The organism is Actinoplanes derwentensis, from assembly GCF_900104725.1.
Taxonomy (GTDB): domain Bacteria; phylum Actinomycetota; class Actinomycetes; order Mycobacteriales; family Micromonosporaceae; genus Actinoplanes; species Actinoplanes derwentensis.
Window position 1 is genome coordinate 9,454,724 of record NZ_LT629758.1, and the last position, 227,640, is coordinate 9,682,363.

205 protein-coding genes and 2 pseudogenes (2 of these 207 only partly in view) are annotated in these 227,640 nt (G+C 69.6%); 117 read left to right on the forward strand and 90 right to left on the reverse strand.

The genetic code is table 11. The annotated features are described in order from the left end of the window. The 3 genes from BLU81_RS42295 to BLU81_RS48910 all read left to right on the forward strand — a co-directional run. A protein-coding gene (locus BLU81_RS42295; protein WP_092554676.1) for a GmrSD restriction endonuclease domain-containing protein crosses the window boundary here: on the forward strand, positions 1-1,252 show its 3' portion. Its footprint begins 953 nt before the window's first position; only the last 1,252 of its 2,205 coding nucleotides appear in the window; the start codon falls outside the window, past its left edge; it ends in the stop codon at positions 1,250-1,252. Between the two features lie 316 nt (positions 1,253-1,568). Next, a complete protein-coding gene (locus tag BLU81_RS48905) occupies positions 1,569-2,435 on the forward strand; it encodes a hypothetical protein (protein ID WP_157752011.1) in 867 nt (288 codons plus the stop codon). 13 nt (positions 2,436-2,448) lie between these two features. Next, positions 2,449-2,823 carry a type II toxin-antitoxin system RelE family toxin gene (locus tag BLU81_RS48910; protein ID WP_157752012.1) on the forward strand — a complete coding sequence of 125 codons (375 nt, stop codon included), beginning with the start codon at positions 2,449-2,451 and terminating at the stop codon, positions 2,821-2,823. A gap of 306 nt (positions 2,824-3,129) precedes the next feature. Here BLU81_RS48910 and BLU81_RS48915 read toward each other — a convergent pair whose 3' ends face one another. Further along, entirely contained in the window at positions 3,130-3,315 is a 186-nt protein-coding gene (locus BLU81_RS48915) for a hypothetical protein (RefSeq protein ID WP_157752013.1), read from the reverse strand. Between the two features lie 928 nt (positions 3,316-4,243). On the opposite strand from BLU81_RS48915, the gene BLU81_RS42305 reads away from it, so the two are divergent. Continuing rightward, complete coding sequence (locus tag BLU81_RS42305) at positions 4,244-5,455, forward strand: ISAs1 family transposase (protein ID WP_231953782.1); 1,212 nt, start codon at positions 4,244-4,246, stop codon at positions 5,453-5,455. Between the two features lie 104 nt (positions 5,456-5,559). On the opposite strand, the gene BLU81_RS42310 is transcribed toward BLU81_RS42305, so the two are convergent. Beyond that, complete coding sequence (locus tag BLU81_RS42310) at positions 5,560-6,246, reverse strand: DJ-1/PfpI family protein (RefSeq protein ID WP_092558430.1); 687 nt, start codon at positions 6,244-6,246, stop codon at positions 5,560-5,562. Between the two features lie 70 nt (positions 6,247-6,316). Between BLU81_RS42310 and BLU81_RS42315 the strand changes: the two genes are divergently transcribed. Further along, positions 6,317-7,318: a GlxA family transcriptional regulator gene (locus BLU81_RS42315; protein WP_092554680.1), complete on the forward strand. Its 1,002-nt coding sequence runs from the start codon at positions 6,317-6,319 to the stop codon at positions 7,316-7,318. Positions 7,319-7,375: 57 nt separating this feature from the next. Here BLU81_RS42315 and BLU81_RS42320 read toward each other — a convergent pair whose 3' ends face one another. Both BLU81_RS42320 and BLU81_RS42325 read right to left on the reverse strand, forming a co-directional pair. Then, positions 7,376-9,097 (reverse strand): calcium-binding protein, encoded by a 1,722-nt coding sequence (locus BLU81_RS42320; protein ID WP_092554682.1) that lies wholly within the window; start codon positions 9,095-9,097, stop codon positions 7,376-7,378. 54 nt (positions 9,098-9,151) lie between these two features. Next, positions 9,152-9,589, reverse strand: coding sequence for a hypothetical protein (locus BLU81_RS42325; RefSeq protein ID WP_157752014.1), 438 nt, complete (start codon positions 9,587-9,589; stop codon positions 9,152-9,154). 315 nt (positions 9,590-9,904) lie between these two features. On the opposite strand from BLU81_RS42325, the gene BLU81_RS42330 reads away from it, so the two are divergent. From BLU81_RS42330 to BLU81_RS42350, 5 genes are all read left to right on the forward strand, one after another. Further along, on the forward strand, positions 9,905-10,195 hold the full coding sequence (locus tag BLU81_RS42330) for a hypothetical protein (protein WP_092554686.1): 291 nt from the start codon (positions 9,905-9,907) through the stop codon (positions 10,193-10,195). Continuing rightward, positions 10,192-10,680: a hypothetical protein gene (locus BLU81_RS48920; RefSeq protein ID WP_157752015.1), complete on the forward strand. Its 489-nt coding sequence runs from the start codon at positions 10,192-10,194 to the stop codon at positions 10,678-10,680. The genes BLU81_RS42330 and BLU81_RS48920 overlap by 4 nt, the downstream gene beginning before the upstream one ends. A 336-nt stretch (positions 10,681-11,016) precedes the next feature. Further along, positions 11,017-14,931 (forward strand): polymorphic toxin-type HINT domain-containing protein, encoded by a 3,915-nt coding sequence (locus BLU81_RS42340; protein WP_092554690.1) that lies wholly within the window; start codon positions 11,017-11,019, stop codon positions 14,929-14,931. Continuing rightward, positions 14,928-15,200 carry a hypothetical protein gene (locus BLU81_RS42345; protein ID WP_157752016.1) on the forward strand — a complete coding sequence of 91 codons (273 nt, stop codon included), beginning with the start codon at positions 14,928-14,930 and terminating at the stop codon, positions 15,198-15,200. Before BLU81_RS42340 ends, BLU81_RS42345 begins: the two co-directional genes overlap by 4 nt. A gap of 88 nt (positions 15,201-15,288) precedes the next feature. Then, positions 15,289-15,849: a hypothetical protein gene (locus tag BLU81_RS42350; RefSeq protein ID WP_092554694.1), complete on the forward strand. Its 561-nt coding sequence runs from the start codon at positions 15,289-15,291 to the stop codon at positions 15,847-15,849. Positions 15,850-16,698: 849 nt separating this feature from the next. Here BLU81_RS42350 and BLU81_RS42355 read toward each other — a convergent pair. Next, positions 16,699-17,304, reverse strand: coding sequence for a TetR/AcrR family transcriptional regulator (locus BLU81_RS42355; RefSeq protein WP_092554696.1), 606 nt, complete (start codon positions 17,302-17,304; stop codon positions 16,699-16,701). Positions 17,305-17,373: 69 nt separating this feature from the next. Between BLU81_RS42355 and BLU81_RS42360 the strand changes: the two genes are divergently transcribed. The 3 genes from BLU81_RS42360 to BLU81_RS42370 all read left to right on the forward strand — a co-directional run bounded on the left by BLU81_RS42360 (position 17,374) and on the right by BLU81_RS42370 (position 20,704). Next, positions 17,374-18,837: an MFS transporter gene (locus tag BLU81_RS42360; RefSeq protein WP_092554698.1), complete on the forward strand. Its 1,464-nt coding sequence runs from the start codon at positions 17,374-17,376 to the stop codon at positions 18,835-18,837. Next, on the forward strand, positions 18,830-19,828 hold the full coding sequence (locus BLU81_RS42365) for an alpha/beta hydrolase (protein WP_092554700.1): 999 nt from the start codon (positions 18,830-18,832) through the stop codon (positions 19,826-19,828). The genes BLU81_RS42360 and BLU81_RS42365 overlap by 8 nt, the downstream gene beginning before the upstream one ends. A 471-nt stretch (positions 19,829-20,299) precedes the next feature. Next, positions 20,300-20,704 carry a hypothetical protein gene (locus BLU81_RS42370; protein WP_157752017.1) on the forward strand — a complete coding sequence of 135 codons (405 nt, stop codon included), beginning with the start codon at positions 20,300-20,302 and terminating at the stop codon, positions 20,702-20,704. Between the two features lie 34 nt (positions 20,705-20,738). On the opposite strand, the gene BLU81_RS42375 is transcribed toward BLU81_RS42370, so the two are convergent. Then, a complete protein-coding gene (locus BLU81_RS42375) occupies positions 20,739-21,707 on the reverse strand; it encodes an alpha/beta fold hydrolase (RefSeq protein WP_092554704.1) in 969 nt (322 codons plus the stop codon). Between the two features lie 51 nt (positions 21,708-21,758). Here BLU81_RS42375 and BLU81_RS42380 point away from each other — a divergent pair, with 51 nt between their 5' ends. Then, positions 21,759-22,745 (forward strand): helix-turn-helix transcriptional regulator, encoded by a 987-nt coding sequence (locus BLU81_RS42380; RefSeq protein ID WP_231953783.1) that lies wholly within the window; start codon positions 21,759-21,761, stop codon positions 22,743-22,745. A 191-nt stretch (positions 22,746-22,936) separates the two neighbouring features. On the opposite strand, the gene BLU81_RS42385 is transcribed toward BLU81_RS42380, so the two are convergent. Next, entirely contained in the window at positions 22,937-24,316 is a 1,380-nt protein-coding gene (locus BLU81_RS42385; RefSeq protein ID WP_092554706.1) for a DMT family transporter, read from the reverse strand. 159 nt (positions 24,317-24,475) lie between these two features. Here BLU81_RS42385 and BLU81_RS42390 point away from each other — a divergent pair, with 159 nt between their 5' ends. From BLU81_RS42390 to BLU81_RS42415, 6 genes are read left to right on the forward strand one after another with little or no spacing between them, the layout of a single operon-like run. Next, positions 24,476-26,032 (forward strand): ABC transporter substrate-binding protein, encoded by a 1,557-nt coding sequence (locus BLU81_RS42390; protein WP_197686035.1) that lies wholly within the window; start codon positions 24,476-24,478, stop codon positions 26,030-26,032. 3 nt (positions 26,033-26,035) lie between these two features. Beyond that, complete coding sequence (locus BLU81_RS42395) at positions 26,036-26,995, forward strand: ABC transporter permease (protein WP_197686036.1); 960 nt, start codon at positions 26,036-26,038, stop codon at positions 26,993-26,995. Beyond that, on the forward strand, positions 26,992-27,840 hold the full coding sequence (locus BLU81_RS42400) for an ABC transporter permease (protein WP_092554708.1): 849 nt from the start codon (positions 26,992-26,994) through the stop codon (positions 27,838-27,840). The genes BLU81_RS42395 and BLU81_RS42400 overlap by 4 nt, the downstream gene beginning before the upstream one ends. Continuing rightward, positions 27,837-29,693: an ABC transporter ATP-binding protein gene (locus BLU81_RS42405; RefSeq protein ID WP_092554710.1), complete on the forward strand. Its 1,857-nt coding sequence runs from the start codon at positions 27,837-27,839 to the stop codon at positions 29,691-29,693. The genes BLU81_RS42400 and BLU81_RS42405 overlap by 4 nt, the downstream gene beginning before the upstream one ends. Beyond that, the gene (locus BLU81_RS42410; protein WP_092554712.1) at positions 29,690-31,717 is read left to right on the forward strand and encodes a CocE/NonD family hydrolase; all 2,028 of its coding nucleotides are present in this window, start codon (positions 29,690-29,692) and stop codon (positions 31,715-31,717) included. The genes BLU81_RS42405 and BLU81_RS42410 overlap by 4 nt, the downstream gene beginning before the upstream one ends. A 34-nt stretch (positions 31,718-31,751) precedes the next feature. Next, the gene (locus tag BLU81_RS42415; RefSeq protein ID WP_157752018.1) at positions 31,752-32,426 is read left to right on the forward strand and encodes a TetR/AcrR family transcriptional regulator; all 675 of its coding nucleotides are present in this window, start codon (positions 31,752-31,754) and stop codon (positions 32,424-32,426) included. 9 nt (positions 32,427-32,435) lie between these two features. On the opposite strand, the gene BLU81_RS42420 is transcribed toward BLU81_RS42415, so the two are convergent. After that, positions 32,436-32,630, reverse strand: a complete 195-nt coding sequence (locus tag BLU81_RS42420; RefSeq protein WP_092554716.1) for a hypothetical protein — start codon at positions 32,628-32,630, stop codon at positions 32,436-32,438. A gap of 13 nt (positions 32,631-32,643) precedes the next feature. Continuing rightward, on the reverse strand, positions 32,644-34,170 hold the full coding sequence (locus BLU81_RS42425; protein ID WP_092554718.1) for a cellulose binding domain-containing protein: 1,527 nt from the start codon (positions 34,168-34,170) through the stop codon (positions 32,644-32,646). Between the two features lie 314 nt (positions 34,171-34,484). On the opposite strand from BLU81_RS42425, the gene BLU81_RS42430 reads away from it, so the two are divergent. Then, on the forward strand, positions 34,485-35,888 hold the full coding sequence (locus BLU81_RS42430; protein WP_172890726.1) for an XRE family transcriptional regulator: 1,404 nt from the start codon (positions 34,485-34,487) through the stop codon (positions 35,886-35,888). A 122-nt stretch (positions 35,889-36,010) separates the two neighbouring features. On the opposite strand, the gene BLU81_RS42435 is transcribed toward BLU81_RS42430, so the two are convergent. Further along, positions 36,011-37,315: an extracellular catalytic domain type 1 short-chain-length polyhydroxyalkanoate depolymerase gene (locus BLU81_RS42435; RefSeq protein ID WP_092554722.1), complete on the reverse strand. Its 1,305-nt coding sequence runs from the start codon at positions 37,313-37,315 to the stop codon at positions 36,011-36,013. A 347-nt stretch (positions 37,316-37,662) separates the two neighbouring features. Continuing rightward, the gene (locus BLU81_RS42440; protein ID WP_092554724.1) at positions 37,663-38,424 is read right to left on the reverse strand and encodes a methyltransferase domain-containing protein; all 762 of its coding nucleotides are present in this window, start codon (positions 38,422-38,424) and stop codon (positions 37,663-37,665) included. Positions 38,425-38,478: 54 nt separating this feature from the next. Between BLU81_RS42440 and BLU81_RS42445 the strand changes: the two genes are divergently transcribed. Both BLU81_RS42445 and BLU81_RS42450 read left to right on the forward strand, forming a co-directional pair. Next, positions 38,479-38,859, forward strand: a complete 381-nt coding sequence (locus BLU81_RS42445; protein WP_092554726.1) for a MerR family transcriptional regulator — start codon at positions 38,479-38,481, stop codon at positions 38,857-38,859. Continuing rightward, a complete protein-coding gene (locus BLU81_RS42450) occupies positions 38,856-39,746 on the forward strand; it encodes a fructosamine kinase family protein (RefSeq protein ID WP_172890727.1) in 891 nt (296 codons plus the stop codon). The genes BLU81_RS42445 and BLU81_RS42450 overlap by 4 nt, the downstream gene beginning before the upstream one ends. A 110-nt stretch (positions 39,747-39,856) precedes the next feature. Here BLU81_RS42450 and BLU81_RS42455 read toward each other — a convergent pair whose 3' ends face one another. The 3 genes from BLU81_RS42455 to BLU81_RS42465 form a co-directional block, all read right to left on the reverse strand. Next, positions 39,857-40,660: a DUF4190 domain-containing protein gene (locus BLU81_RS42455; RefSeq protein WP_092554728.1), complete on the reverse strand. Its 804-nt coding sequence runs from the start codon at positions 40,658-40,660 to the stop codon at positions 39,857-39,859. 79 nt (positions 40,661-40,739) lie between these two features. Then, a complete protein-coding gene (locus BLU81_RS42460) occupies positions 40,740-41,084 on the reverse strand; it encodes a transcriptional regulator (protein WP_092554730.1) in 345 nt (114 codons plus the stop codon). Next, entirely contained in the window at positions 41,081-41,746 is a 666-nt protein-coding gene (locus BLU81_RS42465; RefSeq protein ID WP_092554732.1) for a hypothetical protein, read from the reverse strand. The genes BLU81_RS42460 and BLU81_RS42465 overlap by 4 nt, the downstream gene beginning before the upstream one ends. 194 nt (positions 41,747-41,940) lie before the next feature. Between BLU81_RS42465 and BLU81_RS42470 the strand changes: the two genes are divergently transcribed. From BLU81_RS42470 to BLU81_RS42490, 5 genes are read left to right on the forward strand one after another with little or no spacing between them, the layout of a single operon-like run. Continuing rightward, on the forward strand, positions 41,941-42,441 hold the full coding sequence (locus BLU81_RS42470; protein WP_092554734.1) for a hypothetical protein: 501 nt from the start codon (positions 41,941-41,943) through the stop codon (positions 42,439-42,441). Then, positions 42,441-43,808 carry a hypothetical protein gene (locus tag BLU81_RS42475; protein ID WP_092554736.1) on the forward strand — a complete coding sequence of 456 codons (1,368 nt, stop codon included), beginning with the start codon at positions 42,441-42,443 and terminating at the stop codon, positions 43,806-43,808. The genes BLU81_RS42470 and BLU81_RS42475 overlap by 1 nt, the downstream gene beginning before the upstream one ends. Beyond that, on the forward strand, positions 43,805-45,115 hold the full coding sequence (locus BLU81_RS42480) for a vWA domain-containing protein (protein WP_092554738.1): 1,311 nt from the start codon (positions 43,805-43,807) through the stop codon (positions 45,113-45,115). The genes BLU81_RS42475 and BLU81_RS42480 overlap by 4 nt, the downstream gene beginning before the upstream one ends. A 27-nt stretch (positions 45,116-45,142) precedes the next feature. Beyond that, on the forward strand, positions 45,143-46,255 hold the full coding sequence (locus BLU81_RS42485) for an ATP-binding protein (protein WP_092554740.1): 1,113 nt from the start codon (positions 45,143-45,145) through the stop codon (positions 46,253-46,255). Further along, positions 46,252-49,032 (forward strand): DUF5682 family protein, encoded by a 2,781-nt coding sequence (locus tag BLU81_RS42490; protein WP_092554742.1) that lies wholly within the window; start codon positions 46,252-46,254, stop codon positions 49,030-49,032. The genes BLU81_RS42485 and BLU81_RS42490 overlap by 4 nt, the downstream gene beginning before the upstream one ends. A 107-nt stretch (positions 49,033-49,139) precedes the next feature. On the opposite strand, the gene BLU81_RS42495 is transcribed toward BLU81_RS42490, so the two are convergent. The 3 genes from BLU81_RS42495 to pnuC form a co-directional block, all read right to left on the reverse strand. Continuing rightward, the gene (locus BLU81_RS42495; protein WP_092554744.1) at positions 49,140-51,464 is read right to left on the reverse strand and encodes an alpha-amylase family glycosyl hydrolase; all 2,325 of its coding nucleotides are present in this window, start codon (positions 51,462-51,464) and stop codon (positions 49,140-49,142) included. Between the two features lie 127 nt (positions 51,465-51,591). Further along, positions 51,592-51,720: a hypothetical protein gene (locus tag BLU81_RS51715; RefSeq protein WP_269460970.1), complete on the reverse strand. Its 129-nt coding sequence runs from the start codon at positions 51,718-51,720 to the stop codon at positions 51,592-51,594. Positions 51,721-51,753: 33 nt separating this feature from the next. After that, positions 51,754-52,449: a nicotinamide riboside transporter PnuC gene (gene pnuC / locus BLU81_RS42500; protein WP_092554746.1), complete on the reverse strand. Its 696-nt coding sequence runs from the start codon at positions 52,447-52,449 to the stop codon at positions 51,754-51,756. 15 nt (positions 52,450-52,464) lie between these two features. Between pnuC and BLU81_RS42505 the strand changes: the two genes are divergently transcribed. The 4 genes from BLU81_RS42505 (at position 52,465) to BLU81_RS42520 (ending at position 60,466) form a co-directional block, all read left to right on the forward strand. Further along, positions 52,465-53,418, forward strand: a complete 954-nt coding sequence (locus BLU81_RS42505; RefSeq protein WP_092554748.1) for a magnesium transporter CorA family protein — start codon at positions 52,465-52,467, stop codon at positions 53,416-53,418. A gap of 72 nt (positions 53,419-53,490) precedes the next feature. Continuing rightward, positions 53,491-56,574, forward strand: a complete 3,084-nt coding sequence (locus tag BLU81_RS42510; RefSeq protein ID WP_197686037.1) for an ABC transporter permease family protein — start codon at positions 53,491-53,493, stop codon at positions 56,572-56,574. Beyond that, entirely contained in the window at positions 56,571-59,558 is a 2,988-nt protein-coding gene (locus BLU81_RS42515) for an FtsX-like permease family protein (protein ID WP_092554750.1), read from the forward strand. The genes BLU81_RS42510 and BLU81_RS42515 overlap by 4 nt, the downstream gene beginning before the upstream one ends. A 254-nt stretch (positions 59,559-59,812) precedes the next feature. After that, the gene (locus tag BLU81_RS42520) at positions 59,813-60,466 is read left to right on the forward strand and encodes an ABC transporter ATP-binding protein (protein ID WP_092554752.1); all 654 of its coding nucleotides are present in this window, start codon (positions 59,813-59,815) and stop codon (positions 60,464-60,466) included. 168 nt (positions 60,467-60,634) lie between these two features. Here the strand turns inward: BLU81_RS42520 and BLU81_RS42525 are convergent, their stop codons facing one another. Then, complete coding sequence (locus BLU81_RS42525; protein WP_092554754.1) at positions 60,635-61,477, reverse strand: ABC transporter ATP-binding protein; 843 nt, start codon at positions 61,475-61,477, stop codon at positions 60,635-60,637. 109 nt (positions 61,478-61,586) lie between these two features. On the opposite strand from BLU81_RS42525, the gene BLU81_RS42530 reads away from it, so the two are divergent. Continuing rightward, entirely contained in the window at positions 61,587-62,525 is a 939-nt protein-coding gene (locus tag BLU81_RS42530) for a ribose-phosphate diphosphokinase (RefSeq protein ID WP_092558440.1), read from the forward strand. Between the two features lie 74 nt (positions 62,526-62,599). After that, positions 62,600-64,621: a response regulator gene (locus BLU81_RS42535; RefSeq protein WP_231953784.1), complete on the forward strand. Its 2,022-nt coding sequence runs from the start codon at positions 62,600-62,602 to the stop codon at positions 64,619-64,621. Between the two features lie 78 nt (positions 64,622-64,699). Here BLU81_RS42535 and BLU81_RS42540 read toward each other — a convergent pair whose 3' ends face one another. Next, the gene (locus tag BLU81_RS42540; protein WP_092554758.1) at positions 64,700-64,981 is read right to left on the reverse strand and encodes a PLD nuclease N-terminal domain-containing protein; all 282 of its coding nucleotides are present in this window, start codon (positions 64,979-64,981) and stop codon (positions 64,700-64,702) included. A 65-nt stretch (positions 64,982-65,046) separates the two neighbouring features. Beyond that, positions 65,047-65,814 carry an SGNH/GDSL hydrolase family protein gene (locus tag BLU81_RS42545; protein ID WP_092554760.1) on the reverse strand — a complete coding sequence of 256 codons (768 nt, stop codon included), beginning with the start codon at positions 65,812-65,814 and terminating at the stop codon, positions 65,047-65,049. 163 nt (positions 65,815-65,977) lie between these two features. Between BLU81_RS42545 and BLU81_RS42550 the strand changes: the two genes are divergently transcribed. Next, positions 65,978-66,355 carry a hypothetical protein gene (locus BLU81_RS42550; protein WP_092554762.1) on the forward strand — a complete coding sequence of 126 codons (378 nt, stop codon included), beginning with the start codon at positions 65,978-65,980 and terminating at the stop codon, positions 66,353-66,355. 529 nt (positions 66,356-66,884) lie between these two features. Here the strand turns inward: BLU81_RS42550 and BLU81_RS42555 are convergent. Next, on the reverse strand, positions 66,885-67,871 hold the full coding sequence (locus BLU81_RS42555) for a LacI family DNA-binding transcriptional regulator (protein WP_231953785.1): 987 nt from the start codon (positions 67,869-67,871) through the stop codon (positions 66,885-66,887). Positions 67,872-68,053: 182 nt separating this feature from the next. Here BLU81_RS42555 and BLU81_RS42560 point away from each other — a divergent pair, with 182 nt between their 5' ends. Genes BLU81_RS42560 through BLU81_RS42580 form a run of 5 tightly spaced genes read left to right on the forward strand, consistent with a single transcriptional unit; the run spans position 68,054 to position 75,112 of the window. After that, a complete protein-coding gene (locus BLU81_RS42560) occupies positions 68,054-70,024 on the forward strand; it encodes a beta-galactosidase (protein WP_092558442.1) in 1,971 nt (656 codons plus the stop codon). Then, positions 70,021-70,884 (forward strand): carbohydrate ABC transporter permease, encoded by an 864-nt coding sequence (locus tag BLU81_RS42565; protein ID WP_092554766.1) that lies wholly within the window; start codon positions 70,021-70,023, stop codon positions 70,882-70,884. The genes BLU81_RS42560 and BLU81_RS42565 overlap by 4 nt, the downstream gene beginning before the upstream one ends. Continuing rightward, positions 70,881-71,714, forward strand: coding sequence for a carbohydrate ABC transporter permease (locus tag BLU81_RS42570; RefSeq protein WP_231953786.1), 834 nt, complete (start codon positions 70,881-70,883; stop codon positions 71,712-71,714). Before BLU81_RS42565 ends, BLU81_RS42570 begins: the two co-directional genes overlap by 4 nt. Positions 71,715-71,756: 42 nt before the next feature. After that, the gene (locus BLU81_RS42575; protein ID WP_092554768.1) at positions 71,757-73,076 is read left to right on the forward strand and encodes an ABC transporter substrate-binding protein; all 1,320 of its coding nucleotides are present in this window, start codon (positions 71,757-71,759) and stop codon (positions 73,074-73,076) included. Further along, positions 73,073-75,112: an alpha-galactosidase gene (locus tag BLU81_RS42580; RefSeq protein WP_092554770.1), complete on the forward strand. Its 2,040-nt coding sequence runs from the start codon at positions 73,073-73,075 to the stop codon at positions 75,110-75,112. Before BLU81_RS42575 ends, BLU81_RS42580 begins: the two co-directional genes overlap by 4 nt. Positions 75,113-75,220: 108 nt before the next feature. Here the strand turns inward: BLU81_RS42580 and BLU81_RS42585 are convergent, their stop codons facing one another. Genes BLU81_RS42585 through BLU81_RS42595 form a run of 3 tightly spaced genes read right to left on the reverse strand, consistent with a single transcriptional unit; the run spans position 75,221 to position 78,280 of the window. Continuing rightward, a complete protein-coding gene (locus BLU81_RS42585; RefSeq protein WP_231953787.1) occupies positions 75,221-75,961 on the reverse strand; it encodes a ferredoxin reductase in 741 nt (246 codons plus the stop codon). Beyond that, the gene (locus BLU81_RS42590; protein WP_092554775.1) at positions 75,931-76,530 is read right to left on the reverse strand and encodes a sulfite oxidase-like oxidoreductase; all 600 of its coding nucleotides are present in this window, start codon (positions 76,528-76,530) and stop codon (positions 75,931-75,933) included. The genes BLU81_RS42585 and BLU81_RS42590 overlap by 31 nt, the downstream gene beginning before the upstream one ends. Positions 76,531-76,561: 31 nt before the next feature. After that, complete coding sequence (locus BLU81_RS42595) at positions 76,562-78,280, reverse strand: S8 family peptidase (RefSeq protein ID WP_092554777.1); 1,719 nt, start codon at positions 78,278-78,280, stop codon at positions 76,562-76,564. Between the two features lie 127 nt (positions 78,281-78,407). Between BLU81_RS42595 and BLU81_RS42600 the strand changes: the two genes are divergently transcribed. Beyond that, on the forward strand, positions 78,408-78,842 hold the full coding sequence (locus BLU81_RS42600) for a nitroreductase family deazaflavin-dependent oxidoreductase (RefSeq protein ID WP_092554779.1): 435 nt from the start codon (positions 78,408-78,410) through the stop codon (positions 78,840-78,842). Here the strand turns inward: BLU81_RS42600 and BLU81_RS42605 are convergent. From BLU81_RS42605 to BLU81_RS42620, 4 genes are read right to left on the reverse strand one after another with little or no spacing between them, the layout of a single operon-like run. Further along, the gene (locus tag BLU81_RS42605; RefSeq protein WP_092554781.1) at positions 78,829-80,013 is read right to left on the reverse strand and encodes an adenylosuccinate synthetase; all 1,185 of its coding nucleotides are present in this window, start codon (positions 80,011-80,013) and stop codon (positions 78,829-78,831) included. The two genes, BLU81_RS42600 and BLU81_RS42605, sit on opposite strands and share 14 nt — an antisense overlap. After that, positions 80,010-80,966 carry a hypothetical protein gene (locus BLU81_RS42610; protein ID WP_092554783.1) on the reverse strand — a complete coding sequence of 319 codons (957 nt, stop codon included), beginning with the start codon at positions 80,964-80,966 and terminating at the stop codon, positions 80,010-80,012. Before BLU81_RS42610 ends, BLU81_RS42605 begins: the two co-directional genes overlap by 4 nt. Positions 80,967-80,975: 9 nt before the next feature. Continuing rightward, on the reverse strand, positions 80,976-81,941 hold the full coding sequence (locus BLU81_RS42615) for a molecular chaperone DnaJ (RefSeq protein WP_231953788.1): 966 nt from the start codon (positions 81,939-81,941) through the stop codon (positions 80,976-80,978). Beyond that, entirely contained in the window at positions 81,938-82,687 is a 750-nt protein-coding gene (locus BLU81_RS42620; protein WP_092554784.1) for an NUDIX hydrolase, read from the reverse strand. The genes BLU81_RS42615 and BLU81_RS42620 overlap by 4 nt, the downstream gene beginning before the upstream one ends. 223 nt (positions 82,688-82,910) lie before the next feature. On the opposite strand from BLU81_RS42620, the gene BLU81_RS42625 reads away from it, so the two are divergent. Further along, positions 82,911-85,343, forward strand: a complete 2,433-nt coding sequence (locus tag BLU81_RS42625; RefSeq protein ID WP_172890730.1) for an IPT/TIG domain-containing protein — start codon at positions 82,911-82,913, stop codon at positions 85,341-85,343. A 106-nt stretch (positions 85,344-85,449) separates the two neighbouring features. Here the strand turns inward: BLU81_RS42625 and BLU81_RS42630 are convergent, their stop codons facing one another. After that, entirely contained in the window at positions 85,450-85,731 is a 282-nt protein-coding gene (locus BLU81_RS42630) for a DUF1540 domain-containing protein (protein WP_373873328.1), read from the reverse strand. A 447-nt stretch (positions 85,732-86,178) separates the two neighbouring features. On the opposite strand from BLU81_RS42630, the gene BLU81_RS42635 reads away from it, so the two are divergent. Then, entirely contained in the window at positions 86,179-88,362 is a 2,184-nt protein-coding gene (locus tag BLU81_RS42635; RefSeq protein WP_172890731.1) for an IPT/TIG domain-containing protein, read from the forward strand. Positions 88,363-88,583: 221 nt separating this feature from the next. After that, a complete protein-coding gene (locus BLU81_RS42640) occupies positions 88,584-90,410 on the forward strand; it encodes a hypothetical protein (RefSeq protein ID WP_092554788.1) in 1,827 nt (608 codons plus the stop codon). Between the two features lie 74 nt (positions 90,411-90,484). On the opposite strand, the gene BLU81_RS42645 is transcribed toward BLU81_RS42640, so the two are convergent. After that, the gene (locus BLU81_RS42645) at positions 90,485-91,198 is read right to left on the reverse strand and encodes a hypothetical protein (RefSeq protein WP_157752019.1); all 714 of its coding nucleotides are present in this window, start codon (positions 91,196-91,198) and stop codon (positions 90,485-90,487) included. 349 nt (positions 91,199-91,547) lie between these two features. Between BLU81_RS42645 and BLU81_RS42650 the strand changes: the two genes are divergently transcribed. Then, positions 91,548-93,485 carry a S8 family peptidase gene (locus BLU81_RS42650; RefSeq protein ID WP_092554792.1) on the forward strand — a complete coding sequence of 646 codons (1,938 nt, stop codon included), beginning with the start codon at positions 91,548-91,550 and terminating at the stop codon, positions 93,483-93,485. Positions 93,486-93,583: 98 nt separating this feature from the next. After that, positions 93,584-95,335 (forward strand): S8 family peptidase, encoded by a 1,752-nt coding sequence (locus BLU81_RS42655; RefSeq protein WP_092554794.1) that lies wholly within the window; start codon positions 93,584-93,586, stop codon positions 95,333-95,335. Between the two features lies 1 nt (position 95,336). Here the strand turns inward: BLU81_RS42655 and BLU81_RS42660 are convergent, their stop codons facing one another. Beyond that, positions 95,337-96,065, reverse strand: coding sequence for a hypothetical protein (locus BLU81_RS42660; protein WP_092554796.1), 729 nt, complete (start codon positions 96,063-96,065; stop codon positions 95,337-95,339). 262 nt (positions 96,066-96,327) lie between these two features. On the opposite strand from BLU81_RS42660, the gene BLU81_RS42665 reads away from it, so the two are divergent. Beyond that, a complete protein-coding gene (locus tag BLU81_RS42665; protein ID WP_092558448.1) occupies positions 96,328-96,537 on the forward strand; it encodes a hypothetical protein in 210 nt (69 codons plus the stop codon). Positions 96,538-96,540: 3 nt separating this feature from the next. On the opposite strand, the gene BLU81_RS42670 is transcribed toward BLU81_RS42665, so the two are convergent. Further along, positions 96,541-97,302 carry a class I SAM-dependent methyltransferase gene (locus tag BLU81_RS42670; protein WP_092554798.1) on the reverse strand — a complete coding sequence of 254 codons (762 nt, stop codon included), beginning with the start codon at positions 97,300-97,302 and terminating at the stop codon, positions 96,541-96,543. 108 nt (positions 97,303-97,410) lie between these two features. Here BLU81_RS42670 and BLU81_RS51165 point away from each other — a divergent pair, with 108 nt between their 5' ends. Beyond that, the gene (locus BLU81_RS51165; protein ID WP_231953789.1) at positions 97,411-98,055 is read left to right on the forward strand and encodes an NAD-dependent epimerase/dehydratase family protein; all 645 of its coding nucleotides are present in this window, start codon (positions 97,411-97,413) and stop codon (positions 98,053-98,055) included. A 21-nt stretch (positions 98,056-98,076) separates the two neighbouring features. Here BLU81_RS51165 and BLU81_RS51720 read toward each other — a convergent pair. After that, a pseudogene (locus BLU81_RS51720) lies at positions 98,077-98,397 on the reverse strand (EamA family transporter); the annotation flags it as partial. Between BLU81_RS51720 and BLU81_RS42680 the strand changes: the two are divergent. Continuing rightward, positions 98,358-98,816, forward strand: coding sequence for an AAA family ATPase (locus BLU81_RS42680; protein ID WP_092554800.1), 459 nt, complete (start codon positions 98,358-98,360; stop codon positions 98,814-98,816). The pseudogene BLU81_RS51720 and the gene BLU81_RS42680 sit on opposite strands and share 40 nt — an antisense overlap. Here the strand turns inward: BLU81_RS42680 and BLU81_RS42685 are convergent. The 3 genes from BLU81_RS42685 to BLU81_RS42695 form a co-directional block, all read right to left on the reverse strand. Next, positions 98,809-99,813 carry a glutathione S-transferase family protein gene (locus tag BLU81_RS42685; protein ID WP_092554802.1) on the reverse strand — a complete coding sequence of 335 codons (1,005 nt, stop codon included), beginning with the start codon at positions 99,811-99,813 and terminating at the stop codon, positions 98,809-98,811. The genes BLU81_RS42680 and BLU81_RS42685 overlap by 8 nt on opposite strands. 532 nt (positions 99,814-100,345) lie before the next feature. Next, a complete protein-coding gene (locus tag BLU81_RS42690; RefSeq protein WP_092554804.1) occupies positions 100,346-101,116 on the reverse strand; it encodes a DUF5995 family protein in 771 nt (256 codons plus the stop codon). Positions 101,117-101,292: 176 nt separating this feature from the next. Beyond that, positions 101,293-104,106 (reverse strand): helix-turn-helix transcriptional regulator, encoded by a 2,814-nt coding sequence (locus BLU81_RS42695; RefSeq protein WP_092554806.1) that lies wholly within the window; start codon positions 104,104-104,106, stop codon positions 101,293-101,295. A gap of 175 nt (positions 104,107-104,281) precedes the next feature. Between BLU81_RS42695 and BLU81_RS42700 the strand changes: the two genes are divergently transcribed. From BLU81_RS42700 to BLU81_RS48925, 4 genes are all read left to right on the forward strand, one after another. Beyond that, positions 104,282-104,890 (forward strand): adenylate/guanylate cyclase domain-containing protein, encoded by a 609-nt coding sequence (locus tag BLU81_RS42700; protein WP_092554808.1) that lies wholly within the window; start codon positions 104,282-104,284, stop codon positions 104,888-104,890. A gap of 104 nt (positions 104,891-104,994) precedes the next feature. After that, the gene (locus BLU81_RS42705) at positions 104,995-107,085 is read left to right on the forward strand and encodes a DNA gyrase/topoisomerase IV subunit B (protein ID WP_373873327.1); all 2,091 of its coding nucleotides are present in this window, start codon (positions 104,995-104,997) and stop codon (positions 107,083-107,085) included. Positions 107,086-107,099: 14 nt separating this feature from the next. Then, positions 107,100-109,619, forward strand: coding sequence for a DNA gyrase/topoisomerase IV subunit A (locus tag BLU81_RS42710; protein WP_092554812.1), 2,520 nt, complete (start codon positions 107,100-107,102; stop codon positions 109,617-109,619). Between the two features lie 558 nt (positions 109,620-110,177). Beyond that, positions 110,178-110,354, forward strand: coding sequence for a hypothetical protein (locus BLU81_RS48925; protein WP_157752020.1), 177 nt, complete (start codon positions 110,178-110,180; stop codon positions 110,352-110,354). Positions 110,355-110,389: 35 nt separating this feature from the next. Here the strand turns inward: BLU81_RS48925 and BLU81_RS42720 are convergent, their stop codons facing one another. After that, positions 110,390-110,833 carry a MarR family winged helix-turn-helix transcriptional regulator gene (locus BLU81_RS42720; protein ID WP_231953790.1) on the reverse strand — a complete coding sequence of 148 codons (444 nt, stop codon included), beginning with the start codon at positions 110,831-110,833 and terminating at the stop codon, positions 110,390-110,392. Between the two features lie 72 nt (positions 110,834-110,905). Between BLU81_RS42720 and BLU81_RS42725 the strand changes: the two genes are divergently transcribed. Further along, the gene (locus tag BLU81_RS42725) at positions 110,906-111,280 is read left to right on the forward strand and encodes a cupin domain-containing protein (RefSeq protein ID WP_092554816.1); all 375 of its coding nucleotides are present in this window, start codon (positions 110,906-110,908) and stop codon (positions 111,278-111,280) included. 117 nt (positions 111,281-111,397) lie between these two features. Here the strand turns inward: BLU81_RS42725 and BLU81_RS42730 are convergent, their stop codons facing one another. The 3 genes from BLU81_RS42730 to BLU81_RS42740 form a co-directional block, all read right to left on the reverse strand. Then, complete coding sequence (locus BLU81_RS42730) at positions 111,398-112,348, reverse strand: aldo/keto reductase (protein ID WP_092554818.1); 951 nt, start codon at positions 112,346-112,348, stop codon at positions 111,398-111,400. A 201-nt stretch (positions 112,349-112,549) separates the two neighbouring features. After that, positions 112,550-112,750: a hypothetical protein gene (locus BLU81_RS42735; RefSeq protein WP_092554820.1), complete on the reverse strand. Its 201-nt coding sequence runs from the start codon at positions 112,748-112,750 to the stop codon at positions 112,550-112,552. Between the two features lie 55 nt (positions 112,751-112,805). After that, on the reverse strand, positions 112,806-113,633 hold the full coding sequence (locus BLU81_RS42740) for a class I SAM-dependent methyltransferase (protein WP_092554822.1): 828 nt from the start codon (positions 113,631-113,633) through the stop codon (positions 112,806-112,808). A gap of 158 nt (positions 113,634-113,791) precedes the next feature. On the opposite strand from BLU81_RS42740, the pseudogene BLU81_RS52190 reads away from it, so the two are divergent. Both BLU81_RS52190 and BLU81_RS51175 read left to right on the forward strand, forming a co-directional pair. Further along, a pseudogene (locus BLU81_RS52190) lies at positions 113,792-113,845 on the forward strand (hypothetical protein); the annotation flags it as partial. Between the two features lie 31 nt (positions 113,846-113,876). Further along, a complete protein-coding gene (locus BLU81_RS51175; RefSeq protein ID WP_231953791.1) occupies positions 113,877-114,728 on the forward strand; it encodes an RNA-guided endonuclease InsQ/TnpB family protein in 852 nt (283 codons plus the stop codon). A gap of 66 nt (positions 114,729-114,794) precedes the next feature. Here the strand turns inward: BLU81_RS51175 and BLU81_RS42750 are convergent, their stop codons facing one another. Continuing rightward, on the reverse strand, positions 114,795-115,793 hold the full coding sequence (locus BLU81_RS42750) for a LacI family DNA-binding transcriptional regulator (protein WP_092554824.1): 999 nt from the start codon (positions 115,791-115,793) through the stop codon (positions 114,795-114,797). 111 nt (positions 115,794-115,904) lie between these two features. Then, positions 115,905-116,768, reverse strand: a complete 864-nt coding sequence (locus BLU81_RS42755; RefSeq protein WP_092554826.1) for an NAD-dependent protein deacetylase — start codon at positions 116,766-116,768, stop codon at positions 115,905-115,907. A gap of 108 nt (positions 116,769-116,876) precedes the next feature. Between BLU81_RS42755 and BLU81_RS49385 the strand changes: the two genes are divergently transcribed. From BLU81_RS49385 to BLU81_RS42770, 3 genes are all read left to right on the forward strand, one after another. Further along, positions 116,877-117,236: a hypothetical protein gene (locus BLU81_RS49385; protein WP_172890732.1), complete on the forward strand. Its 360-nt coding sequence runs from the start codon at positions 116,877-116,879 to the stop codon at positions 117,234-117,236. A 57-nt stretch (positions 117,237-117,293) separates the two neighbouring features. Continuing rightward, a complete protein-coding gene (locus BLU81_RS42765) occupies positions 117,294-117,995 on the forward strand; it encodes a hypothetical protein (protein WP_092554828.1) in 702 nt (233 codons plus the stop codon). A gap of 96 nt (positions 117,996-118,091) precedes the next feature. Continuing rightward, complete coding sequence (locus tag BLU81_RS42770) at positions 118,092-119,147, forward strand: App1 family protein (RefSeq protein WP_092554830.1); 1,056 nt, start codon at positions 118,092-118,094, stop codon at positions 119,145-119,147. A 55-nt stretch (positions 119,148-119,202) separates the two neighbouring features. Here BLU81_RS42770 and BLU81_RS49390 read toward each other — a convergent pair whose 3' ends face one another. Continuing rightward, on the reverse strand, positions 119,203-119,376 hold the full coding sequence (locus tag BLU81_RS49390) for a hypothetical protein (protein ID WP_172890733.1): 174 nt from the start codon (positions 119,374-119,376) through the stop codon (positions 119,203-119,205). An 18-nt stretch (positions 119,377-119,394) separates the two neighbouring features. On the opposite strand from BLU81_RS49390, the gene BLU81_RS42775 reads away from it, so the two are divergent. Continuing rightward, entirely contained in the window at positions 119,395-120,048 is a 654-nt protein-coding gene (locus BLU81_RS42775; RefSeq protein WP_092554832.1) for a hypothetical protein, read from the forward strand. A 106-nt stretch (positions 120,049-120,154) separates the two neighbouring features. Here the strand turns inward: BLU81_RS42775 and BLU81_RS42780 are convergent, their stop codons facing one another. Further along, complete coding sequence (locus BLU81_RS42780; protein ID WP_092554834.1) at positions 120,155-121,804, reverse strand: DEAD/DEAH box helicase; 1,650 nt, start codon at positions 121,802-121,804, stop codon at positions 120,155-120,157. Positions 121,805-122,071: 267 nt separating this feature from the next. On the opposite strand from BLU81_RS42780, the gene BLU81_RS42785 reads away from it, so the two are divergent. Beyond that, on the forward strand, positions 122,072-122,926 hold the full coding sequence (locus BLU81_RS42785) for a sigma-70 family RNA polymerase sigma factor (protein WP_092554836.1): 855 nt from the start codon (positions 122,072-122,074) through the stop codon (positions 122,924-122,926). 55 nt (positions 122,927-122,981) lie between these two features. Here BLU81_RS42785 and BLU81_RS42790 read toward each other — a convergent pair whose 3' ends face one another. Continuing rightward, positions 122,982-123,497, reverse strand: coding sequence for a hypothetical protein (locus BLU81_RS42790; protein ID WP_092554838.1), 516 nt, complete (start codon positions 123,495-123,497; stop codon positions 122,982-122,984). Between the two features lie 188 nt (positions 123,498-123,685). Between BLU81_RS42790 and BLU81_RS42795 the strand changes: the two genes are divergently transcribed. After that, positions 123,686-126,028: a HelD family protein gene (locus tag BLU81_RS42795; protein ID WP_092554840.1), complete on the forward strand. Its 2,343-nt coding sequence runs from the start codon at positions 123,686-123,688 to the stop codon at positions 126,026-126,028. A gap of 119 nt (positions 126,029-126,147) precedes the next feature. Further along, entirely contained in the window at positions 126,148-126,975 is an 828-nt protein-coding gene (locus BLU81_RS42800) for a GNAT family N-acetyltransferase (protein ID WP_197686040.1), read from the forward strand. Between the two features lie 79 nt (positions 126,976-127,054). Here the strand turns inward: BLU81_RS42800 and BLU81_RS42805 are convergent, their stop codons facing one another. Then, the gene (locus BLU81_RS42805) at positions 127,055-127,981 is read right to left on the reverse strand and encodes a sigma-70 family RNA polymerase sigma factor (protein WP_092554844.1); all 927 of its coding nucleotides are present in this window, start codon (positions 127,979-127,981) and stop codon (positions 127,055-127,057) included. Between the two features lie 205 nt (positions 127,982-128,186). Here BLU81_RS42805 and BLU81_RS42810 point away from each other — a divergent pair, with 205 nt between their 5' ends. Then, the gene (locus BLU81_RS42810) at positions 128,187-128,684 is read left to right on the forward strand and encodes a DUF456 domain-containing protein (protein WP_092554846.1); all 498 of its coding nucleotides are present in this window, start codon (positions 128,187-128,189) and stop codon (positions 128,682-128,684) included. 81 nt (positions 128,685-128,765) lie between these two features. Here BLU81_RS42810 and BLU81_RS42815 read toward each other — a convergent pair whose 3' ends face one another. Beyond that, positions 128,766-129,881: a D-alanyl-D-alanine carboxypeptidase family protein gene (locus BLU81_RS42815; RefSeq protein ID WP_373873248.1), complete on the reverse strand. Its 1,116-nt coding sequence runs from the start codon at positions 129,879-129,881 to the stop codon at positions 128,766-128,768. 254 nt (positions 129,882-130,135) lie between these two features. Next, the gene (locus BLU81_RS42820; protein WP_092554850.1) at positions 130,136-130,570 is read right to left on the reverse strand and encodes a hypothetical protein; all 435 of its coding nucleotides are present in this window, start codon (positions 130,568-130,570) and stop codon (positions 130,136-130,138) included. Positions 130,571-130,757: 187 nt separating this feature from the next. Here BLU81_RS42820 and BLU81_RS42825 point away from each other — a divergent pair, with 187 nt between their 5' ends. Then, positions 130,758-131,108, forward strand: a complete 351-nt coding sequence (locus BLU81_RS42825; RefSeq protein WP_092554852.1) for a histone-like nucleoid-structuring protein Lsr2 — start codon at positions 130,758-130,760, stop codon at positions 131,106-131,108. 97 nt (positions 131,109-131,205) lie between these two features. Here BLU81_RS42825 and BLU81_RS42830 read toward each other — a convergent pair whose 3' ends face one another. The 4 genes from BLU81_RS42830 to BLU81_RS42845 all read right to left on the reverse strand — a co-directional run bounded on the left by BLU81_RS42830 (position 131,206) and on the right by BLU81_RS42845 (position 134,388). After that, a complete protein-coding gene (locus BLU81_RS42830) occupies positions 131,206-132,132 on the reverse strand; it encodes an LLM class flavin-dependent oxidoreductase (RefSeq protein WP_092554854.1) in 927 nt (308 codons plus the stop codon). A 20-nt stretch (positions 132,133-132,152) separates the two neighbouring features. After that, positions 132,153-132,614: a MarR family winged helix-turn-helix transcriptional regulator gene (locus BLU81_RS42835; RefSeq protein ID WP_092554856.1), complete on the reverse strand. Its 462-nt coding sequence runs from the start codon at positions 132,612-132,614 to the stop codon at positions 132,153-132,155. Positions 132,615-132,716: 102 nt separating this feature from the next. Further along, complete coding sequence (locus BLU81_RS42840) at positions 132,717-133,856, reverse strand: PP2C family protein-serine/threonine phosphatase (protein WP_092554858.1); 1,140 nt, start codon at positions 133,854-133,856, stop codon at positions 132,717-132,719. A gap of 139 nt (positions 133,857-133,995) precedes the next feature. After that, the gene (locus BLU81_RS42845) at positions 133,996-134,388 is read right to left on the reverse strand and encodes an ATP-binding protein (RefSeq protein ID WP_092554860.1); all 393 of its coding nucleotides are present in this window, start codon (positions 134,386-134,388) and stop codon (positions 133,996-133,998) included. Positions 134,389-134,520: 132 nt separating this feature from the next. Between BLU81_RS42845 and BLU81_RS42850 the strand changes: the two genes are divergently transcribed. Both BLU81_RS42850 and fgd read left to right on the forward strand, forming a co-directional pair. After that, positions 134,521-136,335 (forward strand): sigma-70 family RNA polymerase sigma factor, encoded by a 1,815-nt coding sequence (locus BLU81_RS42850; protein ID WP_092554862.1) that lies wholly within the window; start codon positions 134,521-134,523, stop codon positions 136,333-136,335. A 9-nt stretch (positions 136,336-136,344) separates the two neighbouring features. Further along, positions 136,345-137,343 (forward strand): glucose-6-phosphate dehydrogenase (coenzyme-F420), encoded by a 999-nt coding sequence (gene fgd / locus BLU81_RS42855; RefSeq protein WP_092554864.1) that lies wholly within the window; start codon positions 136,345-136,347, stop codon positions 137,341-137,343. 40 nt (positions 137,344-137,383) lie between these two features. On the opposite strand, the gene BLU81_RS42860 is transcribed toward fgd, so the two are convergent. Further along, positions 137,384-138,460 (reverse strand): glycosyltransferase, encoded by a 1,077-nt coding sequence (locus BLU81_RS42860; RefSeq protein ID WP_157752021.1) that lies wholly within the window; start codon positions 138,458-138,460, stop codon positions 137,384-137,386. Next, a complete protein-coding gene (locus tag BLU81_RS48930) occupies positions 138,457-138,639 on the reverse strand; it encodes a hypothetical protein (RefSeq protein ID WP_157752022.1) in 183 nt (60 codons plus the stop codon). Before BLU81_RS48930 ends, BLU81_RS42860 begins: the two co-directional genes overlap by 4 nt. Before the next feature lie 35 nt (positions 138,640-138,674). Between BLU81_RS48930 and BLU81_RS42865 the strand changes: the two genes are divergently transcribed. Then, a complete protein-coding gene (locus tag BLU81_RS42865; protein WP_092554868.1) occupies positions 138,675-139,328 on the forward strand; it encodes an HAD family hydrolase in 654 nt (217 codons plus the stop codon). A 102-nt stretch (positions 139,329-139,430) separates the two neighbouring features. Then, positions 139,431-139,673: a hypothetical protein gene (locus tag BLU81_RS42870; protein WP_092558455.1), complete on the forward strand. Its 243-nt coding sequence runs from the start codon at positions 139,431-139,433 to the stop codon at positions 139,671-139,673. A gap of 5 nt (positions 139,674-139,678) precedes the next feature. Here the strand turns inward: BLU81_RS42870 and BLU81_RS42875 are convergent, their stop codons facing one another. After that, the gene (locus tag BLU81_RS42875) at positions 139,679-140,776 is read right to left on the reverse strand and encodes a PQQ-dependent sugar dehydrogenase (RefSeq protein WP_092554870.1); all 1,098 of its coding nucleotides are present in this window, start codon (positions 140,774-140,776) and stop codon (positions 139,679-139,681) included. A 111-nt stretch (positions 140,777-140,887) separates the two neighbouring features. Between BLU81_RS42875 and BLU81_RS42880 the strand changes: the two genes are divergently transcribed. The 3 genes from BLU81_RS42880 (at position 140,888) to BLU81_RS42890 (ending at position 144,775) form a co-directional block, all read left to right on the forward strand. Next, a complete protein-coding gene (locus BLU81_RS42880; protein WP_092554872.1) occupies positions 140,888-142,357 on the forward strand; it encodes an alpha/beta hydrolase in 1,470 nt (489 codons plus the stop codon). 69 nt (positions 142,358-142,426) lie between these two features. Beyond that, a complete protein-coding gene (ggt, locus tag BLU81_RS42885; protein WP_092554874.1) occupies positions 142,427-144,187 on the forward strand; it encodes a gamma-glutamyltransferase in 1,761 nt (586 codons plus the stop codon). Between the two features lie 12 nt (positions 144,188-144,199). Continuing rightward, complete coding sequence (locus tag BLU81_RS42890) at positions 144,200-144,775, forward strand: hypothetical protein (RefSeq protein ID WP_092554876.1); 576 nt, start codon at positions 144,200-144,202, stop codon at positions 144,773-144,775. Here the strand turns inward: BLU81_RS42890 and BLU81_RS42895 are convergent. The 5 genes from BLU81_RS42895 to BLU81_RS42915 all read right to left on the reverse strand — a co-directional run bounded on the left by BLU81_RS42895 (position 144,759) and on the right by BLU81_RS42915 (position 150,823). Further along, on the reverse strand, positions 144,759-146,825 hold the full coding sequence (locus BLU81_RS42895) for a sensor histidine kinase (protein WP_092554878.1): 2,067 nt from the start codon (positions 146,823-146,825) through the stop codon (positions 144,759-144,761). The genes BLU81_RS42890 and BLU81_RS42895 overlap by 17 nt on opposite strands. An 86-nt stretch (positions 146,826-146,911) precedes the next feature. Then, a complete protein-coding gene (gene trmB / locus BLU81_RS42900) occupies positions 146,912-147,529 on the reverse strand; it encodes a tRNA (guanosine(46)-N7)-methyltransferase TrmB (protein WP_231953793.1) in 618 nt (205 codons plus the stop codon). Between the two features lie 71 nt (positions 147,530-147,600). Then, on the reverse strand, positions 147,601-148,575 hold the full coding sequence (locus BLU81_RS42905; protein ID WP_092554882.1) for a TolB family protein: 975 nt from the start codon (positions 148,573-148,575) through the stop codon (positions 147,601-147,603). Between the two features lie 110 nt (positions 148,576-148,685). After that, entirely contained in the window at positions 148,686-149,621 is a 936-nt protein-coding gene (locus BLU81_RS42910; protein ID WP_092554884.1) for a DMT family transporter, read from the reverse strand. A 158-nt stretch (positions 149,622-149,779) separates the two neighbouring features. After that, positions 149,780-150,823, reverse strand: a complete 1,044-nt coding sequence (locus BLU81_RS42915; protein WP_092554886.1) for a helix-turn-helix transcriptional regulator — start codon at positions 150,821-150,823, stop codon at positions 149,780-149,782. 109 nt (positions 150,824-150,932) lie between these two features. On the opposite strand from BLU81_RS42915, the gene BLU81_RS42920 reads away from it, so the two are divergent. Then, positions 150,933-151,346, forward strand: coding sequence for a DUF1761 domain-containing protein (locus tag BLU81_RS42920; RefSeq protein WP_092558457.1), 414 nt, complete (start codon positions 150,933-150,935; stop codon positions 151,344-151,346). 210 nt (positions 151,347-151,556) lie between these two features. Next, positions 151,557-152,018 carry a VOC family protein gene (locus tag BLU81_RS42925; protein ID WP_092554888.1) on the forward strand — a complete coding sequence of 154 codons (462 nt, stop codon included), beginning with the start codon at positions 151,557-151,559 and terminating at the stop codon, positions 152,016-152,018. A gap of 241 nt (positions 152,019-152,259) precedes the next feature. On the opposite strand, the gene BLU81_RS42930 is transcribed toward BLU81_RS42925, so the two are convergent. Both BLU81_RS42930 and BLU81_RS42935 read right to left on the reverse strand, forming a co-directional pair. Further along, complete coding sequence (locus BLU81_RS42930) at positions 152,260-152,874, reverse strand: hypothetical protein (protein WP_092558459.1); 615 nt, start codon at positions 152,872-152,874, stop codon at positions 152,260-152,262. Positions 152,875-153,209: 335 nt separating this feature from the next. Further along, entirely contained in the window at positions 153,210-153,842 is a 633-nt protein-coding gene (locus BLU81_RS42935) for a GNAT family N-acetyltransferase (protein ID WP_092554890.1), read from the reverse strand. A 93-nt stretch (positions 153,843-153,935) separates the two neighbouring features. Between BLU81_RS42935 and BLU81_RS42940 the strand changes: the two genes are divergently transcribed. The 4 genes from BLU81_RS42940 (at position 153,936) to BLU81_RS42955 (ending at position 156,576) form a co-directional block, all read left to right on the forward strand. Next, a complete protein-coding gene (locus tag BLU81_RS42940; RefSeq protein WP_092554892.1) occupies positions 153,936-154,160 on the forward strand; it encodes a hypothetical protein in 225 nt (74 codons plus the stop codon). Between the two features lie 291 nt (positions 154,161-154,451). Then, the gene (locus BLU81_RS42945) at positions 154,452-155,351 is read left to right on the forward strand and encodes a hypothetical protein (protein WP_092554894.1); all 900 of its coding nucleotides are present in this window, start codon (positions 154,452-154,454) and stop codon (positions 155,349-155,351) included. Then, positions 155,326-156,012, forward strand: coding sequence for a class I SAM-dependent methyltransferase (locus tag BLU81_RS42950; RefSeq protein ID WP_231953794.1), 687 nt, complete (start codon positions 155,326-155,328; stop codon positions 156,010-156,012). Before BLU81_RS42945 ends, BLU81_RS42950 begins: the two co-directional genes overlap by 26 nt. Before the next feature lie 18 nt (positions 156,013-156,030). Then, positions 156,031-156,576: a pyridoxamine 5'-phosphate oxidase family protein gene (locus tag BLU81_RS42955; protein WP_092554896.1), complete on the forward strand. Its 546-nt coding sequence runs from the start codon at positions 156,031-156,033 to the stop codon at positions 156,574-156,576. Between the two features lie 404 nt (positions 156,577-156,980). Here BLU81_RS42955 and BLU81_RS42960 read toward each other — a convergent pair whose 3' ends face one another. Continuing rightward, positions 156,981-157,538 (reverse strand): GNAT family N-acetyltransferase, encoded by a 558-nt coding sequence (locus tag BLU81_RS42960; RefSeq protein ID WP_092554898.1) that lies wholly within the window; start codon positions 157,536-157,538, stop codon positions 156,981-156,983. A gap of 574 nt (positions 157,539-158,112) precedes the next feature. On the opposite strand from BLU81_RS42960, the gene BLU81_RS51180 reads away from it, so the two are divergent. Further along, complete coding sequence (locus BLU81_RS51180; protein WP_231953795.1) at positions 158,113-158,490, forward strand: hypothetical protein; 378 nt, start codon at positions 158,113-158,115, stop codon at positions 158,488-158,490. Then, complete coding sequence (locus BLU81_RS51185; RefSeq protein ID WP_231953796.1) at positions 158,394-158,855, forward strand: HAD family hydrolase; 462 nt, start codon at positions 158,394-158,396, stop codon at positions 158,853-158,855. Before BLU81_RS51180 ends, BLU81_RS51185 begins: the two co-directional genes overlap by 97 nt. 405 nt (positions 158,856-159,260) lie before the next feature. Here the strand turns inward: BLU81_RS51185 and BLU81_RS51190 are convergent, their stop codons facing one another. Continuing rightward, a complete protein-coding gene (locus tag BLU81_RS51190; protein WP_231953797.1) occupies positions 159,261-159,443 on the reverse strand; it encodes a hypothetical protein in 183 nt (60 codons plus the stop codon). Positions 159,444-159,555: 112 nt separating this feature from the next. On the opposite strand from BLU81_RS51190, the gene BLU81_RS42970 reads away from it, so the two are divergent. Beyond that, a complete protein-coding gene (locus tag BLU81_RS42970) occupies positions 159,556-160,020 on the forward strand; it encodes a GNAT family N-acetyltransferase (protein ID WP_231953798.1) in 465 nt (154 codons plus the stop codon). Between the two features lie 61 nt (positions 160,021-160,081). Further along, positions 160,082-160,834 (forward strand): alpha/beta hydrolase, encoded by a 753-nt coding sequence (locus BLU81_RS42975; protein ID WP_092554900.1) that lies wholly within the window; start codon positions 160,082-160,084, stop codon positions 160,832-160,834. Here BLU81_RS42975 and BLU81_RS42980 read toward each other — a convergent pair. From BLU81_RS42980 to BLU81_RS43005, 6 genes are all read right to left on the reverse strand, one after another. Next, positions 160,824-161,687, reverse strand: coding sequence for a hypothetical protein (locus tag BLU81_RS42980; protein ID WP_092554901.1), 864 nt, complete (start codon positions 161,685-161,687; stop codon positions 160,824-160,826). The two genes, BLU81_RS42975 and BLU81_RS42980, sit on opposite strands and share 11 nt — an antisense overlap. 326 nt (positions 161,688-162,013) lie before the next feature. Further along, entirely contained in the window at positions 162,014-162,934 is a 921-nt protein-coding gene (locus BLU81_RS42985) for a ketopantoate reductase family protein (protein ID WP_092554903.1), read from the reverse strand. A gap of 150 nt (positions 162,935-163,084) precedes the next feature. Further along, complete coding sequence (locus BLU81_RS42990) at positions 163,085-163,348, reverse strand: UBP-type zinc finger domain-containing protein (RefSeq protein WP_092554905.1); 264 nt, start codon at positions 163,346-163,348, stop codon at positions 163,085-163,087. Further along, positions 163,345-164,904, reverse strand: coding sequence for a Na+/H+ antiporter (locus tag BLU81_RS42995; protein WP_092554907.1), 1,560 nt, complete (start codon positions 164,902-164,904; stop codon positions 163,345-163,347). Before BLU81_RS42995 ends, BLU81_RS42990 begins: the two co-directional genes overlap by 4 nt. Positions 164,905-164,931: 27 nt before the next feature. Beyond that, a complete protein-coding gene (locus BLU81_RS43000; protein WP_092554909.1) occupies positions 164,932-165,558 on the reverse strand; it encodes a fibronectin type III domain-containing protein in 627 nt (208 codons plus the stop codon). Between the two features lie 31 nt (positions 165,559-165,589). Then, positions 165,590-166,195, reverse strand: coding sequence for an EcsC family protein (locus BLU81_RS43005; RefSeq protein WP_092558465.1), 606 nt, complete (start codon positions 166,193-166,195; stop codon positions 165,590-165,592). 215 nt (positions 166,196-166,410) lie between these two features. Here BLU81_RS43005 and BLU81_RS43010 point away from each other — a divergent pair, with 215 nt between their 5' ends. The 9 genes from BLU81_RS43010 to BLU81_RS43050 all read left to right on the forward strand — a co-directional run bounded on the left by BLU81_RS43010 (position 166,411) and on the right by BLU81_RS43050 (position 179,728). Further along, positions 166,411-167,316 carry a proteasome assembly chaperone family protein gene (locus BLU81_RS43010; RefSeq protein ID WP_092558467.1) on the forward strand — a complete coding sequence of 302 codons (906 nt, stop codon included), beginning with the start codon at positions 166,411-166,413 and terminating at the stop codon, positions 167,314-167,316. Positions 167,317-167,438: 122 nt separating this feature from the next. After that, the gene (gene glgX / locus BLU81_RS43015) at positions 167,439-169,550 is read left to right on the forward strand and encodes a glycogen debranching protein GlgX (RefSeq protein WP_092554911.1); all 2,112 of its coding nucleotides are present in this window, start codon (positions 167,439-167,441) and stop codon (positions 169,548-169,550) included. After that, positions 169,550-171,853: a malto-oligosyltrehalose synthase gene (gene treY, locus BLU81_RS43020; protein ID WP_092554913.1), complete on the forward strand. Its 2,304-nt coding sequence runs from the start codon at positions 169,550-169,552 to the stop codon at positions 171,851-171,853. The genes glgX and treY overlap by 1 nt, the downstream gene beginning before the upstream one ends. Then, entirely contained in the window at positions 171,850-173,574 is a 1,725-nt protein-coding gene (gene treZ / locus BLU81_RS43025; protein WP_092554915.1) for a malto-oligosyltrehalose trehalohydrolase, read from the forward strand. Before treY ends, treZ begins: the two co-directional genes overlap by 4 nt. A 112-nt stretch (positions 173,575-173,686) precedes the next feature. After that, complete coding sequence (yidD, locus tag BLU81_RS43030; protein WP_092558469.1) at positions 173,687-173,950, forward strand: membrane protein insertion efficiency factor YidD; 264 nt, start codon at positions 173,687-173,689, stop codon at positions 173,948-173,950. 46 nt (positions 173,951-173,996) lie between these two features. Beyond that, positions 173,997-175,172: a transporter substrate-binding domain-containing protein gene (locus BLU81_RS43035; RefSeq protein ID WP_092554917.1), complete on the forward strand. Its 1,176-nt coding sequence runs from the start codon at positions 173,997-173,999 to the stop codon at positions 175,170-175,172. Further along, positions 175,169-176,221, forward strand: a complete 1,053-nt coding sequence (locus BLU81_RS43040) for a hypothetical protein (protein ID WP_231953800.1) — start codon at positions 175,169-175,171, stop codon at positions 176,219-176,221. Before BLU81_RS43035 ends, BLU81_RS43040 begins: the two co-directional genes overlap by 4 nt. An 81-nt stretch (positions 176,222-176,302) precedes the next feature. Continuing rightward, a complete protein-coding gene (locus BLU81_RS43045; RefSeq protein ID WP_092554919.1) occupies positions 176,303-177,028 on the forward strand; it encodes a PP2C family protein-serine/threonine phosphatase in 726 nt (241 codons plus the stop codon). A 57-nt stretch (positions 177,029-177,085) separates the two neighbouring features. Beyond that, the gene (locus BLU81_RS43050; RefSeq protein ID WP_092554921.1) at positions 177,086-179,728 is read left to right on the forward strand and encodes a putative bifunctional diguanylate cyclase/phosphodiesterase; all 2,643 of its coding nucleotides are present in this window, start codon (positions 177,086-177,088) and stop codon (positions 179,726-179,728) included. Between the two features lie 46 nt (positions 179,729-179,774). On the opposite strand, the gene BLU81_RS43055 is transcribed toward BLU81_RS43050, so the two are convergent. Then, a complete protein-coding gene (locus tag BLU81_RS43055) occupies positions 179,775-182,399 on the reverse strand; it encodes an ATP-dependent RNA helicase (RefSeq protein ID WP_197686484.1) in 2,625 nt (874 codons plus the stop codon). A 224-nt stretch (positions 182,400-182,623) separates the two neighbouring features. On the opposite strand from BLU81_RS43055, the gene uraD reads away from it, so the two are divergent. From uraD to BLU81_RS43090, 7 genes are all read left to right on the forward strand, one after another. Continuing rightward, entirely contained in the window at positions 182,624-183,163 is a 540-nt protein-coding gene (uraD, locus tag BLU81_RS43060; protein ID WP_172890735.1) for a 2-oxo-4-hydroxy-4-carboxy-5-ureidoimidazoline decarboxylase, read from the forward strand. After that, positions 183,163-183,525 (forward strand): hydroxyisourate hydrolase, encoded by a 363-nt coding sequence (gene uraH, locus BLU81_RS43065; protein WP_092554925.1) that lies wholly within the window; start codon positions 183,163-183,165, stop codon positions 183,523-183,525. The genes uraD and uraH overlap by 1 nt, the downstream gene beginning before the upstream one ends. An 11-nt stretch (positions 183,526-183,536) precedes the next feature. Then, a complete protein-coding gene (pucL, locus tag BLU81_RS43070; RefSeq protein WP_231953801.1) occupies positions 183,537-184,388 on the forward strand; it encodes a factor-independent urate hydroxylase in 852 nt (283 codons plus the stop codon). After that, a complete protein-coding gene (locus BLU81_RS43075; RefSeq protein WP_231953802.1) occupies positions 184,379-185,737 on the forward strand; it encodes an 8-oxoguanine deaminase in 1,359 nt (452 codons plus the stop codon). Before pucL ends, BLU81_RS43075 begins: the two co-directional genes overlap by 10 nt. 89 nt (positions 185,738-185,826) lie before the next feature. Then, positions 185,827-187,374 (forward strand): malate synthase A, encoded by a 1,548-nt coding sequence (gene aceB / locus BLU81_RS43080; protein WP_092554929.1) that lies wholly within the window; start codon positions 185,827-185,829, stop codon positions 187,372-187,374. Between the two features lie 101 nt (positions 187,375-187,475). Beyond that, positions 187,476-188,612 (forward strand): DUF6986 family protein, encoded by a 1,137-nt coding sequence (locus tag BLU81_RS43085; RefSeq protein ID WP_092554931.1) that lies wholly within the window; start codon positions 187,476-187,478, stop codon positions 188,610-188,612. 138 nt (positions 188,613-188,750) lie between these two features. Continuing rightward, entirely contained in the window at positions 188,751-189,020 is a 270-nt protein-coding gene (locus BLU81_RS43090; protein ID WP_231953803.1) for a hypothetical protein, read from the forward strand. A gap of 19 nt (positions 189,021-189,039) precedes the next feature. Here the strand turns inward: BLU81_RS43090 and BLU81_RS43095 are convergent, their stop codons facing one another. Further along, positions 189,040-189,471, reverse strand: coding sequence for a glutaredoxin family protein (locus BLU81_RS43095; RefSeq protein WP_092554933.1), 432 nt, complete (start codon positions 189,469-189,471; stop codon positions 189,040-189,042). A gap of 127 nt (positions 189,472-189,598) precedes the next feature. Here BLU81_RS43095 and allB point away from each other — a divergent pair, with 127 nt between their 5' ends. The 3 genes from allB (at position 189,599) to BLU81_RS43110 (ending at position 193,316) form a co-directional block, all read left to right on the forward strand. After that, the gene (gene allB, locus BLU81_RS43100) at positions 189,599-190,915 is read left to right on the forward strand and encodes an allantoinase AllB (RefSeq protein ID WP_092554935.1); all 1,317 of its coding nucleotides are present in this window, start codon (positions 189,599-189,601) and stop codon (positions 190,913-190,915) included. Then, positions 190,915-191,886, forward strand: a complete 972-nt coding sequence (alc, locus tag BLU81_RS43105; RefSeq protein WP_092554937.1) for an allantoicase — start codon at positions 190,915-190,917, stop codon at positions 191,884-191,886. The genes allB and alc overlap by 1 nt, the downstream gene beginning before the upstream one ends. A 191-nt stretch (positions 191,887-192,077) precedes the next feature. Then, positions 192,078-193,316, forward strand: a complete 1,239-nt coding sequence (locus BLU81_RS43110) for a protein-L-isoaspartate O-methyltransferase family protein (RefSeq protein WP_092554939.1) — start codon at positions 192,078-192,080, stop codon at positions 193,314-193,316. Between the two features lie 25 nt (positions 193,317-193,341). On the opposite strand, the gene BLU81_RS43115 is transcribed toward BLU81_RS43110, so the two are convergent. The 6 genes from BLU81_RS43115 to BLU81_RS43140 form a co-directional block, all read right to left on the reverse strand. Then, a complete protein-coding gene (locus tag BLU81_RS43115; protein ID WP_092554941.1) occupies positions 193,342-193,983 on the reverse strand; it encodes a response regulator in 642 nt (213 codons plus the stop codon). After that, the gene (locus BLU81_RS43120) at positions 193,980-195,254 is read right to left on the reverse strand and encodes a sensor histidine kinase (protein WP_231953804.1); all 1,275 of its coding nucleotides are present in this window, start codon (positions 195,252-195,254) and stop codon (positions 193,980-193,982) included. Before BLU81_RS43120 ends, BLU81_RS43115 begins: the two co-directional genes overlap by 4 nt. A 74-nt stretch (positions 195,255-195,328) precedes the next feature. Continuing rightward, positions 195,329-196,912, reverse strand: a complete 1,584-nt coding sequence (locus tag BLU81_RS43125; protein ID WP_092554943.1) for a phospholipase D family protein — start codon at positions 196,910-196,912, stop codon at positions 195,329-195,331. Positions 196,913-197,132: 220 nt separating this feature from the next. Then, the gene (locus BLU81_RS43130; protein ID WP_092554945.1) at positions 197,133-198,329 is read right to left on the reverse strand and encodes an aminopeptidase; all 1,197 of its coding nucleotides are present in this window, start codon (positions 198,327-198,329) and stop codon (positions 197,133-197,135) included. Positions 198,330-198,353: 24 nt separating this feature from the next. Beyond that, complete coding sequence (locus tag BLU81_RS43135) at positions 198,354-199,301, reverse strand: pirin family protein (RefSeq protein ID WP_092554947.1); 948 nt, start codon at positions 199,299-199,301, stop codon at positions 198,354-198,356. Position 199,302: 1 nt separating this feature from the next. After that, positions 199,303-199,743 carry a MarR family winged helix-turn-helix transcriptional regulator gene (locus BLU81_RS43140; protein WP_092554949.1) on the reverse strand — a complete coding sequence of 147 codons (441 nt, stop codon included), beginning with the start codon at positions 199,741-199,743 and terminating at the stop codon, positions 199,303-199,305. 69 nt (positions 199,744-199,812) lie between these two features. On the opposite strand from BLU81_RS43140, the gene BLU81_RS43145 reads away from it, so the two are divergent. Beyond that, a complete protein-coding gene (locus BLU81_RS43145) occupies positions 199,813-200,277 on the forward strand; it encodes a GNAT family N-acetyltransferase (RefSeq protein WP_092554951.1) in 465 nt (154 codons plus the stop codon). 159 nt (positions 200,278-200,436) lie between these two features. On the opposite strand, the gene BLU81_RS43150 is transcribed toward BLU81_RS43145, so the two are convergent. The 5 genes from BLU81_RS43150 to BLU81_RS43170 form a co-directional block, all read right to left on the reverse strand. Continuing rightward, positions 200,437-201,051: a Clp protease N-terminal domain-containing protein gene (locus BLU81_RS43150; RefSeq protein WP_092554953.1), complete on the reverse strand. Its 615-nt coding sequence runs from the start codon at positions 201,049-201,051 to the stop codon at positions 200,437-200,439. A 1-nt stretch (position 201,052) separates the two neighbouring features. After that, positions 201,053-201,289, reverse strand: a complete 237-nt coding sequence (locus BLU81_RS43155) for a helix-turn-helix domain-containing protein (RefSeq protein WP_092554955.1) — start codon at positions 201,287-201,289, stop codon at positions 201,053-201,055. Between the two features lie 249 nt (positions 201,290-201,538). Further along, entirely contained in the window at positions 201,539-202,270 is a 732-nt protein-coding gene (locus tag BLU81_RS43160) for a VOC family protein (protein ID WP_231953805.1), read from the reverse strand. A gap of 129 nt (positions 202,271-202,399) precedes the next feature. Then, the gene (locus BLU81_RS43165; protein ID WP_092554957.1) at positions 202,400-203,659 is read right to left on the reverse strand and encodes a cation:proton antiporter; all 1,260 of its coding nucleotides are present in this window, start codon (positions 203,657-203,659) and stop codon (positions 202,400-202,402) included. After that, the gene (locus BLU81_RS43170) at positions 203,656-205,860 is read right to left on the reverse strand and encodes an ATP-binding SpoIIE family protein phosphatase (protein WP_092554959.1); all 2,205 of its coding nucleotides are present in this window, start codon (positions 205,858-205,860) and stop codon (positions 203,656-203,658) included. The genes BLU81_RS43165 and BLU81_RS43170 overlap by 4 nt, the downstream gene beginning before the upstream one ends. Before the next feature lie 187 nt (positions 205,861-206,047). Here BLU81_RS43170 and BLU81_RS43175 point away from each other — a divergent pair, with 187 nt between their 5' ends. Both BLU81_RS43175 and BLU81_RS51195 read left to right on the forward strand, forming a co-directional pair. Next, on the forward strand, positions 206,048-207,058 hold the full coding sequence (locus BLU81_RS43175; RefSeq protein WP_092554961.1) for a cellulose binding domain-containing protein: 1,011 nt from the start codon (positions 206,048-206,050) through the stop codon (positions 207,056-207,058). A 103-nt stretch (positions 207,059-207,161) separates the two neighbouring features. Next, positions 207,162-208,334 (forward strand): mechanosensitive ion channel family protein, encoded by a 1,173-nt coding sequence (locus BLU81_RS51195; protein ID WP_231953806.1) that lies wholly within the window; start codon positions 207,162-207,164, stop codon positions 208,332-208,334. A 90-nt stretch (positions 208,335-208,424) separates the two neighbouring features. Here the strand turns inward: BLU81_RS51195 and BLU81_RS43185 are convergent, their stop codons facing one another. Then, positions 208,425-208,781, reverse strand: coding sequence for a DUF6401 family natural product biosynthesis protein (locus tag BLU81_RS43185; protein WP_092554963.1), 357 nt, complete (start codon positions 208,779-208,781; stop codon positions 208,425-208,427). Between the two features lie 129 nt (positions 208,782-208,910). After that, positions 208,911-209,195 (reverse strand): hypothetical protein, encoded by a 285-nt coding sequence (locus BLU81_RS43190; RefSeq protein ID WP_231953807.1) that lies wholly within the window; start codon positions 209,193-209,195, stop codon positions 208,911-208,913. 115 nt (positions 209,196-209,310) lie between these two features. Here BLU81_RS43190 and BLU81_RS43195 point away from each other — a divergent pair, with 115 nt between their 5' ends. Further along, positions 209,311-209,967: a hypothetical protein gene (locus BLU81_RS43195; protein ID WP_231953808.1), complete on the forward strand. Its 657-nt coding sequence runs from the start codon at positions 209,311-209,313 to the stop codon at positions 209,965-209,967. A 57-nt stretch (positions 209,968-210,024) separates the two neighbouring features. On the opposite strand, the gene BLU81_RS43200 is transcribed toward BLU81_RS43195, so the two are convergent. Then, a complete protein-coding gene (locus BLU81_RS43200) occupies positions 210,025-210,489 on the reverse strand; it encodes an SRPBCC family protein (RefSeq protein ID WP_092554969.1) in 465 nt (154 codons plus the stop codon). A 92-nt stretch (positions 210,490-210,581) separates the two neighbouring features. On the opposite strand from BLU81_RS43200, the gene BLU81_RS43205 reads away from it, so the two are divergent. Further along, positions 210,582-212,153, forward strand: a complete 1,572-nt coding sequence (locus BLU81_RS43205; RefSeq protein WP_092554971.1) for a phytoene desaturase family protein — start codon at positions 210,582-210,584, stop codon at positions 212,151-212,153. On the opposite strand, the gene BLU81_RS43210 is transcribed toward BLU81_RS43205, so the two are convergent. Further along, entirely contained in the window at positions 212,144-212,584 is a 441-nt protein-coding gene (locus BLU81_RS43210) for an SRPBCC family protein (protein WP_307833776.1), read from the reverse strand. The genes BLU81_RS43205 and BLU81_RS43210 overlap by 10 nt on opposite strands. 121 nt (positions 212,585-212,705) lie before the next feature. Between BLU81_RS43210 and BLU81_RS43215 the strand changes: the two genes are divergently transcribed. The 8 genes from BLU81_RS43215 to BLU81_RS43250 all read left to right on the forward strand — a co-directional run bounded on the left by BLU81_RS43215 (position 212,706) and on the right by BLU81_RS43250 (position 220,052). Beyond that, positions 212,706-213,884, forward strand: a complete 1,179-nt coding sequence (locus BLU81_RS43215; protein WP_092554975.1) for a glycosyltransferase — start codon at positions 212,706-212,708, stop codon at positions 213,882-213,884. A gap of 82 nt (positions 213,885-213,966) precedes the next feature. Next, positions 213,967-214,860, forward strand: coding sequence for an ABC transporter ATP-binding protein (locus BLU81_RS43220; protein WP_092554977.1), 894 nt, complete (start codon positions 213,967-213,969; stop codon positions 214,858-214,860). Between the two features lie 5 nt (positions 214,861-214,865). Then, positions 214,866-215,606 (forward strand): ABC transporter permease, encoded by a 741-nt coding sequence (locus BLU81_RS43225; protein WP_092558483.1) that lies wholly within the window; start codon positions 214,866-214,868, stop codon positions 215,604-215,606. Positions 215,607-215,608: 2 nt separating this feature from the next. Continuing rightward, positions 215,609-216,859, forward strand: a complete 1,251-nt coding sequence (locus BLU81_RS43230) for a sensor histidine kinase (protein ID WP_092554979.1) — start codon at positions 215,609-215,611, stop codon at positions 216,857-216,859. Beyond that, positions 216,856-217,482 carry a response regulator gene (locus tag BLU81_RS43235; RefSeq protein WP_092554981.1) on the forward strand — a complete coding sequence of 209 codons (627 nt, stop codon included), beginning with the start codon at positions 216,856-216,858 and terminating at the stop codon, positions 217,480-217,482. Before BLU81_RS43230 ends, BLU81_RS43235 begins: the two co-directional genes overlap by 4 nt. Before the next feature lie 154 nt (positions 217,483-217,636). Beyond that, complete coding sequence (locus BLU81_RS43240; RefSeq protein WP_092554983.1) at positions 217,637-218,458, forward strand: AraC family transcriptional regulator; 822 nt, start codon at positions 217,637-217,639, stop codon at positions 218,456-218,458. 69 nt (positions 218,459-218,527) lie between these two features. Beyond that, a complete protein-coding gene (locus BLU81_RS43245) occupies positions 218,528-219,580 on the forward strand; it encodes a hypothetical protein (RefSeq protein ID WP_092554985.1) in 1,053 nt (350 codons plus the stop codon). A 55-nt stretch (positions 219,581-219,635) separates the two neighbouring features. Continuing rightward, positions 219,636-220,052 carry a VOC family protein gene (locus BLU81_RS43250; protein ID WP_092554987.1) on the forward strand — a complete coding sequence of 139 codons (417 nt, stop codon included), beginning with the start codon at positions 219,636-219,638 and terminating at the stop codon, positions 220,050-220,052. Positions 220,053-220,112: 60 nt separating this feature from the next. Here the strand turns inward: BLU81_RS43250 and BLU81_RS43255 are convergent, their stop codons facing one another. Together BLU81_RS43255 and BLU81_RS43260 are read right to left on the reverse strand one after the other, a co-directional pair. Then, entirely contained in the window at positions 220,113-220,616 is a 504-nt protein-coding gene (locus BLU81_RS43255) for a hypothetical protein (RefSeq protein ID WP_092554989.1), read from the reverse strand. Between the two features lie 159 nt (positions 220,617-220,775). Next, on the reverse strand, positions 220,776-221,831 hold the full coding sequence (locus tag BLU81_RS43260) for a class I SAM-dependent methyltransferase (protein ID WP_092554991.1): 1,056 nt from the start codon (positions 221,829-221,831) through the stop codon (positions 220,776-220,778). Positions 221,832-221,928: 97 nt separating this feature from the next. Here BLU81_RS43260 and BLU81_RS43265 point away from each other — a divergent pair, with 97 nt between their 5' ends. Further along, positions 221,929-224,469 carry an ATP-binding protein gene (locus BLU81_RS43265; protein ID WP_172890737.1) on the forward strand — a complete coding sequence of 847 codons (2,541 nt, stop codon included), beginning with the start codon at positions 221,929-221,931 and terminating at the stop codon, positions 224,467-224,469. 1 nt (position 224,470) lies between these two features. Further along, entirely contained in the window at positions 224,471-225,145 is a 675-nt protein-coding gene (locus BLU81_RS43270) for an MBL fold metallo-hydrolase (protein WP_231953809.1), read from the forward strand. A 4-nt stretch (positions 225,146-225,149) separates the two neighbouring features. Here the strand turns inward: BLU81_RS43270 and BLU81_RS43275 are convergent, their stop codons facing one another. Next, positions 225,150-226,295 carry an LCP family protein gene (locus BLU81_RS43275; protein ID WP_092554993.1) on the reverse strand — a complete coding sequence of 382 codons (1,146 nt, stop codon included), beginning with the start codon at positions 226,293-226,295 and terminating at the stop codon, positions 225,150-225,152. Between the two features lie 285 nt (positions 226,296-226,580). On the opposite strand from BLU81_RS43275, the gene BLU81_RS43280 reads away from it, so the two are divergent. Continuing rightward, a protein-coding gene (locus BLU81_RS43280) for an ATP-binding protein (RefSeq protein ID WP_092554995.1) crosses the window boundary here: on the forward strand, positions 226,581-227,640 show its 5' portion. 389 nt of this gene lie beyond the right edge of the window; only the first 1,060 of its 1,449 coding nucleotides appear in the window; it begins with the start codon at positions 226,581-226,583; its stop codon lies off the right edge, out of view.

Genomic DNA, 227,640 nt, shown 5'->3' on the forward strand with positions numbered 1-227,640 from the left:
CGTCGAACAGCTGATCAAGCTGGCCACCCTATATCGCACGTTGCAGGCGGCCAGCGAACGTCCATACCCAGAGCTAGAGGCGGTCTACTTCAACGCTGTCAACGGGCTGGCCAATCAGATGACTTTCATCCTGGCCGCGATTAAGTCTGACGATCCTTTAACAGTGGCGAAAGCCAAGGCGAGGCTGGTCGCAAACTTCATCGATCGATGGTTTGTCCTCCGAGTCCTCGCCGACGAGCCGGCGCTGTCACGCGATCTCGACGATCTGACGCCGTTGCTCATCCCACAGCTACGCAAGTGCAAGACTGTTGACGATGTCGCTACGTGCCTGTGGGCGGAGATGCCGCCCGATGATGGGTACGAGTCGGTGCGGGCTTTCGGCCTACGCGGAAACAACTTGGCGCAGGTCCGCTACTTGCTGGCCAGGCTGACGGCCTTCGCGGAAAGCCAGTGGGGAGCTCCCGATCTGACAACCGCCTACCTCAGCCTCGACCGTGGATGGGATGTCGAGCACATCTTCGCCAACAAGCACGACCGGCATCCGGAGATCTCGGATCCGGTGGAGTTCCGGCTGCTCCGCAACCGCCTCGGACTACTCGGACTGCTCACGAAGACCGTCAATCGGAGTCTGCAGGATGCGGACCTCCCGGCCAAGGTCGAGGTCTATCGCAGTGAGAACCTGTTGCTGCGCTGCCTGCACCGCGGCTTCCAGCAGAGCCAAAAACCAGTTCGTGTCCTGATCCAGAAGTACGACCTCGCCCATCACATGTGCGCGCTGCCCCGGGAGGGCGGTATCCGCGCTGCCGTCGCGCAACGGCAAGAGCTGTACCGGCGCCTGTTCTGCGAAATCTGGAAGCTGGAGTCTCTGGGTTTTCCCGCCGCCGAGCCTATTGTTGCCGAGCCGGCTGATGGCCCGGCAGGCGAAGCGACAAATGGGACGTTGACCACCTCGACGACCATGCCTGGCCGCGCGATGCGGCCGACTGACCTGCAACGCATGGTTCGCGCCGGGAAGTTACGAGCTGGCAGCGCCCTGATCGGAACCGCCGCGGGCCAGGAAGTTCGGGCAACGATCCAGGATGACGGCACTATCCGGCTCGACGCCACCGGCGATATCTTCCGCAAACCTGACGATCCCGGCCAAGCGGTCACTGGGAAACGGTGCTCGGGGATGACCTTCTGGCATACCGCCTCGACAGACGGCACCCTGCGGACCCTACGGCAGGTCCGAGACACACCAGTGACCGCCTGAGTGGGTTGTCAAGAAGGGGTTAGCTCCGTTTCAGGATCAGTGTGAATATTCCGAGCAGGAGTTGTTTCCGCAACCGCCCGTCCCTCGCGCGCGAGGGACGCCGAAGCTCGTCGCGCCTTGTCAGCGGCAGAAGAGGACGCTTTCGTCATAGCCAGCAGATGAATATAACCGAAGAGTCGCCGTAGCTTAGATGCCGAGCCCTGCCTAAATACTGATGCCGAGAGAAGGAACATTAACTTTAATAGCTGCTACGCGCGCTGCCCGGATACGTATCATTGGGGCGTAGACCGACAGGAGTTTCGGCGGGGGTCGAATTTTGAGCAAGAAGGTGAAGGCTGCAACTGCCAACAAGCCGCCGAGGCCGATCCTCCGGGCGGCACTGGTCGGCTTAGCCGGGGGTGCCGCTGTTGGCGCTGGAAGGTACGACGCCCTGACAGAGCCAGGAGGGCCAGGGATCCTGTGGCGACCATTATTGATATCGGTCTCCTTTATACTACTGGCAATCTTAGGTGCTGGCGCGGCTACCTATTTTGCCAGCAAGAAGGACTTGAATGAGAATAACAGAAATGCGGCTGAAGCCGACCAGGCAATTAGGAGTAGGAGCCTACTTCTCGCAACCATTAACAGCGTTACTGGTGCGCAAAATGAACTGGTTTCCCTTAAGGGGGATCAGCGTCTACCGGAATTTTCCGGTAGGTTCAAGCAAGTCGCGACGGACGCCGTCGCCAAGATGACCCTGATACTACAAGGAGACACCGGCGATGGCGCTGGCGTTCGGGTAATGTTCGCAGAGTATGACCAGAGCAAAATGGAAGTCATCCTGGACGGTACTCAAATACTGGCAGAACACGGAGAATTCCCTGACGGGAAGCTAGAGAAGTCAGACCTGAATATAGACGCCACCTACCCTGAGCTCATGAAAGCCGCTAACGAATTCGCCAATGGCGACGTTGGTTGCCGCGATGGAGATGCCCAAGCTAGGGCACCTGAGCTGACTCGCTTGAGATCTCCGGACCAGCCGAGTCACTACGTGCGGATTAAGATTGCCAGCGGCAAGCAAATACACGGCGTAATGTTCGTCGACATATGGGGCAGCACTCTGCTACCTAAGTCTGACCTGCATCTGATGCTAAGCGTTGCGCGTCTACTATCCGCTGGCCTTGCAGCAGTTGCCGAGCCATGATTGGAGGAAATTAATGGTCTATGACGACTTGGATCCAGGGCGACGAATCCTGCATGGCGCCGGCAGTATCGACCAGGTATTAGAAGAAGCCCAGATCGAGTTCGCCCAACCTGTATTCTCACCTCAGGCGATGGAGGATATTCGAGACCTGCCAGTAAGAGATACGAATCGCATCTTTGCCGCCATAAAGGAAATGAAGTCACCCCATGGCTCAGACGTTCATGCGACAGCGAATGGCCTGATGGTATTGCGAGTTGGCAACTATAGACTGTTCTTTCGCCAGCTTGACGACGCGGAGCTAAGGAGGCTCGGCAGGGTTGCGCAGGATCACGAAGGTCGAGCAACTGACATTGTTATTTTGACCATCAAGAAGCGCGGTCAAATGTAAGGAAGGTCTAGATCGAGTATCGTACATTGCGCGGTGGTGTGGTTCTAGTGCGCAGATATTGGGCTGAAAGCCTCCTTGGGTTTTCTGATTAATTCGCTCGTGAGTGAATACGGCGACGTCCGCTCATCGGCATGACAGTGAGAGTTGTGTTGCGGCATAGAATCGTCCGCTTGCATGACCTTGGGGTCCTGGCTCATGGAGCGCGTTGGGAGCATGGCGCCGACTCGCCTGCGTCGCTGGGGTCGGCCGAGGTGCCGCCGGTGTGGGGAGCGATATGCTCCCTGCCGGCCATGATGTTTGACCTGTTCAGGGGGCGTCCTCGACGATGATGGGGAGCGCCGTCACGATGAAATCGGGCTGTTCGGGGTGGGCGGTGCGGTGCTGCTCCCAAAACCGACGATCGGACGGGGAGCGGGTGGGGTTGAAATCAGCAGCGCCGAACAGCGCCGAACGGCGTTCAGCAGCGTCGGACAACCACGGCTGAACAGGCAATTTCCGTGTTTTAGCTGGTCAGTGGCTTGATCGGGCTACGTTCACACAGGAGAGGTCACTGGTTCGATCCCAGTATCGCCCACGTATCGGCAGAGGCTCCTGTTCGCGGAAAGCGCGAACCGGGGCCTCTCGTCTTGTATGCTCCGGGAGCCGAGCCCCCGGAAACCCCGCATCACGGTGGGCGCGGTCGGTGGTCCCCGTCGCGGCGGGTCCTTGCTCGAGGCTCTGCAGACCTACCTGCTTGAGTACGGGGATAGCGTCCGGACGCTCCGAATCGTCCTTGCGTCGGCAGCTCTGGTCGCTGGAAGAGTCCTGATCGTCAGCCCTGGCACGATCGTTCGGTGGATACGCGGGATGCCGGCGTGGTGGTGTGGGATGTTGATGGCAGGCTGATTCCGGCGGATCTTCGGTGGCTACGGCGGGCTGTCGCCCAGACGTATGAGATCGACGAACGGGCGGTGACGTTCCCGGACAACGGGTTCACGGATACGCTGACGAGTCGATCGTTGTCGACACCGCAGTTGCTTTCGGTGTCGACGCGGCGGATACGGAGACCGGTGTAACCCGGTTCGGCGCTGTCCTGACAGAAGTCATGGATGCCTGCTGTGCAGAGTCAGCCCGGGTCCAACCAGCATATCCAGGAGTAGTCGAGAGCATCGACACACTGCTACGTGCGGACGGTGTTGACCGGGAATCTGGGATCGCTTTCGGCTGATAGCTGGAAGCGATCAAAGGGCAACTCGGCGGCGAAAACAGTGCCTCGCCCTCGACATCGAACCCAGGGCTGTTGCGTTCTCGGTCCTTGACCCGCTGAACAGGGATTTCGTGGGGTGATCGGCCTCTGTGGAGGCAGTGGAAGCGGGTGAAGCCCTCAAGGTGATCATGGAGTTCTTCACGCTGCACGACCACCGAGGAACTCCACCCGCCGATGGCATCATCTCTGATTCGCGCACTGACCGTGACAACCCCCGGCTCCGACACTCCACCATCACCGGTCACCGATAGTGAACACACCGGGCTCGCCGAAGCCCTGGGCCGGATTCCGGACCCGCGTAACCCGCACGGGACCCGGTATTCCCTGGTGGCGTTGCTGACAGTCGCGGTCTGCGCGGTCCTGGCCGGTGCCACCTCGTTCGCTGCGATCGCCGACTGGCTGTACGACCTCGACGAGCCCGACCAGGTCCGGCTCGGGTTCACCCGGGGCGTGCCGGCCGGCACGACGATGTGGCGGCTGCTGACCCGCCTCGACGCGAGTGTGGTCAGCACTGTTCTGGCCGGCTGGCTGCGGTCGCGGACACCGCCGGCACCCGCCCGGCCACGCCGCTATCGGACCGTGATAGCCGTCGACGGCAAGACCTTGCGGGGCGCCCGCCTGCCCGAGGGCCGCCAGGTGCATCTGCTGTCCGCGCTGGACACCAGCACCGGCATCGTCCTGGCCCAGGTCACCGTCGACACCAAAAGCAACGAAATCCCAGCCTTCACACCCCTGCTCACCGCCGTCGAAAACGTGCTGGGCAGCCTGACCGGGGTCCTGTTCGTCGCCGACGCGATGCATACCCAGACCGATCACGCCGAGCAGATCACCCGCCGCGGAGCACACCTGTTGCTGCAGGCGAAGGGGAACCAGCCCACCCTTCACACCCAGCTCAAGACCCTGCCGTGGGCGCAGATCCCGGTCGGTGACCGCACCCGCGACCGCGGGCACGGCCGTAAGGAGACCCGCACGGTCAAGGCCGTCACCCTGCACACCCCGGGCGGAATCGCCTTCCCGAAAGCCCAGCAGGCCGCCCGGATCACCCGGACCCGCACCATCGACGGCAAGACCAGCCGCGAGACCACCTACCTGATCACCTCCCTGAGCGCCGCCAACGCCCAGCCCACTGACCTGCAAAAATGGGCCAGGGCAGAGTGGTTGATCGAGAACCAGGTCCACAACGTCAGAGACGTCACTTTCCGTGAGGATCTTCACCAAGCCCGGACCGGCACCGGACCCGCCGTCATGGCCACCCTGCGTAACACCGCGATCGGCTGGCACCGCATCAACGGCGCCACCAACATCGCCCGCGCCAACCGACGCGCCGACCGCCGATCACACGACCTCATCACCGCCGTGACCAGCAGTTACCCCAGAACGCAATGACCCTGACATCGAACCTCTGCCCGAACACGTCGAAGGCACCCGCGCAAACTCAAACGCCTCATCGGCGACAAGCTCGTACCGGAACTTCAGCCCGGAGTGTTCGGTCAAGCGGTTCCGCGGGCCGCCTGCATCAGCGGGACGATGCTGGTGAGTGTGTGCTGGCGGTTCTCCGGGCTGGTCGCCGCGACGAGGTCCACTCGTGGGTCCCACGGGTGCTCGAGCATGCCGGCCACCGCCCGGGCCGTGTCGGTGTTCTCCAGCCGGTCGATCAGGTGCAGTGCCATGTCGATGCCGGCGGTGATGCCCGCGCTGGTCACCACCGGGCCGGCGTCCACCCAGCGCCGGTCGCGGACGACCTCGACCTTCGGGTGCTGCCCGGCCAGCTCGTCCAGGACTAGCCAGTGGGAGGTGGCGGCCCGGCCGTCGAGCAGCCCGGCCGCGGCGTAGACCATCGCGCCGTTGCAGACCGAGGTCATGACCGTGCCGTGCTCGGCGAGGGCCCGCATCCGGGCCAGATGTGCCTGGTCGGTGTGGAGCGTGTCGATGCCCGCACCGCCGGGGTGCACGACGAGGTCGGGCCGGGGTTCGTCGTCGATCCCGCCGTCCGGGGTGACCGTCAACCCCAGCGCGCAGCGTACGGGCGCCCCGTCGAGGCTGGCCGTACGCACGCTCACCGGCCGGGTCGCCACCGTCTGCCAGATCCGCAGTGTCTCCCACGGGCCGGTGAAGTCCAGCTCCTCGACGCCGTCGAAAAGGAGCACGGTGATGCGGTAGGGCCGGGTGTCTGTCATGCCCTCATCCTTCGCGCCCCGCCCCGCGGCGACGAGTAGCAGGAATGCCCCTGTTCGATAGAATTCCGCCATGATCGGTTCGTCTCGGCGGCGCCATCGCGTCGCGGTCCTCGCCCTCGACGGTGTGCAGCCGATGGAGGCCGGCATGCCGTTCCAGACCTTCGGGCTCCACGACAGCCGCTACGACGTCATCCTGTGCGGGCAGTCCGCCGGGCCGGTCGAGACCCTCAACGGCTGGTCGCTCATCGCGCCGTACGGCCTCGACGAGGTGGTCGCGGCCGACACGGTGATCGTGCCGGCCTACCGGGGCGCGGAGCGGGACACCCCACCGGATGCCACCCCGGACGTGCGGGACGCGCTCCGCGAGGCGCACTCCCGGGGCGCGCGGATCGCCACCATCTGCGCGGGCGCGTTCGCTCTGGCCTCCACCGGCCTGCTTGACGGCAAGCGCGCGACCACCCATTGGCTGTTCACCGACGAGCTGGCCCGCCGTCATCCGCGCATCGAGGTGGACCCCGGCGTGCTCTACGTCGACAACGGCTCCCTGCTCACTTCAGCCGGGGTGGCCAGCGGCATCGACCTCTGCCTGCACCTGCTGCGCCGGGACTGCGGCGCGGCCACGGCCACGTCGATCGCCCGCGGAATCGTGGCCGCGCCACACCGCGAGGGCGGCCAGGCTCAGTACGTGACCCGCCCTCCCGCGCCACCGAACCGCACCGAGCTGAGCGCGACCCTGGAGTGGGCCCTGCGCCGCCTCGACACCCCGCTGACGGTCGCCGAGTTGGCCGCCCACGCGACGGTCGCCGAGCGCACGTTCGCCCGGATGTTCACCGCGCAGCTCGGGGTCAGCCCGATCAAGTGGCTCACGGCCGCCCGGGTCAGCCGCGCCCGCGAACTACTCGAGACGACCGACGCCGGCATAGACCACATCGGCCAGGCATGCGGTCTGGGCACCCCGGCGAACTTCCGCCACCACTTCCGGCTCGCGACAGGAACCACCCCGACCGACTACCGCCGCACCTTCTCGTCCCGCATTTCCACCCCGACCCGTATTTCCACGTACGGACGATGAGGGGGTTCGTCTCACCAGCGGCCCTGTCGCGGTGGGCCTGTGGTCGGGTGGATGCGATCAGAAGCGTTCGCAGTTGATCCAGTCGTCGTGGACCGCGCCCATGATGCAGAGGTCGCCGGTCTCGGTGCCGTCGTTGCCGCCGTCCAGGTACATCACGCTCTGGTGCCAGGCGTGGCCCCAGAGCGTGTCGTCACCGTCGCCGCCGTACAGCCGGGTGCCGCCGTCGCCGCCGAGGAGGGTGTCGTCGCCGCCGAGGCCGTACACGATGTCGGCGCCGCGGTATCCCTGGAGCCGGTTGGCCGTGTCGTTGCCGGTGATCGCATCGGCGTAGTCGGTGCCGATGACGTTCTCGACGTCGGCGCCGACGGTGTCGTGTTCGCCCACGGCGCCGTCGTCACCGATCTCGCCGTCCAGGTCGACAGTGATCGGCAGTTCGTGGCTGACGTAGTCCACCTGGTCCCGGCCGGGACCGCCGAGTAGATGGTCCGCGCCCAGCCGGAGGGACTGATCGATGCGGCCGTCACTGTCGCCGACCAGGTTGTCGTCGCCGGCCTGACCGTCGAGCCGGTCGTCGCCGAGCCCGCCGTCGAGACGGTCGTCACCCGCGGCGCCGAGTAGGACGTCGTTACCGAAGCCGCCGACCAGGTTGTCGTTGCCGTTGCTGCCGTGCAGGGTGTCGTTGCCGGGGCCACCGTCCAGGTAGCCGTTGCCCGGCGGCGCGTAGAGGGTGTCGTCGCCGTCGCCGCCGATCAGGCTGCGAATGCCGACGCCGATGGTGTCGTGTTCGCCGGCCGAGCCGTCGTCGCCGATCTGGCCGTCGGCGTCCATGGTGACCGGCGCGGCGCGGTCGAAGTAGCTGACGCCGTCGTTGCCGCCGCTGGAGACGAAGACGTCGGCGTCGGCGACGCCGGGAGTGAACGTCGCCGGCTCGTAGAAGTGGTCGTGGTCGGGTCCGCCGTACATCCGGTCGTTGCCGAGACCACCGGTGAGGGTGTTGCTACCCGGCCCGCCGTAGAGCTGGTCATGGCCATTACCGCCGTGCAACTCGTCGGCGCCGTTGCCGCCGTCCAGGCGATCGTCACCGGACAGACCGTGAATGATGTCGTAGCCGTCGCCGCCGTAGAAGCGGCCGTTGCCGGCGCTGTCGTCGATGGTGTCGTCGCCGGATCCGCCGTAGACGGTGTCGACGCCGGATCCGGCTTGTACCCGGTCGTTGCCCGCGCCCGCATCGACGGTGTCGTTGCCGTCGCCGGCGTTGACGGTGTCCTTGCCCGCGCCGCCGGAGATCCGGTCGTGGCCGGTGCCGCCGAGGATCGTGTCATCTCCGGTACCGCCGGTGACCGTGTCGTTGCCGGAGCCGCTGTCGATGACGTCCGTGCCGGTCCCGCCGGTGATGGCGTCGTTGCCGGATCCGCCGTACGCCCACATCGGCAGGCCGGACTTGTTGACCACCGAGTCGTTCTTGTCGAAGAGTTTGACGCGGACTCTCGTCGGTGGCTTGCGGGTGGTGCAACGTACCCGCGTCTTGTCGCCCTTGACCTGCTTGCAGCCGTCACCGGCGCGGATGGCGACCCGGTCGTCGACGGTGACCGTGTTGCCATTGCGGGTGATCACCACCCGGCTGGCGGCGCGTTCTGCAGCGGCGAACTGGATCCAGGTGGTGGCCGAGACGTACACGCCTCCGGGCTTGGCGGCGGCGTCGGCCGGAGCGGCGATCCCGAAGGGGACGGCGATCAGAAGGGCTACCCCGAGCTGGGGCAGCCACCGCGAATACGACATCGAACCCCCGCGTCGAACATATCCACGATCTTGAACATGCAGGATAGGGCAGAGTCAGCGTGAAGTCGATCTTTTCCGGGCGGTCAGCGCGCTGTACGCGACGAGCACGATCCATGCGATCACCGCGAGCAGGCCGATGAGCGTGACCACGGTGGTGATCAGGAAGGTGCTGCCACCGCCATCGGGGGTGAAGACGCCCTTGCGTGCGCCGGTGTCGACGGCGGCGATGCTCCGGCCGACGGTGAGATCGGCGGGCGCGTCGTAGAGGAGCACGTCCGGGCGGCTGCCGGAACCGTCCGCGGCCTGCCAGGGCCCATGGAAGTTGCAGGTGCGGCGGCTGCACTCCTGCCGGTCGGCGGTGAACACCCCGGCGACGCCGCCACCACTCTTCGCCTGCCAGGACGCGACGGCATCGACGCCGCCGAGTGCGAGAGCGGCGGCGGCGACCAGCGGCAGGCCGATGAGCAGCAACAACCGGAGGGGGCGGGGCATGACCGTGAGCATGGCGCGGAGCCTACGCGTTCACTGTACCGCGAGCATCCATTTACTCATCGTTATATTTCCGTAAACCTATGTAACGGTAAGTCCGTATCGTCCTTGCAAGTTGTTGATCTAGCTTCAAAATCCTGTCACCGCCTCTACCGTCTCCTCCGCTGTCTACTGCAGAAACAACGGGGGATTCCGGTGGGCGCTCATTTCCCATGTCATTCTTCTGCCGGCACTCGCTGGACGAGCTTGCTGGCCGCATCGGCTCTGGCTTTCAGTGTCACTCTCCTGGCGCCTGCCGCACCGGCGCCTGCGGCCACGGTGACGCAGGTCAGCCAGGTCGAGCCGACCGAACAGGACGCGCTCGACGAGGCGAGGTCGTCGGGCGAGCGGGCCGAGGTCGTGACGCAGCGGCAGGAGGACAGCCTGCTGTACGCGAACCCGGACGGGACGTTCACGCAGGAGTTCACCGCCGGCCCGCAGCGCGTTCGCCAGGGTGACGAGTGGGTTCCGGTCGACGCAACGCTGGAACGGCGGGCCGACGGATCGGTCGGCCCGCGCGCGGCGACCGTCGAACTCGCCTTCTCCGGCGGCGGGGAGCTCCGCTGGTGAGCCTGGCCGAGGACGGCAAGGAGGTCAGTTTCAGCTGGCCCGACCCGCTGCCTGTGCCGGTTCTCGACGCCAACACCGCCACCTACCTGGAGGTTCTGCCCGGGGTCGACCTGCGGGCGAGCGCCACGCCGACCGGCTACTCGTACGTCCTCGTCGTCAAGAATGCCGAAGCCGCGGCGAATCCGGAGCTGGCGGAGCTCACGCTGGACGCCGAGACCGCCGGCCTCTCGCTGCGGAAGAACGAGGGCGGTCCTCGGTGGTGCGGCCTGGCATTACGACGACAGCGAGCTGGCCAAGTCGAAGAACAAGACCTGGAACCAGTTCCGCGGGTACGAGCGGGTCCGCACCGTGGTCGGGGACGCCTCTACCGTCCAGCTCCGCAACGAGACCACCTACCTGCGCGGCATGGACGGCGACCGGGAGAACACAGCCGGCGGCAAGACCAGCGTCACGGTCACCGCCAGCGACGACACCGCGGTTCGTGACGACGACCGCTACCAGGGCTTCGTTCTGGAACAGCGCACCTTCAACGGGGTGAGCTGGGCCGAGGTCAGTGGCAGCGTCAACAAGCCCTGGCTCTCCGACGCCACCGCTACCGAGGGCAATGACGAGGCCCGGATCCTGGCGATCGCCGGCACCACCACCCGGACCGCGCTCGACAACGGCGTCCGCAAGACCTCGGTCGCCCACACCTACGACGGCTACGGCATGCTGGCAGCTCCAGCGATGCCGGGGACCTGGCCGTCACCGGGGACGAGACCTGCACCCGGAACACTTACGCACGCAACACCGACAAGCATCTGCTCACGCTGGTCAAGCGGGTGGAGACGGTGGCGAAGGCGTGCGACGAGACGCCGAGCTACCCGGCGGACGCAGTCTCCGACGTACGCACGCTGTACGACAGCGGCGCCTACGGCGACACCCCCACCAAGGGCGACGTCACCGGAACCCAGAAGCTCAGCGGCTACACCAGCGGTGTCAGCCCGCAGTACACCACCGTCGCCACGTCCGAGTACGACGGCTACGGCCGGGTGTCCGCGTCGTACGACGCCAAGAGCTACAAGACCAAGACCGATTACATCCCGGCCAGCGGCGGCCCGGTGACCGGGATGAAGGTCACCGACCCGGCCGGGTTCGTCACCACCTCGACCGTCGACCCCGCCTGGGGACTGGTCACCGCCACGGTGGACGCGAACCTTCAGCGCACCGACCAGCAGTACGACGCGCTGGGCCGGCTGATCAAAGTCTGGCTGCCCGGCCGTACGAAAGGCACGGACACCCCGAACCTGGAGTACGACTACCTGATCCGCACCGACGGGCCGGTCGTGGTCACCACTCGGGAGCTGCTGCCCAACGGTGGCCAGCAGACTAGCTATCAGCTGTACGACGGCCTGCTGCGGGCCAGGCAGTCCCAGTCCCCGACGCCGAACACCGGCAGGGTGATCACCGAGACCGTCTACGACTCGCGTGGCCTCGCCACCCGGCAGGTCGGACCGTACTACAACAGCTCCGAACCCGGCACCACGTTGGTCGACACCTCACAGTCCGCCGACGGCGTACCGCCGGAGACCGCGACCGTCTACGACGGCGCCGGCCGGGCCACCGCGGAGATCTTCAAGGTCGCTGGCGCCGAGAAGTGGCGCACCACCGTCGGCTACCACGGCGACCACACCGACGTGACGCCGCCGAGCGGCGAGACACCCACCACCACCTACACCGACGCCCAGGGGCGCACCACGAAGCTGCTCGAATACCGCGGCAGCACCCCGACCGGCACGGCCGATACCACCGTCTACAACTACACCAAGGCAGGCCTGCTCAACACGGTCAAGGACCAGGCCGGGCACACCTGGCAGTATGGCTACGACCCGCTCGGCCGACAGACCTCGGTCACCGACCCGGACACCGGGACCTCGTCGACCTCGTACAACGTCCTGGACCAGGTCGTGACGACCACCGACGGCCGGAACCGGACGCTCACCTACTCCTACGACGCACTCGGGCGTACGACGAGCGTGTACGAGGGCACCACCCAGCTGACCGGGTTCACCTACGACTCCGCCACCAACGGCAAGGGCCGTGCCGGCAGCGCGATCCGTTACGTCAACGGCGCCAAGTATGAGACCGCGATCGGCGCGTACGACGCAGGTGGTCGTCCGACCTCGCAGAGCGTCACCATCCCGTCGGTCGAGAACAACCTGGCCGGCACCTACACATTCACCACGAACTACAAGGTCGACGGCTCGGTCAACTATGTGAAGCTGCCGGCTGCCGGGGGCCTGACCGCCGAGACGCTCTACACCGGCTACAACGCCAGCGGGTTCCCGTCGTTCCTACTCGGCACCTCGGACTATGTCCGGGACACCACCTACTCCAACTACGGCGAACCCCTGCAGGTCTCGCTGGGCACCTCCAGCTCAAGCAAGTACACCTGGCTGACCTACGCCTACGAGACCGGAACCCGCCGTCTGCAGAACGCCCGGGTGGACCGGGAGATCGTCGCCGACGCCGACACGAACGCCACCTACACCTACGACGCCACCGGCAACATCACCAAGATCGCCGATGCGCCGACCAACCACACCGCCGACGTCCAGTGCTTCCAGTACGACTACCTGCGCCGTCTCACCCAGGCCTGGACCCAGGCCGCCACCACCTGCGCGGCCACCCCGACCCAGTCGATCCTCGGCGGGCCGGCCCCGTACTGGCAGTCCTTCAGCTATGACACTGCCGGCAACCGCACCGGCGAGATCACCCACGCCACCACCAGCACCGGCACCACCGTCACCAAGACCTACACCCCGAACGGTGTCGGCACCCAGCCGGCCCACGCGGTCAAACAGGTTGCCATCGCCACCACCACCGGCACTTCGACGGTCAACACCAGCCAGACCTTCCTGTACGACAAATCCGGCAACGCCGAGACCCGTACCCTCAGCAGCACCCTGACCCAGAAGATCGCCTGGGACGCGGAACGGCACGTCACCAGCATCACCCAGGGCGCTAACGTCACGTCGTTCGTCTACGACGCGAGCGGGCAGCGCCTCATCCGCCGGGACCCGGCCACCAAATCGGTGACCCTCTACCTCGGCGCGATGGAACTGAAGCTGAACACCACCAACGCCACGCCGGCCAGCCAGACCGTCACGGCGACCCGCTACTACAGTCACAACGGCCAGACCATCGCCATGCGCACCACCACCGGTGTCACCTGGCTGGCCGGCGGGCAGAACGGCACGGCCGAACTCGCCGTCAACGCCTCCACCTCGGCCCTTACCCAGCGGCGCACCCTGCCGTTCGGCGAACAGCGCGGCACCAAGCCGACCTGGCCCGGCGAACAGGGCTTCGTCGGCGGCACGATGGACGCCACCACCGGCCTGACCCATCTCGGCGCCCGCGAGTACGACCAGGCCTCCGGCCGCTTTCTCTCCGTCGATCCGGTCATCGATTTCGGCGACCCGCAGCAGTTGCACGGGTACGCGTACGGCAGGAACAACCCGCTCGCCTTCCCCGACCCCACCGGCCTGCACTGGGGCTGGAGCGACTGGGGCCATGCCGCCCTGGACGTGGTCGGCCTGGTCCCGGTCCTCGGCGAATGGGCCGACGCGGTCAACGGCGTCTGGTATGCCGCCGAGGGCGACTGGGTCAACGCCGGCCTCTCCTTCGCCTCGGTGATCCCGGTCGCCGGTTACGCGGCAAGCGCCGTCAAGGGTGCCAAGTACGTAGACGAAGCGGTCGACGTAGCGAGAGCGACGGACAAGGCATTGGAAGGCGCCGATGCGGCCGTCGATGCCACCAAAGCCGCTGACAATTTGACCCCACCGGCCGCTCCGAAAACCAATCCCGCGCCGAAACCGGACCCACCTGCCGCCGCCAAGAGCCCTGACGGAGGCACCAGCGCCAAACCGAAGGATGGCGCTGATGCCGGCGGCGGCTCGAAGGCCGACAGCGGTGGATCGTGTAAACACAGTTTTGCTCCGGCGACTCTGGTCCTGATGGCTGACGGCAGCGCCAAAGCCATCGACGAGGTCCAGCCCGGTGACGAGGTTATGGCCACCGACCCCGACAGCGGGGAGACCGTCGTCCGAACCGTCGAGGCCACCCATGTCAACCTCGACCATGAACTGACCGACCTCACCGTCAGCGTCGGCGACCAGACCGTCGTCCTGCACACCACGCAGAACCACCCCTTCTACAGCGAAACCCGTAAGCAGTGGGTTGACGCTGCGGACCTGCGCTCAGCAGAAGAGTTCCGGACCACCGACGGAACCGAGGTGAAAGTCGGATTCGTTCGCAACTATGTCGACGGTAAGGTCATGCACGACCTGACCGTCAACGATTTGCACACGTACTATGTGGTCACCCGTGATACCTCCATCCTGGTTCATAACTGCCCGACCGCCGATGGGGGATCGGCTGGAGCGCAGACCCCCAAAGAGCCGACGATCCGCATGCGGCACTACACGAATTCAAAGGGGGCCGCTGGGATCGTGTCGAGCAAAATGATTAAAGCGAGCGATCAGAACAAGGTTTTCATGGTCCCGGCCAAGGGGAAGCCGATGAGTCCCAGTGATGCCGAAAGCACCCTCGGGATCCGGCCTGGCAGGGGAAGGAAGGTGCTCGAATTCGATATCCCGGCGAGCAGGGTGAAGAGTCGGCATAATTCCAGGATGAATATCACCGAGTGGGTCGTAGACGGTGACGTGGCAGTTGAAAATATTAGGGTAGTCCGATGACGGAATCTGATGACTGCACGGTTTCAATGCGCGACATGAAGCGCATTGCGGGTGATCTTAATGAATTTGTTGTAACTTTTGATCAGATCTTCTCTCGCATGGCGTTCGGTGAGGCAGGTCCTGATCTTCTGGTGGAGTACATGCTGAACCGTGATGTTCGAGCACGCCTTGCCGAGGCGCGGAAAGTAGTTTTCGAAGTGCTTGAGCGAGAGTTGGGTGAGGAGGCCGCGGACGATATCGGCGAGAGTGGGTTCCGATACTTCGGTTGAGCGGTATTGATCGGCCTCTGTAGCGTGAGGGGTGCCGGGGCGTGGCAAGGCCGCCCGGCACCCCTTTCGTGACGTTTCCGGGATAAATATGCGGTTCCTTACGAACCGTTTGCTGTCCGGGCTGCTGGGCGCCGGCCTGGTGCTGGCCGCCTCCGCGACGCCAGCCCGGGCCGCCGATCCGGATGTGACCGCTCCGGTCGGGCGTTACCAGCTCGATTTCACCAAGGTCTGGGATGGGCGGAGCGCCACCCTCACCGCCTTGGAGGTCTCCGACGACGTCTCCGCGCTGGCGGACGTCCGCCAGTTCGTCGACTGGGGCGACGGCGGTTTCACCTATCTGGACGGTGACCAGACCTCCGAGCGACACCAGTTCTACAACCTGGGCTCCTACACCGTGACGGTCCGGTTCACCGACCAGGCCGGTAACGCGGCGGCCGGGTCGTTCGTCGGGTCGGCGACCGCCGTGGTGACGAAGATGCCGGGGACGTCCAAGCTCGCCAAGAAAGAGGTCTACATCGGCGATCCGGTGGTCGTCACGCTGGCCGGGATCCCCAGCGGTGTCACCAAGGTGCGGGTCTGGTGGGGGCGACGGCAAGGAGACCTCGGTCAGCCGGACGGCCACGCAGGTCAAGCACTACTACACCAGTGAGACGAACTGGTACGTGCGTGTGATGCTGAGCAATGCGGCCGGCGAGGCGTACGGGCCAGGAGATCGGCCCGGTCTACACCCCGTACGACGAGGCTTTTCACTGCAATGGTGGGGAGCACCGCCACGATGAAAACGGGCTGTTCGGGGTGGGCGGTACAGCGCTGCTCCCAAAACCGGCGATCGGGCGGGGAGCGCGTGGGGTTGACATCAGCAGCACCCCACAGCGCTGAACGGTGTTCAGCGGCGTCGGACGACGGCGGCTGATCAGGGATGGTCTGTGTTTTGGCTGTTCAGTGGATCGATCGGGCTCCGTTCACACCGGAGAGGTCACTGGTTCGATCCCAGTATCGCCCACTCATCCTCACCTGGGGGCGACCCCCAGACCCCGCGTCACGGGGTTGTGGTTGAAGGATAGCCTCCGATGGGCCGTTGTAACGCTGAACGGGTTTCGAGCTTCACTGCTCGGAGCCCGTTTTCTGTTTCGGAAGCCGGTGCCGGGTAGCCCGTGTGATCGCGTGGTGGTCCAAGTCGAGCGATCGCCGGCCGGCTCGCGGCTGACATCAGGGTTGACTCAATGGTGTCCACAGCGTGTGGCGACTCCAGGCCGGTTCTTTCGTCCGTCGGCGCTCAGGTCGTTGACTGCGGTGCGCGGTACTGGAGGGACAGCGTCTGGCCGCTGCTGAACGACGTCCTGTACACGATCGTCGTCTGCCGGGCGGATTTTCGGCAGGCCCGTGGCAGCAGGCGCGACCATGGATGTCGGCCCCGCCCCGCCCTGAGCCGGGTGGCCGAATCAGCGCGTTGCACCACCGTCAGTGGCACCGTTCTGCCACGGCGGGTGCGAGCCGTTCAGCGATTGGCGTTGCGCAATGCGCGGAAGAGCTGTTCCAGGCGCTGACGATGGTGCAGGGCTATCTCGGTGGAGGTTTCGCCGGCGATGAGGCGGCGCGCGTTGTCGGTCAACACGGTGGTGTAGCCGGATACGAAGAAGGCGGCGAGCAGGGTGCTGTCGCCGTCGAAGCCCGGATCGCGTTCGAGTTCGTCGGTCAGCAGGTGCTGCAGGTCGGCGGCCAGTTCTCGGGCTCGTGCGATGAGGGGAGTGGAGCCGGCCACGGTGCGGAAGAACGGGGTGGATTCGGCGGCGATGCCCGACAATCCGTGGTGGTCCCCGGCCAGCTGCAGCATCAAGGCCTCCAGTGAGTCCAGCACATCGGTTCCCGCGGGACGATCGCGGACCGCCGAGCGCAGCATCTGCGTGGCGTCCTCGGCCCGGTCGAGCAGGAGGTCTTCCTTGCGCGGGAAGTGCTTGAACACGGTGACGGTGGAGACTCCTGCCGCGCGTGCGACCTCGGCCACGGTGACGGCGTCGAACCCCTGGTCAAGGAACAGCTGGGTGGCGATCTGCGAAATTCGCGCACGTGTCTGCGGTCCCCCGCGGGCATCGGTGCGTGGCATGTGACCCCTTTCGTAGCTGCCGCCAGCTTAGTGGTTGTGTAACTAAACTTAGTGAGTTAACTTAGTGGCATGTTCACTGCTGAGGCCCGCCCCCCTGATGCGGCTCGATCCGAGTCGCTGGGTGACAGATGGATCGCCCTCACCGGGCTGTCCGCGGTATTCCTGTTCGAGATGCTCGACAACTCCATCCTCAACGTCGCGCTGCCCACGATCGGCCGTGAGCTGCAGGCGACGACCACCGCGCTGCAGTGGGTGACCGGCGCGTACTCGGTCGTCTTCGGCGGCCTGATGCTGCTGTTCGGGGCGATCGCCGACCGGTTCGGGCGGCGCCGGGTGATGCTGACCGGACTGGTCCTGCTGGGCGCCGCGAGTCTTGCGACCATGTTCGTGTCGACCGCCGGGCAGCTCATCGCGGTACGGGCGTGCATGGGAGCCGCGGCCGCGATGACCACCCCGGGCTCCATGGCGTTGGCCTTCCGGCTGTTCCGGGCCGACGACCTGCGTGTACGGGCCATCACGGTCATCTCTACCGCCGGGCTGGTGGGTCTCGCGATCGGCCCGACGGCAGGCGGGTTGGTGCTCGCCGTCGCCCCATGGCAGGTCCTGCTTCTCATCAATGTGCCGATCGCCGCACTCGCGTTCGCCGGCATCCGCCTCGGCGTCGCCGCCGACGACCCGAGCAGCCTGCATGCCGACCCACTCGACACCCCGGGTGCGGTTCTGGGCACGGCAACGATCATCCTGGCCCTGGTCACGCCGACTTTGTTCGTCGACGAGGGCGGTGCGTCGTGGGCGCCCTGGACCGCCGCCGCGGCAGCGCTCGTAACGACCGCGGCCTTCGTGCTACGCGAGCGGACGGCACGTCACCCCCTGCTCGACCTGAGGCTGCTGGCGGTGCCGTTGGTATCCAGCGGCCTGGCCTACAAGGCTGCCGCTGGCCTTGCCGTCGCCGGCCTCGGCTACCTGGTGACACTGCTGCTGCAGTTCGCCTGGGGCTGGTCCCCGGCGATGGCGGCAGTAGGCATGCTGCCGCAGGTCGTCGTGCTGCTCGCCGGGGGTCGGCTCGTGGCCCCCTTCGTACGGCGCGTCGGCCTGGAACGTGCGGCCTGGCTGAGCGCCGCGGCGGTCGTCACCGGTCTCGCCGCCTTCGCCGCACTGAACAGGTTCGGCTACCCCGGGGTGCTGATCGCGCTCGTGCTCGTCGCCGCCGGCATGCGCGTCGTCGGGGTCGTGGCCGGCAACAACGTGCTGCGGGGCTTGCCGGAGAACCGCACCTCGATCGGCGCGGCACTCGTCGATACCTCCAGTGAACTCGCGACGGGCGTCGGCATCGCCGCCACCGGCACCATCCTGGCCGCCCTGTTCACCGGCAGCCTTACCGCCTCGAACTGGAGCACCGCACAAGCCGGGCAGTTCCAGCAGGCGATGACCATCGCGGCTCTCGCCCTCACCGCGGTCGCTGCCGCACTCGTCACCTACGGCGTCATCCGTTCGCGCACCACCGTTTCCGTCAAGGAGATCCACCATGCCTGATGTCCTGCCGCGCCCACCGTTCGACCCCGAACTCGGGGTGTTCCTCACCGCCATGCACGAACGCGGCCCTTTCACCCTGACCACCGACATGCTGCCGCGCATGCGGATGCTGGACACGACCGAACAGGCACTCGACGACCGGCTGAAGGCCCGCGGTTGGCACCGCCGCACCCTGACCGTCCCCGGATACCAGGGTGCCCCTATCAACCTGGCGGTCATCAGCCGTATCGGGCGCACCGGTCCGGCGACATGCTTCTACACCATGCACGGCGGCGGCATGATGTTCGGCCACTACCTCGGCAACCTCGACTCCTACGACGACTGGCTGCTCATCCACGACGATGTCGTCCTGGTCAGCGTCGACTACCGACTCGCCCCTGAGCACCCCGACCCCTATCCGGTCGAGGACTGCTACGCAGGCCTGCTGTGGACCGCCGCCCACGGCGACGAACTAGGAATCGACCCCGCGCGTATCGTGCTGGTCGGGCAGAGCGCCGGCGGCGGACTCGCCGCGGGCACCGCACTACTGGCCCGTGACAGGCAAGGACCACCACTGTTCGGCCAGATCCTGATCTCCCCGATGCTCGACGACAGTGACTCGACCGTCTCGACCCGCCAGATCGACGGCGTCGGCATCGCCGACCGCGCCATGACCCGCTTCGGCTGGACCGCCTACCTCGGCGACCGGCGCGGCGGCGACGACGTGTCCATCTACGCCGCCCCGGCCCGTGCCACCGACCTGACCGGCATGCCACCGACCTACATCGACTGCGCCAGCGCCGAAGTGTTCCGCGACGAAACCGTGGGCTACGCCAGCGGACTCTGGCACGCCGGAATCGACACCGAACTACACGTCTGGCCCGGCGGATTCCACGGCTTCACCAGCATGATGCCGCAAGCAACACTGTCCCGGGCCGCTACCGCCGCACTGTCGGCCTGGACCGACCGGCTGCTCGCTGGACGATCTGCCGACGCCGCGCGAGTCGCGTAGCGCAAGCTCTGCTGAGCATCTGCGCGGCCGCGAGCGCATCTGACGGACGGATTACCGACCGGTACGGGCCTGCGAGACGTGCTACGACCGGTTCTCGCGCTGGGAACAGGGCGGCATCTGGGCCAAAAATCGAGCGGTGGACGCAGGCCGACGCGGATGCCGCGGGTGCTGAATCGCCGACGAGACCGGGTTCATCAAGATCGGAAGCGTTCTCGGCCTGTCCTACTCCCCGGGCAGCGAGCTCAAGGTGGGTTTTGTCTACAGTGCCGCACTCGGCATGTCGGCTTCTACGACTCGAGTTTCGATCTCACCTCAGACGGCCGTATCCTGCTGTGGAGCGCGTCATACGCCTGCGACGACGACTGTGGGGCGGGGTATGGGCCCAGTACTTCAACCAGCGGGACGGGTCTCACCCAACCGTTCGCCCCGGCCGGGCTTCCATGCCGCCCTGGCCTTCCCGACGGCCCGGCCGTGATGAACAAACCCGCCTCCTGGCTGGTTGTGATCGTCCTGGGCCTGGTCTGCGGCGGTCTGGTCTGGATGCCACCGTCCACCTACCGGGCGCGGCTGTTCGGCCAGTCCGGCACGATGGTCATCGCCGTCTGCAACCCCGCGACCTCCGGCGCCCAGCGGGTCCAGTGGACCTGCGCCGGCGACTTCACCCCGGACGACGACGAGCCCGTACGGCAGGTGACCTTCGAGTCCACAACCGAACGTCTCGCCGGTTCCGAGGTGCAAGCCGATGCGACAAGCACTACCGCCACCGAGGTCCAACCCCGCACCACCGGCCTGAACACCTTGCTGCTGTGTCCGCTGCTGATCATCGCGGTGATCGTCGTGGGAGGGGTCCGAGCGTGGTCGACCCGGCGACGCTGACGCCGTCTCACACGTCAGGTAACCGGGCCAGAACCTAGGCGGCAGCCCGGTTGGCCAGCCACTTCAGAATCGCCTCGGTCGTCTCCCGCGGCTTCTCCTGCTGGATCCAATGACCGCAGTCCAGGCTGATCACTTGCACATTCGGCACGTGTTCGGTCAGTCCTTCCGCTCTCGCGACCGTGTCGCGGTCGCCGTAGATCATGAGGGCGGGCTGTCGGACGATCGGGTCCACTTCCGCGAGTAGGTGCCAGTCGCGGTCCAGGTTCCGGTACCAGTTGATGCCGCCCGTGAACCCTGTTGATTCGAAGGCGGAGACGAAGACGGCCAGTTCGCTGTCGTTCATGACGGGCTCACCGAGCGGGGTTTCCGCTCGGGCGATGTTGATCAGCGAGTTGCCCGGCTGAGGTTCTGCGGGGGGCACGTTCTTCCGGTACAGGTTCCGAAGGAATCGGAACGTGTCCTCCTCGAACACGGCGTCCGCGACGCCCGGCTGCCGGTTGAAATGGACGAAGTAGAAGTCGGGGCCGAGCACGGCCTCCATGAAATCGATCCAGGGAATCTCTCCGCGCTCTTGGTAGGGAACGCTCAGCGCCACCACGCCGTTGACCCGGTTCGGGTGCAGCAGGGCCAGGCCCCAGACGACGAATGCGCCCCAGTCATGGCCGACGAAGGTGGCATCCTCGTAGCCGTAGTGATCGAGGAGGGCGACGAGGTCACCCGACAGGTGCTCGATGTCGTAGTCCGTCACTTCGGCGGGACGGGACGAATTGCCGTAACCCCGCTGGTTCGGAACGATGACGTGGTAGCCCGCGGCGGCCAGGGCCGGCACCTGATGACGCCATGAGAAGGCGTGCTCCGGCCAGCCGTGACAGAGAACGATGGGGTTCCCCGCGTTCTGCCGGCCGGCTTCGAAGACTTCGAGTTCCACACCGTTGACCGAAATGCGGGTGGGCTCGGGAAAGTCAGTTGTCATGCCGGTATCTTGCGGACCGAAACCGGTCATCTACTGACAGGTTTTAGTGGAAGTGTGATCCGGGTGCGAGCCGACCGATTGATGGCCATCGTCCTTCTGCTGCAACATCGCGAGCAGGTGACCGCAGCGGAGGTAGCCCGGGAGTTGGAGATCTCCGAGCGCACCGCCCGCCGCGACCTCGACGCCCTGGGCACCGCCGGCGTGCCGGTGTACTCCGTACAGGGCCGAGGCGGCGGCTGGCGCCTCGTCGGCGGCGCCCGCACCGACCTGTCCGGGTTGACCGCGAGCGAGGCCCGCGCCCTGTTCCTGGTCGCCGGCCCGGCCTCGTCTGTCACACCGGCCCTGAAAGCGGCGCTGCGCAAGCTCGTCCGTGCCTTGCCGGAGCCGTTCCGGGCGCAGGCCGCGGCGGCGGCGTCGTCGCACGTCACGGACCCGCAACGACGGGGGTCGAGTCGGGCCGAGCCCCGACCGCCTCGCTTCCTCGCCGAGTTGCAGGACGCGGTGATCCGGGGCATCCAGATCCGGCTCGGCTATGTCGACCGCGAACGTACCGAAACCGAGCGAACCGTCCACCCGCTGGGCATCGTCGCCAAAGGTCCGTCGTGGTACCTCGTCGCCGACACCGAGACCGGCCGGCGGACCTTCCGGATCGACCGCGTGTCGTCCGTCGACCCGACCGGCGATCCCGTTCACCGGCCCGACGACTTCGACCTTGCCGAGAGCTGGCGTGCGATCGCCGACGAGGTCGAACGCAAGCGGACACCCCTCGAGGCCCGGGCGATGTGCGCGCCCCACGGGATAGGTGTGCTCCGGATGGGGTTCGGCGCTCGGCTCGAAGTGGGAGGTTCCACGACCGACGGCCGCATCGAGGTCGTGATCCGCGGCAACGACGAATACATACTCGCCGGTGAGCTTGCGGGGCTGGTCGATTGGATCGAGGTGACCGGCCCTCCGCGAGTGCGGGACCACTTGGCCTCGATCGGCAACGCCCTCGTCGAGCGATACAGCTCAGACCCGAACGGACGTCGTACGGCACAACCTCGGCAGTTCAGTGGTGTTTCGGCGTAGTCGAATCACCGCCTGCATGACCTCGGGGTCTCGGCCCATGGGGAGCGCGTTGGAGCACCGGGGGACTGTGCCAGGAGCGGCGCTGAGGTACTGACGGTGGGAGGAGCAGAGTGACGCACTGTTTGACCAGGTCATTGAGCTGGCCGGGCACGGGCGTGTGCGGCCTGCTGCTGGGGTGAGCGTGGCCGGGCTCAGGCGTTCAGGTGGCGGGCCGGCTCCAAGGTGAGGCGGGCCAGGATCTCGGCCAGGTCGGCGGCGACCGCGTCGGCGATGCGCAGGTCCGCGGCGGTGTAGCTGCCGGGGGTGTGCAGCAGGTTGAGACAGCCGAGGAAACGGCCGTCCCGGGTCACCACCGCGTTGATCGCCGCGCCGAGCCGCAGCGCGGTCAGGGTGTCGTGGTGTTCGAACGCGTCGGATTCCAGGTCGCCGGGGTCGTCGGTGAGGTAGGACTCCCGCCGGACCACGCACTGTTCGATCCAGTCGGCGCCGAGGCCGGCTGAGACGCCGCCGGGCCGGTAGACCTCGGGCATCGAGGTGTAGATCCGGACCAGGTCCCGGCTTTCGGGCCGCCACAGGGAGACGGTGGCGAGCCGGGCGCCGATCTGGTCGACGGCCTGCCCGACGGCGGCGGTGATCGCCGCGTTGTCGGTCGCCGTGAGGGTGAGATCGACGATGTCCTCGGCGACGGGCCCGAGTCCGGGTTCGGAAACCGGGGCGGCGGACCGGCTGACCAGCATCACGCCGGCGACGGCGATGCAGCCGCCGATGACGGCGGCCGGGGCCGGGGTCTCGTCGAGCAGCAGCCAGCCCAGGGTGATGGAGATCAGCGGCACGGCGAAGAGCAGCGAGCCGCCCTCGGCGACGCTCGTCTCGGCCAGCGACCGGGCCCAGAACACGTAGGCGAGCGCGGTGCTGACCAGCACGAGCGCGGCGAGCGCGAGCCAGGTGCGGCCCTGCCAGGCGGTGAGGTGCAGGTCGAACGGGGCTAGCGGCAGGGTCAGCAGGCCACCCCACAGGCAGCCCCAGAAGACCATCTCGATCGCCGGAATCCGGCTGAGCAGGGGCTGCTGCCAGATAAGGTAGAGCGCGAGGATAAATGCCGCGAACAGGATTATCAGTGCATTCCAGTCGAGGCCGAGACGTCCCCCGCCGAAGACCGCGACCATCGCCACGCCGGTCATCGCGACGATCGTCCCGGCGATGCCGCGGGGTGTGATCCGTTCACCGAGCAGCAGGCGGCCGAGGATCAGTGCGAAGACCGGTGACGTGTTCAGCAGCAGGCTCGTCGTCCCGGCGGGCACCGTCGTCTGCCCGAGGTTGAGCAGGGTGCCGTAGGCGGCGTAGCCGATCGCCGAGACTCCGAAGGCCCGGAGCAGGTCGCCGCGCCGGGCGACCAGTCTCCGACGCCGGATCAGCAGGTACAGCCCGATCACCAGGGCCGCCCCGAGGAAACGCGCCGGGGTCAGGTCGAGCGGGCTGATCACCCGCAGGAGTTCGCCGGTCGCCACGTAGGTGGGCGCCGACGTGATCACCATCAGGGTGCCGGGACGACGAAGCCAGGCCAACTGCACGGACGTTCCCCACCCCGGTCGGTTACATGATCTTTACAGGCCGCCATTGCCAACCCTAGGCCTTATTCGTACGGTACATCAAATAACTTGTACAGCTGTTTGATTAGGCGCCTTGGAAGGGTCACCGTGATAGATCGCTCGAACACTCCCGTCAGTGGTGTGTTGTCGCGTCGCTCGCTGCTCGCCGGCTCCGGCCTGGCGGTTCTGTCCACCGCCTTCCTGGCCGCCTGCGGCAGTGGCGGATCCGCGCTGCCGGCCGCCTCCGGAGCGGCGACCGGCACCGCCAAGCAGGGCGGCACGCTACGTATCGCCCGCCCGCCGGCCTCGACCGCGGAGACGCTCGACCCGGCCAGCTCCCTGTCGGCGTACGAATATCTCGGCGCCCTCTACAACCGGCTGGTCAAGCTCGACGAGGCCGGCAGCGTCCAGCCCGACCTGGCCGCCTCCTGGGAGAAGTCCGCGGACGCCAAGACCTGGACCTTCACCCTGCGCACCGGCGTCACCTGGCACGACGGCAAGTCGTTCACCGCGCAGGACGTCGTCTACTCGATCCAGCACATCCTGGACCCGGCGACCAAGTCCCCGCAGGCCGGTGTGCTCTCCACCTTCGTCGACGGCAAGTCGGTCACCGCCAAGGACGCGGCCACCGTCGTCTTCACCCTGGCCGCGCCGAACGCCGAGTTCGCCAGCCTGCTGACCAGCTACAACTGCTACATCATCCCGGACGGCTCGGCCGCCACGATCGGCAAGACCGGCATCGGCACCGGCCCGTTCAAGCTCGTCTCGTTCCAGGCCGCCGGGCCCGGCAAGGTGGCCCGCAACGACTCCTACTTCGGTGGCGCGGCCAAGCTCGACACCATCGAGTTCTCCTCCATCCCGGACACCCAGGCCCGGGTGAACGCGCTGCTCGCCGGGCAGATCGATTTCATCTCCCAGACCAACCTCGACTACGCCACCTCGCAGACCGTGCTGGCCTCGGCGAACGCGACGGTCGCCGCGGTCAAGAACGCCCAGTGGTACACCGTGCCGATGCTGAACACCTCGGCCGAGTTCCGTGATCCGCTGGTCCGCAAGGCGCTGGCGCACGCGTACAAGCCGGACGACGTGCTGCAGCTCGCCGTGCACGGCAGCGGCACCATCGCCCGCAACAACCCGGTCCCGCCGACCGACGCGTACTACCTCGACTACGGCCTCGACTACGACCTGGACAAGGCGAAGTCGCTGCTCCAGCGGGCCGGGATGTCGTCGCTGTCGGTGGACGTCTACACCTCCAGCTACGACTCGGTGCTCAGCCCGCTGGCCCTGGCGCTCAAGGGCAGCGTCGCCGACGCCGGGATCACGCTGACCGTGAAGAACTCCTCCGCGGACTCCTACTACACCGACGTGTGGATGAAGAAGCCGCTGATGACCAGCTACTGGTACACCGGCCGGCCGATCGACCAACTGCTCAACCAGCTGTTCCGGTCCGGTTCGTCGTACAACGAGAACGCGTACGCCAACCCGCAGCTCGACCAGACTCTGGACGCCGCCCGGGCCACCGTCGACGACGCCAAGCGCAAGATCCTCTACCAGGACGCCCAGAAGATCCTGGTCGACGACGGCGCGGTGCTGACCCCGTTCTTCGCCGACCGGCTGGTCGGGATCGGCAAGAACATCACCGGATACCGGGAGTACGGCTTCGAGTTCGACTACCTCGCCATCGGGCTGGTGGCGTAGCCGATGGCGATCCGCATGGTGCTCACCAGGCTGGGCTGGGCGCTCGTCACGATCCTGCTCTCCGCGGTGCTCGTGTTCGTGGCGATCCAGTCCCTGCCCGGTGACGCGGCCACCCAGATCCTGGGCCAGAACGCGACACCGGAGGCGGTGGCCACCCTGCGCGCCCAGCTCGGCCTGGACCAGGAGCCGGTCCAGCGCTTCCTCAGTTGGCTCGGTAACGCGGTGACCGGCGACTTCGGCACCTCACTGGCCAGCGGGCAGCCGGTCGGGACCGAGGTCGGGCAGGCGCTGCTGAACACCTCGTTCCTGGCCGCGGTGACGATTCTGGTCGGTTTCGTGCTGGCCTGCGTGCTCGGCCTGGTCGCCGGCGTCTACCGGGACCGCTGGCCGGACTCGGTGATCTCCACCCTGGCGCTGATCGGGATGAGCGTGCCCGAGTTCATCGTGGCCACCCTGCTGGTGCTGCTGCTGGCTATCACCTTCCCGGTGTTCCCGGCGGTGGTCACCGCCGGATCCAACGCGACGGTCCCCGAACTGCTCCCGTCGATGCCGCTGCCGGCATTGGCGCTGGTGATGGTGTCGGCGGCGTACATCATCCGGATGATGCGGACGTCGGTCATCGACGTGATGGAGACCGAATTCGTCCGGACCGCCCGCCTCAAAGGGGTGGCCCCGGCCCGGCTGATCCTGCGGCACGTGGTGCCGAGTGCCATCCTGCCCACCCTGAACGTCATCGCCATGAACGTGGCCTGGCTGATCGGTGGCGTCGTGGTGGTCGAGAGCATCTTCAACTATCCCGGCCTGGGCACCCTGATGATCCGCTCGGTGCAGAACCGGGACCTGCCGGTGATCCTGCTGATCGCGGTGCTCAGCGCGGTGACGTACGTGGTCTGCAACCTGCTCGCCGACCTCGCGGCCATCATGCTCAACCCGCGTCTGCGCTATCCGAGGAGAGTGCGATGACCGCCACCCGGCTGGTCCGTTCCATCCTGCGGTCCAAGTCCGCCACCATCGGGTTCGCCCTGGTGCTGATCCACCTGGTGCTCGCGATCCTGGCCCCGGTGCTGGCCCAGTACGACCCGGTCGCCAACGACCCGGCCGCGGTCCTGCAACTGCCCGGCGGGGCGTACCCGCTGGGCACCGACACGCTGGGCCGCGACATCCTCTCCCGGACCCTGTACGGCGGCCGGTACGCGCTGACCACCAGCCTGACCGCGACCGCGCTGGTCATCCTGCTCGGCACGGTCATCGCCGGCCTCGCCGCCTACCACGGCGGCTGGCTGGACAACCTGATCACCCGGGTCCTCGACTCGGTCCTGGCCGTACCGGCCATCCTGTCGCTGCTCGTGGTGGTGACCGTCTTCGGCTCCGGCACCGGGGTGCTGATCATGGCGATCGTGGTGGTCTACACCGGCGGAGTGATCCGGATCGTCCGGGCCGCGGCGATGGACGTGCTGCCCCGGGACTTCGTCACCGCCGCCCGGGCCCGCGGCGAGGGCACCTTCCACATCCTCTTCCGCGAGGTGCTCCCGAACATCCTCGACGTGGTCCTGGTGGAGTTCGCGATGCGCGCCTCCTGGGTGCTGCTGCTGATCAGCTCCCTGTCGTTCCTCGGGTTCGGCGCGAACCCGCCGACCCCCGACTGGGGCCTGATGGTCGCGGAGAACCGCAGCCTGATGGGGCTGGTGCCGCTCGCCACCGTCGCGCCGATGGTGTCGCTGGCGACCCTGATCGTCGGACTCAACCTCGCCTCCGACGGGCTCGCCAAAAGCCTCGGAGTGGACCGGATGAAGGAGATCGCCGGATGACGGCCGTCATCGACATCAAGGACCTGGGCGTCTCCTACACCTCCGGGAGCAGCCAGGTCGACGTACTCAGCGAAGTGACCCTGAGCCTCGGCCGCGGTGAGGTGCTGGGCCTGGTGGGCGAGTCGGGCTCCGGCAAGTCCACCCTGGCCGGAACCCTGCTCGCCTCGCTGCGGACTTCGTCGTTCGTCTCCGCCGGCACCGTCACGGTCGAGGGCCGCGACGTGTTCGGGCTCCAGGGCCGGCAGTTGCGCGAGTTCCGGTCCACCACCGTCGCGATGGTGCCGCAGAACGCGGGCGCCGCACTGACCCCGACCATGCGGATCGTGGACCAGCTCGCCGAGGCCTTCGCCAAGGACGGCAAGGCCACCCGCAAAGAGCGGCGGGACCGGGCCGAGGAACTGCTGCGGATGGTACGGCTACCGAACCCGGCGGCCGCCCTGGACCGGTACCCGCACCAGTTCTCCGGCGGGCAGCAGCAGCGCATCGGCATCGCGATGGCGCTGGCCGCCCGGCCGTCGCTGCTGGTCCTGGACGAGCCGACCACCGGCCTGGACGTGGTCACCCAGGCCGCGATCCTGGACACCCTGTCCCGGCTGCACCGCGAACTCGGCATGTCGATGGTCCTGGTCAGCCACGACCTCGGCGTCATCGACCGGATGTGCAGCCACATCGCGGTGCTGCGCCGGGGCCGGATCGTCGAGTCCGGCCCGACCCGGGACGTGCTGACCGCCCCGCAGCACCCGTACACCCGGGGGTTGATCGCCAGCGTCCCGAGGATCGCGGTGCCGGGCATCCCACCGAGCCTCGACGACGCGGCCATCGACCGGGGCGAAGAGCAGACCGACACCCCCTTGCTGGTACGGCAGCCGCCCACCGAAACGGCCACCGTGCTCGAAATCCGTGGCCTGAGCGTCGACTACCGGCCCAGACACGTCCCGGGCACCGGCCCCACCGTCCACGACGTCGACCTGGACGTGTCCGCCGGCGAGATCGTCGCGCTGGTCGGCGAATCCGGCTCCGGTAAGTCGACGATCGCGAACGTGGTCGCCGGACTGCAACGCCACGAAGCGGGCACCCTCACCCTCGGCGGCGACACCCCGCTGGCACCGACCGTGGCCAAGCGCACCCGGGACGTACGCCAAGCCGTGCAGTTCATCTTCCAGAACGCCGACACCTCCCTCAACCCGCGCCGGACCGTCCGTGACAGCGTCAACCGGCCCTTGCGCCTGTTCGACATCCGCGGCCGGTCGGTGGAATCCGCGCTCGCCGAGGTCGACCTGACCGAGAGCTTCGCCGAACGGCTCCCCGGGCAGCTCTCCGGCGGCCAGCGGCAGCGGGTCGGCATCGCCCGCGCGATGGCCGCCGAACCGAGCCTGGTCCTGGCCGACGAGATCGTGTCGGCGCTGGACGTGTCGGTGCAGTCGTCGATCCTGCGGCTGATGGACCGGCTCTCCCGGGAGAAGGGCCTCGGCGTCCTGTTCATCACCCACGACCTGGCCGTGGTCCGCGCGGTCGCCGACCGGATCGTGGTGCTCTATCTGGGCCGGGTGGTGGAGAGCGGGCGCGCGGACGACATCTTCGGCGCGGTGTGCCATCCGTACACCCGGATCCTGCTGGACGCGGTGATCGAACTCGGTGACGACCACGCCGCGGTCGTGCCGCCCCGGCAGGACGAGATCCCGGACGCGCCGCCCGAGCACGGGTGCGCGTTCGCCAGCCGCTGCCCGATCGTCCGGGACGTGTGCCGCCACGAGACGCCGCCCGTCCTGCAGGTCACCGACACCCACACCATCCGCTGCCACGCCGAGGTCACCGAACTCGCGTCGCACGGCACTGCAGGAGCCGAATCATGAGAATCGCCACCGAGTTCCCCCGGACCGTCACCGTCCGGGAACACGTGTGGATCCCGATGCGGGACGGGACCCGGCTGGCCGCCACCATCTGGCTGCCCGACGACGCCGACCAGGATCCGGTGCCGGTGCTGCTGGAGTACCTGCCGTACCGCCGGGGTGACTGGACGGCGCCCCGGGACGCGCAGCGGCATCCCTGGTACGCCGGACACGGGTACGCCTCGGTCCGCGTCGACATCCGGGGCAGCGGCGACTCCGAAGGCGTCATGCTCGACGAATACCACGCGCAGGAGCAGCAGGACGGCGTCGACGTGATCGCCTGGCTGGCCGCACAGCAGTGGTCGACCGGGAAGGTCGGCATGTTCGGCATCTCCTGGGGCGGATTCAACGCGCTGCAGATCGCCGCCGAACGACCCGAGGCGCTCAAGGCGATCGTCACCGTCTGCTCCACCGACGACCGGTACGCCGACGACGTGCACTACTACGGTGGCGCGCTGCTCGGCGTCGACATGGCCGCCTGGTCGGCCACCATGCTCGCCTTCCAGAGCCGGCCGCCGGCCCCGTGGCGGGTCGGTGAGGCGTGGGAGTCGATGTGGCGGGAACGGCTCGAGGCGCTCCGGCCGTACTCCGAGATCTGGATGTCGCATCAGGAACGCGACGACTACTGGCGGCACGGGTCGGTCTGCGAGGACTACTCCCGGATCGAGGCGGCGGTGCTGGCGGTCGGGGGCTGGGCGGACCCGTACCGTAACGCGGTCTTGCGTCTGATGGAGAACCTGGACGCGCCGTGCCGTGGTCTGATCGGTCCGTGGTCGCACCAGTACCCGGACATCGCGCGCACCCCGGGCCCGACGATCGGCTTCCTGCAGGAGACGCTGCGCTGGTGGGACCACTGGCTCAAAGACGCCGACAACGGGGTGATGGACGAGCCGCCGCTGCACGTCTACCAGCAGGACTCGGCCCGGCCGGCGACGCACTACCCGGAACGGCCCGGGACCTGGGTCGCGCTGCCCGGCTGGCCGTCCGCCGAGGTGCCCGAACGGGCCTTCAACCTGGCCCGGGACGTCCGCACCCTGGCCGCGGGCGCGGACGGGCTGGTGCTCGTCGACACGCCGCAGCACACCGGGGTGGACGCCGGCCGGTGGTTCCCGTTCGGCAACCGCTCCGACCTGCCGCCGGACCAGCGCGCCGAGGACGGCCGGTCGGTCGTCTTCGACACCCCGCCGCTGGTGAAGGACCTCAACATCCTCGGTTTCCCCCGGCTGCGGCTGCGGGTCGCCGCCACCGGCCCGCGGGCGAACATCGTGGCCCGGCTCTGCGACGTGGCACCCGACGGCTCGTCCACACTGATCACCCGCGGCGCCCTCAACCTGGCCCGGCGCGACGGCATGGACCGGTCCGACGGCCTCGTTCCGGGACAGTGGACGGACGTGACGTTCGACCTGACCGCGATCGGGTGGACGGTTCCGGCCGGGCACCGGCTGCGGGTGGCGCTGTCCACGACGTACTGGCCGTGGGTGTGGCCGCACGGCGACCGGGTGGCGGTGACCGTGGACCCGGCGGCCAGCGAACTCGTGGTCGGCGACCTGGCCCCGGAGGCGCTCGACCGGGCGCATCCCGGGTTCGGTGAGCCCGAGCAGGCCGCACCGCTGGCGATCGTGGCCGGCCCGCCGCCGACGGTCCGGCCCGAACGAGAGGTCCGCTACGAGCCGGAGTCCGAGCGGTGGGTGCTGACCGTCGACCCGAACTACGGCGGCAACCGGACCTTCCCCGACGGGCTGACCTACCGGGAGTCCGCGCTGGAGAGGTACAGCATCGCCGAGGACGATCCGCTGTCGGCGACCGCCGAGTCGCAGTGGACGATCGGACTGGAACGCGGCGATTGGCGGGTCACCATCGACACCACCTCCGTCATCACCGCCACCGCCACCCACTTCCGGTTGTCCAACGAGGTCCGGGCCACGCTGGGGGATATCGTCTGGTTCGAACGGGCCTACGTGACAGACATCGATCGTCGTTCGGTATGAGGCTGCACCCGACGACAGAAGGGCTTCATTTGTGGTGACCGACGCACGCGACTCCGGCCGGCCGAGAGCGAAGGCGAAGCCCGAGGCCGAGCGCCAGCGGCACCCCACCGAGGTCCGGCGCCGGCTGGTGATCGAGTCGGCCCGTGACCTGATCGCCGACAAGGGGCTGTTCAACGTCAAGGTCCGGGACATCTCGGCGGCCTGCTCGGTCTCGCCCGGCACGATCGCCTACCACTTCCGCAGCCTCGACGAGGTGCTCTGGGAAGTGATCAAAGCGGAGACCGCGGACTTCTACGTGCCGTTGCAGGAGAGCGTCCGCGACTCCAGCGACCCGGTGGCGCAGCTGTTCACCTTCCTCGCTGGCATGTTCGAGGACAACGCGGACACCCGCCGGCACTGGCTGATCTGGCTGGACTTCTGGGCGGCGGCGTCCCGGGAGGACTCGTACGGCGAATGGATGAACACCCACTACGACGGTTGGCGTGACGCGCTGCGGGAGATCGCCGAACGCGGCACCGAACTGGGCGCCTTCACCTGCGCCGACCCGGTCGCGTTCGCGATCGAGACGGCGGCGCTGGTCGACGGGCTGGCGGCGCAGTGCTACTCCCGCAAGTCGCGGATCAGCGTCTCCGAAGCGCGGGTCCGCCTGATCGCCGCAGTCGCGTCCCGGTTGAGCATCGACCCGCCGTCACTGGGCGCCCGGCAGTAGGTCCAGGCCTCAGGAGGCAGGCTGCGGCGGGACCGCCGGGTACGACAGATCCAGGTTCGGGATGGCGAGGGTGATCTTGCCAAGGGCCACTGCCGCCGGCGCCACTGCCGCTGACGGGAACAGGGCGACACGCACGAGCGGATGCGGATCCGCGGCGACCGGGTGTCCCACCGTGGAGACACGGCGGGACACCCGGTCGTTCATCGAGAACGGACGATCACGCGCAGGCGGCGCCGTTCAGCGTGACCGGGGCGGGAGTGGCCGGCGAGCCGGAGGCGGTGAAACCGAAGTTCACCGCACCGCCGGACGTGATCCGGGCGTTGTACGACTCGTTGGTCGCGGTCACGGTCGTGCCGCTCTGGGAGACGACGGCGTTCCAGCGTCCCTGGATCTGACCGGGCGTGGGCAGATCCCAGGCGAGGCTCCAGCCGGTGATGTCGGCGCCGGAGTTGTAGACCGTCACGTTGGCCGTGTAACCGTCCGCCCAGCGGTCGGTGATCTGGTACGACACCCGGCAGGTGCCGGTGCTGCCCTCGGTCACCGGCACCAAGTCGCCGAAGTCGGTGCGGTAGGTGGCGAAGTCCTGGAAGCCGAAGCCGGCCCCGCCGCTGCGAGTGGTGGTGCCGGCGGCGAGCAGCGTGCCCTGCGCGGTCACGGCGTACACCGGGCCACCGCTGTCGCCACTGCGCGCGGCTTCGTCGCCGTCCAGTTGTGTCGCCTCGACCAGGTCTTCCCGGTCGGTGTAGTGGAACTGGACCTGCAGGTTGCAGACCGGGCCGCCGATCTCCTCGGCGCTGGTGTTGCCGGACTGGCACAGCAGTTGGCCCGGGAAGACCTCGGTCCAGCCGGCGACGCGCGCCTGTACGCCGTCGGTGGCATTGCCGACATAGACCGTGTTGCCGGCCGAGGTGGTGGCGATGACCTCGGCGTCGTGGTCGGCGTTGCGCGACACCGTCGTACCGATGATCTCGCCGGTCCGGTCCGCCCACTCGGTACCGAGATCACCGCAGTGTCCGGCGGTGATCAGAAGAGGACTGTCGGTGGCCAGGTCGCGGACGCCGAAGCCGGAGGTGCAGAGGGCGCCGGTGTGCAGGGCCCAGATGCTGGTTCCGCCGCTCCACGGGGCCGAGTCGTCGTGCCGGGTGGACCGCTGGCGCATCGGCTGCTGCCGCACCGTGCGGGCCGGCACGCCGACCTCGGGAAGGTCGGGCACCTCGGCGCTCGCCGATTTGTCGACCAGCACGTCGAGCCCACTGCCGTCGGTCCTGATCCGGACACCGTGGGCGGCGTCGGTGGTGTCGGCGCCCACCGCCTTGTCGAGCCGGGCCGCGCCGGCCTTGAGCTGGCCGGCGGAGTACGCGGCGCGTTCGACGGTGACCGGTGCGATGTGCCGGGCCGTGGCGACAGCGGTCGCGATGTCAGCGGGCGGCGTGCCTTTCCACCACAGGGTGACGTGCCCGCCGACCAGGCCCAGACCGGCGTAGCCGCGCGGCGGCCCGGCCTGGACGGCGGTGCGGATGACGCTGGCAGCGTCGACGAGTGGGGTTTGGGCGAGCATCCGTTCCCGAGCCGGAGCGGGAATCCTGTCGAGGACCGAGACGGACGGCCGGGACGCGGCAGCGCCACCGATGGCGGCCGGGGCGGCGACGGCGGCCGGGGTGGAGAGCCCGGTGGCGGCGATCGTCGCGAGGCCGAGCAGACCGGCGAGGGCCGGCCGGATGGTCGTCCTACGAGGTTGTCTCATGTGGACCAGAGAATCTGTTCGGCCGGGCCGGCACCAGGAAGGACAACCGGCAGTCGAAGGCTGCCGGAAATCCCGCCGGAAAAGCCCGCCGAATTAACTCCTACGACACCATGTACTCATGTCCGCGAAACCATTGAAACAGAGACGCAAATAGGCGTCACTGAATCGGTTCAGTGACTATTGTCAACGTGTCATTCCTCTCTCATCCGATTTCCCGAACGATGGCAGCGGGGCATCCGGACGGCACCGCGCCGTGTCACCATCGAAACGCCTGCGAAGCGCTCGACCATGGCGGATACCGGAAGGTGAAGTCCTTGTCCGAGGAGAGTTTCGGTGACCTGCTCCGTGTTCTGCGGCGTCAGGAGGGGCTCAGTCAGGAGGATCTCGCCGCCGCGTCCGGGTCGAGTGTCCGGACGATCCGTGAGCTCGAGCGATGCCGCGTCATGGCGCCGCAGCGGCGTACCGTGCAGACGGTGGCGGACGCCCTGCGGCTTGCCGGTGACCAGCGCGACCGTTTTGTCTCCCTGGCCGAAATGAACCGGTTCATCGGCAGCGACGCACGCGCAGCCCGCGCATTCCTGACCACTCATCAGTCCGGCCCGGGAACGCGGCCCGCGCGCATTCCGCGCCAGCTTCCGGCGGCCCTTCCAGACCTGATCGGCCGGCGACGGGAGCTCTCCGCGATCCGTCGGCTGGCCGTCCTGGCCAACGGCCGTACCGACCACCACACGCCGCTGGTGGTGGTGCACGGGCCGCCCGGCGTCGGAAAGACCAGTCTTGCGGTTGCCGGCGCGTACCAGGTCAGCTCCCGCTTCTCCGACGGCCAACTCTTCGCCGACCTGCGTGGCTCCTCCATCAACGGCCCGGCCACCGCCGCGGACGTGTTGGCCCAGTTGTTGCGCTCGCTCGCCGTGCCGGACACGGAGATCCCGCCGCCCGGCACGGCACGGGAGGGGCTGTTCCGCACCCTGGTGCGGGACCGCCGGTTCCTCATCGTGCTGGACGACGCGTTCGACGAGGCCCAGGTGCGCCCGCTACTGCCGGCCACCTCGCAGAGCATGGTGCTGGTGACCTGCCGCCCACCGTTGAGTGGCCTGGACGCCGCCGGGCGGATCCGGCTTGACACGCTGTCTCATGAGGATGCCCGGCAGATGCTCGCCGGGCTGGTCGGACCCCGGCATGCCGCGGCGGACCCGGATGCGCTGGACAGTCTTATCCGGCTGTGCGGGCGCTGGCCACTGGCGTTGCGGATCGTCGGCAACCGGCTCGCGAGCAGCCCCACGTGGGACACCCGCGACCTGCTCGACCGTCTCGGGGGCCGGAACGGGCTGCTGACCGCGCTCACGGCCGGCGACCTCGACCTGCGGGCGACCTTCACGATGTCGTACCGGCAGCTGGCAGCCCCGGTCGCCACGGTCTTCCGCAGCGCCGCCGCGATCCCCGGACCGGACTTCGACGCCGCACTGGCCGCGGCGGCTGCCGGGCTCGCCCCGGCGGACACCGCAGCGGCCTGCGACGACCTGGTGGACGTCGGATTGCTGCAGTACCACAATGGCCGGTACGCGTTCAACGATCTGGTGCGCCTCTTTGCCGCCGAATGCCTCGACGCCGCGGAACGGGATCGGCGGGCCGCGGACGAGGGCGGCTGCGTGAGTCCCCGGAGGCCCCGCATCGCGGTGGGTGCGGTCGGTGGCCCGGTCGCCGTGGGTTCGGGTTGAGGTCTGTGCAGACCCGACTGCTTTGGTACGGGGCCCCGTGAGCCGACGATGCGGCAAGTCCTCGGGCGCGGGCTCCACCGATCAGGTGCCGCGATCGGTGGAGCCTCGGTGTCGTCTGTTGATCAGCGGGCGGAGCAGGTCGCGATGGACGGGCCGGTGCCGGTGCCCTGGAAACCGAACTGGGTGTTCCCGCCGGCGGCCACGGATCCGTTGTAGCCCACATTGGTGAAGTTGACCGTGCCGGTCGTGGCGCTACCGGTCGTGCTCCACGAGTTGGTGACGGCGGAACCGGAGGGCAGGGTGGTGGTGACGGTCCAGCCGTTGATCGCGGACGAACCGGCCGTGACCGTGACCGTGGCGACGTAACCGCCGGTCCACGAGTTCAGTGCGATGGCAGCGGTGCAGCCGCCCGGGACCGGCGGCTGTGACGAGGGCGGCGGGGAGGACGGCGGCGGGGAGGACGGCGGGACGGTGGTGCTGTCCAGACCGAAGAAGCTGATCGCCATCTTGGCCTGCCCGGCCATCGGCAGTGAGTGGCCGACTCCGGCGATGCTGATGGCCTGGACCGGCGGCTGGGCCGACGTGTCGCCGTACCAGGTGCGGGTCCAGCCGGACTGCGGCATGTCCGTCTTGACCGGCGTCTGGGAGACGCCCAGTACGTTGGTCCACTGCTTGATCTCTTCGCCGAAGTTGTTGTAGTGCAGGGTGGTGTCCGTGACGCCGTGCCAGAGTTGCATGCGCGGGCGCCGGCCGGAGTAGCCCGGGTACGAGTTGCGCACCTCGTCGCCCCACTGGGCGGGGGTTTTGCTGACCTGGCCGTTCGAGCACGCGCTGTTCCACCCGGCCTGCTGGCTGGGGTCGGCCGGGTTGCCCGCGGTCGCCCGGAAACAGGTGTCCGGTACGCCCATGAACGCGGCGCCGGCGGCGAACACGTCCGGGTAGTTCGCGAGCAGGACGTTCGTCATCATGGCGCCGGACGAGGCTCCGGTGACGAACGTGCGGGCGGTGTCGGTGGAGTACCGCTGCTGCACGTAACTGACCATCGAGGTGATACCGACCGGGTCACTGTTGCCGTTGTGGGTCAGCGCGCCGGCCGAGGAGACGTCCCAGCAGTTGCCGGTACGCACCGTCGACGGGTAGATGACGATGAAACCGTACTGGTCGGCGAGGGACTTGAACTCGGTGCCGGAGTAGAACGCCGGGCCGGAGCCGGTGCAGTAGTGCACGGCCACCAGCACGGCCGGCTTGGTGGGAAGCTGATCCGGCACGTAGAGATGCATGCGGATGCCGGTCGGGTTGGTGCCGAACCCGGTGACCTCGGTCAGCGCCGCCGCCGAGGCCGGTGACGCCGGGAGCGTGGCGGTGACCGCCAGACCGGCTGTGACCGCGGCGACCAGGGCGAGCAGCTTGCGCCAGTGTTCTCTCATGGACGGTCCTTTCGGGACTTGGCCGCGTCCGAGTGGGGATCGGGGGAGCGGCGGGCCTGACCCGGAACGACCGGAACATTACAAGCAGGTTTCGGCAGTTACAATGGTGAATATTTGCTGTTCGTGCTGCCCGATCTACCGTCGAGTCCATCTACCTGCGCCGATGTAATCGACACCCGGATTGATCTCTCCGGAAGTTTCGGGGCTTGGCTGGAAGGGCTGCCGTGATCCTGCGCGCGGGTCTGTTCCGCGAGGCCTACACCGGCACGACCTTCCGAGAACACCTCGGCCTGCCACGCCCCGAGAGCCAGCACACGCTAGCCGGGCGCATTGCTGGTGATTGTTCGTCAGCGGGTTCCGGCGGCCAGGAACATCGGGATCGCCAGCATGAGCCGGCCCGAGGTGGCCCGGCGGTCCTGCTCAGCAATCCACTGGGTGGCCTCGGCGGCGGTGATCGCGCCGGTGTTCCGGGCCGCGGTCGCTTGCGCGGCCAGCAACAACCGCGTCGCGGGATCGGTGCGGATCGCGGTGTGCACCTCGACCGTGACGTCGGTGAAACCACTGTCGAGCAGCAGGTTGCGGTAAGCGCGGGCGATACGCGGGTGCGGGATCGTGTCGGCCCGTGCCGCGATGATCCGCCGGGTGAGTTCGCCGGAGCCGGAGTCGACGACCACGGTGTCCCAGTCCTGCCCGACCAGCACGATGCGCCCGGCCGGGGCCAGCACCCGCCGAGCCTCGGCCAGCGCCGCCGCCGGATCGGACAGGATGTGGAGAACCTTGTCGGCCCGGTAACCTCGGGCCTCGCCATCCGCCAAGGGCAGACCATCGGCGTCGGCGGCGCGTACGTCGATCCCGGGAAACCGATCGCGCGCCGCGGTCAGCATGACCGGGTCGAGGTCCACGCCGAGGGCCCGGGCCCCGCGCGCTTCGAGTTCGGCCACCGCACGCCCGGTCCCGCATCCGACGTCGACCACCGTCGCGCCCGGTTCCAGCCGCAGCAACTCGTAGCCGCGCTCGCGCAGCGCGACCGCGTCAGGCGTGTTCTCGGCCGCGTCGAGCGTCCGGATCAGCGTGGCGGAATCGGTGTGGTCACGGTGTGTCCTCGTCATTCACCCACTCTGCGACTTAAGGTCGACCTGAAGTCAACCGTGCGGAGGCGGCCCATGGAGTACGCGATCGGCGAGCTGGCCGCCCGTTGTGGCGTGGCTACTCACGTGCTGCGTCACTGGGAGCACGTCGGCCTGCTCGCCCCCGCTCGCCGGGTGGCGTCCCGCCGTGTGTACAGCGACGCCGACCTCGCCCGGGTCGCGGAGATCCAGATCTGCAAGGACGCCGGCTTCACCCTCGCCGAGATCCGTGACCTGTTCACCGCCTCCACTCCGGAGGCCCGCCGCGCCGCCATGCGCGTCCAGCTGACCCGGGTCCGGGGGTCCATCGCTCGTCTGAACCGTTCGCAGACCCTCCTGGAACACGGCTTGCGCTGCCACCACGACGACCATCAGACCTGCCCCCACTTCCAGTCGATGATCCTCGACCACCCGTGAAAGTCACGCACTCGGCGACGTTCCTGTTCGGCTGCCTGCAACGGGCCGGGATTCGTGATGTCGTCGCGGTCGAGCCGGTGACGGGTGGGCTGGCGGCGCTCGCGGGCATCGCCACCCGCCGGGATGCACCGCCGGTGTTCGTCAAGGCCTTCGCCGACACGCCGGACGGTGACGTCTTCGCCGCGGAGGCCGACGGGCTGACGGCTCTGCGGGAGCTCGGTGGTGTGGCGACACCGGACGTGATCCGGGCGGATCGGGAACTGCTCGTGTTGTCGGTGCTGCGGCCGCGGCCGAGCGGTGCGGACTTCTGGGAGCGGCTCGCGCATACGCTGGCCGGCCTGCATCGGAGCACGATCCATCCGCGCTTCGGGTGGCACCGCGACAACTGGCTGGGCCGTCGCCGGCAGATCAACACCTGGAGCGAGAACGGGTTCGCGTTCTTCGCCGAGCACCGTCTGCTGCGCTGGCTCGGGCAACCTCGCGTCGAGGCGGCACTCGACGCCGGCGACCGGGCGGCGCTGGAACGGCTGTGTCAGCGCCTGCCCGACCTGCTGCCGGACCGGCCGGCTTGCCTGACCCACGGCGACCTGTGGACCCAGAACGTCCTGGCCACGCAGGACGGCAGCCCGGCGCTGATCGACCCGGCGGTGTCCTACATGTGGGCCGAAGTCGACCTGGCCCACGTGTGGTCCACGTCGCCTCCACCGGAGGCGGCGCGGTTCTTCGCCCGCTATGCCGAGCTGACGTCACTCGACGACGGCTGGCCGGCCCGGATGCCGATCATTCAGCTGCGCCAGCACCTCGCCGTGCTGGCCCAGTTCGACGACGATTGGGGTGCGGCCGAACAGATCCGTACGACTCTCGCCCCGTTCCGGACACTGAGCTGACCGGAAGTCGACCGACCCCGATGGTCAGCCGGGTCATGTCCGCCACCACGGCGTCGGTCAGAACCGCCGGATTGGTCAGCATCGAACCGGGGCCTGCTGTGGACTGCCGGTTACTTCGTCATCGACGTGGTGCGGGGGCCGGCCGGGTCGGCGGCGATGCAGATCAGGGTTCGGTCGCGGGCCCAGTCGAGGGTGTTGCGGGGGTACAGGTAGTAGATGTCCATGTTCTCGTTCTGGGGAGTGAGGAACGGCTCGAAGGCCGCGTTGCACCTCGTTTCGCCCTCCGTCTCGATCGTCGTCCGGCCGGGGAACGGGCCGGCCGGGAACGTGAAGACGTGGTAGACCTCGGCCTCGTGGGGCTGGGTGCACGGCATCACCGGCATGTCGTACACCGCCGCGGATTCCTTGATGCTGCGGATGCAGTCGCCCTGTTTCAACGCGGTGGTGTCGACGTCCTCGATGCCTGCTGCCTTGTCCTTCGCCTTGTCGATGAGCACGCTGGTCACGGCGACGATGGCCAGCAGCATGGTCAGGCTGGAGATGACCACGGCCGCGATGGCGAGGCCGCGCCCCTTCTGCGGTCGGCGTTTGATCTGGACCAGTGCGGTGATGCCGAACGCCAGGCCGAGGACCGAACCGAGGCCGAGCCCGCCGCAGATGCTGGTCACCAACGCGGCGATCGCGAAACCGTTGGTGCCCTGCGCGGCTACCGGCGGCGGCGGGTAGGCCGGATGCGGACCGTACGGCGCCGGGTCTCCCCATGGTTGCGGCGGATAGGGCGGGACACCCCCGGCGGCGTACGGCGGGTGCGGAGTCGCCGGGTCGAACTGTGGTGGAGCCGGAGGTCCGAAGTGCTGCGGCGCCGCCGGTGAGGGCGGCTGCTGTGAGGGGTCCGAGGGAGGCTGGTTGTGCACGGTGGCAACGTAGTTGCCGGAGACCGGTCACGTCGTGCCCGTATCGATCTCGACTTGGCATCGACGGACCTGATGATGGTCATCCGTCCATGGCGACTCTGGCGATGAGCTGCTTCAACCGGGTGATCTCGGCGGCCAGGGCGGTGGTTCCGGCGCTGGTGAGGGTGATCCAGGTGCGTCCTCGTCGACCCTCGTAACCCTTCTCGACGTCGACCAGGCCGGCCGATTCGAGCACGCCGAGATGCTGGGACAGGTTGCCTGCCGTTAGTTGCAACTGGGTGCGCAGGTAGCCGAATTCGACCCGTCGCGCCTCGTGCGTGATCGTCAGGATGCCGAGCCGGACCCGCTGATGCACGACATCGTCCAAGCCGGTGGCGGGATGGTCGGTGGCGGGCTGGCCGGTCGCCGGCGGGTCGGTGGTCAACGTCGGCTCCGGCGGGTCAGAGCGAAACCGGCCGCGCCCAGCAGCAGCACCACGCCGTTGACGATCTGCTGGGGGATGAAGGTGGTGCGGGTGTCGCCGCCGATCTCGATCGGCATCAGTACCACCACCAGATAGCCGAGGGTGAAGATCAGTAGTGCGAGGTTACGCTCCAGCCGGGCCAGCACCAGCAGCGCCAGGCCGATCGTGCCGGCCGGTGCGATCAGGTGGTCCACCAGCAGCACCCAGGCGGGGAACGGGCCGGCCGGCGGGCTGTTGAACCAGAAGTGGTGTGCCAGCAGCCAGGCGGTCATGGACAGGGCGGCCAGGGCGGCGCCGGTGATCGCGTACGGCAGCACCCGGGCGCCCAGGCCCCGGGATCGGGCGACCCGCACGTAGCAGACGGCGATCGCCGTGTAGGCCGCCAGCAGCGCGGGTGGCCAGAAGAGGTGGAACCCGCTGCGGGAGAAGTGGCAGCCGCCGTCGTCGCAGGCCACCTGCATGCCGAAGTAGTCGGCGGGGATGGCCGCGAACGTCAGTGCGGCCAGCACCAGCAGGGGGAACCAGGTCACCCGCTGGTCGTGGCGCACCCGGCGGGCCAGGTCGTGGGCGTCGGCCAGCAGTCGGCGGGGGTCGCCGCCGGCGGGTACCGCGTCAGTTGTCATGCCAATAGGTTTCCATTACAAACCAATTGGCGCTAGTGATCCGATCAAGATTTTCGGGCTGAGCGGCTGAGCGGGACCGGGTTGCCGGGTCGTCCTCTGGATCGGTGCACCCCGGGCGCGGCTGAGCTGGGGCGATGCGGTTTTGTCGTACCCGTGGGATAGAACTTTCGCACCTGGTTCTGAGGAGGTCTGTTGTGACCATCGAGGGTGCCGCCGCCGAGCGGCGCAGCACTGCACTCGTCATCGCGCCCGTCCGGTCGCGCAAACTGGCGAAGGTGCCGTTCGTGGAGTTGTCCGAGGGCCGTCTCCAGGGTGTCGTGTCGAGCGGGTCGGACGTCGAGCGGGTCTATGTCTCGTCCGTCACCGCCGGTGACCACGGTCTGAGCTGCAACACCAACAACAACCGTCCCTGTGGTGGCCTCTCCGGCGGCTCCCACCCCTGCGGCCACCTGCGCGCCCTGGCCGACGCCGCGGTCGCGCAGTACGGGCTGGACCGCGTCGCGCGATACCTGAAAGCGGTCCTGCCCGACGGTGCGGACGATCTCTGGTCCGGTCTGCACACCACGACCGCGCCCAACCGCGCCGCCGAGGTGTTCGCCGGCTTCCTGCGCCACTTGGCCTATCTGGAGGTCCCGCCGGCCACCGATCCGCTGCCCGACCTGCACTGGTTTCCGGCCGCCGGGGCGGTGCGCTGATGCTCGCCGACGCTCTGCGCGCCCACCCGTCCGACGTCGACGAGGCGTTCACCCTGGTCGACGGCCTCGATGACGCCCTGGTCCACGGCCTGGCCCGGATCGACGAGGAGCGGGCCGCCGCCCTCGAATCGCTGGCCGCCGCGTTCACCGGTTCGCCGCTGGCCGGCCGGGTCACCGACTCGATCGGCAAGATCATCGCCGGGACCGTCACCGACGAGCACCTGGCCGTGCTGGCCGGCGCCCGCGCCGCGCTGGCCGGTGCCGTTCACGACGCGCTGCTCGGCGGGCTCGACGAGGCCCTCGGCCGCACCCGCGAGGCGTTGAGCGCGCCGGCCGCCCCGGCCGGGAGTGGCCCGCTGCTGGCCGGTGGCCGGTCGTGGCTGCGCGAGCTGGCCATCGCCGGCTGGCGCGGCGTCGACCACGAGGTCGCCGGTGGCGGCTCCCAGGTCGTCCAGGCCCTGCTCGCCGATCCGGCCGGCCGGCGCCTCGCGGTGCTGCTCGACGGGTTCGCCGCCGAGTTGCGGGCCACCGCCCCGGTCGCCACCCTCGACCGGATCCCGGTGCGCCGGTGGGCCGACCTGTGGTCGCGGGCGCTGCTGCTCGCCCAGGAGGGCTTCCCGGCGGTCGCGGCCGCTCCGGTCGACGGCCGGTTCCTGCTGCTCGGTGTCGACCTGCACGAGCACCCGACGGTCTTCCGGGCGCAGGCCCACGGCCTGCTGGAGACACCCGGCGGCGAGGTGCGCCTGGTCCGGGCGAGTGTCGCCGCCGCCAAGGTCGACACCATCAGCGGCCCGTCCGCCTGGCGGATGCTCGCCGGGTTCCCGGTGTTCCGGGCCGCCCTGGCCGGCCGCCGCGCCGTCGAGATCACCGGCATGCCGCTCACCACGGCCGGCGACCTGGTGTGGGACGAGTCGTGCGCGGTCCTCGGCGAGGCCGTCGACCCCTTCGCGGTGGCCCGGGTCCGCCTCGGCACCGCGATCGCGGCGCCCACCGCACCGCTCGACCGGCACCCGGCCGTCATCGCCGAGCCGGTGCTGCTGGAGGGCTACACGGCCGGGCCGGAGTCGTTCGACCTCGGCGGCGTGACTGTCGCCGTCGACCTGGACCGGCTGCCCGAGGCCGGGCCGCTCACCCCGGCCCTGGTGGCGGCCTCCACCGCCTGCCTCGGCCTGCTCCGGTGGGACGCCGGCCGCTGGGCGGTGCAGCCGCTCGCCGTGCAAGCGGTGGTCCGTAAGAAGCCGGTCGTCGCGCACACCGGTGACTGGGCACACGGCCCCACCGAGGCCAAGGCGGCGAAAGCCGAGGCCGTCGCCGGCACCGCGGTCGAGGTGCTGCGCGAGCGAGCGGGAAGGCTGTTGCGTAAATGAGTGCTGCGGAGACCCGCCGTCAGGTCCTCTACTGGCGGCTGCTGGCTCGGCTCTTCGATCCCGAGGAGCAGGCGACCCTGGAATCGGGCAGCATGGCGATCGTCGGTGATCTCGGGCTGCCCGCCGCCCTGCTCGACCCGTCGGTCTCGGTGGACACCGTGGTCCAGCGGTTCCCGCAGCTGGAGGCGGAGTTCGACGGCCTGATGGCGGAGGACGGCCGGCTGCCGGAGGACGACCGGGACGGCGAGGTCCGGCGCGCTGCGCTGGTCTCGAAACTGCTGCTCAACGTGTTCGCCACCGGCACCGGCAACGTGACCGCCGAGCAGTTGCAGCGGTGGCAGTCCGACGCCGGCTGGTTCGAGCGGGCGATGGGCTGCGAACCGGGCGAGTTGCGCGGGCGGTCCGCGGGGAACACCCCGGGGCTGGGCCAGACCCTCGCCGGGATCGAAGGTGACCTGGTCGGCCGGATGCGGCTGCGGGAGGTGCTGGCCGACAACCGGCTCGCCAAGCAGCTCACCCCGAGCATGTCGCTGATCGAGCAGCTGCTGCGCGACAAGGACAACCTGGACGGTGTGGCCCTGGCCAACGCCAAGGCGCTGATCCGCCGGTTCGTCGACGAGGTGGCCGAGGTGCTGCGCACCCAGGTCGCCCAGGCCAGTGCCGGGACGATCGACCGGTCGGTGCCACCGAAACGGATCTTCCGCAACCTGGACCTGGACCGGACGATCTGGAAGAACCTGCCGAACTGGAGCCCCGAGGACGAGAAGCTCTACGTCGACCGGCTCTACTACCGGCAGACCGCGAAACGGATCGAGCCGGCTCGCCTGATCGTGGTGGTCGACCAGTCCGGGTCGATGGTCGACGCGATGGTCAACTGCACCATCCTGGCCTCGATCTTCGCCGGTCTGCCCAAGGTCGACGTGCATCTGGTGGCGTACGACACCCGTGCTCTGGACCTCACCCCGTGGGTGCACGACCCGTTCGAGGTGCTGCTGCACACCCAGCTCGGCGGCGGCACCGACGGCACGGTGGCACTCGACCTGGCCCGGCCGAAGATCACCGACCCGCGCAACAGCGTCGTGGTCTGGATCTCCGACTTCTACGAGTGGCAGGAGCAGGCCTGCTGGGACGGCTTCCAGGCGATCCACCGGTCCGGGGTCAAGTTCATCCCGGTCGGCTCGGTCAGCAGCGGCGGCCACCAGAGTGTCAACCCGTGGTTCCGGCAGCGCTTCAAGGACCAGGGCACTCCGGTCCTGTCCGGCCACATCAAGAAGCTCGTCACCGAGCTCAAGAACTTCCTCGTCTAGATCAACCCCGCAAGGAGATTTTCCGCGATGAGTGACATGCTGCGCGCGCCCGCCGAGGTCAAGTACGCCGAGGAACTGGACTGGCTGGAATCGGTCGACACCGGGCCCAAGCCGTTCTCCTGGCGGCTCAGCCCGAAGATGGTGCGGTTGTTCGTCCTCGGTTCGGAGCGTGCCGACGGCCTCGACCGCGAGATCGCCCCGAAGTGGTTCGGCGACCGGAGTTTCGTCGAGCGGTCCATCGTCACCCTGGCCTCCGACCGCGGCCTGCTGCTGATCGGAGACCCGGGTACCGGCAAGAGCTGGCTGGCCGAGCTGCTCTCCGCCGCGATCAGCCGCAACTCCACCCTGGTCGTGCAGGGCACCGCCGGCACCACCGAGGACCACATCAAATACTCCTGGAACGTCTCGATGGTGATCGCCAAGGGCCAGTCCCGGGCCTCGATGATCCCCTCACCGATCATGACGGCGATGGAGAACGGGGTGATCGGCCGGTTCGAGGAACTGACCCGGTCCACCAGCGACGTGCAGGACGCGCTGATCTCGATCCTCTCCGAGAAGTACGTGTCGATTCCCGAACTGGACGACGACAACATCGTCTTCGCCAAGCCCGGGTTCAGCATCATCGCCACCGCCAACAGCCGCGACCGGGGTGTCAACGACCTGTCCTCGGCGCTGAAACGGCGGTTCAACTTCATCCGCATCCCGGTGGTGACCAACAAGAAGAGCGAGGCGGAGATCGTCCGTTTCCGCACCGAGGAACTGCTGCGCCGGCACAACATCGAGCTGGAGGTGCCGCCGACCCTGCTCGACGTGCTGCTGCAGAGCTTCGCCGACCTGCGGGCCGCCTCCGCCGCGGCGGGCAGTGACGACGAGCGGCTCGAGTCGGCGCTGTCGACCGCCGAGCAGATCGGTGTGCTGGAGGACGCGATCCTGCACAGCAACTTCTTCGGAGCCCGCACGCTCACTTCGGCGACCCTGGCCTCGTCGCTGGTCGGATCGCTGGCCCGGCGCAGCCCGGAGGACCTGGCGATTCTCAACAAGTACTGGCACGGGGTGGTCGAGCCGCGCAGCAAGGAGCACAGCGGCGAGTGGACCGGTTTCCTGGAGGGTGGCCGCCAGGCGATTGCGACCCTGTCGTGACCAGCCCTTTCGATCCGCTCCGGGATCAGTTGCTGGGTGCCGCCGAGGCTCTCGCTGACGGCCCGGCGGCGCTGCCGGAGATCCTCGCCGGGATCGTTGACGACGTCGACCACGCCCTGCGTGAGCCGCTGGAGATCTTCCCGGTCTGCCATCACTCGCCGGCCTCGGCTCTGGCGATGCTGCGGCGGCTGCGGGCGAAACAGCCCAAGGTCGTCTACCTGGAACTCTGCGAGGACCTGCGGCCGCTGCTGACCGAGCTGCGCAACTGCCGGCTCCCGGTGGCGCTGCAGGCGTTCGCCTCCGAGTTGGACGGGTTTCCCAAGGAATCGGCGCCGCTGTCGGTCATCGCGCCGATCACCGAGGCCTCCGCGGAGTACCAGGCGATCGCGTACGCGCTGGACACCCCCGGCGTCGAGCTGGTCCTGGTGGACCGGTCCACCGACCACGTCTTCCAGTGGCAGCCCGACGTCTCGTCCCCGTCCGGCAACCCGGAGCCGGAGGAGGACCTGCACGGCGACGCGGTCGGGGTGGAGATCGGTGACCTGCGGCCACGGTTCGCCGAGTTGGAGGAGCACCTGCTGCACCACGGGCGGGTGCGGCACTGGTCGGAGTGGTGGGACCAGTTCGTGGAGCAACCCCTGGCCGGGGCCGACCACGACACCTACCGGCAGGTGATGGTGCTGATCGGCAGCCTGTTCCGGCGGCTGGCCCCGCACGACACCCGGCGGTTCGCCAGCGATGAGGACCGCGAGCGCTACATGTGGACCCGGATCCGCGAGCACCTCGCCGCGTCCGGTACCGACCCGGCCGACTGCCTCTACATCTGCGGCGCCTTCCACGCGGCCAGCCGAGTCCCCGAGGCTGGTTCGGCACCGGGGACCCCGGACTTCGCGATCACCCCGCGGACCGCGACCACCTGGCTCTACGGGCTGATCCCGTCCAGCCACTCGGCGATCGAGTCGCAGTTCGGGCTGGCACCCGGCTCGGTGTCGATCGCCGCCGCCACCTGGCAGAAACAGCTCGGCCGACTGCGGCTCACCCCGTTCCGGCTGGACGGGCAGAAGGGCACCGGCCGGAAGTCGAAGAAGGCGCTGCCCGCACCGGTCGCCGTCGCCGAGCCGGTCACCGACCACCTCACCGGCTATCTGGCCGGTCCGCCGGTGCTCGACGGGCTGGACGAGGAGGAACTGCGCGGCTGGTGTGTCGACATCGTCCGGCTGGCCCGCCGCAACGGCTACCTGTCCAGCACCGCCGACGCGATCGCCGTCTTCGAGACGTCGATCCTGCTGGCGGGGATGCGCGGCCGGGCGCGGCCGACGCCGTACGACTTCCAGGACGCCGCGGTCACCTGCATCGAGAAGGACACCGTGCCGGGCCGCCGCGACGTGCGGCGGCTCTGCGAGATCCTGCTCGGCGGCGACCGGATCGGCCAGGTCGGGTACGAGGCGCTGCCGCCGCTGGCCCGTGACGTCCACGACCGGCTCGCACCGCTCGGGCTCAACCTCGAACAGCGCAGCATCCAGCGCGCGCTGCTCGACCTGTTCGCCCAGCCCGAACTGGCCGCCTGCTCCCAGCTGCTCTGGATGCTGCGTTACCTGCTGCCCGACCAGGCGGTCCGCCCGATCATGGGCAGCCGCAAGCTCGGGGAGAAGCACATCCAGGAGAGCTGGGACCTCGACATCGGCCGTCACCAGCGCAGCATCATCGAGTTGGGCTACGAGGGCGTCACCGTCGAGCAGGTGCTCGAACAGCGGCTGCGGCGCGACGCCTGGGATCCGAAGGCGACCGCGGCGACCGCACTCAAGGCGGTGGAGAACTCGCTGCTCTTCCTGGAGAGCCCGCGGCTCACCGACGAGCTGGGCGCCCGGGCGATCGAGCTGCTGTCGGCCGAGCGCACCGTCGACGGCGCCCCCGACGTGCTGCGCCGGATCCGCCGGTTGCTCGGGCACTACCGGGCCACCGCCCCGGTGCTGCCGGCCTGGTGCGAGCGGTTCGTCACCGCCGGGTACGCCCACTACTGCACCCTGCTGCCGACCGCCTTCGTCGACGAGGACACCGGGGTCCGGCAGGTCGGGGCGATGCTCGGCTTCCTGTTCAGCATGGAGAGCCTGGCCCTGTCGCTGGGCTGCGACCGCACCCAGCTGGAGATCGCGGTCCGGCAGTCACACCCGGAGGCCCCGGCCAAGGTCGCCCTGCTCTGGGCGTCGCTGCACCAGCTCGGCGTGCTCCCGCTGGCCGATCTGCGGACCCGGGTCGCTGACCTGCTCGGCAACCCGCTGGTGGTGCCCTCGGTCCCGCAGTACGTCAGCGGATTCGTGCAGGCCCTCGAACCGGTGCCGCGCCTGGCGCCGTTCGTGGTGGAGACCCTGTCCCGGGTGTTCGCGCAACTGCCCGACCCGGTGCTGCTGCCATGGCTGCCGAACCTGATCACCACGTTGAAACAGCAGGCGGCGGAGCTGGTGCCGGTGCTGACCCGGGAGGCCGGGCGCACGTTCCCGGGCAGCCTGGCGGCTCTCGACTCGTGGACGGCGCCGTGGAACGCCCCGGCCCGATCCCGCCCGGCCGCGACCGGTGTTCCGGTGGGCCCGGCTGGGGCGGTGGCGGTGCTGCTGGCGGGGCACCGGCCGGCGGCGGATGCGGTGGCTGAGCTGATCGGATGCCCGGGGGAGTGGGCACCGGCCGAGGTCGCGTCCGGTGTGGACGCGGATGCGGTGGCGCGGCTGTTGGTGGCGTACCCGCAAGCGGTGGAAGGGGTCGCGGACCTGGTCGGCGCCTGACCCACCGGAAGTTACACCCGGCCTGGCGGAAAGCACCGCCGGGTCGGAGGTGCCGTTCGGCCCGGCGGTGAGGGGGCCGCCGGGCCGGGCGCGTCAGATGGATGGGGTTACTTCAGGTAGGTGGTGGCGTCGCCGATTCGTCCGGGGGCCGGGGTGGTGCTCGTGGAGAGGACGTAGACGCGGAGGTTGCCCTTGGCGTTGAGGCCGACGGTGAGGGAGCCTCCGGTGACGGCCCTGGTGTCGCCGGTGACCGCGTCGACGTAGGTGCCGTTCGGGATGCCGTTGAAGGTGGCGCCGTTCGAAACGGTGACCAGGGCGAAACTGTCGACGCCGTCGGCGGTGTAACGGCGTTTGTAGGCCATGTCGCCGCTGACACCCTCGGTCGAGTACTGGCCCCTCTGCAGCGCGGGCACCGCCCGGCGGATCCGGTTCAGCCGTTGTACGTGCTTGACCAGCGGTTTCGACAGGGTGGTGGCGACCTGGCCGCTGGCTGACGAGACGACACCGTAGTCGCCGGCGGTGACACTGCCGGCGAGGTGACCGCCGTAGTAGGCACGGCCGGTGGTCTCCAGCGGGCAGGTCGGCCCGCAGTCGATCCGTTGCCCGGCCTTGAACTCGATCTCCGAGCCGTAGTACAGCGTCGGGATGCCGCGGAACGTCCACATCAGCGTCATGTTCTCGGCCCAGGCTTCGGTGCCCTCGGCGTACCGGACCGACGACTTGTTCGGCCCGTAGTCGTGCGAATCCACATAGACCACGTTGTAAGTGGGGTCGTTGACGGAGTCGTCCGAGTCCTTGCCGTTGTGATAGGCGTTCGACGCGTCACCGAAGTTCATGTGCATCCGCATGTCGATGATGTTCATGCCGGAGAACTTCGAGTGGTCCGGGGCGTGATAGGTGTTGCCGGTCAGGAACGCGTTGGTGCTGGTCGGCTGGTTACCCGTACCCAAGTTGTTCTCGTAGTCGAATTGTTCGAGGGCGGCGGTCGTGTCGTCGGCGGAGTAGGTGGCCCGCTCCTTCCAGGTGAAGAATTGGGCGGAATGGTTGACCGAACCGCGGTTCCATTTGTCGTTCACGAACGCGGCGACCTCGCCGAAGATGTAGAAGTCCCGGGCTCTGGTGGCACCATATTTCGCCGTCAGGTGGTTCTGGAGGGCGGGCAGGAAACGGCGGTTCCAGGTGACCCGTGGGATGTGCACGGCGGTGTCGATGCGGAATCCGTCCACGCCCATGTCGATGTACTTCTGGTACGCGCCGATCAGATAGTCCTGCACCACGGCGTTCTCGGTGTTCAGGTCGGCGAGGTCCTCGTGCAGCCAGCAGGACCGGGCGTCCTCGCCCTCCCAGTTGCCGATCCAGCACTGGTGGAAGAGGCTCGGCGGGAACATCTTGGCGGTCGGCGACGGCCATTGACAGTGGTAGAGCGAGTAGCCCTCGGCGCTCTTCCCGCCGGTCGGGGTGCCGAAGTCCGGGCAGGTGTTGCCGGCCGGGGCGGTGCCGTTCCACAGATCGCCGTTGTAGGTGTTGCCGGTGCTGTTCTCGTCGAGCGGGTGGTAGGTCTTACCGGCGACCTTCTCGCTGTAGTACCAGCTCCACTGGCTGTCGCGGACGCCGTAGACGGTCGGGGTGTAAAGACCCTTCGCACCCCACCGGGACGTGTGGTTGAAGACCACGTCCTGGTAGATCTTCAGGCCTTTGGCGTGGGCCGCGTCGATCAGATTCTGATAAGAGGCGCCGTCCGACTCCAGTCGCGGGTCGACCTCGTAGAAGTCGTGACCGTGATAGCCGTGGAAGTCGTAATCGGAGCGGTTCAGCACCACCGGGGTGATCCAGACGGCGGAGAAACCGAGCCCTTTGATGTAGTCGAGTCTGTCGACCAGGCCCTGGAAATCGCCCCGGAACATCGGGTCGCCGTTGGCGGCGTTACCGGACTTGACGTGCTGGCTGCCGCCCCGGTTGTTGGTGGTGTCGCCGTCGTTGAAACGGGCGGTGAGGACGAAGTAGATGCTGTCCTTGCGGGGGTCACCGCCGAGCATCTCGCCACTGGTCGGCGGCGGCGCCGGGGACGGAGTGGGCGGTGGTGTGGTGGTGCAGGGGGCGGTTGATCCGACGGCACCTGCAGAGACCGTGACGATGCCCGTACCCACGCGGTAGTTGCCGCCGTTGTTGTTGTCCCAGGTCCCGGAGCCGTTGTTGAAGACGACCTGCATGCCGGTGGCGCCGCCGAGATCGAGTTCCTTGACGTGCCAGCCGGCGCAACCGCTGTCGGCGCTCATCGGGACGCCGGGCACGCTGGTCCAGGACCCGCCGTCGGCGGCGTAGTGGATGTTCACCGTCGACCAGGCCGGTGGCGCCTGGTAGTAGACGGTCACGCTCGTCGTCGCGGGTGCGGTGGGTGGGCCGGTCAGGAGCAGCAGTAGTACGGCGAGCATCCGGGACACGGGGCCTCCAACCACCGCAGGGAAACACGGGCGAAATCCCGCGTTCACATGAGGGGGAAGCTAGCAACTTCTTTCAATGTCTGGAAGAGCCTGCACTCCTCTTGCAAGAAGATGCGATTCAGCGCCGGGCGGCCATCGACTCGACCGCGCCGATCAGCATGTCGGCGCAGAACGCGTAGTAGCGCTCGATGTCCGGCTCGTCGCGATACGACGCCGCCAGCTCGATCATCTTCGGAAAGCGGTCCATCGACATGCTCTCCAGGTGGATGCTGCGGCGCCCTCAGGCTGGAACCGGCGACACCGCGGCCGACCGGGAGATCCGCGTCCAGACCACGAAACCCCAGATGACGAAGAGCAGGTAGACGGCGTAGAGGACCGCCGACGGGTAGTAGCCGAAGTGCAGCAGCTCGGGCACTCCGACCAGGTCCACGGCGATCCAGCAGAGCCAGAATTCGACCCAGCCGCGGGCCATCGCGTAGGTGGCCAGCATCGAGCCGACGAAGATCCACGAGTCGGCCAGGTAGTACCACCACGGCACCGGAAAACCGGCGCCGACCTCGCGGAACACCACGAAGCAGACGGCCACCGCGGCCAGCGCGAGCGGAATGAAGGTCAGCCGTTGCCGGTGGGTGGCCCAGCGCGGGACCACGGCGGTGCCGTGGTCCCGCCGCTTGTTGCGCCGCCAGGCCCACCAGCCGTAGACGCTGGTGATCAGGAAGAACACCTGACGGGCGGCCTGGCCGTAGAGAGGGGTGCCCTGATCGTTGCCGACGGCCTGGCCCAGGAAGACGGTGAACAGCAGCACGTTGCCGACGATCCCGACCGGCCAGGCCCAGTAGTTGCGGCGCAACCCGAGCAGCGCCGAACCCAGCCCGAACGCGTTGCCGACGATCTCCCGCCAATAGATCGACTGCCCGTCGGTCACCTGCCACTTGGCTTCGTAGAAGGCGGTCAGGAGCTGATCTATCCAGGTCACGGCTTATCGTATGCCGTGACTTCCCGTCTCTACGTCAATGGCCGCCTGACCGCCGAGGGCTTCGGTATCGACGAGGCCGGCGACCGGCTCCGGAACGAACCCGATGCGGTTCTCTGGCTCGACCTCGACGCCCCGGGCGCTGCTGACCTGGCCACCCTCGCCGAACAGTTCGGTCTGCACCCGCTCGCCGTCGAGGACGCCGTCCAGGACCACGAGCGGCCCAAACTCGACCACTATCGAAACCACCTGTTCCTCAACGTCTACGCCGTCGAGTTCGACAGCGAACCGCGCAAGACCGAGATCAGCGCGTTCATCACCCCGCGGGCGCTGATCACGGTCCGCAAATCACCGTTCGACCTGACGACCCTGACCCGGCGGTGGGACGACGAGGAGCGGCCGGCCGGGACCGGCGTCGACTTCCTGGTGTACGGGCTGCTCGACCTCGTCGTCGACGGCCAGTACCGCGCCGCCCAGCGGATCGACGAGCTGATGGACGGCGTCGAGGACCGGATGCTCGGCGACGGCCCGGCACCCCGCGACGTACGGCGGCACGGTTTTGTCCTGCGCCGTGGCCTGGCCGCCCTGCGCCGCGCGGTGTCGCCGATGCCCGACGTGGTCCGCGACGTCGCGAAGGAACTCGCCGGGGACGGCCACCTGCGGCCGTACTACCGGGACGTCGAGGACCACGCCCGGCATGCCGTCGACCTGATCGAACACTCCCGCGGCCGGATCACCGAACTGCTCGACGACGATCTGGCCGAACAGAGCAACGAACTCAACGTGGTCACCCGCAAACTGGCGGCGTGGGCCGCGATCATCGCCATCCCCACCGCGCTGACCGGATACTTCGGCCAGAACCTGCCCTACCCCGGCTTCGAGAAGTGGTGGGGATTCCTGCTCAGCAGCGCGCTCATCGGGGTCTCGGCCAGCGGTTTGTACGTCTACCTGAAACGCCGCGGATGGCTCTGAACCCCGTTGTCCACAGGGGTCCCCGCGTGCCGGGCTGATCGCGTAACGTCGCCCGCAACCGGGGGAGGGTGAATGTTCGCACTCGTCTTCGGCGCGGTGCGGACACGCGCCGCGCAGGTGCTGACGATTCTCGTGCTGACCATGCTGGCAGCGGCCGTCGCCGCGGCCGGCCCGTGGTATGGATTCGCCGCCGTCGGTGCCGCCGCCGACGCCTACCTGGTCACTGCCCCGGCGAGTCAGCGCACCATCTCAGTGGCCAGCCGGGTGGACGCCCGCACCGGTCCACAGGCCCGGCTGGACCGGTTCACCGCCGAGGCCCGGGCCGCGCTGCCGGCCGACCTCGGGCACGGGGCCGGCGGCATGATGTGGCAGCTCAACGTGCGCAACGGAGTGGCCGCCGCGAGTCTGCCGGTGGCGTACCGCGACGACTTCTGCGCCCATGTGCGCATCGAGGGCGCCTGCCCGGCCGCCGACCGCGAGGTCGCGATCACCCACGAGACCGCCCAGCGCCTCACCGTCGGCGCCGGCGACACCGTCGCGGTGCTCTCCAACACCGCCGACGGGCAGCTCGACCTGCTGGTGACCGGGCTCTACACCCGGACCGATCCCGCCGGGACGTACTGGAGCAACACCATGTTCCGCGTCGGCGGCATCCTGGACCCGGCGTTCACCACACCCGGCACGTTCGCCCGCCAGGAACTACGCACCCCCAACATGGCGTACGACGTGACCGTCCCCGACGCACTCCTGCGCGGTGACGGCGGCCGTGATCTGAAAGCCGAGATCGCCACGGCCGACCTGCGGCTCGGTGGCGCCCAGATGCGGCTCACCACCCGGGCCGTCCCGCTGATCGACGCCATCGCCCGCGACCGGCACACCATCCTCAACGGCATCCTCACCGCCGGAACCCAGCTCCTGATCCTCACCTGGTTCGCCGTCGGCCTCGCCGGGTGGTACACCCTGCGTGACCGCCGTGCCGACGCCGCCCTGCTCAAAATGCGCGGGGTCGGCCGGTTCGGCCGGCTGCGCCTGGCCTGGGGACAGCACCTGGTGCCACTGATCGCCGGGGTGCTCCTCGGTGCCCCGGCCGGATATCTGCTGGCCCGGCTGCTGGCCGGCCCGGTGCCGGTGGCCGCCGATCACACGTCCGCCCTGATCGACAGTGGAGTCGCGGTCGGCGCGGTGCTGTTCGGTGGCCTGGCCGTGCTGGCCGCCGTGGAGGCCGCGGTGCTCGGGCGCCCGGTGGCGGTGCTGCTGCGACCGGCCGGCTCCGAGCGCGGGGCCTGGCGGCCGGCCCTGGTCGACCTGCTCCTGCTGGCGGTCGCGGCCGCCGCCATCTACCAGGCCCGCTCCGACGGCCCCGGCGACGGTCTCGGCCCCGCGGCACCAGCCCTGGTCGCCCTGGCGGTGGGCCTGCTCATCGCCCGCCTGCTGAGCCGGGCCGCCGACCGGGGCGGCGCGGCGGCACTGCGAGCCGGGCGACTGCGGACCGGCCTGGTCGCTCTGCGATTCTCCCGTTCGCCCGGCACCGACCGGGTCCTGGCACTGGTGGTGGTCGCGGTCGCGACGTTCCTGACCGCCGCCGGCGGATGGGGCGCCGAGAACGAGGCCCGCCTCGCCCGCAGCGAGACCGAACTGGGCGCCGTCCGGGTGCTGGCCGTCGAAGCGGCCAACCGGACCGCGCTGCTGCACGCCGTCCGCAGCGCCGACCCGGACGGGCATCAGGCGATGGCGGCCGTCCACAATCGCAACGACGAGATCGAGATCCTCGAGGTGGACACCCCACGGCTCACCGCGGTCACCGGCTGGCGCCCGGAGTACGGACCGGCCGCCGCCCTCCCCGGCGCGGTGGCCGCCGCCGGTCTCAAGCCATTGCCACTGGTCACCGGCGACCAGCTCACCCTGACCGCCCGCCGGGACGGGCCGGCCGGTCTCGCCCTGCGCCTGCGCCTGCAACACGAGGCCACCGGCCTGCCGGCGACCGTGTCGTTCGGCACGCTGCGCCCCGGCGAACAGACGGTCACCGCCGCGGTGAGCGGCTGCTCGGCCGCCCCCGGCTGCCGGATCATGCGCTGGGAGCTGACCACCCCGCCCGGCACCGGTGGCCGGATCCAGCCGCCACCGGCCGGGACCACGGTCAGCGTGCTCGGGCTCCGGCTCGGCGACTCCGGGACCCCGGTCCTCGACGCGGCCGCGCTCGGCGACATCACCCGCTGGCGGGCCGGGACCAGCGGTGGAGCCCTCGACGTGACAGCGGGTGCCGGGGGCCTACGGCTGGCCGCCGACGACAACCAGGCCGAAGAGGGCCGTGGGGTGGGCATCGCCGCATGGGCCGCCGACACCCTGCTGCCCCTGCCCGCGCTGCTGGCCGGGCCGCCGCCGGACGACTGGCGGGACACCGAACCCGCACTGACGGCGTACGGGGAACCGGCTCCCGTGCAGGTGACCGCGACCGTGCCGGCCCTGCCCCACGTCGGCCGCGACGGCCTCATCGTCGACCTGGACGCCACCCGGCGGTTCGCCGCCGAATCCGACCCCGGCGGTGAATACCAGGTATGGCTGGCGCCCGGCGCCCGGCCCGGCCTCGTCGCCGACCTCACCGCGGCCGGGCTCACCGTCACCGCCGACGACACCGTCACCGGCTACGCCGACCGTCTCGGTGCCCAGGCACCGGCCGTCGTCGTCCGGTTCGGGCTGATCGCCGGCATCGCCGCCCTGCTCCTCGCCGCCGCCACCGTCGCGGTCGCCGCCACCGTGGACCGCCGCTCACTCGCCGAACAGCTCGCCGCACTCCGCGACCAGGGGTTGCCCCGCCGGGTCGCCACCGCTGCCGGCTGGGCCGGCGCCGCCGCGCTGATCCTGGCCGGGCTGCTCGGCGGGCTCCTCGCCGCGCTGCTGGCGATCGTGGTGATCGGGCGGACCGTCCCGGCGTTCGCCGACGGCTGGGCGGTGCTGGCCCCACCCGACCCGCTCCATCCGGCGATTACCGTCTTCGCACTGCTCGTCGCGGTCGCCGTGCTCGGGCTGACCGCCTGGATCGCCTTGTCACCACTGCTGCGCGGCCTGCGTGCGAGCCGCTTCGCCGGCCCGCACGTGGATCCGCCTTCCGGGACGGCTCCGGAATCGTCCTCCCCGGATCGGGAGGGCGGTCGATGATCTCCCTGGTCCTTGCCATGGTCTGGACCCGGCGCGGGCAGGCCGTCACCCTCGCTCTGCTCGCGTTGCTGGCGGTCACCTCCGCGGTCGCCGCCCCGGCCTACCTGATCGCCGCCGGACGAGCCATCGCCGCCGGGCAGATCGCCACCGCCCCCAACAGCGAACTCAGCCTGGTGGCGAGCCGGACCGTCGACGTCCGGGACGAGAGCACCGACAGCGCCGGCATCACCTTCCCCGACGTCGGCAAAGTGCTGCTCGACCTGCCCGGATTCGCCTACTACCACTCCGCCGAGGTGCCGGCCGTCGGCCTGGAGGAGACCGTCGACTTCCCGTCCCGGCTCGTCTTCCGCCAGGAGATCTGCGCCCACGTGCGGATCGTCAGCGGGCGCTGCCTGGCGGGCGAGGGCGAGGTGCTGATCGGCGAGCGGACCGCCCAGCGGCGCGGGCTGGCCGCCGGTGACTCCGTGGTCCTGAGCGCCGCCCGGCAGAACGACCAGTCCCGCCCGCCCACCTGGATGGCCGCCGCCGTTCCGAAGACGCTGACCGTGGCCGGCACGTACCGGACTGCCGACACCACCGACGCGTACTGGGGACGGCACGGCTACTTCGTCAGCGGCATCGGCATCAGCTCGGGCGAACCCGTCTTCACCAATCCCGTCACCTTGGAGACGATGGAGCGCACCAGCACGGTGCTGACCATCGACGGCATCGCCCGGCCCGGGACCATCGACATCGAGCGGCTCGGCGAACTACGGGCCGACCTGGCCCGGCGCGAACAGATCTCCCTGGAACTCGACCAGGTCCAGTTCGACAGCGGGATACCCCGGCTGCTCGACCGGATCGACGACGGCCGGGCCGCGGCCCGGCTGCTCGTGCCGGTCGTGGCGGTGCCGCTGGTGCTGCTCGCGTGTTTCACCATCTACCTGACCGTCGGCTACGGCGCCGAAGGGCGGCAGAGCGAGCTGGCCGTGGTCGCGTTGCGCGGCGCCCGGTGGTGGACTCGCTGGTGGCTCGCGACCGGGGAGAGCCTGATGGCCGTCCTGGCCGGTGCGGTGGCCGGCTGCCTGGTCGGGCAACTTCTGGTCAACGCGGTCTCCGCGGCACTGTTCCCGGGAGTCGGTGCCGAACCGGCGGTCACCTCCCTGCGGTACGCGCCACTGGCCGCCGTGACGGCGCTGATCGCCGCGGTCGTGGCCCAGCGGCGGCAACTCGTCAGCCCGGTCGCCGCACTGCTCCGGCGGGCCCCGGCCGGTGACCACCGGCGAATCGCCGCCGCCGAAGCCGTGGTGGCGGTGCTCGCCGTGGTGACCGGAGCCCAATTCGCGCTCTCCGGGCAACCACTCACCGGCGTCGGGCTGTTCGCACCCGCGCTGATCGTGCTGGCGCTCGCGCTGGTGGCCGCACGGGTGCTGCTGCCGGTGGTGAACCTGCTGGCTGCCCGAGCACTGCGCCGGGGCCATCTCGGACTCGCCCTGGCCGGTCTGCAACTGTCCCGCCGGCCCGGCGCCGGCCGCTTGTTCGCCCTGCTGGTCGCCACCGCGGCCGTCGCGGGTTACGCCGTCGGAGCGGTCGACACCGCCGGTCAGGGCCGGACGATCACGGCCGGCCTCGGCACCGGCGCCGACCGGGTCGTCACCGTTCAGCCGCTCACCCGCCGCGACCTGCTCACCGCCGTCCGGGCGCTCGACCCGGACGGCGCCTTCGCGATGGCAGTGGTGCGGCTTCCCGGCGGCAGCGTGTCGGTCCCCGGCCTCGCCGTCGACACCGGACGGCTCGCCACCGTCGCCGCCTGGCCCGGTGGGGCACCCGGCCCGCAGGCACTGCACCGGCTCCTGCACCCCGGCGCGCCCGAGTCACCGGTCCTCTCCGCAGCGGACATCACCATCGACGCCACCACCGCGACCGCCGGCCGGATGCGGATGGTCGTGTCGGTGTCGTCGCTGGCCGGGCACGGTGACGGCCTGATCGAGATGGGCGATCTCAAGACCGGACGGCACCGCTACCACCAGCGGACCGAGGTCTGCCGGGACGGCTGCCGGATCAACGGCATCCGGCTCTCCGGCGCGGGCGGCGGCTCCGCCATCACCGGGCAGGTGACTCTGCACGAGGTGAACACCACGGCCCCGGCGCCGCTGACCGACCCGGCCCGCTGGCGGGCCACCGGGCAGGGCCGGCTCTCCGCCGCACCCGACGGGCTGCGCGCCGACGTCCAGGTCACCGCCAGTGTCGCCGAAGTCGTCTGGATCCAGCCGGCCGTCACGCCGTACCCGGTGCCGATGGCCTTCGCCGGGAACCGGCCCGCCGACCCGTTGATCACCGGGGTGGCGCCGGCCGGCATTCCGCTCGCCGCAGTCGCCACCCTGCCCGCGGTGCCGGCTGCCGGGCGGCAGGCCGCCCTCGTCGACCTGGAATACCTCGACCTGCTCGCCGTCGATCCGAAACCGGTACTGGACCCACAGGTGTGGCTCGGCTCCGCCGCACCCGCCGACGTCGACGAACAACTCGCCGCCCACGGTCTGGTGATCGTCTCCGGCACGACAGCCGCCGAGACGCGTGCCGGGCTGGACGAACAGGGTCCCGCGATCGCCCTCTGGTTCCACCTGCTCGCGGCGGTCCTCGCCGCCCTGCTCGGGGCCGGGGCGCTGGCCCTGACCGTGGCGGTCGACCGGGTGCGGCGGACCGAGGACCTCACCGCGTTGCGGACCCAGGGACTACGGCCCGGCCCGGCCGGTCAGGCCACCCTCTGGACCTATCCGGTGCTGGTCGTCATCGCCACCGCCGTCGGGGTGCTGGTCGCGGCGGCGGCGTGGTGGCTCACCGGCTGGGCGCTGCCACTGGCCGGCATCACCCCACCCGACCTGCCTCTGCCGTCCTGGCCCGGCATGTGGTCCGTGCTGGCCGCGGCCGGTGTGGTTCTGGTGGTCGAGTTGCTGGTCGCGTTCGTGGGTGGCCGAGACCTGCGCCGGCGAATAGAGCGCCGATGACCCCGGCCGGCGCGTGCATCGCTGCGCGATCCGCATCGCTGTCCGCCCGCGAGCGCTGCCGGTCCGCGGCTGCTCCTGGGTTGCGGCCGTTTCCGGGCCGCGAGCGCTGCTGGTCCGCGGCCGTTTCCGGGCTGCGAATGCGGCGGTATTCGGGTGCGGGGCGGGCGGTGGCCGGGCCGGTTCGGGGCAGCGGGTCGGGAGATCGGTGGCGGGTTTGTCGTGATGGGTGCTGACGTGGTGGGGGAGAGGGAGCCGTGCGGAGTTTGACCGTTGAGGGTGCTGAGTTCGGGTACGGCGACGGCTCGGCCGTGCTGAGTGAGATCACAGTGACGGCTCGGGCGGGGGAGGTGCTCGCCGTCACCGGGACCTCGGGGGCGGGTAAGACCACGCTGCTGAACGCCATGGCGGGGATTCTCAAGGCCCGGGTGGGGACGATCGTTGTGGACGGAGTGCCGCTGACCGGGCGGGATCACGCGGTGTCGCTCGGGGTGGTGCTGATTCCGCAGGACAACGGGCTCGCGGCGATCCTGACCGCGGCGGAGAACGTGTCGGTCGCGGTCATCGCCACCGGCGGATCACCGGCGTCCGCGCGACGGCGGACCGCTGACGCGCTGGACTCGCTCGGGCTCTCCGGGCAGGCCAATCAGTTGATCGACGAGCTTTCCGGCGGGCAGCAGCAGCGCACCGCCTTGGCTCGCGGGCTGGCGCTGCGCGGTGACGTCGTGCTGGCCGATGAGGTGACCAGCGAGCTGGACGCCGCCAACCGCCAGCGGGTGCTCGACCTGCTCCGGGCCGAGGCCGCCCGCGGCGCTGTGGTCGTCTTCGCCACCCACGATCCGGAGGCGGCAGCGGCCTGCGACCGCGAACTCCACCTCGCCGACGGCGTCGCCACCTGGCCCCGCCCCTGACGAGCCATGTCCGGCGGGGCCGCCCCGGCTGGCCTCCGACTGGCCGAGTCGGCGGGGCTCCGGGCGGGCTGTGTTCGACGGCAGAGCCGGCCGGGTTGTTACTGGGGGCAGGGCGGGGCGGTGGGCGTACCCGCGAAAGGGTTGTGGGGTGGTCCTTGTGGGGGAACCTCAGACGGGTGTGTCGTGGCTGGAAGGGAGGAGGGTGACTTCGCCGTCGATGTGCTGGACGGTGAACAGGGTGCCGGGTGGGTAGGAGCCGAGGACCTCCGGCGGGAGCTGGACCGTGCCGTCGCCGGCGACCACTGCGAAGTCCTGGCCGTCGCGGCCTTCGGCGCCGACCCGGCCGTCGCGGATCGTGACGGCGCGGCCGAGGCGGGCGCCGACCTCGTTGTCGTGGGTGACGACGACGATCGTGGTCTGGCGTTCGGTGTTCACCGTCTCCAGGGCGTCGAGGACCTCGTCGCGGCCGGCGGTGTCGAGGCGGCTGGTGGGTTCGTCGACCAGGAGCAGGCCGGGACCGGTGGCGATGCCGACGGCCAGGGCGGCGCGCTGACGGGCGCCGGGTGTCAGGTCGGCGAGCCTGCGGCGGCCCTGGCCGGGGAGTCCGACCAGGTCGAGGATGCGGTCGGGGTCGTCGAGCTGGATGCCGCGGGTGTGTGCGGCCCGGCGCTGGGCGAGCCAGATGTTGCGGTGCAGCGACGCGTAGGGGAGCAGGTTGCGGGCGGCGCCCTGCAGCACGACGCCGATCTCGGTGCCACGCAGCCGGGAGATCTCGCCGTCGGAGAGTTTGCCCATGTCGTAGGTGCCGATGTTGATCCGGCCGGCGGACGGGCGCATCAGGCCGGCGAGCAGCGCGATCAGGGTGGACTTGCCGGAGCCGGACGGGCCGACCAGGGCGATCGTCTCGCCGGGGGCGATGGACAGGTCCACTCCGGCCAGGGCGACGACGTCACCGGCTTCGGCGCGGTAGATGTGGACCACCCGGCGGCAGGCGACAGCGAGACCGTTCATCAGTTGTACACCACCCGGCAACAGTCAGCGGTTCGACATTTACAAAGGTCAAGCTAGCCGAGTGGGACCGGCGTGACGACCCCGTCAGCTCGCCTCTTATCGTGTGGGCGTGCGTGACATCGCCGTTTTCACCGGATCTGCCCATCCTGAACTCGCTACGGAGATCTGCGAGCACCTCGGTGTACCGCTGATGCCGACCCGGATCGACAGGTTCGCCAACGACTGCATCGAAGTGCAGTTACAGGGGAACTGCCGGGAACGGGACGTCTTCCTGATCCAGCCGCTGGTTCCGCCGACCCAGGAACACCTGGCCGAACTGTTGTTCATGCTCAACGCGGCCCGGGGTGCGTCGGCCGCCCGGATCACCGTGGTGCTGCCGCATTACGCCTACGCCCGCAGCGACAAGAAGGACGCCCCGCGTATCTCGATAGGTGGCCGCCTGGTCGCGGATCTGCTGACCACCGCCGGTGCCGACCGGGTGCTGGCGATGACGCTGCACTCGCCGCAGGTGCACGGCTTCTTCAACATTCCGGTGGACCATCTGCACGCGCTGCGTGAGCTGGCCAATCACTTCCGTGGCTACGACCTGAGCAACAGCGTCGTGGTCTCCCCGGACCTGGGCAACGCCAAGGAGGCCGCGGCTTTCGCCCGGATGCTGGGCGTGGAGGTGGCGGCCGGGGCGAAACAGCGGTACGCCGACGACAAGGTGGTGATCAGCTCGGTGATCGGTGAGGTCTCCGGCCGGGACGTGATCGTGCTGGACGACGAGATCGCCAAGGGCAGCACGGTCTTCGAGTTGCTGGCCCGGCTGCGGGAACGCAACGTGCGTAGTGTCCGGGTGGCGTGCACCCACGGCCTGTTCACGAACGACGCGATCCGGCGGCTCTCCGCGGAGAAGGAGATCGAGGAGATCGTCTGTACGAACACGGTGCCGATCCCGAAGGAGAAGGCGACCGACAAGCTGACGGTGATCTCGGTGGGGACGGCGCTGGCCGAGGCGATCCGCCGGATCCACAACGGCGAGTCGGTGAGCGCCCTCTTCGCCTGAATCAAGCGGGCGCAATTCCGGCAAATGGGCCTCATGGTGCGCGGCAAACACGAATCATGTTGCTCATGGGTGTCATGGCTTACCCCCTCCGGTACGCGCTCGCCGACCTAGCCCTCGCGCTCAGCCGCGCGGTGGGAGACCCGGTCGAGGTACGTTCCACGGCTGCTCGCGCCGCCGCCGACATGATCGGCGACGGCGCGGGGGTGCAACTACTGCGCGACGACGGTCGGTACGAGGAGATCTCGTACCACCACATCGACAACGAACGTTCGGAACCGCTGGCCCGGGCGCTGTCCCGGGCCGGCCAGACTCCGGACAACGAGTACTCGACCACGCTCGCCGCGAGCCGCCGTCCGATCGTGCTGGCCGGTGACTCGGCGGCCGAACTGGCGACACCCGAGGCGTCCATCACGGCCGCGGTGCTGTGCCCGGTGATCGTCGACAACACGTACGTCGGTTTCCTGATCCTGACCCGGCACGCCGAAGATGCCTTCTACTCCACGCCCGAGGTGGAACTGGCCCGTGACATCGCCGGTGAGCTGTCGCTGGCGGTCAGTTCGGCCCGTGCTCAGGAGCGGCTGCGGGCGTCCGAGGAGCGGTACCGCCGGGTGCTGGAGACGATCCCGGAAGGGGTGCTCCAGCTCGACCCGCACGGGGTGGCGACGTACGCGAACGAGCCGATCGGGGTGGTCCTCGGCATGCCGCGGGCCGAGCTGATCGGGGTGTCGCTGCGCGGGTTCCTGGACAACGTGGGCCAGAAGGAACTGGACCGGCGGATCGCCGAGTGCAAGACCGGCCGGTCCACGGTGGGTGCGACCCGGCTGATGCGGGCGGACGGTTCCCGGCGCAGCGTACGCATCAGCATGATGCCCGTGCAGGACGAGAACCACGAGTTCATCGGCGTCCTGTGCATGATCACCGACACCACCGATCACATCGACGCCCGCGGCCTCAAGCGCCAGCTCGACCACCTGCGCCGACTGGACAGCCTGGGCCAGCTGATCGGCGGTCTGTCGCACGACTTCAACAACCTGATGACCGTGGTGGCCGGTTCGGCCGACATGATCCTGTCGACCGCTGACGAGGAGTCGCCACATCACCAGCTGGCCAAGGACATCCTGGACGCGGTCGGCACCGGCCGGACACTCACCCACCAGCTGCTGGCGTTCGGCCGCAGCGAGGGCAACCGCCCCGAGGTGATCCCGATCCCGGACCTGCTCACCGACGTGCAGGCGCTGTTCAGCCGGACCTTGGGCGAGCACATCGGCTTGGACCTGGCGTTCGGCCCGGACGTGTGGCCGGTGAAAGCCGAACGCGGCCCGCTGGAACAGGCGCTGGTCAACCTGGCCGCGAACGCCCGCGACGCGATGCTGCACGGCGGCATGGTCCGGGTCGCCGCCACCAACGAGGTGATCGAACCCGGTCAGCTGGCCGAGGGCGCGCCGACCGGCAAACTGGTGCACCTGGTGGTCACCGACACCGGCGTGGGCATGGAGGACGAGGTGCGGCGCCGGGCGCTGGAGCCGTTCTTCACCACTCGCCCGACCGCGTCCGGACTGGGCCTGGCCACCACCGCCGGGATCGTGGCGAACCTGGGCGGCCACATCGAGCTGGAGTCGCAGCCCCGGATCGGCACGACCGTGCACATCTACCTGCCGGCGGCCGAGCAGAAGACCGGCACGGCCGGCGAGGGCCAGAAGAAGAATGCGGTGATCGGCCGAGTGCTGATCGTCGAGGACCAGCCGGACGTGGCGCAGCTGGTGCGGCGGCTGATCGAACCGGCCGGGTACGAGATCGCGGTCGCCACCGACGCGCTGATGGCGGTCACCCAGGTGGCGTCGGGCGCCCGCCCGGACCTGCTGATCACCGACGTGGTGATGCCGACGATGACCGGGCCGGAGCTGGCGGGCGCGTTGCGCACCCACCAGCCGGACCTGCCGGTGCTCTACATGTCCGGATACACGGCGGCGTCCCTGGGCCCGCAGCTGCACCTGGACGAGAACAGCATGCTGCTGGAGAAGCCGTTCACCCGGTCGACGCTGCTGGGCGCGATCCGCTCACTGTGCGGCCCGCAACCCCCGGCCTCGGAACGCTGACACGGGTCAGCCGGACGTCTATCAGAACGGGCGAGGTGCTCAGAGCACCTCGCCCGTTCCACCGGGGGTGGAGGAAGATCAGGAGTCCCGCAGGGACTCGGCCAGCTGCCGGACGAAATCGGGATCGTCCTCCGGCCCCACCGGACCGGCCACCGGGGCCGGGCGGACGCCGGATCGGGGTCCGCGCCCGGCCCGGAACCAGGCCGCCGCGCCGAAGATCGGGCAGAGCAGGATGAGTACGGCCCACGCGCCCCGCGGGAACGCCTGGATCCGGGACCGTTCGGTGATCAGGCAGTCGATCAGTGCCACCACGGCGAACGCGATGACGACCAGGAAGATCAGCGTGTTCACTCGGGCCATGGCGACAATCATGGCGACCGTGGGCGGCTGATTCGGGTCCGCCCACGGTGCCGTCCGGTTGCCGGTCAGGCCGCGCCGCTGAGGGCGGGCAGGTAACCGTTGACGTACCCGCTGCTGTTCGGGTGGTAGGAGTTCTGTGGGGGAACGATCGTGAGGCCGTTGAGCCACGGGGCCGTCGAGCACACGCCGTGTCCAATGAACTCGTCCCGCACGTCGGAGTAGACGAACCCGGCCGCCTCAGCCCGCTGCTCGATCATCTCGTCGAGCACCCGGGCCCCGTCGTTTATCGACTTCCGCTTGGCGACGCTCATCTCGCAGAGCACCGACGCGGTGTCGAAGATCAGCGGGTACGACAGGACGACCACCCGCGCCCCCGGTGCCTTCGCCCGGATCGCGGCGTAGGTGGCGTCGAGCCTGCCGGGCAGCGTGTTCGCCACGTACGCCTTGCCCTGGTTCACCTTGGCCGCGCACGCCGAGTCGCTGGCGGTCAGGCAGGTGACGACGGTCGGGGCGAACCCGGCGTCGTTGCCGCCGATGGTGATGCTGACCAGATCCGCGCCGGACTTCAGCGCCGGGATCTGACTGCCGAGGACGTCGTCGGTGGTGGCGCCACTGCACGCCAGGAACTGGAAGGTGGCCGGACTGTTCCGGGCCGCCCATCGGGCCGCGTAGCTGTAGTCACTGCGCAGGCACAGCCCGGTCTGGCCGGGTGCGCCGACGCCGGACGAGTAGGAGTCGCCGAGGGCGACGTAGTCGATGCTCGCGGCCCGGGCGGGAGTGGCCAGGACGAGACTCAGGAGGGATGTGGTGACGAGGACGGTTACCGATCTCATCGATGACCTCCGACGTAGGTCACCGAACGGTAAGCCCGCCTCTCGTGAAAAGGAATCCGGTGAATTCGCTGTTACAAAGTAGTAAAGTTCATCGATATGACCTGGCTGGGTGGCTTCAGCTGATCCTCAGCGAGTTTCCAGATCCGCGCGCTAGCGTTCGATCATGCAAGAGAGCCGCGCCCGCCGAGTCGTCGCCAGCCTGCGTGAGCGCCAAGTGTTCGCCCACCTGAAACTCCCCAGCGCCGGCCGCTCCGGCTACGCCGTCCGCGTCGTCCTGCCCGACGGCCGCGAGGCGACCTGGGGCGACGACGGATCGGCAGCCCTCAAAGCCCAGGTGATGCGCGACGGCGTCCTCGTCGGCTTCGTCGACTCCATCCCCGGCTCCGAGGACTTCACCGAAGCCCAAACCGTCGACGCCATCGCCGCCGCCGACTACGACCGCCCGATCGGCCGCTCCCGCCCATCAGCCGGCCCGCACCGCCCACTGCCGCCCCCGCCACCACCGAGCCTCGCCCAGCGCCTGCGGGGCCTGAGAAGCTGAAGACCAACCCCTTTTCTGGTACGAGCCGACAGCTCTCGCCGCATCGGGGTCATCACGTGGCGGCCAGCGCAAGGCAGGCGCCACTCCGGGCCTTCTCGCGACCGCCGGGCCGAATGCGTTGGTCACCGCCAACCCCGAACCACCAGCCGAGCTGTCGCGTGCCGACCTGGGGCGCGATCCGACCCTCAGCTCGGCACGCCATGCCGCGCGGGCCGTTGTGTGCCGACTTGGGGTGCGATCCGGACCTCAAGTCGGCACGCCATGTCGGGCGAGCGGTTGTGTGCCGACTTGGGGTGCGATTCGGACCTCAAGTCGGCACGCATGTGGGGCTCGGGGTGGTGGTGACCACCGCATTCGGCCCGGCGGTCGCGGGGCGGTCTGGAGTGGCGCCTGCCTCGCGCTGGCCGCCACGAGACGACCCGGTTCGGCTAGAGCGTCTGATTCGTACCAGAAACGGGTTTTCGTGGGGGCGACTGCCGTGGGCGCTCGGGGTGACAGTGGGCACGGGGCCGGGCCGGCGGTCGGGGTTTCAGGCGGAGTCGCGCAGGACCAGGGGGGTGGGCAGGAGCTGCCCCACGGTTTCCGGGTTCTCACCGCTCAGCTGCCGGAGGACCGCCTGCGCGGCACATGAGCCGAGTTCCTTGGCGGGCTGGTGGACCGTGGTGAGCTGGGGCTGGCAGCGGACCGCCCACGTGCTGTCGTCGAAACCGACCAGGCCGACGTCACGGGGGACGTTGCGGCCCGCTTCGCGGAGGGCCTCGAGGGCGCCGGCCGCGATCGCGTCGGAGGCGGCGAAGACGCCGTCGATCTCCGGGTCGCGTTCGAGCAGGTCACGCATGCCTTTGACGCCGGAGCCGTAGTCGTAGTGCGGGACGTCGGCGACCAGCTCCTCGTCGAAGAGTGAGCCGAGGGCGGCACGGAAGCCGGTCAGGCGGTCGATGCCGGAGTCGCGGTCCAGGGCAGCGGCGATCATGCCGATCCGGCGGCGGCCGGTGGACAGCAGGTGCTCGGTGATGGCGACGGCCGAACCGACGTTGTCTATTCCGACGAAGGGGATGTTCTGCGCCAGGTCGGGTGGGTGGCCGATGAACGCGGCGGGCAGTGAGAGGTCGCTGATGACCTTGATGATCGGGTCTTTTGTTCTGGCCGAGACGACGATGGCGCCGTCGACGAAACCGCCGCTGAGGTAGCGGGCGACGCGCTCGTTGTCGCGGGCCGACTCGACGACCAGGCTGACCATCTGGTGATCGGCCAGGGACAGGGCGGCGTTGGCGCCCAGCATGATCGAGCCGATGTTGGGGTCGTCGAGAAAGAGCGAGTGCGGCTCGTGGGCGACGAACGCGACCGCCTGCGACCTGCGCATCTTTAGGGCGCGAGCAGCGTTGTTCGGCACATATCCGAGATCGCTCATGGCAGTCTCGATGGCGGCCCTGGCCTCGGCGGAGACGTATCCACCGTTGAGAACGCGGCTCACGGTGCCCCGGGACATGCCGACCGCGGCCGCGATGTCATGCACCGTGGCTCGTCTGTGGGGCTGTGGCCGCGACATGTACCAACAGTAGCCGCCCCGCTATTGACCTCGTCGCAGGCCAGTCCTACTGTGTGCACGTTCACACATCCGTAACCGCAGTTTAGGCTCGCGGAAATGTGTGCACGTGCACACATTTCTTGACCAGGAGTTCTATGAAAACCGTGAGCATGCCGCTCCCGGGCGTAAGCCTGGGATGCGACTACAACCCGGAGCAGTGGTCGCCTGACGTGTGGCGTGAGGACGCCGCCCTCATGCGACAGGCCGGGGTGGGCCTGGTGGCCGTCAACATCTTCGGCTGGTCCAACCTCGAACCCAGTCCGGGCAAGTACCGCTTCGACGACCTCGACCAGGTCATCGAACTGATGCACGCGAACGGCATCAAGATCAACCTGGGTACCGGCACCTCCTCGCCGCCGCCCTGGCTGACCGCGCTGCACCCGGAGGTGCTGCCGGTCGTCGAGGACGGCACGACCCGCTACCAGGGTGGCCGGCAGGGCTGGTGCCCGAGTTCACCGGTCTTCCGGTCCCGTGCGCTGGACCTGGTCGAGAAGGTCGCCGAACGGTACGGCGAGCACCCGGCTCTCGCCCTCTGGCACGTCTCCAACGAACTGGGCTGCCACAACGCCCTGTGCTACTGCGAGACCAGCGCCGAGGCGTTCCGGGACTGGCTGCGCGCCCGCTATCAGAAGATCGAGACGCTGAACGAGGCGTGGGGCACTTCCTTCTGGAGCCAGCGCTACGGCGCCTGGAACGAGGTCCAGGTGCCCCGCCTGACGCTGTCGATCCGCAACCCGGCCCAACTCGTCGACTTCCAGCGGTTCAGCTCCGACAACCTGCTCGGCTATTACCGGGCCGAGGCTGAGATCCTGCGCCGGCACTCGACCGTCCCGGTCACCACCAACTTCATGGTCACCGCGCACATCCGCAACCTGGACTACTGGTCCTGGGCGCCGGAGATGGACGTCATCGCCAACGACCACTACCTGGACCACCGTCTGGGCGAGCCGGTCGCGGAGCTGTCGTTCGCCGCCGACCTGACCCGTGGGCTGGCCGGCGGACGCCCGTGGATGCTGATGGAGCAGGCGGCCGGCGCGGTCAACTGGCAGCCGCACAACCTCACCAAGGCACCCGGCGAGATGATCCGTAACTCGCTGACCCACGTGGCCCGCGGCGCCGACTCGCTCTGCTTCTTCCAGTGGCGGGCGTCGGCCCAGGGCGCCGAGAAGTTCCACTCCGCGATGCTGCCGCACGCCGGCACCGACACCGTCGCCTGGCGTGAGGTGCTCAAGCTGTCGGCGATTCTGGACCGGATCGGCGAGGTGGCCGGTACCGAGGTCGAGTCGGACGTCGCTCTGCTCTTCAGCTGGGACTCGTGGTGGTCGGCCGAGGGGGAGGCCCGCCCGTCACAGGCGGTCACCTACCTGGACCAGGTGCACGCGAGTCACCGGGCACTGCGTGAGCAGGGCGTGACCGTGGACGTGATCGCTCCCGGCACCGACCTGAGCCGGTACAAGCTGGTCGTGGTGCCCTGCCTCTACATGGTGTCGGACTCCGACGCGCAGGCGATCACCGACTACGTGTCGGCCGGCGGGAACCTGGTGGTCACGTTCTTCAGCGGCATCGTCGACGAGCGGGACCGGATCCGGCTCGGCGGCTACCCCGGAGCGTTCCGGGACGTGCTGGGGGTGCTGGCCGAGGAGTTCGCGCCGTTGCGGCCCGGGGACGAGGTCACGTTGAGCAACGGTGCGACCGGGACGCTCTGGACCGAGCGGCTCCGCACCACCACCGCCACCGCGATCGTCACGTATGAGGACGGCCCGATGGCCGGGCTTCCGGCGGTCACCCGCAACCAGCACGGCGCGGGGACAGCTTGGTATATCGCGACAAATACGCGGTTGTCTGATTTGCTCAAGGAGGCGGCTGACGTCGCCATGGTGAAAACCCACAAAGAAGACAAAAACCTTGAAGTGGTACGCCGGACCGGCGGTGACCGCAGCTACCTCTTCGTCATCAACCACAGCCCCGACCCCGTCGAGCTCCCCGCGACCGGCCACGACCTGATCACCGGCCAGCCGGTGATCGGAGCGCTGCACGTCGAGGGCGGCGGCGTCGCCGTCATCCGGGAGGAGGCATCGTGAAGGGCAAGAAGGGCCCACTCCTTTTCTTCATCGCGCCGTTCGGCCTGCTGTTCGCGGCCTTCTATCTGGCCCCGATCGGCTACGCGATCAAGCAGTCGCTGTACAAGATCGAGCGCCAGGGCACGTTCGGTAAGGCCCAGGAGGTGTTCGGCGGTCTCGAGCAGTACACCCGGGTCTTCGCCGACGGCCCGTTCTGGGGATCGATCGGCCGGGTGCTGCTGTTCGGCATCGTGCAGGTGCCGGTCATGCTCGGCGTCGCGCTGGCGCTGGCGCTGCTGCTGGACTCCGGCCTGGTCAAGGGCAAGGCGTTCTTCCGGCTGGCGTTCTTCGTGCCGTACGCCGTCCCCGGTGTGGTCGCCGCCATCATGTGGGGCTTCCTCTACTCGCCGAACCTGTCCCCGTTCACCCCGCTGACCAGCAACGTCGACCTGCTCTCCGCGGACTTCGTGCTCTGGTCGATGGCGAACGTGGTGACCTGGATCTACGTCGGCTACAACATGCTGATCATCTACTCCTCGCTGCTGGCGATCCCGCAGGAGGTGTACGAGGCGGCCCGCATGGACGGAGCCGGAGCGTTCCGGACGGCGTGGTCCATCAAGATCCCGCTGGTCATGCCGGCGATCATCCTGACCACCGTCTTCTCGATCATCGGCACCCTGCAGCTGCTCGCCGAGCCGGCCGTGTTCCGCACCTTCAGCTCCGCGGTGACCAGCACGTACACGCCGAACCTGACGGTGTACTCCACCTCGTCCATCCCGAACTTCAACCTGGCGGCGGCGTTCTCGGTGGTCCTGGCCCTGGCGACCTGCCTGCTCTCGTTCGGCTTCCTCAAGCTCACCCAGCGGGGGGCCGACAAGTGAAGAACGTCAACCGCATCGGGCCCATGGTCGTCATGGGCGCCGCGACCCTCTACTTCCTGGTGCCGATCTGGTGGCTGCTGGTGGCCGCGTCCAAGAGCCGCACCCAGTTCAACAACACCACACCGCTCTGGTTCGCCGACTTCTCGCTCGGCGACAACCTCAGCGAGCTGTTCAACTATCGCGACGGTGTCTTCCTGCGCTGGATGCTGAACAGCGTCCTGTACACCGGCGGCGCCGCCCTGATCGGCACCGTCCTCGCCGCGATGTGCGGATACGCCCTGGCCAAGTACCGGTTCCCGGGCCGGGAGGCGATCTTCAACATCGTCCTGAGCGGGGTCCTCGTGCCGGCCACCGCGCTCGCCCTACCGTTGTTCCTGATCTTCAGCCAGTTCGAGGCGACGAACACCTTCTGGTCGGTCTTCCTGCCCAGCCTGGTGAACCCGTTCGGCGTCTACCTGGCCCGGATCTACGCCACCGCGAGCGTCCCGGACGAGCTGCTGGAAGCGTCCCGGCTGGACGGCTCGGGCGAGATCCGCACGTTCTTCACGATCTCCAGCAAGCTGATGTTCCCGGCCCTGGTGACGATCTTCCTGTTCCACTTCGTGGCCGTCTGGAACAACTTCCTGCTGCCGCTGATCATGCTCGGCAACGAGCGGCTCTTCCCGGTCACTCTCGGCCTGTACTCCTGGAACACCCAGGTGAACCAGATTCCCGAGCTGCGGATGTTCGTGCTCACCGGCGCTCTCGTCTCGATCGTCCCGCTGGTGATCGCGTTCCTGTTCCTGCAGCGCTTCTGGCGCAACGGCCTCGGCTCCGGCGCCATCAAGTAACCCCTGAAATCACAGAAGATGAGGATCAAAGTGCGTCCACCCATGCGATCGCTCAGCGTCCTGCTGACCTCGGCTCTTGCCCTCGCCGCCTGCTCGTCCGGCAGCGACACCTCCACCGATGAGGCGACCGACGCGGGCAGCTGCGCCCCGTCGACCGGCAACGTCGAGCTGACCTACACCACCTGGATCCCGGGGATCGAGGACGTGGTCAAGCTCTGGAACGACAAGAACCCGACGATCCAGGTCAAGGTGCAGACCGGCCCGAACGGCAACGGCGGCACCTACGCCAACTTCTTCAACCAGCTCAAGGCCGGCAACGCCCCCGACCTGGGCCACATCGAGTACGACGCGCTGCCCAGCTTCCGCGTCCAGGACGGCCTGACCAACCTGGCCGCCTGCTCCGAGGTGACCGCGGCCAAGGACAAGTTCGTCGACTGGACCTGGGGTCAGGTCACCTTCGGTGAGGACAACTCGGTCTACGGCATCCCGCAGGACACCGGCCCGATGGCCATGTTCTACCGCAAGGACCTGTTCGAGAAGAACAACATCGCCATCCCCACCACGTGGGACGAGTACACCGCCGCCGCCGAGAAGGTGAAGACCGCCGGTGGTTACATCACCAACTTCTCGCAGAGCGACATCAGCCAGTTCGCTGGTCTCTCCTGGCAGGCCGGCGGCCGCTGGTTCGCCAACGACGGCACCAAGTGGACCGTGAACTTCCAGGACGACAACACCAAGAAGGTCGCCGACTACTGGCAGAACCTGATCACCAAGAAGCTCGTCTCCAGCGTCCCGCCGTGGACCACCGAGTGGGACAACGCCTACAACAAGGGCAACGCGTGGACCTGGGTCTCCGCGGTGTGGGGCGCCAACTCGATCATGTCCGGTGCGCCGGACACCTCCGGCAAGTGGGCGGTCGCCCCGATGCCGCAGTGGACCGCCGGTGGCACCTCCGCCGGTAACTGGGGTGGCTCGTCCACCGCGGTCTTCAAGACCTCGAAGCACCCGTACGAGGCGGCCAAGTTCGCCCTGTGGCTGAACACCTCCGACGAGGCGCTGACCGCGCTCAACAAGGCCGCCCAGCTCTACCCGGCGACCAAGTCCGGCGCCACCCTGCCGGCGCTGACCGAGGGTGTCGAGTTCTACGGCGGCCAGAAGATCTACGAGGTGTTCGCGACCGCGTCCACCCAGGTCGCCGCCGACTTCGCCTGGGGCCCGACGATGACCGACACCTACGCGACCGCCTCGGACGGTTTCAAGGCCGTCGTCTCCGGCACCGGCACCCTCAACGAGGCGCTCCAGACCTCGCAGACGAAGACCATCGCGACCCTCAAGTCGCAGGCCATCCCCGTCGCCGAATGACCCTGTTCCACCTGCGCGCCGCGGGCACCAGCCTTGTGCTGGACGCCCGCGGCGTCGCGCCGTTGATCCTGCACTGGGGTGCCGACCTCGGCGATCTCGACGTCACGGCCTGGGCGGACGCCACCGTGCCGGCCGTGCCGCCGAGCTCGATCGACGTACCCCTGCGGTTGTCCCTTCTGCCGTCGCTCTTCGAGGGATGGAGCGGGCGTCCGGCTCTCACCGCGGGCGGTCCGCTGCGGCTGGTCGCGGCTGACGAGCGGAACCGGGCGATTTCGGTACGTTCGGAGAACGGCACCACCGAGGTCCTCAGCGAGCTGAAACTGTCCTCCGAAGGCGTCCTGCGGGTCCGGCACTCGCTGACCAACCGCGGGGACGCCGACCTCGCCGTCCCCGGCCTGGACGTGCTGCTGCCGATCCCGGCCGAGGCCGCCGAACTGCTCGACTTCACCGGACTGTGGTGCCACGAGCGGCAGCCCCAGCGGCTCCCGCTGCGGCACGGCGTCTGGTCCCGGGAGAGCCGGCACGGCCGTCCCGGTCACGACGACGCGTTCCTGATGGTCGCGGGCGAGCCCGGGTTCGGGTTCGGCAGCGGGCGGGTCTGGGCCGCTCACCTGGCTTGGAGCGGCGACAAGCGGATCTGGGCCGAGCGCTCGGCCCTCGGTTACGGCGTCCTCGGAGCCGGTGAACTGCTCGCCCCCGGCGAGGTGTCCCTGCGGCCGGGGGAGACCTACGAGACCCCGTGGCTGATCGCGGTCCACTCGGAGACCGGCCTGGACGGCGTCTCGGACCGGCTGCACCCGTGGATCCGCCGGATGAGCCCGCTGAGACTGCCGCGCCCGGTCGTGCTGAACACCTGGGAAGCCGTCTACTTCGACCACGACCTGTCGATCCTTAGCCACCTGGTCGACGGTGCCGCCGAAGTCGGCGTCGAACGGTTCGTCCTGGACGACGGCTGGTTCACCGGCCGCCGCGACGACAAACGCGCCCTCGGTGACTGGTTCGTCGACACCGAGGTCTGGCCGGACGGCCTGCACCCGCTGATCTCCCGCGTCCACGAGCGCGGCATGGAGTTCGGCCTCTGGGTCGAACCCGAGATGATCAGCCCGGCGTCGGCGCTCGCCGCCGCTCATCCCGACTGGATCCTGGGCGGGGAGACCGGCCCGACCTGGCGCTGGCAGCGGGTCCTGGACGTCGAGAAGGCCCACGACTACCTGCTGGAACGCCTGACCGCGCTGCTCACCGAGTACCCGATCGCCTTCCTCAAGTGGGACCACAACCGGGACCTGCTCACCCCGGGGGACGCGCACCGGCAGACCCGGGCGCTCTACCGGCTGCTGGCGGCCCTCAAGACGGCCTTCCCGCACGTGGAGATCGAGAGCTGCGCCTCCGGCGGGGCCCGCATCGACCTCGGGATCCTGCCGCTGGTCGACCGGTTCTGGACGTCCGACACCAACGATCCCCTGGACCGGCAGTCGATCCAGCGCTGGACCGGTGTGGTGATTCCGCCCGAATATCTCGGCGGGCACCTGGGCGACGGCGTCGCCCACGTCACCGGGCGCGCCTCGGCACTCGGGTTCCGGCTGGCCACCGCCCTGTTCGGCAGCGCCGGCATCGAATGGAACCTGACGAAGGCGTCGGCGGCCGAGAAGGTGGACATCGCCGCCTGGATCACCGAGCACAAGCGGCTGCGGCCGCTGCTGCACACCGGCCGGGTGGTACACGCCGACACCCCCGACCCGGCGCAGCAACTGCACGGTGTCGTCGCCCAGGACCGGTCGCACGCGGTGTTCGCCCTGGTCACGGTCGGCACCCCGGCGGCCGCGCTGCCGCCGCCGATCCGGTTCCCGGGCCTGGACCCGGACCGGCTCTACACGGTCCGGGCGATCGGGGTCCCGCCCCGGGTCATGCAGGACGCCCCGCCGCCGTGGCTGGCGAACGGCGTGACCCTGCCCGGCCGGGTCCTCACCACGGCCGGTCTGCCGGCCCCGCTGCTGGTCCCCGACCAGGCACTGCTGCTGGAACTGACACAGCCCTAGCGTGGTGACTTGCGGTCAGATCCGAACCCCAGGTCACCACGCGAAGGCGCAACCGGCCTGGTGTGGTGACTTGGGGTTCGATTCGAACCCCAAGTCACCACGCGGAACTCAGGCTCCGCCGAAGCGTTCGGTGCGGACTCGTTTCGGGTCGTGGCCGAGTGCGACCAGCATGTCGGCCACGACCTCGACGAACGTGTTCGGTCCGCAGACGAAACAGTCCGGCTCGAAGTCTGGCGGCCAGACGTGACTGTTGACCACCGCCACGTCGATCCGCCTCGGTGCGACCGGCCATCCGTCCGGCACCTCGCGGCTGTAGACGAAGTGCACGTCCAGCCCCGGATCCTCGCGGGCCCGGCGGCGTAACTCGTCCGCGTACAGGACGTCGGCCGGGGTTCGTACCGCATAGATCAGTTTGAAGATCTGCCGACCGCGGGCCCGGATCATCGCCATCAGCGGCACGATCCCGGAACCGCCGGCGATCAGGGTCACCGGCGCCGTCGACTCGGCACGCCAGACGAACCAGCCGCCGATCGGGCCGCGCACCTCGATCTGATCCCCGGCCACGACGACGTCGGTGAGGTACGGCGACACCTCGCCGTCTTCCAGGCGCTGCACCGAGATCTCCACCGTCGTGGAGTCGGCCGACCAGGCCGAGGCGATCGAATAGCTGCGCTGGGCCTGGTAGCCGTCCTCAGCGGTGAGCCGGATGTCGATGTGCTGACCGGGCAGGTGGCCGGACCAATCCGGGATGTCGAGCACCAGGGTCCGGGCGGTGCCGGTCTCCTCGCGTACGTCCCGGACGGTGGCCGCCTGCCAGGTCAGTCGCCGTGATACCGCTGCTCTTGCCACGGGTCTCCGTACATGTGGTAGCCGGCGTTCTCCCAGAATCCCGGCTCGTCCTCGTGCATCATCCGCAGCCCGTCCACCCATTTGGCGGACTTCCAGAAGTACAGATGCGGGATCAGCAGCCGGGCCGGGCCACCGTGCTCGGGGTGCAGGGGCTCGCCGTCGTACTCGTAGGCGATCCAGGCCTTGCCGTCGAGCAGGTCCTCGAGGGGGACGTTGGTGGTGTAGCCGCCGAAGCTGTGTGCCATCGCGTAGTCGCCGGCGGTCTCCACGTCCTCGAAGAGCGTGTCGAGGGAGACGCCCTTCCAGCCGGTGCCGAGCTTCGACCACTTGGTCACGCAGTGGATGTCGACCGTGATCTCCTCGGCCGGCAGCGCGGTGAACTGCTTCCAGTCCCAGGTGTGCTTCTCGCCGATCTCGGTGATGATCGAGAAGTGCCACCGATCGAGCGGGATCTTCGGCGTCGGCCCGGCGGAGAGCACCGGGAAGTCGTGCGCCAGATATTGACCGGGAGGCAGGTCGGGCGACGGCTCGCGCCGCCGCCCGCCGAAACCCCGGGAGATGATGCTCATGGGGTACGAGTAAACCGCACCGTTGTTACGTTCAGGCCTTGACCGTGCCGCTGGTCACGCCCACCACCGTCTTGGTGGAGGCCAGCACCACCCGGTAACTGCCACCCGCCACCAGCCCGGTGATCTTGCGGCTGGCCGTGGCGCTGTAGGTCTTCGCCGTCGACCACTTGCCCTTGACCAGGCGCTGCAGGGTCATCTTCTGCCCGGTCGCGCCGGTCACCTTCACCGTGATCGCACCCTTGCCGGACTTGGTGGCCTTGACCGCGGCCTTGACCGTGTACGCCACCGAGGCGGTCGGCGACTCGACCGAGTCGTCCCCGGAAGCCACTTCGAGCGAGATCTGGAACGTGCCGGTCGCGACCCGGCTGACCACCACCTCGCCGTCGGAGTCGGTGGTCACGTCGTCGCAGCCCTGGTCGACGCCGCCGATCGTGAGGCAGAGTTGGGCGTCCTGGTCGGCGTAGGCCTCGTCACCGGCGGTCACCGAGAACGTGGTCTTGGTCTTGGTGCCGTACGTGACGGTCTTGTCCTCCTGGTCCACGGTCACCTCGGGCCGCGGCGAGTCGTCGTCGCCACCGTCATCGTCGCCACCGCCGGCACCGAGTGACTCCAACGCTGCCGCCGCGTCGATGCGCCCGTTGCCGAAGTCATTGTCGAACCCCGTGGTGCCCAGGTCGACCGCGGTGTTCTCGAGCGTCTCCTCGATCTCGTCCGGGGTGATCGCCGGCTGGTACGCCTTGAGCAGTGCGGCGACCGCTGCCACGTGCGGCGACGCCATCGACGTGCCGTTCGCCGTCGAGTACTTGCCGCCCGGCACGGTGCTGACGATGCCGGTGCCGGGCGCGGCCACGTCCACGTAGTCGCCCTCGTTGGAGTAGACGCCCACCTCGTCGCTGGAGTCGGTGGCGGCCACCGCGATCACGCCGGGGAACGCGGCCGGGTAGCTGACCGGGCTGCCCTCCTCGCGCTCGTTGCCGGCCGCCGCGATCACCGTGACACCCTTGTTGCGGGCGTACGCGATGGCGGTCTTCTGCGCGGTGTCGGCCTCGGTCCCGCCGAGCGACAGGTTGATGACGTCGGCGCCGTTGTCGGCGGCCCAGACGATGCCCTCGGCCGTGTCGGAGGTGAATCCCTCGCCGTTGGCGTCGAGCACCTTGACCGGCAGGATCTCGGCGTCCGGCGCGATCCCGGCGATGCCCTTGCCGTTGCCGGCGATCGCGGCGATGGTGCCGGCCACGTGTGTGCCGTGCCCGTCCACGTCGGTGTCGCCACCGGCGACGTCCTCGATCGCGTCGTACCCGGCCAGGACCTGACCCGCCAGATCCGGGTGGGTGCCGTCGACGCCGGTGTCGATGACGGCGACCACCACGCCGTTCCCGGTGCTCGACTCCCAGGCGTCCGGGACGCTGATCTTGGCGAGGTCCCACTGTTTGGTGCGGTAGGGGTCGTTGTCGGCCGGCACGTCGAGGGCGTGGACCCGGGAGTCGACCTCGACGGCGACCGTGGCGCTCTTCTGCACGGCGGCCGCGGCGATCCTGGTGGCCTGTGCCGCGCTGCCGGCGACCTGCACCGAGAAGACCGGGCGGCCGGTGGCGTCCAGGCTGGTGGTCACCACCCGGACCGGGGACGACCCCGAACCGTAGGAGACCGGACTGAACGCCTGGCTGCCGGTGGGCAGTGCGAACACGCCCACCGCCGCCGCGGTGACCGCCACGATTCCGCCCGCGAGGAAGTTGCGCCGTACCCGCATCCGAGTCCACCCTCCGTCTGGAGCCGCCGCGCTCACGCCGGCCCGTCGGGATAGAGATTGAGGCCGGCGAAGTGCGAAGCGGGCTCGCCCCGGGTGCGATCCGGGTGCGCGAGGTAGGGTCGGATTCATGCCGTTGACAGGTGAATACGCCCCCAGTACGTCGGATTGGGCCCGCGATCAGGCGGAGAAGTACGAGTCCACCGGCGGTGCCGAGGGCAACGACATCATGGGTAAGCCGATCATCGTGCTGACCAGCGTCGGTGCGAAGAGCGGCCTACTGCGCAAGACTCCGCTGATGCGGGTCGAACACGACGGGGAGTATGCCGTCGTCGGTTCGCTCGGCGGCGCCCCGAAGAACCCGGTCTGGGTCTACAACCTGCGCAAGAACCCGCTCGTCGAGCTGCAGGACGGCGAGGTGAAGCGGGACTACACCGCCCGGGAGATCACCGGCGCGGAGCGGGACCTGTGGTGGGAGCGGTCGGTGGCCGCCTTCCCGCAGTACCACGAGTACACCAAGAAGACCGACCGTCTCATCCCGCTCTTCGTGCTCAGCCCGGTCTGAGTTTCTTGTCCGCCGAAGTCGGGCCGTAAGACTCCAGGTAAACCGGCGCGCCCAGCTCGGTGGAGATCGCGTCGCACCAGTCATCGGGGCGAAAGGTCTCCGCCGGGCGGGCCGCCGCCAGCTCGGCGCCGAGACGTTCCTGGTGGTCCAGGTCGCGGAACGGTCCCGGGTCGATCCTTTTCCCGATGTCGTACGACGTACAGATCCGCAGTTCGGGACAGCGCTCCGGGACGTCCAGGTGGGTGATCGCGAGCGCGTCGACACCGCCGGCCACCTCGATCGCGTATCGATGGGCGACCGCGTCGAAGTGCCCGGTGCGGAAGGCGCCCTGCCACCGATCCCGGCCGTTGTGCCGCTCGGGCAGGTCCAGGCTCGGATCCTCGGTGACGAAGGGCCCGGCGCCGTGGCGAGTGGTGTATGTCCGTACCACCCCGAGTCTTGAAAAAGCCGGACAAATTTCTTGAACGTTGTCAAACGTCGTCGTCGACCACGTGGTGTACGGGTGCCAGCCCCGCCACTCGTCGAGCAGCACCCCCTGCGCACCCTCGAAGACACAGGGACCTTCGCAGAGTAGACGGGACGTGAACTCGCTCCCGACGATCCGGACCGTCTCGCCGAACGCGGTGAACGCCTCCACCACGTCGTCGAGCGGCACCTCGGGATCGTCGTAGAAGTCGCGCAGCGCCGCGAACCGGCGGCGCAGACGTGCGGGGGAGAGGACGTCGCTGACCCGTGGGGCGTCGGCGTGGCTCAACGCGTACGACATCGTCTCGCCCACCCCCATCCCGCACGAACCGTGCCGCGAATCGCCCCGCCCGATCTCCCGGCGGTGGTTCGCCCGGCGATGCCACGGCGTGGCGAGCAGCGCGTCGCCGTCCACGGTGAGCAGGTGAAACGGGTTGCCGAGCGCCGCCGCCTCACCGGCCAGCGCCAGCGGATCCACCACCATGAACCGGGTCAGGTGGGTCGGCACCCCGCGCAGCGTGCCCGACCCGAACTGGGCGAACGTGTGGTGCCGCCCGTCCTCGGTGATGACGTTGTGTGCCGCCTGCGCTCCCCCGTTGAAGCGCAGCACGGCCCGTCTCGGCTCCGCCGCGCAGAGTGCGTCCACCACCGTGCCCTTACCGGCGTCGCCGTAGCCGAGGTCGACCACGGCCACGTGCCCGGTCACAGCCGCTGGTTCCCGCCCGCGCCTCCGGCGATCTCGAAACCGGCCCGGACCACCTGGGTACGCTGCAACGGCGCCAGCGCCCGCTCCACCGATCCGCCGGCCCGCGAGCCCACATCGGTCAGGTCGGCGATGCCCTCGTCCAGGTCGATCGCGTCCTCACCGAGCCCGACGGTCAGCGCGATCGTCTCGCACACCGCGTCCAGGTCGTCGAGTTCCAGCACGTTCTGCCCGAGCAGTTTGCGCCAGCGGCCCAGCACCTCACGGTCGCCGCTGTGGTGGGCCGCGGTCGGCAGGATGTAGTAGACGTCGTACTTGCGCTGCAGTTCGGCCAGGATCGTCTCGGTGGGGATCGCCTCGCTCAGCTCGTCACCGATGACCGCCTTCACCTCACGCGGCTTGACCCGCGGGTACGGCATCTCGTCGCCGATGATGAACAGGTAACCCCGCCGGCCCCGGTTGATCATCGAGTCCATCAGCGTGTGCCGGGCCATGAAGTAGAGCGCCAGCTCGTACGACTCGTGTTTCTGGCCCCCGCCGCCGCCCTCCAGGACGATCTTCTCCAGGTGCGAGTCCATCCGGTTGTCCGACTCGAACTGCCCGAGCTGCAGCGGCGCCCGGTCACAGGTGGCGTCCCCGATCGCCCCGAACATGATCTGCGGGTCGACCGCGTAGCTCTTGCGGGTCAGCAGGCCCAGCAGCTGCGGCAGTTTCGTCTGGAGCACCCGTGGGACGTTGCCCATCGAGCCGGTCACGTCGAACAGCACGGCTATCGGGGTGCTGAACGGGTGCTCGTCGCTGTCCCGGCTCTCCCGCATGAACACGCCGTTCGGGTTCAGGTCCGGGTGGACCGTCCGGGCGCCGCCGTCGCTGTACGCGAACGGGCTCACCCCGGTCGCTGAACGGTAGTTCGCGGCCGCCGTGTAGACATCGGTGGACCAGTGTCCGCTTCCCATTTTGTCCTCCTAAGGAACGAACGGCCGGAACTTGCGCGGGCCGTAAAGCCGGTTAATCAATTCGTCGAACTCGCCCAGCAACGCCCAGGCGTCCTGGGGCCGCATCCGCGGCGCGTCGTACATGCAACCCGCGGCGAACCGCCTCATTTCGGCGGGCATCCGCGGCCCGATAAGCCGTGCCATCAGGCCTGTTGCCATGTAGATGTCGGTCGCGGGACCGGCGAGTCGGTCGTTGCGCACCTCCGGCGGATAGTCGGACACTCGTGCCTTCACTATCGCCGCAGGTCGATGTCCCGCATAGCACCAGTCGACAAGCACCAGACCGTGTTGCTCCGGATGGATCAGCACGTGCTCTTCAAGGACCGCCCCGTGCGTGACCCCGGCCCGGTGCGCCCAGCCGAGCGCGGTCAGCAGCCGCCGCCACATCCAGGCCACGTCCCGCGGGTCCCGCGATGCCCGGCCGACCTCGGCCAGACTGATCATCCCGGCCTGACGGGCCAGCACGTTGACCCGGCGCCGGCGGCGCTGCTGGTCCTCGACGACGAAACTCTCGATCAGCCGCGGCGCGTAGGGCCGGAACTTCGGGTCGCCCTCACTCCACAACCGGCGCAGCGCGGTCGCCTCGGTCTCCATCAGATCGTTGTCGGCCGGGTCCCGCGGCACCTTGACCAGGACGTCACCGTCCACGTACAGCTCGGCCAGATCGCCGCTCGCCTGCACCCGGTCCATCCGGTAGCAGCGCCGACGTCCTTGCAGGACCGGCCCCGCCGTCTTCCCCTTATAGAGGTCCGCGAGCTTGGCGAAGGCGTTCGTCGCGGCCGCGCGGTGCGCCGCGCCCACGGTGTCCGGGTGGACCAGCTTCGCCCATTTCCGGTACGCGTGACGCTCGCCGAGTTCCTGAAAGTCGTCCGCCGCGGCGATTCGGGCCACGGCCTCCTCGAACGACAGCGTCTCGATTCCGGCCATCGTGATCATCGCACCCGGTCCTCCCGCGTCGGGCGGAGCAGAGCCGGGTGCAGCAGCCGGGCATCTCCCGCCCGGTACAGCTTCGCCTTCGGCCCGCCCCGCTCTCCTCCCTTGGCCGTCGTCTCGCCGGTGCTCTCCACGAACCCGGGAACCGACAGCACCTTGCGGTGAAAGTTGCCGGCGTGCAGCTCCTCGCCCCACACCGCCGCATACACCTGCCGCAACTCGCCGATGGTGAACTCGGTGCCGGTGAAGGCGGTGGCGAGTGGCGTGTACTCCAGTTTGGAACGGGCACGCTCGAGTCCGTCGGCGAAGACCTCGTCATGGTCGAAGGCCAGGTCTTTCGCCTCCTGCACGGGCACCCAGTAGGCGCGGGCCGCGTCACTGCCGGCGGTCGGCTCGGGCAGGCTCGGTGCGAACGCCAGGTAGGCGACCGAGACGACCCGCATCCGGGGGTCCCGGCCCGGGTTCCCATACGTCCGGAGCTGCTCCAGGTGGACCCGGTCGAGATCGTCACGCCCCGGGGTCAGCCCGGTCTCCTCGGCCAGCTCCCGCAGGGCGGCCCGGGCCAGCGACTCCTCCCGGACGAACCCGCCCGGGAGGGCGCTCTGGCCGGCGAACGGCTGACGGCCCCGCTCGACCAGCAGGACGCACAGCTCGCCGCCCCGGATGGTCAGCGCCACGACATCCACGGTCACGGCGACCGACGGATAGTCGCGGGGTTCATACGCCGCCAGGAAGCTCGCCTCGTCCATCCCTACTCTCTCCCTTGTTCTTCTCGTTCTGAGTTTTTCTTAAATTGAGTATTACTCGATCTGAGTACAACCTAGCGCCCGATCGTCGTTCCGTCAACGCCGGTTTCGGCTGGTCGGACTTATCCGGTTATCACTGGAAAGCGAATGTTTCGTCATTACGCTTCCGGCGGGACGGCCAACTGAGGTCATCCGATTCCTCATGCTTTGCGAGAAAGGCTCTGGCATGCCCAAGATCCGGAAGAAATCCGTGGCCCGCGCCCTCGGAACGGCGACCACTTCGGTAGCCGCGGCCGCCGCCGCCCTCGTCGCCACCGGCCAGCCCGCTCAGGCAGCCACTGTCTCCGCGGTCTCCGCGCCCGCCGGAGCCACCGTCCGAGTCACTGACGCGGGCCTCAGCACCGCGACCGGGCAGCCTGCGGTGCTGCTCAGGACCGATGCATGCGCCAACTACGCGGTACCGGCAACACCTGTGGTCGCCGCTGAGGCGGCCACCAAGGTCGACGCCGGCACGATCAGCTTCCGGGTCCCGGTGCTCCCGCTCGGCACCAACGGCGTGGCGAAGCCCTACAACGTGTGCGTCTACTCGGGCGCCACCGCCAACACGCCCACGATCGGTGGGGCGGCCCCCGTCCTCACCACGTACCAGAACCTCACCAGCAATCCCAGCAGCGGTCTCAGCGGCGCCACCAACAACCTGTCGCTGACCTCCAGCACCCCGATCTTCACCGGGATCACTTCACCGGCCGCTCTCTTCACCGCGAACGCCTGCCCGGCCCTCTACAACGTGTCGAACGGCACCTTCCCGGCCGTTGCCGTCAAGACCGGTCTGGCGAACGCGACGGCCACCGTCACTGTCCCGTCCAGCGTCGTCGGTGCCGGGACCTTCAACACGTGCGTCTACGCCGGTAGCACCGGCACCGACGCGCTCCTCGGCGCCAGCACCTACCAGACCACGCTGCCGCAGCTCACTCTCAGCAGTTCCAGCGGTCCGTACGACTCCACCAACAACATCACCGCCAGCAGCGGAACCAACAGCCTGTTCAGTGGCATCACCGCACCCGGGGTGCTGTTCAGCACCACCACCTGCGCGGCCAACTACGACACCATGGCGGCCGGCACCGTCGCGGTCCCGTCGGCCGGGATCCGCAAACTCGCCAACAACCGGCTGGCCGTCACCGTGCCCAAGTTGCCGATCACCAACCAGCAGCCGAAGACCTACCAGCTCTGCGCCTACACCGGGTCCTCCGGCGAATCGACGGTCCTGGGATCGGCCCCGTACACCTCGACGGTCGTGCCCAATCCGACCTCGATCACCCCGAACGCGGGCCCCAGCACCGGTGGCATCACCGTCACCGTCAACGGCACCGACTTCCCGACCGCGCCCGGCTCGATCAGCGCCACTCTCGGCGGCGCCGAACTGCTCAACGTGACACCGGTGAACCCGACCTCGTTCACCGCCACGCTGCCGGCCCGGTCGGCAGGTGACAACGCCGCGCTCGTGGTCAACACGATCGCCGGCTCCCGGACGCTGCCCGGCGCTTTCTCCTTCCGGAACGCCCTGAAGCTGCTCGGCACCACCACCGCCCCCAACACCTCGTCGGCTACCGACCTCGTGGTTCAGGGCACCGACTTCCTCAGTCAGGCGTTCGGCACCAGCTCCGACTCCGCCAAGATCTACCTGGTCCGCGGCGAGTACGACGGCTCCCAGGCGGAAGGCGGCAACCGTGCCAACGGCCCGGTCGCTGAATGCACCAACCCGCTTGTCCTCAGTGACACCGAACTGGTCTGCACGCTGCGACTCAACCGCCGCCTCGACAAGACCGGCAGTGCCTTCGTCGACCCGCTCGCCAGCGTCCAGCCCCTGACCGGCCTCACCACCGTGCTGGGCAGCCGCTTGCTCGTCTCCGCCACCGGCGTGTTCGGCCTCGACGACGTCGGGCGTGTCATCGCCCAGACCGGCGGCGACGGTGAGATCCCAACCGGCACCAGCATCAAGTCCGTGCTGACCCCGTTCCTGGCGATCCTCTCCGCACCGTCACCCGTCGCAGGTTCGAGCCTGACCGCCGACTTGGGCGGTGCCCTGCGCACCATCGCTGCCGGTACCGGCAACGGCGTCATCACCACGGCCGCCAGCAACGTGATCCAGCTGACCGGAACGCCCCTCACCAAGGCCGACGTCGGCCGGGTCTTCAAGGACACCACCGGCATCCTTGACGGCACCTCCATCACTGCGGTGGCCCCCAACGGCGCCAGCGCCACCCTGTCGGCGCCGGCGTCCGCCAGCAACAGCGCCACCGTCTCGGTCAGCAGTGCGGCCCTGGGCAGCACCACCCTGACCGGAACCTTCACCGCCGGCGACGTCGGCTCGGTCTTCGGCGCCGGAAACGCCGCGATCCCGGCCGGGACGAAGATCCTCAGTCAGACCGGAGGTACCACCGCGACGATCTCCCAGGCCACCGTCGCGGCCATCACCGCCCCGGCCACGCCCGCCGTCGACCGCCCGGTGACCCTCAACCTGTTCCCGGGGGCGCCGGTTCTGGACGGCGCCTACAACGTGGCCATCGTCAGCAACGGTGCCGTCGGCGCGTCCGCCAGCTCCGATTACAAGCAGACCACCCTCACCAGCGGATCCATCTTCACCGTCAGTCCGTTCTGACCTGAAACGCAAAGGCGCCGCCTCACTGATGTGGGGCGGCGCCTTTGCGATGTCCTCGTGATGTTCCGGCATGCCCGGACATCCCGTCCAGAGCCGCAGTGCCTCGTCAGGCGTGCTCGTAGGTCAGGCAGTCCGCCAGGTCCGCGGAGGCACCCACGGTGATGGCCGGCGCCTGGCACTCCAGGTTGTCGTTGTATTTGCAGTCGGCCCGTTTACAGGCGCCCACCTGGGCGGTAGCGATGCCCATTCCACCGGAGAGCCCCGCACCCGCGAAGGTGCCACACGCGGAGTTGCTCTCACTGATGGTGATCGCGAAGGCGGTGCAGCCATTGTGGTTGTACCCACACCCGGTGGCGGTGCAGGCCTGCACGCGGGGCATGTTCAACATCTGAGTCACGGCGGTTCTCCTTCTATCCGGCACGTCATTTCGGCGCTCAGCAATATACCCCGATGCTTGGAGTCGACGCGATTTTCGGTATTGATTTCCGAACGCGAATAATGGTTAGGTAAGCCTTCCCTTGAATGTATTCAGGTAAGGCTTTCCTGGGATCTCGGCTGGCGAATCCCGTCCTCAGGACCGCAGGGCGGCGTGCTGGTAACTATTTAAATATACAAAATTATCTTTTATGGTCATTTGAAGTATTTGAGATAGATACCCTTCCCGGGTGACGGCTCGCGACCACGTCGGTGGGCCCTAATCCAGCGAACGGTTCCGAATGGGCCGGTAGGGGGACCTCGAATGAGCAAGACAGCGTCCAGAGGCCGTAGGGCGGCCTCTGGAAGGCGGGCTCGGCTGATCTGTGCCGGCCTGACCACCACCGCGGTGGGTGCTTCGATGTTCCTCGGAGCACCGGCGGCCTTCGCCGCCGCGCTCGACTCTCTGAGTCCAGTGGGCGGGCCAGCCGGTACCGTCATCAAGGTCGACGCTCCCGGTACGCCATTCGACACCGGCAACCCGGTCGCCTTCTTCGCCACCGGTTTCGCGAGCGGTACCGCATGTCCCGCCTACGTCACCTCGATCACCGGCCAGACCGTCGTCCCGGCCGGCAGCCCGACGAAGATCGACAGTGACGAGGCCACCTTCGTGGTCCCACCCGGGGTGACGCTGAACAGCGGTGCGGCCCGCGAGTGGAAGTTCTGTGTCTACAACGGCACTCTGGCCACGACCACTGCGGTCTACGACACCACTGCCTCGACCTTCACGGTCACACCCGGCATCGGCATGATGCCGCCGAACGGCCCGAGCGGAGGCGGAAACCAGATATCCTTCGCGGCACCCGCGGCCAGCCCTGTCTTCGCCACCGCGGTGGGCCTGGCCTTCGCTGACGCGGGGTCCGGTTGCCCCGGTACCTACGGAACTCCCGGCAGTCTGGCCGCTGCCCTCAACCGCGCCTCCGGCACCGCTGCCACCTCCACGGTTCCCTCGGGCGTGGTCGGTACCGGGCCGGGCACGAACTACCTCGCCTGTTTCTACAGTGGGACGAGCAACGGCAGCACTCTCGTCGGTGTGTCCGCCAGCACCTACGGCGTCTCCCTGCCGGCAGTCACGCTGAGCAGCCCGGTCGGCTCCTGGGCGGGCGGCAACGGCATCACCCTCGACTCGCCGCAGGGCATCCTGGTGGGTGTCGGTGCGCCCGGTGTCCTGCTGGCCTCGGCCGAGCGGTGCCCGCGGACCTTCACCGCCGCCTCCGGTTACAACGTCGTACACCCGGCAGCCGGCCGGATCCGTAAGGCCTCGGACACCCGTGTCGCCCTCACGGTGCCCCCGCTCGCAGGCTCCGCCCCCGCCGGGCCGACCCCGTTCCAGATCTGCGTCTACAACGGTACGACCGTTGGCGCCAGCACGATGCTGGCGGCCGCGCCCTACACGGCGTCGGTCGTGCAGACCCTGTCCTCGATCATGCCGGCCTCGGGTACAGCCCTCGGCGGTACGATGATCACGGTGTCCGGCACCGGGTTCCCCACGGCGCCCGGTTCGATCCAGGCCACCCTGGGTGGCCTCCCGTTGACCGAGATCATGCCGGTCAACGAGAACACCTTCACCGCCCGAACCCCGATGCACGGTGTGGAGCGAAACGTCGCCCTGGTGGTGACCACCCCGGCGGGTACCCGGTCGTTGTCGAGTGCTTACTCCTTCCTCAACGGCATCGCGATCACCCCGAACACGGCTTCCACCGATATCGACGAGGTGGTCGTGGCGGTCAAGGGCGTCGGCTTCCTCTCCACCACCTTCAGCACCACGGTCAGCGACGCGCACATCTACCTCGTGCGCGGCGGCTACAACCCGGCCGATGACGGGGCGAGCAACAAGGTGAACGGCCCGGTTTCGGAGTGCAACGACGTCCTGCCGATCAGCGATAACGAGCTGATCTGCACCCTGCGCCTCGACCAGCGGCTGAGTTCGGCCGGCACGATCACGCCACAGATCGCGGTCGGCCGTTCGGTCACCGACATCGACACCACCGCCAACAGCCGCCTGATCTCGTCGGCCACGGCGAGCTTCACCGCTGACGACATCGGCAAGACGCTGACCCAGACCGCCGGGACCGCGGCGGTCCAGGACGGCACTACGATCGTCGACGTGCTCTCCGGAACGCAGGCCATCCTTTCCATGAAGGCGACGGCCACGGTCGCGACCTCGGTGACCGCTCGTATCGGTTCGGCCGCTGTCCGCACCAACGGCACTGTCGACACCACGAACGCCTCGGCTGAAATCGCCGCGGACAGCGCCGCGTTCACCAGTGCTGACCTGGGACGCGTCATCACCGGAGCCGGTATTCCGGCGGGCACCACGATCACGGCCATCGCTGCCAACGGCGCGGGAGCCACCCTGTCCGCGAATGCCACCGCTACGGCGCCCAACATCACGGCCAGCCTCCACGACCCGCTCGGGGTGCCGGCGGGGGCCTACACGCTGACCTTCGTCACCGAGGGTTCGCTGGGTGTGGACACCACCGCGGCCGGTTACAGCCAGAGCACCGTTTCCGCCAGTTCGTCGTTCACCGTCGCGGCATCCTGATCTACATCGCCATGGTGGTCGCCCAGGGAGTTCGAGCCCCTGGGCGACCTTCGTTTTTTGGTCCTGAGACGACTGTTTCGAGCCGTTCCAGTAGTTCTGTTATTCCTGACAAATCCTCGTATTTACCACGTTAGGCTTCAGCTGAGATGGCCCGCCGCCTATGGGAGTGCGGGCCCACCCAATCCACACATGCGGTTCGCAAGACCGTAGGAGGACCTCGCATGCGCAAGTCCCGAACCGAAACCGGCAACCGCCCGTTGGTTGCCGGAGCCGCCGCGGCCATCGCGACCGTGGCGGCGCTGGCGAGCGCGCCGGCCATGCCGGCCTTCGCCGCCGCGACGCTGACGCTCAGCACGAGCCAGGTCGCCATCAGCGGCGGTACCGTCCTGTACATCACCGGCGGTACTGCTCTCGTCAACACATTGGGCGTCCGATTCGCATTGTCGGCCAACTCGTGCCCAGCCAACTACAACACCGCCCAGACCGGCACTGTCGACGGTGGCCTGATCACGGCCATCGACACGTCGACCGCCTACGTCACCACGCCGGCACTGCCGGCGGCTACCTACAAGCCGTGTTTCTACGACGACGCCACGACCGGTGGCTCGTTCGCCGCTGACACTATGTCCGGCTCCGGCACCATCACCGTCACCGCGGTGAACGTCGGGACGCTGAGCGCGACAACGGGGCAGGCAGCGGACAAGCCGACGCTGACAGCCAGCAGCGCCGTCCTCACCGGCGCCAGCTACGCCACCCAATTCGTCTCCGGGGTGACCGCCTGCCCTACCACCTACACCACACCGAGTTCCACGGCGATCGTCGGTACGACGGTGAAGACGTCCACCTCGGTGCTCACCATCACGGTCCCGGCGACGCTGACCGCCGGAACCGCCTACTACGTCTGCTCCTACGCTGGGACGACGGCCGGCACGAGCGCGCTGTCCCTCCGAGGTGGCGTGACGTTCGCGTCCTACAGTTCGACCCTGCCAGCGGGGGCACTCGTTCCGACCGGGGGAAGCTCGGGCACCCAGCCCACCCTGACCGTGTCGACCACGGGCGGCGCCGCACCCTTCACCGGGACCCCGGCGGTGCTCGCGACCCGAAACAGCTGCCCGCTGACGTACCCCGCCAGCGTGTCGGCCGTTCTCGAGCCTTACGCGGCGACGACGACCAAGATCTCTAGCTCCAAGATCGCCGTCACCCTGCCGGCGACGGTCATCGTCGGCGGCGCCGACGTCACCACGGCCTGGCACATCTGCAGCTACCTCAGCAACAGCACCGGAGCCGCGATGAGCACGGCCCCGGCGATCTACTCCGTCGCGCCGGTCCTCAGCGTCGCCAGTGCGGCTTTCTCGTCGGCCTCCGGCCCGGCTCAGGGTGGCGCCTCCATCACCATCACCGGCCTGACCGGTATCCCGCTGACGACCGGTGCGCTGCTCACCGCGTCTCTTGGCGGTAGCTCGATCAACAGCATCACCGCCCTGAGCACGACATCCTTCAGCGGCACGACGACGGCACACGCGGCCGGCCCGGTGTCGTTGAGTGTGACCACGGCCGCCGGCACCAAGACAACGGCGACAACCGTCTACACCTACACCTACGGCATCACCGTCACCCCGAACACCGCCGCGTCCGCCAGCAGCCCGATCCTGGACATCACCGGTGCCGGTTTCGGAACGCTGACCTTCGGCAACGTGACTACCGCCACAGCCCTGTCGGCCAGCACCGCTTATGTGCTTCTGACCGACAACGACTGGAACGCGCGGGACTTCGCCACCGACAAGGCCGCTGTGGACACCGGTACGGCCCTCCCGGTCTCGTACTGCAACAACATCCTGCCGATCAGCGATGGCGAGATCATCTGCACGCTCAACCTGACCGCCATGGTGGACTCGGCGACCACGGACACGCCGACCATCACCACCGTCGACGTGCCGGACGGCACCTACACGGTGACAGTCGTCAACGCCAAGGACGGCCTCAACGACGCCGACTACAACTTCTCGGTCGTCTCGAGCGGTTCGTCGTTCACCGTCTCGCCGTTCTGATCACGAGCAATACCGTACTGAAATAAGAGCGGTGGCCCGGATTTCATCTCCGGCCACCGCTCTGTCGTTGCTTGTCACTCCATCGAGCGCCACTCCTCTTTCAAAGCGTTCACGGCTTTCGTCCGTGACGGCTTCCCCTCGGGATCGACCACGATCGAGATCACGCTCTTCGTCGGGCTGGTCCGCCAGCAGATCAGCAGGTTGTCCTTTTTCTCCGGTTGGGAGTCGGCGCTGAACCTGACGGTCTGAGAGCAGGGCACATCGCGGTACTTCTTGATCCCCCCACTGACCCAGGCGAGTTCGCGCTGTCCGGTGAGGTCCTCCCGGGCGGTGACCATCCGTACGATGCCGCCGCTGTTCAGAGAACCCTCGGTGATCGCTTTCACCGAATCGGCGGTGGCGGTGGTGGAGGGCTGCAGTGGGCGCTTGAGGTCCACTCCGTCGTCGGCCATCTTCTTTCGCGCATCGAGAATCTCCTTGATCACCTCACTGGAGAGAGGCGACGGGGCGGCCTCGACGGTCTGTTCCGGCGCTGCGGGCCTCATCGCGCCCGATGCGCCGCCGGGAGGTGCCGAAGCCTGCGCGGTGGTGACCGGGGCGACCACCGGGACCTGCTGCGCGGTGGTCTGGCGCGACTCATCGACGATCTCGCTGGTCACCACGTAGGCGCTGGGACCCAGTAGTGCGGCCAGCCCCGCTGTTCCCACGGCCAGCCGCCGGCGCCGGCGCTGGGACCGGGCCGGTGACTGAGGTCCTGAGGCGGGCTTGTTTTCATGTTCTCTGGTCATCTCGAAGTCCCTTGGGTTCGGCTGGTGGCCCATCGAGTCAGGTAATGGACTCGAGTTTCATCGTCGCAACAGGGCTGTCGAAACGTGCTGAAACGGCCGGTAGGAAGCTGAGAATCGGTCGTGGATCGCCTGAGAACGCGGTGGTTCCGCAGCACGGCGAGATCCCCCGCTGCGGGTGGAGTCCTTTCCGTTACCCGCGTATCGGCGGCCGAGCCGAAGTTCGCCCGGCGAACCCGTCCCCGACGGCCGGCGGGGACGCCCGCTACCGAGCCGCAACCGACGAAAGGATAAGCACCCCCCGGAACGCGCCGATGCTGGTCCCCGACTGCAAACGGGAGGGACTTCGAGGATGCGGGTTCAGCTGCTCCGATATGCCGCTGGGGCGGTGGCGGGGGGTTTGCTCGCTGCCGCCGCGGGGGCTTTCGTCCTGCCTGCCGGGAACGCCGGCTGGCGGCCTGTCACCTATGGCCTCACCCAGAGCCCGGAGGAGCTTCTCCCGGCGACCGTGACCGCGGCGCAACCGGCGCGGGTCGTCAGCACCACGATCGACGCCGACGGCCGACCGGTCGTCACCGTCCAGGAGGCCACCGACAAGAGTACCGCGACCGCGCTGGTCAAGGCGGCGCAGCAGGCCGAAGGCGCGGTGAGCGTCGAGATGGACGCGCCGGTGCATGCCCTGGGCGCTCCCATCGGATCCGACCCCTACCGCTCGCAGCAGTGGGACCTGACCAAGATGCGGGTGGCCGATGCCTGGCAGAAGTCGACAGGCGCGGGGGTGACCGTCGCGGTGATCGACACAGGAGTGGATCCCACCCACCCGGATCTCAAGGGCAAGGTTCTCAACGGGTACGACGCGATCACCAACAAGGCGGGAGCCAGCCGGGACGGCAACGGGCACGGCACCCATGTGGCGGGCACGATCGCGGCGGTGACCGGCAACGATGTCGGGGTCAGCGCGGTGGCGCCGGACACGAGGATTCTGCCGGTCAAGGTGCTGTCCGACTCCGGAAGCGGTGTCATGTCGGACACGGCCGAGGGCATCGTCTGGGCCGCCGACAACGGCGCGCAGGTGATCAACATGTCGCTGGGCAGTACTAGCAAGGTCGCCGCGGTCAGCAACGCCATCGCCTACGCGCGAAGTAAGGGCGTCACGGTGATCGCGGCGGCCGGCAACGCCCGTCAGCAGGGAAGTCCGATCTCGTATCCGGGCGCGGACGCCGGGGTGATCGCGGTCGCCGCCACCGACTCGGCCGACAAGGTCGCCTCCTACTCCAACGCCGGTGGTTACGTCGACGTCACTGCGCCCGGCAGCGCGATCATCAGCACGTATCCGGCGGCGCTCGGTAAGGCGTACGCCTCGATGAACGGCACCTCGATGGCCTCGCCGCACGTCGCGGCAGCCGCCGCACTGCTCAAGGCCTATCAGCCGCACCTGACGCCGGACCAGATCGAACTCGTCCTGGAGAAGTCGGCCGTCGACCTGGGCACGAAGGGCTTCGACAACGACCACGGATATGGCCGGATCGACGCGGCTGCGGCTCTGGCGGCGGTCATGCCGGTGACCACCGCCCCGACGACACCGACCATGACCGCCCCCACGGCCAGCGTTCCGGCGACCGCTCCGACCACCAGCGGCCCGACAGAGACCCCGTCCGAGTCGCCCAGCGCGACCCCGTCCGAGTCGCCCAGCGCGACCCCGTCGGGGACGCCCAGCGCGAGCCGGACCGCGAGTCCCGCGCCGAGCGTCGCCCCCACCAGCGCCAAGCCCAAACTCAACCCGCTGATCACCTCTAATGTCACCACCCGTGAGGTGGTCTACGGCAGCAGCACGGCGACCACGTTCACGATCCGGGTCTCGGGCAGCGCCTGGGCGAAAAAGCCGGTACAGCTCTGCATCTCCGACGTTTGCACCGGGACGCAGACCACCTCGACGGGAACCGTGCTGGTGACCCGCGCCGCCACCGCCGGATACAAGGTCCAGGTGCGGTTGGCGGAGACGGACACGACACTGGCCGCGATGTCGCCGACCGCGATCTGGACGGTACGGGCGACAGTCACCGCCAGTCTGACGAGCCGAGGGGTGATGCTCGTGGTCCTTAACGGTGTGAACGGGCAGAACGTGCAGATCCAGCAGTATTCGAGCACCCGCGGATGGGAGACCATCGGCGCCTACGCGGCGGTGCAGAAGATGACGGTCTCCGGGCTACGGGCCGGGCAGAAGTACCGGGCGGTCGTGCCTGGTACCGCCACGATCCTCGGAGCCACGAGCAATACCATCTCGGGCTGAGAATCCACTGCTCCTGACGGACACCTGTCCGGCAACGGAAGGTGCACCCCTCCTCCTTGAGTCTTTGTCCTGTCGCTCAAGGGGGAGGAACACAGTTGATGATCCGTAAGTTCGCCGCCAGTGCCATCGCCGCGGGTGCTCTCGCCGCCGTGGGGGTGCTCGCACTTCCGGCCGGCACCACCGACTGGACGCCGGTGTCGTACGGTCTGACCGCTGCTCCCGAACAACTCGTTCCGGCGACCGTCACCGAGGCGCGGCCCGCGCGTGTGGTGACCACCACCCTGGACCGGGACGGCCGTCCGGTCGTCACCGTCAAGAAGGCCACCGACAAGGCGGCCGCCGTCAAGCTGGTCGAGGACGCGCAGCAGGCGGACGACGCGGTCGGTGTCGAGATGGACGCCCCGGTGTACGCGCTCGGTGTGCCGGCCGGCTCCGACCCGTACCGGGCCCAGCAGTGGGATCTCACCAAGATCCGCTCGACGGACGCCTGGCCGCGCTCGACCGGCGCCGGTGTGACCGTGGCCGTCATCGACAGCGGTGTCGACGCCGACCACCCGGACCTCAAGGGCAACGTCCTCAGCGGCTACGACGCCATCACCGACAAGGCCGGGCCGACCACCGACGGGCACGGCCACGGCACCCACGTGGCCGGCACGATCGCGGCCGTCACCGGCAACGGCGTGGGCGTCTCCGGTGTCGCGCCGGACGTCAAGATCCTGCCGGTCAAGGTGCTGTCCGACGCGGGCAGCGGCAACATGTCCGACACCGCCGAGGGCATCGTCTGGGCCGCCGACAACGGCGCGCAGGTGATCAACATGTCGCTGGGCGGCACCACCAAGGTCACCGCGGTCAGCAACGCCATCAAGTACGCCCGGAGCAAGGGTGTCACGGTCATCGCCGCGGCCGGAAACAGCCGCCGCGACGGCAGCCCGACCGCGTACCCGGCCGCTGACGCCGGTGTGATCGCGGTCGCCGCGACCGACTCGGCGGACCAGGTCGGGGTGTACTCGAACGCCGGGACCTACGTCGACGTGGCCGCTCCCGGCAGCGGCATCGTCAGCACGTACCCGTCCGCGAAGGGCTCCTACAAGTCGATGAGCGGCACCTCGATGGCGGCGCCGCACGTGGCCGCCGTCGCCGCGCTGCTCAAGAGCTTCGACGCCGCGCTGACGCCGGACCAGATCGAGGCCGCGCTGAAGAAGTCGGCCGTCGACCTGGGCCCGAAGGGTGCCGACACCGACTTCGGCAGCGGCCGGATCGACGCGGTCGCCGCGCTGGAGGCCGTCACCAAGGCTCCCGCCACGGTCCCGCCGACAACAGCGCCGTCCAAGATCAAGCCGGAGATCACCGCGAACGTAACCACGGCCGACGTCGTCTACGGGACGTCCACCACCACCAGGTTCACCGTCAAGGTCAACGGGCAGGCGTGGGCCGGCAAGCCGGTCGAGCTGTGCGTGACCGAGACCGACGCCGACGCTCAGTGCACCCGCACCTACACCGGCCCCAACGGGATGGCGCAGGTGACCCGGGCCGCGAACGCGTCCTACCAGGTGGTCCTCAAAGCCGAGGGTGTCACGTCGGCGCCGGTCAGCTACCGGGTGAAGGCCGTCGTCACCATGTTCAAGTCCGGCGAGCGGGAACTCACCCTCACCGTGACCGGCGCGACCGGGCAGGACATCGAGATCCAGCAGGGTGCCGGTACCGACTGGGCGACCGTGGCCACCTGGACCGTGCCGGCCTCGCCCGCCCGGATCACCGTCAACGGTGTCACGCCCGGCCAGAGCTACCGCGTGGTGGTTCCGGACAGCCCGGCCGTGGCCGGAGTGACCACCGCACCGATCGTGGCCTGACCTACTCCATCGCCTGCCACTCGCGGCTGAGCACCGAGATGCTCGACGCGGTGTCGGTGTTCTGTCCGATCGTGATCACGCTGCGGCTCGCCGAGGTCCGCCAGCACACCAGGATTCCCGGATCCCCGGCCGGTATGCCGGTCCCGAACCGGATCTCGGTCGTGCAGCGGATCCCGCGCCCGACGGCGTGGCCCACGTCCCGGGAGAGCAGAGTCTGACGCTCGCTGGTCAGATCCCGCCGGGCGCTGAGGATCCGGATCGTCCCGGATCCCAGCGCCTCGGTCCGTTCCCCGATCGGCTGATCGTCGAGGTCCGGCTCCGGGTACAACGGCTCGGCGGCGGCGACTCCGCCGGTGGACAGGCCGTCACCGGGGTCCGGATAGCCCGGTTCGAGACTCGCCGGGGGAGGCGGTGGCATCGGGCTGATCTGCACCGGCACGGCCTGCCGGGTGGTCTTGGGGGTACGGGTGGGCGAGGCCATCGGGGCAGCGGTGGTGGGTTCCGTGGTCACCGGCGGTGTCATCGGCGCCAGCGCGGCGGGTTCGGGCAGGCCTGGTTGCTGCTCGTTCATCAACTGCGTCACCAGGAACCCGGCACCGGCCAGCAGCGCCGCCGCTCCGGCCACCGCCACGATCGCCTGCTTGCGCCGCCGGGCCGAACGCTGCGGAGCCAGGGCCGCCGAGGAGACGTACAGGCCGCTGCCTGGGTCCGGCTGTCCGTCGTAGGTCATCTCACCGTCCTCGGTCGTGGGCCCGCCATCAGCCTCATGCTCCCAAAGACCGGTACATATCGGGCGAGAATCGAGCCATCTCCCCGAGCCCGCGATTTCCGGCCGGCGCGACCCACCGTGACCGCACCGAAACGATGAGTGCCGATGCCCCTGATGGGCGTCACCCGGACAAGCGAGCAGGCCGCGCAGGCTGTTGACCGCCGGGCGGCGCACGCGCAATGTGTGGGAAACGGAGGGCCTTTTCAGAAGGAGCGGCTACCAGGTGGAGCACAACCCCGACCGGCCGTCCTGGAGATGCGGAGTCTGCGGCCTGCCCTGGCCGTGCGACCCGGCTCGTGAACACCTCGCCCGGGGCCGCAACCGCGTCGACCTGGCCGTCCTGATGTGGGACCACCTCGAGGAGGCCGCCCGGGACATGCCCCAGGCGCCCGCCTCGGATCTCTTCGACCGCTTCCTCCGCTGGACCTCCTGAGATCTACCGGATGCCGGCTACCGCCGCGTCCGGGCCGCCGCGCCACAGGACGCCCGCCTCGCGGAAACCGGCCTGGCGCAGCATCTCGACGTGCCACGTCACCGGCGGGTTCCACTCCTGGTGGTGCCGGTTCGCCGGGTAGACCAACGCCCGCTGCGCCGCCTTCGGGGCCAGCTGCTCGTCGGCGGCGGCCCGGTCCCACCACTGAGGCCAGGACGTGGCCGCGCCCGCCGCGTACCGGGCGTCCCGCTCCGCCGCGCGGTGATCACGCAGCTTCTCGGACAACTCCGGCAGGTCCTCGTCCTCCATGTGGTCGGCGTTCGCGAAGACACCGCCCGGGCGCAGCACCTCCCGGATCTCCGCGTAGAGCGCGCTGATCCGGTCGGCCGGCAGCCAGTGCAGCGCGGTCGCGGTCAGCACCGCGTCGAACGGTTCAGCCGGCAGCTTCGCCCGCCAGCCACTGTCACTCAGGTCGGCGTCGATCACCGAACCGCGATCTCGCAGCGAGGACCCGGCGATCGCCATCAGCACCGGGTCCTGGTCCAGGACGGTGACCCGGGCCCGCGGGAACCGGGCCAGCAGCCGCAACGAGATGCTGCCGGTGCCGCCGGCCAGGTCGAGCAGCCGGGGTGCGTCACCCTCGGTGACGGCGGCCACCGCGTCGAGCATCGCGGCGAACCGCTCCTCCCGGTCCGGCATGAACGCCTGCTGTTGCCGGTCCCAGCTCTCCTGCCACACGACGGGATTCTTCAAGTAAGCACTCATGCTCAATACGGTAGTTACATCCGCGGACTGCGCAAGCCCTTCCCGGAAAGGCCCGGACACGCCCCGGCTTCCGGGCCTTTCCCGCCACGCACCCGGCACACTGGAAGCATGCGGGTGATCGTTTTCGGGGCGTCGGGCATGGTGGGTCAGGGAGTGCTGCGGGAGTGTCTACTCGCGCCGGACGTGACGGAAGTGCTGGTGGTGACCCGTTCGGCGACCGGCATCCACCACCGGCGGCTGCGTGAGGTGACACTCGCCGACTTCGCCGATCTCACTGGAATCGAGGGCGAGCTGTCCGGTTGGGACGCCTGTTTCTACTGCCTGGGCGTCTCATCGGTGGGGATGGACGAGGCCGCTTACACCCGGATCTCCTACGACTTCCCGATGGCCGCCGCCCACGCGCTGGCCCCGCGCAACCCGGATCTCACCTTCGTCTACGTCTCCGGCGAGGGCACCGACGCGAACAGCCGGCTGATGTGGGCGAAGGTCAAAGCCCGAACGGAGCGGGAGATCCTGGAGCTGTTCCGCAACGGGTTCGCCTTCCGGCCCGGATTCATCCAGCCCACGCACGGCGTCCGGTCGAAGACCCGGTGGTACAACGCCGCTTACACGGTCACCGCCCCGCTGATCCCGCTGGTCCGCCGGATCGCGCCACGCTACGTCATCACCACTGCCGAGATCGGCCGGGCCATGCTGCGGGCGGCCCGCGGCGGTTACCCGCAGCGGATCGTGACGACGGCCGACATGCACTGACTGTCCCCACACGACCGCGCCGAAGGCGAGCAGCATGCCCGCCGGCTGCACCGGCGTCAGCGCCTGACCCAGCGCGGCCCAGCCGATCAGGGTTGCCGTCAGCGGGGCGAACAGGTTGAGCAGCGACACCCGGGCGGCCGGCAGCAACTCCAGGCCACGGAACCAGATCGTGTAGGCGAGAGCGGTGCCGATCAGTGACAGGTAGGCGTACCCGCCGAGGTTTGTCACTGACAGTGTGTCGGGCAGGCCCTCCGCCAGGAGGGTGACCGGGACCAGCAGCACCCCGAGCCCCGCCACCAGGAGTGGCTGAATCGCCCCGAGCACACGCCGACGACGAGTCACTGGGCACCCTGGTGTGGTTCGGCCTGGCCGGTCCGGTCCTCACGGCTATCGCCGACGGCACCGTCCTGCTCGCCGACGAACTGGACACCAGCCTGCACCCGGCCCTGGTCGCCGAGTTGGTCCGGCTGTTCCAGGACCCGGCGACCAACCCGCGCCGCGCCCAGCTGATCTTCAATTCGCACGACGCCGCCCTGCTCGGCGACCCGGGCGGCGGTTCTCCACTGGGCCGGGACCAGGTGTGGTTCGCCGAGAAACGAGACGACGGCGGCTCACGCCTCCACGGACTGTCCGATCTGGCCCCGCGCAAGGAGGAAGCGATCAGCCGCCGCTACTCGGCAGGCCGCTACGGCGCCGTCCCCATCCTCTCGCGCCAACAGTTCGCCGCCGCCGTCCGCCCGGCGGCTCGGGGCTCTATCTAGCGGCGTGTTCGGCCGGAACCTGTTCGGCCGGGGAAAGCGGCGGCGGGGGAGTGCCGTCGCCGAAGGGGCGGCCGCCCAGGGAGTCGCGGTCGTGTGGGGTGAGCCAGCCGCTGAGATCCGGGCCGGACGGGACCACTCCGCTCGGGTTTATGTCGCGGTGTACCTCGTAATAATGCCGTTTGATGTGCGTGAAATCGATCGTGTCGCCGAAGCCCGGGGTTTGGAATAGGTCGCGTGCGTAAGCCCACAGCACCGGCATCTCGGCCAGCTTCTCCCGGTTGCATTTGAAATGGCCGTGATAGACGGCGTCGAATCGGACCAGCGTGGTGAACAAACGTACGTCCGCCTCGGTGATCTGTTCCCCGGCCAGGTAACGCTGTTTCGCCAGGCGCTCCGACAGCCAGTCGAGACGGGCGAAAAGCCTGTTGTAAGCCTTGTCGTAAGCCTCCTGGGTGCCTGCGAACCCGGCCCGGTAGACGCCGTTGTTGACATCCGCGAAGACAACCGCGTTCACCTCGTCGATCTGTTCCCGCAGCGCGGAAGGGTAGAGCTGCGGCGCGCCGTCCCGGTGGAAACCGGTCCATTCCAGCGACAGATCGATGGTGATCTGCGCGAAGTCATTGGTGACGACTTTGCCGGTCGGCACGTCCACGATCGCCGGAACAGTGATGCCTTTGTCGTAATCCGGGTACCGTGTGAGAAAGGCGTCCCGCAACCGTTCGATGCCGAGCACCGGGTCCCGCCCGCCGGGGTCCAGGTCGAACGTCCAGCTCCGTTCGTCATGGGTCGGCCCCGCGATCCCCATCGAGAGCGCGTCCTCGAGTCCCAGCAGCCGCCGCACGATGATCGCCCGGTTCGCCCACGGGCAGGCCCGGCTCACCACCAGCCGATATCGCCCGGCTTCGACCGGATAGCCGTCCCGCCCGTCCGCGGTGATCCGGGTGGCGATGTACCGCTGATCGCGGGTGAACTCTCCCGCCGGATTCACATAGGCCATGCCACTCACCATTCCCGGTCCGCCGCCCGGCTCACCCGAAAACCCAAACCTTTTTCAAGGACGAAGGACCGAAGGGCGAAGGACCAAGAACGAAGGACCAAGAACGAATGGCCGGGTACGAGTGACCACAGTCCCGTGGCGGTCCCCGCGAGGTGATGCGAACGGCAGACCGCCCGGCGACCGCCGGGCCGAATGCGGCGGAGCGGGTTGGCGGTGGCGCGGGTTTGGGTGGGCGAGGCATCCCCCCGTGTGTGACGCCTCGCCCGGCTCATGGTCGCGTCCGCACCAGAAGGGCAGCGCCGGGCACTGGAGTCACGCTCACGGTGAGGCCAGCGAGACGCCCGGTACCTGGGCGCTAGTCGCCTTTATAGCATGTTGCGAAAGCGCTTCCAGCCTGTTTTTGGGAGCGTGCCCACTTTTGCCCCCTTGCTGCTCAGCCGGAGCCGCCTGAGAGGTTCGCGCCGCTCGGTGAGCCTCGCACGGGTCACCCGGTCGAGTCTCGCCGCCATCAACCGACCGGGTGATCGATCGCTTACTGCAGAAAACCGCCGAACGGCGACAGCAGCAGTTTGCCGAGACCGGTGGCGGTGTTGTCGAGACGCCGGCGTTCCTTGTCCAGAGTGATCATGTCGTGCCGGACGGCCCAGATCTTCTGTGCGTTGCGCCAGGCGACGTTACGGGTGTACTCCACCATCTCGCCCTGCCACCAGTCGTCCAGATCGCCGTTCATCGTGTCGATGAGCAACTGCCAGCGGTCCAGATAACCGCGCCGCAGGCCCGGGATCTCCTCCGCGAAGATGTCGTTGACCTGGAGGTAGTCGTGGTGCTGATCGCTGCCGTCGATGGGGTCACTGCCCAGATGGTCGAAGGTGGTGACCAGTGCGAACGGCAGGTCGAAGTTGATGTGCGCGTTGACTCCGGCGACGGCCGACGGCAACGGGCGAGGGTCGGGTCCCGGAACCCGGCAGAACAGTCCGGCCCACACTCCAGGGCATGCGGGACTGCTCTCGGTCCAGTAGCGCAGGGCGTCGAAATATCGGGCCGCGAATTCGACATCGAGCCGGGACAGGAATGCCGGGTCCTTGAACTTTCCGTCGTAAAGGCGCTCCAGCACGTTCTCGGTGATCGTCAGGTAGAGCTTGTTGAAGTCGGCCACCGGATTGCCGGCCAGCAGCGGCGGCACCCGGCACAGGACTTCCTGAAGTTCAGCGAGCTGGTCGACCACTCCGGGTACGTCGTCGGGATGCCGTTGCAGGATATCGGACATATCCTGCTGAACGGGGCCCCAGATGGGCTGGGTCATCGGATCCTCCGTGGATGAAGCAAGACAGCGGAGGGCCCCCAGCACCGCCCGGCCCACTCACCAGAGCCGGGCGGTGCTCCCCCGTGGCGCTCACATTTCCACGGGGGTTCCGCGGTGGGATCGGTAGAACTACGTATTCCACATACGTATGTCACGGTAAGATAACGAAGCCCTGGTCAGGCTGCTGTCAGATACACGCGACTGGCTTGAACCCGACTACGTACCTGCAATTTGTCGAAGATGTGCCCCAGGTGGACACCCACGGTGCGCTCGCTGATGAACAGCTGCTCACCGATCTCCCGGTTCGTCAGGCCCTCGGCGACCGCGGCGAGCACCTCACGTTCGCGCCCGGTCAGCGCGGCCAGTTCATCGGCGGCCCGTTCCGGACCACTGGCCAACAGCGCGTTCTGGGTGTCGTCGCCGAGCGTGACCCGGAACCGCTGGGCCACCCCGACGATCTCGTTCGCGAACGGGCGGGCACCCATGGCGAGCGCCGTGGCGTACGCCTGGCGCAGGCCGTTGACCGCGGCGGTCCGTCGGACCCGGCGCTGCAGCGACGCCTCGGCGTGACGCAGACGCGCGTAGGCGGCCGGGTAGGGCTGCTGGCGGCGGTCCCAGATCGCGGCCGCCCGCGCCCACGGCTCGGGATCGTGCCGGTCCTCGACCCGGCTCAGTTCGGCGGTACACAGGTCGAGGTAGCCGTCGACCACCGCGCGAACCGCGGGCGGCGCGTCCACCACGCCCTTGACCAGGCGATCCATCACGGTCCGCAGGCGCCGGATGGCGCCCGGGTCGACGGGTTGCCCGGCCACGTGGGCCTGGGCCTCGGCCCGCAGACCGTGCCAGGCGAGCACCCCGAGGAGCACCAGGTCGTCGGAGCGGGTCTCGGTGACACCACGCTGGACGGCGGCCCGGGCCTCGGCGTGTTCGCCCTGCCACATGGCCAGGCCGGCGCGCAGTGTGAGCATCGGCAGCACGTGCCGGGCACCACCGCCGGCCAGCAGGGTGGCGACCGCGTCCAGGTCGCGGCGGGCGTGGTCGACCTCGCCGAACCCGACCCAGAGCTGCGAGCGGGAGAGCAGCAGTTCGACCGCGTCGGCGCCGGACGGCCGGTGCCGCATCGCGGTCTCCAGCACCGCGGACGCCTCGGCCCACTGACCGATCCGGAAGAGGCCCTTGGCGGCGATCGCCAGCAGCCGGGTCTGGTAGGTCCGGCCGACTCCGCGGGCGGCGAGTTGCTCGGCACCCCGGCGGGCCACCAGGACACCCTCTTCGATGCTGTTGAGCGGGCCGGTGAGCAACTCGGCGAGGTGCAGGTAGGCCACACCCAGGTCGTCCGGGTGACCGGAGCGCTCGGCGATCTCCACAGCGTGCCGGATGACGGCGAGACCGGCGTCCGGATCCTCGCGGAAGGCGGCGCTGAAACCGAGAGCGGCACTGGCCCGGACCAGATCGGCGGTGGCCCCGTTCACCGCGGCGAGTTCGAGGGCCTCCCGGGCGTGCTGGTTGGCGTCGGCGTACCGGCCCAGATGCAGCAACAACTCGGCCAGGTACGCGGCGGCGGAGGCCCGTCGGCGCGGGGTGCAGTCGGGTGCTTCCAAGGCGCGCTGGTACTCGATCTCGGCGGTCGCGGACCGGCCGGCCGCCGCCAGGTAGCGGGCCCGCCGCAGGTGCACGTCGGACTGACCGGGCGCGTCCGGGCGGCCGGCCAGCTCCTCCAGCCGGGCCAGTGCGAGCAGGTGCTCACCACAGTGGTGGGCCGACTCGGCGGCGCTGCCCAGCAGGTCGGTGCGCCGCGGATCGGTCTCGGCGGAGAGCTGGAGCGCGATGGTCCAGTAGCGGTGGGCTTCGGCGAACCCGTACATCCGTTCGGCGGCGTGGGCGGCCGCGACGACCGGGGCGAGTGCCCGGCCCGGTTCCCCGGCCCGCTGCCAGTGGAAGGCGAGACGGGCGTTGTCGGGTTCGCCCTCGAAGGACTCCAGCGCCTCCGCGTACCGCCGGTGCAGGGACGCCGCCTCGGCGGGCAGCACCTCGGCTTCGAGGACCTCGGCGACCAGCCGGTGCCGCAGTTTGTAACCGTCGCCGTCGCTTGCCACGAACCGGTGGGTGACCGCGGCCCGAACCGCTTCGATGAGCTGATCCTCGGGCAGCGGCACGACGCGGGCCAGCACCGAGTGATGGATCGGCTCGACTCCGGCGGCGATGGCGTGGACCACGGAGTGCGCTTTCGGTGGCAACTCGTCCACCCGGGACAGGAAGATCTCGCGCAGCGTGTCGGACAGTTCGACCCGGCCGTCGCGCAGGTCACGGGAGAGTTCCTCGACGACGAAGGGGTTGCCGCCGCTGCGTTTGAAGACCCGGTCGGCGTCCTCGACGGCCGGTGCGCGCCCGACGATCGCGGCCACCAGCTCGTGGGTCTGCTCCTGGTTGAGCGGTGCCAGGTCGACGACCCGCACCGACCGCAACCGGCGTAGTTCGGCAAGCACCCGGCGCAGCGGGTGGGTGCCGTGCAGCGCCTCGGCCCGGATCGCCGCGAGCACCGAGACCCGCACGTCACCGAGGCCGGCGAGCAGGTAGAGCAGGAGCTGCCGGGTGCTGCGGTCGGCCCACTGCAGATCGTCGAGCACGAGCAGGAGCTGCTGGTCACCGGCGATCGCCCGCAGGTCGTGGGAGACCCGTTCGAGCAGGGCGCCGGCGTCGTCGGCGGTGGTGGAACGGGTGCTGTCGTCGTGCCGGCGCAGGGCCTGGAGCACCGGGTGCAGTGGCGAGGCGTCACCGATGTCGAGGCAGGTGCCGAAGAGCACGGCGAAGCCACCGCCGCGCAGCGCCTCGGCGGTCTCCCGCAGCAGCCGGGTCTTGCCGACCCCGCTCTCCCCGGTCACGAAGACCGCGGAACTCCCGCCCGGCCCGACATTGCGCAGGTAGGACTGTATGTCGGCCAGCGTGCCGGTTCGCCCGACAAGCGGTCCTTCGTCCCCCAGGCCAACCATGTCCGGCAGCCTAATCCGTATCCGCCTATCACTATGTCGTCGGTTCGGACTGTTCTGCGTCACAAAAACGACGGAATTCGATGCTGTCAGAGATACGTCGTTCTGCGGATCCGCGTGCGGACGGGCGGCTGGCACCGTACTCCCGGTCAACGCATCGATCTGGGGGAGCGAAGACATGAGCACCGTCACCAGCGTCATTCAGGAGCGGCGACAGACCGTAACCGTGCTGTTCATCGACATCGTCGGCTTCACCGCTCTGGTGGACCGGCTGGATTGTGCGGAGGTCCGCGCGCTGCAACGGGACTACTTCTCGGTCGTCTCCGAGGTGGTCCGTGCGTGCGGGGGGATCGTCGAGAAGTACGTGGGCGACGCGGTGATGGCGGTGTTCGGTGCCGCGGAGGACGGGTTCGGGCCGGAAGCGGCGGCCTCCGCGGTTCGAGCGGGCCTGTCGGTGCAGGAGGCGTTGAGGGGGCGTCTCCTGGCCGGCAGGTTCCCGGTCCGGACCAGGGTGGGTCTGGCCACCGGTGAGGTGATCGTCGACCCGATGGCGGCCTTCGACGGCGGGTACGGGATGATCAGCGGCAGCGTGGTGAGCACAGCGTCTCGTCTGCAGGCGTACGCGCCGCACGGCACCGTGGTGGTCTGTTCGGCCACCCGCCAGGTGACCGACGAGCTCATCGCCTACCAGGAACTGCCACCAGTGTCGGTTCCGGGCAAGCCCTACCCGCTGGACCTGTGGCGAGCGCTGCAGCCGCAGACCGCTCCGTTGGCAAGTGTGGTGTAGCGCACTTTTTGGTGTTGATCATCCCCTTTTCGGCCACGGACTGGTCTAGACCTGCCTCGCCTGGGGCAGAAGTGTCGGGGGCGCCGGGTAGGCTCGCGCCGTCCTTGACCACCCTGGCCGATCGGGAGTGCCGCGTCGTGACCGCGCAACCAGAGACCTTGTATGGGGCTGACGACCTCACACACCTCGAAGGGCTGGACGCTGTCCGTAAACGCCCGGGCATGTATATCGGCTCCACCGACAGCCGGGGCATCAACCATCTCGCCAACGAGATCATCGACAACTGCACCGACGAGGGCGTGGCGGGCCATGCCACCAACATCGCGGTCACTCTGCACTCCGACGGCTCGGTCCAGGTCGACGACGACGGCCGGGGCATCCCGACCGACGTGCACGCCAAATCCGGGCTGAGCGGCGTCGAGTTGGTGCTGACCCGGCTGCACGCCGGCGGCAAGTTCGGCGGCTCCGGCTACAAGACCTCCGGTGGCCTGCACGGTGTCGGCGCCTCCGCGGTGAACGCCCTGTCACACCGTTTCGACGTGACCGTCAAGCGGGATGGCAAGGTCCACGAGATCTCGTTCCAGCGCGGCGTGCCCGGTGTCTTCGACGCGCCCGGCCCGGAGGCGGCGTTCACCCGCGAGCCCGGTCTGCGGGTGGTCCGGCGGATGAAACGGGGCGAGCCGTCCGGCACCTCGATCCGGTACTGGTACGACGCCCGCTACTTCGAGACCGGCGCCCGGCTCGATGTCGACAACGTCCGGACCAAGCTGCGCAACACCGCGTTCCTGGTCCCCGGCGTGCAGTACACGTTGTTCGACGCCACCGCCGAGGAGCCGGCCACCGAGGCGTTCCACTACCCCAACGGTCTCGCCGACATGGTGGACTTCCTCGCTCCGGCCTCGGACAAGCCGGTCTCCGGCATGCTCCTGGTCACCGGCGAGGGCGTCTACAAGGAGAACGCCGCCGACGCCAACGGCGTGATGCAGTCCAACGTGGTCCGGCACGCCCAGATCGAGGTCTCCTTCCGCTGGGGCACGGGTTACGAGCGGACCGTCGAGTGCTTCACCAATACGATCCGCAACGCGCACGGCGGCACCCACCGCAAGGGCTTCGAGCGGGCTCTGGTGCGGTCTCTGACCGACGCCATCCGCAACACCCGCGGGCTGCTCAAGCCCAAGGAGGAGCCGCCCGTCCTGGACGACATCCTGGAGGGCATGACCGCGGTCATCCACGTGCGGGTGCCGGAGCCGCAGTTCACCTCGCAGACCAAGGACGAGCTGTCCACGGCCGGTGTCACCCGGGTGATGCAGAGCCTGGTCGAGACGTACATCAAAGAATGGATCGACGGTCGCCGCACCAAGACCGAGGCGCGCACCGTCCTGCAGAAAGTGGTGGACGCGGCCCGTGTCCGCCTGACGCAGAAGCAGCAGAAGGACGCCGCCCGCCGCAAGACCGCCCTGGAAGGCGCGTCGATGCCGGCGAAACTGGTGGACTGCCGGGCGATCGGCATCGACCGCTCCGAACTGTTCATCGTCGAGGGTGACTCGGCGCTGGGCACCGCCCGGATGGCCCGGTCCTCGGAATACCAGGCGCTGCTGCCGATCCGCGGCAAGATCCTCAACGTGCAGAAGGCGAGCCTGCAGCAGGTCCTCGACAACGCCGAGTGCTCGGCGATCGTCCAGGTCCTCGGGGCCGGCTCGGGCCGCACGTTCGACATCGGATCGATGCGGTACGGCCGGGTCATGATCATGGCGGACGCCGACGTCGACGGTTCGCACATCCGGACCCTGCTGATCACGCTCTTCGCGAAGTACATGCGACCGGTGATCGAGGCTGGCCGGCTCTACGCCGCGATGCCTCCCCTGCACAAGGTGGTGGTCAAGGGCCGTAACGCGGAGACCCTCTACACCTACACCCAGCAGGAGATGGAGAGCACCGTCAGCCGGATCGAACGCGGCGGCAAGCAGGTCCAGAAACCCGTGCCCCGGTTCAAGGGCCTCGGCGAGATGGATGCCGACGAGCTGTGGGACACCACGATGAACCCCGCCGAGCGCACCGTCCGGCGGATCACCATCGAGGACGCCGAACGTGCCGAAGCCACCCTCGAACTGCTGATGGGTGAACGGGTCGAGCCCCGGAAGAACTGGTTGATCGAGGCCGCCGGCCGGATCGACCAAGAGACCATCGACGCCTGAGAGGTACGGTACCCATGGCACGCCGCAAAACCGACAAGCGTATCGACCTGTCAGCGTTCGACCAGGCCGGCGCCCGGGTCATCGACAACCCGCTCAGCACCGAGGTCGAGGACTCCTACCTGGAGTACGCCTACTCGGTCATCCACTCCCGAGCCCTGCCGGACGCCCGGGACGGCCTGAAACCGGTGCACCGCCGGATCCTCTGGTCGATGTCCGAACAGAACCAGCGACCAGACCGGCCCTACGTCAAGTCGGCACGCGTCGTCGGTGACGTGATGGGTAAGTACCACCCGCACGGCGATGTCGCGATCTACGACGCCCTGGTCCGGCTCGCCCAGGACTTCTCGCTCAACACCCCGCTCATCGACGGCCACGGCAACTTCGGTTCCCCCGACGACGGCCCCGCCGCCGCGCGGTACACCGAAGCCCGGATGTCCCGCGAGGCGATGCTGCTGGTCGGCGAGCTGGGCGAGGGCACCGTCGACTTCAAGCCCACCTACGACGGCTCCGAACAGGAGCCCCGGGTGCTGCCCGCGGCTTTCCCGAACCTGCTGGTCAACGGCACGTCCGGGATCGCCGTCGGGATGGCGACCAACATGATCCCGCACAACCTCGGCGAAGTCGTGGCCGCCGCCCGGCTGCTGATCCGCAAGCCGGGCGCCAGCCTCGACGAGCTGATGCGCCTGGTCCCCGGCCCCGACCTGCCCACCGGCGGCCAGCTGCTGGGCCTCGACGAGGTCCGGCGGGCGTACGAGACCGGCCGTGGTGTGGTCCGGGTCCGGGCCCGCGCCGAGACCGGCCTACTCGAGGGCGGCCGTGGCCGGCAGGCCATCACCGTCACCGAACTGCCCTACGGCGTCGGCGCCGAGAAGATCATCGAGGCGATCACCGACGAGGTGAAGGGCAAAGTGATCACTTCCGGTCCGCGGCGTGGCCAGCGCCAGGCTGCCCGGCTCGCCGGCATCGCCGACGTCAAGGACCTCACCGACCGCGAGCACGGCATCCGCCTGGTCATCGAATGCAAGGTCGGCGTCAACCCGCAGGCCCTGCTCGCCGACCTCTACCGGCTCACCCCCCTCGAAAGCTCGTTCGGCATCAACAACCTGGTCCTGGTCGACGGCCAGCCCCGGACCCTCGGCCTGAAAGCCCTGCTGGAGGTCTTCGTCCAGCACCGCTACGACGTGGTGACCCGCCGGACGCTGTTCCGCCGCACCAAGCGCGAGGACCGGCTGCACCTCGTCGACGGCCTGCTCATCGCCCTGATCGACATCGACCGGGTGGTGGCGCTGATCCGCGCCAGCGACGACGCGGCCGCCGCCAAGACCGGGCTGATGACCGAGTTCGGGCTCTCCGACATCCAGGCCACCTACATCCTGGACACCCCGCTGCGGCGGCTCACCCGGTTCGACCGGATCGAGCTGGAGACCGAACAGGATCGGTTGCGCGGCGAGATCGCCGAGCTCAGCCGCATCCTCGACGACGAGGCCGTCCTCAAGAAGCTCGTCTCCGACGAGCTGGCCGCGGTCACCAAGGAGTTCGGGGCCGCCCGCCGGACCACGCTCATCGACGGTGACCTCAAGGAGGTGCTCGCCGCCTCGGTGCCGGCCGGCCCACTCGAGGTCGCCGACGACCCCTGCCAGGTCATCCTCTCCGCCAGTGGCCTGATCGCCCGGACCGCCGCGGAGAGCGAGGAATCCACCGAAGCCGGCAGCCGCAGCGGCCGCACCAAGCACGACGCGGTCCGCGCGGTGATCCACTCCACCGCCCGTGGCCGGATCGTGCTGGTCACCAACCTGGGCCGGGCATTCAAGACCGACGTGCTGACCCTGCCGGTCCTGCCCGACCAGTCCGGCACTGTCTCGCTGCGCGGCGGCATGTCCGCCTCCGAGCTGGTCCCGCTGCACAAGGGGGAACGGGTCGTCGGCATGGCACCGCTCACCAACGGCGACTCGCCGGGCCTCGCGCTGGGCACCCGGCAGGGCTTCGTCAAGGTGTGCGCGCCGGAGTGGCCGGTCCGCTCCGACGAGTTCGAGGTGATCACCCTGAAGGAGGGCGACGAGGTCCTCCAGGCCACGTGGCTCACCGACGGCACCGAAGCCCTGGTCTTCGTCACTTCGGACGCGAACCTGCTGCGCTTCCCCGCGAAACTGGTCCGGCCACAGGGCTTGAAGGGCGGCGGCATGGCCGGCGTCAACGTGGCCGCCGACGCCGAAGTGGTCTCGTTCAACGCGGTCGCCACCGCCGACGACCAGCACGGCGTCCCGATGGTCGTCACCTCCACCGGCACGCAGGTCAAGGTGTCACCGTTCGCGTCGTACCCGGCGAAGGGCCGCGCCACCGGCGGCGTCCGGGTCCAGCGCTTCCTGAAGGGCGAGACCCGCCTGACGATCGCCTGGGTCGGCCCCCGCCCGGTCGGCGCCTCCGAAACCGGCGACCCGGTCGAGCTCCCCGAACCCGACGCCCGCCGCGACGGCTCCGGCAACCCGGTCATCATGGGCCCGCAGATCATCGGCCATCTGATCGAAAGGGACTGATTCCAGGGCGAATCGTCCGGCAGTGGAACGGTTGTCTTGGGGGCGGCGGTGGCCACTCCGGGTGGATCAGATTCGGTCCCCCGGTGGCCACCGTCGCCCCCAAAGCCTTTAAAGACGCGATCAAGGGCGTGATTTTTTACGCGTCCGGGGATTCCAGGCGCAGGTGGGTGTCGCGTGCCATCACGCCTGGTGGACGTCGGTTCCGGTCTCCTCGCGGGTTCCGGGCCGAATGCGATGGCCGGCGAGGCGGGCCGTGCGGCCCGGGACAGCTTGCCAGCTTTTCATAGGACTGCTCTGGTGCTCGTCGAAATCAGGGCAGCGGCGAAATCGTGGCGCCGATTCACGTACAGGCCGCCCCGGGACATGCCGACGATGACGTTGTGGCAGGCCGGTGCGGTCGGTGTCGGACGGGAAGGCTTTCGGTCACCCGGATCTCGGTTCTCAGCGCGGCACTGATGAGAATCCCGTCCTCCACGCGGCCGCCGGGAGTGCCGGTGCGGACATCCGCCCAGTAGCCCCGCCCCGCCCCGCCCCGCCCCGCCTCAGGAAGGTGACCAGGTGCCGGCCGTCATCGTATGGCTCGATCAAGGGTGTCCCGGTCTTGATCACCTCGACCCAGAGGCGGTCGACGGCGCCTGGTTCGGGGGCGTCGATGAGAGCGGCGATCTGGGGACTCTGCACGACGAACATCATTTGCTTTCCGGCGGCGACCGGCCCGGAATCGGCAAGAGCTGAGATCTCTCAACATGTCCACAGTGAATTGAGCCGGTTCACCAGACGGGACGGATACGGCCCGGCTCGGCCAGGTGGAGCAGGGCGGTGCGGAGGGCGGCGATCTGGCCCGGGGTCAAGGCGGTGGCCAGTGGGCGGAGGGTCGCATTGGCGGCGGCGGTGGCGGCCTCGGTGCAGGCGTTACCCCTTTCGGTCAGGGTCAGGAGGCGGGCTCGGGCGTCGGCGGGGTGTGGGCCGCGTTTCAGGTAGCCCTTCCGGATCAACTCCTCGGCCATCTGGCTGGCGGCCTGTTTGGTGATCTCCAGATGCTCGGCCAATTCGGTGACGGTGGCACCGGCGCCGGAGATCCGGGCGAAGGCGAAGCCGTGGGCGGGGCGGATGTCGGTGAAGCCGGCCTCCCGGACCCGGGAGTCGATGCCGTCCACCAGGGCTCGGGCCGCGCTCAGCAGGAGCACCGGGATGTCGTGGAGATCGTCGGGCACCGGAACAGTTTGACACGACGGTCAATCTGCTTGACTATTTAGTCAAGCAGATTGACTAAATGAGGAGGGAACATGTCGGTTTATCGCGGGTCCGAGGCGGTGGCGCATCGGATGGACGGGGTGGTCTTCCACGCGTACGCGTCGCCGTCGAACGGCAGCCGTGAGCTCTGTGCCTGGCGGGTGGAGATCGCGAGCGGGGTTACCGGATCGCCGCATCGGGTGGGGCGTGACGAGGTGCTGATGGTGCTCTCCGGCGCCCTGTCGTTCCGCCTCGACGGGGTGGCCGGGCTGGCCGGGCCGGGTGACGTGGTGGTGGTTCCGGCCGGCAGCGAGTTCCAGGCGGGCAACGGCGGCCCGGTCACCGCCTCGGCGTGGGTGACCACCAGCGCCGGCTTCGAGGCCACCATGCCCGACGGCACAACGATCACCCCACCCTGGGCGAGCTGACGCCCCGCGTGGTGAGGTGGGGTTCGAATCGCACCCCAACTCGTCACGGGCGGGCGATCCCGCAACTGTGTGGTGAGCAGCGGTTCGATCCGGACCCTGGCTCACCACGCTGTCTGTTTAGGCGAGTGCGCGGACGGCGGCCAGGTCGGCGGGGGAGAGCGGGCCCTGGGACTCGGCTTTCAGGCATTCGGACAGTTCGGCGCGGTTCTTGACGCCGAGCACGACGGTGGCCACTCCGGGGACCGAGAGGGCGTAGCGGTGGGCCAGCGAAGCGGGTGACTCGCCGAGTTCGGCGGCCAGTTCACGGAACGGTTCGGCGCGGGCGAAGTCGACTGCCGCCGGATGGGTGGGCGGCACCGTGCGGTCCAGGGCGCTGGTCAGGGAACCGCCGGCCACCGCGCGGATGGCGATCACCGCGATCCCGGCGGCGGCCGCGGCGGCCCGCAGGGCGTCGTTGCCGGGGCGGGCGGTGTCGCCGTGCATCCACAGGTCGCCGGACTGGTCGAGGGCGTTCACCACGATCTGGGCGGCGTCCGGAGCCGGCGTGGCCCGGAACGCGTCCAGTAGTGGTCCCGGATCACCCACGGCGGTGATGCCCCAGGCCCCGATCAGGCCCTCGGCGCGCAGTCGTTCGAACTCGGGCACGATCTCGTCCTGGTAGTCGGCCGGAGCGATCGTGCCGGACAGTGTGGTGCCGGCCCGCCGGAACTGGGTGTGCAGCAGGAACAGGTCCAGGTGGTCGCGGCCGAGCCGGGTGAGACTGTCCCGCAGGCTGCGGCGGATGCGGGCGGCGAAATCGCGGCCCTCGTCGTCCTGCAACTGGACCTTGCTGGTGATCCGTACCTCGCGGGCGGAGCCCCGGAGGGCGTCGGCCACGGCCCGCTCGGACTCGAAGTCGGTGCCGTAACTGGGGGCCAGGTCCAGCATCGTGATCCCGGCGTCGAGTGCGGCGTGGACGGTCGCGACGGCTTCCGCACGGTCGGTGCTGCCCCACACGCCGCCGATGCCGCCACCACCGAGAGTCAGTGCGCTGATCCGGCCCAGACGCCCGAAGTCCCGTAGTTCCATGATGTTCTCCCGTCGATTCCCGTCGATCCGGAATCGACGGTATGACCTGGAGCGCGCTCCAGATCAAGACGCGGAAGACCTAGGACGCGGAAGAGCAAGACGCGGAAGAGCAAGACGCGGAAGAGCAAGACGCGGAACAGCTAGGACGCGAGAGGCAGCCGGCGGAGTCGATCGGCCCCGCCGGCCGTCGGTCGGTAGAGATTACTTGCTGGGCTCGGGGACGTCGCACTTGATCTTCGGGTTGACACCCATCCAGTTGAGCGGGCCGGCGACCGTGGTCACGATGACCGTGCCCGCCTCCGCGCAGCTGGCGTCCTCGGTGTCCGAGAAATAGCCGCGTTCGTAGGCCGCGATGCCGCCGAGAATGAGCCAGATGACAAGAATTACCGCACCGATACGCATTTGAGAGCCTCCATAGCCGAGGGGTGAGCGACTCATACCCCGGCTATGGCGATCACTAAACGGCGGGCCGGGTGGCCTGGAGGGTGTAACTGTGCGGTAAACGGGCGGGCCGGTCGGTGAGCTGGTATTCCCCGTCGCCGATGTGCTGCATCCGGCCGGTGATCGCGTTCCACGGCACGCTCTGGTGTTCCTCCAGGCCGGTGAGGACGAGACCGGCTTCGAGAACGGCGGTGACGATCTCGCCGATGCCGTGGTTCCACTCGTGTGTGACGGTGTGGGTGAACACGTGCTCGGTGGCCACATAGGTGGAGGCTTCGTCGTACACCTGGGGCTCGGTGGTCTCGAAGTAGGGCTCGGTGATCGAGAGCAGTCCGTCGGTGCGCTCGTAGTCGAGGGACCACAGCACCGGGTGCCCCTCACGGACGAAGAGCCGCCCGCCCGGCGCCAGCAGTGACGCCACCGTCCGCGCCCAGCGTTTGATGTCGGGCAGCCAGCAGAGCGCCCCGATCCCGGTGTAGACGAGATCGAATTCGCCGGTGAGGGCCGACCGGGCCGAGTAGACGTCACTCTCGACGAAGTCGACGGCCGCGCCGGCGGAGGCGGCCAGCGAACGGGCCGAGGCCAGGGAGGCGCCGGAGAAGTCCAGGCCGGTCATGGTGGCGCCGAGCCGGGCCAGCGACAGGGTGTCGGTGCCGATGTGGCACTGGAGATGCACCCCGCGCAGCCCGGCCACGTCGCCGAGCCGGGGTTGATCGAACCGGACCACCTCACTGAGGAACTGGGGGTCGTCGGCGAAACGAGAGACCTGGTAGTCCGGTGAGGCGGTGTGGGCCACCGCGCGGTCGTCCCAGTTGGCCCGGTTCAGATCGAGATAATCGGTCATCAGATTCCTTTCGTGGAGACTCCGGCCTTCAGGCCGGGGAGGAAACGGAGTGCCCTGTGGGGCCGGTCAGGGATAGCCGATCCGCCGTCGAGGTGGATCGGCGTGTGCACCGGAACCCCTACGGGCCCGGTTTGAAACAGGTGTGCTATCCATTGTGGATGAGCGCCCCCGCGAAGCGGGCCTACCGGTTTCGCTTCTATCCGACGCATCGGCAGGCCGGCCTGCTGGTGCGGACGTTCGGGTGTGCGCAAGGTCTACAACCTTGCCCTGCAAGCCCAGACCGTTGCCTGGTCCGAGCGCCACGAACGGGTGAACTACGCGGCTACCGGCGCGATGTTGACGGTGTGGAAGAAATCCGAGGAGCTGGCGTTTCTGAACGAGGTGTCGTGTGTGCCGTTGCAGCAGTGCCAGCGGCATCCGCAGGGCGGATTCACCGCGTTCTTCGAGAAGCGGGCCGGGTTTCCGCGGTTCAAGTCCAAACGCCGGTCGAAGGCGTCGGCAGAGTTCACCGCCTCGGCCTTCCGGTGGCGTGATGGTGAGCTGACCCTGGCCAAGATGACCACACCCCTGCAAGTGGTGTGGTCGCGGCCGGTGCCGCAAGACGGTGCGCCGTATGCCCGGACGGCCGACCGGCGCCGTGACCATCTGCATCAACTGACGACTCGGCTCGTGCGTGAGACTCAAACGCTCGTGATCGAGGATCTGCCCGTGCGAAACATGGTCAAGAACCATCGTCTGGCCCGGAGCATCTCCGACGCCGCTTGGTCGTTGTTGCGGGAACTGCTCACCTACAAATGCGCCTGGTACGGGCGGAACCTGATCGTCATCGACCGCTGGTACCCGTCGTCGAAACTGTGCTCGCACTGCGGGCACCTGATCGACACACTGCCGCTGGGCGTACGGACGTGGGTGTGTCCCGGCTGCGGCACCCTCCACGACCGCGACGTCAACGCAGCGAGAAACATCTTGGCCGCCGGGCCGGCGGTGTCTGCCTGTGGAGCTGGCGTAAGACCTCAACGGGGAAACCTCCGTCCGGGGCGGCAGGCTGTGAAGCAGGAAACCCGGCGGGCGACCACCGGAATTCCCGTCCCTTGAGGGCGGGGATGATGTCAAGGTGCGGACGGTAAACGATCCCGGAACCACAGCGCACCGCGTTTATGCCTAGCTGGTGGACTCGCGGACGGTGAACGTCGCCGGGATGATCGTCGGGCGGTTCGGCAGCGGGGTGCCCTCGAAGTGGGCGAGCAGAGTCCGGGCCGCCGCCTCACCCATCTCGCGCATGGGCTGGTGGACCGTGGTCAGCGGCGGCTGGGTGTGCGCGGCCATCGAGATGTCGTCGAAACCGACGACCGCGACGTCCTCCGGAATGCGCCGGCCGGACTCCGTCAGAGCCTGCATCGCACCGGCCGCGGAGAGGTCGTTGTGGCAGAAGACGGCGTCGAACTCCACGCCGTCCGCGATCGCCCGCTGGATCGCCGCGGTGCCGCAGTCGAAGGTGAAGTCGCCGAGCAGCACCCGGTCCTCGGTGATCGGGTGACCGGCGTCGGCGTAGACCGCGGCGAACCCGTCCCGGCGCTGCTGCGTGCAGCCGAACCGGGACGGGCCGGTGATCATGAGCGGCTGGTGCCGGCCGAGTTCGACCAGGTGCCGGGCGGCTTCACCGGCCCCGGTGTGGTTGGTGGTGCCGATGCTCGGGATCTGCCCGGCGACCTGGTCACGGTCGTCGATCAGGACCATCGGCAGGCCCCGCGAGTGCAGGGTGACGATGTAGTCGATGGTGCCCTCCGGCTCGATCGCCAGCAGCCCGTCGAACGATTTCGCCGCTACCTGGGCATTGAACTGCCGCATCGAGTCGGCGCCGCGGTTGGCGGTGAAGAGCAACAGGCCGTACTCCTCGGCCTCGAGGACGTCGACCGCGCCTTGCACCACCTCACTCATCCACGGCCAGGTGAGCGAGGGGACCAGCATGGCGACCACCCGGGTGCGCCCGCGGGCCAGATTGACCGCGCGGGCATTTGGCACGTAGCCGAGTTCGTCGATGACCGCGCGGACCCGGGCGGCCGTCGATTCGTCCAGTTCACCCTTGCCGTTGAGAACCCGGGACACCGTGGTCTTACTGACCTTGGCCTGGGCCGCCACGTCAGCGATGGTGATGGCCACACTCGCTCCTCATGTTTCCGGCAGTGTTGCCGGTGAGTTTCGGAACCGGTTTCGGTACCGGTTTCGGCAGTCAACATCAGTGAGGGTCGTCACGTCAACGGATCGAGCGACCTATTTCGATCTCAAGACGGTAACCGGGCTGTCGACAACGGATGCGCCGAGATTCGGCAGGACCACCCCGAGCGGGGCGTCGATCATCAGATCCGCGTACGGTTCGCCCCGGCTGACGCCCCGGTTCACGATCGCCACCCGGATCCCGTCCCGGACCGCCCGCAGCACGAAACGGCGCCCCGACATCACCGTCAGCGACGAACCCAGGACCAGCAGCGAGCGCGCCCCGGCCACCGTCGCGAACGCCCGGGACACCCGGTCCGGCGGCACCGTCTCGCCGAAATAGACCACGTCCGGTTTCAGCATCCCGCCGCACGACCGGCAGTCCACCACGGTGAACCCGGCCTCCTCGGTCTCGTCCAGCTCCACGTCACCGTCCGGGTTCACCGACGTCGCCACCGCGGCGAACCCCGGGTTCGCCGCCGTCAGCCGCTCCTCCAGCTCGGCCCGGCCGGTCAGGTCACCACAGCCCAGGCAGACGATCCGGGCCAGATTGCCGTGCAGTTCGATCACGTCCCGGGCACCGGCCTCCTGATGCAGCCCGTCCACGTTCTGTGTGATCACCCCGGCGAGCAGACCCTGCTCCTGGAGGCGGGCCACCGCGCGATGCCCCGCGTTGGGCCGGGCGTCGCCGATCGTCCGCCAGCCCAGGTGACTGCGCGCCCAGTAGCGCCGCCGGGCCAGCGGATCGCCGGTGAAGCTCTGATAGGTCATCGGCGAACCGCGGCGGGCCGAACCCGACGGGCCCCGGTAGTCGGGGATGCCCGAATCGGTTGAGAGGCCGGCACCGCTGAGCACGGCCACGCCACCCTCGGCGACCCACTCGTCCAGCCGCGCCACCTGCTCCACCACCTGAAGGTCCATCCCTCCATCGTCCCTCGCCGCGGCCACCGGCCGGATCGCCGCCGGATGTCCCCGAAAGAGTGGTCGCGACGCGTTCGTCCGACGGGCTGAGCAGGGCGTACGAGTAGGTTGACAGCTGTGATCGCGGTGGCGCAGCCGGTAGCACGTCCTGGGGACGGGCAGCGGCTCCTGCGTTTCCTGACCAGCCTCGCGATGCTGGCACTCGCCGTCACCCTGCGACTTCCCGGTCCTGCTCCGGCGGTCGAGGCCGCTCCCGCCGCAGCCCCGGTCGCCGTCACGGCCGCACCGGTCGCTCCGGCCGCCGATGTCGCGCCCGTCGCCGTCGCCCCGGCCGCCGATGTCGCGCCGGTCGCCGCCGCTCCGGCCGACTTCACGCCGGCCGCTGTGGTCGCCGTGACGTTCACCACTCGTCTCCGCACCGGTGTTATTCCCGGAACCCACGGCTCCCGGGCGCCCCCGGCCCTCTGACGGGCCCACCCGTGGGCCCCGCCAACCGGCCGTAGATCCACTTTCTGGGGGTACACCATGGAATACGTACTGCAGACCTTCTTCGGCGCGGTGCCGCAGGCCACCGCGATCTGGCTGATCATCCTGCTCGCGCTGGGCATCGCCGTCGCCGCGGCGGCCCTGCCCCGCGGCATCCGGGCACCCCGGATCCCCGACGACGAGAACCGGTTCGCCGCCACCCTGGAAGCCGCCGCGATCGAGGCCGCCGAGGCCGCCGGGCGGCGCCGCACCGAATGGGCCGCCGCGCAGGACGCCGTCGACGGGGCCTGGGACGCCTACGAAGAAGCCTCCGACGCGGCCCGCCGGACCGGGTCGGCCACCGCGTTCCCGCTGATGAGCCGCCGCCGCCGACCCGGCGAGAACGTCGACCGCCAGCGCTACCTGCACCGGGCCGCCACCGAACTGTGCCGCTCGCAGAACCTGTCGATCGCCCAGCTCAACGACGTCTACGCGCACCGCGGCTGGAACCCCCGCCTGCACCCCGTGCAGCAGGAGGCCGAACTGCGCAACGCGGTCCGGGAACACCGGTTCGCGGCGTACCGGAAAGCGGTCGAGAAGGAACGCGCCGCCTGGCGTGGCGCCGAAGCGGCGGCCGAGACCCTGCGTGGTCTGCGAACCGAAGCCGCCACCGCACGTTTGCGCGGCCCGGAAGCGGAAACCACGGATCAGCAGTGGTGGGCTGAACAGTGGGCACCCGCCGAACTCTCCGCGGCCGCCTGATGGCCAACTGAGAGCCGCTCACCGTTCCCAGCGGACCGTGACAACGGCCCGGTAACGTGGCCGGGCGGACGGCGGAACGGCAACGGCAAGGAGGCGATGGTGACGATTACTCCCGTGGGTGGATCCGCGCCGGGGGTCCGGATCCATCGGGCGGCCCTGATCGAGGACGCCGTGCACGAGATCGTCGAGCGCCGTCTGCGGGTGCGTGGCTGGAAGCCGTACATCACCGCGTACACCGGTTACGGCGCTCCCGGCTGGGCCCGGGTGATGGGCCGCGTGCTGCTGACCCGTCCCGGTTCGGCCCCCCGCCGCCGGGAGAAGGTCCGCGGCTGGCGCAGCTTCACCACCACCCCGGTGAGCAGTGCCCTGGTCCGCGTCGAACTCGGCAGCACCGTCACCGAGGCCCGCACCGACCGCAGCGGTTACCTCGACGTCATCGTCAAGGGTGACCTGGATCCCGGCTGGGGCAGCGCGAAACTCTCCACCGAGGGCACCGCCCCGGTCGACGCCCCGATCCGGGTGCTCGACCCGGCGGTCAAGTTCGGGGTGATCTCCGACATCGACGACACGGTGATGGTCACCACCCTGCCGCGGCCCCTGCTCGCCGCGTGGAACACGTTCGTGCTCGACGAGCACGCGCGCGCCGCGGTCCCCGGCATGGCGGTCCTCTACGAACGGCTGGTGCACGCCAATCCGGGCACCCCGGTCGTCTACCTCTCCACCGGCGCGTGGAACGTCGCACCCGCCCTGACCAGGTTCCTCAGCCGCCACCTCTACCCGGCCGGCCCGATCCTGCTGACCGATTGGGGTCCCACCCCGGACCGCTGGTTCCGCAGTGGCCAGGAGCACAAGCGCAAATCGCTGCAACGGCTCGCGCAGGAGTTCCCCGACGTCAAGTGGCTGCTCATCGGCGACGACGGGCAACACGACCAGGAGATCTACTCCGAGTTCGCCCGCGAGCACCCGGAGAACGTGGCCGCCGTCGCGATCCGGCGGCTCTCCCCGGCCCAGGCCGTGCTGGCCGGCGCGATCCCCGGCCCGTCGGAGACCGCCGAGGTCGTGCCCTCCGGAGGCAAGACCTGGTTCTCGGCCCCCGACGGCGCCGGGCTCTGGTCGCTACTGCGCGACACCGATCTCGTCGTGAAGAACTAGGGCCGTTGTCGAGTGGTTTTCTCGACGGCGGCCTTGCCGTTGATCTTCAACTGAATTAAGAATCGCCCAGCTCAGGCTTGACTGCCGACTCGGCTACCCGCTCGTGCAGTTTGCTCCGGATCTCCTCCGGGGAGTACGAACGGCGCTTGCGTTCCTGCCGGGCGATCACCGCCCCGGTCGCCGCCACGCCAGCCAGCCCTGCCAGTCCCGCTATCTTCCACCAACGCATCAGCCGAGAATAGAGCCCGTGGTTGCCGAACTAAGCCTCGACGAGGCCATCGACCTGACCCGTACGGGAGACATCTGGATCTTCCGGGGCCGCTCCGGCCCGGACCGAGCCATCCAGACCCTCACCAACAGCCCGGTGAACCATGTCGGCATGTCCCTCGTGATCGACGACATGCCACCGCTCATGTGGCACGCCGAACTGGGCAGATCCCTGCCGGACATGTGGTCCGGCGGGTTCCAGCGCGGCGTCCAGCTACACGACCTGCGCGACGCGGTCACCGTCTGGGCCCGCCGCTACGGCCAGCGCGGCTATCTGCGTCAACTGGACCCCGGCGTCACCCGGGCCATGGAGGACAAAGCGCTCAAGACAGTGGCCCGCCTCGACGGCACGCCGTTCCCCTCGACGTCCCAGCTCGCGTTGCGGTGGGCGCGCGGCCGGGTGCCCCAGATCCAGTTGCCCTGGAAGAAGGGCGACCGGGTCAGCGACGCCACCCTGGAGAAGGCGTACTGCGCCGAAGTGGTCGCCGTGACGTACGAGGACATGGGTCTGCTGCCCCGGGACCGCAAGGCCAACTGGTACGACCCGGGCCGGTTCTGGAGCGGTGACGAACTGGAACTGTGCCCCGGCTACCAGCTCGGTGACGAACTCGCGGTCCGGGTGCCCGAGGCCTGACCCCGGCCATCGAAAAGGCCGGTCACCGGAGATCCGGTGACCGGCCTGCTAGTTTCCGAACCGGCCCGCTCGTTGTCCGAACCGGCCAGCTGGTTCTTCGAACCGGTCAGCGACCGGTGCGCCGGCCGCCACCACGGGACGAGAACGCCGCCGCTCCGCCACCGGTGGACGACGAGCCGCCCGTGGTGGACCGTTGCTGGGGCGTACCAGATCGGGAAGAAGTGGCCGCACCCCGGGACTGCCCGGTGCCGCGCGCCTGACCGGCACCCCGCGCCTGGCCCGCGCCGCGACCGCGACCGCCGGCCGCCTGGCCCGCGCCCTGCTCCTGGCCGGTGCCCTGACCGCGACCGCCCCGGCGTCCCCGGCCACCGGCCGCGTCGGAGGCGGCGATGCCGGAGGACACACTGGAGAACAGCGGAACGTTCGCCTCCGCGCCGTTGGACGACGTGCCGGAAGCGCCGGCCTGCCCACGCCCGCGACGGGGACGCCGCGACCGGGACCGGCCGTCGCCCTCACCGGTGGACTCCGGCGACGCCGGGCGCGTCGAACCGGCCGGACGGGAGACCGGAGCCACCACGGGAGCCGGTGTGACGAAGGTCCGCTCGCCGGGAGCGAGCTCGGCGAGGAGCGCGTCACCGGGCCGGGTCCGGGTGGTGACCGGCCGGATGCCGGCCTTGCGGGTGAGATCCCGCACATCATGCTGCTGTTCGTCGGTCATCAGGGTGATCACGGTGCCGCGGGCACCGGCCCGGGCGGTCCGGCCGGACCGGTGCAGGTAGGCCTTGTGCTCGACCGGCGGGTCGGCGTGGATGACCAGGGCCACGTCGTCGACGTGGATGCCACGGGCGGCGATGTCGGTGGCGACCAGGGTGCCCGCGCTGCCGTCGGAGAAGGCCGACAGGTTGCGGTTACGGGCGTTCTGCGCCAGGTTGCCGTGCAGCTCGACAGCGGGAACACCGGCCGTGTTGAGCTGGCGGGTCAGCACCTTGGCACGCCGCTTGGTGCGGGTGAAGACCACCGAACGGCCGGGGGCCGACAGCAGCTCGACGAGGATGCCGAACCGGTCGTCCTCCCGGACGTGCAGCACGTGGTGGTCCATCTCGACCGGCGCCTGCGCGGCCGAGTCGACGTGGTGGGTGACCGGCTGGCGCATGAACTTCTGCACCAGCACGTCGACCCCGTTGTCCAGGGTGGCGGAGAAGAGCAGCCGCTGGCCGCCGACCGGGGTCTGCGACATGAGCCGCCGCACCACCGGGAGGAAGCCCAGGTCAGCCATGTGGTCGGCCTCGTCGAGCACGGTCACCTCGACCGCGTCGAGCGAGGCGTGGCCACCGCGGATGTGGTCGTCGAGCCGGCCGGGGCAGGCCACCAGCACGTCGACGCCGGCGCGCAGCGCCTTGATCTGCGGGTTGGGGCCGACACCGCCGAAGACGACGAGGGTCCGCAGCCCGGCCGCGTCGGCCAGCGGCTTCAGTGTCGCCTCGATCTGGGTGGCCAGCTCCCGGGTGGGCGCGAGGATCAGCGCCCGGGGACGGCCGGGTTGCGGCTTCCGTGCGGCGGCGGCGAGGCGGGCCACCAGCGGGATCACGAAGGCGTAGGTCTTGCCGGATCCGGTGCGCCCGCGCCCCAGAACGTCGCGGCCGGCCAGTGAGTCCGGCAGGGTCGCGGCCTGAATGGGGAACGGGCTGTCGATCCCGAGCCGGGTGAGTGCCGTGGTGAGGACGGCGGGCACGCCGAGCTCGGTGAAGGTCGTCATGAAGTTGGGAACTCCCAGTTTGTCGAGGTCGTCCTACCCGGCGCTGACCAAATACTCCCGGCTTAGGCGCGGTGCTGGTCAAAGCGCGTAGTGGTCGATCCGAGGGGCGGTCCGCGCATGAGGGAGACCGCTGCCGATCATTGTACCGGGAACAATCCGCAACCGCCCTGCACCCGAAGGCGAACCGAATCGCACTCAGCGCACCTCATCTTTTTCCTCAGCGCCGGACGACCCCCTGACCGGCTTGGTTTAAGAGGAGACCCCCTGATGAGCGCTGAGACACCTGCGATCGAGCGGCGTGGCGAGGACATCGTCCGGGCGAACATGCCGCTCGTCGGGCACCTGGTCCGGGAGATGCTGGCCCGGGTTCCCTCGCACGTGAACCGGGACGATCTGTTGTCAGCAGGTTACGCCGCGCTGGTGGCGGCCGCCCGGGGATTCGACCCGGAGCGCGGAGTGCCGTTCCCGCGGTTCGCGGCGGCCCGGGTGCGCGGTGCCCTGCTGGACGAGTTGCGCGGCCTGGACTGGGCGAGCCGGTCGGTGCGGCAGCGGGCCCGGCGCACCGACTCGGCCCGCGAGGAGCTGATGGCCACCCTGGGCCGGACGCCGACCGTGCAGGAGGTCGCGGACAAACTCGGCTGCACCGTCGAGGACATCGAGCACGGCGAGGGCGACGTGCACCGGGCGACCGTCTTCAGCCTGCAGGGGTTCGCGACGGCGACCGCCGACGACATCGTCACCGAACCGGGCGCCGGCCCGGAGGAGATGCTGCTGCGCCGGGAACGATTCGGCTATCTGCGGCACGCGGTGGAGTCGCTGCCGGAGCGGCTGCGGGTGGTGGTGCGCGGCTACTTCTTCGACGAGCGGCCGATGGCCCAGATCGCGGCGGAACTGGGAGTCAGCGAGTCCCGGGTGTCGCAGCTGCGGGCCGAGGCGCTGGTCCTGCTCCGGGACGGGATGAACACCCACCTGGACCCGGCGCTGGCGGCCGAGGCCCCGCCGAAGGACGGCTGTGTGGCCCGGCGGCGGTCGGCCTACTACGACAAGATCGCCAGCCGGGGCACCATGCAGACCCGCCTGGCCATGACCAGCCCGGACGGCCTGCCGCTGGTGGCCGCCTGAACAGTGGGATCAGTGGGCCGGGGCCCGTCGCGATGCGCGGCGGGCCCCCGGGCTTTCAGGCGTTGGCGCAGGTGCCGGCCTTCTTCTGCGCGGCGATCGCCTTCGCCGCGCCCAGCTTGTAGAGGGCCAGGCCTTCCTTGGCCGGCTCCAGCTTCCAGGCGTCCTGCTCGTAGACCATGGTGTACGACTGGGCCGCGACCAGCTGCTTGGCGATCACGATGGCCTTGTCGGTGCCTTCCAGCCGCGCGCTGCTGAGCTGGATCGCCAGGCCCTTGCGGGAGCACGCGGTGTTCAGCTTGACGTAGTCGTCCTTACTGATCGACTGCTTGCCGGCTGAGGTGTACATCTCCCACGCGCCGGCGAAGTCACCGCCGCTGAACCTGTCGAACACCGTCGCCGCGGCGTCCTTCGCGCCCTGGAGGGTCTTCGGCTCGGGGCCGCCTGCGACAGCCGCGGCGGCGTTACCGGCGGTCTGTTCGGGCTCGTCAGAACACGCGGCGGCGAAGGTGATGGTGGCGGCCGCGGCCAGAGCCAGGGCGCCGAGACGTCGAATCGGGTGGCGTGTGTCCATGCCCCGGTTAAAGTCGCGTGACGGCCGGGCGTAACGGCCCCGGCGTGTCGAGACGGGTTCCGGACACTTGCGCCCCGGGCCGTAACCCGCCGCGGCTCGGCTATTCTGGTCGTTTGCCGATTACTGCTGCGGCACGAAAAATGGCAACCATAAGAATGGTTGCCATGGGATAAATCAAGAACGCCGGAATGATAGCACGAAAAGGGGCGACTTTGTCAAGCTCGAACGCCGAGATCGATTCTGAACAGGCGTACTTGACCACGCTCTACCAGCGGCTGGATCAATTGCGTGAGCAGGCCGACAGCCGGTTGCGGGCGATCCTGCTGGAAGCGGGCGGCACTCCGCAGGGCCGGGCCCAGCGGGAGGCGACCCGCAGCCACTACGCCGAACAGCTGGCACAGTTCAACTCCGTGGAGAACGGCCTCCTCTTCGGCCGGCTCGACTTCACCGCCGGAAACCCCCGCTACATCGGCCGGATCGGGCTCTTCGCCGAAGACCGCGACCAGGACCCCCTTCTGGTGGACTGGCGTGCCCCGGCGGCCCGGCCGTTCTACCTGGCGACCGCGGTCAGCCCCGAGGGTGTGACCCGGCGGCGGCACCTGCGCACCCGCGGCCGGATCCTCACCGGCATCGACGACGAGACACTCGACATCGAGGCCGGTGACGGCAGCGGGCGTGAGGACGTCACCGGTGAGGCCGCTCTGCTCTCCGCGCTGACCGCGAACCGGACCGGCCGGATGCGCGACATCGTCGAGACCATCCAGGCCGAACAGGACGAGGTGATCCGCTCCGGGCTGCCCGGAGTGCTGGTCGTCCAGGGCGGGCCGGGCACCGGCAAGACGGCGGTGGCCCTGCACCGGGCCGCCTACCTGCTCTACACCTACCGCGAACAGCTCACCCGCACCGGTGTGCTGATCCTCGGACCGAACACCACCTTCCTGCGCTACATCTCCCAGGTGCTGCCGTCGCTGGCGGAGACCGGTGTGCTGCTGGCCACCCTCGGCGACATGTTCCCGGGACTGCGCGCGCACGCCGCCGAACCGCCGTCGGTCGCCGCGGTCAAAGGCGGGCTCGACATGCTCGACGCGCTGGAGAACGCGGTCGCCGACCGGCAGACCTTGCCCGACGACTTCGTCGAAGTCGACCACGACGGCTACCCGCTGCGCATCGACCACGACGTGCTGCTGGCTGCCCGGACCGTGGCCCGCCGCGCCGGCCGCCCGCACAACGTGGCCCGGCAGCTCTTCGTCACCGAGGCGATCCACCAGCTCTCCCTCCAGATCGCCGACCGGATCGGCGCCGACCCGCTCGGTGGCGACAACCTGCTGTCCGAAGCCGATCTCGCCGAGACCCGCCGGGAACTACGTGAGGACGCCGACGTACAACAGGTGCTTTTCGATTTCTGGCCCGTCCTCACCCCGCGTCAGGTGCTGCGCGACCTGCTCAGCGACGCCGACCGCCTCGAATCGGCCGGCCTGCCGCCGACGTTGCTGCGGGACCGGTCGGCCGGCTGGGCCCCGGCGGACGTCCCGCTCCTGGACGAGCTGGCCGAACTGCTCGGCGTCGACGACACGCTCAAAGTCCGTGAGCAGCAACGGCAGAGAGAAGCGGCGATCGAGTACGCCGAGGGAGTCCTGGAGATCGTCGACGGCTCCCGGTCGCTGGACTTCGAGGACGAGGGCAGTGAGAAGGACGAGATCCTGTCCGCTCTGGACGTGGTCGACGCCGGAGCGTTCGTCGAGCGGCACGAGGTGACCGACACCCGGACCGCCGCGGAACGGGCGGCCGCCGATCGTACCTGGGTGTTCGGTCATGTGATCGTCGACGAGGCGCAGGAACTGTCGCCGATGGCGTGGCGGCTCCTGATGCGCCGGTGCCCGAGCCGGTCGATCACCGCGGTCGGGGATGTCGCGCAGACCTCGGAGCTGGCCGGGACCACCACCTGGGAGCAGGTCTTCGAGCCGTACGTGGCGCAGCGGTGGCGGATGGTCGAACTGAGCGTCAACTACCGCACACCGGCCGAGGTGATGGCGGTCGCGGCCGACGTGCTGGCCGCCGTGGATCCGGCGTTGCGGCCGCCGCGTTCGGTGCGGTCGTCCGGCGTGGCTCCGTGGGCGCGGCGGGTGTCGTCACCCGGTCACACCGCTCACGCTGCTGACACCGGTCACGCCGCTCTTGCCGCGGAATTGATCGCGGAGGTGCGTAAGGAGGCCGCGTTGATCGAGGAGGGCCGGCTCGGGGTGCTGGTGCCGGAGAGCCTGGAGTCCGTGCTCGGGCCGGAGCTGGTGGCGGCGGTGCCGGGTGCCGCGGTGGGGGAGCAGCCCGACCTGCTCAACCATGTGGTCCTGATGACCGTTCGTCAGGCGAAGGGCCTGGAGTTCGACTCGGTCCTGGTGGTGGCTCCCGACGAGATCATCGCCGAGTCTCCCCGCGGACTGTCCGATCTGTATGTGGCGGTCACCCGGGCCACCCGCCGCCTGGGCGTCCTGCACACCGCCGACCTGCCGAAGGTTCTGTCGGCCCTCGCCTGACCGCGTGTAGGGCCGGGGTCTGATCCGCGCCTCGGCCCGGCACGCCGGTAGTGCTGGGCGTGTCGGGTGTGTCTGGTATGTGGGCTTAAGGTCGGTTAGTGGCTGAGTTCAAGGTGTCTGTGGCTAGCGCGGACGAGGTACGGCTGATCGCCGGATGGGTGGCGGCCGAGGGCTGGTATCCGGGGGACGGCGACGAGACGATCCTGCATGTCGCGGATCCGGGCGGGTTTCTCGTCGGGCGGCTGGACGGGCAGCCCATCACGTCGATCTCCGCGGTACGGCAGGGCAGTGAGCGCGGATTCCTCGGGCTGCACCTGACGATCCCGGAGTTCCGCGGGCAGGGGTACGGGCAGCGGATCTGGCAGGCCGGGATGAGTCGCCTGACCGGCCGGGTCGTCGGTCTCGACGGGACGGTCGCCCAACAGGAGAACTTTCGGAAGTCCGGGTTCCGGGACGCCTGGCTGACCGTTCGTTATCAGGGCGAACTGAGCGGGGCGCAGCGGACCGCCGGCCTGGAGATCGCCGACGCCCGCAGTGTCGGGTTCGACGAGCTGGCCCGGTACGACCGGCGGTTCTTCCCGGCCGAACGGGACGCCTTCCTCTCCCTGTGGATCACCACGTCCGGGCGGCGGGCGGTGGTGGCCCGGCGGGCCGGTTCGGTGGTCGGGTTCGCGGTACGGCGGCCGGCCGGGGACGTGGACCGGATCGGGCCGCTCTTCGCCGACTCACCGGAGATCGCCGAGAGTCTGCTGGCGGCGCTGGCCGAGTCGGTCGGCGGAGCGGTTCCGGTGCTGCTCGACGTGCCGTCGGTGAACCGGCCGGCGAACGAACTGGCCGAGCGGGCCGGGCTCAAGGAGTCCTCACGGACGACGCGGATGTACACCGGTGACGCTCCGGAGACCGGCCGCGCCGGGATCTACGGAGTGACCACGCTCGAACTGGGCTGACCGGCCGCCTGGCGTCTGTCGGCGACAGGCCCGTGGCCCGGGCGTCTGGTGACGCCCGGGCCACGGGCCTGGAGCGGGATCAGGCGGCAGCGGCGGCCGTCTTGCGGCCGTTGCCGAACGCGGTGTGACCGTGCGCGTTGGTCATCGCCAGGCGGCTGCGCATGGTGGTGTTGCTGGCGATGTTGGCGTAGTAGCTGGCTCGGCGACGGGCCGTGATGCTCTCCGGGTTGTCCGGGATCGGCGCCATCTCCGGGTTGAGGTGGGTGTTGAGGCCGTCCTTGAGCAGCGACAGCGCCTCGGCGCGCAGCTGCGAGACGCGCGACTCGGTGACCCCGAGGTCGTCGGCGATCTCGGCCATCGGGCGCTCGTGCAGGAAGTACTCGGTCACGACGGTCGCCAGGCGCTCCGGCAACGAGCTGATCGCGTGGTGCAGGTAACCGATCTGCTCCCGGCGCAGCAGCATCTCCTCCGGGCCGGGCTCACGCTCGGTGACCAGGTCGTCGGCGCTGCTGGTGGTGAAACCCTGCAGCGACAGTACGGTGGCGCGCTGCACGTCGGTGTCGGTCTGGTGCAGGTCGGTCGTGGTGGTACCGAGGGCCTGGGCCAGCTCCTCCGGCGTGGGCGTGCGGCCCAGCGTGGTGGTGAGCTGCTGACGGGTGACGTCGGTGTTGCGGGCCTTGGACCGCACCGAGCGGGTCGCCCAGTCCAGCGCGCGCAGCTCGTCGAGCAGAGCGCCGCGGATCCGGGTGCCGGCGAAGCGGTGGAACGGGACGCCGCGCTGCGGGTCCCAGCCGCGGGCGGCGGTGACCAGGGCGTGCAGGCCGGCGCTGGTCAGGTCGTCGCGGTGGATGTGGTTGGGGATCCGGCTCAACATGTCCCGCACCAGGTGGCCGACCAGCGGCATGTGCTGGCGGATCAGGTCCTCCTGCTCCCGCACGGTGAGCACCGGCGTGGCGGAGGCGGTGTCGGCGATGAGGTCGGCAGCGGTCATCACGGTGCTGGTCATGTTGTTTCCCCCGGTTGTTCGTCGGCGCCCCTGGCTGGGTGGGCACCGGCTGACAGGAGAAAGATTCAGCTCCGGAGGGTGCGGGTTCTGGTCACGCACAGTTGCGTACCGGTTGCTTCGGCCGGAGGTCTCCGGCGATGGTCTTCCATCGGCGGCGGCGAGGGCCGCTTGAGACTTCTTGCGCGAGTGCGGCAAGGTGTGCCGCATGGAACTGAGCGACACCGGTACGGCGGTCACCCTTCTCTCCGGCCTGGTGATCCTGACCGGGGTGATCGGCGTGCTGATGCCGGTGATCCCGGGCCTCGTGCTGACCTGGGTGGGCGTGCTGCTCTGGGCGCTGCTCGGCGACGGCTCCGGCGGGTCACGGGCGCTGGTCGCGATCCTGGCCACGGTGGTCTTCGGCATCGGGATCGTGGTCAAGTTCCTGTGGCCGGGCAAGAAACTGCGCAACACCGTTCCGACCTCGGCGCTGCTGGCCGGTGGAGTGCTGGGCCTGATCGGCTTCTTCGTGGTGCCGGTGATCGGCCTGGTGCTCGGCTTCGTGCTCGGCGTGTGGCTGGTCGAGCTGAACCGCCTCGGCATGGAGCGGGCCTGGCCCTCGACCCGTTCAGCGATCGGCGCGGTCGGGCTCTCCCTGCTGGTGGAGCTGGCGTCGGCCCTGCTGATCGCGGTGATCTGGCTCTTCGGCCTGGCCTTCGCCTAACCGTCGATGAGCCCGGCTGTCAGTGAGCCCGGCTGTCAGTCAGCCAGGTCGTCGGCGAGCCCGGCCGTCGGTGGTCCGGCGTCAGTGCGCCTGGTCGTCGGCTCGTTTCAGGCGGCGGCGACGGCGCTGGGTCAGCAGCAGGAGCAGTGGGGTGGCGGTCAGTATCCCGGCCACGCCCACCGCGGCGGCCACGGTGAAGCCGGTGGGACCGCCGGGATGCGCAGCCTGGGCGGCGGCATCGGCCCCGGCTCCGGCCGCGGTCTGGGTCCCGGTGGCGGGTGCGGACGCCGCGGCTGAGGCGGCGACCTCCTCCGGCGTGACCAGTTTCCCGACCGACGAGCCCGCGGGCAGTGCGAAGCCCCAGTCGAGCAGGGCCGCGCCCTGTTCCCAGCCACGTTTCGGCCGGGCCTCGGCGCCGAGCAGGGTGGCCACCAGGGTCCGCCCGTTCCGGGTGGCCGCGCCGACGTAACTGTGCCGGGCGACGGTGGTGAATCCGGTCTTCCCGCCGAGCGCGCCCGGATAGTTGTAGATCAGCTTGTTCTCGTTCTGGAACTGGAACCCGCCGACCTTCGGCTTCTTCTGGGCCGGCATCCGGGCGCTCTCGGTCAGCACATACTTACGGAAATCGGCGCTGGCGAAACAGACCCGGGCGATGAGAGCGAGATCGTACGCGCTGGTGAACTGTCCTTTGCCGTCCAGTCCGGACGGCGTGACCGCATGGGTCTGCCGGGCCCCGATCGAGGCCGCCTTGGCGTTCATCGCGGCCACCGTCTTGGCCTGGCCGTCCGGGCCACCACCGCCGGCCGTGCGGGCGAGCGCGTTGGCGGCGTCGTTGCCGGAGTTGAGCAGCAGACCGAGCCACAGTGTCGACACCGGATAGGTGCCGCCGACGACCACACCGACCGCTGAACTGCCGGGTTCGATGTCCAGGTCGCCGTCGGTGATGGTGACCTTCGTCTTGGGGTCGAGCTGTTCGATCGCGGTAGCCGCCAGCAGTGTCTTCTGCACGCTGGCCGGGGTCTGGTAGACGTGCGGCCCGCACGCGCCGAGCACCTCGCCGGTGTCCAGGTCGGCGACCATCCAGGTGGTCGCGGTGAGCGCCGGGGCCGCCGGGCTGCCCGCCGGGACGATCAGGCCGTGGGTGGCCAGGGCCGCCCCGCCGACCGCCATGTCCGCGGCGACGTCCGCCGGTGGCACCGGCCGGGGCGGAGCGCTCGGCTTAGCGATCTTGGGCTTGGGACATGGCACCTCGACGGCCGAAACGGCGGAGGCAGCGGAACCGGCCGAAACGGCGGAGGCAGCAGAAACGGCGGAAGCAGCCGAAACGGCCGAAACGGTCGACCAAGTTGAACCGGCGGAGGCGGCCGACCCGCCGGAAACGACTGAGGCAGCTACCGGGGCGACCAGCGGGACGCCGAGCACAGCCGCGATGACCGCCGACAGAAGAACTCTCACGGCCAGTGATCACCAGCGGTCAGGCGGCGCTCCAGCAGCGTCTCCAGCGGGATCGTCTCGCCGTCTCCACCGCCCGCCCCGACGATCAGCCGGGCGGTGCTCGGCGACAGGTCGGCCCCGGCGAACCGGGCCCGCAGCGACGGCGCGACGGTGAGCACGAAATACTCCCCGTCCTCGCCGACGGCCACCGACCGATCGGACTTCAGGTACCACCCGCGGACGTGTGTCTTGTAGGTCGACCGCCCGTCGAGGCTGCGCGCGCTCAGCACGTGCGGGCGGAGCCCGGCTTCGGCGGCGCGGCGGACGAAGCCGTCGAGCAGCGCGTCGGCCTTGCGCGCCTCCGCGGCCCGGTCCGCTTCGAGTGCGGCGGCGCGGACGGCGACGGCTTGCCGTTGCTCTTCCCGCCAGGCGGCGGCCCGCTCGTCCTGCATGGCGCCGACCCTAACGCGAGACTCCGGGCGTTGGTCAACCGGGCTTTCCTGGATTCTGCTCCTTTTCGGCTGGGCGCCATTCCGATAACCGGGTAGAAAGAATTGCCGGATCGCGGGCAGGAGTTGCGCCGCGGACCGATCGCGCGCCAGACTGGGCGCGGTTGATTTATTCTTCTCGGGAGTCGTTATGGCGCGGCAGGTAATCACTACCCTGATCGACGATCTGGACGGCAAGAAGGCGGATCGGACGGTCGAGTTCAGTCTCGATGGCGTCAGCTTCACGATCGACCTTTCCGAGGCCAATGCCGGAAAGCTGCGTAAGGCTCTGGACCCGTTCATCAGCGCGGGCACCCGTCTGGGCCGCACCACATCGGGCCGAATCCCGCCGCGTGGCGCGGCACCGGTCCGCACCGCGGGTTCTCGTGACGAGAACCGGCTGATCCGTGAGTGGGCGACCCGCAACGGGCACAAGATCTCTGAGCGGGGCCGCATTCCGGCCGAGGTCAGCGGCGCCTACCGGGCGGCGCACGGCCGCTGATTCCGGCGGTCCGCACCGTGCCGGAGCGCATGCCACCGGCACGGTGGGTGACTGCCCGGGGTGAGAAATCCCACTCCGAATTGGACGGAAAGCGCTTTTACCCGAAATCCGGCCGAAGGCTGCCGAGATCCGGCTGGCGGCTGCCGAAATCCGCCCGGATTCGAGGCAGTTCCGCCGCCACGGCTTCCAGGACTTTCTCGTCGCCGGTGTACCAGCTCGACTTCCGGGGCCAGTGCGTGATGACGTCGGTGAACCCGAGTGCGGCGGCCCGGCCGACCGCGTCGGTGAAGGCTTCGGGGCTGCTCATCGAGAAAATCGGCGACGTGTCGAGGTTCAGATAACGGTCCACCGAGTCCGGCCGGCGGTCCACCGCGTCGCACGCGGTGGCGAACCGGTCGCTGATCTCGGCGACCGCCTGCCACCATTGTTCGGCCGTGTCGGCCTGTGGTCCGGTGGTGACCCAGCCGTCGCCGTGCCGGGCGGCCAGGCGCATCGCCCGGGGCCCGTTGGCGGCGACCACGAACGGCGGCCGCGGTTCTTGGATCGGGCCGGGGATGCTGCGGGCGTCGACAGCTGAATACCAGCTCCCCGACCAGGTGGTCGCTGGCTGCCGCAGGATCAGGTCGAGGAGTTCCAGGAATTCGGCGAATCGGTCGACGCGGGCGCGCGGGGTCAGCTCCGGCTGGCCGAGGACCGCCGAGTCGAACCCGATGCCGCCGGCGCCCAGCCCGAGGATCAGCCGCCCGCCGGAGATGTCGTCCAGGGCGGTGGTCTCCCGCGCGAAGTGCACCGGGTGCCGGAAGTTCGGGGTGGCCACGTAGGTCCCGAGCCGGATCCGGGAGGTGACCGTGGCGGCCGCCGTCAGGGTGGGGACCGCGTCGAACCACGGGCCGTCGACGAGGTCGCGCCAGCCCAAGTGGTCGTAGGTCCAGGCGTGGTCGAAGCCCCACTCGTCCGCGAGCCGCCACCGCCGGCTCGACTCGGCCCAGCGCTGGTCGGGAAGGATCACGATGCCGATTCGCATCGCCGCAGCCTAATGCCGGGTCAGGCGGTCCGGCGGTCGGCCTCACCGGGCCGGCCGGGTGCCGCGGCCGCCTCGAAGGCCTGCAAGGCCCGCAGCAGGTCCTGCCGGGCGGCGGCCGGCATCTTCTCCAGCACTTCGGCCAGGGCGTCCCGGCGGCGCTCCTGGAGGTCGGCGAGGAGCCGACGGGACGCCGAGGTGAGCAGCAGCCGGACCTCACGCCGGTCCCGGGGGTCGGCGACCCGGCGCAGCAGGCCGGTGGCCTCCAGCCGGTCGCAGAGGCGGCTTGCCGAGGAGGGCACCACGTCGAGTGCCTCGGCCAGCCGGCTCATGTTGGTGTGCCGGTTGGCCGCGACGATGGTCAGCACCCGGAGTTGGGCGGGCGGGATCGAGGGCTGCTGCGCCAGCCTGGCCCGTTCGAGGACAGCCACCAGCGCGTCAACCGACGACTCGACAGCCGCGGCGACCTCGGTGGCACGCTCCATCCCGATTTCCCGTCGTTCTCGCAGATCGCGGGCCGTGCACTGGACGAACCGGTGCCGGACCCGTGAGCACGCACGGATACCCGGCTGGGGATTCGGCAAACGTCAGCGCCGCCAGTCCAGGCAGACCATGACCGCGTCGTCCTCAGGTTCGTTGCCCACGTGGTACTCACGCAGGCCCCGCATCACCGTACCGACCGCTTCTGTGGCGGGCTGCAGCCGTGTCCGGCGAAGCGCGCTGAACAGGGCGGATTCGCCGTACCGGGGGAGGTCGCCGGGCGCGGCCGCGTGCACGCCGTCGCTGACGACGAGCATCCGGTCGCCGGGTTCGAGGGTGAACCGCTGGATCTCGTAGTGGGCCTCACCGAACATGCCGAGCGGCAACTGCTGTTCCAGCGGAACCCGCTCGGTCTCGCCGCCCCGGGCGATCAGGCAGTGCGGCGAGCCCGCGTCGACCGCTGCCACCTCGCCGCTGACCAGGTCGATCTCCAGTAGGAGGGTGGCCGCGTGCGCGTCGCCGCCGTACCGGGAGTGCACCGCGTCGGAGGCCAGTTCGGCCTGCTCGACGATGTCGGCGCCGAAGCGGCGGGCGTTGCGCATGGCGTTGACGGCCAGTGAGGTCAGCATCGCCGCCTCGATGCCGTAGCCGTGCCCGTTGAGCACGGTCAGGGTCAGCCGGTCGCCGTCGAGGGCCCAGTCGAAGTGGTCGCCGTGCACGTCGTACGCCGGTTCGAGCTGTCCGGCGACCAGGAACCGGTCGTCGCCGAGCGAGCGGCCGGGCAGGAGGTCCCACTGGAGTTCGGCGGCCATGGTGAGGCGGGCCCGGCGCTGGATCCGGCGGTACCGGTCGGTGACGTCGGCGGCCGCGCGCATCGCGACGGCCAGGTCGTCGGTGTCGGCTTCGAGGCGTTCGAGGGTCTCGCCGCCGGGTGAGGCGGGCAGTTCCAGGCGCAGCACGCCGAGCCGTTCGCCCCAGCAGCTCAGCGGCAGATGCAGCCGGGCCGCGCCGGCCGGGTGCTGCTCGGTGCCGGGGCGCTGGCTGGCGAAGCAGCGCATCGCCTGGTCGGCAGGGGGCTCACCGGGAGACAGCAGGGGCAGCAGCCGGGTGCCGGTCAGGTCGGGCACGAGAATGTCGACACTCTCGGCCGAGTACTGCCGGCGCAGGTGTTCGGTGGTGGTCTCAGGCAGACGATCGGGTGGCGCGGCCCTCAACAGGGAGCCGAGGGGGACCGGCTTATCGGACATTACGGACTCCTTCCCGTGGAGCGACAGCAACCGCGATATTTGTTATACGGCAAGCAAATTCCCTTCGGGGCCACCCCCCACCCGGAACGGGGGATGGCCGGACCGCACCGCGGGCCGGCCATCGGTGCGGTATCAGTCGCTAGGCGAAGGACTTCTCGAAGTGGATCAGGCTTCCGGTGCGCGGGCTGGAGTACATCCGCACGTTCTCGCCCAGCGCCCTGATCAGGAAGAGCCCGCGTCCCCGCTCACTCGTCGGTGAGGGGCTCGCTTCCGCGGCCGGGTCGAATCCCGAACCCTCGTCGACCACGTCGATGGCGCAGTGGTTCTCCGCCACTTCGAGGTGGACCTCGAAGCTGTCGGTCCCGGTGGCGTGAGTCACCACGTTGGCGCACGCCTCGGTGAGGGCGATCTCCAGATCGGCGCCGGCCTGGCGATCCACTCGCAGGATCGTCAGCGCGCATCGCAACAGCCGTCGCACAGCGGGCACACTATCCACCTCACGGGGCAGATTCAGGCGAACCGACATGCGCATGACCTCTTCAGTTCCCGATCCGCCGCCCGGTTAACCGTGCGGGGGTGATCACACGGCCGATTCGTGTTATCCATGTGCCCCGTGATCCGTCTCCTTGATCGGCGCGGACAGCGCCACGAGGAGGGCGGGCACATGGCGGCACAACCCGACATCGCGACCGTGACGGCCGCGCGGGCCGGCGATCCGGTGGCGATCGACCGGCTCGTCGCCGGCTATCTGCCGCTGGTCTACACGATCGTCGGCCGGGCCCTGGAAGGGCACGCGGACGTCGACGACGTGGTGCAGGAGGTGATGATCCGGGTCCTGCGTAACCTCGGCGAGCTGCGCGACCCGGCGGCCTTCCGCTCCTGGCTGGTCGCGATCACCGTGCGCCAGGTTCGGGAGCGGTTCCGCGGGCGGCCCCCGGCGGAGCCCCTGGACCCGGATCTGCGCGATCCCGGCGCCGACTTCACCGACCTGGCGATCACCCGGCTCGAACTCTCCGGCCAGCGCCGGGAGACCGCCGAGGCGACCCGCTGGCTGGACGAGGAGAACCGGGAGCTGCTCGCGCTCTGGTGGCTGGAGGCGTCCGGCGAACTCACCCGGGACGAGATCGTCGAGGCGTCCGGGCTCAGCCGGCCGCACGCCGCGGTCCGGATCCAGCGGATGAAGGCCCAGCTCGAGACGGCCCGCGCGGTGGTCCGGGCGCTGCAACCGCCCCGTTGCCCGGAGCTGGCCGCCGTCCTCATGGACTTCGACGGCCGTCCCGGCGCGCTCTGGCGCAAACGGATCGCCCGGCACACCCGCGAGTGCCGGCAGTGCGCGCCGGTCTGGCAGGACATGGTCGAGGCGGAGCGGTTGCTGGCCGGCATGGCGCTGGTCCCGCTGCCGCTCGGCCTCGGCTCCGCCTTCGGCGACTTCACGATCAACACCGTTGCGGGTGGTACGCCCACCCAGGCCGCCGCCGGCACCAAGGCGGGTGCTGTGCTGATGCCGAAGCTTCTCGCCGGAGTGCTCGCCACGGCCGCGGTCGCGGGTGCTGGTGCGATCGTCATGGCGTACCGGGAACCGGCGGAGCCCTCCGTGCCGGCCGCCGTGGTGGCCCCGCAGACCTCGGCCCCCGCATCGTCGCCGGCCCCGGTGGCGTCCGCCCCGGCCTCGATCGCCCCCTCGCCGTCCCGTCCCGTCTCGCCCTCCGCGACCCGGAAGGTGACGCCGCCCGCCGTGGCCACCGCATCGGCGAAGAAGGGTGTCGGCGTCTGGAGGTTCACCGGCTCGAAGGGCGCGCTGTCCGACGTCGGCGCGGCCTGGTACTACGACTGGGCCCCGCACGACGACGAGGTGCCCGGCCCGGCCGGTGTCGAGTTCGTGCCGATGATCTGGGGCGCCAAGGACGTGACCGACGCCACCCTGAAGAAGGCGAAGGCCGAGGGCGACGTGCTGCTCGGCTTCAACGAACCGGACCTGGCCGAGCAGTCGAACATGAGCGTCGAGGCCGCCCTGGACGCCTGGCCCCGGCTGGAGGAGACCGGGATGCGGCTGGTCAGCCCGGCGGTCGCGTTCGGCGGGGACACCCCCGGCGGCTGGCTCGACCGCTTCATGACCGGTGCGAAGGCGAAAGGGCTGACAGTCGACGCGATCGCCCTGCACTGGTACGGCTCCGACTTCAGCGCCGCCTCGGTGAACCAGTTCCTGGGCTACGTCGACGCGGTCCACCAGCGGTACGGCAAACCGATCTGGATCACCGAGTTCGGCCTGATGAACTTCGGGGGCGCGCCGAAGTACCCGAGCGACGCGCAGAAGGTCCGTTTCATCAAGGGCGCGACCACCGGTCTGGAGAAGCGGTCGTACGTCGAGCGGTATGCCTGGTTCGGCCTGCCCGCGGTGGGGGACAGCGTCGACTTCGGGCTCTATCGCGACGGGGGCAGCCCCACGGAGGCGGGTAGGGCGTACCGGGAAGCGGGTTAGTCTTCGTTCATGATTCGGTTCGGGTACAAGGCGTCGGCGGAGCAGTTCGCGCCGGCTGAACTGCTCAAGTACGGCATTCTCGCGGAGGAGGTGGGCTTCGACTCGGTCTTCGTCAGCGACCACCTGCAACCGTGGCGGCATGACGGCGGTCATGCTCCGGCGGCGCTGCCGTGGCTGGGGGCGCTCGCCGCGCGGACCGAGCGGGTGCTGATCGGCACCAGCGTCCTGACGCCGACCTTCCGCTACCACCCGGCCGTGGTCGCGCAGGCCTTCGCCACGCTCGGCTGCCTCGCGCCGGGCCGCGCCATCCTCGGCGTCGGCTCCGGCGAGTCGCTCAACGAGGTGCTGCTCGGCACCCAGTGGCCGGACGGCAAGGAGCGGTTCGCCCGGCTCAAGGAGGCGGTCCTGCTGATCAAGAAGCTGTGGGCCGAGGACCGGGTGACCTTCGAGGGGCAGTTCTACAAGACCGAGAACGCCACCATCTATGACAAGCCCGAGCAGACAGTGCCGATCTACATCGGGGCCTCCGGGCCGGCCGCCACCCGGCTGGCCGGGCGGATCGCCGACGGGTTCATCACCACCAGCGGCAAGGGCCACGGGCTCTACACCGACACGCTTCTCCCGGCTGTCAACGAGGGCGCCGAGAAGGCCGGTCGCAAGATCGACGACGTGGACCTGCTGATCGAGGTCAAGGTGTCGTTCGACGACGACATCGAGCGGGCCCGCAACGACACCCACTACTGGGGTGCGCTCGCGCTCTCGCCCGAGGAGAAGACCGGCGTCGAGGACCCGATCGAGATGCAGCGGCTCGCCGACGCCCTCACGGTCGAGCGGACCGCCACCCGGTGGATCGTCTCGTCCGACCCGGCCGAGCACGTGGCCAAGGTCAAGGAGTACCTGGACATGGGCTTCAAGCACCTGGTCTTCCACGCGCCCGGCCCGGACCAGGAGCGATTCATGCGCCTGTACGCGGAGCAGATCCTGCCGGAGCTGCGTTCCCGGTCCTGAGCGGGCACCGGACCCGGGTGCCGTCAGCGGCGCCCGGGTGTCAGACCGAACGCAGATGCCCCCGGCCGCCTCCCGAGTCGCCACCCTCACCGTTGATCACCCGTAGGTTGGGCCGGCCCTGGGTCCGCGGCCGGGTGACGTCGTGGTCGTCCCGCCAGCGCCGCCGGTTGTAGACCGCCCCCGCCGGTTGGCTGATCCCGATGCCACTGTTGTTCAGACCGCCCCTGCTGTTCAGGCCGCTGCTGTTCAGGGGGGCGAGGCGGGCTTCGGTGGCCCGGTTGGGCGCCGGCCAGCGCGGCAGGGCCTGCTCGAAGATCTGCCGTTCGGCCGCGGCGCCGCGCGGGATGTTGATCGGTGCACCGGACGACCGGAAATCGCTGAAACGCTGCTCCCGGCCGCGCGGAACGGTAGCGCCCGGGCCGGTGACGATCGGGGCCGGGATCGGGCGGACCGGCCCGCCGGTCATCACCAGGAAACTCTCCGCGGTCGGCACCCGCCGGTCCCGGCGCCGCGCCCACCATTCGCCGGTCACCGCGCGCCACCCGGCGACGAGATCGGTCCGGGGGCGGCCGCTGACCGGCACCTCGGCCACTCGCAGCCCGGCCGCCCGGGTCCGGACGGCGACCAGCGGCTCACCGTCGGAGCCGTCACCGCGGGCCGGTTCGATCCCGGCGACCCGCGGCAGCCCGATGCGGCCGGTGTGCCGGCGCCAGAACGCCCGGTATCCGGTGGTGGAGCCGCCCGGTCGGCAGCCGAGCAGCACGTTCATGAACCAGAGCAGGACCAGGCCGAGCCGTCCGGCGGGCCGGATCGCCTCGGCGACGTCGGCGTCCACCCGAAGCGCCTCGACCAGGCGGGACAGGTCGGCCGGGTCACCGGAACCGTCGCCGGGCAGGGTCACGATCACCTCGCCGGTCGCGACGGCGACCCCGCAGGCCAGGGCGTTGCCGTGGCCGGTGCGGGTCTGCCGGATCACCCGAGCGTCGCGGGGCAGGACCCGGACGACGTCCTCGCCCGGCCCGACCACCACGATCACCTCGTGGACCGGGGGCAGCGCGGCGACCAGAACCGGCAGGTGTTCGTCCGGGCCTGGCGCGACCGGGATCACGACGCTCACTGACGGTGACTGCGGGCGTTCTCCGGGTCGGTGCGGCGCTGGCATGTGGTGAAGCTCCCCGGTTCGGCGTCGTTGCTGGAGCCGAAGCTACCGGCCTGCAACCCTTCGGCAACCTGGCCCTTCGGGTGAGGGTGGTCGCCTACCGGGCCGAACCGGGGAAGCGGACTGGCGTTGGTCACCGTGCGTACAGGAAGGGGAAGGTAGGGTGATCGATGTGAGTATCGAAGCAGTCGTGTTCGACCTGGACGGCGTGATCATCGACACCGAGGAGGTGTGGGAGGAGGTCCGGCGTGACTACGTGGCGGAGCACGGCCGCGAGTTCCGGCCCGACTCCCAGGACCGGATGATGGGGATGAGCACCGGGGAGTGGTCGGCGCACCTGGCTGACGAGGTGGGTGTGCCGCGGACCGCGGAGCAGGTCGCCGCCGATGTTCTGGGCCGGATGGCCGGGCGCTATCGCCAGGACCTGCCGCTGATCCCCGGTTCGGTCGAGACGGTCCGGGCGCTCGGTGCCCGTTACCGGCTGGCGCTGGCCAGTTCGTCGGCGCGGATCCTGATCGACCAGGTGCTGGCCACCGCCGGGCTGACCGGCGAGTTCGAGGTGACCCTCTCCACCGAGGAGGTGCCGCGCGGCAAGCCGTCACCGGACGTCTATCTCACCGCGGTCGAGCGGCTGGGGCTCACCCCGGCGGTCTGCGCCGCGATCGAGGACTCCAGCAACGGCCTGCGATCGGCCACTGCCGCCGGTCTCACCGTGGTCGCCGTCCCGCACGGGGTGTACCCGCCGGCCGAGGACGCCCTGGCCGGCGCGAGTCTGGTGGTGAAGGCGATCACTGAAGTGACGCCCGAGGCGATCGCCGGGCTGTGATCCGGGGGGATTGATTGTCAGCCGGGTGGGTCCGGGTAGCGATCGGGTTGCCGAGGCATGCCGATCGTCAACCCCGGGTCCCGGACAGCCGATTACCCCGGCATGAATTCCCTAGCCTCCATCAGCGCCCTCACCACCGATGCCGGCGCCCGGCCTGTGGGCTGGCAGGTACAGCTCCGTGTGGACTACGTCGTCAACAAGGTGATGCAGACGCATCGTGGCCAATCCGAGGACGCGGTCAAGCAGGAGATCCAGGACCAGCTCCGGGTTTACGGGGTGGTGCCCAACAAGCGCCAGGTCGCGCAGTACGCGACCGCGATCTCGGTGCTGCCGCCGACCAACTGAACCCGTCAGCGGGCCGGGAACCGCAGGATCCGGTCGTCGTCGCGCTGCGCGTCGCCGCGGCCGTCGGTGTTCGAGGTGGTCAGCCACAGCGAACCGTCCGGCGCCACGGCGACCGTCCGGAGCCTGCCGTACACCCCGGTGAACTCCGCTTTCGCCGTCCCGCCGCCGAGCGGCACCGTCCACAGTCGTTCGCCCTTGAGCGCGGCGACGTAGAGGGTGCCGCCGGTCACGGCGGCCCCACTCGGTGAGGCCTCGTCCGTCGTCCACTGCACGATCGGGTCGGTGAACCGGTCGTCACCGTCACCCTTGCCCTCCACCTCCGGCCAGCCGTAGTTCTTACCCTTCTCGATCACGTTCACCTCGTCCCAGGTGTTCTGGCCGAACTCGATGCCGTACATCCGGCCCTGCGAGTCCCAGGCCAGGCCCTGCACGTTGCGATGACCCATGCTCCAGACCGGGGAGCCCGCCCACGGGTTCCCCGGAGCCGGTCTCCCCTCCGGGGTGAGCCGCAGGATCTTGCCGCTCGGGTCCGCCCGGTCCTGAGAACGGGACTCCTCACTCGCGTCGCCGGTGCCCACGTAGAGCATGCCGTCCGGGCCGAACGCGAGCCGTCCGCCGTTGTGCCGGGATCCGCGCACGATGCCGTCGAAGATCACTTCCGGGTCGCCGCCGGACAGCTTGAACCGGACGATCCGGTTGTCGTCGGCGGCGGTGAAGTAGGCGTACACCCAATCGTCTTTGATCGCCAGGCCCAGCAGCCCGCCCTCGCCGCCGCTCGCCACGCCGGGCACCCGGTAGACCTCGCGGGGCTTTCCGCCGCCGGCGGCGATCTCCAGGATCCGCCCGGTGTCCCGCTCGGCCACCAGCGCGCTGCCGTCGTCGCGGAAGGCCAGCCCCCACGGCACGTCCAGGCCGGTGGCGACCGTCTCCGGAGCACCCAGATCGGGCTCGCTCCTCTTGTCGGCGGAGGACTCGGCCGGTGTGGGGGCGCCGGACACCGCAGGCACCGGATCGACGGTGGGCGGGGCTGAGGAACCGCTGGTGGAGCAGGCGGTCAGAACGGCCACACCGGCAGCCGCGGCGGCAAGTCGTGTGATGGTCATCCATCCACCGTGCCATGCGCTGGTGACAATGAGCTGTGAGCGTGTTACCGATATGTGGAAGATGATCGGTTATCCCGGAATGGGAGGAGGAATCCGGATCAAGATGAAGCCGTGCGAGTTTCGGTACGATCGCTCACGGCCGCGATCCTCACCCTCACCGTGCTCCTCGGGCATCCACCCCGGCTGGTCCTCGCCACCCCCGTCGGCCCGTCGGCGATCAGGTGGCAGCCCTGCCCCGAGGACGAGAAGACCCAGTGCGGGACGATGCGGGTGCCGGTGGACTGGACGGTTCCGTCCGGACCGCAGATCGAACTGAACCTGGCCCGCAGCCCGGCCACCGACCCGAAGTCCCGCATCGGCGCGCTGATGGTCAACCCCGGCGGCCCCGGCGTCTCGGCGGTCAACATGGCCCTCGACCACGAATACTTCGGCGCCGCCGTCCAGCGCCGGTTCGACATCGTCGGTATCGACCCGCGGGGTGTCGGCCGGAGCGCCCCCATCCTGTGTGACCAGGACCTGGTCGACGAGCGGCCGGACCCGTTGTTCGACACCGAGGCCGCTTTCACCGCGGCCGGCGATTACAACCGGCGGCTGGCCGCGGACTGTGCCCGGCGCAGCGGCCCGGTCTACGACCACGCGGACACCGTCAGCGTGGTCCGGGACATGGAGGCCGTCCGGCTGGCCCTCGGCGAACAGCGGATCAGTTTCTTCGGCGCCTCCTACGGCACCCTGATCGGCCAGCTCTACGCCGAACGCTATCCGGACCGGCTGCGGGCCCTGGTCCTCGACGGGGTGATGGACCACAGCGCCGGAGCGGACGCGTTCCTCACCCAGACCACCGAGGCCGTACAGGCCGCGTTCGACGAGTTCGTCGCCTGGTGCGCGCGGGACACGGACTGCGCGCTGCGCGGCCGGGACGTCAAGCGGATCTGGGCGGAGCTGATCCGGCGGGCCACCTCGGGGGAGCTGATCGACCCGTACGACCCGCCGAGCCGCCTGGGGGTCTGGGACCTGCTCTCGGCCGCGTTCAGCGCCTTCTACGACCCGCAGTGGTACTCGTTCGCCCACTACCTGAAGGAGGCGTACGAACCGGCGCCCGCTGGCCGGCGCGCCCTCCGGCACGGCACCGACCTCACCCCGCACAGTTTCCCCGCGGTGATGTGCCAGGACTGGTCGCTGCCGGTCGGCGGTTTCACCGGGTTCCGGGAACGGCTGCGGGCCCTGGCCGTGCGCGCGCCGCAGGTGCGGGTCTCCCCGCTGGCGCTGACCGCCGTCGCCGGCTGCCTCGGGATCGCGGCCCCGCCGGTCAACCCGCAGCGGCCGATCCCCACCGCCACCGGCCCGGTGCTCGTCGTCAACTCCCGGTTCGACCCGGCCACCGCGTACGTCTGGGCCCAGCAGGTGGCCCGCCAGTTCGGGCCCACCGCCCGGCTGTTCACCTATCAGGGCTGGGGACATGTCGCCTACACGCACAGCGCGTGCATCCAGGCGGCGGTCGACCGGTACCTCGCCGATCTCACCCTGCCCGCCGTCGGGGCGAGCTGCCCGGCGATCGAACCGGAACCGTTCGGGGTCGGCTGATCGTTGCGCAACCGGCCGGATACCGGTAGGCAGAGATGGATGACCGAGAATGTCCTACCTGGAGGGCCGATGCGGTTCCTGCCCGTGCTGACAGTTCTGTCCCTGACCGCGGCGGGACTCGTGGTCACCTCCGCACCGGCACTCGCCGGTGACCGCCAGCCGACCGCCACCGGCTACGGCGGAGCTGTCGCCACGGTCGATCCCACCGCCACCGCGGTCGGGCTGGAGGTACTGCGCCGGGGCGGCAACGCCGTCGACGCGGCGATCGCGGCCGCCGCCACCCTGGGCGTGACCGAGCCGTTCTCGGCCGGGGTCGGCGGCGGCGGCTTCTTCGTCCACTACGACGCCCGGACCCGGAAGGTGTCCACCATCGACGGCCGGGAGACCGCGCCCGCCTCGGCCACCGAGCGGTACTTCATCGACCCCGCCGACGGCCTGCCCTACGACTTCAACGAGGCCCGGGTCAGCGGCCTGTCCACCGGCGTTCCCGGCACCGTCGCCACCTGGGAGTCGGCCCTGAACAGGTGGGGCACCCGGTCGCTGGCGTCCGCGCTGCGGCCGGCCGCCGAGGTCGCCGATCGGGGTTTCGCGGTCGACGCCACCTTCCGCCAGCAGATCGCCGACATCCAGGGCGCGTTCGGCCGGTTCGAGTCGACGAAGGCGCTGTACCTGCCGGGTGGCGCACCGCCCGCGGTCGGCACGATCCAGCGCAACCCGGACCTGGCGGCCACCTACCGGCTGATCGGCCGGAAGGGTACCGGCGTGTTCTACCGGGGTGCGGTCGCCGACGACATCGTCCGGACCGTCCAGCACCCGCCGCTCGCCGCCGAACCGGTCGGCACCTGGGCCTACCCGATCCGGCCGGGTGTGCTGACCCGGTCCGACCTGGCCGGTTACCGGCTGCGCCATCCCGCGCCGACGAGGTCGGACTATCGGGGACTCACCGTCTACGGCATGTCCACGCCGTCCAGCGGCGGCACCGCGGTCGGCGAGGCCCTCAACATCATCGAGGCCGGGCAGCCGACACTGCACTACTACCTGGAGGCGTCGGCCCTCGCGTTCGCCGACCGGAACCGGTACGTGGGGGCGTACACCGCGAAGCCGGTCCTGAAGAAGTTGATCTCCGATGACTGGGCGGAGCAGCGTGCCTGCACCATCAGTCCGACGACCGCCCTGGTCAAGCCGGTGCCGCCGGGTGACCTGACCGGCACCGGCTGCGCCACCGCCACGGCCGGTGCCAAGGTCGAAGAGGGGCAGAGCACCACCAACCTGACCGTCGCCGACAAGTGGGGCAACGTCGTCGAGTACACCTTCACCATCGAGGCCACCGGCGGCAACGCGATGGTGGTGCCCGGCCGTGGGTTCCTGCTCAACAACGAACTGACCGACTTCAACTTCGCCCCCACCCAGGGCACCGCACCCGACCCCAACCTGCCCGGACCGGGCAAACGGCCGCGCAGCTCGATGTCTCCGACGATCGTGCTCAAGGACGGCAAGCCGTTCCTGGCCCTCGGCTCGCCCGGCGGCGCCACCATCATCACCACCGTGCTCCAAGTGCTGGTCAACCGGATCGACCTGGGGATGACCCTGCCCGAGGCACTTGCCGCGCCGCGCGGCTCGCAGCGCAACAGCGCCGGGATCCAGGCCGAACCGGCGTTCCGGACCCGGTACGGCCCGGACCTCACCCGGCTCGGGCACGCCTTCGCCGCCGACGTCGCGGAACTCGGCGCGGCCACCGCGATCGAATTCACCCGCGGCGGAGGCTTCATCGCCGTCGCCGAACCGGTTCGCCGTGGCGGTGGTGCGGCCGCGGTGGTGTCCCGGCGGTAAGCTTCCCGGTCGATGAACGCACACGAGGGCGACCTGGACACCTTCGCGCTGGCCACCCGCCGGGTGATCCGCTTCAGCATGGGCTACCTGGTGGTCGCCCTGCTGACCACCGGGCTCACCCTGGCCGGGGTCCTGGCGCTGAAGTCCGGTGCCGCCGACCCGCTCTCGGTGGGCACCCGGGCCGGGTTCCTGCTCGGCGGGCTGGTCGCCGGCCTGGCGATCCTGGTCTGCGTCATCGGCCTGCTGGTCTCCACCGTCGTCTGGATCGTCAGCGCGCACAAGGTGACCCCGACCGGGCCGGGGGCGGTCGGTTACGGTGGCCTGTTACTCGCCGTGCTGTTGATGACTCTCGGTCACGTTCTCACCCTCCCCACCGCAGCGGCCGGCGCGATGCAGATCGTCGCGTGGCTCGCTCTGGTCACCGGCGTGCTCCTGACCCGCTCCCGGATCCGGCGCCTGACCGGGCGCCCCGACCTGGGCGGCCGGCTCCGGCCGACAGTCACCAGCGACGACTGGGACGCCTCCAGGTGGGACCCGGAGGTGGCGCGCGAGATCGAGCGCCGCGGCCGCCCTACCGATCTTCGATAGGCAGTCTGACCAGAACCGTCGTTCCCGAGTCGTCGCCGGTCAGCTCGATCGTGCCGTGGTGTTTGTCCACCACGGCACGGCTCAGGGTCAGGCCCAGGCCGCTGCCCGGCAGGATCCGGTCGTTGCCGCGCGCCGTCCGGAAATGACCGGTGAACAGGTGCTCCCGCTCGGCGCGGGGCACGTCCGAGGCGGCGTCCGAGACGGCCAGCTCGGCGAACCGGCCGGCGACACGTAGCGTCACCATCACGTGCCCGCCGTCCGGGCTGAACCGGACCGCGCTGCCCAGCAGGTTCTCCACGATGTGCCGCAGCCGGGCCCGGTCACCCGGCACGATCAGCTCGGCCGGAAGCTCGGCGTCGATCTCCACCGGGACCCCGTCGAGCGCGGTCCGCGCCCGTTGGACCACCTCACGGACCACGGCGGACAGATCCATCGGCGTACGCCGTACCTCAGTATGCCCCGCATCCAGCGCCGACAGCTCCAGCAACTCGTTGATGATCTCCCGCAGCGAGCTGGTGTTCCGGTCGATCACCTCGATCAGTCGCGGCCCGTCCTTGACCAGCGTCACCTCGTCGGCTTCCCGCAGCAGTTCGGTGTAGGCGCTGATCGACGTCAACGGGGTGCGCAGCTCGTGCCCGATCAGTGCCAGGTACTCGTCCTTGCTCCGGGTCAGCTGCCGTTTCAGGTCCTCCACCCGGCGCCGCTCCACGAACTGCCCCAGATGCGCGGCGATCCCGGACATCAGCGCGACCAGCTCGTCCTCCGGATCCTCGATCGAATCCGCGAACACCGTCAGCACCCCGATCGTGCCCGCCCCGTCGTGCACCGGGATCGCCAGCGCCGTGTGCAGCCGGTCCGCCGACGTGTCCGGCGAGATCAGGCTCTGCGGGCGGCCCACGTCGCGGATCCACAGCGGCTTGTCCACCTGCCAGGAACGCCCGGCCAGGCCCTGTCCGTACGCCAGCCGCTCCGGCACCGGAATCCCGGACGGCCAGCCCGGCGCGCTCCAGCGGGCCACCGCTTCGATCGTCTGCTCGTCCACCGTCCACAACTCGGCGTGCACCCAGTTCAATGTGGTGACCACCGCCTCCAGCACCCGCGGGCCGGCCGCCTCGATGGTCGGCGCCGCAGCCAGCGCCGTCGTCACCGCCAGCTCACAACTGCGGAACCGTTCCGCCCGCCGCTGCCGGGTCACGTCCTGCAGCGCCTGCACCGCACCCACCACCCGGCCGTCCAGCCCGTGGATCGGTTGCGCGTCCATCAGGAAATGCCGGGTCCGCCGCCCCTGACTCGCCGAGATCGGCACGTCCCGCACCCGTTCCCCGCGCAGCGCCCGGAACAGGCCCAGCTCGTCGCGGTCCAACGGCGTCCCGGAGACATCCGACAGCCCCCGCACGTCACCGACCGGGGAGTCACCCCAGAGCCGCCGCATCCGCTCGTTGACGAACACCACCCGGCCGGCCGCGTCACAGGCCGAGACCCCGTCGTGCAGGCTGTCCAGCACCGCGTCCAGGAAACGGTGCTGCTGCTCCAGCTCGTACCGGGCCAGTTGCTCGCCGATCAGCAGCGTCGCCACGTCGGCGGCCTCGGCCACCGCGGCCACCTGTGCCGCGGTCCACTCCCGCGGCCGGTGGTCGTAAGCGCAGCACACTCCGAGGACCATGCCCATCCGGTCGTGCACCGGATGGCCAAGGTAGGCGCCGACCTCGTCCGGAACACGGTCGTCGGTACTGGCGTCGGACACCACCAGGGGCGCGCCGGTACGCATCACGACACTGCCGAGCCGGGTGATCTCCGCCCAATCGCCCCAGTTTCCGTACAGCCGCAGTTCGTCGCCCTCGGCGAACTGGATGCAGGCGTTCGCCGCGCCCGCCGACCGGGCCGCCAGCGCCGCCAGTTGGTCGGCGGAGCCGCTGGTCAGGGCGCCGTGATGCAGTTCCGCACCGAGAAAGGCCGGGGTGGCGGCAGTCGGGGGTTCCGGGGACAGCGGGCCGATGATCCAGCCGTACCCGTCGTCGGCCCGCGGTGCTTCCCGCCCGTCCAACCGCATCTCCGACCTCCCGTAGCCGCACGTCTCACAACCTGAGTGTCGGCCGATCCGGCGCGGGACTTCGGGGTCCTCGGGGATTCGCCGGGTCAGATCCGGGCGTACCGCAGATCGGTGATCGGGCGGCCCGCGTCCGACCCGCGCCGTTCGAACTTCGTCTCCGGCCGGTCGCCCTTCGACTCCGGCAGCCGCCGCAAACCCGGATCGGCGTCCAGGGTCTCGGCCATGGCCAGCGCGTACTCCGGCCAGTCGGTGGCACAGTGCAGCACCCCGCCCGGGCGCAGCCGCTCCCGGAACACCGCCACGTTCGCCGGCTGGATGAGCCGGCGCTTGTGATGACGCGCCTTCGGCCACGGATCGGGGAAGAAGACGTGCACCGCGTCCAGACTCCCCGGCGCGAGGCGGTGCACCAGATGCATGGCGTCGCCGAGTGCCACCCGGACGTTGGTCAGCCCCTGCTCGCCGGCGAGTGCCAGCAGGTTCCCGATGCCCGGGGTGTGCACCTCGACACCGAGATAGCCCCGGCCGGGATCCGACGCCGCCATCGCCGCGGTGGCGTCACCCATGCCGAAACCGATTTCCAGAACCACCGGCGCGGTACGGCCGAACAACACGTCCAGATCCAGCGGCGTACGGTCGCCGTCCGGTGAATCCAGCCCGAACAGCGGCCACAACTCCGTGTGTGCGTCGGCGTGCCGGCTGCTCATCCGGCCACGGCGTGGGTGAAAGGTGCGAATCGGGCGGTTCTCTGGCTCACTCATGGCGGGCCAACCCTAATTTACCGCCGTACGGGCTGAACGCTCGGCTGCGACCCCGAGCGGAACAGGACGCGGGTGCCGGTCGCCAGGCCGAGCACCGTCACCCAGGACCGGCCACTGTTCTGGCTGGTGATGACCGCCCGGGACGCGTCCACGTAAGCGAGCTCCCGGTCCATCGCACTGCCCAGGATCCGCTTCGCGCCGGTGGCCGTGTCGTACTCCACCAGATGCACCGGCTTGCTCTCCGCCGCGGTCTCGCCCTCCTGGAACGCGGTCCACGACAGTTTCGCCCCGTCCGAACGCCAACTCGGCACCACGGCGAAACCACGGTTCTGCAAGCTACCGCCACCGTAGGCGGCCACCGTCTTCTCCGACCCGTCCGCGAGAGTCCCGACCGAGAGGCAGGCGTCGTACGTCGACTCGCAGTCCCCGCCCCGGAACGCCAGCCGCCGCCCGTCCGGGGACCAGGCCACCGCGTCATCGGTGGCGAGACGCTCGTTCAGTGGCGCCGGGACACCCCGGCCGGCCGGAACCGCCGCGGCCTCCTCCGGCAGTTCCTCCCCCCGGCAGTCCCGGGGGAACAGCACCTCCGGAACAGCGGTCTTCGTGGCGGCCGTCGCGATGCGGTAGACGCCCGGACCACCGGTGCAGGACAGTGACGCGAACGCCAGCCACTTCCCGTCCGGCGACCAGGACGGCCCGGCCGCCGCACGAGCGCTGAGCTGTCGTGCGGCGGTGCCGTCCGACCGCATCGTCCAGAGCCGTCCGTTCTTCAGGAACGCGAGCTGCCGCCCGTCCGGTGACCAGCGCGGACGGGCATGCCCGCTGCCGGTGGTCAGGCGCTTCTCGCCGGTTCCCTGACTGACGTAGACGTCGCCGTTACGCACATAGGCCACCACGCTCGGCAGCTCACCCGGCGCCGCGTACGCCACCTCCGCCGCCCCCACCGCGACCGTGAGAGTCACGCCTACCGCCACCAGACCGGTCTTCCACATGGCCGAACGCCCCCCGATGTCCTGCCCAGCACCTCTACATCTGGAGCAATCGTCGCAACCGTCCCGCCCCTAAGCCGTTCCCGCGCCGATACCAAGAAAAATCAGCCCGATCAGGTGGTTCCCGAATCCTCTCGTCGTGCGCCGTCGGCGTTCAGGTAGAGCGCCGCCACCGCGCCCAGCAGCAGAAGCCCGCCACAGATCGTCGCCACGCCCAGCGGCTCGTCGATCAGCAGAACCGCGAGCAGGGCGGCGGTCAGCGGTTCAAGCAGAGTGACGACCACCGCGACACTTCCCGAAAGGTGCCGCAGACCCGAGTAGAACAGGGCGTACGCCAGCGCGGTCGTGATCGCCCCCGCGTAGATCAGCAGGGCGACCGGGCCTGCGCTCGGTGTGAAGGCCAGCCCTTCGACCGCGGCGACCGGCAGGATCGCGACCGCGCCGATGACACACGACAACGTGGTCAAGGTCAGCGGCTCCACACCCTGGGTGGTGTGCCGGCTGACCGCGGTGGAGACGGCGTAGACGATGCCGGAACCGATCGCGGCGACCAGCCCGAGTCCGGCGGTGGTGGCCGTACCCGGTTCGGAAGTGGCGCCGCCGATCAGGATCAGGCCGCCGATCGCCGCCGCCGACGCGACAAGCGTGGCGGTGCCGGGCCGCTGCCGGCTGCGCAGGCTCTCCCAGGCGCTCAGCAGCACCGGCGCGATGCCGAGACTGACGACGGTGGCCACGCTGACCCCGCCCAGACGTACCGCGATGAAGTAAAGCCCCTGGTAGGAAGCGAGACCGACCCCCGTGGCGATCACCCCGGCGGGCGCGGCCCGGAACGCGGCCAGGATCCGCCGTCGCGCCGGAAACCCGATGGCCAGCAGAACGACCGCCGCGACGGCGAGCCGGTAGAAGCCGATCGCCAGAGCACCGAGCCCGGTGCGCTCGGCGACGACCTGGACTACGACGCCGGTGGTGCCCCAGAGGATTCCGGTGGCCGAGACCTGCAAAAGGCTCAGCCGGGCCCGGTGGACAGTATTGAGGTACGAGGTGAACATGCGCGCTCCGATGAGGAAGTGAGTCGTCGACGACCGTCGGCGGAGCGCGTGGAACCGCCGATCAGACGGCGCCTGATCGGCTCGGAAACGCTCCGCTCAGGAGCGCGGCGGAGAAAGCACGCCGGAATACCGACTCACACCGTCCACCCTATCCGCCCTCACGTCGGTGGGCCTTTTGCCGTCGCGGTCCTGGTGAACCTGCCGGCCAGGTGCGCGAAGGCGTCGGTCAGCTCACCGGGGCCGACGACCTCGATGTCGGCGTCGAAACGGGCGATGGCGGCGGCGAGGCTGGGCCACGACCAGGATCCGAGGGTGAGACGACAACGACCGGAACCGGCGTCCTCGACGACACCTTCACGGGTGTAGAGAGCGACCGCGGCGGCGGGCCGGTCCAGGATCACCGTGCCCTGACAGGGCCAGCCGCCACCGTCACTGCCCCCTTCGCCATTGCCGCTGGAACCCCGAAACTTCCCGATGATGTACGAGGCGACGTCGTCACCGGGAAGCGCGCGCGGCGTGAACCGCGGCCCGTTGGGGGTACGCAGAGCGATCCGGTCCACGCGGAAGGTGCGCCAGGCGGCCCGGTCGAGATCCCACGCGACCAGATACCAGCGCCCGTCCCAGGTGACGACGTGATGCGGTTCGACCCGGCGCGGCGCCCGGTCCACCGCCGGCGCCCGATCCGCAGCCGGGGCGTGCCGGTCGGTGGCCGGGGAGTCGTAGTCGAACCGCAGGATCTCGCGGGCGTGGACGGCGGCGCTGATCGCCAGAAGCACGTCGCCGTCGACCGGTGCGGCCGAGCGGGTGGTGGGCCGCTCGACGGCGGTGACTTGCAGCGCCTCGACGCGGCGCCGTAGCCGGGCCGGCATGACCTGCCGGATCGTGTTCAGCGCCCGCGCGGCGGCATCCGCCAGGCCGTCGCCCGAGGAGGTGGCCGCCACCTGCAGGGCGATGGTCAAGGCGACAGCTTGCTCGTCGTCGAACAGCAGCGGCGGCAGTTCGGTCCCGGCACTGAGCCGGTAGCCGCCGTCCGGCCCTTTGACCGCGGCGATGGGATAGCCGAGCTCGCGGAGCCGGTCGACGTCACGGCGCACGGTACGCAGGCTGATGTCGAGCCGGTCGGCCAGCAGCGTCCCCGGCCAGTCCCGGCGGGCCTGCAACAACGACAACAGCGCCAGCAGTCGGGCGGAGGTCTTCGGCATGACTCCGATTCTCCCCACAGTAGGTGTCACATCCTGGCACCTACTGCTGCGAATCTCGATCTCGAGCCGGACGACGACGGCCATCCCCGCGATCTACGGAGTCAACAGCATGTTCGATGTTCTGGGCGATCTGAACTGGATCGGAATCCTGGCCGGTTTCGTGGCCTTCACGGTGCTCGGCGGAGTCTGGTTCGCGGTGCTGTTCCCCAGGGCGTACAACCGCTCTCTCGGCCGCGCCGCCGACGCCAAGCCCCAGGCGTCGGCGCTGTTCTACGCCGGCCCGGCGACCACGTCTCTGATCATCACGATCACGAGCGCGATCCTGATGTCCGCGCTGGACATCGACACGTACAGCGACGCCTTGCTCTTCGGTTTGATCGTCGGCCTCGGCTACCTGACGGCCAACACCGTGAACATCGCCATCAACCCGAACTTCCCGCGCCCTCTGTTCTACGCGGCGATCTCCGGCGGCTACAACATCCTCGGCAGCCTGCTCGTCAGCACCATCCTGCTGGCCATCTGAAGCGTCCCCGCAGGCGTTCCCTTACAAACGTCCCGTCAGCCCCAGGCGTGGGCGTTGCCCGATGGATCCCGAGAGGCTCCGGCTACCGGCTCCGGATACCGGCCACCGGCCGATCCCGAAGCCGGCCAGCAGCCCGATTCAACCGAACAAACCAGTAGTCCCATTTGCCCGAATAGTTCCAAAAATCGAAGAGATCAACAAGGAGTCATCATGGCGATCACCGCCACCACGCACCTGAACTTCCACGGCGAGGCCCGTCAGGCGCTCGAGTTCTACCAGTCCGTATTCGGCGGCAACCTGACAGCGGTCGCCTACAGCGACTTCGGCATGCCCAAGGACCTGCCCGACGCCGACAAGGTCGTCTTCGGCCAGGTGAACGCCGAGAACGGTTTCAGCATCATGGCCTATGACACCCCCAGCCAGTCCCCGGCCGCAGCCGCGCCAACCGCCACCACCCGCGAGAACGGCCTGACCCTGACCGGTGAGCGATTCTTCATCTCGGTCAGCGGTGAGACATCCGACGAGGTCAGCGCCCTCTGGGACAAGCTGTCCAGCGGCGCTGAGATCGTCGAGAAGTTCGGCCCGTCCCGGTTCGCCCCTGGCTTCGGCATGCTCACCGACCGCTTCGGCGTCACCTGGATCCTCCAGGTGACCGCCCCCTACGCCGCCTGAACCAGCCGCTCCAAGGCCCCGCCGGTGCCTGCGCAAGTCAGGCCAGCCAGAACCGAGTCTTCCACCATCTCTACGTCGGCTGAACCGGCCCGCACCGATCGAGGTTGGCTCTGTGGCCCGGCGGTTCCGAGACTTCGGGACCGCCGGGTTGTGGGGTCGCGGGCGCGCCGTGCGGCCCGGAGGAGCGGGCGCACGGCGCAGGGGCGGCCGGGGTGGCGGGTTGGGCTGTGTGGTGGGGCGGTTATGCGGTGGGGGTCGCGGTGGCGGACCACATCGAGGTGAAGGCGGCGGCCTCGCCGGCCAGCCAGCTTTCGACGTCGGCGGGGCGGGCGGCCGTGTCGATGCGGTGGGTGACGCCTCGGCGGAGGTCGACCAGGACCGGCTCGGCGTTGGGCAGGATCTGGTCCATGTGGCGGGCCATCAGGTGCAGCATCGCGGTGGCGGCCTCGGGGCTCGGCGGGGCCTCGTCGAAGTGGATCCGGACGGCCTCGCGGCGGCCGTCGGCGAAACGCAGGCCGAAGTGCGGGTTGATCTTCACGGCCAGTGGGCCGACCGTGGCGATGGCGTCGCGGGTCTGGGCGAGGTCGACCTGCTGGGGGTCACCGAGCGAGTCCAGGTAGGTGCGGGCGCCGGTGCGCAGCGTCCCGTAGAGCGGCTTCCAGCGGTCTTTCACCACGTCGACCACGCCGCCGAGGTAGCTGCCGCCGGTGCGGAACGCGATGTCCGCCTTGAGGGCTTTCACGAGCTGGCCGTGCGGGTTGAATCCGCTCCGTCGCTCCCGCTGCCGGCGCAGCCCGCCGACGAACGTGGCCTTGGCCGGCCCGGTGCGGGAGACGTAGCGGGTGAAGCCGAGCATCGTCGCGTACGGAGGGATCACGGGCACGGGGGTGGTGGTCGAGATCGTCACGTCGTCTCCTCACTCGCACTGCGGAATCCAGGCAGGATCGAACCTCCGAAGGCCCGAAGATCCGCAGCTCAGGTCCCCTCTTTCGTACACACATACTAATCGACGGGTACGACATTCCCAACGCGATTCAGCGTCTGGTTGTCCCGTCCGGCGATAGTTGGCCAGTCCGGCCGAAGTTGGCCAACGGCCTGGTCTGCGTCCGTTTGTAGGTGGCCAGCGGCACGGCTGCGGGATGCTGCTCGCGCTGAACCCAAGAGCGCATCGACGGGCGCTGACCGGCCTGGTCATGTCGATCGGAAAGCCCCGGCCAGTTCGCCGCGGATCTTCCAGCCCAGCGCGGAGTACAGCCTCCGCCCTTCGGTGGTGGCGGAGAGCAGCCCGGTGGCCAGGCCCTCGTCGAGCGCTCGATTGCCGAGCATGGTCATCACCGTACGACCCATGCCTCGCCGCTGATCCGCTGCACGGGTCCGGACTCTGTCGATGACGCCGTATCGTCCGCTCGCGGCCAACCGTGCCCGCGAGACGATGTCACCGTTGCTGTCGCAGATCATCCCGAGGAGGGCACCACCGTCATTGACGATCTGGGCGCTGCAGGAGGGCGGCGTCTCGGCAACGCCGCGGGTGAAGGGGACGGTCATCAGATGATGTTCGTCATACATCGTCCAGTCGCTCTTCAGCGCTTCTCGCAAGGAGTCGGTAGCTCCGACGATCTTGATTTCGGTGCCGGGAGTGGTCAGCTCGCGTCCCAGGACGGCTGCTCGCTGCCAGTCGTACGGCTTGAGAATGTACCTGGCGATATTGCGAGTGGGGTCGATGTCAATCTTGAGACCGTCGGTGATCGCGATAGGCGGCGTCGTGTCACGGGACAGCGACCAGCCGTGGGCCCACGCATCGGTCAACTCCGCTAGGCCGAGCATTTGATCATGATCAGGCAAATTGGAGGGTCTGGCCAGTGGCGGCCGTCGGCGTGGCCGCGGCCGTTCGAGGGTGGCCGACGGTAACGTGCCGGGATGCTGCGCGCGGTGCCCGGCTCTGGTGCTCCGCTGACGGCTGAGTTCGAAGTCGGCTATGTCGCCATCGACAGAACCGAGGCCCGTGTCACTTTGATCGACTCGGCGGCGGTGCGATTCGAGCTTGGCAAACCGGTGCGAGGCTTCTCGCACCGCAAACGGCAGCGGCACCTTCCGGGCCCGGCTGCCACGGTTGCCCATCCCGCTGTGGCCAGCACACCATGAGACGCTGACCTCCTACGTCGCCCGGCTCGCCGTTGTCCACGCCCTGCCCTACGAAGATCTCTGGACCTGCCTGAGCGCACCCACTGGGTCCGGCAGCCGGCGTCTGATCGTGCTTGACCGGCTCGCCGCCGCCACCGATCGGCCAGCCGCCGCGCTCGAGCACGCGCTACCTGAACTCCGCGATCCGGCGCCGGACTGGAAGCAGTGGCGGCACTACCCCAGCGCGCCTGCCCGCTATGCACTGCCCGACACCGCGGCGGCGTCGTCCGCCGACTGTTCGCGCACCACGAGATGCTCTGCACCCGCCACGGCTACTGGATCGGCTCCACCGAGTTCGGCATCGACCACAAGCCCACCCCGATCGGCCAGCTGCTGCCCGAGCTCACCGACGCCCAGCACCGACATGACCGGCTGGTCCAGCGGCACGGCTGGAAACTCGCCCTGCACGCCATCGCAGCCTCACAGAACGTCTGTGTCGACCTGCGCTTCTACGGGCCGTCACCGCAACACACCATCCACGACCAGCGCATCAAGATCCTCATCCCGACCGCCAGCGCCTTCAACGGCCCGCGCTACATCGCCGCTTTCCACCCAGAGATCGTGCGGCTCGCCGAACTGTTCTGCGCACCTTCCTGGCGCCTGCCCGCCCGCACCGCCATCGAGCAGTTCAACGCCGCGAGTATCGCGGGATCCAACGGTCACACCGGTGACCGCGACGCCATTGCGGCGAAGATCGCCCAGACCATCGGCTACCCGGTCGACGCGATCCTCAGCAACAACGGTCACCTCATCACGTTCTGGCTCGCGGGTATGGGCTACGGCCCCTACTGCGAACCCGACAAGACCTTCCCCGACACCCGAGCTCAGACCCTCGACGGCACCCCGTCACCGAATCTGAAACAGCGCGAGGCCGCCCACCTCCGTCGGGCCGTCCGCGAGTTCGCCAAGAACAACCTGCTCGTCGCGGCCTGGAATCTCCCACCTCTCAACGTCCGGGAGATCCGGAAACCGGACATCCCGCCGCAGCCCGTTGACGCCCCAGCCTCAAACCTGGCCGAACTGTTGGGGCTGCCCGACCATGACTCGCGATCCAACACGGATGAAACCAGGCCGATAGAACAGGACCTTTCAGCGGATCCAACCGGAACCGTGCGGTCCGACATCGATGAAGGCCGTCCTGTTCAAGCGTGAGAAGATCAAGACCATGTCGGAGCTGGACAATCAGCGGCACTTCTGGGAAACTGCCGGCGCCGCGAAGACCTTCACCCATCCCATCGACTTCGCTTGGTTGTCTCGGTTGCCCTCCACGGCCCGCATCATCGACTACGGCTGCGGTTACGGACGGATCGCCGGGCTCACGCAGCAACAGGGCTTCCCTGACGTCGAAGGCGTCGACACGTCCGCCCGCCTCATCGACAGAGCCCGCCAAAGTAATCCCACACTCAGCTTCCGAGTGCTACTCAACCCGCCGACGCTGCCTTACCCGGACGCCAGCGTCGACGCGGTGCTCCTCTTCGCCGTTCTCACGTGTATTCCGACAGACACAGGGCAGCAACAACTCGTCACCGAGCTCACCCGGGTGATCCGCCCAGGCGGGCTGCTCTATGTCAGCGACCTGCTCCTGCAAACCGACCAGCGCAACCAGGCTCGATACCAACAGCATGCCGGAACCTACGGAACCTACGGCGTCTTCGAGACCGACGCCGGCGCTATCTGCCGACACCACACTGCCGACTGGCTGCAGAACCTGCTGCTCGACGGGTTCAACATCGACACCACCCGGGAGATCACCGTCGAGACGATGAACGCCAACTCGGCGAATGCGCTGCAGATCCTCGCAGTGAAGCGGTGACCTCGTGGACAGAGCAGAATGCCACTGACAAACCCCTGGCTGTCGGAGCCAACGCCGACCAACCGGCTGCCGCGACAAAGGCTTGATGAGCGCATCCTCAACCTGCTGTCCTCGCAGAACATGTGCGTGCTGGCGACCACCGGACCCGAAGGCCCGTTGGCGACACCGGTGCGTTACTACTCGCTCGACTTCGCGGTCATGTTCACTGCCTCGCCCCGGTCCCCGAAACTGCGCAACATCGCCGGTGATCCGCGGGTCTCCGTGGGCATCTTCGCCCCGCTGGTCGGGCTGGCCAGCAGCCGAGGAGCACAGCTGTTCGGCGAAGCCCGAGTGCTGCCTCCCGAGCATCCCGAACGGGACCACTACTGGGACGCCTTCCGCTGGGAGAACGAGCACGCCGAACGGGGCCGCTCACTCTCCGAACCGCCAAGCGACACACTCGTCGTGATCGAGCCGAACCGGATCGTCTATACCGAGCACTGGCTTCGGCGCGAAGGATTCGCGGCACGCCAGCTCTGGAAACGGCCCTCGCCGAGCAAGTCCAGCCAAGAAAAGGCCAACTAGATCCGGACGGATCAACCGCAGTAGTCCGCGCCGAGTTGTCTCGTTCCTGGCCAGCGCCGCAGCCGATGGCCAGCTATCTGCGGACCGGACAGACCTGTCGCGTCCGCCCAGACCTTGTGGAGTCCGGGCATGGATTGTGGATGATCTTGTGGGATCTGGAATCACCTTGTGGAGCGAACGGCAAAAGCATCGACGATGGCCCAAGCTCACGGTGTGGCGGCTGACCTTCCGGGCAAGCCGGTGCGGTGCCTGTACGTAACCGGGTTCGGATGCCGGGCGGGCGACTGAGCTGCGTGAACGGTCGTCTGACCGCTGAGGACTTTGGTGATGTGGCGGCGGCGCGGGCTGGGCTGAAGCCGACGGCCCGAGGTCGTCACGAGCCCAGAACCCTGGACCGGGCGCGCCTACTGCGGGTAGACGGTGCCGGGCGGCGCGGCGATCAGGACTGTCGCTTCGGTACGCCAGCCGAGCATCTGGTACAGCTGCTGGCCCTGAGTGCTGCCGACGAGCAGCCCGGTCTCCGCCCCGAGTTCGATCGCCGCGTCGGCCAGGATCCCCATGACCACGCTGCCCAGCCCTCGGCGCCGATGGTCCGGCCAGGTGAGGATCTTGTCGGCCGAAGCGTACCCGCCGACGACTCCCGCATGGCCCCGGGCGGCGTCCGAGCCGTCGTCGGCGAGCACCTGGACGTAGACCACGTCGTCGTCGACCGTGGTCTCGGCCCGGTACCCGGCGGGCACCGGGCTCCGGGGGTGCTTATGCAGGTCGACGCTCATCAGCTGCTCGGACTGCTGCAACATGATCAGCCCTGCCGCCTTCAGCACGCTCACCACCGACTCCGGCTGCGTGGTCGCCACGGTCAACCAGGTGACGCCTTCCTCGCGGAGCGCCGCCGCAGCGATCCCGGCCAACGACTCAGCCCGGTCGTCGAAGGCGAAAAGTTCGATCTCGCGCGAGTTCATCCGGCAATGCACCCGCAGTCCACCGGCTACCTCGACGCCCGGCTCGACCCTCCGAGCCCTGCCCCAGCCTCGTTGCCAAGTCGCGAAAACATCCCCCGTGCGGCCCACGTCGGCCAGTAGATCATGGACGGAGCCGGCGGCATCAGACGACGAGGGAGTACGCCTACGCCGATAGCCACGCCGGCATCCACCAACTCAATCTGGACAACCGGCTCCACCAACGTCCGGACCTACCTGTGAGCCGCTGGTCAACGCCTTTGTTCATCCACAACCCTGAGCCGGATGCGACAGTACCTGTCCTGTCCAGGCCACAGCATCCCCAAGGTCAACCAGCACAGCATCGACCGGCACCGCCGCAGCGCCCGATGGTTCGCCCACAACCGCTGCGGCGGATGGCCCATCCTCTATCACCGCCATGTCGGACCCGTCCTCGCCCGTGACTGGTCAGTCCGCATGGACCTGTTCATCGGCACCGTCGCCAGCCCTGCACTCTGGCCCCGCCGCGACGTACCGCCAGGACCACGAGGAGGACGACCGCTGCTCGGACGCGAGCGCAAGCTCTCGTCTCACCAGGATGCTGATTCCGACCATCCGACCGACGAGCGCCTACGATCTCGACATGCAGCGGCTGGCACTCTTCGATCTGGACAACACACTCGTCAACCGCAACACGGCCTTCCGCGCATGGGCCCAGGAGTTCGTCGCCACGCACCACCTCGACGCCACCGCATTGACATGGCTCCTGGAAACTGATGCCCGAACCACCGGCACCAAAGGCACCTTCTTCCACGCTGTCCGCGACGCCTTCACCTGCAGCAAGCCGCAGACGAACTCTGGCGGCAATACCGGCGACGCATGCCGGAACTGGTCACCTGCCAGCCGCAAGGCCTTGAAGCACTCCGCCGCCTGCGCGCTGCCGGCTGGCGGATCGGCATCGTCACCAACGGCATGACCGACAACCAACACGGCAAGATCCACCGCGCTGGCTTCAGCACCCTGGTCGACGCCTGGTGCATCTCCGACGAAGTCGGTATCCGCAAACCCGAGCCCGCCATCTTCGGCATCATCGCGCAGCGTTGCGGAGCATCGGTATCCCACGGCGGCTGGATGACCGGCGACGACCCGATCCTCGACATTGCCGGAGGCCGCAGCGTTGGACTGAGCACCATCTGGCTGCAGAACAAGTCGACGTCGTGGCCTGAGAACCAGCCGAAACCGGACATGACCGTGAGCACCGTCGCCGCTGCGGTCGAGCTGATCCTCCAAACGACGAATGAAGGTTCAGGGGTCGTCCCCGCCGACGAATCCGAAAAGTAGGTCTGGACGAACTCCGCCGCGGCCGTCCAGACCTACTTTTCGGTGCGCTGGTCACCGACCTGCCGTCCGAACTCTTCATCTGGACCGGACATCTGGGATCGCCTCGTCCATCGATAGTTCTCCAGACCGGTCGGCGTTCCCGTCTGCATCCGTTCACCGCGGGCCGGGGACGCCGCGCGATGGAGATCCGGCGCGGGCCAGCCGCAAGACTGCAGCGACGAAGTCGGCGCGCGGGTGCGGGTGTCGCCCGGCCCGGCCACTTCGATCGGAACGCTCCGGCCATCACGGCGCGACCCATACCTCGTCGCTGATCCGCTGCGCGGGTCCGGACTCTGTCGATGACGCCGTATCGTCCGCTCGCGGCCAACCGTGCCCGCGAGACGACGTCACCGTTGCTGTCGCAGATCATCCCGAGGAGCGCGCGGCCGCTCGCTGCCAGTCGTACGGTTCGAGGACGTACCGGGAGATGTTGTTGGTGCGGTCGATGTCGATGCTGAGGCCGCCGGTGATCGCGACGGGCGGTGTTGTGCCACGAGACACGGAGCAGCCGTATGCCCACGCATTGGTCAACTCCGCCAGTTCGAGCATTCGATCATCATCAGCCAACGTGGAGAGCCTGGCCAGCGACGGGAGACTCGACTCCCGGACGGAGGCGCCCGCCTTTCCGGGATCAATCGTTCTGTTACGGGGGAGGGGTTCGGTGATTCGGGAGCGTTCCGAGTCTGATCTGGTGGCCTGCGTGGCCGTGCTGCGCCGCGTGCACGAGGCGGATGGCTATCCGCTCAACTGGCCCGCTGACCCGGCCGGGTGGCTCGCCCCGCCGGAACTGCTGTGTGCCTGGGTCGCGGTGGTGGACGGGGCGATTGCCGGGCACGTCGCGGTTCACCGGGGCACGACGGAGGGCGCCGAACTGGCCCGGCTCTTCGTCAGCCCGGCGGCTCGCCACCGGGCGGTGGCCCGCGATCTGGTCCGGGTCGCTCGGGACCGGGCGACCCGCCTGGGGTACGTGTTGACCCTGAGCGTGACGGAGAACAGCGGCCGGGCCGCCGCCGTCACGTTTTACGAGGCCACCGGGTGGCGGTATACGCACAGCTCAGACGCTGACTGGACCGGCCCGGACGGTGGGCTGGTTAGGCTGCGCCACTATTCGGCCGGTGAGCGGTGACGTTCGCGGTGGGTGCCACCCCGGGCGGGGTCGGGTGGGGGTGCGGGTTGAGACTGTTGCGATGGCACTGATCCGGTGTGACTTTGACTCCGAGGCGCTGGAGACGGGTACCTCGATGACGGTGATACTGCCGGATCGGGTGAGGGTTGCGCCGCCGCCGGTGGTCTATCTGCTGCACGGGCTCTCTGACGACCATACGTCCTGGTCACGGTTCAGTTCGGTGGAGCGGTACGCGCGGGACCGCGGGCTGGCTGTCGTCATGCCGCAGGTGCATCGCAGCTTCTACGCCAACGAGACCTACGGGATGCGGTTCTGGGACTTTCTGTCGGTGGAGCTGCCGGAAGTGGTGGGGCGGCTGTTCCGGGTCTCGGGGCGGCGCGAGGACACCTTTGTGGCCGGGTTGTCGATGGGCGGCTACGGTGCGCTCAAATGGGCGTTGCGGGAGCCGGAGCGGTTCGCGGCGGCGGCCAGCCTCTCCGGGGCGCTGGATCTGGCCTACATCCAGGACCACGACATGCGGCCGCACGTTCGGGCCCTGACCGCCCGGGTCTTCGCTGATCGGGCCGTCGCCGGTGGCGACGAGGACCTGATGCATCTGGTTCGGGTGGCTGACCCGGCGGCCTTGCCGCGACTGGTGGTGCGCTGCGGCAACGATGATCTCCTGGTGGCGCAGAACCGCCGGTTCATCGCCGCCTGTGCCACCGCCGGGGTCGGTCTGGACTCGGCGTTCGAGCCGGGCGATCACACCTGGGAGTTCTGGGACCGGCACCTGCCCGGAGTGCTCGACCGGATGATCGAGGGCCTCAAGGTGTGATCGCGACGGCTACCGGGGTTCCCTGCTGCACTTCGAGGACGGCCCGGTCGCCGAGCGGTTCGGTGAGAGTGACGGTGACGGTCCGGGACGCGCCGATCGCGGGGCAGACGACGTTCTCGCCGGCCGGGCCGCGGTGGTGCTCCGCCAGGACGTAGACGACCACCGCGGACGCCGACTCGACGGCCGCACCGGTGTAGTCGGCGCCGCACGGTTCGGCAGCGGTGCCGGGGGCGCCGATGAAGGCGACGGTCAGCTCGCGGCTGCCGATCGCGGTGCTCGCCGAGTCGAGGGCCGGGCCGCCGGGTGGATCGTCCGGATTCCAGGACGGCGGGACCATCCGTACCGTGCCGTCGGCCGCGGGTCGGGTGAGCCGGGCGCTGGTGCCCTTGATCGTGTACTCCCAGACCGGCGCGGACGCCGGACCTCGCGTGGTGTCGACCCGGGCGCTGCCGAGCCGGGCGCCGGTGATCTTCAGCGGGGTGCACTCCGGGCATTCGGCCCGGCCGATCCGGGCGAGCGCCGTCTCGGCGGAGAGCAGCTCGACCTTCTCCCGGGTTCCGTTCTCCCAGACCACCTCGCCGGCCGTGGCCGGTGGGCCCGGCAGCGGGCCGGTGGCTTCGAGGTACCCGTTGCCGAGCGCCATCTTGGCGTTGTCACCGAAGGCCGGCTCGAACTCGCCGATCACACCGGTCTGGTCGCCGACCGGCACGAACCGCTGACTGCCCCCGGCAGCCTCCACCGCGACGTCATAACGGCGCAGCGCCGCCTCGGCCTGAGCGCGCAACAGCGGAGCGGGGTCCTCGGCGGCGACCTCCAGGGCGGGCGCACCACATCCGCTGAGCAGCGCCAACATCAAGATCCACGGTCCCCGTCGCATCATGCAGAGTACGACGCGGCCCACCCCCGCCCGGTTCCGGCCACGGGGTCCGTGCCGACTTGGGGTGCGGATCGAACCCTGAGTCGGCACGCAAGGCGGGCGCGGGTGTTGTGTGCCGACTTGGGGTGCGGATTGCACCCTGAGTCGGCACGCAAGTCGCGGGGTGGCGGTGAGGGGGCGGATTCGGCCCGGCGGTGGCGGGGTGGCGGTGCGGGGGCGCTTCGGCCCGGCGGTCGCGGGGTGGCCGGGACGGTTCGCCTGCCTTGCGGGGACGAGGCGGTGGCGTTGCGTGGAACGTACGATCAAAGGGTTTGGGAATAGATCGCCAAGCCGGTGTGCGCCGCGGTCAGGAACGGCACGCTGACCTGGTGTTTTGTTGCCTCGGTCACCAGGTCGCCGACGATTGCGGTGGCCTCTACCGGGCGGCCGGCCAGCAGGTCCCGGTACATCGACGAGGTGGCCGGTTCGGTGGTGGCGATGGTCGCCTCCAGCATGGCCGCCGCCTTTCCATGGATCGGGTGGCCGGCGGCCTCGGCTACCGCCACCGCTTCGGCGGCCAGGGCGTGCAGGAACTCGGGGCCGCCGGGGGCCTTGTTGATCGCGCCGATCGAGCCGCGCATCAGGGTGGTCGCCGCGCCCAAGGTGGCCAGCATGACCCATTTGTCCCACAGGTCCTGGATGATCGTGGTGGATGCCCGCACGTCGAATCCGGCGCCGGTGAGAGTCTCGGTGACCTCGGCGAGGCGATCGGTGTCGGTGTCGGTGTCGGGGCCGGCGGTCAGCGGGCCGAAGGTCAGCCGGTGCAGGGCGCTCATCTGGACCACGCCGCCGGTGTCGTCGAGGGTCGCGTGGATCATGCAGACGCCGCCCCAGGCCCGGTCCACGCCGAAGCGCCGGACCAGGGATTCGATGTGCCGGATGCCGTTGAGCAGCGGGATCACCACGGTTCGCGGGCCGACCGCCGGGACCAGGAGGGTCAGCGCCTCCTCCAGCGCGTAACTCTTCACCGCGACGAACACCAGGTCGTAGTGGCCGTCCGGCTCGGTGATCGTGCGGGGCGTGAGTACCGACTCACCGTCCGGTGTGGTGATCCGCAACCCATGTTCGGCCAGCTGGGCCGCCCGGGTCGGCCGGATGAGGAAGGTCACGTCCCGTCCGGCTTGCAGGAGGCGGCCGCCGAAGTAGCCGCCGGTGGCTCCGGCACCGAGAAAGAGAATTCGCACGCCGTCAATCCTGCCGCAGGCACCCGTAGGATCCGCGCCGACGGGAAAGGGTGCACACATCCAGGAACTCCCCGGGGTCGGGACCAGGGACGACGCGGTGCTGGCGCCGATCCTGGCGGCCGGCCGAGCACATGAGCCCGCCGGATCGGGTCAGGCCAGCAGTTGATCCGGGAAACACCAGCGCCAGGTCTCACCGGGCTCGTAGGAGCGCATCACCGGATGATCGCTCTCCCCGTGGTGGCGCGTCATGTGCCGCCGCGGGGAGGAGTCGCAACAGCCGACGTAACCGCAGTTCAGGCACTTACGCAGGTGCACCCAATCGGTGAAGCCGTCGGCCACGCACTCGGGGCAGCCGCCGTCGTAGGGTGCGAGGGGGGCCGGATCGCCGGCCTCCAACAGATGCTCACAGGTCAATGGTCACTCCGATGCAGCTGGGACTCTTCCAGGTCGAGCTCGCGCTGGGCACGCACCAGCACCTCTTCGGGGATGCGGCCCTCGTTCCGGGCGATCTTGAAGACGCGCCGTTCGGCCCGGATCATCTCGCGCCGCAGACGACCGTACGCCGCCGACGGGGTTTCCCGTTCCTGGCTGCCCAAACGCTCCCACGCGCTGTTCCCCCTGCTCTCCACCAGGCCCCGCAACCGGTCCACCACCGAGTCGGGCGCGCCGGGTGCGTGCTCGTTGAGCGCTTCCAGTGCGGCCTGCCCGGCGGCGTGCTGCACTCCGGCCTCGGCCAGCGCGTCCTGACTGCTGTAGTCCTCGCGCACGCCCAGGCGCCGGGACAGCCAGGGCAGCGTGGTGCCCTGCACCAGCAGGGTCAGCACGATGATCGCGAAGGCCACGAAGACGAACAGCTCCCGCGGGTAGTCGCCGTTCTGCGGCAGGGTCTGCGCGGCGGCCAGGGTGACCACCCCGCGCATGCCGGCCCAGGCGATCACGGTGGGCACGGTGACCGGTGGGCGGGGCTCCCGGTTGCGGATCCGGGGGATGAGCCGGGCCAGATAGGTCGCCGGGTACATCCACAGGAAGCGGACCGCCAGCAGGGCCCCGAACACCACGGCGGTGACCCGGGCGGTGGTGGCCAGGTCGGTCTCGATGGTGCTGACCACCGCGCGCAACTGGAGGCCGACCAATAGGAAGACCACACCCTCCAGCAGGAAGTTGACCAGTTTCCACACCGCGTCCATCTGCAGGCGGGAGGTGGCCGAGAGCAGGTACGGGATGCGGTGGCCCAGGTAGAGACCGGCCACCACCACGGCCACCACGCTGGAGGTGTGCAGTTTCTCCGCGACGATCACCACGACGAACGGGGTGAGCAACGCCACCGCGTCCTCCAGCAGCGCGTCGGTGATCTTCTTGTGCAGCCAGGCCACACCCACCGCGAAGGCCAGCCCGATCAGCAGGCCACCGCCGGCCTTCAGCGCCACCTCACCGGCGATGTCGGTGAACCCGACCGCGACGCCGGTCATGGCCCCGATCGCGACCCGCACCATGACCAGGGCGGTCGCGTCGTTCAGCAGGCTCTCGCCCTCGAGGATGGTGACGACGCGGCGGGGCAGGCCGACCCGGCGGGCGATCGCGGTCGCCGAGACGGCGTCCGGCGGTGCCACGATCGCGCCGAGCGCGACACAGGCGGCGAGCGGGACTTGCGGCAACAGCAGGTGTACGAGGAACCCGACCACCAGTGCCGTCAGCACCACCAGCCCGACCGCGAGCAGCAGGATCGGCCGCAGGGCCAGCCGGAACGCGGGCACCGACGTCTGCAGGGCGGCCACGTAGAGCAGCGGCGGCAGGATCCCGATCAGGACCAGCTCGGGCTCCAGATGCGCTTCCGGGAACCCGGGCACGTATGACAGACCGAGCCCGGCCACCAGCAGCACCAGTGGCGCCACGAAGCCGAGTCTCCGGGCCAGCGCGGCGCCGACCACGGAGATCCCGAGCAGGACTACCGTGCCGGCGATGCTCTCCATGCCGGGAAGCTTAGGGTTTCCTGAACCTCATCTCGTAGTGGTGCTCACCACCTGCGACCGGCCGATGGTCGAACTCTGGTTCCCGTCCAGGTAGAGGTTCGCCCGGGTCCGCACCATGTCGACGGTGAAGATGTACGGCGTGTTCGGGTCCAGCCCGCTGATCGTGGCGCTGACGTAGCCGCACTTCTTCGGCGCGTTCTTGGTCCAGCCCAGCTGCTTCTGCAAGCCCTTGGTCAGGATCTGGCTCTCCGCGGTGATGCGGTAGTCGACGATGTCGCTGCCGCCCTGGTTGTACCAGGTCACCACGGCACTCGTCGCGGACGGGACCACGTTCAGCCCGTTGATCACCGGGATGTGCTCCAGCAGTGAACAGGTGGGGCTCGGCGTGGGCCAGGGCGAGCCGCTGGCGTTCAGTGACGGCCACGTCATCGACGGGGTCGGTGAGGCAGTGCCGAAGCTGGGCGCCGCCGGCGAGGGCCCGGCGCTGCCCTGGTCGAAGAGGATCCAGTTGCGGCCCGGAGTGCCGGTGCTCTGCGCCGCGCCCCCGGCGGACGAGGACGACGAGGACGACGACGACGAGGACGACGAACAGCCGGCCAGCAGCACCGGCAGCACGACGAGGGTCAGGACGGCAGATTTCCAGGAGCCCAGCACGTCTGGTGTTTCGGGTTTGCGCCGCAGAACCTTAGCCGTTCCGGTAATGCTCCCGGGCCCGCTGTGCCAGATCCCGGGTGGCCGCCGAGTTGGCCCAGGTCCCGAGGATGATGCCGGCGCCCGGCACCACCTTGGCGAAGATCCGCTTGGCGGCCCGGATCCCGGCCATCTGCGCCAGTTTCACGCTCAGCCGCATCAGGACCCCGGCCAGCGGGCGCCCGGAGTCGCCGGTGAAGATCCGGCTGGCGCGTTCCCGCCCGGCCGCGACCCCGAGCGCCGTCCGCGCGGTCTCGGCCACCTTGTGCACTTTCTGGAGCACCAGCAGATCGGTGGCGCGCTCCGGTGCGGCCGGATCGTTGTCGTAGGCCGCCGCGATGTGCAGCACCATCCGGGCCTGGGTCCAGGCGAGCACGCCCACGTCGAGTAGCGCGCCGGGCAGGCCGGCCGCGCCGGAGACCGCCCCGGAGACCCGGGCCAGGGTGGTGAAACGCTTGATCGCGAGGGTGGCCAGCTCGTCCGGGCCCAGCTCGGGGCGCGCCGCTCGCATCCTGGTGTGCCACTCGGCGGCTTCCGGGCCGATGCGGCGGGTCGCCTCCAGGGCGAGGTGCTCGGGCGCGTACTGCGGGTCGGCCTTCATCCGGGCCCACAGGGAGCCGGGAGGAGCCGCGGTGTCTTCTGCCAGTTCCTTCGTCACAGTTCACTCCGAGGGGGGTGAGGAAGAAGATCTGCATCCCATTGTGACGGGTGCGCGCACGTCTCCGGTTCGTCAGGTAGGTGATTATGGAGGCGGACCGGAATCAAAGACGCCGGTCGGCTGTTACCGCCGAAAACACTTCTATGGAGGTTGGCAGCGTGCTCGACCCGTACGGGCTCTATGAGATCACCGGTGACCTGCCGGAACTTGACGCCCCGGTGCTCATCCAGGCGCTCACCGGCTTCGTCGACGCGGGCAGCTCGATCCAGCTCGCCCGGGAGAACCTGCTGGACAACCTGGAGAACGAGGTCATCGCCACGTTCGACCTGGACCAGCTGCTCGACTACCGGTCCCGTCGCCCTCCGATGGTCTTCGTGGCCGACCATTTCGAGAGCTACGAGGAACCCAGCCTCGCCCTGCACCTGGTCAAGGACCAGTTGGGCACCCCGTTCCTGTTGCTCGCCGGTCCCGAACCGGACCTGCAGTGGGAGCGTTTCATCGCCGCCGTCACGCTGCTGATCGACCAGTTCGGTGTCAGCGTCACGGTCGGGCTCAACGCGATCCCGATGGCGGTGCCGCACACCCGCCCGGTCGGCGTCACCGCGCACGCCACCGACAAGCGCCTGCTCGGCGAGCACGAGTCCTGGCTCCAGCGGGTGCAGGTGCCGGCCAGCGTCGGCAACCTCCTGGAGTTCCGGCTCGGCAACTCCGGCCGGGACGCGCTCGGGTACGCCGCGCACGTGCCGCATTACCTGGCCCAGACCGGTTACCCGGCGGCTGCCGAGGTGCTGCTCGACTCGGTCTCCACCAGCACCGGCCTGGCGCTGCCGACCGGTGGGCTGCGCGAGTCGGCCAAACTGGTGCGCGGCGAGGTGGACAAGCAGATCGCCGACGACGAGCAGGCCGCCCGCCTGGTCACCTCCCTGGAGGCGCAGTACGACGCGTTCGTCCGCGGGCGTGAGGCCAATCTGCTCGCCGACTCGGACACCCCCCTGCCGACAGCCGACGAACTGGGCGCCGAGCTGGAGCGTTTCCTGGCGGAGCAGAGTCGCGACGACACCTAGCCCCCGCGTCCGGAAGAATGACCGCAGGCGCGGCCGCGCAGGATTAACCCATCCCCGGGGTGGGCACACATTCCGCGCGCCGGCCCGCGATCACGAGGACGGCTGAGGGGTAGGAGCACCGTATGCAGGTCTGGCCTGGTCACCGGTACCCGTTGGGTGCTACGTACGACGGGACGGGCACTAATTTCGCGATCTTCTCCGAAGTCGCCGAGGCGGTCGAGCTCTGTCTGTTCGACCCGTCCGGCAACGAGCGGAAGGTGCTGCTGCACGAGCAGGACGCGTTCGTCTGGCACGCGTACCTGCCCGGGGTGGAGCCGGGTCAGCGGTACGGCTATCGGGTGTACGGCCCGTACGAGCCGCACCGTGGCCTGCGGTGCAACCCGCACAAGCTGCTGCTCGACCCGTACGCGCGGGCGGTCGACTCGGACATCGACTGGCACCCGTCGCTGTACGCGTACGACTTCGACAACCCGGATCAGATGTCCGAGCTGGACTCCGGGCGGTACATGCCGAAGGCCGTGGTGGTGAACCCGTACTTCGACTGGGGAAACGACCGCCGGCCGGACATCCCGTACCACCACTCGGTGATCTACGAGACGCACGTCAAGGGCCTCACCCAGCGGCATCCGGACATTCCCCGGGACATGCGCGGGACGTACTCCGCGATCGGCCACCCGGCGATCATCGAGCACCTCAAGGGGCTCGGCGTGACCGCGGTCGAGCTGATGCCGGTGCACCAGTTCGTGCACGACAACCGGCTGCACGACCTGGGGCTGAACAACTACTGGGGCTACAACACGCTCGGGTTCTTCGCGCCGTACCACGGGTATTCGGCGATGGGCTCGCTCGGCCAGCAGACCCAGGAGTTCCGGGGGATGGTCAAGGCGCTGCACGCGGCCGGCATGGAGGTCATCCTCGACGTCGTCTACAACCACACCGCCGAGGGCAACCACCTGGGTCCCACGCTCAGCCTCAAGGGCATCGACAACCGGACCTATTACCGGCTGGTGGAGGATCAGCCCCAGTTCTACATGGACTACACGGGTACGGGTAACAGCCTGAACGTGCGCAGCCCGCAGAGCCTCCAGCTGATCATGGACTCGCTGCGGTACTGGGTGACCGAGATGCACGTCGACGGCTTCCGCTTCGACCTGGCCTCCACCCTGGCCCGCGAGTTCTACGACGTGGACCGATTGAGTACGTTCTTCGAAGTGGTCCAGCAGGATCCGGTGGTCGGGCAGGTCAAGCTGATCGCCGAGCCCTGGGACGTGGGGCCGGGCGGTTATCAGGTCGGCAACTTCCCGCCGAACTGGACCGAGTGGAACGGCAAGTACCGGGACACGGTCCGGGACTTCTGGCGTGGTGAGCCCGCGACGCTCGCCGAGTTCGCCTCCCGGATCACCGGCTCCGCCGACCTCTACCAGGACGACGGCCGCAAACCCTTCCACTCGATCAACTTCGTGACCGCGCACGACGGGTTCACGCTCAACGACCTGGTGTCGTACAACGACAAGCACAACGACGCCAACGGTGAGGAGAACCGGGACGGCGAGAGCCACAACCGGTCCTGGAACTGCGGCATCGAAGGCCCGGCCGACGACCCCGGCGTGCTCGCCCTGCGGGCCCGGCAGCAGCGCAACTTCCTGGCCACCCTGATGCTCAGCCAGGGCGTCCCGATGATCTCGCACGGCGACGAGCTGGGCCGCACCCAGCAGGGCAACAACAACGCGTACTGCCAGGACAACGAGCTGGCCTGGATCGACTGGGAGAACGCCGACGAGCAGCTGCTGGAGTTCTCCCGCAAGCTGACCGCGTTCCGGCACCGGCACCAGGTGTTCCAGCGCCGCCGCTTCTTCACCGGTCTGCCGGTGACCGCGCGCGGTGGCGGTGACCCGCTGCCCGACCTGGAGTGGTTCACCCCGGACGGGCGGCAGATGGCCGGCGACGACTGGGGCAACGACTTCGGTCGGGCGGTGGCGCTCTTCGTCAACGGCGAGGGCATCCGTGAGCGCGGCCAGTACGGCCAGCGGCACGTGGACAGCTCGTTCCTGCTCTTCTTCAACGCGCACGACGCGCCGCTCGAGTTCTCCACACCTCCCGCCGAGTACGGGGAGAAGTGGGAGCGAGTCATCGAAACCGCCGAGCCGTCACCCGATCAGCCGTCCGTCGTAGAAGCCGGGCACAAGATCTGGGTACCGGACCGGTCCCTCATCGTTCTCGACAGGACCGTCTGATGCCCGCATCCAACCACCCCGCCGCCGCCCGCAAAAACGATGAAAACCCTCCTTCCAGTACCTATCGTATTCAGGTCCGCCCGGACTTCCCCCTGGCCGCCACCGCAGAGATCGTCGACTACCTCGCCGACCTCGGAGTGGGGCACCTGTATACGGCGCCGCTGTTGGTGTCGTCGCCCGGTTCTGAACACGGTTACGACGTCGTCGACCATTCACGGATCAATCCGGCGCTCGGTGATATCTCCGTTTTGAGCGCGGCGTTGAAGGCCCGTGATCTCGGGTTCGTCGTCGACATCGTGCCCAACCATGCCGGGGTCGCGGTTCCGCATACCAACCCCACGTGGTGGGATGTCCTGAAAAATGGACGCGGATCGGAATTTTCGGGCTTCTACGACATCGACTGGGAGCGCGGGCGGATCCTGCTGCCGGTCCTGGCCGACGAATCGGACGCGACTGACGATCTCCGGATCGAGGACGGTGAGCTGCGCTACTACGACAAGCGCTACCCGATCGCCGACGGAACCGGCGAGGGCACGCCGCAGGAGGTGCACGACCGGCAGCACTACGAGCTGGTCAACTGGACCCGTGGCGACTCCGAGATCAACTACCGGCGCTTCTTCTCGATCACCGACCTGGCCGGGCTGCGCGTCGAGGACCCGGAGGTCTTCGCCGCCACCCACGCCGAGATCCTGCGCTGGTACAACGAGGGCCTCGTGCAGGGCATCCGGGTCGACCACCCGGACGGCCTGCGCAACCCCGCCGAATACTTCAACCGGCTCCGCGACGCCGCCCCGGACGCCTGGATCGTGGTCGAGAAGATCCTCGAACCCGGCGAGACGCTGCCCGCCTGGCCGGTCGCCGGCACCACCGGCTACGACGCGATGGCCGAGGTCAACGGCGTCTTCGTGGACACCGCCACGGAGACCTTCTTCAACACCCTCGACCACCACCTGACCGGCGTCACCACCTCCTGGCAGGACCTGGTCCACGACGCCAAGTACCGGGTCGCCACCGAGGTCCTCGCGGCCGAACTGGCCCGGCTCGTCCGGCTCGCCCCCGAGATCGACGCCGCCCCCGAGGCCCTCGCCGAGTTGGCCGCCTGCTTCCCGGTCTATCGCTCCTACCTGCCGATCGGTGCCCGTGACCTGGCGACCGCCCGTGCCGAGGCCGGCCGCCGCAGACCGCAACTGATCAGCCGGCTGGACCAGCTCACCGCGCGGCTGCGCAACCCCGCCGACGAGCTTGCCGTCCGATTCCAGCAGTTCACCGGTGCGGTGATGGCCAAGGGCGTGGAGGACAACGCGTTCTACCGGTGGACCCGGTTCGTGGCCCGCAACGAGGTCGGCAACGATCCGGCCAAGTTCGGCGTCACCCCCGACGAGTTCCACCACTTCGCCGGGCAGCGGGTCCTGGACTGGCCGTTCACCATGACGGCGCTCGCCACCCACGACACCAAGCGCGGCGAGGACGTGCGGGCCCGGCTGGCGGTGCTGTCCGAGGTGCCCGGCGACTGGACCGAGGTGGTGCGCCGGTGGGTCCGGCTCGCGCCGCTGAAGGACCCGGCGATGGCCCATCTGATCTGGCAGGTCGCGGTGGGCGCGTGGCCGATCTCCAAGGACCGGCTGCGGGCGTACGCGGTGAAAGCGGCCCGGGAAGCCGGCACCTGCACGTCCTGGGTGCGTCCCGACGAATCCTTCGAGAACGCGTTACAGCAGATGGTCGACCGGATCTACGACGACCCGGCGCTGAACCGCGAAGTGACCGATTTCGCCGCGTCGATCACCCCGCCCGGCTGGTCCAACTCGCTCGGCCAGAAGCTGGTGCAGCTGGCCATGCCTGGAGTGCCCGACGTCTATCAGGGCACCGAACTGTGGGACCACTCACTTGTCGACCCGGACAACCGCCGCCCGGTCGACTTCGGCGAGCGCCGGGAACTACTCGGCCGCCTCGACGACGGGTGGCTGCCCCCGGTCGACGAGACCGGCGCCGCCAAGCTCCTGGTCACCAGCCGGGTGCTGCGCCTGCGCCGGCAGCGCCCGGAACTCTTCGCCGGGTACCGTCCGGTCTGGGCCGACGGCCGGGCCCCCGAGCACGTGTTCGCCTTCGACCGGGGCGGGGTCGTCGCGGTCACCACCCGGCTCCCGGTCGGATTGTCACGGCACGGCGGCTGGGGCGACACCACGCTGTCACTCGACGGACATAGTTGGACGGAAGTGTTCACGAACACCGGTTACGGCGGGAACCGCCTATCGGTGGCCGAACTGCTGCAGACCTATCCCGTCGCTCTCCTGGTGAAAGAATGACTCTCTTCTCGGTCTGGGCGCCGGACAAGCCCGTCACACTTCACCTGGACGGCCGCGACCACGCGATGGAGCCCGGTGAGGGCGGCTGGTGGCACGCCGAGGTCGCCTCCGAGGCCGTCGACTACGGCTTCCGCCTGCCCGATCAGGACCGGCCGCTGCCCGACCCGCGCTCGCCCTGGCAGCCCGACGGGGTGCACGGCCTGAGCCGGGTCTACGACCACGCCGCCTTCGGCTGGACCGATCAGGGCTGGACCGGGCGGCAACTGCCCGGCTCGGTCCTCTACGAGCTGCACATCGGCACGTTCACCCCGCAGGGCACGTTCGACGCCGCGATCGAGCGCCTCGACCACCTGGTGGACCTCGGTGTCGACCTGGTCGAACTGCTGCCGGTCAACGCCTTCAACGGCACCTACAACTGGGGGTACGACGGGGTCTGCTGGTTCGCCCCGCACGAGGCGTACGGCGGGCCCGACGGTCTCAAGCGTTTCGTCGACGCCGCCCACAGCCGGGGCCTAGGCGTGGTGCTCGACGTGGTCTACAACCACTTCGGGCCGAGCGGGGCGTACGCGCCGATGTTCGCGCCCTATCTGGGCGGCGGCAGCAACCCGTGGGGCAGCTCGGTCAACCTCGGCGGACCCGGCTCCGACGAGGTCCGCCGGTACATCGTCGACAGCGTCCTGATGTGGCTGCGCGACTACCACATCGACGGCCTGCGGCTCGACGCCGTGCACGCGCTGCACGACGAGGGTGCCGTCCACCTGCTCGAACAGATGGCCGTCGAGGTCGAGTCGCTCTCCACCGAACTGCGCCGGCCACTCACGCTGATCGCCGAGTCCGACCTCAACGACCCGCGGTTGATCACCCCGCGCGAGGCCGGCGGCCATGGCCTGCACGCCCAGTGGGACGACGACGTCCACCACGCCCTGCACACCCTGCTGACCGGGGAACGACAGGGCTACTACGGCGACTTCGGGTCCCTGGACTGCCTGCGCACCGTCCTCGAGGGTGGTTTCTTCCACGCCGGCACCTGGTCGTCGTTCCGGGGGCGGCGGCACGGCCGTCCGGTCGACCGGCAGCGCACCCCCGGCCATCGGTTCGTGGCCTTCCTGCAGAACCACGACCAGATCGGCAACCGGGCGGCCGGCGACCGGCTCACCGCGACCCTCTCGCCCGGACTGCTCAAGGTCGCCGCCACCCTGCTGCTCACCTCGCCGTTCACTCCGATGCTCTTCATGGGCGAGGAGTGGGCCGCCGGCAGCCCTTGGCAGTACTTCACCTCGCACCCCGAACCCGACCTGGCCGCCGCCGTGCGCAACGGGCGGCGCCGGGAGTTCTCCCGGCACGGCTGGGCCGAGGACGACGTGCCCGACCCGCAGGACCCGGCCACCTTCGAGCGGTCCAAGCTCGACTGGTCCGAACCCGGCAAACCCGGCCACGCCGAGATCCTCGACCTCTACCGGCGGCTGATCGCGCTGCGCCGGAGCCTGCCCGGGCTCACCGACCCGTGGCTGCACCAGGTCGAGGTGTGGCACGGCGACCAGCACGTGGTGATCCGGCGCGGGCCCAGCGTGGTCGCGGTCAACCTGGCCGAGTGCGCGCAGACGGTGAGCGTGCGGGCGCTGCCCAAGGCGGTGTTGCTGGCCACCTCACCGGGCGTGATCGTCGAACGGGATCGGCTCGTGCTGCCCCCGGAGAGTGCGGCGGTCGTCTCGGTCCGATGATGTGATCGTGAATATCGGTAAGCCGCGGAGCCGGAAGAAGAAGAAAAAAGATCGCGACTGTGACCCGGGGTGTGACTGTGACATCCCGGGTTGCGACTGCTTCTCGCTGAGCATGCTGGTGCGGTTGGCGGCCCTGCTCACTCGTACCCACGCCGGTGGATCCTGGGGAGAACGGGCCGCGACCGGCGCCATCCGCGGTTACCGGCGCATCTCGCCGCGCCTGCCCACCCGCTGCCGCTACCAGCCCACCTGCAGCGCCTACGCACTCCAGGCGATTCAACGGCACGGCCTCAGCGCCGGATTGCGGCTCACCGCGGGCCGTCTGGTCCGTTGCCGTCCCGGAGTTCCGTTCGGTACGGGGGATCCCGTTCCCTGACGATCTCGGGCACCATGACCTGTCTGGGGAACGGGAGGACAGGTTGATGGGGGACACCGACAACGGCGAACCGGCTGCCCGGCCGGCGTCACCGGCACCGTGGCGGCTGCCGCGACAGCTCGCGCCGGAACTGATCCGGCTGCTGCTGCGCACCCCGGAGCCGCCGGCGCCGGGTGAACCCGAACCCACCGCCGAGGAGATCGCCTCCCAGAACATCGCCCAGCAGGAGGTGATCCAGGAGGTCATCTCCGAGGTCGAGCGGGAGATGGTCGTCGACCGGGAGTACCGGTTCAAGGTGTGGCGGCTGGCCGGGCTCGGACTGCTGATCGTGGTGACCATCGCGGTCGCGCTGGGGCGGCTGCTGGTGGGCGGCCCGCCGACCGTCGCCGAACTGCGGGCGCAAGCCGGTGTGGACACCTGGACCGAGCTGCGGATCGGCGTCAAGGACGACCAGTTCGGTACGGCCTACCTCGACCCGGTCACCGGGATCTGGTCCGGATTCGACATCGACATCGCCTACATGGTCGCCGAGGACCTCGGATTCCGCCGGGAGGACGTGCTCTTCTACGGCCTGGAGAGCGAGGACCGGGCCCGGATGCAGGCCACCGACGCCAAGGGCAAACGGGTCCCGGTCCAGCTGGTGATCGCCAGCTACAGCATCACCAAGGAGCGGATCGAGGCGGGGGTGCACTTCTCGCAGCCGTACCTCTACACCGAGCAGTCGGTGATAACGCTCAAGGGCCACCGCCCGGTCGTCGCTCTCAAGGACCTCGACGGCCAGCAGGTCTGCACACTCTCCACCTCGACCAGTTCGACCGCGCTGAGCGAGGCCGGGGCGATCGTCACCCAGAAGAACCGGGTGCGGGAGTGCTTCGCCGCGCTCGACACGGGTGACGTCGAGGCGATCAGCACCGACGCCGCGATCCTGGCCGGCTGGAAACACCGCTTCCCGGCCAAGTTCGAACACTGGGACCTCGGCTTGGAGAAGATCGAGCGCTGGGGCATCAACGTGGGCGAGAACCCTGCCCTGGGGACGCTGGTCGACCTCACCCTCTACCGATCCTGGGCCGACCCCGACGACGACCGGTGGGAGAAGGCGTTCGAGGCCAATCTCCAGTCCGAGACCGACCCGGAGAAGAAGACCCCGATCGCCGTCGGTGAGCAGCCCCCACCGCCCCGCCCGGACGTGCGGTGGATGCCGTGGGAGGACCCGCTCGGATGAACGACTTCGAGATCCACACCGGGATGGTGGCCAAGGAACGGGTGTTGCCCCGGACCAGCTACCGCGCCGAACTGAACTGGCTGCTCGCCGTCCTGCCCGGTTTTCCACTGCTGCTGCTCGTGCTCCGGCTCTGGTACCTGTCCCGGCAGGACCTGCCGACCATGCTGCTGCTGGTGCAGTACATCAACCCGCTCGGCATGGTCGGGGCGCTCTTCATCACACTCAGCTGGACGGTTCCGGCGGCCATCCTGCTGGTCCGGGTGCTCGGCGGCATCCTGCTGGTGAGCGTGCCCGGACGGACGGCCACCTCGTTCCTCGCCGTCGCGGCACTGCGGATGCCCGGCTGGGTGGTGGTGATCGCCGCCGGGATAGCCGCCTTCACCTGGCAACTACGGATGTTGCCGCTGCTCATGCTGCTGATCGTCGCCATTCTCGGGCTGACCGCCGTGCAGGGTGAGCCGGGGGACAAATGGGTGATGTGGTGGCTCACCCTGGGCGTACCGATCCTGGTCGGTGTCCTGGTCTGGATCTTCGTTTGGCCGGGAGTGGTCGCCGCGGTGCGCGCCGGGGACTACGGGATGGCCGTACTCCTCGCGGCTCCTCCGCTCTTCGGCCCGATCCTCACCGGACCCGTCCCGCAGCGCTGGGCCCGCGTCGCCACCCACTGGCCGGCCGTCGTCGCCGCCTTCGCGATGCCGTTCATGGTCGGCGTCGCCTTCCTTCGCGCACCCGTCCTGCCGGACACCGCCGTCGAGGTCGCCACCGAGGGTGAGCCGGTCCGGGTGGTCCGCGGGCAGCTCATCGCCGTCGACGACACCTCCACCACGATGCTCGAACCCACCGGTCAGGTCACCTTCATCCGCAACGGCGAGGTCGAGTCGAAAACCCTCTGCCCCCAAGCGGTCGACACCCCGGACAGTGGTCTCACCGTCCGGGGCTGGCCGGTCGAGGCCCCGGCACTGGAATGGATCGCACCGACACGGCCGGTGACTGAAATCGATCCCCGATGCCTCGGGCGACCCCTGGAACGGGGCACAGCCGGTGGATAAGTGTATTTTCACCAACGACATGTGCGACATGCCGCCCACCACGTGCAGACAGGCTGGCGCCGACCTGGCAGGCTGCACGCCATGACCTTGCACCTCCGGTGGGCGGCTGTCACCGATCAGGGACACGTCCGCAGCAACAATGAGGACTGTCACTACGCCGGTGACCAGCTCCTCGTCGTCGCGGACGGTATGGGCGGCATGGCCGCCGGTGATCTGGCAAGCCGGATCACCATCGAAGCCATGGTTTCGCTCGACACGCCGATCGACACCGAGAACCAGATGGACGCCCTGCACCGGGCTCTCGAGAACGCCAACGGCCGGATCGCCGAACAGGTGGCCGCCGACCCCTCCCTCCAGGGCATGGGCACCACGCTGACGGCGGTGATCTTCAACGGGGAACGCGCGGCGATGGCGCACGTCGGTGACTCCCGCGCGTACCTGCTGCGCGACGGCCGGCTCAACCAGCTCACCAAGGACGACACCTACGTCCAGATGCTGGTCGACCAGGGCCTGATCAAGCCGGACGAGGCGGCCGTGCACCCACGGCGGGCCGTCGTCACCCGTGTCCTGCAGGGCGAACCGGTCACCCCGGCCTACGTGATCGTCGAACCCCAGCGTGGCGACCGCTGGCTGCTCTGCAGCGACGGGCTCACCGGCGTGGTGACCGACCCGGTCCTCGAAGAGGAGCTGCGCACCATCGCCGACCCCAAGTCGTGCGCGGAGCGCCTCATCGACCTCGCGCTGCGCGGCGGTGGACCCGACAACATCACGGTGATCGTTGCCGATGTAGACGCGATGCCGACGTGACCTCCGCGGACTGAGCAGGTATTTTACTCCGGCCGCGCTCCTGCGGCCCGGACTCAGGTGGTGATCACCACGGCGCGACTGATCGGCACGCTGGCGTTGACTCTGGGTGTGGTCGCCTTCGGCGAACTCGCCCTCGGCACGCCACGCCTCTACACCGACACGGCGCAGTTCATCGCCGGGCTCCTCGCGGCGGTCGTCTGCCTCCGCGCGGGCCACAGCCGCACGGGCATCCCGCGCAGCTGGCGGCGGCTCGCCGCCACCGGACTGTTCGTCTGGTCGCTCAACCGGCTCTGGTGGATCGCCCAGGACCTGATCGGCGTCGACCGGGACCCGCCACAGCGGCTCACCGACGTCGGTCTCTTCGTGCTGCCCGTCTGCATGCTGCTCGGACTGCTCGGCGCCGTGCACACCCGGCCCCGGCCCGCGCCCACCTCACCGGTCCGCGACCAGATCGCCCTGCTCCTGGACAGTGTCCTGATCACCGGGTCGGTGCTCGCCCTGGCCTGGTCGGTCCTGCCCGGCGTGCCCGCTCCGAACGGTCTCGCCGCCGGTTACCTGATCACCGACCTGATCCTGTTCACCATGGTGGTGCTGCTGCTCACCACCCGGCCCGACTCCCCGGCCGGGCGGCGCCCGCTCCGGCTCGTCGGATCGGCCCTGCTCGCCTTCGGCGTGGCCGACACCGTCCGTCTCCTCGGCGACGGGCCCGGCTGGCTCGAAGGGCTCGGCCACCTGCTCGGGCCGGCGTTCATCGCGATGGCCGCCCTCAGCCCCTCCCGGCTGGTGCCCCCGCTCGCCGACCCCGACCGCATCGAACGCGACTGGTTCCGGCTCCTGCTGCCGTACGGCCCGGTCGTCGTCGCCGGAGTCGTCCTGGTGGTCCGCACCGTCACCGGCGGCTTACTGACCCCGTTCGAGGCCTACCTCGGCTGGCTCGGCCTGGCCCTCGTGATCACCCGGCAGATGATCACCATCGTCGACAACACGGTCCTGTTCGACCGGGTCGCCGTCACCCAGCGCCGCCTCCACCACCAGGCCTACCACGATCCGCTGACCGGACTGGCCAACCGTGCCCTCTTCCGGGAACGCCTCGTCCACGCGATCGACGCCCACCAGGAACGCGGCACTCCCGTCGCGGTCCTCTTCGCCGACCTGGACGACTTCAAACTCATCAACGACACGTTCGGCCACGCCGTCGGCGACCGGGTCCTGCAGGCCATCGGCGAACGGATGCGGGCCGGCGTGCGCTCCCAGGACCTGGTGGCCCGGCTCGGCGGCGACGAGTTCGCCATCGTCCTCGACCAGAGTGGCCTGCCGGTCCCCGAACCCCGCCGCCGCTCCTCCTGGCGCGGTGGCTCCTCCTGGCGCCGCGCCGACGGCGGGTCGCGGCAGCGGCGATACGTGCTTTCCGCCGCCGGGGTACGGGTCTCCGAAGCCGCCTCCTCCGCCGCGACCTCCTCCGCCGCGACCTCCTTTGCCGCCGCGTCTTCTTCTGCCGGTGTCTCGCCTTCTGCCGGCGTCTCCGCGGCCTCCGCTGTTGTCTCCGCCTCTGCCTCCGGGGCGGGTTCGGTCGACGGGCTCGGTGGGGCCGAGGGCGGCGTCGAGCCGGTGATGAACCCCGAGGAGTGGGCCGCCGAGGCCGAAGCCATCGGGCAGCGGGTGCTGACCACGCTGCGCGAGCCCTACGTGCTCGACGGCCGGTCCATCACCGTCGGCGTCAGCATCGGCCTGGTCACCGCCGAACCCGGCGACCGCCTCTCCGCCGATCTGCTGCTGCGCCGCGCCGACGCCGCGATGTACGCCGTGAAACGCCGCGGCAAGGGCGCCCTGATCCGCTACACCGGCCCCCGCGACGCCGGCCCGAACGCCGACCTCCCGCAACTACTGGCCGGAGCCCTCGCCGGTTCGCCCGCGGCCGCCGGGTTCGACGTCCACTACCAGCCGATCGTGCGGCTCAGCGACGGCGCGACGGTAGCCGTGGAGGCGCTGGCCCGCTGGACCGACCCGGTCGCCGGCCCGGTGCACCCCGACGTCTTCGTCACGATGGCCGAACGCACCGGCCTGGTCTCGGCGATCGACGACTTCGTCCTGGACCGGGCCTGCGCCGACGCCGCGAACCTCGCCGAACTGCACGGCCGCCCGATCGGAGTCCACGTCAACGTCTCCGCCGGCCGCCTGGCCGGCCAGGGCTTGGAGGAGGCGGTCCGGGCCGCCCTGACCCGCCACGACCTGGCCCCCGAGCACCTGATCATCGAGATCACCGAAACCCTGCGGATCCCCGACCTGCCGTACGCCGCCGCCCTGGTCGAACGGTTGCGCTCGATCGGCGTCCGGGTGGCCCTGGACGACTTCGGCAGCGGCTACAACGCCCTCGCCCAACTGCACGCCATGCCGGTGGACATCGTCAAGCTGGACTCCACGCTGACCGACGTGGACGCCTCCCCCGACCGTGCCGGTGCCCTGTGCCGTTCGGTCCTGGCGATCTGCGCCGAACTCGGTATCACGGTGGTCGCCGAAGGCCTGGAGACGAAGGAACGCGCCCAGGCCCTGGCCGACCTGGGTTGCCCACTGGGCCAGGGCTACCTGTACGGCGCCCCGGCCCCCTTGAACCGCCTCGGGAACACCACCACCCCGGAAGCCCTCGTCAGCACCGAATCGCTGGGGAACACCCCCACCTCTGAATCGCTCACTCCTGAATAGTTCGGGAACGCCACCAGCCTCGAACCCGAAGGCTCGCCATGTGCTGTCAGCGGGACCGCGGATTCGTACGCCGGGTCGGTTCGGCCGTCGCCGGGTCCTCCGGCCACGGGTGACGTGGGTAACGTCCGCGCAGTTCAGCACGCACCTGCGGGTAGCCCCGGGCCCAGAACGAACCGAGGTCACTGGTGACCGCCACCGGCCGCCCCGCCGGGGACAGCAGGTGCAGCAGCACCGGAACCCGCCCACCGGCCAACCGTGGCGCCTCCCGCCAGCCGAACGCCTCCTGCACCTTGACGGCCAACACCGGCGCCGCCGGATCGCTGTAGTCCACCCGGACGTTCGAACCACTCGGCACCGGCAGCCGCTCCGGGGCCACCTCGTCCAGCCGGCCCGCCACCGACCAGGGGATCAGCCGCCGTAGCCCACCGGCCACGTCGAGCCGGGCGAGATCGGACCGCCGCCGGGCCGACCCGAGATCGAGCCAGTCCGCGATCCCGGCCAGTAGCGCTGAGTCGGACATGTCCGGCCACGGTTCACCGAGCGCCGCGTGCGCGAACGTCAACCGGCTCCGTAACTCGGCGGCCCCGCGACTCCAGGTGAGCAGGTCCAGCCCTTCGTCACGCAACCCGGCGGCCAGCGCCTCGCGGACCAGTGCCGGATCCGGGTCGGTGAGGCGGGTGGAGGCCAGGGTGATCGCGCCCAGCCGCCGAACCCGGCGGGCCACCACGTCCCCGTCGATCCAGCCGATCTCGGTGGTCTCGGCCAGCAGGGAGGCGGCCACCTCACGGGCGGTCGCCTCGTCGATCGGCGCGGCGCTGCGAACCCGCGCGGTCCGGGCTCCGGCGGTCCGGTCCGCGCTCGCCACGGCGATCCACGGTGTGCCGGTCAGCGGACTCCCGACGGGCAGTTCGGCTTCGGTGCCACCGGCCATCAGGTACGCCCGGCCACCCGCCTCGCGGGCCCGCGCCACCCGCTCGGGATAGGCCAGCCCCACCACCAGCCCAGCCGCGAGATCATCGGCAAGCCGCCCATCAGCCCCTGCCTGCCGTCCGCTTGCCTCTACGTGCCGCCCTCCGGCCTCTGTCTGCCGTCCGCCGGACCCAGCGTGCCGGCCGCTGGTTCTGGGGCCTTCGTCCGATCCGGTGGTCGGTGCCGCTGGTGGGTCGTCGGGGGCCGCGCCGGTGGTGGCCCGGTTGACGGCTCGGGTCAGGCGGCGGACCTCGATGCGCCAGGTGGGGTCGTCGTTGTTGCGGGCGGTCCGCCAGGCGGTGACGACGTCGCCGGTGGTCGTGCGGTCGTCGTCGAGGACGGCGACCAACTCGGCGGCCCGGGTGGCGCCCAGGACCGCGGCGCCGTCCAGCAGAGCCCGGGCCAGGCGTGGGTGCAGGCCGGCCCCGGCCAGGGCCCGGCCGCGCGCGGTCACCCGGTCGCCGGGGCCGAGTGCGCCGAGGTCGTGCAGGGTGGCCGTGGCCACGCGCAGAGCCCCGGCCGGAGGCGGGTCGGGCAGGGCGAGCCCTTCGCCGTCGGGATGGCCCCACAACGCCAGGTCCAGCACGAACCCGGTCAGGTCGGCGACCGCGATCTCCGGCTCGGGCTGGGCCGGCAGCCGGTCGTGCAGCGCCGGTGACCAGCAACGGTAGACCCGGCCGGGTGCCTCTCGCCCGGCCCGCCCGGCGCGCTGCTCGGCACTGGAACGGGAGACCGGCACCGTCGCCAGGGCACCCAGGCCGCGGGCGTGGTCCATCCGGGGGACCCGGCTGAGCCCGGCGTCGACGACGGATCGCACGCCCGGCACCGTCAGGCTGCTCTCGGCGACCGCGGTGGCCAGCACCACCCGGCGGCGTGGGCCGGCGCGCAACGCCGCGTCCTGCGCGGAACCGGACTGGCGGCCGTGCAACGGGACCACGTCGATGTCGGCGAGACCACGGAGGCGACCGGCGACAGTCTCGATCTCCCGGGCACCGGGAAGGAAGACCAGCACGTCACCGTCGCCCTCGGTCAGGGCCCGCCGGGCGGTCGCCGCGACGTGGTCGAGCAGCCGGGGATCGACCCGGAGCCCGAGCGGTGGGCTGATCGGGCCGGCCGGGGGAGCCCAGATCACCTCGACGGGATAGGTGCGGGCATACGCGGTGAGCACCGGCGCCGGCTGGCCCGGCTCGCCCAGAACCACCGCGAGCCGGTCGGAGTCGGCCGTCGCCGAGGTCGCCAGCAGCCGCAGGTCCGGCCGTAGCGCGGCACGCGCCTCGACCAGGAAGGCGAGCGCGAGGTCGGAGTCGAGGTGACGCTCGTGGCACTCGTCGAGGATCACCGTGCCGACCCCGGCCAGCTCGGGATCGGCCTGGAGCCGGCGGACCAGCAGGCCGGTGGTGACCACCTCGACGACCGTCTCGCGGGACACCTGCCGCTCGCCGCGCACCGCGAAACCCACCCGCTGCCCCGGACGCTCGCCGAGCAGGGCGGCCATCCGCCGGGCGGCGGCCCGGGCGGCGACCCGGCGCGGCTCGGCCACGATCACCTTGCTGCCGGGCGTGGCCAGCGCGAGCGGGACCAGCGTGGTCTTGCCGGTGCCGGGCGGCGCCACCAGGACCGCGGCACCGGCCCCGGCGAGAACGGCGGCCACCTCGGGAAGGGCCGGGCGGACCGGGAGATCGGGCAGGGACTCGGCAGGAATGAGCACGCGCCAAGTCTCGCCCATGCGCCTGGCGTCTCTGCGGTTGTCCACAATGCGGCGGGCGCCGGTCCGGTTGTCCACAGGCCGGGGCTGCCGACGAGTTTTTTCGGGCGCGTTTCGTGGCAGGGTGGCGAAACGACCGGAGCGTGTTAATTCTTCGGCTCGCCGGTGCGCTCGCCGTGTCCGGCCTGATTGACTGTTCAAGATCGATGAGGGGGTGACCGATGGGTGCGGTGGAGGTTTTCAACGCTCTGCCCTCGGAGCGACTGGCGGAGGAGCTGCTCGCCTGCTGTGCGGCACCAACCTGGGGCGCTGTGATCGCTGCGGGCCGGCCGTTCGCCGACCGGGCCGGGCTTCTCGCCGTGGCCGATTCCGCCGGGCGGGATCTGAGCTGGGCCGATGTGCTGGCCGGTTTGTCCGCGCACCCGCGGATCGGCGAGCGCGCCGCCGGTGACTCCAAGGAGGCCGCCTGGTCGCGGGCCGAGCAGTCGGCCGCGGCGCAGAGCGCGGACGATCTGACCAGAGTCGAGCTGATCGCGGCGAACAGGGCGTATGAGGAGCGGTTCGGCCACGTCTTCCTGATCTTCGCGAGCGGCCGTTCGCAGGCCGAGATCCTGGCCGCCGCGCGGGAGCGGCTCGGCAACGACGAGGCGGCCGAGCGGGCGATCGTGACCGGCGAGCTGCGCAAGATCGCGCTGCTGAGGCTGGAGCGAGTGCTCGACGGGCTGGAGCAAGGCGGCCCGGAGCAAAGGGCGGGTGCCTGATGCCCTCTGACGACGGCACCACGGCCGCGTTCCGGGCCCGCATCTCCACCCACATCCTGGACACGGTCTCCGGTGACCCGGCCCGCGACGTCTACGTCCGCCTGGAGCGGCGCGACTCCGACGGCTGGCTGACCGCCGGTGAGGGCCGCACCGACGACGACGGCCGCCTGCGCTTCGAGGTGCCGATGCACGACTGGCAGGCCGGTGGCTACCGGCTCTTCTACTACGTGGAGCCCTACCTGGGCGGCGACTGCTTCTTCCCGGAGATCACGGTCGCCTTCCACGTCCACGACCCGAACCGTCATTACCACGTGCCGCTGCTGCTGAGCAGGTACGGCTACACCACCTACCGGGGGAGCTGACCTTGGGGATCGTGCTGGGACCGAACCGCTACGGCAAGGCGGAGATCCGTCTGGTGCGGGTGCACCGTGACGGTGACACGCATGGCCTGGTGGACTTCAACGTCAGCATCGCCCTCTCCGGCGAGCTGGCCGCCGCCCACCTGGTCGGCGACAACTCCGGGGTGCTGCCGACCGACACGATGAAGAACACGGTGTACGCGTTCGCCAAGGAGCACGGCGTCGGCGAGCCCGAGGTCTTCGCTCTGCTGCTGGCCCGGCATTTCGTCGGCAGTCAGCCGCAGGTGCACGGTGCGAAGGTGTCGATCGAGTCGTTCGCGTGGGACCGGCTGGGCCCGCACTCGTTCCGCAAGCGGGGCGACCACATCCGGACGACGGTCGTCTCGGTGACCGCGGCGGGCACGCAGGTGGTCTCCGGAGTCACCGGCCTGACGCTGCTGAACTCGGCGGACTCGGAGTTCCACGGTTTCGTCCAGGACGGGTACACGACGCTGCCCCCGACCACCGACCGGATCCTTGCCACCGCTGTGGACGCCCGCTGGCGGCACGCCGGGGACGACACGGATTGGGCCGCGTCGTTCGAGGGGTCGCTGGCGGCATTGCTCGAGGCATTCGTCGGCACGTACAGCTACTCGTTGCAGCAGACCCTCTACGCGATGGGCGCCGGCGTGCTGGGGAGCCGGCCGGAGGTGGCCGAGGTGCGGCTGGCGCTGCCGAACAAGCATCATTACCTGGCCGACCTGTCACCGTTCGGGCTGGACAATCCGAACGAGGTTTTCATCGCCGGCGACCGGCCGTACGGGCTGATCGAAGGCACTGTGGCCCGTGACGGCGCGCCCGCGGCGACGGCGGAGTGGTGGCTGTGATCCTCATCGAGAACGCCGCGATCGCCACCGTCGACGAGGCGGGCCGCGAGTTCACCACCGGTCACGTGCTCGTCGGCGACGACGGGCGGATCGCCGCGGTCGGAGCCGGGGCGGCCACCGGCGTCATCGGCGAGGTCCGGCGGATCGACGGCAGAGGTTGCCTGGTCACACCGGGTCTGGTGAACACGCATCATCATCTCTACCAGTGGGTGACCCGTGGGCTGGCCCTGGACGAGACCCTGTTCGGCTGGCTCACCACGCTCTATCCGATCTGGGGCCGGCTGGACGCCGGGATCGTCGGTGCGGCGGCCGGTGCCGGGCTGGGCTGGCTGGCGCTGTCCGGCTGCACGACGTCGATGGACCACCACTACGTCTTCCCCCGCGACGGCGGCGACGTGCTGGCCGCTGAGATCGAGGCGGCGCGGGCGATCGGGGTGCGGTTCCACCCGACCCGGGGCTCGATGGACCTGAGCCGTAAGGACGGCGGCCTGCCACCGGATCACCTGGTCGAGGACACCGACGAGGCCCTGGCGGCGACCGAGGCGGCCATCGACCGCTGGCACGATCCGTCGCCGGAGTCGATGTTGCAGATCGCGGTCGCGCCGTGTTCGCCGTTCTCGGTGACCACGCGACTGATGACCGAGTCGGCGGAACTGGCCCGGCGCAAGGGCGTGCGGCTGCACACCCACCTCGCCGAGACCGACGACGAGGAGGAGTTCTGCCTCAGACAGTTCGGTTGCAAGCCGGTGGAGTACGCGGAGCGGGTCGGCTGGCTCGGTGACGACGTCTGGCTGGCCCACGGCGTGCACCTGGACGACTCGGCGATCGCGCGACTCGGCGCGACCGGCACCGGTGTCGCGCACTGCCCGAGTTCGAACGCCCGTCTCGGTGCCGGATCGGCGCGGGTGCGGGAACTGCTCGACCACGGGGTGCCGGTCGGTCTGGGTGTCGACGGAGCCGCCTCGCAGGAGGTCTCGCACCTCGGTGCGGAGCTGCGGCAGGCGCTCTACACCGCGCGTCTGCGCGGGGGCCCGAAGGCGATGAACGCCCGTGAGTCGCTGCGGCTGGGCACGATCGGTGGGGCCCGCTGCCTCGGCCGGCAGGACGACATCGGTTCGCTGGAGGTCGGCAAGCTGGCCGACCTGGTGATGTGGCGTCTCGACGGCCTCGGTCACGACGGCATCGACGATCACGTGGCGGCGCTGGTCTTCGGCCCACCGGCCCGGGTCGATCTGGCTCTGGTCGGCGGCCGTCCGATCGTCGAGCGTGGCGAACTGGTCAACGCCGACGCGGACACGTTGACCGCGACGGCTCGTACCGCGCATCGTCGTCTCCTGGAGATTTCCTAGACAAGCCGATGGTGGACCGCAGCCGGGGAGCATGAATAATGCTCGATTACGGTACGGGGGAGTAACCACACTGAGAGGAATCGTCAACGATGACCGAGATCCTGTCCGACGAGGCGGTCGCGTTCGTCGCCGACCTGAACCGGCGCTTCCGGCCTCGCCGTAACGAGCTCCTTCAGGCTCGTGCCGCCCGCCGTGCGGAGATCGCGGCCGGTGCCACGCTGGGCTTCCTGGCGGAGACCGCTGACGTCCGGGCGGCCGAGTGGTCCGCCCCGCCCGCGCCGGCCGACCTTCAGGACCGGCGGGTGGAGATCACCGGGCCGACCGAGCGGAAGATGACGATCAACGCGCTGAACTCGGGCGCCAAGGTGTGGCTGGCCGACCTGGAGGACGCGAACACTCCGCACTGGGCGAACGTCGTCGACGGCCAGCGGAACCTGCACGACGCGATCCGGCGGACGATCACGCTGGAGACCGAGAAGAAGACGTACGAGCTGAACGGCGGGCCGTATCCGACGATCGTGGTGCGCCCGCGCGGCTGGCACCTCGACGAGCGGCACCTGCCGGTGGACGGCGAACCGGCCGTCGGCGCGCTGGTCGACTTCGGGCTCTATTTCTTCCACAACGCTTCCGAGTTGATCAGCAGGGGGAGCGGCCCGTACTTCTACCTGCCGAAGATGGAGTCCCACAAAGAAGCCGAACTGTGGAACGACGTCTTCACCTATGCCCAAGAAAAAAGGGGCATCCCGGTCGGGACCATCCGGGCCACGGTGCTGATCGAGACCATTCCGGCCGCGTTCGAGATGGAGGAGATCCTGCACGCGCTGCGCCCGCACATCTCCGGGCTCAACGCCGGCCGCTGGGACTACCTGTTCAGCATCATCAAGTACTTCCGGGACAACCCGGCGATGATCCTGCCGGACCGCGCGTCGGTCACGATGACGGCACCGTTCATGCGGGCGTACTCCGAACTGCTCGTCTCCACCTGCCACAAACGCGGCGCGTTCGCGATGGGCGGCATGGCGGCCTTCATCCCGAGCCGTCGGGACCCGGCGGTCAACGAGGTGGCCCTGACCAAGGTCCGCGAGGACAAGGAACGCGAGGCCGGCGACGGTTTCGACGGCTCCTGGGTGGCCCACCCCGACCTGGTCCCGGTCTGCCGGGAGATCTTCGACCGGGTGCTCGGCGACAAGCCCAACCAGCTCGCCCGGAAACGGCCCGAGGTGGTGGTCGACGCCGCCGATCTGCTCGACGTGGCCGGTACCGGTGGCGCGGTCACCCGGGCCGGGCTGCAGAACAACGTCAACGTGGCCCTGCAGTACCTGGAGGCGTGGCTGCGCGGCAACGGGGCGGTCGCCATCCACAACCTGATGGAGGACGCCGCCACCGCGGAGATCTCCCGGTCCCAGGTCTGGCAGTGGATCCACAACGGGGTGAAGCTCGAGGACGGTTCGCTGATCACCGCCGAACTGGTCGGCCGGATCCTGGACGAGGAACTCACCAGGATCCGCGAGGCGGTCGGTGACGAGGCGTGGACGACGGGGCGGTACGACGACGCGCGCAAGCTGTTCGAGCGGGTGGCTCTCGCCGACGACTTCGCGGACTTCCTGACCAGCGCCGCCTACGAGTCCATCGACTGAAGACGGGCGCGCAACGAGCGCTCGTGGGTAGCCCCGGGGATGCCGCCCACCGGCATCCCCGGGGTGGCCACCGATACACCGGATCGACGAGAGGGTCACGTATGCGTCTGAGTGAGCAGGACTACGACGACATCGACGCGAGCCTCGCCGCGCACGACGCGTTCCTCAAGGCCCGCTATCCGGGCGACCGTCCCGGCCGGCAGCCCGTGCACACCGTCTACGTCCCGGCCGACAAGCTCGACGACTTCCGCGACTGGGGTGGTTTCGCGCTGGCCGCCATGGACCGGCACGACTTCCCGTGGCCCGACCCCACGGTCCGCGACAAGCTGGCCCGCGAGCCGATCGAGGATCTGCGTGTGGACTTCGAGGACGGTTACGGCGTCCGTGACGACGCCGAGGAGGACGCGGCCGTCCGCAAAGCCGCCGGAATCCTCGCCGGTGGCTCGAAACCGCCGTTCCTGGGCATCCGGATCAAGTCCCTGGAAGCGCCGACCCGCCGCCGTTCGCTGCGCACGCTCGACCTGTTCCTGGACACCTACCAGGATCTGGTCAACATCACCCTGCCCAAGGTCAGCGGCCCGGACCAAGTCAGCGCCATGGTCACCCTCTGCGAGAAGATCGAGCGGTCGTACGGTCTGAGTGCCGGCGCCCTCACCTTCGAGATCCAGATCGAACTGCCGTCGGCGGTGCTCGCCGCCGACGGGTCGGCCGTCGTCGCCCGTCTGATCACCGCGGCCGGCGGGCGGTGCACCGGGTTGCACTACGGCACGTACGACTACAGCGCGGCCGCCGGGGTGGCCGCCGCCTACCAGTCGATGGAGCATCCGGTCGCCGACTACGCCAAGGCGGTGATGCAGGCCGCCGCCGCACAGACCGGGGTGCGCCTGTCCGACGGGTCCACCAACATCCTCCCGGTCGGCGACACCGCCCACGTGCACTCGGCGTGGGAACTGCACCACAGACTGGTCCGCCGATCCCTGGAGAACGGCTACTACCAGGGCTGGGACCTGCACCCGGCGCAGCTGCCGACCCGGTACGCGGCCACCTACGAGTTCTTCCGGGACGGCCGGGACGCCGCCGTCACCCGCCTGCACCGGTACCTGGACCGGCAGGACAGCGGTATCGCCGACGAACCGGCCACCGCCCGCGCTCTCGCCGGTTACCTGCTGCGCGGTCTGGACTGCGGTGCCCTCGACGACGCCGGTTTCCCCCGCGAGCAGTTGACTGCCCTGAGCTGAGAAGCGGCCGGGCGCGGGGCGGCCGGAGGGCGGCCGCGGGCGGGCGCAGCGGACGCCGAAACCCGACACCGGGGGGTCGAACCATCCGGGAACGGTGCGAGTACTACAGGGGACATCGCATCAACACTGGAGGATGTCGTGCGGAACCGGCCCTGGAAGCACGCGACGGTGACGGATGTCGTCGAGCACACCTGTGAACGGCCGTCCTGGGAGTGCCGGGCGTGCGGCGATCCGTGGCCGTGCGCCCCGGCGAAGGCGTCACTCGCGACCGGCACGGACCGGGTGATGCTGACGATGTACATGTGGGGCCACCTGGACCACGCCATAATCGAGTTGCCGCCGCGACCACCGGCGGAGATGTTCGACAGGTTCCTGAGCTGGACCGATGCTGGGCTGGTTCAGGCCTGAGGCGTGGCGCGGGGCTGGTTCAGGCCTGAGGTGCGGCCGGGACGATCTGGTCGCGGATCCAGGACGGGTCGGGATTGACGTGCGCCTGCCCGCCGATGACCACCGTCGGCACGATCTCGTCCCCGCCGGTGATCTCCCGGACGGTGGCCGCGGCCGCCGGATCGCGCCAGATGTCGACCCAATTCAGCCGGGCCGCGTCGGCGCCGAGCCGGGCGCGCAACCGCAGACAGAAGACACAACCGGGCCGCCAGTAGACGACCGGCCGGTCGTCGGTGCCCAGCGGTCCGGCCGAGGGCCGGGGGAACGCCCGCGGGGACAGCACGAAGGCGACACCCAGGAAGACGGCCAGCAACAGGGCCGCCGTACCGGGCGCCCCGTCGGTCGTCTTGACCACGGCGATCAGCACGCCACAGGTGGCGATGAGCCCAGTGAGGCTCCAGCGTCGCAACATGGAGCGGCACGCTACTCCGCTACCCGCGGTAACGGCACACCTGCCCGGCAACCTGGTACAAGCTGGCACAGGACCGCGGTCTGCGGCGATCCACTTTTGTGAAACAAACCGCCGATAGGGTCGGTACATGGTTGATCTGGTGGTGCGGTCCCGGCGGGTGGTGTTCCCGGACGGCGAGCGGGCGGCGGCGATCCTCATCGAGAACGAGAAGATCACGGCGGTGTCGGCGTACGACGCCGAGGTGACCGCCGGGGCGGATGTCGATCTGGGCGACACCGCGCTGCTGCCGGGCCTGGTGGACACGCATGTGCACGTCAACGAGCCCGGCCGGACCGAGTGGGAGGGGTTCGCCTCGGCGACCCGGGCGGCCGCGGCGGGCGGCGTCACCACGATCATCGACATGCCGCTGAACAGCTTGCCGCCGACGGTGGACACCGAGGCGCTCGCGATCAAGCAGGCGGCCGCGACCGGCCAATGTCACGTCGACGTCGGTTTCTGGGGCGGGGCGATCCCGGGCAACGCCACCGATCTGCCCGGGTTGCACGCTGCCGGGGTGTTCGGGTTCAAGGCGTTCCTCGCCGATTCGGGCGTGCCGGAGTTCCCGCCGGTCGACGCCGCCCAGCTCGCCGAGGCGATGGCCGCGGTGGACGCGCTGTTCGTGGTGCATGCCGAGGACCCCGACCACCTTCACGATCACCAGAGCTCGGCCGCGTACGCCGATTTCCTGGCCTCCCGCCCGCAGGACGCCGAGCATGCCGCCGTGGCCACCGCGATCGCGGTCGCGCGCACCGCTGGAAAGAAGGTGCACATCCTGCACCTGTCCGCGGCCTCCGCCCTGCCGTTGATCGCCCAGGCCAGAGCCGACGGCGTCCGGGTGACCGCCGAGACCTGCCCGCACTACCTCACGCTGGACGCCGGCCTGATCCCGGACGGCGCGACCGAGTTCAAGTGCTGCCCACCGATCCGGGACACCGAGAACGCGGACCGTTTGTGGGAAGCCCTCGCCGACGGCCTGATCACCTGCGTGGTGAGCGACCACTCGCCCTGCACCCCCGACCTGAAACGACAGGACTCCGGCGATTTCGCGGCCGCCTGGGGCGGGATCGCCTCGGTGCAACTGGGACTTCCGGTGATCTGGACCGCGGCCCGAGACCGGGGACATACCCTCGCGGACGTGGTGAAGTGGATGGCACGCCGTCCTGCCGATCTGGTGGGGCTGCGCGGCAAGGGCCGGATCGAGGTCGGTGCGGACGCTGATCTGGTGGCGTTCGGACCGGATGAGGAGTTCGTGGTGGACGTGCAAGCCCTTCACCACAAGAACCCGGTCACCCCGTACGCGGGAAGGACGTTGCGCGGTGTGGTCCGCGAGACCTGGCTGCGCGGGCACACGGTGACCGGCAACGACGCCGGCGGGCGGTTTCTGTGGAACTCGAAGGAGAACTGATGGACTTCAGCGCGCTGCCCGATCTGGCTTCGCGGGCGTTCGGTGGCGGGGTCGTGCACTTCAACGACGAGTTCTTCGCCGCCGCCGATCACCTGGTCCTGCCGGATCCGCCGGGACACGCGCCGAAGACCTTCGACCACAAGGGACAGGTGTACGACGGCTGGGAGACCCGTCGGCGGCGGGAGCCCGGCCACGATTTCGCGGTGGTGCGGCTCGGTGCCCCCGGAGTCATCCACGGCGTCGACATCGACACCGCGTTCTTCACCGGCAACTACCCGCCGTTCGCCGCGGTCGAGGCTGTCGATCTGCCCGGCTATCCCGGCCCGGCCGAGCTGGACGCCGCCGACTGGATCGAGGTGCTGCCGAAGTCCCCACTGAAAGGCGATGGCCGCAACCTGTACCCGGTGGAGGACCGCCGCCGCTTCACCCACGTGCGGCTCACCATCTTCCCGGACGGCGGGGTGGCCCGGCTGCGCGTGCACGGCGAGGCGGTGCCCGACCCGGAGCTGCTGCCGAAGGTGTTCGACGTGGCCGCCGCCGAGTACGGCGCCACCGTCGTGGACTGCAGCAACATGTTCTACGGCCATCCGCAGCGGATGCTGATGCCCGGCCTGGCCCGCAACATGGGTGACGGCTGGGAGACGTCCCGGCGCCGCGACGACAGCAACGACTGGGTGCTGGTGCGGCTGGCGGCCCCGGCGGTGCTGCGCTTCGCCGACCTGGACACCAGCCACTTCAAAGGCAACGCCCCCGGGTGGGCCTCGCTCACCGGCTTCGACGCCGACGGTGTCGCCTACCCGCTGCTGACGAAGACGGCGCTGCGGCCGGACACCCCACACCGGTTCGCCGTGGCGAAGGCCCCGCAGGTGACTCAGGTGCGCCTGGACATCTTCCCGGACGGTGGCATGGCCCGGCTGCGCCTGCTCGGCCGAGCCGACCGCGACTTCCTGCGAGAGCGACTGGGCCGTTGATCCGGGCCGCGTGCGCGAGGCGTTGATCCGGGCCGCGTGCGCGAGGCGCTGATCCGGGCCGGGTAAGCCGCTGATCCGGGCGGCGTGCGAAGCCCGTGATCCACGGGCCGGGAGAGCCGGTGATCCGCACAGGGCGCGAGATATCCGCAGGGTTAATCGCGCCGACGCTGGATTTCCGTACGGTGGCAGTCATGGAGGATGCCCGCCGGCGCTACGTGGATCTGATCCGGGCCGACGGTGTCGAGCTCTCACCGGCTCTGGCCGGGGCGTTCGCCGCCGTGCCCCGGGAGATCTTCGTGCCGGACGGGTTCCACCGGCGGGACGGACGCCGGGTGGTGCCCGCCGACCGCGACTACCTTCCGGCCGTCTACAGCAACGACGTCCTGGTCACGAAGATGGACGGTGAGGTTCCGGTCAGTTCCTCCAGCCAGCCGTCGCTGATGGCCGCCATGATCGAGGCGCTGGCGGTGCGGCCCGGCATGCGGATCCTGGAGATCGGCGCGGGCACCGGCTACAACGCGGCCCTGCTCGCCACGCTCGGTGCGTCGGTGACCACGATGGACGTTCAGCCCGACGTCGCGGCTCGGGCCAGGTCCGCACTGGCCAGGGCCGGTATCGCGGGGGTGCGGGTGGAGACGGCCGACGGATACACCGGTGGGCCGGCCGAGCACTACGATCGGATCATCGTGACCGTGGGTGTCGCCGGGATCTCCCCGCACTGGCTGGACCGGCTCGACCCGGGCGGCCGGATCATCGTCCCGGTCGAGCACGCCGGCACCCATCCGGTTCTCGACGTCCGCCCCGGCCTGCTCTCGGCCCGGGTGGTCTGCGCCGCCGGGTTCATGACCGCCGCCGGCCCGCTGACCGCCCGTCATCGCCGCAGTCATCCGCCGGCCGCGGCCGCACTGGAGGGCCTCACCCAGACGGCTCCGCCTCGGTGGCGGCCGCCGTTGGACGCTCGCGCCTACCGCGATCTGTGGTACGCCGCCGGTGCCTGGCATCCCCGCAGCAGCCACGCCTCGATCGCCGGCCGTGAGTCGAGTTATCTGGCGATCCTCGACGACACCGGTGCCGCCGGGGCGGTGGTGCTGGCCGACGGGGCGATCCTGGCCTCCGGCGGGTCGGCGGACCGTTACTCGGCGGTCGGCTCGGCGCTGGCCGACCGGTGGTGGGCTCTGAACCGGCCGCCGATGGCCGCCTGGCGGGTCGGCCTGTCCCTGGCCGGTGACCCGGACGCCCCGATCTGGGCCCCGTCGTCCTGGGACTTGGACCCGCTGCCACCCCGAGCACCCGGCCTGACCGAGCCGCCGCCGTCGGAAGACGAGACGGAAGACGAGACCATGCCGGAAAACGAGGCGATGCCGAGAAGTGACACGATGCCGGAAGGCGCGGCACCACCGAAAGACGACCGGGACGAACTGGCGCAGTGACCTGCGATCCCGCAGATGGGGTTGATCAGCGGGCCCGCAGGTAGGTGAGGACGGCGAGGACCCGGCGGTTGGTGTCGTCGGTCGGGGGCAGACCCAGTTTGGCCAGGATGTTGCCGACGTGTTTGCCGACGGCCGGTTCGCTGATGAACAGGGCCGCCGCGATGGACGAGTTGGAGCGCCCCTCCGCGATCAGCGACAGGACTTCCCGTTCCCGGCCGGAGAGCCCGGCGAGGGGATCCTGCGGCCGGCTGATCAGGCGGCGCACCACGTCGGGGTCGATGACGGTGCCGCCGCCGACGACGGTGCGCAGTGCCGCCACGAACTCGGTGATGTCGGCGACCCGGTCCTTGAGCAGGTACCCGACCGCGCCGCCGGTGCCGATCAGGTCGGCGGCGTACTCCTGCTGCACGTACTGACTGAGCACGACGATCGGCAGCCCGGGGTGGTCGCTACGGAGACGTACCGCAGCTCGCAGTCCTTCGTCTTGAAAGGACGGTGGCATCTTGATGTCGGTGATCACCAGGTCGGGGGAGTGCCGACTCACCGCGATCATCAGCTCGGCGGCGTCCCCGACGGCGGCGACCACCTCGAACCCGAACCGCACCAGCACCCCGGCGATCCCCTCCCGGAGCAGGACGCCGTCCTCGGCGAGCACTACCCGGGTCACAGCTCGACCCGCAGCAGGGTGGGACCTCCGGCGGGGCTGGCCAGCAGCAGTTTCCCGTCGACGGCGGCGACCCGGTCGGCCAGCCCGGTCAGTCCGGTGCCGCGAGCCGGATCGGCGCCACCCCGGCCGTCGTCCTGGATCTCCAGCACGATCCCGTCGGCGCCGGAGCGGGTCAGCCGGACCTGTACCGAGGTGGCGTGTGCGTGTTTGGCGACGTTGGTGAGTGCCTCGGCGGCCACGAAGTAGGCGGTCGTCTCGATTCGTTCGGGCAGCCGGTCGAGGAGTTCGGCCGCGTCCACCGCCACCGGCACCGGCGAACTCGCGGCCAGTTCCCACAGCGCGGCCGGCAGCCCGAGATCACCGAGGGTCTGCGGGCGGATGCCGTGCACCAGGTCCCGCAGCACCACCATCAGTTCCTTGGCCTGATCGTGGGCCTGGGTCAGTGGTGCGGCGGCGGGCGAGTCCGCCGGCACGTCGAGGCGGGCCATCCCCAGGTGCAGGGTCAGGCTGGTGAGCCGATGCTGGGCGCCGTCGTGCAGGTCCCGTTCGATGCGGCGGCGTTCGGCGTCGAACGCGTCGGCCAGCCGGGCCCGGGACTGCGCCACCTCACCGAGTTGGTCGCGTAGCGCGTCACCGTTGTTGCCGAGCAGTTTGCGGGTCAGGGCACCATGGGCGGCCGCGAGACCGCCGGCCAGGTAGAGCCCTGCCGGGAACAGGACGACGCCGAGCAGCATGAACGGGACCGACTGGAGCCCGCCCTCGATCACCAGGTCACCCAGGTTCCACGTGGCGATCCAGGGGCTGAACAGCAGCGTCACCTCCGCCACGAGCAGCCCGCCGACGATCGCCAGCACCGGGGGCGTGGCCAGGGAGAGCACGACGCCGTAGAGGACCGCGCGCCAGGTGGACTCGGCGTTGAGGATGGTCCACGGGTGGGCGTTGGCGGGGTGTCGCGGCGCGGCCAGTGGACGCCGGTCGATCAGCCGCAGACAGCGCCTCGCCATCGCGGCCAGCGGGAGAGCCACCACCGGCCCGACCGTGACGACGAGCCCGGCGCCGAGTGCCATGAAGATGAGAATGACGAGGCCGACGGGGGTTCCCTCGATCACGCGCTGGCCGGCCACCAGCCACGGGAGCAGCGTCAGCCAGAAGGCGAAAGCGAGCGGTACGGCGAACAGCAGGACGGTCGAGAGATGGCCGATCGCCCGCCACGGCCAGATCGTACGGAGGTAAAGGCGGTCTCTGAGAGCCGGAGCGAGGTGGTCGTTCACCAGCTCAAGGTAGCCAGCGGGCCACGCTCCGGCCCAGCCGTCCAGACCCCGTGACAAGGTATGCCCAGCTATACCTACCAGGTCCCGGAACGGCGCTCCCGCCACGGCCGCCCGTCCGGATCGTAGATCAGCCGGTACGCCGGAAGCGCCCACAGCCGCTGGTACCACGGCATCGGCGTGGTCTCGTGCGGGATCAGCCGCCCCGGCGGGCGAGGACCTTTCCGGCCACCGTCACGCCAGTCCCGCAGCCGTTCGGCGGCACTGGTCAGAGCCTCGATCGCCGTCGATGGTTCGAGCAGGTCGAGGTCGTCTCCCGGCGTACGATCAAGGTGCTCGCGAAGAAGGGACAACCGCAGCTCGCGCGGGAAACGCCGGGCACCGTCGCCCAGGCGTGCCGGATCAGCGGGCGCGCGCTCGTCGCGGGTCTCGTCGAGGACCGCACAGGACAACTCGCTGTCGTGCGTCCACGAGCGACGGTTGAAGTTGTCGCTGCCCACGCTGCACCACACGTCGTCGATCACGCACATCTTGGCGTGCACGTAGATCGGCGTCCCGGCGTGGTTCTCCAGGTCGAAGATGTGCACCCGATCAGCGGCGGCCTCCTTGCACAACGCGATCGCCTGTTCCCGGCCGACCTGGTTCGGGGGCAGCGCGAACCCGCCGTCGACATCGGGATGCCGCGGCACGACGGCGACCAGATGCAGGTCCGGGTTCTCCCGCATCGCCTCGGCGAACAGTTGCGCGACCTCCTTCGACCACAGGTACTGGTCCTCCAGGTAGATCAGCCGCCGGGCCCGCTTGATCGCTTTCGTGTAGCCGCGGGCCACACTGCGCTCACCGAGTTTCGCGAAACCGTACGGCGGGCGCATCGCCGGGTAGGTCCGCAGCACCTGAACGGTGTGGGTGCCGCACTCCGGCGGATCCGGCGGCTGTTCCGGCAGTGGATCGGGGCTCAGGTCCTCGCCGCGCAGCCGGTCGGTGATGGTGGCGACCGGACCGCCCTGGTCGAGCGGGACCCGGTCGGACCAGCGCTCCCGGAACGTCTGATCGAGGGTGCCGACGACCGGCCCGCGCAGCGCGAGCTGGATGTCGTGCCACGGCGGATGGTCGGAGTACATCGACGCCATCGACACCGCCTGCGGATCACCGTGATGCTCGGCGTTGTCCCGGCGGCTGTGGCACAGGTCGATGCCGCCGGCGAACGCGACGTCCCGCTCCGGATGATCCGGATGCCGCAGCACCACCAGCTTCTGATGATGCGACCCGCCCCGGCGGACCCGCTGATCCAGCAGCACCTCACCGCCGGCCGCCTCGATGTCGTCGCTGAGGTTCCGGTTCTCGTCCTGGCTGTATGCCAGCTTGTCCAGATGGGACCGCCACAGCAGCCCCTTGACGACCACACCCCGTTTCGCCGCGGCCGCGAACAGCTCGGCGACCGTCGGCCCGCCCTCGCGGGTCAGCTGGTCCGGGTCGCCCCGCCAGTCGGTGAAGAACAGGTGATCACCGGACTCCAGGGCCTCGATTTCGGTCACCAGCCGATCGAAGTAACTTTGCCCGTGAATCAGTGGCTCGACCGTGTTTCCGGTGTTCCATATGGGTATGGAGGTGTCCGGGTTGCCGCGTTCGTCTGCGGTCAATAGCCAATCGTGCGACGGCACTGCAGCCCCTCCGAGGTCGACGATGCCCTCACCGTAAGCCTCCCGACCGCTGCCCGCATCCGCAGCGGCGCCCCCCGAGACCCGCGGAGGAATGACCCCATGAGCAGTGAGCCGCTGACCACCACACCGACCGAATCGGCTGAGAAAGGCCTGCTCATCGCGGTCCTGCTCCTTGTGCTCATGGGTGCCGGAGCGATGCTCCTGATCTCCTGATCTCCGGTCAGAGCACCCACTCGTCGTCGCGGATGATCTCGGTCACGCCTTTGGGGCCGGTCCCGGTCACCGTGATGCCCTCGCCGCCGATCACCACGTCGGTGTGCACCGTCGACACGTTCAACCCCAGCGCCGCCCGCTCGTCCTGGGACTTGGCCAGCCCACCGGGAACCGCGAACGGGAAACTCGAACCCCAGGCCACGTGACAGCCGGCGTTCTCGTCGAAGAGCGTGTTGTGGAAGACGATGCCCGCCCGGGCGATCCGGCTGTCGCGGTCCACCAGCGAGACCTCACCCAGGTAACGCGCACCCGGGTCGGACTCCAGCTGCGCCCGCACCGCCTCCACCCCGGAGTCCGCCGACACCTCCACGATCCGCCCCGCGGCGAGGACCAGCCGCAGACCGAGGACCAGCTGCCCGTTCAGCACCAGGGGTTTCGTCACCCGGAGCGTGCCCTCGGCAGTCGACCGGTCCGGGCTGGTGAACACCTCCTCGGTGGGGATGTTCGGCATGTACGCGATACCGGCCTCGTCGATGAGACCGCCGCCGGTCCAGAGGCAGCCGGGGATCAGGCCGACGGTGAGATCGGTGCCGGAACCCTCGTACCGGATCGAGGTCAGCTCCAGCGCGTCCAGCGCGGCACCGCGCTCGGCCAGCGTCGCCGCCCGCTCCCGCCAGGCCGCCGCCGGGTCCTCGGCGTCCAGCCGCATCGCCGTGGCCACCGCCTCCCACAGCCGCTCGGTGTCCGGCTCGCCGAAGACCTGCGTGGCCCAGCCCGGGTTCGGCGCGCCCACCGCGGTCCACCGCAGCCGGCCCATCATCGCCTCACGCCAGGCCCGCAACTCCTCCGACCGGTTCGCCGCGGCCTTCGCCGGATCGGTGCCGTCCAGAATGTGCGGGTTCGGGTCTCCGAGCAGGGCGATCGAGGCGACCCCCTGCTCGGACCACTCCTGGTAACGCTGCACCGCCCAGCCGCGGGTGCTGGTCAGCGACTCCAGGCTGGAGTGCTCGACGGCGGACCGGCGCATCGGCCCGTCCGACCAGATCGGCTCCACCCACCCGGCGCCAGCGGCATAGGCCGCCTCGACGACCGCGCGGGCGATCTCCAGGTGCGCGGTGTCCGTGCGCAGAATGACTCCCTGCCCGGGCTGGACGTTGACGCCAGCCCGGACCACGACATCAGCGAATCGCTGGATCCGGTCCATACCGCCCAGCGTAGCCATCAACGGTCAATCGGTGTGGGGCACCCGCCCGGCCGGAATCACGCCGAGCCGGCCCTTCTGGAAGTCCTCGAACGCCTGCTTCAGCTCGGCCTGGGTGTTCATCACGAACGGGCCGTAGTGCGCGATCGGCTCCCGGATCGGCTTCCCGCCCATGATGAACAGGTCCAGCTCGGTCTTCGCCTCGACCCGGATCGTGTCGCCCGGCCCGTGCGTGGCGAGCTGCCCCAGGTGGAACGGCCGCAGATCGGCGCCGACCCAGCCCTCGCCGCTCAGCGCGTAGACCAGGGCGTTGTAGTCCGGCTGCCACGGCAGGTCGAGCCGTGACCCCGGCTGCATGGTCACGTGGGCGAGGTTGATCGGGGTGAACGTGCTCCCCGGTCCACTGTGCCCGGCGACCTCACCGGCGATGACCCGGATCAGGGCGCCACCGTCCGGGGTGGTGAGCAGTGCGGCTTTCGACCCGCGGATGTCCTGATATTTCGGGTCGATCATCTTCGAGGCCCGCGGCAGGTTCACCCACAGCTGCAGCCCGTGGAACAGGCCGCCGCTCATCACCAGGTGCTCCGGCGGCGTCTCGATGTGCAGAATCCCGGATCCGGCCGTCATCCACTGGGTGTCACTGTTGGCGATCGAACCGCCGCTGCCCAGCGAGTCCTGGTGGTCCATGATCCCGTCGATCATGTAGGTGACCGTCTCGAACCCCCGGTGCGGATGCCACGGAGTGCCCTTCGGCTCACCCGGCGCGTAGTCCACCTCGCCCATCTGGTCCAGGTGGATGAACGGGTCCAGCTCGGTCAACGGCACGCCCGCGAAGGCCCGCCGGACCGGGAAGCCCTCACCCTCGAAACCCTTGGGTGCGGTGGTCAGCCGGCGAACCGGCCGGACCTCGGTCGCCGGGTCGTGCTCCGGCAGACGGGGCAGAACGAGGACGTCGTCGACGGTGATGGCAGGCATGTCACACGCTCCTGATTTTGGCGAAGACGCGGCCGATCACGGCCAGTTCCTCGTCGTCGAGGCGATCGATGAAGGCTTTGTGGACGGTGTCCAGGTGGGCGGGGGCGGCGTCGCGCAGGGTCTGCACACCGAGGTCGGTGAGCACGGCCTGCTGGCCGCGCCCGTCCTCGGAACAGCTCTCCTTGCGCACCAGGCCACGCTTGATCATGGAGTTGATCTGGTAGGTGATCCGGCTCGGCGACAGCACCAGCCGGTTGGCCAGCTCACCCATCCGGATCCGGTGGCCGGTCGCGTCGGCGAGCGCGACCATGACGTGGTAGTCGTTCATGCTCAGGCCGGTGGCCGCGCGCAGCTCGTCCTCGAGGCGGGTGTGCAGTGCCCACGAGCTCTCGATGAAGGTGCGCCAGTGCGCGAGCTGGGTCCCGGTCAACGGTTCGGCCATGCCCGAACCGTACTCCTTAAAATCTGAAACTTCAAATCTGAAAAACCAGGCGGCGATTAGGGTACGAATGTGAAGATCCGCCAAGCCACCCCCGCCGACGCCGACGAACTGGTCCGCCTGCGCGCCACCATGCTTCGCACGGTCAGCGCTCAGAACTGGGACGACGACTGGCGTGAACCCGCCCGCGCCTCCCTGGCCCGCCGCCTCGGCGCCGCCGAACCCACCCTCGCCGCCTTCGTGGCCGACCGCCCCGACGGCCCCGGCCTGGCCGCCTGCGTAGTGGGCCTGGTCGAGGAACGCCTCGGCGGCCCGGGCAACCCCGGCGGCCGGGTCGGCTACGTGTTCAGCGTCTCCACGGACCCCGACATGCGCCGCCGCGGTTACTCCCGCGCCTGCATGGAGGCGCTCCTGCGATGGTTCCGCGACCAGGGCGTCCCGATCGTCGACCTGCGGGCGTCACCGAGCGGCGAACCCCTCTACACATCCCTGGGGTTCGTCCGCACGTCCGACCCGGCGATGCGACTGCGCCTTTAAAACCCTTCTTCGGTACGCCCGTCAACAGCCCCGCCTCCACCGCGCGAGGCGGGCGCCGGGTCACGGCCGACTCGCGGCCGCCGGGCCGAATGCGATGGCCCGATCATGCGGCCGGCGTCTCGATGGCCAGGTCAGGCGGCCGGTGTGCCGAGGGTCCGGTCAGGCGGCCGGTGTGTTGAGGGCCCGGGTGAGGCGGTCGCGGGCGACGTCGAAGTCGACGCCGCGCTCGGTCAGGATCAGCATGGCCAGCCCTTGGCCCTCCCGCAGGATGCCGAGCATGATGTGTTCCGGCGCGATGTAGTTGTGTTTGAGCCGGAGCGCTTCCCGCAACGACAGCTCGAGCACCTTCTTGTTGCGAGCCGAGAACGGCCGGTGTTGATATCCGGCGGAGAGCCGCCCGAAGATCCCCTTCTTCTTCGGTGCCGGCCGCGGCAGCCGCAGTGCTCCGGCCCCGAAGTTCTCCTCGATGGCGGCCCGGACCGCCTCCAGGTCGATGCCGATGGACTTGAGTACTTCGGCGTCCTCGGCGTCCCGGTCGGCGATGGACTGGGCCGGGGTATCGCCGCCGAGGTGCCGGATGATCGCCGCCCGGACGAACTGTTCGTCGACCTCACCGGCGGCGCTGTGCAGAGCCGCGCGGATCGTCGGGTCCTCTCCGGCGACCAGCGCCAGCAGGGTGTGTTCGGTGCCGATCGTGTGCTGTCCCAGTGTGGCGGCCTGCTGCTGGGCACCGATCACGGTGTCGCGGGCGGCTTTGGTGAATCGTTCGAACATCTCAGTCCTTCCGCGGGTCGGGCATCGGCATCAGGCGGGCATGCTTCTTGTGCACGCCCTGTCGGGTCACGTCGAGGGCGTCGGCGATCTCCTGCCAGGACCATCCTCTGGCCCGGGCGTTGGCGACCTGAAGTTGCTCGAGCCCTTCGAGCAGACGCCGCAACGCCACCACCGCCCGCAGCCCGACCCGGGGGTCAGTGCTGCCAGCAGCCGCGGCAAGCTCGGTAGCTTCACTCATGCCGTCAACGTACGTTGACACCCCGACATTGTCAACCAAAGTTGACGCACCCGCCCGCGGTGAGTTGCGGTGCGTTTCGAACCCGAATTCACCACGCAGTTGCGGGGTAGCCAGTGCGTGGTGAGTCGGGGTGCGTATCGAACCCGGACTCACCGCACGCGGTTGCCGGGGTGTCCGTACGAGGGGTGGAAACGCGGAGAGACCGGTCCCGAAGGGCCGGCCTCTTCCACGTGGGGAGGGTGGGTTTGTTCAGTCCCAGGCGGGCAGGCTGCCCAGGGAGACGGTCAGTTCGACCGGGTGGTGCACCGGTGCGGCGATGGTGAAGCGGGCGCCGAACGGGTCGCGCAGTTCGGCGAGGGCGGTCAGGCCGGCTTCGGACGGTTCCAGGATGACCGCGCCGCCCATGCGTTCGCAGTGGTCGGCGGTGGCCTGGATGTCCTCGACCTGGAAAGCGGCACGCCACCAGGCGCCCCGGTATCCGGGTGCCAGACCGGCGATGGCGTCGTGCGCGTGGTTGAGCCATTCGCCGGAGCCGAATTCGTGCTGCAGCAGCCAGCCGAACGCGGAGCCGTAGAAGCGGGCCGCGGCGTCCGCGTCGTCGGTGATGAGTTCCGGCCAGGACATCGTGCCGGGCTCGGCACCGGCTTGCGCCCCGGCGAAGTCGTGCCCCTGCCACAGGCCGATGATGGCCCCGTTCGGGTCGGCGACGATCGCGCGCCGCCCGCCGTGCGCCTCGGCCGGGTGGCTCAGGCAGTGCCCGCCGGAGAGGGCGACCTGCTCGAGGGTCTCTTCGAGGTCGGGTGTGCTCAGGTGGGTGAGCCACCCGTCGGGACGGTCGTACTGACTGCGGGTGAGGCCGGCGACGGCGCGTCCGCCGAGCTTGAACCGATCACCCGCCGACTCCCAGCCGAACAACTCTGCGTAGAACTGTGCCGCGCGTGCGGGATCCGCACTCGCCAGTTCGACCCAGCAAGGTGTCAATGGTGCATAGCCTCTGATCCGCATGAGCCGCTCCATGGTGGACATCCCCAGTTACCTTCGTACTCTACGGCACTGATAACGCTTCGTCACCACTAGCCGGTTCATTGTCCGGTTTAGAGCAGTATTAACTTACTCTTTGTGAGCAGTCGAGTGATCCAGGTAACGCATGACCGGTGTTGCCGCTACTCCGTGCAGCACTACGGACACGACGACGACGAATGCCGCGGTGGCCCACAGGAGGTCGGCGTTCGGGAAATCGGCGTGCGTAACTGCATACGCTAAGTAATAAAACGTGCCGACGCCACGGATACCGAAGATCGCGATCACCCAGTGTTCCGACGTGCGTCCGGGGGCACCGCGCAAAGCGGCGAAAGCGGACAGTGGACGGACCAGGAAGATCAGTGTGAGACCGGCCAGAGCGGCCTGCCAGGTGAGCGGCGCCAGCAACCCGCCGACGACCGCGCCACCCAGCAGAAGCAGCAGCAGTACGGTCAGCAGCCGCTCGATCTGCTCGGCGAAATCGTGCAGCACCTGGTGGTAGTCGTGGGAGCGCTCAGCCCCCCGGATCATCCGCGCCGCCACGAACACCGCGACGAAACCGTAGCCGCCGATGACCTCGACCAGCCCGTACGCCAGGAAGGTCGCCGCCAGGGCCAGGAACCCCTCGGAGTGCCGGGCCAGCCGCAACGAGGCGCGTTTGGCCCGGAAGAACAGCCGGCCCAGCAGCTTCCCGACCAGCAGACCGCCGGCCAGCCCGGCCAGGCCCTTGTAGAGGACGTCCACCAGTACCCAGTCGGTGAACCAGCCGGCGGGGGCGAGCCCGTGCGCGGCGATCGCGATCGCCGCGTAGACGAACGGGAACGCCAGCCCGTCGTTCAGCCCGGCTTCGGAGGTGAGCGCGAACCGCACCTCGTCCTCGGAGTCCTCCTCGTCCGTCGGCTCGCCGACCTGTACGTCGGAGGCCAGCACCGGATCGGTCGGGGCCATCGCCGCGCCCAGCAGCAGCGCCGACGCCGGCACCAGCCCGGCCCACCACCAGCCCAGCAGCGCGGTCGCCGCGATCGTCACCGGCATCGCCACCATCAGCAGCCGGCCGGTCGACGCCCAGCGGCGCCGGCTGAACGGGCGGTCGATCTTCAGCCCGGCGCCCATCAGGGCGACGATCACGCAGATCTCGGTGAGGTGCTCGGTCAGCTCCGGATGGGCCAGCGGATCAGCCGCGGGCAGCCCCAGCGGCAAACCGAAGATGATCATGCCGAGTCCGAGGAAGGCCATCGGCATGGACATCGGGCGCCGCTCCAGCAGCCGCGGCAGGATCCCGGCGAGCAGGGCCCCGACACCGAAGAGAGCGAACAACGCATCGGACACCGTGACGCCCGCCAGGATCATGCAGGCGCTTTACCCGCCAAGAGCATCTCGAACCACACGGTCGAGCCGCGCACCGTCGGGTCGGTGCCCCACGAGTCGCTGAGGTCCTCGATCAGGCCCAGGCCACGGCCCCGGCTGGCCAGGGTGTCGGCACGTGCCCGGATCACACTGCCGCGGGTGCCGGTGTCCGCGACCGACACCAGCAGGCGCTCCGCGTTGAGGTCGATGTGCACCTGGGCCGGGGTGCCCGCGTGCAGCAGCGCGTTGGTGGTCAGCTCACTGGTGCACAGGATCGCCGAGCCGATCACCGGGTCCGGCACACTCCACTCGCGCAGCCGGGCGGTCATCCACTGCCGCACCCGGCTCGGCCCGGTCGGCTCCGCCGCCACCTGCATCGTCGCCGACCGGCTCATCGCCATGGCGTGCTCCACCGCGAGGACCGCCACGTCGTCGTCGGTGGTGCCCTCGACCGCGGCGGTGGCCAGCGAGCACATGTTGCGCGGGTCGCCGCTCGACGACGCGGCAGCGGCCGACACCAGCGCGTCCAGCCCTTCGTTGAGGCCGTGGCCACGGCGCTCCACCACACCGTCACTGAACATCAGGATGGTGTCGCCGCGCTCCAGCCGCACCGTGCCGGTCTGCCAGCGCCCACCCAGCCCCAGCGGGGCGCCGGGCGGCACTTTCACCAGCTCGGCGGTGGCCGGCTCGCCGCCGTGCCCGGCTCGGCGCAACACCGGTGGCGGATGCCCGGCACTGGCCATGGTGACCGTACCGTCCGACGGGTCCAGAACCCCGTAGACGACGGTCACGAAGATCTCCTCGTTGCGAGACTCGGCGCCCAGCGAGCCGACCAGCCGGTCCAGCCCGGCCAGCACGCTCGGCGGCGCCGGGTCGGTCAGTGCCATCGCCCGTAGCGCGGCCCGGACCTGCCCCATCACCGCGGCGGCCCGCACGTCGTGCCCGGCCACGTCGCCGAGCACCATCGCCAGCCGGCCGTCGGCCAGATGGAACGCGTCGTAGAAGTCACCACCGGCCGCGTTGCCGTCGACGCCCACGTCGTACCGCGCGGCGATGCGGAACGTGTCCAGCTCCGGCAGGTGCTCGGGCAGCATGCTGCGCTGCAGCAACTGCGCCGTCCCGTGCTGGGCCTCGAACTGCCGGGCCCGCTCGGCGGCCTGCGCGACCAGCTCGGCCGCCGCCTGCAGCAGTGCCCGCTCGGCCGGCAGCCAGACGTGCGCCCGCCGGAAACCGACGGTCAGCGCGCCCCGCACCGACGGTGTGCGCAGCGGCAGCGCGGCCAGGGCCCGGACCCGGGTCTCGTGCCGGTCGCTGGCCACCTCCCGCAACGGCTCCCCGTCGGAGACGAACGTCGCCACACCGGTCTCGGCCGCCGCCACCGCGGGCGCCGCCCGGTCCGCGCCGATCCGGCGCCACACCGGTGGCAGCCGCTCGTCGGCCTCGTCGAGCATCTCGCCCCGGATCCGGCGGACATAGCGATAGGTCAGGCCGTCGTCGACGGCGAGGACACAGTGATCCAGATCGAAGGACGCCATCGCGTACGCCAGGACCACTCGGGTGACGTCGTCGATGGTGAGGGCGCCGGCCAGTCGCGCGGTCAGCTCACCGAGGCTCTGCAGCCGGTGGATCACGTGGGTGGTCTCGGCGGCCACCGTCAGAACCCCGGCCACCTCGCCCCGCGCCGTGCGGATCACCGAGTGGCCGCGGGTGTAGAAGGCAGGCTCGGTGTGGCCGGGCGCGAACTGCACCTGGCTCTCCGGCTCCAGGATCGCCCGGCTGCTGCGGTGCACCTGCTGGATCACGTCACCCAGGCCCGGCTGGTCCCACGCGGCACCGAACGCCCGCTGGGCCGGCCGGCCCAGCGCCGACGGGTGCAGCGCGTCGAGGACTTCGGCATAGGCGTCGTTGTAGATGATCAGGAAGTCGTCGCCGACGGTGAGCAGCATCGGCACCGGGGAGGCGAGCACCAGCTCGACCGCGGCCCGGACCGCCGGATCCCACCGGGTGATCGGGCCGAGCGAGGTGGCCGACCAGTCGAAGGCGTGCACCAGCGCCGCGCAGCCGGCCCCGGTGTGCTGCGCCCCGGACATCTGCACGGGCAGCGTGGTGAACGGGCCCGGCGGGCGGCTGTCCGCGCCGAACCCGGCCGCCCCGGATCCAGGCGCCCCGAACGCAGCTGCCCCGAAACCCGCCGTGCCGACCATGCGGAAAGCCTATCCCGTGTGGGCCGTTTGTACGATGGCCCACCGGCCGACCGTCCGGTTGCTGACCATTCTCCGGTATCGCTGTACAAGAGGGTGCCAGTATGTCTAGCGCTCCGAATCACCCTGCGTGAGCAAATGAGACGTATCTGATCTTGGGCTGGAACGGTCGTTCACCTATAGTCGCGGCGTGACCGAACCACCGCGCGGTGTGCGCCCCGACACCGCAGACCTGCAGAAAATGGGGGAGAGTTCCACCCCGTACGATCCGGGCGACGGCACTGCGTGGCAGTCGGCGAACGACAAGCAGGACTACGCGGAGTACGGGCCGGAACAGCTTCCCGCCCGTCGCCCCGGCGAGACCCTGCAGCGGATCGGCCCGGACCTGATGGACCGCCGGTACGACGCGCTCGCCGCCTGGAACGAGTCCGCGCAGACCATGACGATGGCCGCGATCGGCGACGAGCCTCGTCCGGCGTACCCGCAATCGTTTGATCCTGATTCCTTCCGGGACGCCGTGCCCCAGCACTCCGTGCCGCCCGCGCGAACCGTGCGCCGTGCTCTCCGGGCCCGTCGTGAGCGGATCGCCGCAGGTGTCGTGGGTGTCGCCCTGCTCGGCGCCGGAACGGCCGTCGCCTGGGGCAGCGCCGGTGAGCCGGGCACCCCGGTCGCCACCGGAACCGCCGTGGCCGTCCGGACCACCGAGGCGGACCCCGGTGACGGCGTGGAACCGGTGGCCACCGGCGACACCGAACCGTCGTCCACCCCGTCGGCCGGCGCCGCCACCTCCGCGTCGCCGGTGCCGTCCCCGTCGGTGAGCAGCCGGCCCCGCCGGATCGTCACCCTGCCCGCCGTCCGGAACTCCCGCGGCCCGTCCCGGACCTCCGTCGGTCCCACCGCCGGAAGCCCCGCGCTCAGCGCCTCCTACGAGTACGACAGCGGCGCCGGTTCCGTCCGGGTCGCCAACACCGGGGACGCCGACGCCACCGACTGGACCGTCGGCCTCACCGTTCCCGGCGGCGAGACCGTGACCGTGACCAGCGGCGACGTGGTCGTCGTGCAGTCCGGGAGCAGTGTGACCTTCCGGCCGTCCGGAGCCCGGGTGCCGCCGGCTGGTCTCGTCGCCTTCTCGTTCGCCGTCGACCCGGTCCCGGCCGAGGAGCCCGGCGGCTGCACCATCGACGGCAGTTCCTGCGGGTAGGTACCGTTTCGTCGTTTTCCGCTGCCGCACTTTTCCCGCCCGTCACACCAGCGGGTGGGCGAGACTGTAATCCCCGGGTCACCCTGCGGATGCTGGAGGACGGATGACCGGAGACGGACTGAGCCGCGGCCTGAGCGACATGTGGCGGTCGGTGGTGCTGTCGTTGCCGTCGGTGGGCGCGTTCCTCGCGATCCTCGTCGCCGGTTACCTACTGGCCCGCCTGGCCCGCACCGTCACCGCCCGGACCCTGCGGCGGCTCGGTTTCGACCGGGCCGTGCAGCGCGGCCCGGCCGGGCGGCTGTTCAGGCCCGGCGTGCCCGATCCCACCGACGTGTGCGCCCGCCTCGCCTTCTTCGCGGTGCTGCTGATCAGCCTGCAACTCGCGTTCGGGGTGTGGGGTCCCAATCCGGCCAGTGACCTGCTCAACGTCCTGATCGCCTGGCTGCCGCGGCTCTTCGTGGCGATCGTGGTCGTGGTCGTCGCCGCGGCGCTCGCCGGTGCCGCCCACGACCTGATCCTGGCCGTGCTCGGGCCCCTCGAATACGCCCGGGTCCTCGCGAAAGCGGCCGCCGGGGTCATCGTCACCCTCGGGGTCATCGCCGGCCTGGACCAGATCGGCATCGCCACCTCGGTCACCCGGCCGCTCCTGATCGCGGTCCTCGCCACCGTCGCCGGGGTGATCGTCGTCGGGGTCGGCGGTGGCCTGGTCCGGCCGATGCAGCAGCGCTGGGAGGGGTGGCTCGACCGGGCCGCCGCCGAGTCGGCGGTGATTCGGGAGCAGGCCCGCGCCCACCGATCCACCCCGCCGGACCCAGTCCCAGCCCCGGCGCCGGATCCCGGCGGCCCGGATTCGCCCGAGCCTCCTGGTGGGCGGTTGACCGTGCCGATGCCGCCGGCCGCGCCGACTTCACCGCCTTCACCGGGCGCGGAGCCTTCACCGGCCGCGGCGAAGTCGGCGGGTGCGGATGACGTCACCGTGGCTCAGGACTGGGAGAAGCGATGGGCCGAGGAGGAACGCCGGACCCGGGAGCCGGACGACGAGCGGACGCAGGTGATCAGCCCACTCGGGACCGCGGTCCTCACTCCGGGGGTGCGACCGACACCGACGCCCCCGCCCCCGGACCCGGCTTCTTCCTCGGACGGCGACGGCGACGACGACCCGACGGTGCCTACCCGGTTGCCCGGTGACGCCGACGAGGAGCCGACCACGTTCCTCACCGGCCACCCGGAGAGCGACGACACCACCGTCGTCTACGAGCGCCCGAAAGAGCAATGAGCGCCCGGAACGACAATGACAGCGGGCCGGTACCGGAATGATCCGGTACCGGCCCTGAGGGTCTGATTCAGCTAGGCGGCGAAGGCAGGGTCAGCGGGTCGCCGGCAGGGTCTGGGCCAGCACGCAGACGGCGAGCAGGCGGCGCAGGACCCAGTCGTTCTCGTTCCAGTCGATGGGGCCGTCGGGGGCGGTCCACCCGTGCTGAAGGGCGGCGTCGCGCACCCCTTCGGCGTAGGCGGCCAGCAGGATCGCGCTCAGCGGCCGGGTGTCGGCGTTGAGGCTGTCCCGGACGCCGGCGGCGTGCTGGTCGATGACCGACATCAGGCCGGGGTTCTCACTGGCGGCGACGAGACCGGTGACGCCGACGGCGGCGGTCAGGTCGACCAGGGAGGCGTTGGCGGAGCGCTGGGCGGCACGGGCGGCGGCGTTGCTGAACAGACCATTCATGAGGAGAACGTTAGGTAGCGCCGGGTGACCGACGGGTCTCCTAGCGTTGCAGCCTGGTTGAACTCGAATCCCCGCCGGACACACGGACGGCCGGGCCATGAGGCCCGGCCGTCAGCCGACAGAGGAGAGTCACTCCGAGTATTCGACCGGCTCGGGTCTGCGCCGGTGGGCGTCGTCGGCGATGATCACCGTCGCGACCAGCATCGCTACCACGACCGCGAAGAACCAGGACGCGTCTTCGACCAGTTTTGCCGCCAGTGGTGCCTGGAACGCGGCGAGCAGAAAGCCCACCCAGGCGAGTTGGCGCTGACGCTCAGAGAGGAAACCGACAGATCGCACCCGGCCATTCTGGCGCGATATGGCCGGTTCGCCGTCACCCGTTCGGCCGATTCTCAGTTGTCCGATGGTGCCCACCGACTTGAGTCTCAGTCGTTCCATCCTCGCGGTCGCCGGTCTCACGGTACTGGCAGCCGGGGGGTTGGCGGTGCTCGTGACGAGGTCCGAGCCGGATGTACGAGCACGATTCGTGATGCCGGAGACGCCCGTCGTGTCGACTCCGGTGGAGCGGGTCGCTGCGGGGCCGTTGCTGGATCGTACCGGCGCATGGATCACTCTGGGTGACGCCGCGAGTCGGGTGCGTGTCCGGTTCGCGGCGCTGCCGGGTCTGCTCTACCGGATCAGCACCGCGCCGGACGCGGGCGTCGCGCCGGTGGTGTCGCGCCGGGGCGGGCGGGTGGCGGTGCGGTTGAAGGAGACCGGCGGCGACGGGCTGAACGAGGTGCGGATCGAGTTGAACCGGGCGGTCCGCTGGGACATCCGGTTACCCGCCGGTGCGGGGGAGCAGCAGATCAACCTCGAGGACGGGCGGGTACGCCGGATCAGCCTCGGCTCGGCGGGCCTCTCCCGGGTGTGGTTGCCGGAACCGGACGGCACCGTCCCAGTGGTGTTCACCGGCGGGGTGGGCACGGCGGTGATCACGGTCCGTAGTGGAGCCCCGTTCCGGGTCAGGTTCGACGCGGGGGCCGGGTCGGTGGATACCCCGTGGACGGCCAACAACGGCACGGCCGCCGGTACGGTCCTGCGTGAGCCCGACTTCCCGTGGTCGCACGACCGCTACCGGGTCCGGGCCGAGGGCGGCGTCGGCGTCCTGATCATCCAGAGGCGGGCCGGGGCCGGGGACTCCTAGCCGGTGCGGGCAGCAGAACGGCCGCCCGGAGGCGGCCGTCGCACTGTTCAGAACCGGTCAGATGCCGGGCCGGTCTACCTGGCCGCGCCAGGAGCCGGTCTCGATGCCACCGCGGCTCTCGATGTATTCCTTGAACCGGTGCAGGTCGCCCTTGACCCGGCGGTCGAGGACGCCGAGCTTGTCACCGGCGGTCTCGACGAAACCCTGCGGGTCGAAGTCCATCTGCACGGTGACCCGGGTGTGGTCGTCGTCGAGTCGATGGAAGGTCACCACGCCGGCCTGCTTCTCGCCACCGGTCGCGTGCCACGCCACCCGCTCGTCGGGCAGTTGCTCGGTGATCTCGGCGTCGAACTCGCGTTTCACGCCGGCGATCTCGGTCTTCCAGTGCGTGCGGGTGTCGTCGATCTGGCGGATCTCGCTGACGCCCTCCATGAACTGGGGGAACTCCTCGAACTGCGTCCACTGGTTGTACGCGGTGCGAACCGGGACGTTGACGTCGACGAATTCGGTAACCGTGCTCACGAGTATCTCCCCTCGATTCCCTTTCCCTGCCAAGCTTGCTGACCATCAGGTGCCCGTCGGCGGATCGGCTAAACGCCGGGTAGCTTGCGGATGTGGAGACTGTCGACGCGATCGTGATCGGAGCCGGGCACAACGGCCTGGTCGCGGCTAACCTGCTGGCCGATGCCGGGTGGACCGTCCGGGTGATCGAGGCGACCGGGGAACCGGGCGGCGCGGTCCGATCCGGGGAGATCACCGCGCCCGGCTACCTGTCCGATCTGTTCAGCGCCTTCCATCCCCTGGGGTACGCCTCCCCGGTGCTGCGTTCCCTGGACCTGGACGTGCGCTGGACACATGCCCCGGACGTCTTCAGTCATCTGCTCCCGGACGGCCGGGCCGCCACGGTGAGCCGTGACCTGGACCGGACCGCCGCGTCGATGGAGCGGTTTGCGCCCGGCGACGGGCAGCGATGGAAGGACGCCTACGCCCAGTGGAGCGCGGTCTCGGACCGGCTGCTGGACGCGCTGTTCACCCCGTTCCCGCCGATCCGTTCCGGGCTCGGTCTGCTCCACAGTCTGGGTACGGCGGAGGCGCTGCGGCTGGCCCGGCGCGCGCTGCTGCCGGTGTCCCAGTTCGGCCGGGAGCTGTTCGACGGGGAGGGGGCACGGCTGGCGCTGGCCGGTTGCGCCCTGCACACCGACCTGACTCCACAGGAGGCCGGCGGTGGCATCTTCGGCTGGTTGCTGACGATGCTCGGGCAGCAGGTCGGCTGGCCGGTGCCGGCGGGCGGGGCGGGTGAGTTGACGTCGGCGCTGGTGCGGCGGTTCACCGGCGAGATCGTCTACGGCGCCCCGGTGTCCCGGGTGCTGGTGGCGCGGGGCCGGGCGGTCGGGGTGCGCACCGCGGACGGCCGGAACTGGCGGGCCCGCCGAGCGGTGATCGCCGACGTCCCGGCGCCGGTGCTCTTCCTCGACCTGGTGGGGGAGCGCTGGCTGCCGCCGCGGATGGTCGACGATCTCACCCACTTCCGCTGGGACGGGGCGACGGTCAAGGTGGACTGGGCGGTGCGCGGCCCGGTGCCGTGGGCGAACCCGGACGTGGCCGGCTCGGGAACAGTGCATCTGGGTGCCGACTTGAACGGCCTGACCCGGTACGCCGGCGCGCTGGCTTCCGACCAACTGCCCGAGCATCCGTTCCTGCTGCTCGGGCAGATGACCACGGCCGATCCGTCGCGGTCACCGGCCGGCACCGAGTCGATGTGGGCGTACACCCATCTGCCGCACCGTCCGTCGTGGGCCGCCGACGAGATCGCCGCTCACGTGGAGCGGATGGAATCGGTGGTGGAGGAGAACGCGCCCGGGTTCCGGTCACTGGTCGAGGCCCGGCACGTGTACTCCCCGGCCGACCTGGAGCGGGAGAACCCGTCACTGGTCGGCGGGGCGCTGGGTGCGGGCACGTCGGCTGTGTTCCAGCAGCTGTTCCTGCGGCCGATCCCGGGCCTGGGCCGGGCGGACACCCCGGTGGACCGTCTCTACCAGGGCGGCGCGTCGTCCCATCCCGGGCCGGGCGTGCACGGCGTCCCGGGTGCGAACGCCGCTCGCGCCGCCCTGGCCCGGGACCGCGGCCTCACCGGCGGCCTGTACCGGGCCGTTGTGGACGGCGCGCACCGGGCGATCTACCGCTGAGACCGGTCGCGTTCGGCGACGTCGGCCAGGCGGCGCAGGCTCTCCACGTTGCGGCGGTGCAGGACCAGGTCGTTGAGCTTGTTGCGGGCCCACCGCAGCGGACCGTCGGTGAAGTCCTCCTCGATCACCACCCGGGTGGCGGCGCCCTCGCTCAGCGGCTGCAGGCGGATCAGCACCTCGGCCGCGCCGAGTGGCCACAGCCCGGCCTTCAGGCGTAGTTCCCGGCCGGGCTCGCAGGCGAGCACCGTCGACGAGTCGTGCAGCGACAGCGGCCACGGCCCGGCCTTGTGGTGCAGTCTCGCGCCGACGGCGGGCCATGCCTCGTCGACATCCCGGATGTGCACGGTGCCCACCACCCAGTCGCTGTACGTCCAGCCGTCGGCCAGAACTGCGAAGACTCGGTCGGGTGCTGCATGAACGGTTCTCGCCACGATAGCCACATGACAGGTTTACCCTGCTCACGCGCCCTGCAATCAGGCATCCATGTTTACGGTTCGGGCTGTCGGGCATTGGTCGGCGCGTACCCCACCCAGGCTCGCTGAAGGAGACCCCGTGCGCATTGCGATGATCTCCGAGCATGCCAGTCCGCTCGGCGGCGGTGGCCGGCACGCGCACGTCGCCGACCTGTCGGACGCGCTGGCCGCGCTCGGGAACGACGTCCACGTCTACACCCGGCGCGAGGATCCGGACGTCGCCGAGGTGGTGGTCACGGCCAGTGGTGTGCGCGTGATCCATGTGACCGCCGGTCCGGCCCGCCCGATGCCGTCCGATCTGCTGCTGCCGTACATGGGCGAGTTCGCCCGGCTGCTCGGCGAGCGCTGGCGTGACGGCTGGATGCCGGACGTCGCGCACGCCCACTACTGGACCAGCGGACTGGCCGCGGTGACCGCCGCCAAACGGGTCGGGGTGCCGGTGGTGCAGTCGTTCCACGAGCTGGGTGGCAGCGACAGCGAGTCGATCGGCCAGGGCCCGAGCCGCGCCGAGTACGAACGCGCTCTCGGCCGGGCGGTGGACCGGGTGGTGGCGCAGAACCAGGACGAGTTCCGGGACCTGGTGCGGATCGGGGTGCCGCGGGCGAACCTGACGGTGGTGCCGGCCGGTGTCGACAGCGAGTGGTTCACCCCGGACGGCCCGGCCGTGCAGCGCGACCCGGAGCGGCCACGGATCCTGTCGGTGGGCCGCCTGGTCGAGCGCAAGGGTTTCGGTGACGTCGTCCAGGCCATGCGGTACGTGCCGAACGCCGAAGTGGTGATGGTCGGCGGGCCGCCGCCGGAGGAGCTGACCGCCGACCCCGGTGCCCGGCTGCTGCGGTCGATGGCCGAGCAGTTCCACGTCGCCGACCGGTTCCGGCTGGTCGGGGCGGTGCCGTTGGGGGACCTTCCGAGCTGGTACCGGTCCGCGGACGTGCTGATCGCGTCACCGTGGGAGGAGCAGTCGGCACTGGAGGCGATGGCCTGCGGTGTGCCGATCATCGGATCGGCCGAGGGCATCCTCTCCGAGACCGTGGTCGACGGTCTGACCGGCGATCTGGTTCCGGCGCGGGACCCGCGAGCGCTCGGCGGTGCGCTGCGCCGGCTGATCAACGACCGGGTGCGGCGGTTCACGTACGCCACGGCGGCTCTGGACCGGGCCCGGCAGGCGTATTCGTGGAAGCGGGTGGCCGACCAGGTCGGCTCGATCTACGCGAGCCTGCGCCGTACTCCGGCCACGATCGCCGAAGACGCGGTGTAAGCCCCCCTCCACCGATCGGTGGAGGGACGGGGCCGCCCGCTGTTCGATTCGGGCGGGGGTGCCGCCACGGGACGCTCGACGCATGACAGTCATCGAGGTCCAGAACCTGGCCAAACGGTACGGCGAGACCGTCGCCGTACGGGATGTCTCCTTCAGTGTCGAACCGGGGGAGATCTTCGGGATCCTCGGCCCGAACGGTGCCGGCAAGACCACCACCGTCGAATGTGTCGCCGGTCTGCGCACCCCCGACGCGGGCCGGATCACGGTCCTCGGGCGGACCGCCGGCGACCCGGAGCTGCGTACCCGGATCGGCGTGCAGCTTCAGGAGAGCGAACTCCAGGACAAGATCACCGTCCGGGAGGCGCTGGAGCTCTACAGCACCTTCTACCCGGACCCGGCCGACTGGCGTGTGCTCGCCGGTGACCTGGGCCTGAACGCGAAGCTGAAGACCCGCTTCGGCAATCTCTCCGGCGGCCAGAAGCAGCGCCTGTCGATCGCTCTCGCCCTGATCGGCAACCCGGAGATCGCCATCCTGGACGAGCTGACCACCGGCCTGGACCCGCAGGCCCGCCGGGACACCTGGGACCTGATCTCCGGCATCCGCGACCGTGGCGTCACCCTGCTGCTGGTCACCCATTTCATGGAGGAGGCCGAGCGCCTCTGTGACCGGATCGTGGTCATCGACAAGGGCGCGGTCGCCGCCCTGGACACCCCGGCCGGGCTGATCCGGCGGGCCGGCGACGAGCAGCGGATCCGTTTCCGCCCGTCGGCCCCGATCACCGACGAGCTGCTCACTGTCCTGCCCGAGGTGCGCGAACTGCACCGGGAGGGCTCGCGGATCGCGATCACCGGCACCGGGAACCTGTTGCACGCGGTCGTCTCGGTCCTCGCGAGCAACGGCATCGTGGCCGCCGAACTCACCCTGGAACGGTCTACTCTCGACGACGCCTTCGTCCACCTGACGGGCAAGGAGTGACCGGCATGTCGATCTTCGTCAAGCTGACCCTGACCGAGTTCCGGCTCACCCTGCGCGACCCGCTCTACGCCTTCTTCACCCTGCTCTTCCCGGTGCTGCTGGTGGTGATCCTCGGCAACGTGCCGAGCATGGCGGAGGCCCCGCCGGAACTCGGTGGCCTCCGGGTGATCGACCTCTACGCCGGACTCGCTCTCGGCCTGGCGACCGGCATCATCGGGCTGCAGGGCCTGCCGTCGGTGTTGGCCACCTACCGCGAGCGGGGGATCCTGCGGCGCCTCGCCACCACCCCGGCGTCGCCGGCCGCCCTGCTCTCCGCGCAGTTGGTGATGAACCTGGTCACCGTGCTCCTCTCGATGGTGCTGGTCTACACGGTGGCGATCCTCGCGTTCGACGTGCCGTTCCCCCGGAACCCGGCCCTGTTCCTGCTCGCGGTCGTACTGAACTGCGCTGGAGCGTTCGCCGTCGGCCTGCTGCTGTCCGCGCTGGCCCCGTCCGGCAAGACCGCCAACACGATCGGTACGTTCCTGTTCTTCCCGCTGATGTTCTTCGCCGGCCTGTGGGTGCCCCGCGATCTGATGCCGGAGATCCTGCACCGGATCGGTGACTTCACCCCGTTCGCGGCCGGTCAGGATCTGATGACCGACGCCCTCATGGGACAGTCGCCCGAGCTGCTCTCGATTACCGTGCTGGTGGGCTATCTGGTCATCTGCGGGGCCGCCGCGGTGAAGCTCTTCCGCTGGGAGTGACGATGCCGATCGACGTCGACGATCGGGAGATCTGGCGCGCCTGGCTCTCCTACGGGACCCTGGCGAGCGCGCTGCTGGCGGTCCTGGTGGCGTGGCAGGTCGACGACCTGTACCACGCCGGCCTCCCGGTCGTCCTGGGCCTGGTGACGCTGGCGGCGGCCTGGATGTGGTTCTGGATCGACATGCACCCGGCCTGGCAGCATCGCCGGTGGCTGATGGTGGTGTTCCTGCTCGGCCTGCTCGTCATCAACCTGCTGCTGGTGCTGGCCAGTCCGTTGTTCGGCATCTTCACCTGGACCGGTTACATCTTCGTCGGTTACGCGATGCCCGGGACGTGGCAGCTGGCCGGGGTGGTGCCGGTCGCCGCGGTCAACGCCCTCTCACAGGTCGGCGGCTGGCGAACGTTGGCCCAGGACGACGACGGGCCGGTCATCTACTCGGCCGTCCTGCTCTGCAACCTGCTGATCGCCGGGATCATGACGTTCGTGGCGATCCGCACCGACCAGGAGTCCGACACCCGCATCCGCCGCATCGACCAGCTCGGCGAGGCCAACGCGAGACTCGCCACCGCCCTGCGGGAGAACGCCGGACTGCACGCCCAGCTCCTGGTCCAGGCACACGAAGCGGGTGTCCTCAACGAACGGCAGCGGATGGCCGGCGAGATCCACGACGTCCTGGCCCAGGGCCTGACCGGCATCGTCACCCAACTGGAGGCGGCCGAGTCGGTCCCGGCCGACCGGGACCGGCACCTGGCCACCGCGAAACGACTCGCCCGGGAGAGCCTCACCGAGGCCCGCCGGTCGGTGCAGGCACTGCGCCCGGAGGCGCTCGACGCGGCCCGGCTGCCCGACGTGCTGGACGAGGTGATCCGTTCCTGGGCCGGCATGCACGAGATCCGGGCCGACCTGACCGTCACCGGCGTGGCCCGGCCGATGCTCCCGGAGATCGAGACGACCCTGCTGCGCACCGCCCAGGAGGCCCTGGCCAACGTGGCGAAACACGCGGCGGCGGCCCGGGTCGGACTGACCCTGTCGTACATGGAGGATGTGGTGACGCTCGACGTCCGCGACGACGGTGCCGGGTTCGATCCGGCCGCGCCCCGGGAGGTCACCGACGAGGGCGGCTTCGGCCTGCGGGCGATGCGCGAACGCCTCACCCGCATCGCCGGAACCCTGGAGGTGGAGTCGGAACCGGGCACCGGCACCGCGCTGTCCGCGTGCGTACCGGCCATCGTGATCGGGGGAGCAGCATGATCAGAATCGTCATCGTGGACGATCATCCGGTGGTCCGGGACGGGTTGCGTGGCATGTTCACCGGCGACGACCGGTTCACCGTGCTCGGCGAGGCCGCCGACGGGCGGGAGGCCCTGGCCGTCACCGAGGCGGTCGGCCCCGACGTGGTCCTGATGGACCTGCGGATGCCGGTGATGGACGGCGTGACGACCATCCGCGAACTCAAGGCCCGCGGCTCCACCGCCCGCGTCCTGGTCCTCACCACCTACGACACCGACAGCGACGTCCTGCCCGCGATCAAGGCCGGCGCCACCGGTTACCTGCTCAAGGACACCCCTCGCGAAGACCTCTTCCGGGCCGTCGTCGCCGCACACCGCGGCGAGTCGGTGCTCTCCCCGGCTGTCGCCGGCCGTCTGATGGGCCAGTTGCGCTCACCCGCCAAGGAACCCCTCAGCCAGCGCGAGATCGAAGTGCTGACCCTGATCGCCCGCGGCGGCACCAACCGCGAGGCCGCCACCCGGCTCTTCATCAGCGAGGCCACCGTCAAGACGCACCTGCTGCACGCCTACGCCAAACTCGGCGTCCGGGACCGCGCCGCGGCCGTCGCCACCGCCATCGAGCAGGGCCTGATCCGCCGGGATTGAAAACCCAGGTCAAGATCGCTTTCCGGTACGTTCCACGACAGTCCCGCCCGGTCCCCGCGAGACGTGCGCCGGGTCACCGCCGACACGCGACCGCCGGGTGATGAGCGGTGGTGCGGGCCCGCGGTCCGGCCCGCCGAGGTGCAGACTCGACACCATGGACGAGTACGCGCAGGCCCGCCCCGGTCCCGCACTGCGCCCGTACGTCGCCTTCTACTCCGGCTACCGCCAGCGTGACCTCGCCCCGGCCGTACACCGCGGTCTGCCGTCGCCCTTTCTGACGTTGATCTTCACCCTGGACGAACCACTGGTGATCACCGCCCACCCCGACCCGCGGCAGGCGCCGGGCCGGTTCACCGCGCTGGCCGGTGGGCTGCATCTGACACCCGCACTGATCGCCCACGACGGCAGCCAGTCCGGGGTGCAACTCGCGGTCCGCCCGCTCGGCTGCCGGGCCCTGTTCGGGCTGCCCGCCGCCGCACTCGCCCACCTGGACGTGGACGCGGCCGACGTCCTCGGCGAACGGTTCGTCGCCCGGATCCGGGAGCAGTTGGCGGCGGCACCGGACTGGCCGGCCCGGTTCGCGGTACTGGACCGGGAGTTCGGCCACCGGCTGAAGTCCGGCGCCCGGCCGGGTCCGGATGCTCCGCCGGAGCGGGTGGCCCACGCGTTCCGGCTGCTCGCTCAGGGCCGACCGGTCGGTGAGGTGGCCCACGAGGTGGGGTGGAGCGGCCGGCGGCTCACCGACCGGTTCCGGGCCGAGGTGGGCCTGCGCCCGAAACAGGCGGCCCTGGTGGCCCGCTTCGACCGGGCGCGGCGGGCGATCCGGCCCGGAGTGCCGCTCGCCGACGTGGCCGCCGTCCACGGTTACGCCGACCAGTCCCATCTGGTCCGGGACTTCCAGTCGTTCGCGGGCTGCGCGCCGTCCCGGTGGCTGGCCGACGAATTCGGGCTGATCAGTGCTCTTCCGGTGGATTGACCGGCCGATGGCCGCGGTTATCCGACATCGATATGGTGCCGGGCGCGTTCGCGGTGGCACCCTGCTGCCATGGACAACGGTGGATTCGAAACGCCCCGGGACCGTGATCGCCCCGATGCCTCCGTGCGCGGCCCCTGGCATTCGGTCGACTTCGACACCCTGCCGCCGGCCGACATCATCATCGAGGTCGACCGGGTCGTGCCGACGTTGCGGGAACTCCGCCCGCCGGTGGCGGACCCCGATTTCGCCGCCGGCGTCGTCGAGAACCTCGACTGGGCCGCCCTGACCCATCCGGACATGTCGCCGTGGGAGTACCAGCCGGACCTGGAACGGATCGGCCGGCAGTTGTCCCGGATCGACACCCTGCTGGCCCGGGTGACCCGGCTGCCGGTGCCCGCGGACCGTCTCGCCACCAACCTCGCCGACGTCGGCGCCTGCCTGACCGAACTCACCCGAACCTGCCGCGACCTGGGAGCCACCGACTTGCGCCCGCAGCCGGCAGACGACGAGGTGCGCGGGCAAGAGGCAGACGACGAGTCACGCCGGCCACCGGACGCCGACGAGTGGATCGCGGAACTGGACCGGGCGATCACCGGCCTGGAACGCGGCGACGGCCCACGCCGCCCGGCCGCGAACCTGACCGTGCGCGACGGCCACGCGGTGATGTACGTCCTCGGCGACACCGTGCACGTCGTCCACCACTGTGCCGTCGACCGGCCGGTGATCGAGGTCGCCACCCTGGTCGACTACGACGAGGCCGGTGACACCGAGGTCTGGTTCCACGGCATCGAACCGCCCCGGCGCCCCGGCGGGCGGATCCTGCGTTCGCACGGCGTCTCGATCAGCACCGGCAACCAGCGGCGGGACGTCTTCGAACACCGGATCGGCCCCTGCCCGCTGGCCCTCGGCGCCCTGGTCGCCCTACCCGGCGTGCGCCCGGCGATCCACGCCTGCCGGACCGGGGCCGACGGCACCCGCCCCGCCCTGCACGCCGCGGTCCGCCAGGCGGTCGCCGCCGTCGACATCAGCGCGCTGATCACTAACACCGCCCGGCCACCCGGCACCGGCGTACGCCTGACCGTCCGCCACGGCGCCGGGTCGAGATCCGACCGCACCGGGTGACGGAAAGTTCGCTTTCGTCCAAGCCGAGCCGCCCGCCGGTCGCCAGGATGAGGGCATGACCGACATTCAGGCACCAGCGCCGCAGGTGTGGCCGTCGCTGTGGGCGAACGACGCCCGCGCGCTCATCCGGTTCCTCGTCGAGGCCTTCGGTTTCGAGGAGACCGTGGTCTACTCCGACGGCGACGTGATCCAGCACTGCCAGCTCGACTGGCCGCCGGGCGGTGGCGTGATGCTCGGCTCGGCCCGCGACGATCCCGGCAGCCCGTGGCAGTTGACCCCCGGCACGTTCGGCGCCTACGTGGTCACCGACGACGTGGACGCGCTGCACACCCGCGCGGTCGCGGCCGGTGCTGAGATCCTCCGGCCGCCGTTCGACACCGACTACGGTTCCCGCGATTTCATGGCCCGCGACCCGGAGGGGAACCTGTGGTCGTTCGGCACCTACCGCGGTGAGCCCCGCAAGAGGAACTGAACCGGCCCGGCCGTATCCCGTGGGCGACACGGGATACGGCCGGGCCGGTGGCTCAGTGCTTCAGTGACCCAGCGCCTTCGCCAGGTCGTCACGGAAGGCCCGCTCGGCGTCGGTGACGGTCTCGCCGCCGATGCCGAGAAGACCACCGGTGGAGGCCGCGCCCACCACCTCGTCGGCGATCTCCACGAGCCAGTGCTTGTAGGTCTCCGCGTCGGACGGGCTGGCCTTGGCGGCGAGTAGCGCGGAGACTTCAGCGGCCCGGCCCACGACGTCAGCCGCGTACCCTACCGGGTCACCCGGCTGGATCACCGGCGGCTCCTCACCGATCTCCGGGTCCCCGGCCTCGGCGACCGCGGCTTTGGCGACCGCGGCGACCAGGACACTGGCCGACGCGCGCGCGTCGGAGATCCGGTCCAGCCCGGCGGCGCTCTCGGCCCGGGTCTTGCGGCTACTGTCCGGGCTGGCAGCACTGGCCGCGGTGAGCACCGACTGGGGCAGGCCGGTCAGCAGCCCCCACTCGGCGTCGGTGTACCCGAGTTCAGCGTAGAGCGGTTGATCCGTCACAGGGTCGTCCCTTCCCTTTCGGCGGCCGGTTCGATGGCCGACAGCATTGTTGCTTACCCTTTCCGGTCGCTGTCGCACCCTGTGATGATCGAGTTCCCGTTTCACCGGCTGATCCTTACCGGACTCCCCGGTCGAAAATCACCACACGAACCGGCCAGATCAGGGTTTGGCCTGGTAGACGATGTTGAACGGGGTTTCGGCGACGCGGCGGAAGCTGGTGAAACCGGCGTCGTGGACGAGGCGGCTGATCGGTTCCTCGCCGGCCTGGGCGCCCAGCGAGTAACCGCCGTCCTGGGACAGCGCGCTCGGCACGCACAGGAACGCGGAGAACGAGTAGTAGACGCGGCCGACCGGGTTCAGGTTGTCGGTGACCGACGCGCCGGCCGCCGGTTCCACGATCATCCAGGTGCCGTCCGGGGTGAGCTGGGACAGCACGTGCCGGGCGGCACCCAGCGGATCGCCCATGTCGTGCAAGGCGTCGAACGTGGTGACCAGGTCGTAGGGGCCGCCGCCGAACGACTGGGCACCGGCCGCCTCGAAACCGACCCGGCCGTCGAGCCCGGCGTCGGCGGCCCGTTCGCGAGCCTGGTCGACAGACCCGTGGTGGTGGTCGGATCCGGTGAACACCGACTTCGGGTAGGCCTGCGCCATCAGCACCGTCGACGCCCCGTGTCCACAGCCGACGTCCGCCACCCGTACCCCGCTGCGCAGTCGCTCCTCAGCCCCGTCGAGAGCCGGAAGCCATTCGCTGACCAGATGGGCGCTGTATCCGGGCCGGAAGAACCGCTCGCATCCGGCGAACACGTCCTCGTCGTGCCGGCCCCAGCCCAGCCCGCCGCCGGTCCGGAACGCCTCGGTGATCCGCGGTTCCGCCTTGAGCGCGCCGAGCGCCAGCTGGAACGCGCCGGGCGCGAAGATCGGCCCGTCCGGGTCGGTGAGCGCGAACGCCTGCTCGGGGGTGAGCGAGTACCGCCCGTCCGCCGGGTCGTACTCGACGTAGCCGCCGGCGGCCTGACCCCGTAGCCACTCCTCGACGTACCGGGCCGATGTCCGGGTCCGGGTGGCCAGCTCCGACGGCAGGGCTGGTGCTTCGGCGAGCGCCTTGTACAGGCCGAGCCGGTCACCGATCACGATCCCGCCGGCGGCCATGGTGGCGCCCAGGTCGCCGACGAACCGGTGCACGAATTCCATCAGTTTCGCTTCGTTGACTGTCATGCCGTCAGTTCTATGCGTGACCCGGGGGAGGGTAATCGGTGTCGGCTACCTACCTCGGCGAGCCGGAACACCTAGACCGGTACCTAAAATCCGCAGCATGAGCCGGATCCTGCTGGAGCGGGAGCACGAGCTGAGCGAGCTGGGCGCGGTCGCCCGGCGGGCCCTCGACGGCCACGGTTCGGTCGTCCTGGTCACCGGCGAGGCGGGCATCGGCAAGTCCAGTCTGGTCGACGCGATCCGTTCGGTGTTGCCGGCCGAGGGCCGCCTGCTGGTCGGGTACTGCGACGACCTGGCCACCCCGCGAGTGCTGGGCCCACTGCGGGACCTGGTCGGCAAGGTCGGCGCGGGGCTGACCGAGGCGCTCGCCTCCTCGGACCGGGGCCGGGTGTTCGAGGCGTTCCGCACCGAACTGGACTGGCCGGGCCATCCGACGGTGCTGGTGGTGGAGGACCTGCACTGGGCCGACGAGGCCACCCTGGACGTGCTGCGGTTCCTGGTCCGGCGGATCGCCGCGCTGCCGGTGGTGATGGTCGGCACCTACCGCGACGACGAGATCGGCGCCGACCATCCACTGCGTGGCCTGCTGGGGCTGGCGGCGAGCACGCCGATGCGCAGGCTGCCGCTGGCCCGGCTCTCCGAACAGGCGGTGCGGAGCCTGGTCGCCGGCCGGGGCCTGGACTCCGGCCAGGTGTTCGCGGTGACCTCCGGTAATCCGTTCTTCGTCACCGAGGTCCTCGGCACCGGCGATACCGACGGTGTCCCGGCGACGGTCACCGAGGCGGTGTACGCCCGGCTGCAGTCCCTGGACCAGCGCTGCCGCGACGCGCTCGGCCAGTTGGCGGTGGTTCCGTCGGCGGTGGAGTCGTGGCTGGTCGACGCGGTGCTGCCGGGTGGTCTCGCGGCGATCGCGGCGGCTGAGGAACGGGGCATGCTGACCGTCACCCCGGCCCGGGTGTCGTTCCGGCACGAGCTGATGCGCCGGGCGGTGGCGGCCTCGATGCCCGCGTCCCGGCGCATCGCCGCGAACCGGGCGGTGCTGGCCGCGCTGCTGGACCGGGGCGGCGCCGACCTGTCCCGAATCGTGCACCACGCGGCCGAATCCGGCGACGACGCCCTGATCGTCCGCTGGGCACCGGCCGCCGCGGCCGAGGCGGTCGCCGCCGGATCGCACCGGGAGGCGGCCGCCCACTACCGCCTGGTCCTCGACCATCGGACGGCGTTCCCACCGGGGGAGCGGGCCGGACTGCTGGAGGCGTACGCCGAGGAGTGCTACACCCTCGGCCTGTCCGAACCGGCCCGGACCGCCCAGCGTGAGGCGGTGGCGCTGCGCCGGGGACTGCCCGACCGGGTCGCGCTGGGACTGGCGTTGCGCCGGTTGTCCCGGGTGCACTGGTACTGGGGTGACCGCCCGGCCGCCGAGACCAGTGCCGTCGAAGCCGTCGCGGTGCTGGAGACCGCCGGGGACGACGCGGCCCTGGCGTTCGGGCTGAGCAACCAGTCGCAACTGCACGCCCTGGGCGGGCAGATCGACGCGGCGGTCACGGCCGGGGAACGGGCGATCGCCCTGGCCCGGGTGACCGGCCCGGCCGGGGTGCTGTCGCACGCCCTGAACAACGTCGGGTACGCGCGGTGGGACCGGGACGAACCGCGCGGCCGGGAGATGCTGGCGGAGAGTCTCGCCGTCGCCGTCGCGGCGGGGGAGGCCGACCACGCCTGCCGGGCGTACACCAACATCGCCTGGCACCTGCTGGACGAACTGCGGTTCCGGGAGGCCGGTGCGCTGCTGGACGAGGCCATGGCGTACGCCGAACGTACCGAGGTCCTGGGGTTTCTGCGTTATCTGCACATCACCCGGTCGGTGGTCTGTCTGCAGCTCGGCGAGTGGGCGGAGGCGGAACGGCACGCGCGCTGGGTGGACGGCGCGCCGATGATGATGCATCCGCCGGCGCTGGTGGTGCTCGGTCTGGTGCGGGTGCGCCGTGGCCTGCCCGGTGATGATCTGCTGGAACAGGCGTGGTCGATCGCCCGGCGGATCGGCGAGGCCCAGCGGATCGGCCCGGCCGGTGCGGCACTGGCCGAGGCGGCCTGGTTGCGCGGTGACGAGTCGGCGGCCGTCCGGTTGACGCCGGTGTTCCGGGAGATGCTGGCGGCCGAGGGCGACCGGCGGCTTGGTGCGTTCGGCTACTGGCTGCACCGGCTGGGCGCGGACGTCCCGCTGTCCGGGGCGTACCCGGCCGAGCGGTGGGCGGCGGCCGGTGACCGCTACGACCAGGCGATCGCCCTGAGCCACCGGACCACCGCCGCGGATCTGATCACCGCGGTCCGGATTCTCGACTCACTGGACGCGGTGCCCGCCGCCGCCCGGGTCCGGGCCCGCCTGCGGGAGCTGGGCGTCACCCGGATCCCGCGGGGCCCGCAGCCCGCGACCCGTGGCAATCCGGCCGGGCTGACCGGCCGTCAGACGCAGGTGCTGGGTCTGCTGGCCGAGGGCCTGAGCAATCCGGAGATCGCCGCCCGGCTGGTGCTGTCGGTCCGCACGGTGGACGCGCACGTCGCCGCGATCCTGGCGAAACTGTCCGTCACGTCCCGCCGGGAGGCCGTGCTCCGGGCCCGGGAACGCGGCCTGACAGAATCATGACGTGCGCGAGGTGGTTGACGGGGTCTTCGAGCTCCGCCTGGGTTACGTCAACGTCCATGTGGTCGTCACCGACGACGGGCTGGTGCTTGTCGACACCGGTCTGCCCGGCCGGTCGCCGATCATCGAGCGAGGCCTGCGCAAGATCGGCCGGTCGCTCGGCGAGGTGACCGCGATCCTGGTCACGCACCGCCATCCGGATCACATCGGCAGCCTCGCCGACCTGCGGGAACGCACCGGTGCCCGGGTCGTCGCGCACGCCGCCGAGGCCCCGTGGATCACCGGGCACGTGCCGGCGGCCGAGCCGGTGGGCCGGCTGGCGAAACTGATGTCCCGGGCGATCGGCACCGTCACTCCGACGAAGATCGACCAGCTGATCACCTCGGACGGCGCGGAGCCGGTGCCCGGTTTCACTGCCCTGCACACCCCCGGCCACACTCGGGGCCACGTGTCGTACCTGCTGGAACGTTCCGGCGGTGTGTTGTTCGCCGGGGACGCGGCCGGCAGCCTCCGCGGGCGGGTGTCCGGCCCGCCGCATCCGGTCACGGTGGATCCGGCCCGCGCCGGGGAGAGCCTGGCCCGCCTGGCCGACCTGGAGTTCGACCACGCCGTCTTCGGTCACGGCAAGGCGATCTCCGGGCTGGCGGTGGAGGCGTTCCGTAAAGCGGTGGCGGGCTGAGGTGTCACTTCAGGTTGACGTACTCCGGGTTGTCCAGCAGGAAGGCGGCGACCCGGTCCTCGGTGACCGCCTTGAAGAAGTCGTCGACGCCGGGCTCGAAGCGTTCGCCCTGGTAATCGGGCTCGAAGATGCCGCCGCCCGGCAGTTTGACGGTGACGATGTCGTCGACGTTGAGGTCCTTCAGTTCCACCGCCCAGTCCAGGATGGTGTGGTCGCCGCCGGCGAAGGTCAGTGAGCCGCCGGCCGCGTCCATCACGGCGGCCAGTTTCTTCGGGTTGGTGACCACGTCCCGGCCCATCGCCTGCTTCGCGATGGCCTTGATGAACTGCTGCTGGTGGCGCTGCCGGTCGTAGTCGCTCATGTCGACGCCGTCGACGTTGGGGTAGCGCTGCCGGACGTAGTCCAGGGCCTCCCACGCCTTCAGCTTCACCGGTTTGTCGCTCTTCTGGTAGAACTTCGCGTCGCCGGTGTACGGGTGGTCGCACTTGGCGGTGACCGGGCAGCCCGGCTTGCGTTCCCGGATCTTGCCGTTCGGCCGGCGGTGTTCGGACCGGACGTCCATGTCGATGACCATCTCGACGCCGCCCATCGCCTCGACGATCTTCTGGAAGCCACCGAAGTTGACGATCGCGCCGGCGTCGAACTTCTTGACCCCGGTGACGCCGCCGACCGTCTTGGCCAGCAGCTGGAAGCCCTGAGCCTCGCTGTACTTGTTGTTGCCGAGTCGGCTGCCCCACGACATCGCCGAGTTGATCTTGTCCCGGCCGGCGCCGGTGCCGGACTTCTCGAACGCCGGGATGTCCACCCGCAGGTCCCGGGGGATGGAGAAGATGTAGGCGCTGTGCCGATCCCGTGGGACGTGCGCGATCAGGATCGAGTCGGAGAGCGGCGCGGTGTGGTCGTCACGCGGGTCGATGCCGACCAGCAGGATGTTCACCGGCCCGTTGATGTCGGCCTTGACCCGGGCGGCCTCGGCCGGCTTGGGCTCGATCGGGTCCAGCAGCCTGTTGTCGGTGAACTTCTCGGTGTAACTGGCGACGAGTTGCTGCCCGGCCACCAGCGAGCCGCCGGAGACGATCAGCACTCCCGCGCCCACCCCGACACAGATGCGCGCCCATAGCGGTGATCGTCGTTTATCTTTCTTGCTCATCCTGCTTCGCCTCCCCGAACCGGCAACGTGCGCATGATGGCACATACGCACAACAGCCATGGGAGCGTTCCCGCGAGCGCGGACTCGGCGGATGATCATGAAAAACGGGGCAATCAGTGAATGCCGGCATTGGTCGATCAATGTGGTAAGAAATACAAGATCATCATTATTTTGGGGTCGCAAGGCAACCTCTGACCGGATGCCGGAGTCGACCACCGGATTTCGGTAGACCGGGCCGAAGTTAGACTGGGCCGAAGTTAGATTCAATCAAGCTTCGGAGGGGCGATGTTCGTTGGGCGACGCAGTGAGCTCGATCTACTCGCCGATCACCTCGATCGCATCCGGCGCACAGGTGAAGGCCGATCCGTCGCTATCCGTGGACGGCGGCAAGTAGGAAAGTCGCGCCTGGTGCAGGAACTGTGCGATCGGGTTGACCTGCCCTACTGCTTTTACACCGCGGTGAAGGGCGCTTCGAGCAATGAAGCGGTCGGCTACCTTCTCGGCGCCCTGCGTGACTCGTCGCTGCTGACCCCCGGCGGTCGTGACCTTCTGCCGTCCCAGCCGCCGGCCGGAGGCTGGGGAGACATGCTGCGAGTCCTGGCCGGTGTCCTGCCGGACACGCCGAGCGTCGTCGTCCTCGACGAGTTGCCCTGGCTCTCCGAGCAGGACGCGACCTTCGACGGGCATCTACAGGTCGCCTGGGACCGGCTCATCTCTCGCAAACCGGTGCTGTTGCTGCTGCTCGGTAGCGACCTGCACATGATGCAACGGTTCACCGAGTATGACCGGCCGTTCCACGGCCGGGCCACGAACCTGGTCCTCGGTCCGTTCAATCTCGCCGAGACCGCCACCGTGACCGGCTCAAGCGGTGCGGCCGCGATCGACGCGCACCTGATCACCGGCGGGTTGCCCGGCATCGCCTTGGAGTGGTCACCGGGAACTCCCCCCGCCGATTTCCTGCGCCAGGAGATCGCCAACAAGACCTCAGCGCTCTTCACCATCCCCGAACAGTCATTGGCGTCGGAGTTCCCCACCCCCGACACCGCCCGGCGCATCCTGGAAGCGGTCGGTGGCGCCGGCAGTCGCACGTTCAGCAACATCGCCGCGGCGGCCGGCGACCGCGGTGGCCCGGTCAGTTCCGGCACCCTGTCCCCGCTGCTGCACCGGCTTGTGGACGAGAAGCAGATCCTCGCCGTCGACAAGCCGGTGTCGACCAAGCCCAGCAAACTGGCCCAGTACCGGATCGCCGACAGCAACCTGCGCCTGTACCTGGCAATCCTTCGTGATGTGCAGCAACTGGTACTGCGCGATCGGACAGCAGCCGCCCAGGCCGTCCTTGACGCAC

Excerpts from the sequence above, each read along its gene's own strand:
- BLU81_RS48910 (WP_157752012.1), top strand. The coding sequence starts at position 2,449 with ATGGTCTATGACGACTTGGATCCAGGGCGACGAATCCTGCATGGCGCC.
- BLU81_RS42305 (WP_231953782.1), top strand. The coding sequence starts at position 4,244 with ATGGCATCATCTCTGATTCGCGCACTGACCGTGACAACCCCCGGCTCC.
- BLU81_RS42310 (WP_092558430.1), bottom strand. The coding sequence starts at position 6,246 with ATGACAGACACCCGGCCCTACCGCATCACCGTGCTCCTTTTCGACGGC.
- BLU81_RS42315 (WP_092554680.1), top strand. The coding sequence starts at position 6,317 with ATGATCGGTTCGTCTCGGCGGCGCCATCGCGTCGCGGTCCTCGCCCTC.
- BLU81_RS42320 (WP_092554682.1), bottom strand. The coding sequence starts at position 9,097 with ATGTCGTATTCGCGGTGGCTGCCCCAGCTCGGGGTAGCCCTTCTGATC.
- BLU81_RS42325 (WP_157752014.1), bottom strand. The coding sequence starts at position 9,589 with ATGCCCCGCCCCCTCCGGTTGTTGCTGCTCATCGGCCTGCCGCTGGTC.
- BLU81_RS42345 (WP_157752016.1), top strand. The coding sequence starts at position 14,928 with ATGACGGAATCTGATGACTGCACGGTTTCAATGCGCGACATGAAGCGC.
- BLU81_RS42350 (WP_092554694.1), top strand. The coding sequence starts at position 15,289 with ATGCGGTTCCTTACGAACCGTTTGCTGTCCGGGCTGCTGGGCGCCGGC.
- BLU81_RS42355 (WP_092554696.1), bottom strand. The coding sequence starts at position 17,304 with ATGCCACGCACCGATGCCCGCGGGGGACCGCAGACACGTGCGCGAATT.
- BLU81_RS42360 (WP_092554698.1), top strand. The coding sequence starts at position 17,374 with ATGTTCACTGCTGAGGCCCGCCCCCCTGATGCGGCTCGATCCGAGTCG.
- BLU81_RS42365 (WP_092554700.1), top strand. The coding sequence starts at position 18,830 with ATGCCTGATGTCCTGCCGCGCCCACCGTTCGACCCCGAACTCGGGGTG.
- BLU81_RS42375 (WP_092554704.1), bottom strand. The coding sequence starts at position 21,707 with ATGACCGGTTTCGGTCCGCAAGATACCGGCATGACAACTGACTTTCCC.
- BLU81_RS42380 (WP_231953783.1), top strand. The coding sequence starts at position 21,759 with ATGGCCATCGTCCTTCTGCTGCAACATCGCGAGCAGGTGACCGCAGCG.
- BLU81_RS42395 (WP_197686036.1), top strand. The coding sequence starts at position 26,036 with ATGGCGATCCGCATGGTGCTCACCAGGCTGGGCTGGGCGCTCGTCACG.
- BLU81_RS42400 (WP_092554708.1), top strand. The coding sequence starts at position 26,992 with ATGACCGCCACCCGGCTGGTCCGTTCCATCCTGCGGTCCAAGTCCGCC.
- BLU81_RS42405 (WP_092554710.1), top strand. The coding sequence starts at position 27,837 with ATGACGGCCGTCATCGACATCAAGGACCTGGGCGTCTCCTACACCTCC.
- BLU81_RS42410 (WP_092554712.1), top strand. The coding sequence starts at position 29,690 with ATGAGAATCGCCACCGAGTTCCCCCGGACCGTCACCGTCCGGGAACAC.
- BLU81_RS42420 (WP_092554716.1), bottom strand. The coding sequence starts at position 32,630 with ATGAACGACCGGGTGTCCCGCCGTGTCTCCACGGTGGGACACCCGGTC.
- BLU81_RS42425 (WP_092554718.1), bottom strand. The coding sequence starts at position 34,170 with ATGAGACAACCTCGTAGGACGACCATCCGGCCGGCCCTCGCCGGTCTG.
- BLU81_RS42435 (WP_092554722.1), bottom strand. The coding sequence starts at position 37,315 with ATGAGAGAACACTGGCGCAAGCTGCTCGCCCTGGTCGCCGCGGTCACA.
- BLU81_RS42440 (WP_092554724.1), bottom strand. The coding sequence starts at position 38,424 with ATGACGAGGACACACCGTGACCACACCGATTCCGCCACGCTGATCCGG.
- BLU81_RS42445 (WP_092554726.1), top strand. The coding sequence starts at position 38,479 with ATGGAGTACGCGATCGGCGAGCTGGCCGCCCGTTGTGGCGTGGCTACT.
- BLU81_RS42465 (WP_092554732.1), bottom strand. The coding sequence starts at position 41,746 with ATGACAACTGACGCGGTACCCGCCGGCGGCGACCCCCGCCGACTGCTG.
- BLU81_RS42475 (WP_092554736.1), top strand. The coding sequence starts at position 42,441 with ATGCTCGCCGACGCTCTGCGCGCCCACCCGTCCGACGTCGACGAGGCG.
- BLU81_RS42480 (WP_092554738.1), top strand. The coding sequence starts at position 43,805 with ATGAGTGCTGCGGAGACCCGCCGTCAGGTCCTCTACTGGCGGCTGCTG.
- BLU81_RS42485 (WP_092554740.1), top strand. The coding sequence starts at position 45,143 with ATGAGTGACATGCTGCGCGCGCCCGCCGAGGTCAAGTACGCCGAGGAA.
- BLU81_RS42495 (WP_092554744.1), bottom strand. The coding sequence starts at position 51,464 with ATGCTCGCCGTACTACTGCTGCTCCTGACCGGCCCACCCACCGCACCC.
- BLU81_RS51715 (WP_269460970.1), bottom strand. The coding sequence starts at position 51,720 with ATGGACCGCTTTCCGAAGATGATCGAGCTGGCGGCGTCGTATCGCGAC.
- BLU81_RS42510 (WP_197686037.1), top strand. The coding sequence starts at position 53,491 with ATGTTCGCACTCGTCTTCGGCGCGGTGCGGACACGCGCCGCGCAGGTG.
- BLU81_RS42515 (WP_092554750.1), top strand. The coding sequence starts at position 56,571 with ATGATCTCCCTGGTCCTTGCCATGGTCTGGACCCGGCGCGGGCAGGCC.
- BLU81_RS42525 (WP_092554754.1), bottom strand. The coding sequence starts at position 61,477 with ATGAACGGTCTCGCTGTCGCCTGCCGCCGGGTGGTCCACATCTACCGC.
- BLU81_RS42535 (WP_231953784.1), top strand. The coding sequence starts at position 62,600 with ATGGCTTACCCCCTCCGGTACGCGCTCGCCGACCTAGCCCTCGCGCTC.
- BLU81_RS42540 (WP_092554758.1), bottom strand. The coding sequence starts at position 64,981 with ATGGCCCGAGTGAACACGCTGATCTTCCTGGTCGTCATCGCGTTCGCC.
- BLU81_RS42545 (WP_092554760.1), bottom strand. The coding sequence starts at position 65,814 with ATGAGATCGGTAACCGTCCTCGTCACCACATCCCTCCTGAGTCTCGTC.
- BLU81_RS42550 (WP_092554762.1), top strand. The coding sequence starts at position 65,978 with ATGCAAGAGAGCCGCGCCCGCCGAGTCGTCGCCAGCCTGCGTGAGCGC.
- BLU81_RS42560 (WP_092558442.1), top strand. The coding sequence starts at position 68,054 with ATGCCGCTCCCGGGCGTAAGCCTGGGATGCGACTACAACCCGGAGCAG.
- BLU81_RS42575 (WP_092554768.1), top strand. The coding sequence starts at position 71,757 with ATGCGATCGCTCAGCGTCCTGCTGACCTCGGCTCTTGCCCTCGCCGCC.
- BLU81_RS42580 (WP_092554770.1), top strand. The coding sequence starts at position 73,073 with ATGACCCTGTTCCACCTGCGCGCCGCGGGCACCAGCCTTGTGCTGGAC.
- BLU81_RS42590 (WP_092554775.1), bottom strand. The coding sequence starts at position 76,530 with ATGAGCATCATCTCCCGGGGTTTCGGCGGGCGGCGGCGCGAGCCGTCG.
- BLU81_RS42595 (WP_092554777.1), bottom strand. The coding sequence starts at position 78,280 with ATGCGGGTACGGCGCAACTTCCTCGCGGGCGGAATCGTGGCGGTCACC.
- BLU81_RS42600 (WP_092554779.1), top strand. The coding sequence starts at position 78,408 with ATGCCGTTGACAGGTGAATACGCCCCCAGTACGTCGGATTGGGCCCGC.
- BLU81_RS42610 (WP_092554783.1), bottom strand. The coding sequence starts at position 80,966 with ATGGGAAGCGGACACTGGTCCACCGATGTCTACACGGCGGCCGCGAAC.
- BLU81_RS42615 (WP_231953788.1), bottom strand. The coding sequence starts at position 81,941 with ATGATCACGATGGCCGGAATCGAGACGCTGTCGTTCGAGGAGGCCGTG.
- BLU81_RS42620 (WP_092554784.1), bottom strand. The coding sequence starts at position 82,687 with ATGGACGAGGCGAGCTTCCTGGCGGCGTATGAACCCCGCGACTATCCG.
- BLU81_RS42625 (WP_172890730.1), top strand. The coding sequence starts at position 82,911 with ATGCCCAAGATCCGGAAGAAATCCGTGGCCCGCGCCCTCGGAACGGCG.
- BLU81_RS42630 (WP_373873328.1), bottom strand. The coding sequence starts at position 85,731 with ATGTTGAACATGCCCCGCGTGCAGGCCTGCACCGCCACCGGGTGTGGG.
- BLU81_RS42635 (WP_172890731.1), top strand. The coding sequence starts at position 86,179 with ATGTTCCTCGGAGCACCGGCGGCCTTCGCCGCCGCGCTCGACTCTCTG.
- BLU81_RS42640 (WP_092554788.1), top strand. The coding sequence starts at position 88,584 with ATGCGCAAGTCCCGAACCGAAACCGGCAACCGCCCGTTGGTTGCCGGA.
- BLU81_RS42645 (WP_157752019.1), bottom strand. The coding sequence starts at position 91,198 with ATGACCAGAGAACATGAAAACAAGCCCGCCTCAGGACCTCAGTCACCG.
- BLU81_RS42650 (WP_092554792.1), top strand. The coding sequence starts at position 91,548 with ATGCGGGTTCAGCTGCTCCGATATGCCGCTGGGGCGGTGGCGGGGGGT.
- BLU81_RS42655 (WP_092554794.1), top strand. The coding sequence starts at position 93,584 with ATGATCCGTAAGTTCGCCGCCAGTGCCATCGCCGCGGGTGCTCTCGCC.
- BLU81_RS42660 (WP_092554796.1), bottom strand. The coding sequence starts at position 96,065 with ATGACCTACGACGGACAGCCGGACCCAGGCAGCGGCCTGTACGTCTCC.
- BLU81_RS42670 (WP_092554798.1), bottom strand. The coding sequence starts at position 97,302 with ATGAGTGCTTACTTGAAGAATCCCGTCGTGTGGCAGGAGAGCTGGGAC.
- BLU81_RS51165 (WP_231953789.1), top strand. The coding sequence starts at position 97,411 with ATGCGGGTGATCGTTTTCGGGGCGTCGGGCATGGTGGGTCAGGGAGTG.
- BLU81_RS42685 (WP_092554802.1), bottom strand. The coding sequence starts at position 99,813 with ATGGCCTATGTGAATCCGGCGGGAGAGTTCACCCGCGATCAGCGGTAC.
- BLU81_RS42690 (WP_092554804.1), bottom strand. The coding sequence starts at position 101,116 with ATGACCCAGCCCATCTGGGGCCCCGTTCAGCAGGATATGTCCGATATC.
- BLU81_RS42695 (WP_092554806.1), bottom strand. The coding sequence starts at position 104,106 with ATGGTTGGCCTGGGGGACGAAGGACCGCTTGTCGGGCGAACCGGCACG.
- BLU81_RS42700 (WP_092554808.1), top strand. The coding sequence starts at position 104,282 with ATGAGCACCGTCACCAGCGTCATTCAGGAGCGGCGACAGACCGTAACC.
- BLU81_RS42710 (WP_092554812.1), top strand. The coding sequence starts at position 107,100 with ATGGCACGCCGCAAAACCGACAAGCGTATCGACCTGTCAGCGTTCGAC.
- BLU81_RS42725 (WP_092554816.1), top strand. The coding sequence starts at position 110,906 with ATGTCGGTTTATCGCGGGTCCGAGGCGGTGGCGCATCGGATGGACGGG.
- BLU81_RS42730 (WP_092554818.1), bottom strand. The coding sequence starts at position 112,348 with ATGGAACTACGGGACTTCGGGCGTCTGGGCCGGATCAGCGCACTGACT.
- BLU81_RS42735 (WP_092554820.1), bottom strand. The coding sequence starts at position 112,750 with ATGCGTATCGGTGCGGTAATTCTTGTCATCTGGCTCATTCTCGGCGGC.
- BLU81_RS42740 (WP_092554822.1), bottom strand. The coding sequence starts at position 113,633 with ATGACCGATTATCTCGATCTGAACCGGGCCAACTGGGACGACCGCGCG.
- BLU81_RS42755 (WP_092554826.1), bottom strand. The coding sequence starts at position 116,768 with ATGGACCTTCAGGTGGTGGAGCAGGTGGCGCGGCTGGACGAGTGGGTC.
- BLU81_RS42765 (WP_092554828.1), top strand. The coding sequence starts at position 117,294 with ATGGAATACGTACTGCAGACCTTCTTCGGCGCGGTGCCGCAGGCCACC.
- BLU81_RS42770 (WP_092554830.1), top strand. The coding sequence starts at position 118,092 with ATGGTGACGATTACTCCCGTGGGTGGATCCGCGCCGGGGGTCCGGATC.
- BLU81_RS49390 (WP_172890733.1), bottom strand. The coding sequence starts at position 119,376 with ATGCGTTGGTGGAAGATAGCGGGACTGGCAGGGCTGGCTGGCGTGGCG.
- BLU81_RS42780 (WP_092554834.1), bottom strand. The coding sequence starts at position 121,804 with ATGACGACCTTCACCGAGCTCGGCGTGCCCGCCGTCCTCACCACGGCA.
- BLU81_RS42785 (WP_092554836.1), top strand. The coding sequence starts at position 122,072 with ATGAGCGCTGAGACACCTGCGATCGAGCGGCGTGGCGAGGACATCGTC.
- BLU81_RS42790 (WP_092554838.1), bottom strand. The coding sequence starts at position 123,497 with ATGGACACACGCCACCCGATTCGACGTCTCGGCGCCCTGGCTCTGGCC.
- BLU81_RS42795 (WP_092554840.1), top strand. The coding sequence starts at position 123,686 with ATGATAGCACGAAAAGGGGCGACTTTGTCAAGCTCGAACGCCGAGATC.
- BLU81_RS42805 (WP_092554844.1), bottom strand. The coding sequence starts at position 127,981 with ATGACCAGCACCGTGATGACCGCTGCCGACCTCATCGCCGACACCGCC.
- BLU81_RS42810 (WP_092554846.1), top strand. The coding sequence starts at position 128,187 with ATGGAACTGAGCGACACCGGTACGGCGGTCACCCTTCTCTCCGGCCTG.
- BLU81_RS42820 (WP_092554850.1), bottom strand. The coding sequence starts at position 130,570 with ATGCAGGACGAGCGGGCCGCCGCCTGGCGGGAAGAGCAACGGCAAGCC.
- BLU81_RS42825 (WP_092554852.1), top strand. The coding sequence starts at position 130,758 with ATGGCGCGGCAGGTAATCACTACCCTGATCGACGATCTGGACGGCAAG.
- BLU81_RS42830 (WP_092554854.1), bottom strand. The coding sequence starts at position 132,132 with ATGCGAATCGGCATCGTGATCCTTCCCGACCAGCGCTGGGCCGAGTCG.
- BLU81_RS42835 (WP_092554856.1), bottom strand. The coding sequence starts at position 132,614 with ATGGAGCGTGCCACCGAGGTCGCCGCGGCTGTCGAGTCGTCGGTTGAC.
- BLU81_RS42840 (WP_092554858.1), bottom strand. The coding sequence starts at position 133,856 with ATGTCCGATAAGCCGGTCCCCCTCGGCTCCCTGTTGAGGGCCGCGCCA.
- BLU81_RS42845 (WP_092554860.1), bottom strand. The coding sequence starts at position 134,388 with ATGCGCATGTCGGTTCGCCTGAATCTGCCCCGTGAGGTGGATAGTGTG.
- BLU81_RS42850 (WP_092554862.1), top strand. The coding sequence starts at position 134,521 with ATGGCGGCACAACCCGACATCGCGACCGTGACGGCCGCGCGGGCCGGC.
- fgd (WP_092554864.1), top strand. The coding sequence starts at position 136,345 with ATGATTCGGTTCGGGTACAAGGCGTCGGCGGAGCAGTTCGCGCCGGCT.
- BLU81_RS42870 (WP_092558455.1), top strand. The coding sequence starts at position 139,431 with ATGAATTCCCTAGCCTCCATCAGCGCCCTCACCACCGATGCCGGCGCC.
- BLU81_RS42875 (WP_092554870.1), bottom strand. The coding sequence starts at position 140,776 with ATGACCATCACACGACTTGCCGCCGCGGCTGCCGGTGTGGCCGTTCTG.
- ggt (WP_092554874.1), top strand. The coding sequence starts at position 142,427 with ATGCGGTTCCTGCCCGTGCTGACAGTTCTGTCCCTGACCGCGGCGGGA.
- BLU81_RS42890 (WP_092554876.1), top strand. The coding sequence starts at position 144,200 with ATGAACGCACACGAGGGCGACCTGGACACCTTCGCGCTGGCCACCCGC.
- BLU81_RS42895 (WP_092554878.1), bottom strand. The coding sequence starts at position 146,825 with ATGCGGTTGGACGGGCGGGAAGCACCGCGGGCCGACGACGGGTACGGC.
- trmB (WP_231953793.1), bottom strand. The coding sequence starts at position 147,529 with ATGAGCAGCCGGCACGCCGACGCACACACGGAGTTGTGGCCGCTGTTC.
- BLU81_RS42905 (WP_092554882.1), bottom strand. The coding sequence starts at position 148,575 with ATGTGGAAGACCGGTCTGGTGGCGGTAGGCGTGACTCTCACGGTCGCG.
- BLU81_RS42910 (WP_092554884.1), bottom strand. The coding sequence starts at position 149,621 with ATGTTCACCTCGTACCTCAATACTGTCCACCGGGCCCGGCTGAGCCTT.
- BLU81_RS42915 (WP_092554886.1), bottom strand. The coding sequence starts at position 150,823 with ATGCCGAAGACCTCCGCCCGACTGCTGGCGCTGTTGTCGTTGTTGCAG.
- BLU81_RS42920 (WP_092558457.1), top strand. The coding sequence starts at position 150,933 with ATGTTCGATGTTCTGGGCGATCTGAACTGGATCGGAATCCTGGCCGGT.
- BLU81_RS42925 (WP_092554888.1), top strand. The coding sequence starts at position 151,557 with ATGGCGATCACCGCCACCACGCACCTGAACTTCCACGGCGAGGCCCGT.
- BLU81_RS42930 (WP_092558459.1), bottom strand. The coding sequence starts at position 152,874 with ATGCTCGGCTTCACCCGCTACGTCTCCCGCACCGGGCCGGCCAAGGCC.
- BLU81_RS42935 (WP_092554890.1), bottom strand. The coding sequence starts at position 153,842 with ATGCTCGGCCTAGCGGAGTTGACCGATGCGTGGGCCCACGGCTGGTCG.
- BLU81_RS42940 (WP_092554892.1), top strand. The coding sequence starts at position 153,936 with ATGCTGCGCGCGGTGCCCGGCTCTGGTGCTCCGCTGACGGCTGAGTTC.
- BLU81_RS42945 (WP_092554894.1), top strand. The coding sequence starts at position 154,452 with ATGCTCTGCACCCGCCACGGCTACTGGATCGGCTCCACCGAGTTCGGC.
- BLU81_RS42950 (WP_231953794.1), top strand. The coding sequence starts at position 155,326 with ATGAAGGCCGTCCTGTTCAAGCGTGAGAAGATCAAGACCATGTCGGAG.
- BLU81_RS42955 (WP_092554896.1), top strand. The coding sequence starts at position 156,031 with ATGCCACTGACAAACCCCTGGCTGTCGGAGCCAACGCCGACCAACCGG.
- BLU81_RS42960 (WP_092554898.1), bottom strand. The coding sequence starts at position 157,538 with ATGAACTCGCGCGAGATCGAACTTTTCGCCTTCGACGACCGGGCTGAG.
- BLU81_RS51180 (WP_231953795.1), top strand. The coding sequence starts at position 158,113 with ATGCTGATTCCGACCATCCGACCGACGAGCGCCTACGATCTCGACATG.
- BLU81_RS51185 (WP_231953796.1), top strand. The coding sequence starts at position 158,394 with ATGCCGGAACTGGTCACCTGCCAGCCGCAAGGCCTTGAAGCACTCCGC.
- BLU81_RS51190 (WP_231953797.1), bottom strand. The coding sequence starts at position 159,443 with ATGCTCGAACTGGCGGAGTTGACCAATGCGTGGGCATACGGCTGCTCC.
- BLU81_RS42975 (WP_092554900.1), top strand. The coding sequence starts at position 160,082 with ATGGCACTGATCCGGTGTGACTTTGACTCCGAGGCGCTGGAGACGGGT.
- BLU81_RS42980 (WP_092554901.1), bottom strand. The coding sequence starts at position 161,687 with ATGTTGGCGCTGCTCAGCGGATGTGGTGCGCCCGCCCTGGAGGTCGCC.
- BLU81_RS42995 (WP_092554907.1), bottom strand. The coding sequence starts at position 164,904 with ATGGAGAGCATCGCCGGCACGGTAGTCCTGCTCGGGATCTCCGTGGTC.
- BLU81_RS43005 (WP_092558465.1), bottom strand. The coding sequence starts at position 166,195 with ATGAAGGCCGACCCGCAGTACGCGCCCGAGCACCTCGCCCTGGAGGCG.
- glgX (WP_092554911.1), top strand. The coding sequence starts at position 167,439 with ATGCAGGTCTGGCCTGGTCACCGGTACCCGTTGGGTGCTACGTACGAC.
- treY (WP_092554913.1), top strand. The coding sequence starts at position 169,550 with ATGCCCGCATCCAACCACCCCGCCGCCGCCCGCAAAAACGATGAAAAC.
- treZ (WP_092554915.1), top strand. The coding sequence starts at position 171,850 with ATGACTCTCTTCTCGGTCTGGGCGCCGGACAAGCCCGTCACACTTCAC.
- yidD (WP_092558469.1), top strand. The coding sequence starts at position 173,687 with ATGCTGGTGCGGTTGGCGGCCCTGCTCACTCGTACCCACGCCGGTGGA.
- BLU81_RS43035 (WP_092554917.1), top strand. The coding sequence starts at position 173,997 with ATGGGGGACACCGACAACGGCGAACCGGCTGCCCGGCCGGCGTCACCG.
- BLU81_RS43040 (WP_231953800.1), top strand. The coding sequence starts at position 175,169 with ATGAACGACTTCGAGATCCACACCGGGATGGTGGCCAAGGAACGGGTG.
- BLU81_RS43045 (WP_092554919.1), top strand. The coding sequence starts at position 176,303 with ATGACCTTGCACCTCCGGTGGGCGGCTGTCACCGATCAGGGACACGTC.
- uraD (WP_172890735.1), top strand. The coding sequence starts at position 182,624 with ATGGGTGCGGTGGAGGTTTTCAACGCTCTGCCCTCGGAGCGACTGGCG.
- uraH (WP_092554925.1), top strand. The coding sequence starts at position 183,163 with ATGCCCTCTGACGACGGCACCACGGCCGCGTTCCGGGCCCGCATCTCC.
- aceB (WP_092554929.1), top strand. The coding sequence starts at position 185,827 with ATGACCGAGATCCTGTCCGACGAGGCGGTCGCGTTCGTCGCCGACCTG.
- BLU81_RS43085 (WP_092554931.1), top strand. The coding sequence starts at position 187,476 with ATGCGTCTGAGTGAGCAGGACTACGACGACATCGACGCGAGCCTCGCC.
- BLU81_RS43095 (WP_092554933.1), bottom strand. The coding sequence starts at position 189,471 with ATGTTGCGACGCTGGAGCCTCACTGGGCTCATCGCCACCTGTGGCGTG.
- allB (WP_092554935.1), top strand. The coding sequence starts at position 189,599 with ATGGTTGATCTGGTGGTGCGGTCCCGGCGGGTGGTGTTCCCGGACGGC.
- alc (WP_092554937.1), top strand. The coding sequence starts at position 190,915 with ATGGACTTCAGCGCGCTGCCCGATCTGGCTTCGCGGGCGTTCGGTGGC.
- BLU81_RS43110 (WP_092554939.1), top strand. The coding sequence starts at position 192,078 with ATGGAGGATGCCCGCCGGCGCTACGTGGATCTGATCCGGGCCGACGGT.
- BLU81_RS43130 (WP_092554945.1), bottom strand. The coding sequence starts at position 198,329 with ATGGACCGGATCCAGCGATTCGCTGATGTCGTGGTCCGGGCTGGCGTC.
- BLU81_RS43135 (WP_092554947.1), bottom strand. The coding sequence starts at position 199,301 with ATGCCTGCCATCACCGTCGACGACGTCCTCGTTCTGCCCCGTCTGCCG.
- BLU81_RS43140 (WP_092554949.1), bottom strand. The coding sequence starts at position 199,743 with ATGGCCGAACCGTTGACCGGGACCCAGCTCGCGCACTGGCGCACCTTC.
- BLU81_RS43150 (WP_092554953.1), bottom strand. The coding sequence starts at position 201,051 with ATGTTCGAACGATTCACCAAAGCCGCCCGCGACACCGTGATCGGTGCC.
- BLU81_RS43155 (WP_092554955.1), bottom strand. The coding sequence starts at position 201,289 with ATGAGTGAAGCTACCGAGCTTGCCGCGGCTGCTGGCAGCACTGACCCC.
- BLU81_RS43165 (WP_092554957.1), bottom strand. The coding sequence starts at position 203,659 with ATGATCCTGGCGGGCGTCACGGTGTCCGATGCGTTGTTCGCTCTCTTC.
- BLU81_RS43170 (WP_092554959.1), bottom strand. The coding sequence starts at position 205,860 with ATGGTCGGCACGGCGGGTTTCGGGGCAGCTGCGTTCGGGGCGCCTGGA.
- BLU81_RS51195 (WP_231953806.1), top strand. The coding sequence starts at position 207,162 with ATGACCGGAGACGGACTGAGCCGCGGCCTGAGCGACATGTGGCGGTCG.
- BLU81_RS43185 (WP_092554963.1), bottom strand. The coding sequence starts at position 208,781 with ATGAATGGTCTGTTCAGCAACGCCGCCGCCCGTGCCGCCCAGCGCTCC.
- BLU81_RS43195 (WP_231953808.1), top strand. The coding sequence starts at position 209,311 with ATGCCGGAGACGCCCGTCGTGTCGACTCCGGTGGAGCGGGTCGCTGCG.
- BLU81_RS43220 (WP_092554977.1), top strand. The coding sequence starts at position 213,967 with ATGACAGTCATCGAGGTCCAGAACCTGGCCAAACGGTACGGCGAGACC.
- BLU81_RS43225 (WP_092558483.1), top strand. The coding sequence starts at position 214,866 with ATGTCGATCTTCGTCAAGCTGACCCTGACCGAGTTCCGGCTCACCCTG.
- BLU81_RS43230 (WP_092554979.1), top strand. The coding sequence starts at position 215,609 with ATGCCGATCGACGTCGACGATCGGGAGATCTGGCGCGCCTGGCTCTCC.
- BLU81_RS43235 (WP_092554981.1), top strand. The coding sequence starts at position 216,856 with ATGATCAGAATCGTCATCGTGGACGATCATCCGGTGGTCCGGGACGGG.
- BLU81_RS43240 (WP_092554983.1), top strand. The coding sequence starts at position 217,637 with ATGGACGAGTACGCGCAGGCCCGCCCCGGTCCCGCACTGCGCCCGTAC.
- BLU81_RS43245 (WP_092554985.1), top strand. The coding sequence starts at position 218,528 with ATGGACAACGGTGGATTCGAAACGCCCCGGGACCGTGATCGCCCCGAT.
- BLU81_RS43250 (WP_092554987.1), top strand. The coding sequence starts at position 219,636 with ATGACCGACATTCAGGCACCAGCGCCGCAGGTGTGGCCGTCGCTGTGG.
- BLU81_RS43260 (WP_092554991.1), bottom strand. The coding sequence starts at position 221,831 with ATGACAGTCAACGAAGCGAAACTGATGGAATTCGTGCACCGGTTCGTC.
- BLU81_RS43265 (WP_172890737.1), top strand. The coding sequence starts at position 221,929 with ATGAGCCGGATCCTGCTGGAGCGGGAGCACGAGCTGAGCGAGCTGGGC.
- BLU81_RS43275 (WP_092554993.1), bottom strand. The coding sequence starts at position 226,295 with ATGAGCAAGAAAGATAAACGACGATCACCGCTATGGGCGCGCATCTGT.